The sequence below is a fragment of the Pseudomonas parakoreensis genome, from assembly GCF_021602155.1.
Lineage (GTDB): Bacteria > Pseudomonadota > Gammaproteobacteria > Pseudomonadales > Pseudomonadaceae > Aquipseudomonas > Aquipseudomonas parakoreensis.
Map to the genome: position 1 here is coordinate 287,876 of NZ_BQHY01000001.1, position 229,226 is coordinate 517,101.

Sequence of the window (229,226 nt, forward strand, 5' to 3'; positions counted from 1 at the left end):
GCTTGCTGCCTGTGGCCACTGCTCCTTGGCCTCACGAATGGGTTTTTCACTGAACACATGCATGCAACATCCTTATCGCATTCTGCTATGGGGAGTTAATCACAAAACAAAATTATCGCAACTTGCGATACACCCAGGCAGACCAACGGTCTGCCTGGGTACGACTCAGCCTAGATCCAACATTGACATCCGCATGATTGAAAATATGAGCAAACGTCTCCAACTAGGATTTATCGCCCTTCACTGGACCTCGCTCATGACCACCCAATTACTGATCCCCTGCCCCGCCTGCAACGGCCTCAACCGCATCCCCGCCGAACGCCTCGCCGACCAGCCAAAATGCGGGCGCTGTAAGTCCGAGGTGCTACTGAGCAAGCCGTTCGAACTCAAGCAAGGTGACTACGCCAGCCAGATCAAGGGTGATCTGCCGTTGTTGGTGGATGTGTGGGCGGACTGGTGCGGGCCGTGCAAGTCGTTTGCGCCGGTATTCGAGCAGGCGGCGGCGCAGTTGGCGGGCAAGTGCCGGTTGGCCAAGCTCGACAGCGAAGCCAATCAGCAGTTGTCGGCGCAGTTGGGGATTCGTTCGATTCCGAGTTTGATTCTGTTCAAGAACGGCCGGGAGGTGGCGCGCCAGAGCGGGGCGTTTCCGTTGCCGCAGTTGCTGGCATGGCTGCGTAGCCAGGGCATCTGACCCTCCACAGGCCCCCATGTGGGAGCGAGCCTGCTCGCGAAGGCGCCCGTTCAGTCAACCGAGATGTTGAACGTGCGGGCCGCTTCGCGAGCAGGCTCGCTCCCACAGGAGGGTGGGGCGCCATCCGCAAATCAGTGATCTTCGAGCAGGTTGTGCAGTTCAACGAACTGCTGCGTCAGTTTGTGCCGTGGGTCGAGGTGGATCAGCGGGGTGCTGGCCTGGTGCGACTCGCGCATGCGCACCGAGCTGTTCAGATACACCGGCAGCACCGGCAAGCCCTCGGCAATCAACTCATCGAGAATCTGCTGCGGCAGGCTGGCCCGGGCCTGGAACTGGTTGACCACGATGCCTTCGACTTCCAGGCCGTCGTTGTGGTCCTCCTTCAACTCTTCGATTTCCGCCAGCAGCCCGTAAAGCGCCTGACGCGAGAAGCTGTCGCAATCGAACGGAATCAATACCCGATCGGCGGCGATCAGCGCCGACACCGCATAGAAGTTCAGCGCTGGCGGCGTATCGAGATAAATCCGGTCGTATTCGCCGTCCAGCTCATCGAGCAATTTGCGCAGCTTGTTGATCTTGTGCTTGGCCTCAAGCTTGGGCTGCAGATCGGCCAGTTCAGCGGTGGCGGTGATGATGTGCAGGTTGTCGAACGGGGTTTCGTAGATGTCGGCCTGGTTTTTCTTCGAAAACGGCCCGGAAGACAGGGTCTGTTTGAAGAAGTCGGCGATGCCCATGGGAATGTCATCGCCAGTGAGCCCGGTCAGATACTGAGTGGAGTTGGCCTGGGCATCGAGGTCGACCAACAGCGTGCGATAGCCCTCGCTGGCACTCACTGCCGCCAGATTGCAGGCAATGCTGGATTTGCCCACACCACCTTTCTGATTGAACACCACGCGCCGCATGACAAAACCTCCGTGTATCAAAGAATGACCGAGTGTAGTTGCCTGTGCGTGCGCTTCGCTACCTTCAACGACGCGGACTACAGAGTCAGGTGCAAAAATCAGCGGGCACAGAGGGCAAAAACCTGCCGTGTGCGCTGACAGGCCCGACAGACAAATCCGGCACGGTCCGGATAATGGCCAAGTGACAGTTTTTCTGCGGACCACTCGGTACATTTTGCTGCGCAAAACGTAACCAACATTTGCTACACACTCGTCGCACCGGGATAATGCGCGCCACCCGGCGCCAAGCGCCACATCAGGTCAGCCGCGGCTTTGGCGACTCAAAGCGTCATATAAAAGCCCGCAGGGGCGGGATGAACATCCGTGATCAACTTCAACATCGCCCAATGGCGCGCATGGGCCCCGGGGCTCGACAGCGTGGACGCGTGGCAGGCCTGGAGCCGACAACCGGTCGTACTCCCGGACAGCGATGCCGCGCCCGATGTGTCGTTTCTGCCCGCCATGCAGCGCCGGCGCCTCAGCCGTCTGGCGCGGATGGCGTTCAGTGTCGGCTGGCCGCTGGCCGACGGACGGGAAAACCTGCCGCTGGTGTTTGTTTCACGACACGGCGAAACCCCGCGCACCTTCGAGATTCTCAGTGACCTGGCCAAGGACGAGCCGTTGTCGCCGACGCAGTTCAGCCTGTCGGTGCACAACGCGATCATCGGTCTGTGGTCGATCATGCGCGGCGAAACCAGCGAAATGACGGCCCTTGCGGCCGCGGGCGATGGCCTGGAACATGGCATTCTCGAAGCGGCCGCCCTGCTCGATGAAGGCGCTCCGGCGGTGGTGCTGATCATCACCGAAGAACAGCCGCCCCAAGCCTATTCGCAGTGGATCGACGACGTGCCGTTCCCTTATGCGGTCGGTCTGCTGCTCACCCCCGGTACCGGCTGGCGGCTGACCCTGAACAGCGGCCAGGAAGCAGTGTCCAAAGCGCACTGGCCACACGCACTGAACCTGTTGCGAACCCTGCTCGGTCAGCAAACCCATTGCCAACATGCCTGGAAAAATCGTGTATGGACCTGGCAACGCAACCCGTGACCGAGAAAAACCGCGACGCCTACTACTGGCGCCTCCTGGCCACTGCCGCAAGTTTCGCGCTGTTCGGGCTGGGCGGGTTGTGCTTGCGCCTGCTGGTGTTTCCGCTGCTCGGTTGCCTGCCCGGCGATGCCTTGCAACATCGGCAGCGCGCACGGCAGACCGTCAGTCGGCTGTTCTGGTTTTTCGTCCGTTTCATGGCCCGCACCGGCGTGCTGACCTATGACATTCAAGGGGCGGAACGACTCGGTCGCCCGGGGCAAATGATCATCGCCAACCACCCGTCGCTGATCGACGTGGTGTTCCTGATCGGCCTCGTGCGCCAGGCCAATTGCGTGGTGAAGAAAAGCCTGTGGGAAAACCCGTTCACCCGTGGCCCGCTGCGCCGCACCGAATACATCAGCAATGACGGCAGCATGGACATGCTCGACGCCGCGGCCGAGTCCCTGCAAAACGGCCAGACCCTGATCATTTTCCCCGAAGGCACGCGCACACAGCCCGGTCAGGCGCCCGCCTTTCATCGGGGGGCGGCGGCGATTGCCCTGCGCGGTGCGAAAATCCTTACGCCAGTGGTCATCAAGGTCAATCCGACCACCTTGACCAAGGCCGAACCCTGGTATCGGATCCCCCACCGCCGCGTGCACTTCAGTTTTCGTGTCGGGGCCGATATAGACCCACAGACTTTCGCCACGCAAGGCCCGGCACCGCAGGCCTCGCGCAAGCTCAACGATTATTTGCACTCTTACTTCATTAAGGAGCTCGCCGAAGATGAGCGATCTGAATAACCCTGGCCTGGTGCGCGACATCAAACGGCTGATCATCGATGCCCTGGGCCTCGAAGACATCAGCGTCGACGATATCGGTGACGAACAGACACTGTTCGGCGAAGGCCTGGGTCTGGATTCTGTCGACGCGCTGGAACTGGGTCTGGCGATCCAGAAAAAATACGGCATCAAGATCGACGCCGACGCCAAAGACACCCGTAACCACTTCACCAACGTGGCGAGCCTTGCGGCATTCGTCACGGCAAAACAGGCAGCTTGAGACCGGACCATGCAAACTCGTGACGACATTTTCAACACCCTGCGCGATGCCTTGGTCGAGCTGTTCGAACTGGATCCGGGGCGCATCAGCCTGGAGTCCAACCTGTATCAGGATCTGGAGATCGACAGCATCGACGCGGTCGATCTGATCGATCACATCAAACGCCAGACCGGCAAGAAAATCGCCGCCGAGGAATTCAAGTCGGTGCGCACCGTCGGTGACGTGGTCGAGGCGGTCTACCGTCTGGTTCAACCGGCCGCATGAGCCGATTGATCGGCCTCGGCCTGCTGCTGGCGGGGCTGCTGTACCCCTTTGCGGTGTATTTCGGCATGGAGCACTTCGCCCCGTGGCAGTTCGGGCTGCTGCTGGGTAGCCTGTGGCTGGCGCGCGCCCTGACTGGCGAGCGCAAGCCAGGCAGTCTGTGGATGGCCTGCGTGGCGATTGTGTTCTGCGTGCTGCTGGCGCTGTTTGACAGTCCGCTGTTGCTGCGCTGGTACCCGGTGCTGATCAGCGGCTTCATGCTGGTGCTGTTCAGCCTGAGCCTGAAATGGGGCCCGCCGATGGTCGAGCGCCTGGCACGACTGCGCGAGCCGCAACTGCCGCCCGAGGCGATCCGCTACACGCGTCAGGTCACCGTGGCCTGGAGCGTGTTTTTCTTCTGCAACGGTTTGTGCGCCGCGCTCCTGACCCTGTGGGCGCCGCTGCATTGGTGGATGTTGTACACCGGCCTGATCTCCTACGGATTGATCGGCCTGATGTTTGCCATTGAATGGCTGATACGACAACGGGTAAGAGGCCGTAAATGAACTGGATAAAACTTGAGCAACTGTTGCTCAAGGCCCTGCCGGGGCGAGCGATCACCGACACCCCGGCCCTCGACCATGCGCAACTGCGCGAGCAGGCGCTAAGCATTGCCGCCGGCCTGCAAGCACGCGGCGTGCAGCGCGTGGCGGTGCATCTGGAAGATGCCGCCGACCTCGCCATCGCCCTGCTCGGTGCCTGGCGCGCCGGCGTCAGCGTCCTGTTGCCCGCGGACCTGCAAGCGCAGACCCGCCAGCGCTGGTCGAGTGAAGTCGATATGTGGTTGAGCGATCACCCCGATGATTCACACCTGAGCGATCTGTTGCAGCCTGCCCTGCCCGGCGTCGAACTGGATCTCGACCAGTGCCGCCTGAGCCTGTGCACCTCCGGCTCCAGCGGTGAGCCCAAGCGCATCGACAAGACCCTGCGCCAACTGGCCAACGAGGTCGAAGCCCTGGAGCAACTGTGGGGCGCGGATCTGGGTGAAGCGTGGATCATCGGCAGTGTCGCCACTCAGCACATCTACGGCTTGTTGTTTCGCGTGCTGTGGCCGCTGTGCGCCGGAAGGCCGTTCGCGCGCAGACAACTGGCGTTCCCGGAAGATCTGCAACGCGCCAGCCGCGAGCATCCGGCCTTCGCCTGGGTCGGCAGCCCGGCGCTGCTCAAGCGCATGGGCGACAACCTCGACTGGCCGGCGCTGAGTGCCGTGCGCCGGGTGTTTTCCTCCGGCGGCGCATTACCCGCAGACGCGGCGCAAAGCCTGCAGCAACGCTTGCAACAGTGGCCGACCGAAATCCTCGGCAGCTCGGAAACCGGCGGCATCGCCTGGCGCCAAGGCGCCAGCCTGTGGCAGCCCTTCGCCGGGGTTGAACTGAGCCAAGACAGCGACGGCGCCCTGCTGATCGCTTCCCCCTATTTGCCGGCGGGGCATGTCGAACACACCGCCGACGCTGCGTGCATCGCTGCCGACGGGCGTTTCGAGCTGCTGGGTCGGCTGGACCGTATCGTCAAACTCGAAGAGAAGCGCATTTCGCTGCCGATGCTGGAACAGGCACTGGTCGCCCATGACTGGGTCGCCGAAGCACGGCTGGGCGTGGTTCAAGAAAGCCGCGCGGTACTTGGCGCCCTGCTGGTGCTCAGCGACGCGGGCCTGTTTGCCTTGCGTGAACACGGCCGCCGCAGCCTGACCGAAGCCCTGCGCAAGCACCTGAGCCAGCATTGCGAAGCGCTGGCCTTGCCCCGACGCTGGCGCCTGGTGCGGCAACTGCCGCTGAACAGCCAGGGCAAGCTGCCCCAGGCCGACATCGAAGCACGGTTGCTGGCGCCACGGCCGAAAGCCCCAGAAGTGCTGGAACAGGTCGAAACCGACGGCGAGTGGAGCCTGCAATTGAGTGTGCCACCGGATCTGGCCTACTTCAGCGGTCACTTCCCCAAAGCCCCGGTGCTGCCCGGCGTGGTGCAAGTCGAATGGGCACTGAACCTCGGCCGACAACTGCTCAACCCGCCCGGCAAATTTGCCGGCATGGAAGTGCTGAAATTCCAGCAACTGGTGCGCCCGGGCGATGAAGTCCAACTGCACCTGCGCTTCGATCCCGAGCGCGGCAAGCTGTATTTCGCCTACCGCAATGACACCGCGACCTGCTCCAGCGGCCGCATCCTGCTAGGAGCCGCCGATGCATAACCTGTGGCGAGGGAGCTTGCTCCCGCCGGACTGCGCAGCGGCCCCAGACCCGGTCCACGCAAAACTGCGAGCGAGTGCTGCGCACTCGAGCGGGAGCAAGCTCCCTCGCCAAAGTGGGGATGTGTTCAATGCATAACCCTTGCGCCGTGATTCCGGTCTACAACCATGAAACCGCGATCGGCACCGTGGTCGACGCCCTGCTCGCCCAGGACCTGCCGTGCATTCTGGTGGACGATGCCAGCACCCCGTCCTGCGCGCGCGTGCTGGATGCGCTGGCCGAGCGTGATCAGGTGCATCTGGTGCGCCTGACCCTCAATCAGGGCAAGGGCGGCGCGGTGATGACCGGCCTGCGCGAAGCAGCGCGTCTGGGCTTCACCCATGCCCTGCAAGTGGACGCCGATGGCCAGCACGACCTGCACGACGTCGCGCGTTTCGTCGCGGAATCCCGCGCCCACCCGGACGCCATGATCTGCGGTTATCCACTGTTCGACGAGAGCGTGCCCAAGGGCCGCTTGTACGCGCGTTATCTGACTCATGTGATGGTCTGGATCAACACGCTGTCGCTGCAGATCCGCGATTCGATGTGTGGCTTTCGCGTCTATCCGCTGGCCCCGACGCTGGCGCTGATCGACTCGGCACGAGTCGGCAAGCGCATGGATTTCGACTCCGACATCCTCGTGCGCCTGGCGTGGCGCAACCAGCCGATGCGCTGGCTGCAGACCAGCGTGCATTACCCGCTGGATGGCGTCTCGCACTTCCGCCTGTTCCACGACAACGCGCTGATTTCCAGCATGCACACCCGGCTGTTCTTCGGCATGCTGCTGCGCCTGCCCGTCATCCTCTGGCGCCGGTGGCGCACATGAGCGTCGAGACCGACAAGAAACACTGGGCCGACCGCGAAGAGCGCGGCAGCTTCCTGCTGATGAAATTCACCGCAGTCGCCGCCAAAGTGCTTGGCCGACGCCTGCTCAGTCCGCTGCTGTACGGCATCGTCCTGTACTTCTTCCTGTTCGGCCGTACCGCGCGCAACAGTGCCTGGCAGTACCAGCAACGGCTGGCTGACTGGAGCAACCGCGGCGAATTGCGCCCGAGCTACTGGCGCGTGTTCCGCCAGTTCATGGCGTTCGCCGATTCGCTGCTCGACAAGCTCGACGTGTGGAACGGCAAGCTGCGCATCGAGCAGATCGAAATCATCGACCCGGCACTGCTGCGCAATCAGCTGCGCGGCAGTCGCGGGCAACTGCTGGTCGGCGCGCATCTGGGCAACCTCGAAGTGTGCCGCGCCCTGGCCGAGATCGGCGAAAAGGTCACCATGAACGTGTTGGTGCACACCAAGCACGCCGAGCAGTTCAACCGCTTGCTGGGCGAGGCCGGGGCGACCAATCTGCGCCTGATTCAGGTCAGCGAACTGGACCCGGTGATCATGCTGCAACTGCACGAACGCCTGGAGCGCGGTGAATGGCTGGCGATTGCCGGCGACCGCGTGCCGTTGCACGGCGGGCGCAGCGTCACCGTGGATTTTCTCGGCCACCCGGCAGCGTTTCCGCAAGGCCCTTGGTTGCTGGCCGGTTTGCTCAAATGCCCGGTCAACCTGCTGATGTGCCTGAAACAACCGGACGGCCACTATCGCCTGACCCTCGAACCGTTTGCCGACAGCGTGGTGTGGACGCGCCGCGAGCGCGAGCAGGTCATTCATCAGTGGGCCACCCGTTATGCGCAGCGCCTGAGTCACTATTGCCTCCAAGCCCCGCACCAATGGTTCAACTTTTACCCTTTCTGGAAGACCGATGACGACGCCAACCCATGAGCCGGTTACCTTCGGCGAACGCCCTTTGCGCATCGAAGACGTGCTGGCCCTGGCCAACCGTCGGGCGCCCGTGCAGTTGCAGAGCGACGCAGCCTACCGCGAGCGCATCGCCAAGGGCGCACGGTTCCTCGATTCGCTGCTGGACAAGGAAGGCGTGATCTACGGCGTGACCACCGGTTACGGCGATTCCTGCGTGGTCGCGGTGCCGCTGCATCACGTCGAAGCATTGCCGCGTCATCTCTACACTTTCCACGGTTGCGGGCTGGGCAAGCTGCTCGACGCCCAGGCCACCCGCGCCGTGCTGGCAGCGCGCTTGCAGTCGCTGTGCCACGGCGTGTCCGGGGTGCGCATCGAACTGTTGGAGCGCCTGCACGCCTTCCTTGAACACGACATCCTGCCGCTGATCCCCGAAGAAGGTTCGGTCGGCGCCAGCGGTGATCTGACGCCGCTGTCCTACGTCGCCGCGACCCTGTCCGGCGAGCGTGAAGTGTGGTTCCGTGGCGAGCGTCGCCAGGCTGCCGACGTGCATCGCGAACTCGGCTGGACGCCGCTGGTGCTGCGCCCGAAAGAAGCGCTGGCGTTGATGAACGGCACCGCAGTGATGACCGGTCTGGCCTGCCTCGCCTTCGCCCGCGCTGACTATCTGCTGCAACTGGCCACACGCATCACCGCGCTCAACGTGGTCGCGTTGCAAGGCAATCCGGAACATTTCGACGAGCGTCTGTTCGCCGCCAAGCCACATCCGGGGCAGATGCAAGTCGCCGCGTGGTTGCGCAAGGATCTGGCAATTGACGCGCCGACCGCGCCGCTGCATCGCCTGCAGGATCGCTACTCGCTGCGCTGCGCCCCGCACGTGCTCGGGGTGCTGGCCGACAGTCTGAACTGGCTGCGTTCGTTCATCGAAACCGAGCTCAACAGCGCCAACGACAACCCGATCATCGACGCCGAAGCCGAGCGCGTGCTGCACGGCGGGCACTTCTACGGCGGGCACATCGCATTCGCCATGGACAGCCTGAAAAATCTGGTGGCTAACGTTGCCGATCTGCTCGACCGACAACTCGCGTTGCTGGTGGACGAGCGCTACAACCATGGATTGCCGAGCAACCTGTCCGGTGCTCCGGCGGATCGCGCCATGATCAATCACGGCTTCAAGGCCGTGCAGATCGGCACCAGTGCCTGGACTGCCGAAGCGCTGAAAAACACGATGCCGGCCAGCGTATTCTCACGCTCCACCGAGTGCCACAACCAGGACAAGGTGAGCATGGGCACCATCGCCGCCCGTGACGCGATCCGCGTGCTGGAGCTGACCGAGCAGGTCGCCGCCGCCACGTTGCTCGCGGCCAATCAAGGCGTGTGGTTGCGCGGTCGTGATGAAGACGCGCGTGCGCTGCCACCTTCGCTGGCCGCCATGCACGAAGAGCTGGCCAAGGACTTCCCGCCGGTCATCGAAGACCGTGCACTCGAAGGCGAATTGCGCCTGTGCCTGCAACGTATCGCCGAGCAACACTGGAGGCTGCATGCGTAGCGCCGGAGTGCTGCACGCCGACACGGAAATCCTCGTGCCGTTTTTTGACGTCGACACTATGCATGTGGTCTGGCACGGGCATTACGTCAAATACCTGGAAGTGGCGCGCTGCGCGCTGCTCGACCAGATCGGCCACAACTACACGCAGATGTCCGAGTCCGGTTACGCGTGGCCGATCATCGACCTGCAACTGCGTTATGTGCGCGGCGCGGTGTTCGGCCAGCGCCTGAACGTGCGCGCCAGTCTGGTGGAGTGGGAGAACCGCTTGAAGATCAATTATCTGATTACCGACCTGCAGACCGGCGAGCGCCTGACCCGTGCCAGCTCGGTGCAGGTGGCGGTCGAGATCAGCAGCCGCGAAATGCAACTGGCTTCCCCCAAAGTGTTCACCGACGCGGTGCAGAGGATGCTGCGATGAACCTGTTCTGCAAAGGCCTTGGCGCGCTGGCGCTGCTCGCCGTGTCGACGCTGGCCAACGCCTTCGACCTGCAGCAGCTCAGCGAGCAACTGGCGAAACCAGAAGTGATCCACGGCCAGTTCATTCAGGAAAAGCACCTGCGCGCGCTGCCTCAGCCGTTGCTCAGCAAGGGCAGCTTCGTGCTGGCGAAAAACCACGGTCTGCTCTGGCTGCTCAAGACCCCGCTGCAACAGGATTACCGCATCACCGCCAACGGCATCGCCCGTCGTGACGGCAACGCTTGGCAGTTGCTGCCGAACAAGAGCGCCGGTGCCGAACAGAACCGCTTGTTCCTCGCTGTGCTGCAAGGTGACAGCAGCGGCTTGCAGCGGGATTTCGAACTGGCCCTGAGCGGCGACGCACAGCAGTGGAAACTCACCCTGACCCCGCGTTCGCTGCTGCTCAAGCAAGTGTTCAATCAGATCAATATCAACGGTGGCGAGCTGGTACAGACCATCGAACTGCTGGAAACCCAGGGCGACAGCACCGTGCTGCGCATGCAGGACAGCACTGCAAACCAGCCGTTGAGCGAAGCGGAGCAACATGACTTTGCCGAGTGAGCGCAGGCTGCCGTGGCTGTTTCTGATCCTGCTGCTGGCGGTCGTCGCGCTGGCCGGGTGGCAGTGGCGCGACGGTGCGCCACTGTCGGCCAACCTCATGGAGCTGGTGCCCGGGACCAACCCTGACGCCCTCGAACTGCGCGCCGAACAGCGCATGCAGGAACCGCTCAATCGGGAAATGCTGGTACTGGTCGGGCACACCGATCGCCAGCAAGCGCTGGCCATGGCGCAAACCCTCGGCGAGCAATGGCAATCCAGCGGTCTGTTCGAAAAGGTTCAGTGGAACCTGCAGGCGGATCTGCCGGCGCTGCGCACGCAACTGCTGCAAGGGCGGCTGGCGATGCTCTCGGCGGATGATCGGCAACTGCTGACCGAGCATCCCGATGCGTTCATTCAACAACGGGTGCAGGCGCTGTTCGACCCGTTCAACGGTTTCACCTTGGTACCGAGCCAGGACGACTGGCTGGGCCTGACCGGACGCATCCAGAACAGCCAGCCGAAACACGGTGCGGTGCAACTGGACATCGGCAGCGGCGCACTGGTCGCCGATGCCGACGGCAAGAGCTGGGTGCTGCTGCGCGCGCGTACCACCGGCAATGCCTTCGATATGAACCTGCCGCTGAAAGTCGCCGATCTGCTGCAGCACAGTCGCGAGCAAGCAGCGAAATCCGATGTACACCTGTTGGCCGCCAGCGGTCTGCTGTACGCCGCCAACGGTCAGCAGCAAGCCACCCGCGAAATGACCTGGGTCGGCGGCGGCGCCACCCTCGGTATTCTGCTGTTGCTGCTGTTGGCGTTCCGCCGCTGGCGGGTGCTGCTGGCGTTCGTGCCGGTGCTGGTGGGCATGCTGTTCGGCGCGGTGGCCTGCGTCGCGGTGTTCGGCCACATGCATGTGATGACGCTGGTGCTCGGCTCCAGCCTGATCGGCGTGGCGGTGGATTACCCGCTGCACTATCTGTCGAAAAGCTGGAGCCTCAAGCCGTGGCGCAGTTGGCCGGCGCTGCGCCTGACCCTGTCCGGGCTGACGCTGAGCCTGATCACCAGCGCCATCGGTTATCTGGCACTGGCCTGGACGCCCTTCCCGGCGCTGACGCAAATCGCGGTGTTCTCCGCTGCCGGCCTGCTCGGTGCTTACCTGTCGGCGGTGTGCTTGCTGCCGGCCCTGCTGAAAAACGTTGAGCTGCAACCGGCGCAATGGCCGCTGCGCCTGGCCGAGCGCTTGGTGCAACTGCGCGAAAACCTGCTCGAACACGTGCGCACCCCGGTGCTGCTGGCGCTGCTGATCGCCTTCTGCGCTGGCGGTCTGGTGCAGCTGCAAAGCAAAAACGACATTCGCCAATGGGTCGGTGCGCCGCAACGCCTGACCGATGAAGCCCAGACCATCGCGCGCATCACCGGTTATCAGCCGACCAGCCAGTTCTTCCTCGTGCGCGGCGCCAATCAGCAGGAATTGCTGGAGCGTCAAGCCGCGTTGAGCGAGCGTCTGCAGCAACTGGTCAACCTCGACAAGCTGCAAGGCTATCTGGCCCTCGACCAACTGCTCAGTCCGCCGAGCCAGCAACAGCAAGTGCGCGAAGCGCTGAGCAAACTGCCTCAATACTGGCAGCCGTTGCTCGACCTTGGCGTACCGCTCGCGGCGTTGCAAACCGAGTTGCAGCAGTTGCAAAACCTGCCTGCCGAAGACATCGACGCAGCACTGGCCGGGCCGTTGGGCGAGCCTTACCGCACGCTGTGGCTCGGCCCGACCGAAGACGGCGTGGCGGCGATGACCAGCCTGCAGGGCCTGAACAATCCGTCACTGCTGCGAGTGCAGGCGCTGGACTTGCCGGGGGTGATGCTGGTCGATCGGCTCGGTGAATTGAACAATGTATTCGCCGCGACCCAGATCAGCGCCGCCGAACTGAAACTCGCCTCCTGCGTGTTGATCGTGCTGGTGCTGATCGTGCCGTTCGGCTTCGGCGGCGCGTTGCGCATCGTCGCCCTGCCGCTGCTGGCGGCGCTGTGCAGCCTGGCCAGCCTCGGCTGGCTCGGTCAGCCACTGACCCTGTTCAGCCTGTTCGGCCTGCTGCTGGTGACGGCGATCAGTGTCGATTACGCGATCCTCATGCGTGAGCAGGTTGGCGGTGCGGCAGTGAGTCTGCTGGGCACCCTGTTGGCGGCGCTGACGACCTGGCTGTCGTTCGGTCTGCTGGCCGTTTCCAGTACGCCGGCGGTGAGCAATTTTGGCCTGGCAGTGAGCCTCGGTCTGGCCTTCAGCTTCATTCTCGCGCCGTGGGCCGGACGTCACGTCCACCGCGTCACCATCGTGGAGCCGGCAGCGTGATGGTCGTCAGCTTCTGGCTGATGGCCCTGGCGTTGTTCGCTGTGGCCACCCATGTCGGTCGGCATTTCGGCCTGATCCCGATCGTCAGCCAGTTGCTGCTGGCCAGCTTCGGTTTGCCGCTGCTGATGTATTTCTGGATCGAACCGGACTGGCAGCTCAGCGGCGCCGAACTGATTGCGCCGGGGTGGCTGAAAGACCTCTACAGCCTGAGTTTCGCGCTGTTGCTCGGGCACATTCTCAGTGATGTGATCGACCTGCGTCTGGATCGCCAGAGCGTGAAAATCGCCGTGCCGAGTTTTGTTGTACCGTTCGCCTGCGGCCTGGCCGCCGCCTGCTGGCTGCTGCCGGCGCAACCGTGGCTGCACTCGCTGGCGATCGGTCTGGTGTTCGCGATCACCGCGATCCCGGTGCTGTACCTGTACCTGCGCCACATCGACTATCCGCCCGCCGCCACCCGGCGCCTGGTGCAGACCGCAATTCTCATCGACCTGACCTGCTGGACGCTGTTCGGCCTTGCTCAAGGCAGTCTGCATCTGAGCAGCTTGTTGCTGCCACTCGGCTTGGCCTGCGTGCCAGTGCTGTTGCATCTGCTGCGCGTGCGCCGACCGCTGACCTACAGCCTCGGCTTCTTTGCGCTGCTGGTGCTGGCCGAACATTACAAACTCAACGCGCTGATTTTCGGCATCGGTTATCTGCTGTGCATGGCCTTGCTGAAAGTGCCGTTGGTGCTGCCATTGCCGGCGCGGTGGATGAGCCGCTTGCAGACGTGGATCGCGATCCCGCTGATCCTGACCTTCGGCATCGTGCAGATCGACGTGCACAGCGCCCTGGCCAGCCTCGGCGCGGTGCAATGGGCGGCGCTGCTGCTGTTGCCGATTGCCAGTAAACTGCTCGGCAACTGGCTCGGGCTGGGCTGGGCCGGTGCATCGTTCGAAGGCGCCAGCCGCTGGCGCGAAAGCGTGTTGCTGAATATTCGCGGGCTGAGCGAAATCGTCTTTCTCAACCTGTTGCTGCAACAACAGCTCATCAGCCCGGCGCTGTACTTCGCGCTGATGCTGATGGGCCTGATCGCGACGCTGTTGCCGGCCCTGATCGGCCTGCACCGCGCGCCTATGAAAACCAGCGCCACTGCGCCCGGGAGCTCACGTGCCAATCGTTGAAATGGAATCCCGTCAGGTCGTGATCATTGGCGCGGGCCCGTCCGGGGCCATCGCCGCCGCGTTGCTCAAGCGCCAGGGCCACGATGTGCTGGTGATCGAGCGCCAGCATTTCCCAAGGTTTTCAATTGGTGAAAGCCTGCTCAGCCATTGCCTGGATTTCGTCGAAGAGGCCGGCATGCTCGACGCCGTCAACGCCGCCGGCTTCCAGCGCAAGACCGGTGCCGCCTTCGCTTGGGGCGAGCGCTACAGCGCCTTCGATTTCAGCGACACCTTCACCGCGGGCAAGCCGACCACGTTCCAGGTGCAACGCGCCGATTTCGACAAGCTGCTGGCTGATCAGGCTGAATTGCAGGGTGCCGAATTCCGTTACGGCGATGCCATCGTCCGCGTCGATTTCGACCGGGCCAGACCGCAGCTTGACGTGCTGCGCGAAGACGGCAGCGAGTACCGCATCGAAGCGGACTTTGTGCTCGACGCCAGCGGTTACGGGCGCGTGCTGTCGCGTTTGCTTGATCTGGAAGCGCCGTCGAATTTCCCGGTGCGCCAGGCAGTATTCACCCACGTTGAAGATCACATCGATAACCCGGCCTTCGACCGCGAGAAGATCCTCGTCACTACTCATCCCGAGTACCGCGACATCTGGTTCTGGACGATCCCGTTCAGCAACGGGCGCTGCTCGGTGGGCGTGGTGGCTGCTGCCGAACACTTCAAGGGGCGCGACAGCGATCTGGATGCCTGCCTGCGCGGTTTCATCGGCGAAACGCCGAGCCTCGCCGCTGTATTGAACAACGCGGTGTGGGACACCCCGGCGCGCACCCTCGGCGGTTATGCGGCCAATGTGAAAACCCTGCACGGTCCGGGCTTCGCCCTGCTCGGCAACGCGGCGGAATTTCTCGACCCGGTGTTCTCTTCGGGCGTGACCATCGCCATGCGTTCGGCGAGCATGGCCGCCGCCGTCCTGCACCGGCAGTTGCAGGGCGAAACCGTCGACTGGCAGCGCGAGTTCGCCGAACCGCTCAAACGCGGGGTCGACACCTTCCGCTGCTATGTCGAGGGCTGGTACGCCGGTACCTTCCAGGACGTGATTTTTTATCAAGACAGCCAGGCAGACATCCGCCGGATGATCTGCTCGATCCTCGCCGGTTACGCCTGGGATGAACGCAACCCGTTCGTCAGCGAAGCGCGTCGCCGGTTGAAGATGATTTCCGAACTTTGTGCAAAGGACGCCCCATGAATTACTTGAGCGACAGCTACGTCGAGGAAACCCGCTTCGGTTTCTGGTTCCTGCGCAGCCACACCTGGCAGCACCATGTGTTGCGCGTGGCGATCAACGACTTGCGCGGGTTGTTCAGCGAGTCGCTGCCGGCCAATCCAGTGCTGCTGGACGCTGGTTGCGGTCAGGGCAAATCGTTCCGCCATCTGCGCCAGACCTTCGCCCCACAGCGTCTGATCGGCGTCGACGCCGACCCGCACAGCCTGCAATTGAGCGCCGAAGAAGCGGCGCGGCAGGGCTTCGACGTCGAGCTGATCGGCAGCGACTGCGCGACGCTCAATGTGGCCGATGCCAGTGTCGACCTGCTGTTCTGCCACCAGACCTTTCATCACCTGGTCGAACAGGAAAAAGCCCTCGCCGAGTTCTACCGCGTGCTCAAGCCGGGTGGTTATCTGCTGTTCGCCGAGTCCACCGAGGCATACATTGATACTTGGGTGATCCGCTGGCTGTTCCGCCATCCGATGCAGGTGCAAAAGAGCGCGGCGCAGTACTTGGAGATGATTCGCCAGCAGGGTTTCGAGTTTGGCGAGCGCAATGTCTCGTACCCGTATTTATGGTGGAGCCGGTCGAAGGATTTCGGACTGCTGGAACGGTTCGGATTGCGCCGGCCGAAGCCGTTTGGCGAGCGTGAGGAAACGTTGGTGAACGTTGTCGCCCGCAAGCCATTGCAGGAATCCATCTGATGTACCACTTTCGATCAGCACAGCTAAACCCCTGTGGGAGCTGGCTTGCCAGCGATAGCGGTGTGTCAGTTAACCAAAATGCTGGATGTGCCGCCGCCATCGCTGGCAAGCCAGCTCCCACAAGGTTTGCGGTATGGCTGATTTTGGTGGCATTTGCTTTGCTGAGTGGTTGCGCCAGCCAGGCCCCGCTGCCCGCGAGCGACCCGACGCTGCCGTTACCGCTGCAACTGCACATCGAACGCCAACAGGCCGATCAGCGTCAGGACTGGCTGTTGGTGATCCAGCGCGAAGGCCCCGGCATCCGCTGGTCGATGATGGATCCGCTGGGCATTCCCCAGGCCCGTCAGCAACTGATCGACGGGCGCTGGCAGGCCGACGGGCTGCTGCCGCCCAATCCCGAAGCCCGGGAGCTGTTTGCCGCGCTGCTGTTTGCCCTGACCCCGTCCGGCGAACTGGCACGCACTTACCCCACCGCGCAGCAGCAGGGCGAGCAACGCACGCTGGCGCCGCGCTGGACGATCCGTTATGCACAACCGTTGAGTTTCCAATTGAATCTGCCCCAAGGCCCGCACTATCGGGTTTCTCCTCTCGGTGAACCGACGCCATGACTGCCTACCTCAATGCCCTCGGCGTGATCTGCGCGCTGGGCCGCGACAAGCAACAGGTCGCGCAGAACCTGTTTGCCGGTGACTGCTCGGGCATGCGCCGCGAGTCCGGCTGGGTTGCCGAGCGTGAATTGCCTGTGGCGGCGGTGCATGGTGAGCTGGCGGCCATTCCGGCCGAACTGGCCGACCAGCGCAGCCGCAACAATCAACTGCTGCTGGAAGCCGCGCTGCAGATTCGCGAGGACATCGACCGGGCCATCCAGACGTATGGTCGCGAGCGCATCGGCGTGGTGCTCGGCACCAGCACCTCGGGGATCGACGAGGCCAGCCGCGGGCTGGCGCACTACCTTCGCGAGCAGCAGTTCCCTGGCGAGTACGACTATCGGCAACAGGAACTCGGCGCGCCGGCGAATTTTCTTGCCGATTGGCTGCAACTCAGCGGCCCGGCCTACGTGATTTCCACCGCCTGCACGTCCAGTGCGCGGGCGTTGATGAGCGCACAGCGCCTGCTCGATCTGGGCCTGTGCGACGTGGTGCTGTGCGGCGGGGTCGACAGCCTGTGCAAACTGACGCTCAACGGTTTCAGCGCGCTGGAAGCGGTGTCCGACCAGCGCTGCAATCCGTTCTCGGCCAACCGCAACGGCATCAACATCGGTGAAGCGGCAGTGCTGTTTCTGATGAGCCAGCAGCGCAGCGACGGCCCGGCCATTGCCCTGCTCGGCAGCGGCGCCAGCTCCGACGCGCACCATATTTCCGCGCCGGAACCGAGCGGTCGCGGCGCCCTGCAAGCGATGCAGAAAGCCTTGAGCCGCGCACAGTTGCAAGCGGCGCACATCAGCTACCTGAACCTGCACGGCACTGCGACCCAGCACAACGATGCGATGGAAAGTCTGGCAGTCGCCACACTGTTTCCCGACGGCGTGGCCTGCTCGTCGACCAAGCCGATGACCGGTCACACCCTCGGCGCGGCCGGTGCGCTGGAAGCAGCGTTCTGCTGGCTGAGCCTGAGCGCCGACAACCCGCAACAAGCCTTGCCGCCCCACGTCTGGGACGCCCAGCCCGACCCTGACTTGCCGGCGCTGAAGTGGGTGACCGCGAGCGAACGCCTGTCGTCCATTGCACCCCGCTACCTGATGAGCAACTCGTTTGCCTTCGGCGGCAACAACGTCAGCCTGATTATCGGAGATGCTCCATGAATGACTGGCCGCTCGCCGAACTGCTGCCCCACGCTGGCGACATGATCCTGATCGACCGCATCCTCAGCTTCGACGAAGAGCAGATCCACACCAGCCTCACCGTCAAGCCCGACGGCTTGTTCAACCTGCCAGACGGCAGCCTGCCGGCGTGGGTCGGCATCGAGTTGATGGCGCAAAGCGTAGCCGCCTTCGCCGGTTGCCACGCACGACAGAAAGGCAACCCGGTCGCGCTGGGTTTCCTCCTCGGGACGCGTAAATTCGAGTGCAACGTCGAAGCGTTTCCGGCCGGCAGCGAACTGACCATCCACGGCATCCGTTCGCTGGAAGACGACAACGGCATGGGTGTTTTCGAATGCCATATCAACGCCCCCGGCATTGAGGCCAGCGCACGGTTGAACGTGTTCCGCCCGCCGCAGCCCAGCCAATATCTTGAACAACACAGGGAGTCGAACGATGACTGAATCCGTATTGGTCACCGGCTCCAGCCGTGGTATCGGCCGCGCCATTGCCTTGCGTCTGGCGCAGGCCGGGCACGACATCGTCCTGCATTGCCGCAGCGGCGTTGCCGAAGCGCAAGCGGTGCAGGCCGAGATCGAAGCGCTGGGCCGTCACGCACGCATCCTGCAATTCGACGTCGCCGACCGCGAAGCCTGCAAAACCATCCTTGAAGCTGACGTCGAAACCCACGGCGCTTATTACGGCGTGGTGCTTAACGCCGGCCTGACCCGCGATGGCGCTTTTCCGGCGTTGAGCGATGACGATTGGGACGTGGTGCTGCGCACCAACCTCGACGGTTTCTACAACGTCCTGCACCCGGTGATGATGCCGATGATCCGTCGTCGCGCCGCTGGTCGGATCGTCTGCATCACCTCGGTGTCGGGTTTGATCGGCAACCGTGGCCAGGTCAACTACAGCGCCTCCAAGGCCGGAGTGATCGGCGCCGCGAAGGCGTTGGCGATCGAACTGGGCAAGCGCAAAATCACCGTTAACTGCGTCGCACCGGGCCTGATCGACACAGCGATGCTGGATGAAAACGTGCCGGTGGAAGAACTGATGAAAATGATCCCCGCACAACGCATGGGCACCCCGCAAGAGGTTGCCAGTGCAGTGAATTTCCTGATGTCGGCGGAAGCCTCGTACATCACCCGTCAGGTCCTGGCGGTCAACGGAGGCCTGTGCTGATGAAGCGCGTCGTCGTCACCGGCATGGCCGGCATCACTTCGCTTGGCAGCGACTGGCAGACCATCGCCGGCCACTTCGCGGCCAACCGCAGCGGCATTCGCCGCATGCACGAGTGGGACCGGTTCAGCGAACTCAACACCCGTCTGGCCGGGCCGATCGATGATTTTCTCGTCCCGGCGCACTGGACCCGCAAGCAACTGCGCAGCATGGGCCGGGTCTCGCGGCTGGCCGTAGGCGCGGCAGAACAGGCACTGGCCGACGCCGGCCTGCTCGGCGATGAATCGATCAAGGACGGGCGCATGGGCGTGGCCTGCGGTTCGTCCACCGGCAGCACCGACGAGATCAAGGCCTTCGGCAACATGCTGCTCAATTCGGTGGCCGAAGGCCTCAACGCCAACTCCTACGTGCGGATGATGCCGCACACCACCGCGGCCAACATCAGCATCTTCTTCGGCCTCACCGGGCGCCTGATCCCGACGTCCAGCGCCTGCACCAGCGGCAGTCAGGGCATTGGCTACGCGTATGAAGCGATCAAGTTCGGACGGCTGCCGCTGATGCTCGCCGGCGGCGCCGAAGAGTTGTGCCCGACCGAAGCCATGGTTTTCGACGCGCTCTACGCCACCAGCCTGAAAAACGATGCGCCACAGACCAGTCCGCGTCCGTACGACAAGGGCCGCGACGGTCTGGTGATCGGCGAAGGCGGCGGCATGCTGGTGCTCGAGGAGCTGGAACATGCGCTGGCTCGCGGTGCGCGCATCCATGCCGAGATCGTCGGTTTCGGCAGCAACGCCGACGGCCAGCACACCACGCGCCCGGAACAGGTCACCATGCGCCGCGCCATGGAGCTGGCGCTGGAAGACGCCGGACTGACGCCGGATGCCATCGGTTACGTCAATGGTCACGGTACCGCTACAGAACAGGGCGACATTGCCGAAACACTGGCGACCAGCAGTCTGTTCGGCGAACACATGCCGATCAGCTCGCAGAAGAGTTTCCTCGGCCACACGCTGGGGGCCTGCGGCGCGCTGGAGTCGTGGTTCAGCATCGAAATGCTCAATCGCGACTTGTATGTACACACGCTCAACCTCGACGAGGTCGACCCGCACTGCGGCAAGCTCGATTACCTGCGCGGCGAATTTCGCCAGATGCATCACGACTACGTAATGAACAACAATTTCGCTTTTGGTGGCGTCAACACCTCGTTGATTTTCCGCCGCTGGCACTGACCGCAACACGTTTGGAGTGAAGGGAATGACTCAGTTTCACCGCATCGCCGCCCTGCTGGCCCTGGCCCTGGCCCTGGTGCTCGGCGGTTGCACCAGCAAACCGGTTTACAACGCCAAGGAAGAATTTTCGCCCAACCTCGGATTCACCCAGGCGCAGATGAGCCGCGCCATCGTCACCGCGCTCAACGACCGCCAGTGGGTGGTGCAGTCGGTTCGCCCGGGCATGATCAAAGCGGCGATCACGGCACGCGGCCGCCACCACGCCGAGGTCGACATCCCGTTCAGCCCGACCTCGTTTGAAATCGACTACCGCAGCAGCTACGGCCTCGACGCCAAGGACGGCAAGATCCACGGCAACTACAACCGCTGGGTCAACCGCCTGCGCGACAACGTGCTCAAGGAACTGTCGATCAACCCGGACATCGAGTTCGTCAACGACCTGGGCATCGTCAAGCAAGGCGCCGACGAGCCGACTTACCTGAGCTTTCGCGAGGGCGTCAAACGCGCCACCGACGCCGGCCTGCTGGACGGCAGCGTGAAGTTCTACCTGGCCGGCGAAACCCTGCCGAAACAGGTGCGCAAACTCGACACCGTGAGCAGCAGCCGCAAGACCAACGGCTCGAACAAATCCGACACCGACGCCTGCTTCTGGGCCCTGCAGTCGGCCCTCGCCACCCTGCAAAACGCCGCGAAAAAAGCCGACGCCAACGCGGTGATCAACATCGCCAGCGTCGATCAGCGCGACCTGTACAAAGACACCGAAAAATTCCAGTGCCGCGCCGGCCTGGTGGTGTCGAGCGTGGCGTTGCGTGGGGATTTGGCCCACGTTGATTGACTGAGTGAATCCAATCCTGTGGCGAGGGGATTCATCCCCGATGGGTCGCGTAGCGGCCCCGAAACCTGAGAACCCGGAGCATCAGGCATACCGAGTTCACTGGTTTTACGACGGCTGCGCCGCCGATCGGGAATAAACCCCCTCGCCACAAGGCGTTGTCTCCATTTCTGCATCTACACTCGCTCAACAGGCCCTCATTCAACGCCTGCCGGAACGGCGAGCCCCCATCGATCAAGCACTCGCGGTTCTCTTTCACCGTCAAGGAGATGACCATGCAAGTGAAAGCCCTGATCGCCGCCATGCTCCTCGGGCTATTGCCCAGCGCCAGCCACGCCACCAACCTGATGTACATGCCGTTCGAAACCGTGCTTTCGGATGCGATTCGCGCCGGGCGGCTGGATGGCAGTGTGAAGTTCTATCTGATCGGCAACGGGCCGCAGGGCACGCAGCAGTTGTTGCGCCGGGATGTGGTCAGTGATTTGCGCACCAACGGCTTCAACAAGAGCGATCACGATTCCTGCGAGTGGGTGCTGCAGTCGAACCTGATCAAGTTGCAGGCCGACGCCAAGCGGGTCGGGGCGAATGCGGTGGTCAATATCGTCAGCTATTACGACCAGCATGTGCGCAAGGATTTGAATACCTATGAGTGTCGGGCCGGGGTGTTTGTGACGCGGGTGGCGTTGAAGGGGGATCTGGTGCGGTTGCCCTGAAATATGCGGTGTTCGGGCGAGCGTCTTCGCGAGCAGGCTCGCTCCCACCTTGCAATGCGTTGCCCTGTGGGAGCGAGCCTGCTCGCGATTTGATTGCGCAGCAATCAAGCTTTTGAAGGCTCAACCTTGCGTGTAAGCAGTTCGACAAACGCCTTGGCCATCGGCGACTTCTGATCCTTGCGCTGCACCAGCCACACCGCCGACACCGCCTCCGGATCGAGCAGCGGTCGATAGACCACGCCGTCGATGCGCATCCGCTGGTAGGACGCCGGCAATACCGAAACCCCAAGCCCCGCCGCGACCAATCCGATGATGGTCATCGCCTCACCGGCCTCCTGGGCAAAATGCGGGCTGAACCCGGCATCGCGGGCCAGACTGAGCAGTTGCGCATACAGCCCGCTGCCGTAGCTGCGCGGAAAGAACACGAACGGCTCCAGCGCCAGCGCCGACAGAAACAGCCCCTCTTCACTGCCTTGGGCCAGCGGATGCTTGGAGCTGAGCACCGCCACCAAGGGCTCGCGCATCAGCTCAACCACGCTCAGCGAATCCGGCAAACCCAGCGGACGCATGATGCCGACTTCGATCGATTCATCCACCAGCGCGTCCGCGACCATGGTGCTGCTCATCTCCCGCAGGTTCAGGTGCACTGCCGGGAAACGCTGACGAAAGGAAAAAATCGCTTGGGGAATGGTCGAGTTGAACGGAGCTGACGAGGTGAAGCCAATTTTCAATTCGCCCAGTTCACCGAGTTGCGCACGCCGGGCGACGTCCGCCGCTTTGTCGACCTGCGCCAGCACCAACCGCGCCTCCTGCAGAAACAATCGGCCGGCCTCGCTCAACTCGACCCGACGATTGGTGCGTTCGAACAACCGCGCGCCGACCTCTTGCTCCAGCGCCTGAATCTGCTGGCTCAGCGGTGGCTGGGAGATCCCCAGCACCTGTGCGGCGCGGCCGAAATGCAATTCTTCGGCGACGGCGATGAAGTAGCGCAGATGACGCAATTCCATGGACACCCCATTAGGTCGTTAAAGCTATCAAACAGGTCGAACAATATATTGGATAGAAACATTAGCCAGCTATATGATTTTTTCATTGCCTGCCTGGCCGTGCCCTCCGAGGTCTGATGTGAAAACCGCCGCCGCCCCTCTTGCCCATGAAGTTCCGCCTGCCGCGGCGGACGATGTGATCGCCGAGCTGCAGGAGATCTACATCGAAAAAGGCACGCCGATGTTCATGCGCACAGTGCTGGCGCTGTTCAGCGGCGGTTTCGCGACCTTCGCTTTGCTGTATTGCGTGCAGCCGATGATGCCGCTGCTGTCCCACGAGTATGGAATCAACGCGGCGCAGAGCAGCCTGATTCTGTCGGTGGCGACCGGCATGCTGGCCTTCGGTCTGCTGATCACCGGGCCGATCTCCGACCGCGTCGGGCGTAAGCCGGTGATGGTCGCGGCACTGTTCGCCGCCGCGTTGTGCACGATCGCCAGTTCGATGATGCCGAGCTGGCACGGCGTGCTGATCATGCGCGCGCTGATCGGGCTGTCGCTGAGCGGCCTGGCGGCGGTGGCGATGACCTATCTGAGCGAAGAGATCCACCCGCAGCACATCGGCCTGGCGATGGGCCTGTACATCGGCGGCAACGCGATTGGCGGGATGAGCGGACGCTTGATTACCGGGGTGTTGATCGACTTCGTCAGCTGGCACACGGCGATGCTGGTGATCGGCGGCCTGGCGCTGGTCGCGGCAGCGGTGTTCTGGAAGATCCTCCCCGAATCGCGCAACTTCCGCTCACGCTCGCTGCACCCACGCAGCCTGCTCGACGGCTTCACCATGCACTTTCGCGATGCCGGCCTGCCGCTGCTGTTTCTTGAAGCCTTTGTGCTGATGGGCGCGTTCGTCACTCTGTTCAACTACATCGGCTATCGCCTGCTGACGACGCCTTACAACCTCGATCAGGTGTTCGTCGGCTTGCTGTCGGTGGTGTACCTGTCGGGCATCTACAGTTCGGCCAAAATCGGTTCGCTGGCGGACAAACTGGGGCGCCGTAAAGTGCTGTGGGCAACCATCGCACTGATGTTCGCCGGCCTTGCGCTCACGATGTTCACACCGCTGTTGTTGGTGATCATCGGCATGCTGATCTTCACGTTCGGCTTCTTCGGCGCGCACTCGGTGGCGAGCAGCTGGATCGGCCGGCGCGCGACCAAGGCCAAGGGCCAGGCGTCGTCGTTGTACCTGTTCAGTTATTACGCAGGCTCCAGCATTGCCGGGACGGCGGGTGGGGTGTTCTGGCATTTGGGCGGCTGGAATGGCATCGGCCTGTTTATTGGTGCGCTGTTGCTGGTGGCACTGCTGGTGGCGTTGAAACTGGCGAAGTTGCCGCCACTTGGTGGTGTGAAAGCTTAAAAGCAAAAGATCGCAGCCTGCGGCAGCTCCTACAGGGAAACGCGAATCCCAATGTAGGAGCTGCCGCAGGCTGCGATCCTTTGATCTTGTACAAAAACGCCCGGCATTGGCCGGGCGTTTTTTTATCGGGCGTCGATCACTCGTGATACTGCGCTGACAACTCGTGCACCGCACGCAGGAACGCGCCCGCATGCTCCGGATCGACCTCTGGGGTGATGCCGTGGCCGAGGTTGAACACGTGGCCGCTGCCCTTGCCGTAGCTGGCCAGAATGCGCCCGACTTCGGTGCGGATCGCTTCCGGTTTGGCGTAGAGCACGGTCGGGTCCATGTTGCCTTGCAGCGCGACCTTGTCGCCAACACGGGCGCGGGCGTTGCCGATGTCGCAGGTCCAGTCCAGACCCAGTGCGTCGGCGCCGGCCTCGGCGATGCTTTCCAGCCACAGGCCGCCGTTCTTGGTGAAGAGGATCACCGGCACCTTGCGCCCGTCGTGTTCGCGAATCAGGCCGCTGACGATTTTCTTCATGTAGGCCAGGGAGAATTCCTGATACGCCGCCGCCGACAGGTTGCCACCCCAGGTATCGAAGATCTGCACCGCTTGCGCGCCGGCCTGGATTTGGCCGTTGAGGTAGCTGGTGACCGACTGCGCGAGTTTATCCAGCAGCAGGTGCATGGCTTGCGGGTTGTCGTAGAGCATCGCCTTGGTTTTGCGGAAGTCCTTCGACGAACCGCCTTCAACCATGTAGGTGGCGAGGGTCCACGGGCTGCCGGAGAAGCCGATCAGCGGCACACGGCCGTTCAGCTCGCGGCGGATGGTGCTGACTGCGTCCATCACATAGCCGAGATCCTTGTGTGGATCCGGGATCGGCAACGCTTCGATGTCGGCCAGGGTGCTGACGACTTTCTTGAAGCGCGGGCCTTCACCGGTCTCGAAGTACAGGCCCTGGCCCATGGCATCGGGAATGGTGAGGATGTCGGAAAACAGGATCGCCGCGTCCAGTTGCGGGTAGCGGTCGAGCGGTTGCATTGTGACTTCGCAAGCGAATTCCGGATTCATGCACAGGCTCATGAAATCACCGGCCTGGGCACGGCTGGCGCGGTATTCAGGCAGGTAGCGGCCGGCCTGGCGCATCATCCACACCGGGGTGACGTCAACGGGTTGCTTGAGCAGGGCGCGGAGGAAACGGTCGTTCTTCAGGGCAGTCATGTCGGCATCCGGAAAAAAAGTGCGGGCATTTTCTCAGAGCGCGACGCAAAAGGCACGGATGCAGGTCAGCCTTTTGTCTATCGGGTCAATTTATTGCGCTGGAATGCAAATTTTTGCAGTAACACAAAGCACTGTGGGAGCTGGCTTGCCAGCGATGCAGACACCTCGTTTTGTCAGATTGACCGAGGTGATGCTATCGCTGGCAAGCCAGCTCCCACAGGTATTGCATTCCAATATTGGAAGTTGATCAGACGCCCAGGTAATCGAGGATCCCTTCAGCCGCATTGCGCCCTTCGAAGATCGCCGTCACCACCAGGTCGGAACCGCGCACCATGTCGCCACCGGCGAAGATTTTCGGGTTGCTGGTCTGGTGCTTGTACTGACCCTGCTCAGGCGCAACGACGCGGCCCTGGCTGTCGGTCTGGATTTCGAACTGTTCGAACCACGGTGCCGGGCTTGGACGGAAACCGAAGGCGATAACCACGGCGTCGGCCGGGATGATCTCTTCGGAGCCCGGAATCGGCTCGGGGCTGCGGCGGCCACGGGCGTCCGGTTCGCCGAGACGGGTCTCGACCACCTTCACGCCTTCGACCTTGTCTTCACCGACGATCGCGATCGGCTGACGGTTGTAGAGGAATTTCACGCCTTCTTCCTTGGCGTTCTTCACCTCTTTGCGCGAGCCGGGCATGTTCGCTTCGTCACGACGATAGGCGCAGGTCACCGACTTGGCGCCCTGACGGATCGAGGTGCGGTTGCAGTCCATCGCCGTGTCGCCACCACCGAGCACCACAACCTTCTTGCCTTTCATGTCGACGAAATCTTCCGGCGACTTTTCAAAGCCCAGGTTGCGGTTGACGTTGGCGATCAGGAAGTCCAGCGCGTCGTAAACGCCCGGCAGATCCTCACCGGCAAAGCCGCCCTTCATGTAGGTGTAGGTGCCCATGCCCATGAATACGGCATCGTATTCGGCGAGCAGTTGCTCCATGGTCACGTCCTTGCCGACCTCGGTGTTGAGGCGGAATTCGATGCCCATCCCGGTGAAGACTTCGCGCCGATTGCTCAGCACGGTCTTCTCAAGCTTGAACTCGGGAATGCCGAAGGTCAGCAGACCGCCGATTTCCGGGTTCTTGTCGAACACCACCGGGGTCACGCCGCCACGCACCAGCACGTCAGCACAGCCCAGACCCGCCGGGCCTGCACCGATGATCGCGACACGCTTGCCGGTCGGCTTGACCTTGGACATGTCCGGGCGCCAGCCCATGGCGAACGCGGTGTCGGTGATGTACTTCTCGACCGAACCGATGGTCACCGCACCGAAACCGTCGTTGAGGGTGCAGGCACCCTCGCACAGACGATCCTGCGGGCAGACCCGGCCGCAGACTTCCGGCAGGGTGTTGGTCTGGTGCGACAGCTCGGCAGCCTGGAGGATGTTGCCCTCGGCCACCAGCTTCAGCCAGTTGGGAATGAAGTTGTGCACCGGGCACTTCCATTCGCAATACGGGTTGCCGCAACCCAGGCAGCGGTGGGCCTGGTCGGCCGACTGCTGGGGTTTGAACGGTTCGTAGATCTCGACGAACTCTTTCTTGCGTTGACGCAACAGTTTCTTCTTCGGATCCTTGCGCCCGACATCGATGAACTGGAAGTCGTTATTCAGACGTTCAGCCATTGTTAAAACCTCATCAAACTCTTCAGGCGCATATCACTGCGGGTTGGCACGAGTGCTGGAAAGCAACGATTTCAGGTTGGCAGCCTTAGGCTTGACCAGCCAGAAACGACGCAGGTAGTCATCAAGGTTCTCGGCGAGTTCACGACCCCACTCGCTCTCGGTTTCCTTGACGTACTCGTTCAGCACGTTCTGCAGGTGGCTGCGGTAGGCTTCCATCGCCTCGCCGCTGATCCGCTGGATTTCCACCAGTTCGTGATTGACCCGGTCAACGAAGGTGTTGTCCTGGTCGAGCACGTAGGCGAAACCACCGGTCATGCCAGAGCCGAAGTTGTAACCGGTCTTGCCCAGGACGCAGACGAAACCACCGGTCATGTACTCGCAGCAGTGATCGCCAGTGCCTTCCACAACGGTGTGGGCACCGGAGTTACGCACAGCGAAACGCTCGCCCGCAGTACCAGCGGCGAACAGCTTGCCGCCGGTGGCGCCGTACAGGCAGGTGTTGCCGATGATGGCGCTGTTCTGAGTCTGATAGACGCTGCCCTTCGGCGGCACGATGACCAGTTTGCCGCCGGTCATGCCTTTGCCGACGTAGTCGTTGGCGTCGCCTTCCAGGTACATGTTCAGACCGCCGGCGTTCCACACGCCGAAGCTCTGACCGGCCGTCCCTTTGAAGCGGAAGGTGATCGGCGCATGGGCCATGCCCTGATTGCCGTGCTTGCGCGCGATTTCGCCGGAGATCCGCGCACCGATCGAACGGTCGCAGTTGCAGATGTCCAGGTCGAACTCGGCGCCGCTGAGGTCATTGATCGCCGACGTCGCCATGTCGACCATTTTCTCGGCCAGCAGGCCCTGGTCGAATGGCGGGTTGCGCTCAACGCCGCAGAATTGCGGTTTGTCCGCCGGGATGTGATCGCTGCCCAGCAGGGGGGTCAGATCCAGGTGATGCTGCTTGGCGGTCTGGCCTTCGAGGACTTCCAGCAGATCGGTGCGACCGATCAGCTCTTCGAGAGAGCGCACGCCGAGCTTGGCCAGCCACTCACGGGTTTCTTCGGCAACGTAGGTGAAGAAATTCACCACCATATCGACGGTGCCGATGTAGTGATCCTTGCGCAGCTTCTCGTTCTGGGTCGCGACGCCGGTGGCGCAGTTGTTCAGGTGGCAGATACGCAGGTATTTGCAGCCCAGCGCGATCATCGGCGCAGTACCGAAGCCGAAGCTTTCGGCGCCGAGGATCGCGGCCTTGATCACGTCGAGGCCGGTTTTCAGGCCGCCGTCGGTCTGCACCCGGACTTTGCCGCGCAGGTCGTTGCCGCGCAGGGTCTGGTGGGTTTCAGCCAGGCCGAGTTCCCACGGAGCGCCCGCGTATTTGATCGAGGTCAGCGGCGAAGCACCGGTACCACCGTCGTAGCCGGAGATGGTGATCAAGTCCGCGTAGGCCTTGGCCACACCGGCGGCGATGGTGCCGACGCCTGCTTCCGCTACCAGTTTCACCGAGACCAGCGCCTTCGGGTTGACCTGTTTCAGGTCAAAGATCAGTTGCGACAAGTCTTCGATCGAGTAGATGTCGTGGTGCGGCGGTGGCGAAATCAGGGTCACGCCCGGCACTGCATAACGCAGCTTGGCGATCAGCCCGTTAACCTTACCGCCCGGCAGTTGCCCGCCCTCGCCCGGTTTGGCGCCCTGAGCCACCTTGATCTGCAGCACTTCGGCGTTGACCAGGTATTCCGGAGTGACACCGAAACGGCCGGTCGCGACCTGCTTGATTTTCGAGCTCTTGATGGTGCCGTAGCGCGCCGGGTCTTCGCCGCCTTCGCCGGAGTTGGAACGCGCACCGAGACGGTTCATGGCTTCGGCCAGGGCTTCGTGAGCTTCCGGCGACAGGGCGCCCAGCGAGATACCGGCGGAGTCGAAGCGCTTGAGCACCGACTCCAGCGGTTCGACTTCACTGATGTCCAGCGGCGTATCGAGGGTCTTGACCTTGAACAGGTCACGGATCATCGACACCGGACGGTTGTCCACCAGCGAGGTGTATTCCTTGAACTTGGCGTAGTCACCCTGCTGCACGGCGGCTTGCAAAGTGTTGACCACGTCCGGGTTGTACGCGTGGTATTCGCCACCGTGGACGAACTTCAGCAGACCGCCCTGCTGGATCGGCTTGCGCGGACTCCAGGCTTCGGTGGCCAGTGCTTTCTGCTCGGCTTCGATGTCGACGAAACGCGCACCCTTGATGCGGCTCGGCACGCCACGGAAACTCAGCTCGCACACCTCTTCGGACAGACCGATGGCTTCGAACAGCTGTGCACCGCGATAGGACGCGATGGTCGAGATGCCCATCTTCGACAGGATCTTCAACAGACCTTTGGTGATGCCCTTGCGGTAGTTCTTGAACACCTCGTAGAGGTCACCCAGCACTTCACCGGTACGGATCAGGTCGCCCAGCACTTCGTAGGCCAGGAACGGATAGACCGCCGAGGCGCCGAAACCGATCAACACCGCAAAGTGATGCGGATCGCGGGCGGTCGCGGTTTCCACGAGGATGTTGGAGTCGCAGCGCAGGCCTTTTTCGGTCAGGCGGTGGTGCACCGCGCCGGTGGCCAGCGAAGCGTGGATCGGCAGCTTGCCCGGAGCAATATGGCGGTCACTCAGGACAATCTGGGTACGCCCGGCACGCACGGCTTCTTCAGCCTGATCGGCAACGTTGCGGATCGCCGCTTCGAGGCCGACGCTTTCGTCGTAGTTGAGGTCGATGATCTGCCGCTCGAAACCCGGGCGGTCGAGGTTCATCAGCGAGCGCCACTTGGCCGGCGAGATCACTGGCGAGCTGAGGATCACGCGCGAGGCGTGCTCCGGCGATTCCTGGAAGATGTTGCGCTCGGCACCGAGGCAGATTTCCAGCGACATCACGATCGCTTCACGCAGCGGGTCGATCGGCGGGTTGGTGACCTGCGCGAACTGCTGGCGGAAATAGTCATATGGCGTGCGCACGCGCTGCGACAGCACGGCCATCGGCGTGTCGTCGCCCATCGAACCCACGGCTTCGTAGCCCTGTTCGCCAAGCGGACGCAGCACCTGATCACGCTCTTCGAACGTGACCTGATACATCTTCATGTATTGCTTGAGCTGATCGACGTCGTAGAACGCCGAACCGTGGTCGTTGTCTTCCATGGTCGCCTGGATGCGCAGAGCGTTCTTGCGCAGCCATTGCTTGTACGGATGACGGGACTTCAGACGGTTGTCGATCGCGTCGGTGTCGAGGATCTGCCCGGTTTCGGTGTCCACGGCGAGGATCTGGCCCGGGCCGACACGGCCCTTGGCGATCACGTCTTGCGGCTGGTAATTCCAGACGCCGATTTCCGACGCAACGGTGATGAAGCCGTTGGTGGTGGTGACCCAGCGCGCCGGACGCAGACCGTTACGGTCGAGCAGGCACACCGCGTAACGACCGTCGGTCATTACCACGCCAGCCGGGCCGTCCCACGGCTCCATGTGCATCGAGTTGTACTCGTAGAACGCTCGCAGATCCGGGTCCATGGTTTCAACGTTCTGCCAGGCTGGCGGAATGATCATCCGCACGCCACGGAACAGGTCGATGCCACCGGTGACCATCAGTTCGAGCATGTTGTCCATGCTCGAGGAGTCGGAACCGACACGGTTGACCAGCGGCCCGAGTTCTTCCAGATCCATCAGATCGTTGGTGAACTTGGTCCGACGGGCCTGCGCCCAGTTGCGGTTACCGGTAATGGTGTTGATCTCGCCGTTGTGCGCGAGGAAGCGGAATGGCTGGGCCAGCGGCCATTTCGGCAGGGTGTTGGTGGAGAAGCGCTGGTGGAACACGCAGATTGCGGTTTGCAGGCGCTGGTCACCCAGGTCCGGATAGAACGCGGCCAGGTCGGCCGGCATCATCAAACCTTTATAGATGATGGTCTTGTGCGAAAAGCTGCAGATGTAGTGGTCGGTGTCTGCGGCGTTGGCCACCGACGAGCGACGACGGGCGCTGAACAGCTTGACCGCCATGTCCTGATCGCTCAGGCCTTCACCGCCGATGTACACCTGCTCGATTTGCGGCAGACGCTCAAGGGCCAGGCGGCCGAGGACGCTGGTGTCGATCGGCACTTTGCGCCAGCCGATCAGTTGCAGGCCTTCAGCGAGGATCTCGCGGTTCATGTTCTCGCGAGCGGCTTCGGCCTTGGCCGGATCCTGATTGAAGAAGACCATGCCCACGGCATATTGCTTGGGCAGCTCGACGCTGAAGTTTTCCTGGGCCATCGCCCGCAGGAACGCGTCAGGCTTTTGAATCAGCAGACCGCAACCGTCACCGGTCTTGCCGTCGGCATTAATCCCACCGCGGTGGGTCATGCAGGTCAGGGCCTCGATGGCCGTTTGCAAAAGGGTATGACTGGGCTCGCCCTGCATATGGGCTATCAGGCCGAAACCGCAGTTATCCTTGAATTCATCTGGTTGGTACAGACCTGCTTTCATAGACACTTTCTCACCAGGCTGCCTCTTTACGAGGCAAATTTCTTTTCAATTCAACCACTTGCTTGCCGCGCCGAACGTACGCCGGCTTTGCGGGGGCAAAAGGGTGGTCATTGTACACAGCGACACAGACGCTCACAAATTTGACGACGAAATGTCGCAAATTCATGTCGCATTTGTGAAAGGTTTAAAGCGATCTGCTGTGCTAGTCAAAACTTTTTTTAATTCTGACTGCAACGACTCAAAGACTACTGTGACGCAGACACCACAAGGCACGCGACCCGTAGGGGCGGCGCGCACTTGTAGAAATTTTGAGGTGCTTGGAGAGGCGGCCTGGGTAAGGCCGCCGAATCTTCAGCGAGTTGTTGCCAGTTCCTGTTGGACGCTGGCGACAGTGCGAGGCCAAGGTTTACCAGCCTGAACCTTCGCTGGCAAGGCCTTGATGGCAGAAACGGCTGCATCACGATTGGCGAAGTTGCCGTAGGTGATCACGTAGAGCGGCTTGCCGTTGAGGACTTTCTTGAAATAACGGTACTCGCCGCCCTGCTCCTTGACGAAGTTTTGCGCGGTCGCTTCGGAGCTGGTGCCGAGGATCTGCACCACATAGTTGCTGGTCGGCTGACCGGCGTACCAGCTGCCACCGGCAGCCTTGGCCACGGTAACCGGCTTCTCGGCCGGTTTGGCGGCAGCAACAGGCTTGGCCGGCGCCGGGGCCGGTTTGGCCGCTGGCGCTGCCGGAGCAGGCTTGGCGGTGGCGACCTGAGTCGGTGCCGGGGTCGGCTTGGCCGCCGGAACAGGCACTGGCGTCGGCGCTGGACCGGCCGGAACACCTGCCGGTGGCGCGGAAGTCGTTACGGTCGGCGGCGTTGCGCTGGAACCTTCGACCGGCACGCCATCGTCACCTTCGGTGATGCCGCCTGCGGCCTCAGCCAACGGGCCGCGCATCACCGGCTGCGAGTTACCGACCAGCGGCAGCGGCATCGGCTGGGTATTGCCGGCGAACTCGACGTTCGGCGCGCCACCCTTGGCGCCTTGGCCCAACGGCAGTTGTGCCTGTTCGTTGGCAGGTGCGCCGGTGGTTGGTGCCTTGTTGCGACCCGGCATCAGCCAGGCGGCGGCGACCGCGACCACAACGACGGCGGAAATCGCCAATACGTGTTTCTTCGGCATGTTGAACCCCATACTTGGACGCTTGACCGCAGAGCGGCTGGCAATCATGACTTCGATCAGTGCATCGCGAGCGACCTGGTTGATGTTGCCAGGCCAACCCTCCGAGCTTTCGTGAATCTCAGAGATCTGATCCGCGGTAAAAAGTTCGACACCCCGGCCCGCACCTTCGAGCCGTTGGTCGAGATATTCGCGGGTCTCTTCTTCGGTGTACGGCTGCAATTCGATGACGTGGAAGCGCTCTTCCTCGAGGTGCAAGGCCTCGAGCTGCGCGATCAGCGACGATTCACCGAACAGGAACACGTGCGGACGCCCTTCCGGTGCACCGGCACCCAGCGCCATCAGCGCTTCGAGCGCAGATTCGTCGAGCTGCTCGGCGTCATCCACCAACAGATAGACTTCCTGCCCGGTCAGCGCCAACTGCACCACTTGCGCCAGAATCGCGCCGACCTCGGCCTGCCCAACATCCAGCGCCTGAGCAACCTGACGCAGCACGCCGGCGGCATCGCCCGCTCCACGGGCCGATACCACAACGCTTTGCACCGATTGCTTGTTGGTGCTGGCTACCAGCGCCTGGCGCAGCAGGGTCTTGCCGCTGCCTTGCGGGCCAGTGACCACCAGCAGCAACTGGCTGTAACGCGCCAGATGGTGCAGTTGCCCCAGCACCGGCTTGCGCTGGGCCGGGAAGAATTTGAAGCCCGGCACCCGCGGCGCGAAAGGGTCGTGACTTAACTGGAAATGGCCGAGGAACGCCTCGTCGGCATGCAAACTAGTCATCGGAATCTTATTAACCTTTAAGCTGAGCCAGAGCGCGGTAATCCGCTCCCAGCGTGGCCTGTAGAACCTCTTTCGGATAATCGGCGGTCACCACCGCTTCGCCCATCCGGCGCAGCAGCACCAGGCGCAGACGACCGTCGATCACTTTTTTATCAATTGCCATGTGTTCGAGAAAATCGGCTTCGGTCATTTCTTCCGGCGGGATCACCGGCAGACCGGCACGCTGGAACAGACGAATGCCGCGATCACGTTCCTGTTCGCTGATCCAGCCCAGGCGCGCGGACATGTCCAGCGCCATCACGGTGCCAGCGGCGACCGCCTCACCATGCAACCAGACACCATAGCCCATGTGGGTCTCGATGGCGTGGCCGAAGGTGTGGCCGAGGTTGAGCGTGGCACGCACGCCGGTTTCCTTCTCATCGGCACCGACCACCGCAGCCTTGGCCGCGCAGGAACGCTCGATGGCGTAGGTCAGGGCCTTCTGATCCAGTGCGCGCAGGGCGTCGATGTTTTCTTCAAGCCAGCTCAGGAACGACTCGTCGCAGATCAGCCCGTACTTGATGACTTCGGCCAGACCGGCCGACAGCTCACGCGCCGGCAGGGTTTTCAGCGATGCGGTATCGATCAGCACGACGTTCGGCTGATAGAACGCGCCAACCATGTTCTTGCCCAACGGATGGTTGATACCGGTCTTGCCACCCACCGACGAATCGACCTGGGACAGCAGTGTGGTAGGAATCTGGATGAAATCGACGCCGCGCTGGTAGCAGGCGGCGGCAAAACCGGCCATGTCACCGATGACCCCGCCGCCGAGGGCGATGATCGTGGTGCGGCGGTCATGACGGGCGGTCAACAGGCCGTCGAAGATCAGTTGCAGGGTTTCCCAGTTCTTGAAGGCTTCGCCGTCAGGCAACACCACGGAAATCACCGAGAACGGTGCAAGACTGCGGGTCAGACGTTCGAGATAGAGCGGCGCAACGGTCTCGTTGGAGATGATTGCCACCTGCCGCCCGTGGATATGCGGCGCCAGCAACTCGGGCTGATCCAACAAACCTTCGCCAATATGAATCGGGTAGCTGCGCTCGCCTAGATCGACCTTGAGTGTCTGCATGTGTCCCCACAGTGAAGATGGAAGCAGGCGTCCTGCCTTGAATTATTGGATGTCGCGACCTTTAGCGGATGTGACGCCGCTCGCACGCCATCCGCCACAACCTCGACGGCGGTGACCGGACGCCGAGGATAGCGCATTTCGGGCGGCGCTTTAACGGGGTGGAAGCTGTGCCAGACGGTCGAGAATATCGAGCACCACCATGCGCGGTGGCCGTTCGTCGGTTTCCACCACCAGATCGGCGATCTCCCGATAGAGCGGATCGCGGATCTCCAGCAGGTCTCGCAGGGTTTTCGCCGGATCGGCGGTGCGCAGCAAAGGTCGATTGCGATCACGCGACGTACGCCCGACCTGCTGCTCGACGGAGGCGTGCAGATACACCACCCGTCCGCCCGCGTGCAGGGCCTTGCGGTTGGCATCACGCATCACCGCGCCGCCACCGGTCGCCAGCACCACGCCGTCGAACGCGCACAGCTCGGCGATCATCGCCTGCTCACGGTCACGAAAGCCGGGCTCGCCTTCCTTGTCGAAGATCCACGGGATATTGGCGCCCGTGCGCAGTTCAATTTCCTTGTCGGAATCTTTGAACGGCAGGCGCAGCTCTTTGGCCAGCAACCGGCCGATGGTGCTTTTTCCAGCGCCCATCGGTCCTACAAGAATCAAATTTCGCACAGAATCAACGACTCACAGCAATCGCCTGGTTATTCATGATACGCGGAGTGAGAAATACCAGCAGCTCGGATTTTTTCTCCGAAACCACATCACGCCGGAAAAGGCGGCCAAGATACGGCACATCGCCAAGAAATGGCACCTTATCTACGACCTTGCTTTGAGTATTTGAGAAAACGCCCCCAATCACGATGGTCTCACCGTCGTTTACAAGCACTTTGGCGTTGACTTCGTTCTTCTTGATCGGCGGCACATCCTGCACCTTGTTCAGGTAGTCCGGTTCGTCCTTGGTGACCTTGACCTCCATGATGATGCGGTTGTCGGGGGTGATCTGCGGCGTCACTTCCAGCGACAGCGAAGCCTCCTTGAACGACACCGACGTCGCACCGCTGGAGCTGGCTTCCTGGTACGGAATCTCGGTGCCTTTGAGGATTTTCGCGGTCTCCTTGTCGGAGGTAACCACTTTCGGCTGGGAGACGATCTCACCATTGCCGGTCTTTTCCATGGCGGTCAGCTCAAGATCGAGCAACACGTTGTCGGTGATAAAAGCGATGCCGATCCCGGATGTGTTACCGACCGTGCCCATGTCGACGAACGGCGAGTTGGTGCTGGTACTGCCCGGTGTGCCGATGGTGGTCGAGGTGCCGTTACTGACCCCGGAGGTGTTCCAGTTGCCCTTGTTCTGGATCGAACCGCCCCAGCGCACGCCCAGGCTCTTGTCGTAATCAACGTTGGCTTCGACGATCCGCGCTTCGATCATCACCTGACGCACCGGGATGTCCAGCTGCGCCACGATCCGCCGCAGTTCGTCGAGGCGATCCTGGGTCTGGTAGGCAATGATGTTGTTGGTCCGTTCATCGACCGTGATCGAGCCGCGTTCATCGATTTTCGCTTCGGCGCTGGTGACCGACTGGAACAGCTTGGCAATGTCCGCCGCTTTGGCGTAGTTCACTTGCAGCAGCTCGCGACGCAGCGGTGCCAACTCAGCGATCTGCTTCTGCGATTCCAGTTCCTGGCGTTCGCGGGCGGCGATTTCGTCGGCCGGCGCCACCAGCAACACGTTGCCGATCTTGCGTTTATCCAGCCCCTTGGTCTTCAGCACCAGGTCCAGCGCCTGGTCCCACGGCACGTTCTGCAGACGCAAGGTGATCCCGCCCTGCACCGTATCGCTGGCCACCAGATTGAGGTTGGTGAAATCGGCGATCAGTTGCAGCACCGAGCGCACGTCGATGTCCTGGAAATTCAGCGAAAGCTTTTCGCCGCTGTAGCTGTTGCGGTCGGCATTGCGCTTTTGCAGATCATCGACGGTCATCGGGCGAATGCTGACGGTCAGCTTGTTATCGGTCTGGTAGGTGGAATAGTCGAACGTGCCGCTGGGTTCGACGGTGATGACCGCACGATCGCCAGTGGCGGCGGCATTGACGAACTGCACCGGGGTGGCGAAGTCCTTGACGTCGAGGCGTACCCGCAGCCTGTCGGGCAACTGGGTGCGGGCAAAGCTGAGAATGATCTTGCCGTCATGCTCCTGGATGTCGGGGGCGATGGTCGGGTCGGAAAGGTCGATGACCACATTCCCCTCCCCTGCAGTACCGCGCTGGAAATCGACGCCACGAATGGTTTTGGCGGCAGGGGTGTAAGCCTTCGCCGGAGCCGCAACCGGTCGCGGCGCAGCAGCGGCAGGCCTTGGCGCAGCAGGCTTGGCACCCTGCCCGACCACCACGAACAGATTGTTGCCCTCGACCCGTGAGGTATACGGCGTCAGTTGCGTCAGATTGATGATCAGACGCGTACGGTCGCTGGCTTCGACCACTGTCGCACTGCGGGCGTTGCCGCTGCCCAGATCGCGGGTCTTGTTCGTCAGTTGGCTGGCGACACCCGGCAGATCCAGGGCGATTCGCGCCGGCGATTCGGTGGTGTAGCCCTTGGGTTGCGGTGGCGGGCCGTCAAACGCCAGCTTCAACTCGATACGGTCACCCGGTAACGCCGCAACATCCAGCGCCTGGAGACTGGCCGCCTGAACCATCGGTGAAAGCAGCGCTATCCATAGCGAAAAACCGAGGGTGGAGAAAATCCTGTTCATTGTTCGACTTCCACTATGAGTGCTCTTTCAAAGGAATGGTGCGCGGACGTTCCAGCCAGGCGCCTTCGCCGTCGGGCACGATCTCGACCACATCGACCTGAGTGGCGCTGATAGCGACAATGCGCCCATCGTTGCGCCCCAGGTAGTCGCCGACTTTCAACCGATGCACACCGCCCGCCCCACGCAGCAACGCAAAGGAGCCGGAAGCATTGGAGATCGTGCCGACCATTTCAAACTGCTCGATGTTGAAGCCTTCGAGGTATTGCTTGACCCGGTTGGGGTCGGGTTTGACGTTACGCGAGCCGCGCTGGTGCCCGGCCAGATCGACTCGCACCTGACGCGAGAACGGGCTGCGCAGGTTGGCCGCGCTGTAGGTGAACGTGGGATAGGAATGAAACGTCGGCGTCGGCTCGATCCGGCCGGCCGGCCGCAGACGTACTTCGTTCATGTAAGCGTCGAGGTCACTGAACTCGTCACTGCTGCCGCAACCACTGAGGCCGAACAACAGCACTGACAGGGCGAAAAAACGAATCGGGGTCATTTGTCCAACCCCTTGTCGTTGTAGCGGTATGTCTTGGCGAGGATGTTCATACGCAGCTTCGTCCCGCCGTCGGGGCTGGCAGGTGCCAGTTCGAAATCGTGCAAGGTGACGATCCGTGGCAACCCGGCAACCCCACTGACGAACGTCGCAAGGTCGTGGTAAGCCCCGGTGACGGTGATCTGGATCGGCAACTCGATGTAGAACGGCTGAGTCACTTCCGGCAGCAGTTTGATCTCTTCGAATTCGAGACCGCTGCCCAGCCCGGTGCGGGTGATGTCTTCGAGTAATCCCGGGACTTCGGTGTCGCTGGGCAACTGCCGCAGGAGCACGCCAAAAGTGTTTTCCATCTCCTTCATCTGCTGGGTGTACAACTCCAGGTTGGCGGCCATGCGCGCCTTGCTGGCGAATTGCTCTTTCAAGGTGTCTTCTTCCTGACGCCTGGCTTCCAGCTGGTTTTCCATGTCGCTGATGAAAAAGTTGTAGCCAAGCGCCAGCACCAGCACCGCCAGGAACACTCCCGCGATGCTTTTCACCGCGGCCGGCCAGGAGCCGATATTGCTGGTGTCCAGATCGTTGAAGTCGATATTGCGCAGACTTTGCAGCCATTCGGACGGTTTCATTTGTCGCCCTCCGTCACAGCCGGCTGGGTCTGACGAACGGTCAGCTGAAAGACGTTGGCCTGGTCCACCTGACCGGCAGTCGTCGCTTTCACTTCATTGAGACTCGGCGCGTCGAACCAGTCGGAGGCGTCCAGATTGCGCATCAGCTCCGAAACGCGATTGTTCGACTCCGCCGCGCCGCTGATCGACAGCGTCTTGCCGGCCAGTTTCACGCTGGTGAAATACACCCCGTCCGGCAGCGTGCGCGCCAGTTGGTCGAAGATCCGCCCGCTGATCTGCCGGTTGCCCTGCAAGTCCTGGATGATGCGCATGCGCTCGACCAGTTGCTGGCGCCGTGCCTTGAGTTCGCTGATCTGCTTGATTCGTTCGTCGACCACGGCAATCTGTTTGCCGATGTAGGCATTGCGTGCGGCCTGCCGCTCGATGGCGGTACTGAAGACCTGATCGGCGATAAATACCGCGCCCACCGAGCCGACGAAGACCCCGATGAGAATCAGCAGGAAGCGCTTGCGCCGCTCTTCGCGGCGCTCTTCACGCCAGGGGAGAAGGTTGATCCGCGCCATCAGTCGAAACTCCTGAGCGCGAGCCCGCAGGCGATCATCAGGGCCGGCGCGTCACTGGCCAGGGCCCCGGCGTTGACCTTGCTGCTCAAGGACATGTCGGAAAACGGGTTGGCGACCTGGGTCGGGGTGCCCAGACGCTGCTCGATCAGGCGATCCAGCCCCGGTACCGAGGCTGTGCCGCCGGCCAGCAGAATATGATCGACAGAATGGTACTGCCCGGAGGCGAAAAAGAACTGCAATGAGCGCGAGACCTGCTGCACCAGGGCGTCACGGAATGGCTGCAACACCTCGCTGACATAGTCATCCGGCAGACCGCCCTGCTTTTTCGCCAGTCCGGCCTGCTCGACGGTCAGACCGTAGCGGCGCTGGATTTCCTCGGTCAGTTGCCGGCCACCGAACAGTTGCTCGCGGGTATAGATGATGCGGCCGTTGTGCAGGACGCTGAGGGTGGTCATGGTGGCGCCGATGTCCACCACGGCGACAGTCAGGCGCTCCTGCGAGGCGGCCAATTGAGTGGCGAGCAGGCCGAACGAGCGTTCCAGCGCGTAGGCCTCGACGTCGACCACGCGCGCAGTCAGCCCGGCCAGCGCCAGCGCTGCCTCGCGCACTTCGACATTCTCCTTGCGACAGGCGGCCAGCAGCACGTTGACCCGCTCCGGGTTGCGCGGCGACACACCCTGGACCTCGAAATCGATAGCGACCTCGTCCAGCGGATAGGGGATGTATTGATCGGCCTCGATCTTGAGCTGGTTTTCCAGTTCGTCATCGGTCAGCCCGGCATCCATCTCGATGATCTTGGTAATCACCGCTGAACCGGCCACCGCCACCGCCACGCTTTTGAGGCCGGTCCGCGCCTTGACCAGCACGCGGGACAAGGCATTGCCCACGCCTTCGAGCTCGGCGATGTTCTTTTCAACCACGGCGTTGGGCGGCAGCGGCTCAACCGCGTAGGCCTCGACGCGGTAGCGGTCACCCTGACGGCTCAGTTCCAAAAGCTTCACCGAAGTGGAGCTGATGTCGATCCCCAGTAACGCATTGGTCTTTTTATTGAAGAGTCCCAGCACTACCAATTCCCTATGACTTTCCGTGAGTTACGGACTCTGTAATACGCATTGCGTTCCTTCACCCCGCCTTGACAGAAGCGCAAATGACGCCCCCAGCAGAAAAGTGCTTATAATGCCCAGCGTTTTTTTCCGCTTTTTACTGCCGGCCCAGGCTGTTCCGTGTGTTACCGGAACCCTGTCGCCACATTCATTCTTTGCCCTGGATGCCCAAAAGCCTTGATTCGTCTGCTGAAATTTTTCGGTTGGTCCATCGTCGCCGTTTTCTGCGGACTGCTTTTAGGTCTCAGCGGCGCGTTTCTTTACCTTAGTCCGGGTTTGCCGTCTGTGGAGGCGCTGAGAAGCATTCAGTTGCAGATTCCGCTGCGGGTCTACAGCAGCGACAACAAGTTGATCGCAGAATTTGGCGAAATGCGCCGCACTCCGATCCGTTTCGCCGACATTCCGCCCAATTTCATAAATGCATTACTAAGTGCTGAAGACGACAATTTCGCCAACCACTATGGCGTCGATCCGAGCAGCCTGATGCGGGCCGCGACCCAACTGGTCAAAAGCGGGCACATCCAGTCCGGCGGCAGCACCATCACCATGCAGGTGGCGAAGAACTTCTTCCTGACCAGCGAACGCAGCTTCTCGCGCAAAACCACCGAGATTCTCCTGGCCCTGCAGATCGAACGGCAGTTGACCAAGGACGAGATCCTTGAGCTGTACGTAAACAAGATTTATCTGGGTAACCGCGCCTATGGCATCGAGGCGGCGGCTCAGGTGTATTACGGCAAGTCGATCCGCGACGTCAGCCTGGCGCAGATGGCAATGATCGCCGGCCTGCCAAAAGCCCCGTCGCGCTTCAACCCGCTGGCCAACCCGGCGCGCAGCAAGGAACGCCGCGACTGGATCCTCGGCCGCATGTACAAGCTTGGAAAAATTTCCGAAGCCGACTACACCGCCGCGATCAACGAGCCGCTGAACGCCAGCTATCACGTACCGACCCCGGAAGTGAACGCACCGTACATCGCCGAGATGGCCCGTGCGGAAATGGTCGGCCGCTATGGCAGCGACGCCTATACAGAAGGTTTCCGCGTCACCACCACCGTGCCGAGCAACCTGCAGGAAATGGCCAACACCGCGTTGCACGAAGGCCTGATGACCTACGACCAGCGTCACGGCTACCGTGGCCCCGAGTCGCGCCTGCCGGGCAAGACTCACGAAGCGTGGGCCACCGAACTGACCAAGCAGCGCACCATCAGCAGCCTGGAGCCGGCCATCGTCACCCAGGTCGACAAGAATGGCTTGCAGGTGCTGACCCGTACCGGCGAAGAGCACGTCGCCTGGGACACCATGAAATGGGCGCGCCCGTTCCTCAATACCAACAGCATGGGCGCCGCACCGCGTCAGCCGTCGGACGTGGCGCAGGTCGGCGACCTGATTCGCGTGCAGCGTCAGCCGAACAATTCGCTGAAGTTCAGCCAGATCCCGCAGGCGCAAGGCGCGCTGGTGTCGCTGGATCCACAGAACGGCGCGATTCGCTCGCTGGTCGGTGGTTTCGCCTTCGAACAGAGCAACTACAACCGCGCCCTGCAGGCCAAGCGTCAGCCGGGTTCGAGCTTCAAGCCGTTCGTCTACAGCGCTGCGCTGGACAGCGGTTACACCGCCGCGACCCTGGTCAACGACGCCCCGATCGTGTTCGTCGACGAGTACCTGGACAAAGTCTGGCGGCCGAAGAACGACACCAACACCTTCCTCGGCCCGATCCGCTTGCGCGAGGCGCTGTACAAGTCGCGTAACCTGGTGTCGATCCGTTTGTTGCAGGCGATGGGTGTCGGCAAGACCATCGACTACATCACCCGCTTCGGTTTCAACAAGCAGGACCTGCCGCCGAACCTGTCGCTGGCGCTGGGCACCGCGACCCTGACCCCGATGGAGATCGCTACCGGCTGGAGCACTTTCGCCAACGGCGGCTACAAAATCACCCCGTACATCATCGACAAGATCGAAAGCCGCAACGGCGACACGCTGTTCGTCGCCAACCCGCCGACCGTGCCACAGGGCGGCTCGGCGACCGATGGCATCGCCGCGCCGACGCCTCAGCCGATTACTGTCAACGCCGCCGCGGCTCCGGGTGAAGCCCCGGGCGCTGCGACTGCGCCACAAACGCCTGCGGTGGCTGAGCGAATTGTCGATGGCCGCACCACGTACATCCTCAACAGCATGCTGCAGGACGTGATCAAGCTCGGCACCGGCCGCCGCGCGCTGGCCATGGGTCGCAGCGACATCGCGGGCAAGACCGGTACCACCAACGAATCGAAGGATGCATGGTTCTCCGGTTACAACGCCGATTACGTGACCACCGTGTGGACCGGTTTTGACCAGCCGGAGAGCCTCGGTCGCCGCGAGTTCGGTGGCACCGTGGCGCTGCCGATCTGGATGAACTATATGTCGGCCGCGCTCAAGGACAAGCCGCCGCATGTGCAGCCTGAGCCGGAAGGCATCCTCAGCCTACGAGTGGATCCGGTCAGCGGCCGTGCCGCCACCCCGAGCACACCGGGTGCCTACTTCGAGCTGTTCAAGGCCGAAGACACGCCGCCTTCGGTGAATGAACTGGGCAACGGTGCCGTACCGGGCAGCCCGCTGCCAGCGGATGAACAGGCGCCGATCGATCTGTTCTGATCCAGCCCAAGCAAAAAGCCCCGCCTTCGTGAGAAGCGCGGGGCTTTTTTGTGCTTAAAAGCAAGATCAAAAGATCGCAGCCTGCGGCAGCTCCTACAGAATCGGCGCCGATCCGCGAAATCGGCCGCCACCAAGGCCAACTGTAGGAGCTGCCGCAGGCTGCGATCTTTTGATCTGCCAAACAAAAAGCCCCGACTCTCACAAGCCGGGGCTTTCGTTGAAGCGCTACAACGGCTTAGCCGTTGAACACGTCATCCACGCTTTTCAGCGGGTAGTTCTTCGGATACGGCAGGGTGGCCACACCGGTCTCGATCGCGGCTTTGGCCACAGCGTCGGAGATCAGGGTGATCAGGCGCTTGTCCATTGGCTTCGGAATGATGTACTCACGGCCGAATTCCAGCGGCGCACCACCGTAGGCGTCGCACACGTCCTGTGGCACTGGCAGTTTGGCCAGTTCGCGCAGGGCGTTGGCCGCAGCCACTTTCATTTCTTCGTTGATGCGCTTGGCGCGAACGTCCAGGGCACCACGGAAGATGAACGGGAAGCCCAGTACGTTGTTGACCTGGTTCGGGTAGTCGGAACGACCGGTGGCCATGATCACGTCGCTGCGGGTGGCGTGCGCCAGTTCCGGGGAGATTTCCGGATCCGGGTTCGAGCAGGCAAAGACAATCGGGTTGGCTGCCATCGACAGCAGGCCTTCAGCGCTCAGCAGGTTCGGACCGGACAGACCGACGAACACGTCAGCGCCTTGCAGAGCGTCAGCCAGGCTGCGCTTGTCGGTGGCGTGAGCGAATACCGCTTTGTACTGGTTCAGGTCGTCACGGCCGGAGTGGATCACACCGGTACGGTCAACCATGAAGATGTTTTCGATTTTTGCGCCCATGCTCACCAGCAACTTCATGCAGGAGATGGCCGCAGCGCCAGCGCCGAGGCAGACGATCTTGGCTTCCGGCAGGGTTTTGCCGGCGATTTCCAGGGCGTTGATCATGCCGGCAGCGGTCACGATCGCGGTGCCATGCTGGTCATCGTGGAATACCGGAATGTCGCACTGCTCGATCAGAGCGCGCTCGATCTCAAAGCACTCAGGCGCCTTGATGTCTTCCAGGTTGATGCCACCGAAGGTGATGGAGATGCGTTTTACGGTGTCGATGAAGGCCTGCGGGCTTTCGGAGTCGACTTCGATGTCGAACACGTCGATGCCGGCGAAGCGCTTGAACAGTACGCCTTTACCTTCCATTACCGGCTTGGAAGCCAGTGGGCCGAGGTTACCCAGACCCAGAATCGCGGTGCCATCGGAAATGACTGCAACCAGGTTGCCCTTGCCGGTGTATTTGTAGGCCAGTTCAGGATCGCGGGCGATCTCGCGCACTGGTTCAGCTACGCCGGGGCTGTAGGCCAGCGACAGGTCGCGGGCGGTAGCAGTGGCCTTGGTGAGCTCGACACTCAGCTTCCCTGGACGAGGATTGGCATGATATTCGAGAGCGGCAGTTTTCAGATCAGACATTTTGGCATTCCGCTTTTTACTGTTGGACAGACTGGTCAGCGAGGATACGCGCCTCGCAAAGTCCCCACAAGACTGAGCGGTCACCCCTGTCAAGCGCCCTGTCCTACGACTTTGGGCCAAGAGCCACGGCGCACAAGGGCTAGACTGTTCACAATCGATAGAAAAAATGTCTACAATTTTTCTTCAGCGCGCACTTTGCAGCATCGACGGATCGGTCAACGGCAGCAGCCAACGCGGCTGACCCGGTTTCAACCCGCCACGCCGTGAACGGTCAACGACCCAGCCGCGAGCCTCGACCTGCCTGCCTTTGAGCGACTGCAACCGGGTATTGTCGAATTGTCCGAGCAGATTGGGCGCAACGCGCAGTACAACCGAGCCCTGCAACTCGATCCAGATTCCGCCACGATTGCGCTGAACCTTGCTCACACGCCCACTGACCACGGCGAACCCCGAAGTGCGGATCTGCTGCGCTTTCAGTACAGGCGATTGGCGCCAGACCCCGCGCCCAGCGGTTCGTGCACGCTGTTCGGCGGTTTGCTGACAGGCAACCAGATCGACATTCGGTGCCACCGCCACTTGAAAACCGAGACCCTCTGCAAGCATTTGCGCTTCAAGATTGGCGCCACTTGAACTGTAGACATGCGCGAGGGTGCGACCGTAATGGTCTTTGGCCTGCTTGCCCGGCAGCAAACCGACCCGACCGCCGCTGTCCGCCACCAAAGCTTCAAGGCGCTTGCGCGCCGCCACGGCGAAGGGCTCATCACTGCGGCCCTGCTTGCCCAGTTCCGGCGTGTTGAGACCGATCATCCGCACGCTGCGTCCATCGCTCAGGCGCAGGGTGTCACCGTCGACCACGCGCTGTACCGCAACGCTACTCAGCCCTTTGGGCGCGGTGCAGAAGGCCTGGGCGCCGGACAGCCAAATCGCGGACACAAAAAAGGCGCCCACGAGGGACGCCTTTTTCATCAGCCTTGAAAAACCGCAGAGGCTTTCCAGGATGACCAATCTTACTTCTTGGCGCCGAAGGCACCGAAACGGTCGGCGAACTTCTGAACGCGACCACCGGTGTCCAGAGTCTTCTGCTTACCGGTGTAGAACGGGTGGCACTCGTTGCAAACGTCGATCGCCAGGGCTTTGCCGAAGGTCGAACGGGTTTCGAACTTGTTGCCGCAGCTGCAGGTAACAGCAACTACTGGGTAATCCGGGTGGATATCAGCTTTCATGGTGTATTCCTCAGGCTAGCGTGCCGCCACCCAACACTATTGTTGAATACCGCACGTAATTAGGCCGCGGATTCTACCAGACAATGCCAATCGCGCAAGCTGTCCCTGAGACCGACCGTCTGCTAGGCTCCCGGCCCATTGCGCTGTCCGTGTGGGAGCGAGCCTGCTCGCGAAGACGATCTATCAGCCAGCCTGTCAGCCGCCTGACACACCGCTTTCGCGAGCAGGCTCGCTCCCACAGGTTATGTACACAGTCCCTTTAATCGCCTGCTGATCGAGATCCCCCTGCGTGCCCGACGCCATTCTGCGCCTCGCCCTGCCTTCACCTCTGCGCCGCCTGTTCGACTATCGGGCCCCGGCCGGGGTGCAGCGCGCCCAGTTGCAACCGGGCATGCGCCTGCGGGTGCCATTCGGGCGACGGGAGATGATCGGGATTCTGGTCGAGGTGGCCGACACCAGCGACGTGCCGCTGGAAAAACTCAAACCGGCGCTGGCCCTGCTCGATGTCGAACCGCCGCTGCCCCCCGCGCTGTTCAAGCTGTGCCTGTGGACGTCGCAGTATTACCAGCACAGTCTCGGCGATACCTTGAGCTGGGCGCTGCCGGTGCTGCTGCGTCAGGGCGAACTGGCGGAGGCCCGTCAGGAGCGCTTCTGGTCTGTCGCGCCCGGCGCCAGCCTTGATGATCCGCGCATCGCCCGTGCGCCCCGGCAACGGGAAGCGCTGGCGACGCTGGCGCAACACCCGCACGGCGTGGCTCATCAGTTGTTGAGCAAATTGATGCTGAGCAAGGACAGCCTCGACCTGCTGCTGGCCAAGGGTCTTGTGCAAGTGGAAATCCGCCGGCACGCGCCCGGCGTGCGCCATGAACACTGGCTGGCCCAACCGGAGTTGCCACTCAACACTGAACAACGCGCCGCTTACGAAGCGATCCGCGCCGGGTTCGACAGTTATCACGCGTTTCTGCTGGCGGGCGTCACCGGCAGCGGCAAGACCGAAGTCTATTTGCAACTGATCCGCGAAACCCTCGAAGCCGGCAAGCAGGCGCTGGTGCTGATTCCCGAAATCAATCTCGGCCCGCAGACCCTGGCGCGTTTCGAGCAGCGCTTCAACGCACGCATCGCCCTGCTGCATTCGGCGGTCAACGACCGCGAGCGCCTCGACGCCTGGCTCGCCGCCCGCGACGGCGAGGCCGACATTATCATCGGCACCCGCTCGGCGCTGTTCACCCCGATGAAAAACCCGGGACTGATCATCATCGACGAAGAGCACGACGGCTCCTATAAACAGCAGGAAGGCCTGCGCTACCACGCCCGGGATCTGGCGCTGGTGCGTGCGCGGCAGGAAAACATCCCGATCGTCCTCGGCTCCGCCACGCCTTCGCTGGAAAGCCTGCACAACGCCTACACCGGTCGCTATGGCCTGCTGCGCCTCAACGAGAGGGCCGGCGGCGCCAGGCAACCACGTTTCCTGCGGCTGGACGTGAAAAGCCGTCCGCTGGACAGCGGCATTTCCGGGCCGATGCAACAAGCCATCGGCCAGACCCTCGCCGCCGGCCAGCAGGTGCTGGTGTTCCTCAACCGGCGTGGATTTGCGCCGACGTTGCTGTGCCACGATTGCGGCTGGATGTCCGAGTGCTCGCGCTGCGACGCGCGAATGACCGTGCACCAACGCTACGGCGAACTGCGCTGCCACCACTGTGGCAACGTCGAGCGCACGCCGCGCCAATGCCCCAAGTGCAATAAAGTCGATCTGCGCCCGGTCGGCGCCGGCACCGAACGCGCCGAAGAACGCCTGGCGATTCTGTTCCCGGATTACCCGGTGCTGCGCGTTGACCGTGACAGTACCTCGCGCAAGGACGCGATGAATCAGTTGTTCGCGACGATTCAGAAGGGACAGCCGTGCATTCTGGTCGGCACGCAAATGTTGGCCAAGGGGCATCACTTCCCTCGGGTTACGCTGGTGTCGATTCTGGATGCCGACGGCGGACTGTTCTCCGGCGACTTCCGCGCCAGCGAGCGTATGGCGCAATTGATCGTGCAGGTGGCCGGGCGCGCCGGACGGGCGGAAGAGCCGGGCAAGGTGATCATCCAGACCCACCTGGCCGACCATCCTTTATTGGTGCAATTGACCGAGCAGGGCTACTTCGCCTTTGCCGAACAGGCGCTGAGCGAGCGCCGCGCTGCGGGACTGCCGCCGTTTTCACACTTGGCCCTGTTGCGTGCCGAAGCGCACAAACCGGGGCAGGCCGAAAGTTTCCTCGATGAGGCATGCAGCGCCGCCGAGCGTTTGCTGGCCGAGCAGAAGCTGGGCGGGATCGAACTGCTCGGGCCGGTGCCGGCGCCGATGGAGCGCCGCGCCGGTCGCTATCGGGCGCAGCTGTTGGTGCAGGCGGCAGCGCGGGCACCGCTGCATCGACTGCTCGCCAGCTGGTTGCTGGAATTGGAGCAGATGCCGAGCGGGCGGGCGGTGCGCTGGTCGCTGGATGTCGATCCGGTCGATTTGTACTAGCAGATCAAAAGATCGCAGCCTGCGGCAGCTCCTACAGAATCGAGCGTGTTTCCCTGTAGGAGCTGCCAGAGGCTGCGATCTTTTGCTTTTAATGTCACCACATATCCACATCCTGCCTGCTAAGGTTGGCAAGCCCGTCTTCGCAACGGATAATGCCCAGTTTTTCCACCCGCGCATCGATGCGCCGCCGCGCTTGCGGTCGAAAGAGAAGACCATGAAAGACACCATTCGCCAGCTGATCCAACAAGCCCTCACCCAACTCGTCAACGAAGGTGTGTTGCCTGAAGGCCTGACGCCGGCGATTCAGGTGGAGAACGCCCGTGACAAGACCCACGGCGACTTCGCCAGCAACATCGCCATGATGCTGGCCAAGCCTGCGGGCATGAAGCCGCGCGATCTGGCGGAGAAAATCATCGCCGCGCTGCCGGCCGACGAGAACGTCACCAAGGCCGAAATCGCCGGTCCAGGCTTCATCAATTTCTTCCAGAACACCCAGGCGCTGGCCTCGCGCCTTGACGCCGCCCTGGCTGACGCACATGTTGGCGTGCGCAAGGCCGGCCCGGCGCAGCGCACCGTGGTCGACCTGTCGGCGCCGAACCTGGCCAAAGAGATGCACGTCGGCCACTTGCGCTCGACCATCATTGGCGACGGCGTGGCCCGTGTGCTCGAGTTCCTCGGCGACGAAGTGATCCGCCAGAACCACGTGGGCGACTGGGGCACCCAGTTCGGCATGCTGATGGCTTACCTGCAGGAAAACCCGATCACCAGCGATGAGCTGTCGGATCTGGAAAACTTCTACCGCGCCGCCAAGCAGCGTTTCGACGAATCCGAAGAATTCGCCGACCGCGCCCGTGGTCTGGTGGTCAAGCTGCAGGCCGGCGATGCCGAATGCCTGGCGCTGTGGACCCGGTTCAAGGACATCTCGCTGTCGCACTGCCAGAAGATCTACGAACTGCTCAACGTCAAACTGACCATGGCCGACGTGATGGGCGAAAGCGCCTACAACGACGACCTGATCAACGTGGTCAACGATCTCAAAGCCGCGGGCATGCTGGTCGAGAGCAACGGCGCCCAGTGCGTGTTCCTCGACGAGTTCAAGAACGCCGACGGCGATCCGCTGCCAGTGATCATCGTCAAGGCTGACGGCGGCTACCTGTACGCCACCACTGACCTGGCAGCCGTGCGCTACCGTTCTGGCAAACTGAAAGCTGATCGCGCGCTGTACTTCGTCGACCAGCGTCAGGCCCTGCACTTCCAGCAAGTGTTCGCCGTGGCGCGCAAGGCCGGTTTCGTGACCCATCCGATGGAAATGGAACACATGGGCTTCGGCACCATGAACGGCGCCGATGGCCGTCCGTTCAAGACCCGTGATGGCGGCACCGTGAAGCTGATCGACCTGCTGACCGAAGCGCAGGAACGTGCCTACAACCTGGTGAAAGAAAAGAACCCGGAGCTGGCCGAAGACGAACTGCGCAACATCGCCAAGGTCGTAGGCATCGGTGCGGTGAAATACGCCGACCTGTCCAAGCACCGCACCAGCGACTACAGCTTCAACTTCGACTTGATGCTGAATTTCGAAGGCAACACCGCGCCGTATCTGCTGTACGCCTACACTCGCGTGGCCGGTGTGTTCCGCAAACTGGGCAAGGACTTCAGCGAAGTCGACGGCCAGATCGTTCTCGAAGCCGAGCACGAACACGAGCTGGCGGCAAAACTGGCGCAGTTCGCCGAAGTGCTGAACAACGTCGCGGAAAAAGGCACGCCGCACATCCTCTGCACTTATCTGTATGACGTCGCCTGTCTGTTCTCCAGCTTCTACGAGAACTGCCCGATCCTCGCCGCCGAGACGCCGGCCCAGATGCAGAGCCGTCTGCGCCTGGCCGCGCTGACCGGTCGTACTCTCAAGCAAGGCCTGGAACTGCTGGGCCTGGAAACTCTGGAGCGCATGTAAGTTGGCTGCCAAGAAAAAACCTGCACCCAAGCGTGGCGCCAGCCGTTATCAAGCTCCTGCAAAGCAACCGATTCCGGGCTGGCTGTGGATGGCCATCGGCCTGACGGTCGGTGCGTTCATCGTATTCCTGATGAAACTGGAGCCGGGCAAGGGCAGCGACACGGTCAAGCGCGAGAAAGTCGAGCAGGCGCAACAGCAGAAAGCGTCGAAGATCGCCGAGGCCAACAAGACCCCGCCGAGCCCGACGCAACCGGTGAAGCCGAAGTACGACTTCTACACCCTGCTGCCGGAATCGGAAGTAATCGTGCCGCCGGACGCCGTGCCGGAGAAAACCCTGCCGACGCCACAAGTGCCAACCACGCCGGTCACCCCGGCGGAAGCGGCGAAGATCGATACCGCGCGGGCGCAGGCTGCGCTGTCGGGGATTACCCCGCCGCCAGCGCCACCGGTGGCGAAAGCGGCGCCGGTGACCAAGTTCTTCCTCCAGGCCGGTTCGTTCCGCAAAGAGGCGGACGCGGACAAGGTGCGGGCGCAGATCATTCTGCTGGGCCAGGCTGTTTCGGTTGAGTCGGGCACGGTGAAGGATGAAACCTGGTACCGCGTACTCGTTGGCCCGTTCAGCAACCGCGAACAGCTGACCACCGCACAGAAACAACTGGCGGGCAGTGGCTTCAGCAACCTGTTGTTACAACAACGCCAGAGCCGCTGACCTCTCGCCGAACGTAAATCGTTCGGCGGACTTTGTGGCGAGGGAGCTTGCTCCCGCTGGGGCGCGAAGTGCCCCTAAAGCCTGTAAATCCGGTGCATCAGACAGACCGGGATTGCGGGTTTACGACTGCTGCGCAGCCGAGCGGGAGCAAGCTCCCTCGCCACAGAGATTTGCACCACCCCTTCATCACCGCTCGTCCCCTCTCTGCGCCCCCGGTTGAAATCCTCTCCAGCACCCCCATATGAATGGGCATAAGGCATTTTCGCCCCGCTGCGTGGAGACTCTTCCCTTGACCACCATCGTTTCAGTCCGCCGCCACGGCAAAGTCGTCATGGGCGGCGACGGCCAGGTTTCTCTCGGCAATACCGTGATGAAAGGCAACGCGAAGAAAGTTCGTCGCCTGTACCACGGCCAGGTCATCGCCGGTTTCGCCGGTGCCACCGCCGACGCCTTCACCCTGTTCGAACGCTTCGAAGGCCAGCTCGAGAAACACCAGGGCCACCTGATCCGCGCCGCTGTCGAACTCGCCAAAGAATGGCGCACCGACCGCTCCCTGAGCCGCCTCGAAGCCATGCTCGCGGTCGCCAACAAGGACGCCTCGCTGATCATCACCGGCAACGGTGACGTGGTCGAACCCGAAGACGGCCTGATTGCCATGGGTTCCGGCGGCGCCTACGCGCAAGCTGCGGCCAGCGCGCTGCTGAAAAAGACCGACCTGTCGGCCCGTGAGATCGTCGAAACCGCCCTCGGTATCGCCGGCGACATCTGTGTATTCACCAACCACACTCAGACCATTGAGGAGCAGGATCTCGCTGAATAAGCCTGACGCGGCCTAAGTGCCACGGCTTGTTTCTGCTTGAGGACCGTCAATTACTATGTCCATGACTCCCCGCGAAATCGTCCACGAACTCAACCGCCATATCATCGGCCAGGACGATGCCAAGCGCGCCGTCGCGATTGCCCTGCGCAACCGCTGGCGCCGCATGCAGCTGCCTGAAGAGCTGCGCGTTGAAGTGACCCCGAAAAACATTCTGATGATCGGTCCGACCGGTGTCGGTAAAACCGAAATCGCCCGTCGTCTGGCGAAGCTGGCCAACGCGCCGTTCATCAAGGTCGAAGCGACCAAATTCACCGAAGTCGGCTACGTTGGCCGTGACGTCGAATCGATCATCCGTGATCTGGCCGACGCCGCGATCAAGATGCTCCGCGAGCAGGAAATGACTCGCGTGCGTCATCGTGCCGAAGACGCTGCCGAGGACCGTATCCTCGACGCACTGCTGCCACCGGCACGCATGGGCTTCAGTAACGAAGAAACCCCGAGCAGCGATTCCAACACCCGTCAGCTGTTCCGCAAGCGCCTGCGTGAAGGTCAGCTGGACGACAAGGAAATCGAGATCGAAGTCGCCGAAGTGGCCGGCATCGAGATCGCTACACCACCTGGCATGGAAGAAATGACCAGCCAGCTGCAGAACCTGTTCGCCAACATGGGCAAGGGCAAGAAGAAAGCCCGCAAGCTCAAGGTCAAAGAAGCGCTGAAACTGGTGCGCGACGAAGAGGCCGGGCGTCTGGTCAACGAAGAAGAGCTGAAGGCCAAGGCGCTGGAAGCGGTCGAGCAACACGGCATCGTGTTCATCGACGAAATCGACAAGGTCGCCAAACGCGGTAATGTCGGCGGCGCCGATGTCTCCCGTGAAGGCGTACAGCGCGACCTGCTGCCGCTGATCGAAGGCTGCACCGTCAACACCAAGCTGGGCATGGTCAAGACCGACCACATCCTGTTCATCGCCTCCGGTGCGTTCCACCTGAGCAAGCCGAGCGATCTGGTGCCTGAGCTGCAAGGGCGTCTGCCGATCCGTGTCGAACTCAAGGCGCTGAGCCCGGAAGACTTCGAGCGCATCCTCAGCGAGCCGCACGCATCGCTCACCGAGCAATACTGCGCGCTGCTGAAGACTGAAGGCCTGAACATCCAGTTCCAGCCGGAAGGCATCAAGCGTCTGGCGGAGATCGCCTGGCAGGTCAACGAGAAGACCGAGAACATCGGTGCCCGTCGTCTGCACACGCTGCTTGAGCGTCTGCTGGAAGAGGTGTCGTTCAGTGCCGGCGACCTGGCCAGCGCGCATGACGACCAGCCGATCCTGATCGACGCTGCGTACGTCAACAGCCATCTGGGCGAATTGGCGCAGAACGAAGACCTGTCCCGTTATATCCTGTAGGTCACTCTTCCCTGTAGGAGCTGCCGCAGGCTGCGATCTTTTGATCTTGAAAAGCAAAATCAAAAGATCGCAGCCTGCGGCAGCTCCTACAGGGGTTCATCACAGTCGGATGACCTGCAATGACCACGATCCCCACCGACATCAAACTGCACAAAGCCTCGAAAACCCTGACGCTCAAGTACGCGTCCGGCGAGGAGTACACCCTGCCCGCCGAATTTCTGCGCGTGCACTCTCCCTCCGCCGAGGTCCAGGGCCACGGCAAACCGATCCTGCAATTCGGCAAGCTCAATGTCGGCCTCACCGGCCTGGAACCGGCCGGTCACTACGCACTGAAACTGACCTTCGACGACGGTCACGACAGCGGCTTGTTCACCTGGGATTACCTCTACGAGCTGGGGCGACGTTATGACGCACTCTGGGCCGATTATCTGGCCGAGCTCAAAGCCGCCGGAAAAACCCGCGATCCGGACCAGTCGATTGTCAAGCTGATGCTCTAGTCCGAGACTCTTGCTCTTTAGAGGGCATTTTCTAAATTCATCTGTTTGAATGCTGCGCCTGGCGGTCGAGGATCGGCTGCTTGCGAAAAAAATTAAACTCGGGTAACCAATGGAGCTGGCAAGTTCCCTGCAGTGCTCTATGAACTGTAAAGCAGCTATGCAGAATTAACGGTCACCCGAGCAGTAGTACCTGGCATTGGCTGTGGAACTGCACAGCTGAAACCGGGTACTCGTCTCAGGACAATGGAGCGTCGTAGATGAGTAACAAGAATAACGATGACCTGAAGTACCAAGCCTCGGAAAACACCCTGGGGCTTAATCCCGTCGTTGGGCTACGCGGAAAGGATCTGCTGGCCTCTGCTCGAATGGTGCTGACCCAGGCCATCAAACAACCGATCCATAGCGTCAAGCACGTCACCCATTTCGGCCTCGAACTGAAGAACGTGCTGTTCGGCAAATCCGAACTGCAACCGGCCAGCGATGACCGTCGCTTCGTTGACCCGGCGTGGAGTCAGAACCCGCTCTACAAACGTTATCTGCAAACTTACCTGGCGTGGCGCAAGGAGCTCCATTCCTGGATCGACGACAGCAGCCTGTCGCCCAAAGACATCGCGCGCGGCCACTTCGTGATCAACCTGATGACCGAAGCCATGGCCCCGACCAATACCGCCGCCAACCCGGCGGCGGTCAAACGCTTCTTCGAGACCGGCGGCAAAAGCCTGCTCGACGGCCTCTCGCATCTGGCCAAGGATCTGGTGCACAACGGCGGCATGCCGAGCCAGGTCAACATGGGCGCGTTCGAGGTCGGCAAGAGCCTGGGCGTGACCGAAGGCGCGGTGGTGTTTCGCAACGACGTGCTGGAACTGATCCAGTACAAGCCGATCACCGAGCAAGTCCACGAGCGCCCTCTGCTCGTGGTGCCGCCACAGATCAACAAGTTCTACGTGTTCGACTTGAGCCCGGACAAGAGTCTGGCGCGCTTCTGCCTGCGCAATAACGTGCAGACCTTCATCGTCAGCTGGCGCAATCCGACCAAGGCCCAGCGCGAGTGGGGCCTGTCGACTTACATCGATGCGCTCAAGGAAGCCGTCGACGTGGTCACGGCCATCACCGGCAGCAAAGACGTGAACATGCTCGGCGCCTGCTCCGGCGGCATTACCTGCACCGCCCTGCTCGGCCACTATGCCGCGATCGGCGAGAACAAGGTCAACGCCCTCACGCTGCTGGTCAGCGTGCTCGACACCACGCTGGACAGCGACGTCGCCCTGTTCGTCGACGAGCAGACCCTGGAGACCGCCAAGCGCCACTCCTATCAGGCCGGTGTGCTCGAAGGCAAAGACATGGCCAAGGTCTTCGCGTGGATGCGCCCCAATGACCTGATCTGGAACTACTGGGTCAACAACTACCTGCTCGGCAACGAGCCGCCGGTGTTCGACATCCTGTTCTGGAACAACGATACGACTCGACTGCCCGCCGCGTTCCACGGCGACCTGATCGAGATGTTCAAAAACAACCCACTGATTCGGCCCAATGCACTGGAAGTGTGCGGCACGCCGATCGACCTCAAGCAGGTCACTGCCGACATTTTCTCGCTGGCCGGCACCAACGACCACATCACCCCGTGGAAGTCCTGCTACAAGTCGGCGCAGCTGTTTGGTGGCAAGGTCGAGTTCGTGCTGTCGAGCAGCGGGCATATCCAGAGCATCCTGAACCCGCCGGGCAACCCGAAATCGCGTTACATGACCAGCGAAGGCATGGCCGCCAATGCCGATGACTGGCAAGAAAATTCGACCAAGCACACCGATTCCTGGTGGCTGTACTGGCAGGCGTGGCAGGCCGAGCGCTCGGGCAATCTGAAGAAGGCGCCACTGAAACTGGGCAACAAGGCGTATCCGGCAGGCGAGGCCTCGCCGGGCACTTATGTACATGAGCGGTAACTGACACCTCGCCCTCCCTGTAGGAGCTGCCGCAGGCTGCGATCTTTTGATCTTGTTTTTAGAATCAAAGTCAAAAGATCGCAGCCTTCGGCAGCTCCTACAGAGGGAGCGGGATGAATTAATCCACAGGGCCTGAAGCATGCCGCAACCGTTCATTTTCCGTACCGTCGACCTGGATGGTCAGACCCTCCGCACGGCGGTACGTCCCGGCAAGCCTCATTTGACGCCTTTGCTGATTTTCAACGGCATCGGCGCCAACCTGGAGCTGGTGTTTCCATTTGTCGCGGCGCTGGACCCGGATCTGGAAGTGATCGCCTTCGACGTGCCCGGTGTCGGCGGCTCGTCGACGCCCAACCGGCCGTATCGCTTTCCCGGGCTGGCGAAGCTGACCGCGCGGATGCTCGACTACCTCGATTACGGTCAGGTCAACGTCATCGGCGTGTCCTGGGGCGGCGCGCTGGCGCAGCAGTTTGCTCACGACTACCCCGAGCGCTGCAAGAAGCTGGTGCTGGCAGCGACCGCCGCCGGTGCGGTGATGGTGCCGGGCAAACCGAAAGTGCTGTGGATGATGGCCAGTCCGCGGCGCTACATTCAGCCATCGCACGTGATCCGTATCGCCCCGCTGATCTACGGCGGCTCCTTCCGCCGCGACCCGACGCTGGCCGCCAGCCATGCCGCCAAGGTGCGTTCGGCGGGCAAGCTCGGCTACTACTGGCAGCTGTTCGCCGGCCTGGGCTGGACCAGCATTCACTGGCTGCACAAGATCCATCAGCCGACGCTGGTACTGGCCGGCGACGACGATCCGCTGATCCCGCTGATCAACATGCGCATGCTTGCCTGGCGGATTCCCAACGCCCAGTTGCACATCATCGACGACGGTCATCTGTTCCTGATCACCCGCGCCGAAGCCGTGGCGCCGATCATCATGAAATTCCTTGAGGAGGAACGCCAGCGCGCGGTGATGCATCCGCATCCGACCCCGCTGGGCGGCTGAATCACTGCGGCAGGCTTTATGCAGGGTTTTGAACAAAGTGCGCGGCAGGACGCCGCGCGGGCAGCAACCCGTAACAGCGACTATGGTGTTCTGGTTCGGTGAGTTTGTTTTTGACCTGAAGACGAAGGAGTGTTGAGTCATGCGCGACAAACCAGCGACGGGCGTTGTGCCCAGCCCCGCCGTGTTCATCAACGCACAAAGTGCGATCACCGGCCTGCGCGGCCGGGACCTGATCTCGACCTTGCGCAGCGTCGCCGCCCACGGTCTGCGCAACCCGATTCACAGCGCGAAGCACGCCTTGAAACTCGGTGGCCAACTCGGTCGCGTGCTGCTCGGCGAAACCCTGCACCCGACCAACCCGAACGACAGCCGCTTCGCTGATCCGGCATGGAGCCTCAATCCGTTCTACCGGCGCAGCCTGCAGGCCTATCTGGCCTGGCAAAAACAGGTCAAGAGCTGGATTGATGAAAGCAACATGAGCGATGACGATCGCGCCCGCGCGCACTTCGCCTTCACCTTGCTCAACGACGCGGTGGCACCGTCGAATACGCTGCTCAACCCGCTGGCAGTCAAGGAGCTGTTCAACTCCGGCGGGCACAGTCTGGTGCGCGGTCTGAGTCATCTGTTCGATGACCTGCTGCACAACGACGGCCTGCCACGCCAGGTCACCAAACAGGCATTCGAGGTCGGCAAAACCGTCGCCACCACCTCTGGCGCCGTGGTGTTTCGCAACGAGATGCTTGAGCTGATCCAGTACAAGTCGATGAGCGAAAAGCAATACGCCAAGCCGCTGCTGGTGGTGCCGCCGCAAATCAACAAGTACTACATTTTCGACCTCAGCCCGCAGAACAGCTTCGTCCAGTACGCGCTGAAAAATGGCCTGCAGACGTTCATGATCAGTTGGCGCAATCCAGACGTACGCCATCGCGAATGGGGCCTGTCGACCTACGTCGAAGCAGTGGAAGAAGCGATGAACATCTGCCGGGCGATCACCGGCGCCCGCGACGTCAACCTGATGGGCGCCTGCGCCGGTGGCCTGACCATTGCCGCCCTGCAGGGGCATTTGCAAGCCAAGCGGCAGCTGCGACGCGTCTCCAGCGCGACCTATCTGGTCAGCCTGCTCGACAGTCAGATTGAAACCCCGGCCACGCTGTTCGCCGACGAGCAAACCCTCGAAGCCGCCAAGCGCCGCTCCTATCAGAAAGGCGTGCTCGACGGGCGCGACATGGCCAAGGTCTTCGCCTGGATGCGCCCCAACGATCTGATCTGGAGCTACTTCGTCAACAATTACCTGCTGGGCAAAGAACCGCCCGCGTTCGACATCCTCTACTGGAACAACGACAACACCCGTCTGCCCGCCGCATTTCACGGCGACCTGCTGGATTTCTTCAAGCACAACCCGCTGACTCATCCGGGCGGGCTGGAAGTCTGTGGCACGCCGATCGACCTGCAGAAAGTCACCGTCGACAGCTTCAGCGTGGCCGGCATGAATGACCACATCACGCCGTGGGACGCGGTGTACCGCTCGACCCTGTTGCTTGGCGGGGAGCGGCGCTTCGTGCTGTCCAACAGTGGCCACGTGCAAAGCATCCTCAATCCGCCGAGCAACCCGAAAGCCAACTACGTCGAGAACGGCAAGCTCAGCAGCGATCCACGCGCCTGGTACTACGACGCCAAACGCGTCGACGGCAGCTGGTGGCCACAGTGGCTGGAGTGGATTCAGCAACGCTCCGGCGCCCAGCGCGAAACCACGTTCACCCTCGGCAACCCGAACTATCCACCGATGGAGGCAGCACCCGGCACCTACGTGCATGTGCGCTGACGCTTAACCGAACTTTTCTAAGAAGACTGGATGAAAACCCGCGACCGGATTCTCGAATGTGCCCTGCAACTGTTCAACGAAAAGGGTGAGCCCAACGTCTCCACCATGGAGGTTGCCAACGAAATGGGGATCAGCCCCGGCAACCTCTACTACCACTTCCACGGCAAGGAGCCGCTGATTCTCGGCCTGTTCGAGCGTTTCCAGAACGAACTGACGCCACTGCTCGACCCACCGTCGGACGTCGAGCTGGCGCCGGAGGATTACTGGCTGTTTCTGCACCTGATCGTCGAGCGCCTGGCGCAATACCGGTTTCTGTTCCAGGACCTGTCGAACCTTGCCGGGCGGCTGCCGAAACTGGCCAAAGGCATTCGTCATCTGCTCAATGCGCTCAAGCGCACCCTGGCGTCATTGCTGGCGCGGTTGAAGGCGGCAGGGCAGTTGGTCAGTGATACCCAGGCGTTGGGGCAACTGGTGGAGCAGATCACCATGACCCTGCTGTTCTCGCTGGACTATCAACGGATACTCGATCGCGAGGGTGAGGTCAGGCTGGTGGTGTACCAGATCATGATGCTGGTGGCGCCGCATCTACTGCCGCCGGTGAAAGTCGCCACCGAACGTATGGCCCTGCAGTATCTTGAAGATCACGAGTGATCCAGAATCAAAAGATCGCAGCCTGCGGCAGCTCCTACATTGGTCATGTTCGCCACCCATTTTTCGGTTTGGCAACGATTCTGTAGGAGCTGCCGCAGGCTGCGATCTTTTGATCTTCAAACAAAAACGCCCGACCTTCACAGGCCGGGCGTTTTGTTTTGCCCTGAAAAATCAGGACTGACTGGTTGGCGTCGACGGAGTCGATGCTGCAGTCGGGGTCGCTACCGGGGTCGGTGCAGCGGCGGAGTTCGACGCGCTGGCCGGGGTTGCCGGGGTTGCAGGCTTGGCTGCCGGAGCGGCCGGTTTTGGCGCGGCGGCTTTTGGCGCGGCCGGCTTTTTCACTGCCGGTTTTTTCGCCGCAGCCGGTTTGGCCGCAGGCTTGGCAGCCGGTTTTGCCGCTGCGGTTTTCGCTGCTGGCTTGGCGGCCGGTTTTGTCGCCGGTTTCGCAGCGGCTTTGGCGGCTACCGGTTTGGCTGCAGCTTTTGCTGCCGGCTTGGCGGCGGCGGTTTTCGCGGCAGGTTTGGCTGCTGCGGTTTTGGCTGCAGGCTTGGCCGCTGCTTTGGCAGCGGGTTTAGCCGCCGCTTTGGCCAGTGGCTTGGCGGCGGTTTTGGCGGCCGGTTTGGCCGCTGCGGTTTTCGCCGCGACCGGCTGGGTCTTCAGACCAGTGAGTTTCTCGATCTGCTTGGTCAGGGTTTCAACCTTGCTGTGCAGCGCTTTGACTTCATTGCGGCTCGGTACACCCAGGCGCGAAATCGCGCTGTTCAGGCGCTTGTCGAAAGCCCCTTCCAGCTCGTCCCACTTGCCCAGTGCACGATCTTTCACGCCGCTGATGCGCGACTTGGCCGACGAAGCGGAGTCCTTGGCGGCATCGACTTTCTTGCCGACTGCAGACTTGGTGAGCTTCTCGGCTTTCTCGCCGTCTTTGACCAGTGACTCGAAGAGCTTGCTGCCGTCAGTGTCGATCTTCGAGTACACGCCTAAACCAGCCAGCCAGATTTTGCGGGAGTAGTCTTCGACTTTCCCAATCCACGAGCTGCCTTCTTTATCGGTGTTCTTTTTACCAGCCATCCCGTTCTCCTTAAGATTTACGCGCGACGCGTTCGAGCAATGCCGTCAGCTCATCGAGCTTAGCAGAGAGTGTCTCAACGTCATGTTTAGACGGAATGCCGATACGATTCAAGGCACTTGCCACACGGGAGTCGAACGCCTTCTCGACCTTGTCGAGCTGAACTTCGACGCGACCTTTGAACGAGCTGACTTCACCCTTGGCTTCATCGATCTCGGCGTTGGCGGCTTCAAGTTTTTCGGTGACGGCTTTTTTGCCTTTCTTTTCAACAGTTTGACCAGCCTTGATCAACTCTTGAAAGTAGTCGCTGCCCTCTTGGCCGACCTTGGCGTAGGCACCCAGGCCTGCCAGCCAGATCTTGCGGGCATAGGATTTGACGTCGCTCAGAGCAGAAGTCGAAGCGTCGATTTTTTTCTTCAGAATGACTTTGGCCATGGTGCACCTCACGCGCAGAAGGTTTGAGGAACTGCCCGCAGATGTGTCGGGCTCAGGCACAAAGTAGGGAGAAAAATTAGAAACGGCACCCTAACAACTGACATAAACAGTCTGCAGGACAAACACGAACCCTTGTGGGAGCGGGCTTGCCCGCGATGAGGCCGGCACATCCAGAATTTCGTTATCTGACCCAACGCCATCGCGGGCAAGCCCGCTCCCACAGTGATTCGGGATTGAGAAAAAAACGCGATCAGACCAGCGCTTTATCCAGCGCCTTCTCGATCTCGGCTTTGATCATGCCGCTCATGGCCGACATCATGATGCCCAGCTCCACATCGACACGGATCGAATCGTCAGCCACATGCACCGCGCCTTTCACGCCCGAGCGCTTGAGGTTCAGGGTGTCGCCCGACCACTGCGGCTCCAGGCCATATTGATCAGAGAGTTTCTGCGCCAGCTTGTCGGCCTTCTCGCGGGCGGCTTCCTTGCCCAGGCTGTGGGCACGCTCAACACTGATTTTGGCCATTGAATGACTCCTGCTTGATGAATGGGTGTCGGTAAATCTTGACCGCGTCTGCGGCAAATCGTCCCGAAGGTTGCCCATCTTACCTTTAGCCATTCCAAGACAAAGCATGGCTTGGGGATTAGAATGTCGCGCATTCTCTTTTGGTGACAGCGATATGACTGATCAGCGCAAAGGCAGCGATGCCGAACCCACCACTCACTTCGGCTTCAAAAACGTTCCGGAAAGCCAGAAAGCGGAAAAAGTCGCTGAGGTTTTCCACTCGGTAGCCGCGAAATACGACCTGATGAACGACCTTCTGTCGGGCGGCATGCACCGTCTGTGGAAGCGTTTCGCGATCGAACTGTCCGGTGTGCGTGCAGGCAACCGCGTGCTCGACATCGCCGGCGGCACCGGTGACCTGACCAAAAAGTTCTCGCACCTCGTAGGCCCGACCGGCCAGGTGGTGCTGGCCGACATCAACGAATCGATGCTCAAGGTCGGTCGTGACCGCCTGCTGGATCTGGGTGTGTCGGGCAACGTCGAATTCGTCCAGGCCGATGCGGAAAAGCTGCCGTTCCCGGATAACCATTTCGACTGCGTGACCATCGCCTTCGGCCTGCGCAACGTGACGCACAAAGAAGACGCCCTGCGGTCGATGCTGCGCGTGCTCAAGCCCGGCGGCCGTCTGCTGGTGCTGGAATTCTCCAAGCCGACCAACGCACTGATGTCCAAGGCGTACGACGCCTACTCGTTCGCCTTCATGCCGTTGATGGGCAAGCTGATCACCAACGACTCGGAAAGCTATCGCTACCTGGCCGAATCGATCCGCATGCACCCGAATCAGGAAACCCTGAAATCGATGATGGTCGAAGCCGGTTTCGACCGTGTGACCTATCACAACATGACCGCAGGCATCGTCGCCCTGCACCGCGGCATCAAGCCCTGATGTTGCTCACCGGGCTGCTCGCCAGCGTCGAACTCGGCCTCAACCGGGTGCTGCGTCTCGACAGCACGGCGCTGCCGCGACTGGCGCATCTGACTGGCAAAGTGATTGCCGTGGATTGCCGCAGCCCGGCGCTGCAACTGTTCATCCTGCCCAGCGATGAGGGCCTGATGCTCGCTTCACACTGGGAAACCGGCGTCGACTGCACCCTGCGCGCACCCGCTTCCAGCCTGGTGAAACTGGCCGTGAGCAAAGACAAGACCGCGGTGCTGCACGCCCCGGAAGTCGAGCTCGACGGTGACAGCGGTGTGTTGCTAGAACTGGCCGGCGTGTTGCAGGACCTCGAGCTGGACTGGGAGTACGAACTCTCGCGCTGGCTCGGCCCGGTCGCCACGCAACTGATTGGCGGTCACCTGCGCAGCCGCGCGCGCTGGTATCAACAAGGATTTGCCAGCCTCAACCAGAACCTCGCCGAATACCTCGCCGAAGAATCGCGCACCCTCGTCGGCCAGCGCGAAGCCGAAGCGCGGTTCAGCGAACTGGACCGGATCAAACTTGATCTGGAACGTCTCGAGGCGCGTTTCGAGCGCCTTTCCCGATCCCTCGACCCAAGCGATAACGCATGAAGCTGCTTGCCGTCCGCCGTCTGTTGCGCATCCAGCGCGTTGTGATCCGCTACCGCCTCGATGACCTGCTGTTCGAGCTGCCGTTGCCCTGGTTTCTCCTGGCGCTGCGCTACGTGCTGCCGTGGCGCTGGTTCCCGCGCAAACCGCTGGAGCTGAACCGTGGCGCGCGCCTGCGTCTGGCGCTGCAGGATCTGGGGCCGATCTTCATCAAGTTCGGGCAGATTCTCTCGACCCGCCGCGACCTGCTGCCGGAAGACATCGCCGATGAGCTGATGCTGCTGCAGGACCGTGTGCCGCCGTTCGATTCGCAGCTGTCGATCAAGTTGATCGAAGAGCAACTGGGCAAGAAAATCAGCGACGTGTTCAGCCGCTTTGACGTCGAACCGCTGGCCTCGGCTTCGGTGGCGCAGGTACATGCTGCACAGCTGAAAACCGGCGAAGAAGTGGTGGTCAAGGTGATCCGCCCAGGCCTGAAACCGGTGATTGCCCAAGACCTGGCGTGGCTGTTCATCCTCGCCCGCGCCGCCGAAAAGATCTCCGCCGATGCCCGCCTGCTGCACCCGGTGGACGTGGTGCAGGACTACGAAAAAACCATCTACGACGAACTCGACCTGCTGCGCGAGGCGGCGAATGCCAGCCAGCTCAAGCGCAACTTCGAAGGCTCGCCGCTGCTCTACGTGCCGCAAGTCTATTGGGACTGGTGCCGGCCGAAAGTGCTGGTCATGGAGCGCATCTACGGGATTCAGGTAACGGATCTGGCGACCCTCGCCGACCAGCGCACCGACATGAAAATGCTCGCCGAACGCGGCGTGGAGATCTTCTTCACCCAGGTGTTCCGCGACAGTTTCTTCCACGCCGACATGCACCCGGGCAACATCTTCGTCAGCACCGTCAACCCGTGGAGTCCGCAGTACATCGCGATCGACTGCGGCATCGTCGGCAGTCTGACCCCGGAAGACCAGGACTACCTGGCGCGCAACCTGTTCGCCTTCTTCAAGCGCGACTACCGCCGCGTCGCGCAATTGCACATCGATTCGGGCTGGGTGCCGGCGGAAACCAAACTCAACGAATTCGAAGCGGCGATCCGTACCGTATGCGAGCCGATCTTCGAAAAACCGTTAAAAGATATTTCATTTGGCCAGGTGCTGATGCGCCTGTTCCAGACCGCGCGACGCTTCAACATGGAAGTCCAGCCGCAGTTGGTGCTGCTGCAAAAGACCTTGCTGAATATCGAGGGCCTCGGCCGTCAGTTGTACCCGGATCTGGATCTGTGGAACACCGCGCAGCCGTTCCTTGAGCGCTGGATGCGCGAGCGCGTCAGCCCCAAAGCCTTGATCGGCAACGTGCAGAGCCAGTTCGAACAGCTGCCGCACCTGGCCAACATGGCCCGTGATCTGCTCGAACGCATGTCTCAACCGCACGCCTACGACCCGCCGCCCCCGTGGCACAAACGTAAGGACGACTGGTTCCTGCGCCTGCTCGGCAGTGCGCATCTGGCGGGCGGTACCATCCTCGCCGCCGGTGGCCCGCTGAACGAGCTGGGGCATTGGCCGGCGGGAATCATGGTGGCCGTCGGCTTGTATCTGGTCGTTCGCCGATAGCCAGTTCGCTGATCGGCTGGCACACTGTTTCAACGCCTGAACCCGACTATTGAAGTGCGGGTTCGCTGTCGGAGTCGAAGATGAAAAACTGGCTGGACGAGATCAAGTGGGACGCCGATGGCCTGGTGCCGGCGATTGCCCAGGATCACAAGACCGGACGCGTGCTGATGATGGCCTGGATGAACCGCGAAGCGCTCGAGCTGACCGCTGCGGAAAACCGTGCAATCTACTGGTCACGTTCCCGTGGCAAGCTGTGGCGCAAGGGCGAAGAGTCCGGCCACGTACAGACCCTGCATGAAATGCGTCTGGACTGTGACGCCGACGTGATCATCCTGATGGTCGAACAGATTGGCGACATCGCTTGCCATACCGGCCGCCAAAGCTGCTTTTACCGCGTTTACGAAAACGGCGACTGGAAAACGGTCGACCCGGTTCTGAAAGACCCGCACGCCATTTATTCCGCAGGACAATAGGATGTGTCATCAGTCATTTACTGAGCTGCGTTGCCGGCTGAAAGCGCGCCAGGCAAGGCGCAGGCCGCAGGGAATGTCTTTTCCTTGCCAAGGCCTGCAACGCAGCATGGCGCGCTTTCAGCCGGCAACCCGGAGGGCCGGGCCTGATTTTGTGCAGGGCTGCGTTACTCGTCGTTTATTTGAAATGCCAAACTACACTCCTCGCGCCTTGCCCTGCACAAAATCAGGCTCCGGCGCAGCTCAGGAAATGACTGATGACACATCCTCCCATGAGTGACACCCTGACCCGCCTCGCTCAGGTACTTGAAGAGCGCAAAGGCGCAGCGGCCGACAGCTCATATGTAGCTAGTCTGTATCACAAGGGCCTGAACAAGATTCTGGAGAAAGTCGGCGAAGAGTCGGTCGAAACCATTATTGCCGCCAAGGACGCCGCCATCAGCGGTGACTGCAGCGATGTGATCTACGAGACTGCCGACCTGTGGTTCCACAGCATGGTCATGCTCGCCCAGTTGGGGCAGCATCCGCAGGCCGTGCTGGATGAACTGGATCGTCGCTTCGGTCTGTCCGGACACGTCGAGAAAGCCTCGCGTCCGTCCGCCTGAACAATTTTTAGAGAGGAACAGCAACATGGGCATTTTTGACTGGAAACACTGGATCGTCATTCTGGTAGTCGTGGTGCTGGTGTTCGGCACCAAGAAACTGAAAAACCTCGGCACCGACGTCGGTGAGTCGATCAAGGGTTTTCGCAAAGCCATGAACGACGATGAGAAACCCGCCGCCGATCCGACCGTAACGCCTGCGCAACCGGTGCCTCCGGTGCAGCCGCAAGCCACCGCTCAGGCCAACCCGCCGCACACCATCGACGTGCAGGCGCAGAAAGTCGAAGAGCCGATCCGCAAAGACGTGTGAGCACTGACTAATGTTTGGTATCAGCTTCTCTGAACTGCTGCTCGTCGGCCTCGTTGCCCTGCTGGTGCTGGGTCCCGAGCGTCTGCCGGGCGCTGCGCGCACCGCCGGCCTGTGGGTCGGCCGGCTGAAGCGCAGCTTCAACGCGATCAAACAGGAAGTTGAGCGTGAAATCGGTGCCGACGAAATCCGCCGGCAACTGCACAACGAACACATCCTGTCGCTGGAGCAGGAGGCGCGGAAGATCTTCACGCCACCGGTTCAGCAGGAGCCGACGCCGGTTGAGCATGTGGGTGAGCAGACGATTCATGCGCCAGCTGTAACAGCTCCGACACCTGCACCTGCCGCCGCTGTAGCGCCGCCAGCCCCCGTGCCGACTGCTACAGAAACTTCGGTTGAACACGTATCTCCAACCGCCGCGCCGATCACACCTGCGCCTCACGACACCACTTTGCCGCCGCGAGCCCCATGAGCGATCTCCCCGAAAACGACCAGCACATGCCGCTGGTATCGCACCTCACCGAGTTGCGCACCCGCCTGCTGCGTTGTGTAGCGGCGGTGTTCATCATCTTCGCCGGGTTGTTCGCCTTCACCCAGCAGATCTACACCTTCGTCTCGACGCCGCTGCGCCAGTACCTGCCGGCCGGTGCGACGATGATCGCCACGGATGTGTCGTCACCGTTCCTCACGCCGCTGAAGCTGACGATGATGGTCTCGCTGTTCCTCGCGATTCCGGTGATCCTGCACCAGATCTGGGGTTTCATCGCGCCGGGCCTGTACAAGCATGAGAAACGCGTCGCCGTGCCGCTGCTGGTTTCGAGCATCCTGCTGTTCTACACCGGCATGGCGTTCGCCTATTACTTCGTGTTCCCGCTGATCTTCAAGTTCTTCGCCGCGGCCACTCCGGCCGGCGTGGAAATGATGACCGACATCACCAGTTACCTCGACTTTGTGATGACGCTGTTCTTCGCCTTCGGCGTCGCGTTCGAAATCCCGGTGGCCGTGGTGCTGCTGGTGTGGATCGGCGTGGTCGACGTCAAATACCTGAAGAAGATCCGTCCGTACGTGATCATCGGCTGCTTCGTGGTCGGCATGATCCTCACACCCCCGGACATCTTCTCGCAGACCCTGCTGGCCGTGCCGATGTGGATGCTGTTTGAAATCGGCATTCTGTTCGGCAGCCTGGTCAGCAAACGCGAACGCCCGGACGAAACGCCGGCTGACGATCACAACGACCAGCCGCCAGCGACCCAGGCATGAACCTGCTGTTGCTCGAAGAGGCCGACTTCATCGCGGCCGACCGCGTCGTGCTGCGTGACCGGCGCCTGACGCACATGCAGGAAGTGCATCGATCCGAAGTCGGCGACAGCCTGCGCGTCGGGCGCATCAATGGGCTGATGGGTTCGGCTGAACTGCTGCGCCTCGAGGCCGGCGAAGCCGAGTTGCGCGTCAGCCTCGATCAACCGCCACCGGCCAAGCTGCCGCTGACGCTGGTACTGGCCCTGCCACGGCCGAAAATGCTGCGCCGGGTGTTCCAGACCGTGGCGACCATGGGCGTGTCGAAGGTGATTCTGGTCAACAGCTACCGGGTCGAGAAGAGTTTCTGGCAGACGCCGTTTCTGGAGCCGGAGGCGATTCGCGAGAATTTGATCCTCGGCCTCGAACAGGCCCGCGATACCGTGCTGCCGGACATCATTATCGAGAAGCGCTTCAAGCCGTTCGTCGAAGACCGACTGCCTGCGATAACCGAAGGCACCCTCGGCCTGGTCGGCCATCCTGGCAATTTTCCGCCGTGCCCGCGCGCGTTGAGCGAACCGGTAACGCTGGCGATCGGCCCCGAAGGTGGCTGGATTCCTTACGAGATCGACTTGCTTGCCAAGTCCGGCCTGCAACCGGTGCAACTGGGCGAGCGCATCCTGCGCGTCGAAACCGCCGTCACCGCCCTGCTCGCCCGCCTGTTCTGACACACCGCTCTTCTGTAGGAGCTGCCGCAGGCTGCGATCTTTTGATCTTGTTTTTTTAACAGCAAGATCAAAAGATCGCAGCCTGCGGCAGCTCCTACACAAAGGCGGTGTCGGACAAATTGGGTTACAGATTGCCATCACCCAGCCGATACAGTCCCCATAAGTCCAATTAGTGGTCCGAGGGGAGTCGTCGCATGTACCGTTGGTTAGCCGAGAATCTTGGAAACGTCAGCGTCAAACGCAAGCTGGGTATCGGTTTCGGCCTGGTGCTGTTGCTCACCCTGCTGATCACCTTCACCGGCTGGACCGGCATGAGCGGCATTATCAGCCGCGGTGACAAGCTCGGTTTCATCTCCAGCCTCAACGAGCTGACCAAGGACCTGCGTCTGGCCCGTCTGGACTATGAAGCTCGTCGCGGCGAACAAGGCCCGGGCGCGGTCAACGAACTGCTGACCAAGCTCGACAGCGGCCTGCAAACCGCCCGAGGCCTGATCGAACAACCAGCCGATGCCGCCAGAGTCGACCAGCAACTGGCCGCCGTCGCCGAATACAAACGCGCCTTCGCCGAGATGGTGCAGGCCGGGGCCAACCGTGAAGACGCCCGCAGCAAACTCGGCGCCACCGCCGACAACGCCGTGGCCAAGGTCGCCGAAGTGGAAAAATCAATGCTCCAGGGCGACAGCATTGCGCAGTTCAACGCGGTGATCGATCTGAGCAAACTGATCCAGCAAGCGCGCTTCCAGGTGCGTGGCTATACCTACAGCGGCAAGACCGAAGCCGAACAACCTGCGCTCGACGCCATCGACAACGCCCTGAAAAACCTCGAAACCCTGCCGGCCAAGCTACCCGAGCAGCATATCGCCAACCTGCAACAGGCCACTGATTCGCTCAAGGCTTATCGCGCGGCGGTCAGCCAGTTCCGCGACTCGCAGGTCGCCAGTGCCAAGGCTCTGGCGCGCATGTCAGCTCAGGGCGACATCCTGCTCGACGTCAGCAAGCAGCTCACGCAATCGCAAACCGTGGTGCGCGACACCGATGCCGCGCACGCCAAGAACATGCTGATCATCGCCACCTTGCTCGCCTTAGCCTTCGGCTTGCTGGCCGCATGGGCGATTACCCGGCAGATCATCATTCCGCTGAACCAGACCCTGAAAGTCGCCGAACAGGTGGCCGCCGGCGACCTGACGCATAATCTGGTGTCGCAGCGCCGCGACGAACTCGGCCAGTTGCAGCGCTCGATGCAGAGCATGACCCAAGGTCTGCGCGAGCTGATCGGCGGCATCAGCGACGGCGTCACGCAGATCGCCAGTGCCGCCGAAGAGTTGTCTGCCGTCACCGAGCAGACCAGCGCCGGGGTCAACAATCAGAAAGTCGAAACCGACCAGGTCGCCACCGCCATGAACGAAATGGCTGCCACGGTGCAGGAAGTCGCGCGCAACGCCGAGGAAGCTTCGGAAGCGGCCGTCGCTGCTGACCAGCAGGCCCGCGAAGGCGACAAAGTGGTGGGTGAAGCCATCGCGCAGATCGAGCGCCTCGCGACCGAGGTTGGCCACTCCACCGAGGCTATGGGCGAACTCAAGCGCGAGAGCGACAAGATCGGCAGCGTGCTCGACGTGATCAAGTCGGTGGCCCAGCAAACCAACCTGCTGGCGCTGAACGCCGCCATCGAGGCGGCGCGTGCCGGTGAAGCCGGGCGTGGCTTTGCGGTGGTCGCCGATGAAGTGCGCAGCCTCGCCCAGCGCACGCAGAAGTCCACCGAAGAAATCGAAGAGCTGATCGTCGGCCTGCAGACCGGCACCCAGCAAGTGGCGACGATCATGGACAACAGCCGCAGCCTGACCGACAGCAGCGTCGAACTGACCCGCCGCGCCGGTGGCTCGCTGGAAAGCATCACCCGTACCGTGTCGGCGATTCAGGCGATGAACCAGCAGATTGCCGCAGCGGCAGAGCAGCAGAGCGCCGTGGCTGAAGAGATCAACCGCAGTGTGCTGAATGTGCGGGATGTATCGGATCAGACGTCGGCGGCGAGTGAAGAGACGGCGGCGTCGAGCGTTGAGCTGGCGCGGCTGGGGACGCATCTGCAGATGCTGGTGGGGCGGTTCAAGGTTTGAGGTGATCCATCGACCTCGGTTCACTGTGGACCGAGGTGATGCTATCGCTGGCAAGCCAGCTCCCACAGGTTTCCAGTCGTTCACAAAGTTCGTGTTCAACCCATTTACTGTGGGAGCTGGCTAGCCAGCGATGGCGTCCGGGAGAACGCCGCCGTTACAAGACCTGACGCAGGAAAGCCTGCGCCCGCGGATCCTTCGGCGCATCGAAGAATTCCGCCGGGGACGCATCTTCCAGCAATTTGCCGTGATCGAAGAACAGCACCCGATCCGCCACTTCCCGGGCGAAGCCCATTTCGTGCGTGACGCAGACCATGGTCATGCCTTCCACGGCCAGGTTCTTCATCACATCCAGCACTTCACCGACCATTTCCGGGTCGAGGGCCGATGTCGGCTCGTCGAACAGCATCACTTTCGGGTCCATCGCCAGCGCCCGGGCAATCGCTACGCGCTGCTGCTGACCGCCGGACAGACGTGACGGGTATTCGCGGGCTTTTTGCGCGATACCGACCTTCTCCAGCAACGCCAAGGCCTTGGCTTCACTTTCCTTCTGACCGCGCTTGCGCACGACCTTCTGCGCCAGGCAGAGGTTTTCCAGCACGGTCATGTGCGGGAACAGGTTGAAATGCTGGAAGACCATGCCGACTTCGCGGCGGTAGGCGTTGACGTCGGTTTTCGGGTCGGCCAGTTGCAGGCCGTCGATGCTCACCGAACCCGAGTCGAACGCTTCCAGGCCATTGAGGCAGCGCAGGAAGGTCGATTTGCCGGAGCCGGACGGGCCGATCACCACCAGCACTTCGCCCTTGGCCACTGTGGTGGTGACGTTATCCACCGCCCGCACTACCTGACCACGGGTGTCGAAGACTTTTACCAGATCGCGGACTTCAATCACTTTGCGCGAGCCTCCGCTCAAGCCGGCTGGCGATTTTCGACAGCGGCAGGTTGATCAACAGATACAGGCCAGCAACGCAGAACAGGATTTCGAACGGCGAGAACGAGGTGGTGATAACTTCACGGCCGCTTTTCAGCAGCTCGGTAATCGCGATCACCGACACCAGCGAGGTGTCCTTGACCAGACTGATGAACTGTCCGGCCAGCGGTGGCAGCACGCGTTTGAACGCTTGCGGCAGCACCACATGGCGCATCGACTGGCCGGCGCTTAGACCGAGCGAACGGGCCGCTTCGTTCTGGCCACGGGCAATCGACTGCACACCGGAGCGGATGATCTCGGCCACGTACGCGCCGGTAAACAGCGACAACGCGGCGATCCCGGCGAACTCCCGGGACAGGTTCATCACCGTGCCGATGAAGAAGTAGAAAATGAAGATCTGCACCAGCAGCGGCGTGCCGCGCACCAGTTCGACGTAGATGCTCGACAGGTCGCGCAGGGTCGGGTTGCTCGACAAGCGGCACAGCCCGGTGACCAGACCGATCAGCAGACCGAGTACCCCAGACACCACCGACAGCCACAGCGTGGTCCACAGCCCCCACAGCAGCGGCCCTGCCGCCCAATGCCGGGTCACGCCCACGACGTCGCCTTCGGCCACATCGTCGCCCTGAGCGAATTGCAGGCTGTTTTCGTCGACGGTCAGGTGCTGCTCGTCACCGGCGTCGTTGCGCAGGGTGACCTGCGCGCTGCCGCCCTTGCGCACCAGTTCGGTGACGGTGGAAATGTCACTGGCGCGCTGGGACTCTTCGGCCTGATAGGCGAAGTACTGTGGCACGCGGTTCCAGCGCCATTCGTAGGACATCAGCGACGTGGCGTAATACAACGCGCCCGCCAGGCCGACCAGCACCAGCACGGTCAGGACGTGCCAGGGCCATTGGGCTTTTTTCTGTTTCATCTAAGAGCAAATCCATATCGATCAGGATGCTCGCTCCCTCTGTGGCGAGGGAGCTTGCTCCCGCTGGGGTGCGCAGCAGCCCTGAAATCAGCCACCGCGCAACGTCGGGTACAACGAGTCAACCGGTTTACGACTGCTTCGCAGCCGAGCGGGAGCAAGCTCCCTCGCCACAACGACCGGGCTTATTCCATGTCCTTGAGCCACTCGGTGCTCTTGAACCACTTGTCATGAATGCGATCGTAGGTGCCGTCTTCGTGGATCTGGTGCAGGAAGTTATTGATGAAGTTGAGGCTGTCGTAATCACCCTTCTTCAGACCGAAAGCCAGCGGCTCGTAGGTGAACGGCTTGTCGAGGAACACCAGTTTGCCGGCGCCGACCTTGTTCACCGCGACCACGTTGTACGGTGCGTCGTAGATGAACGCGTCGGCCTTGCCGTTGACCACGTCGAGCACGGCTTCCTGCTCGTTGTCGTAGCCGTGGTACTTGGCTTTGGCGATCAGCTTCTTGGCGACCATCTCACCGGTGGTGCCGAGCTTGGAGGTGATGCGGTAGTCGGCGGTGTTCAGGTCTTTATAGGACTTGATGGTGCCTTCCAGCTCCTTGCGGATCAGCAAGGTCTGGCCGACCACGATGAACGGTTCGCTGAAGTTCAGGCGCAGGTTGCGCTCCTGGGTCAGGGTCATGCCGCTGCCGATCATGTCGAACTTGTCGGTCATCAGCGCCGGGATGATCCCGTCATAACCGGTGGAGACCAGTTCCAGCTTGACGCCCATGGCCTTGGTCATGGCTTTGAGGATGTCGACTTCGAAGCCGATGATCTCGCCGCGCTTGTTGGTCATTTCGAACGGCATGTAGGTCGGATCCATACCGACTTTCAACGTGCCGCGCTTGACCGCGTCATCGATTGCACCGGCGTGCGCCGCATTGACTGCAACCAGTGCCGTGACGCCGACCAGCAGCATCGACAGATACTTCTTCATCTTCAAGTCCCCAAAACCATTGCATGTGCGGCGCGAAAACCAGCCGTGATGGGCAAAAATGCCCGGGTGCGCCAATTCGGGGACGGATGCTAACGCACTCGTCCGTTTGCACAAGGTTTTTTGCGGGGATTTGTTGTTGCAGGGAGGGTTTTAAAAGCAAAAGATCGCAGCCTCCGGCAGCTCCTACAGGTGTGCGCATAACCCTGTAAGAGCTGCCGAAGGCTGCGATCTTTTAAAAAAAGCCCCGCATTGGCGGGGCTTTTTCTTAGGCCGGCTGAGCCTGCATGCTCAGCGGTCGCAACGGCAGCAGCGGCGCGTGGGGATCGGCTTTCACCGAGGCCCGCCATGCGTCCAGCCACTCGGCGTGACCTTCGGCCCACACCTGCTCGTGCAGACGGGCCAGGGCCACCGGATCGCTCAGCAGTTGCAGGCGATCATGGTTGCTCAGCCCGGCCGGACCGACCTTGATCGCGTGACGCACACGCTCCTGACGCAGCCACTCGATCGGCTCGGCCTGACCGTGACGGGAGGTCGCCAGCGAACACGCCAGGGCGTTCTGCTGTGGATCGACCACCGCACGAATAAAGCCGTCGTTCAGTGCGTGCCAACGGTTTTCATGGGTGTACTGATCGGTGGCCAGCAGTGCCTGTGGCGGATTGTATTCCTCGGGGATGAGGAACAGGCTCTCGTCACGGGACTTGAGGCCCAGACCGACACGACTGGAAATCACCGACACCGGGATCGACAGCATCAGCGAACCGACGATCGGCACCAGCCACCACAGGAAGCTCGGGTTCAGCCAGATCACCAGCAGCGCCCAGCAGAAACCCAGCAGGGTCTGCGGACCGTGGCGCTTGACCGCCTCGCTCCATGGCGTGGAGTCGTCGTCACGCTGCGGCGAGTTCCAGGTCGCGGCCCAGCCGAGGAACGCGGCCAGGACGAAACGGGTGTGGAAAATCATCCGCACCGGCGCCAGCAGCATGGAGAACAGCATCTCCAGCAGCATCGACAGGGTCACCTTGAACTTGCCACCGAACTCTTTCGCGCCCTTGGCCCAGATCAGGATGATGCTCAGCAGTTTCGGCAGGAACAGCAGCACAATGGTCGTCGAGAACAGCGCGATCGCCTTGTCCGGGTGCCATTGCGGCCACAGCGGATAAAGCTGACGCGGTTCAAGGAAGTACTGTGGCTCCATCAGCGTGTTCACCGCCAGCAGCGCGGTCGACAGCACCAGGAAGAAGAACCACAACGGCGCCGACAGGTACGACATCACGCCAGTCAGGAACACCGCACGGTGCACCGGGTGCATGCCCTTGACCAGGAACAGGCGGAAGTTCATCAGGTTGCCGTGGCACCAGCGACGGTCACGCTTCAGTTCGTCGAGCAGGTTCGGCGGCAGTTCTTCGTAGCTGCCCGGCAGATCGTAGGCAATCCACACGCCCCAACCGGCACGACGCATCAGCGCGGCTTCAACGAAGTCGTGGGACAGAATCGCCCCGGAAAACGCACCTTTGCCCGGCAACGGCGCCAGGGCGCAGTGGTCGATGAACGGCTTCATGCGAATGATCGCGTTGTGACCCCAGTAGTGGGATTCACCCAACTGCCAGAAGTGCAGACCGGCGGTAAACAGCGGACCGTAGACGCGGGTGGCGAACTGCTGCATGCGCGCATACAGCGTGTCCATGCCCGACGCACGTGGCGCGGTCTGGATGATCCCGGCGTCCGGCGTGGCTTCCATCAGGCGTACCAGACTGGTCAGGCACTCGCCGCTCATCACCGAGTCGGCGTCGAGCACGACCATGTACTTGTAGTCACCGCCCCAACGACGGCAGAAGTCGTCGAGGTTGCCGCTCTTGCGTTTCACACGACGGCGACGGCGGCGATAGAAGATCTTGCCGAAGCCCTTGGCTTCGCGGCAGACGTCCAGCCAGGCCTGTTGCTCGGCGACGCAGATATCGGTGTCGTTACTGTCGCTCAGGACGAAGAAGTCGAAGCGATCCAGATCACCGGTGGCCGCGACCGACTCGAAGGTGGCGCGCAGACCGGCGAATACCCGAGGCACGTCTTCGTTGCAGATCGGCATCACCAGCGCAGTACGAGCGTCTTTCGGAATCGGCTCGTTGCCGGCGCTTTTGCCGGAGATACGGTATTTGTCGTGACCGGTGAGCAACTCGAGGAAGCCCATCAGCGCCGTCCAGAAGCCGGCCGACACCCAGCAGAACAGAATCCCGAACAGAATCAGGATGCTGGTTTGCAGCGCATACGGCAGCACTTGCGTGGCGGTTTGCAGCAGCGGCTGGTGCAGGACCTCTTCAAGATCGACGAACGACCAGCCCTGGTACGGCATGATGCCTTTCATGTACCAGCCGGCGACGATGGTCTGGCCGAGCATCAGCAGCAACAGAATGTAGCGACGGATCGAACCGACGGTGCGCCAGCGCGCGGCCGGCAACACATTCGCATCTTTTGGCGGCTGCGGCGGGTTGGTGCGACCGGTCAGACGGCGCCAGCCACGCACCAGAATATTGGTGCGCCAGGGTTCCGGCACGACTTTGGTCCGGTGGATGGGCGGCGTCGCCTTCATGGCGACCCGGCCGCTGGCGTCGAGCACCAGCATCTCCGCCTCTTCCAGTTCCTCTGCGGTGCTCAGGGTCAGGCGCTTGCCCACCGAAGCCTGGGCGGCTTCGGCAGGGGCGTCGAACGTTGGCGACGACAGGCGCTGGTGCAGTTCGCTGAAAGACTGGCAGCCCGCGAGTTCCGCGCGCTGCTCGTCGGTCATCGGCAGATGCGCCAGATACTCCGACAGAGTTTCTGGCTGTACTTGAGAGTTACTCATCGGCAGGCAACTGATAGCTCCAGGTCTCGGTCAGGACTTCTTCAGTCGGTGCCGATTCCGGTGTGGCTGGGGCCGCGTTCGCAGCCGCTGGCTGCTTGGCGTCTTTGTTGGCCTTGTCCTTGGCATCTGCGGCGGGCTTGGCGTCGGCCTGTTTGGCTTCAGCGGCCTTGGCTTCCTTGTCTTCCTTCTCTTGTTGCTTGGCGGCGATCTTGTCAGCCTTGGCCACCGACGAATTCGACGCCGGTACCGAAGATTTGGCCAGATCAGCGGTGACCACTGGCTGGACCAGGGCAGCACGCATCTCGGTGGACTTGCTCGCGTCCTTGATCTTCATCCGCAGGGTCAGGCGCCAGCCCTTGGTTTCCGGGTTGTAGCGCACGCTGTTCTCGACCAGTTCGGCGTTATCGCCAACGCTGACCTGACTGCGTACGTCGGCATCCGGCGCCAGGGCTGCCAGCGATGGACCTTCGAAGTCGACCAGGTAAGCAACGCTTCCATCCGGCTGACGAATCAGGTTCGACTGCTTGACGTCACCGGTCGAACGCAGGGTCTGCTTGACCCAGGCACTGTCCGGGGCGTGAATCGCCGCTTCGTCCATGGTCCAGTGCAGGCGGTAGGCGAAGTCCAGCGGCTTGCCCGGCTCCGGCATGGTTTCCGGGCTCCAGAACGCAACGATGTTGTCGTTGGTTTCGTCAGCGGTCGGAATCTCTACCAGATCAACGGTGCCCTTGCCCCACTCGCCCTTCGGCTCGATCCACGCACTTGGACGCTTGTCGTAGCGGTCGTCGAGGTCTTCGTAGTGGCTGAAGTCGCGGCCACGCTGCAGCAGACCGAAACCACGCGGGTTCTCGACGCTGAAGTTGCTCACGGCCAGGTGTTTCGGGTTGTTCAGCGGACGCCAGATCCACTCGCCGTTGCCGGCATGGATCGACAGACCGCTGGAGTCGTGCAGTTCACGACGGTAGTTGAGGACTTTCGACGGCTGGTTGGCGCCGAACAGGAACATGCTGGTCAACGGCGCGATGCCCAGTTTGCCGACCTTGTCACGCAGGAACATCTGCGCCTTGACGTCGACAATGGTGTCGCTGCCCGGACGCAGGATCAGCCGATAGGCACCGGTGGCGCGCGGCGAATCGAGCAGGGCGAAGATCACCAGGTGCTTGTCGCCCGGCTTCGGCTGCTGAATCCAGAACTCGCGGAAACGCGGAAACTCTTCGCCCGACGGCAGCGCGGTGTCGATCGCCAGACCACGGGCCGACAGACCGTAGGTGTGACCCTTGCCGACGACGCGGAAGTAACTCGCGCCAAGCATGGTCATGATTTCGTCTTGCTTGTCGGCCTTGTTGATCGGGTACAGCACGCGGAAACCGGCGTAGCCCAGCTGCTCGGTGGCCTTCGGATCGAACTTGAGGTCGCCGAAATCGAAACGGGTCGGATCGTATTTGATCTCTTCGACGGTGTTCGCCGTGATTTCGTTGATTTTCACCGGCGTATCGAAGTGCATGCCCTGGTGATAGAAGGACAGCTTGAACGGGGTCTTCTGATCGGCCCACTCAGCCTTTTCGGTGAGGAAGCGGATTTTCTGATAGTCCGCGAATTTCATGTCGCGGAATTCGTTCGGCAGGTTGCTGCGCGGGGCTTCGAATTTCTGCCCGGCGAGCTCTTTAGCCTTGGCTGATACATCGTCAAGATTGAACGCCCAAAGCTGGCCGGCGCTGAGCAGGCACAGGAGCGCCGAACCCGCTACCAGGGCACTTCGCATGCGTTTGGCAGACATTTTTGCTGCATTACAGGGACTAACAATCACGAGCAACCCTCGCCGAAAACAGATCAAAAAACCAACGGCCAGCAAGCCGTCTGTGTGGCCATTTTCGTCAGCTTATTTCGGTTCCAGAGAGCCAGATACTGCGTTGCCGCTCCTCGCCATAGCGGGCTATGACTCGTCGCGGCGCCTTGTCTCTGGCTCCCTGGCCCTCGAAATAATGCTGACAAAAATGGCCGTACAGACCGCTCATGCCAGGTTGGCGAGCATTGTTCCGACTCCGCTGGGGCAAAATGATTCCCCAATCGGATCCAGACAAGTCTCTACCTAAGTCAAAAATGGACCAGCGAACGCTGATCCCCATAGCGCGCGATTATCCAGTAGCCCGCGTGACAACGCATCAGGGGTAACAAAGTATTTATCGCGAAAAACGCCTGTTTTCAGTCGAAAAGCCCTTGAAAAGATGTTTCAAGCGCTTTCATGTCTGTAACAGGAAGGTGACCGGGCCATCGTTGACCAGGTGCACCTGCATATCCGCGCCGAATCTACCTGATGCCACAGTGCCATGCATCTGTTTCGCTTTGCTGAATAGATAGTCGAACAATTCCTCGCCCAATGCCGGAGGGGCCGCGGTCGAGAAACTCGGACGCAACCCGCTCTTGGTGTCGGCAGCCAGGGTGAACTGAGAGACCAGCAGCAACCCGCCGCCCACATCCGCCAGGGACAGATTCATCTTGCCCTCGGCGTCACTGAATACCCGATAGTTAAGCAGCTTATGCAGAAGTTTGTCGGCACTGGCACGGGTGTCGTCGGGTTCGACCGCCACCAGCACCAGCAAACCCTGATCCACCGCGCCGACTATTTCTCCCGCGACTTCGACCCGCGCACCGCGCACGCGCTGTAGCAGCCCCTTCATGCTTCTTCTGGCGGCAGATCGAGCAGGCGGCGGGCCATGTTGCTCGCGGCACGCACCAGCGCGTCGGTAATACCTGGCTCGGAGGCAGCGTGGCCAGCATCGCGAATCACCTGCAGCTCGCTGTTCGGCCAGGCCTGATGCAATTCCCAGGCGTTGTCCAGCGGGCAGATCACGTCGTAGCGACCGTGAATGATCACCCCCGGCAGATGAGCGATCTTGCCCATGTCGCGGATCAACTGGTTCGGTTCAAGGAACGCATTGTTGGTGAAGTAGTGGCATTCGATCCGCGCGATCGACAGGGCGCGCTGCGGCTCGGAGAAACGGTCGACCACCAGCGGGTTCGGCCGCAGGGTCGCGGTGCGCCCTTCCCACGTCGACCAGGCCTTGGCCGCGTGCATCTGGGCAATCTGATCGTTACCGACCAGGCGCTTGTGGAAAGCGCTGAGCAGATCGTCGCGCTCGTCCAGCGGGATCGGCGCGATGTAGTCCTGCCAGTAATCAGGAAACAGACGGCTGGCACCGGCCTGATAGAACCACTCGATTTCCTGCGGACGGCAGAGAAAGATCCCACGCAGGATCAGACCGTGAACACGCTCCGGATGGGTTTGCGCGTAGGCCAGCGCCAGGGTCGAGCCCCACGAACCGCCAAACAGCACCCACTTGTCGATGCCCAAGTGCTTGCGGATACGTTCGAGGTCGGCGACCAGATCCCAGGTGGTGTTGTTTTCCAGGCTGGCGTGGGGGGTGGAGCGTCCGCAGCCGCGCTGGTCGAAGGTGACGATGCGATACAGGTTCGGGTCGAAATAGCGACGGCTCTGCGCGTCGCAACCGGCGCCGGGACCACCGTGGATGAACACCACCGGCAAGCCTTCCGGCGAACCGCTTTCGTCGACGTACAGCGTGTGGGTGTCATCGACAGCCAGATCGTGCCGGGCATGGGGTTTGATCTGCGGAAACAATGTCTGCATTGCGTGCTCCGTAAGGGGTCGAGGTCATCCCTGGGGGGACTTCTATTATTCTGCCGTCCGGCATCATAAACCCGATTTACATCAATGAGCATGCCCGCACGCAGTCACAATTTGTCAGCCATGAACCTCAACAGGTGTTCGTAGAGCCGGTCGACCTCGGCGACCTGACCTCGCGCACGCAAACAACCGTGCACCAGCCCTTCGCCGTAATAAAGCGAAGCGTCTGTGCCGGCGCTGGCCAGTCGTTCAGCGTAGCGCACGCCGTCGTCGCGCAGCGGATCGAATTGCGCCACGGCGATCCAGGCTGGCGGCAATCCACTGAAATCGTCAGCGAGCAGCGGCATGGCATAAGCATCCGGCCGAGGGCTGCCGCGCAGGTATAACGCGTGATAGCTGTGCACATCATGGCTGCCGAGCAACGGTGCATCGGCGCATTCGCTGCGTGACGGCAACCGGTCGTCACCGCCAAGGCCGGGATAGATCAGCACTTGAGCCGCCGGCATCGCCTCGTCGGCATCGCGCAACGCCAGGCACAACGCGGCGGCGAGATTGCCACCGGCGCTGTCGCCGGCTACCAGCAGTTTCTGCGGGTCAAACCAGAACGGCCCGCTGCGCAACGCGCGCCAGACACTCAGGCAATCTTCGAACCCCGCCGGGTATGGATGTTCTGGCGCCAGCCGATAATCCACCGCCACCACCATCGCCCCCAGCGCCATGGCCAGTTCGAAACAGATGAAGTCGTGCGAGTCGAGCCCACCGACGACCCAACCACCGCCATGCAAGTACAACACGCAAGGCCAGCCGCTGGCCGGTGGCTTGAGCGGCGGCCGGTAGGAACGCACCGGTACGCCGCTCAACTGGAAGTCGACGACCTCCAGCCCTGCGGGCCGTTCAGGGGTGAAGGCCCGACACATGGCGTCATAGGCCTGGCGCAGTCCTGCGAGACTGCTGTCATCACTGACGAAACTTTCGGTTCGGGTAACGAAGGCCGCCATGGCCGGCGTCAGCGGATAATGGCTCATCAGTTTTTCAGACTGGCCTGAACGGCCCCCACGCCATCCTTGCCATCGAAGCTGCTGACCCCGGCCAGCCAGCGCTGCAGATCCTCGGGGTGTTCACGCAGCCAGTTCTTTGCCACGTCCTGCGGCGTCTTGCGCGCCATGATCGGTACCATCAGCTGGCTTTCCTGGGCGGCAGTGAACGTCAGGTTTTGCAGCAGGCGATGGACGTTCGGGCAGCGTTCGGCGTAATCCGGCGCGGTCACGGTGGACACGGTGGCGGCGCCTTCGTTGGGGCCGTAGACGTCTTCGCTGCCGGTCAGGTAGGTGATCTTCATGTTGATATTCATCGGGTGCGGGGTCCAGCCGACGAACACCACAAACTCCTTGCGATTCACCGCGCGTTGTACAGCGGCGAGCATGCCTGCCTCACCGGACTCGACGATCTTGAAATCCTTCAGACCGAAGTGGTTGGTCTCGATCATGCTCTTGATGGTGGTGTTGGCCCCACTGCCCGGCTCGATGCCGTAGATCTTGCCGCCCAACTGATCCTTGAACTTCGCGATGTCGGCGAAGGTTTTCAACCCGGCCGCCGCCACGTAATCCGGTACCGCCAGCGTCGCCTGTGCATCCGCCAGACTCGGCTTGTCCAGGACTTTGACCTGGTTGGCAGCGAGAAAGGGCGCAATGTTGTTGTCCATCGCCGGTTTCCAGTAGCCGAGGAAGATGTCCAGACGCTTGTCGCGAATGCCGGCAAAGATGATCTGCTGCACTGCGCTGGTCTGCTTGCTGTCGTAGCCGAGACCATTGAGCAACACATCGGCCATGCCGCTGGTGGCGATCACGTCGGTCCAGTTGACCACGCCCATGCGCACGGTTTTGCAGGAGGCGTCGTCATTGGCCATGACGCCAGCGCTGAACAGCGCGCTGCCGGTGAGGATTAACGCACAACGAGTGAAGAGCTTTTTCATTCGGGAGTTCTCGTGCGGCAGCAGATTATTGTCAGGTCGGTGTCTGGTGCACCGTGGCCGCAACATTACGCAGGCGACGAGAGGGAAAGATGAACGGTGGCGACTGTGTTTTGCACAGCGGCGACCCGGACGGAACACCGCCCTCTCGTGGGAGCGAACTTGCTCGCGAATGCGGTGAATCAGTCATCTCATAATCGACTGACACGATGCTTTCGCAAGCAAGCTCGCTCTCACAGGGGGTTGTGGGTCTGTGTTCAGGCTTGGTAGTGGCTCTCGCCCCAGGCAAGCAAACCCTGCAGCAACGCTTTGAGCACCAGCCGCGTCGGCTCTGCCAGATCGGCGCGGTAGCGGAACGGTTCGAACTCTTCCATGTAGGTGCTCTGGCACAGCTCCAGTTGCACGGCGTGGATGTGCTCGGCCGGGTTGCCGTAATGGCGGGTAATGTGGCCGCCCTTGAAGCGCCCGTTGAGCACGTGGGTGTAAGGGTCGTGACGGGCGCAGATGGCTTCCAGTCGCGTCGCCAGTTGTGGATCGCAACTGGCGCCGTTGAAGGTGCCGAGGTTGAAATCCGGCAGTTTGCCGTCGAACAGGTGCGGGATGACCGAGCGGATCGAGTGCGCGTCGAACAGCAGCGCATAGCCGAACTCGGCCTTCAACCGCGCCAGCTCTTGCTGCAGGGTGCGGTGGTACGGCGTCCAGATCTGTTCCAGGTACGTCGTGCGTTCTTCTTTCGACGGCTCCTTGCCTTCCTTGAACAACGGAATGCCATCGAACAGCGTTGCCGGGTACAGCCCGGTGGTGGCGCCGGCGTACAGCGGTTTGTCGTCGGACGGGCGGTTCAGGTCGATGACGAACCGCGAGTACTCGGCGGCCAACGTGCTGGCGCCCAACGCCTCGGCAAAATCGTAAAGCTGCGGAATGTGCCAGTCGGTGTCCGGCAGGCTTTTCGCGTCCGGGATCAATCCGGCCTCGACCGCCGGGGTCAGACGTACGCCAGCGTGAGGCATGCTGATCAGCAACGGCACGCGACCTTGTTTGAAGCTCAGAACCTTATCCACAACCGCTCTCCTACAGACTTGATTCAACGCCGTGACGCACGACGCGTTTGTCCAGATCGCCCCCGAGCCAATAGGCCAGGTCCGCCGGGCGGTCGATCTGCCAGGCGACAAAATCCGCAACCTTGCCGACTTCCAGCGAACCGTGGGTGTCAGCCATGCCCAGCGCTTGTGCGGCATGGATGGTCGCGCCGGCCAGGGCTTCTTCCGGAGTCATGCGGAAGCAGGTGCAGGCCATGTTCAGCATCAGGCGCAACGACAGCGCCGGCGAGGTGCCGGGGTTGAGGTCACTGGCGATAGCGATCTTGACCTTGTGCTTGCGCAGGGCGTCCATCGGCGGCAACCGGGTTTCGCGAAGGAAATAGAACGCGCCCGGCAACAGCACGGCGACGGTGTCGGCTTTGGCCATGGCGATGGCGTCGTCTTCATCCATGAACTCCAGATGATCGGCGGACAACGCCTTATAGCGCGCGGCCAGGCTGGAGCCATGCAGCGACGACAATTGTTCGGCATGCAGCTTTACCGGCAGACCAAGCTTTTGCGCGGTGATGAATACCCGCTCGACCTGCTCCGGCGAGAACGCCAGATACTCGCAGAACGCATCCACCGCATCGACCAGCCCTTCGGCGGCCAATGCCGGGAGCATCTCGGCGCAGATGTGCTCGATGTAGTCGTCAGCGCGATCCTTGTACTCCGGCGGCAAAGCGTGGGCGGCCAGACAGGTGCTGCGCACGCTGATCGGCAGTTGCGCGGCGAGCCGGCGAATGACCCGCAGGATCTTGCGTTCACTGGCCAGATCCAGACCGTAGCCGGACTTCATCTCGACCGTGGTCACGCCGTCGCGCATCAGGCTTTTCAAACGCTTGGCGGCGCTGGCGAACAGCTCGTCTTCGCTCGCTTCACGGGTGGCGCGCACAGTGCTGGCGATACCGCCGCCCTGAGCCGCGATCTCGGCGTAGCTGACGCCTTGCAGGCGTTTCTCGAATTCGCCGCTGCGGTTGCCACCGAACACCGTGTGAGTGTGGCAGTCGATCAGGCCGGGGGTGACCCACGCGCCTTGCAGGTCGTTGACCGCCGGGTATTCGCCAGAGGGCAATTGATTGCGCGGGCCGATCCACTCGATGTGCGCACCGGACGTCACGATGGCCGCATCCTCGATGATCGAGTAGACGCCCTGCGCCATGGTTGCGACGTGGCAGTGTTGCCAGAGGGTTTTCATCCCAAGTCCTCGTCTTGTTCAAAATCGTATCGCTGGCAAGCCAGCTCCCACAGGTATTTGTGAGAGCTGGCTTGCCAGCGATGAGGGCCTTACAGGCTCGGCAGCAGCCTGGCTGGAACCAGCTCGGTCAGACACCGCGAAGCCAACAACTCGGTCGCCGCATTGATGTCCGGGGCAAAGAAGCGATCCTTCTCATAAAACGGCACTTCGCGCCGCAGAATCGCCCGCGCCTGTTCCAGCTTGGCCGAGGTCTTCAGACCGTTGCGCAGGTCCAGCCCCTGCACCGCCGCCAGCCACTCCACCGCGAGAATCCCGCGGGTGTTTTCGGCCATTTCCCACAGACGCTTGCCGGCGGCCGGGGCCATCGACACGTGGTCTTCCTGGTTGGCCGAGGTCGGCAGGCTGTCGACCGAATGCGGATGGGCCAGCGCCTTATTCTCGCTGGCCAGTGCCGCGGCGGTCACCTGAGCGATCATGAAGCCCGAGTTGACGCCGCCATTGGCCACCAGGAACGGCGGCAGTTGCGACATGTGCTTGTCCATCATCAGCGAGATGCGGCGCTCGCTCAGCGAGCCGATTTCAGCGATGGCCAGGGCCATGTTGTCGGCGGCCATGGCCACCGGCTCGGCGTGGAAGTTACCGCCGGAAATCACATCACCTTCAGCCGCGAACACCAACGGGTTGTCTGACACGGCGTTGGCTTCGATGGCCAGCACTTCGGCGGCCTGACGGAACTGGGTCAGGCAAGCGCCCATGACTTGCGGCTGGCAGCGCAGCGAATACGGATCCTGCACCTTCTCGCAGTTCTGGTGCGAATCGGAGACTTCGCTGCGCTCGCCGAGCAGATCGCGATATGCGGCGGCTGCATCAATCTGGCCTTTCTGACCGCGAGCGGCGTGAATACGTGCATCGAACGGCGAGCGAGAACCGAGCACCGCTTCCACCGTCAGACCGCCGATTGCCAGCGCACCGGCAAACAGGTCTTCACCTTCAAACAGACCGCGCAGGGCAAATGCGGTGGACACCTGAGTGCCATTGAGCAGCGCCAGACCTTCTTTCGCCGCCAGGGTCAGCGGGGTCAGACCGGCGACTTTCAGCGCTTCGGTCGCCTCCATCCATTCACCCTTGTAGCGCGCCTTGCCCTCGCCGAGCAGCACCAGCGACATGTGCGCCAGCGGTGCCAGGTCACCGGAGGCGCCGACCGAACCTTTGAGCGGAATGTGCGGGTACACCTCGGCGTTGATCAGTGCGATCAGCGCGTCGATCACCACGCGGCGAATGCCGGAGAAACCACGGCTGAGGCTGTTGACCTTGAGCACCATGATCAGCCGCACCAGTTCATCGCTGATCGGCTGACCGACGCCGGCGGCATGCGACAGCACCAGCGAGCGCTGGAGGTTTTCCAGGTCTTCACTGGCGATGCGGGTCGAGGCCAGCAGGCCGAAACCGGTGTTGATGCCGTAGGCGGTACGGTTCTCGACGAGGATCTGCTCGACACACGCAACGCTGGCCTCGATCTGCGCGGAGGCGCTGTGGTCGAGGGTCAGCTTGACCGGTTGCTGATAAACGTCACGCAGTTGGGCCAGGCTCAATTGGCCGGGAATCAGGTTCAGCGCAGTCATTTAAATGCTCCTGTTTAGGCATTGTTATTAACTACCAGTCGCTCCGGAGCATTCCGTTATCCGTCGTTTCTCGTCTTGTGGACGATCCACGCCTTGGCACGCTGGTATGGGTATTGTCAGTGCAGATTCGGTAATACGTTGTGCAGCGAATCCGGGTGTTTCAGAACGCTTGCGGCGGCAGCGATGTCCGGCGCCAGCCAGCGATCCTGATCGTAGGCCGGGACGGTTTCACGCAGCAGGCGCCACGCCCGGTCGGTGCCCGCGCCAAAGCGCTGCGCCTTGAGAAATTCAAAGGCCTGCGCCGCCAGCAGGTACTCGATGGCGAGGATCTGCGTGCAGTTTTCGAGGGCACGGTGCAGCTTCAGCGCAGCGCTGGTGCCCATGCTCAAGTGGTCTTCCTGCAGGCCCGAGGTGACGTAGTTGTCGAGCACCGCCGGTTGCGCAAGTTGGCGGTTCTCGGCACACAGCGAGGCGGCGACGTATTGCACGATCATCATCCCGGAGTTCACCCCCGGATTGGCCACCAGAAACGCCGGCAGACCGCTGACGTGCGGGTTGACCAGGCGATCAAGGCGACGCTCGGCAATCGAGCCGATTTCAGCCATGGCAATCGCCAGCAGATCCGCTGCCATCGCCACTGACTGGCCGTGCGGGTTAGCCTGCGACATCACCCGAAAGTTGTCCGGCGTGCCCAGCAGCAACGGGTTATCGGTGCAGCCATTGAGTTCGGCTTCCACCTGTTTGATTGCATGTTCGAGTTGATCGCGCGCAGCGCCGTGCACCTGCGGGATCGAGCGGATGCTCAGTGCATCCTGAGTGCGAATGCCCTTGCTGGTCGCGATCACTTCACTGCCATCGAGTAACGCACGCAAATTGCTCCCGACCTGCTGCATGCCCGGGTGCGGCTTGAGCGCGATGATCTCGGCGTCGAACGCGGCGATCTGACCGCGCTGGGCTTCGAAGCTCATGGCGCCGATCACGTCGGCCCATTGCACCAGGCGCGTCGCATCGGCAATCGCCAGGCAGCTGAGGCCGGTCATGCACGGCGTGCCGTTGACCAGGCACAAACCGTCCTTCGCGCCGAGCTGCACCGGTTGCAAGCCTTCTTCGGCCAACGCCTGCTGCGCCGAGATGATTTGCCCGCGATAGCTGACATGGCCCACGCCCAGCAGCGCGATGCCGATGTGCGCCATGTGCGTCAGGTAACCCACCGAGCCTTGCGCCGGCACCTGCGGGGTGATGCCACGATTGAGCAGCGCCAGCAACGCTTCGACCACGCGGCGATGAATACCGGACTTACCATGGCTGTAGTTGTGAATCGCCGCGCAGATGATCGCGCGGGTCTGTTCATCGGGCAGCACCGGGCCGACACCGCAGGCGTGGCTGAGCAAAGTATTGCGCGAGAGCTGGCTGAGTTGTTCGTCTTTCAACGAGACGTTGGACAAACCACCCAGGCCGGTATTGACGCCATAAGCACGCTCGCCGCTTTCGACGATGCGCTGGACGATGCCCTGAGCGTTTTCGATGCGTGCCCAGGTCTCGCCCGACAGTTCCAGTTGCGCGCCGTGACGGGCGACGGCGACCACGTCCTGCCAATGCAGGGGGTTGCCGGTGATGATGATTTTTTCAGCCTGGGACATCTTCAACCTCATCCAAACATTGATGCAGCTTTACCGGCCTCATCGCTGGCAAGCCAGCTCCCACAGAGTTCTCATTGTTCACTCGATCCCTGTGGGAGCTGGCTTGCCAGCGATGAGGCCAGTCAATGCACTGCAAAACTCAAATCAAACTACCGCCGCCCGCCGCTGCACGAACCGGTCAACATACTCATCCGCCGGCGAATGCAGGATCTCTCTCGGGGTGCCGACCTGAATCAGGCGGCCGTCCTTGAGGATCGCGATGCGGTTGCCGATGCGCACGGCCTCGTCGAGGTCGTGGGTAATGAAGACGATGGTTTTGTGCAGGGTCTTTTGCAGCTCCAGCAACTGGTCCTGCATCTCGGCGCGGATCAGCGGATCGAGCGCACTGAACGCTTCGTCCATCAGGATGATGTCGGTATCTGCCGCCAGTGCCCGGGCCAGCCCCACACGCTGGCGCATGCCGCCGGAGAGCTGATGCGGGTATTTGTTTTCGTAGCCTTTGAGGCCCACGGTGTTGATCCAGTACAGCGCACGTTCGGCGCACAGTTGCTTGCTCTCGCCGCGCACTTTCAGGCCGTAGGCGACGTTCTCGATCACGGTCTTGTGCGGCAGTAGGCCGAAGCTCTGGAACACCATGCTGATCTTGTGCCGGCGAAATTCGCGCAGCGCTTCCATGTCGTATTGCAGGATGTCCACGCCGTCGACCAGGATCGCACCGCTGGTGGGGTCGATCAGACGATTGAAGTGGCGCACCAGCGTCGACTTGCCCGAGCCGGACAGCCCCATGATCACGAAGATCTCGCCAGTGCCGATGCTCAGTGACAGGTCATTGACCCCGACCACGCAACCGGTTTCGTTCAGCACCTGATCCTTGGTCTTGCCCTGGCCAACCATTGCCAGTGCGTCCTTGGCGCGGTTGCCGAAAATCTTGAAGACGTTTTTGACTTCGATCTTGCTCACGGTTGCGTTGTTCATTTGCTCACCTCATGCCGTGGCCGACCGTACGCCTGAGTAATGCGGTCGATGACCACTGCGAGAATCACGATCGCCAGACCGGCTTCGAGGCCGCGTCCGACGTTGAGGGTCTGAATGCCCACCAGTACGTCTTCACCCAGACCTCGGGCGCCGATCATCGAGGCGATCACCACCATCGACAGGGCCATCATCGTGGTCTGGTTGATCCCGGCCATGATGCTCGGCAGGGCCAGCGGCAGTTGCACACCGAACAGTTGCTGCCAGCGGTTGGCACCGAAGGCGTTGATCGCCTCCATCACTTCACCATCGACCTGGCGAATGCCCAGATCGGTCAGGCGAATCAACGGCGGCGCGGCATAGATCACCGTGGCGAAAATCGCCGGGACCTTGCCCAGGCCGAACAGCATCAGCACCGGAATCAGGTACACGAAGCTGGGCATGGTCTGCATGATGTCGAGCAGCGGCATCAGCACCGAACGCAGGCGATTGCTGCGCGCCGAGAGAATCCCCAGCGGAATGCCGATCAGCACCGAAATGATCGTCGCGACCATCATCAGCGCCAGCGTCTGCATGAGTTTGTCCCACAGGCCGACAGCGCCCACCAGGAACAGCAGACCGACGATGACGGCGGTGGTCACGACTTTACGCGTGGCGTGCCAGGCGACGACGCCAACGATCGCCAGCATCAGCCACCACGGCGCGGCACGCAGCAGGCCTTCGAGGTTGACGATGGCCCACAGCAGCGTGTCCGAGATGTGGCGGAACACATCACCATAATTGGTGACCAGCGAATCGACCCAACCGTTGACCCAGTCGGCGATGGAAAAGGTAAAGCTTTCGGGAAACATAAGCGGCTCTCAATCAGAAATCTCAATCAAGCGATGACGGCATATCTCCCGGCCAGCCTCACGGTTAGCCGGGAGGTATCGACCTACAGCGCCGCGTCGATTTTCTTGGCTGCGTCGTCACTGACCCACGCGTGCCAGACCTCAGGATGTTCCTTGAGGAAGATTTTCGCCAGTTTTGGCGACTCGATACGTTCCTTCGCCATGCGGCCCAGGTTCTGGTTCAGCAGATCAATCGGCAGATTGACTTTTTCCAGCACGGCCACCAGTTCCGGCGCCTGTTCGTGGAAGGTTTTCGACAGACCGACCTTGATGCTCACGCTCTTGTCGACGCCCGGTTTTTCTTCAAGTTTGACCGCGTCGATCTGGCCCATCAGCGGGGTTGGCGACCAGTAGTAGAACAGGATCGGCTCGCCACGCTTGTAGCTCGACAGCACCGCCGCATCCAGCGCCGGGCCGGTGCCCGGACGGAAGTTGGTGTAGCTGTTTTCCAGGCCGTAGCTCTTGAGCATTTCGCTGTTGTCCAGCTCACAGGTCCAGCCCGCCGGGCAGTTGTAGAAACGGCCCTTGGACGGCTCTTCGGCGTCCTTGAAAATCGTCGCGTATTTGCCCAGATCAGCAATGTTTTTCAGGTCCGGGGCTTTTGCCTCGATCTTGCGTTTGGCGTCGCCTTCAATCACGTAGCGCGGCACGTACCAGCCTTCGATAGCGCCGACGATCGGGGCGCCGACACCGACGACTTTGCCGGCCTTCTCAGCCTTGTTCCAGACTTCGCTGCGACCGACCCACTCTTCGGCGAACACTTGAATGTCGTTGCTGCTCAAGGCGTTCTCCATGGTGATGGAGTTGCCCGGCAGGCTGTCGGTCTTGCAGTCGTAACCTTTCTCCAGCACCACTTGCAGCACGTCGGTCAGCAACATGCCGCTTTCCCAGTTCAGGCCGGCGAATTTCACCGGTTTGCCGGATTCGCACCAGCCGGCCGCCTGGGTGGCGCCGGCACTGGCCAGCAGGCCCATGGACAGCAGTGTGGTGAGCAGGGTCTTGTTCGATTTCATTATTGCGACGCTCCTAATCATGAATTGGCTTACGGCAGTCAAGAGGCATCCAGCCCTGTCCACGTCCAATCAGGCCTGCGCCGCAGCGCGCCCGGCCCCACTTTTTTCAGGTTGTACAGCACTGTTCTGCTCGAGCGGCAAAATCAGTTGATCAGGCACCGAGCCGTGCCATTTTTTCGCGCACAGGTAATACAGCGCGGCAGGCAGCACCAGGCCGATGATCCAGGAAATATCCACGTCACCGAGGGCAGCCACCAGCGGGCCGGTGTAGAACTTGGTGGAGATGAACGGCAGCTGCACCAGCACACCGAACACATAGACGCTGATCCCGAGCAGGTTCCAGCGGCCATAGCGACCATTCGGATCGGCCAGCGCCGGCACGTCATAGCGCTCACGAGTGATGCAGTAGTAGTCGACCAGGTTGATCGCGCTCCATGGCGTGAAGAACGCCAGCAGGAACAGGATGAACGACTTGAACGCACCGAGGAACGAATGCTGGCCAAGCAGTGCGATCAGGGTCGCCGCACCGACAATCACCAGCACGAACACCAGACGCTGCAGGCGGGTGACCGTCAAATGCCCACGGAAGCCGCTGATGATCGTGGCGATGCACATGAAGCTGCCGTACGAGTTCAACGTCGAGATGGTGACCTTGCCGAAGGCGATGCTGAAGTACAGCAGCGCCGCCGTGGCACCGGTGCCGCCCAGCCCGACGATGTAGGCCACTTCATGCCCGGCGAACTGGCCGTTGGCCGACGCCGCGGCGAATACGCCGAGGACCATCGCCACCTGCGCGCCGATGACCGAACCTGCGCCAGCGGCAAAGAAGGTTTTCACCGAGGAAACCTTGCTCGGCAAGTAACGCGAATAGTCCGCCACATACGGGCCGAAGGCGATCTGCCAGGACGCCGCGAGCGACACTGCCAGCAAGAAGCTGCTCCAGCTGAAGTGACGGATCTGCAACAGGGCGCCCACATCCACCTGACTCAGCAGGCGGCTGAACAGATACACAAAGGCAATCACGCCAATGACGCTGGCGACACGCCCGATCCAGTGGATCACCCGATAACCGAGCACGGTGACCACGACGATGACGCTGGCGAACAGCAGGATGCCAACCGTGTCGCTGACGCCAAACAACTGGCCCAGCGCCTGGCCGGAAAGCACCGTACCGGTGGCGGTGAAACCCAGGTACATCAGGCACACCAGCACGATCGGGATCGCCGCGCCATACACGCCGAACTGCACCCGGCTGGAAATCATCTGCGGCAGGCCAAGCTTCGGCCCTTGCGCCGCGTGCAGCGCCATCACGCCGCCGCCGAGCAGTTGACCGATCAACAGACCGATCAACGACCAGAACACATCACCGCCCAGCACTACGGCCAAGGCCCCGGTAACAATCGCGGTGATTTGCAGATTCGCACCCATCCACAGGGTGAACTGGCTCAACAGACGACCGTGTCTTTCCGCTTCCGGGATGTAGTCGATCGAACGCCTTTCGATCAACGGTTTGTTACCTGCACGATCGGGGGTTACAGCCATGATTCAACCTCTGTGGATTGTTTTGATTGTTCTCTCGGGCCTACTCGAACCCTTGTGGGAGCTGGCTTGCCAGCGATGACGTCGGCACCTTCAATATCTATTCCGGCAATGCCACCGCTATCGCTGGCAAGCCAGCTCCCACAGGAATCTGTGTTACTTGCCGCCGGTAATCATCGGCAGGTTCAGCCCCTGCTCCTTCGCGCAGTCGATGGCGATCTGGTAGCCGGCATCGGCGTGACGCATGACGCCAGTGGCCGGGTCGTTGTGCAGCACGCGCGCAATACGCTCGGCCGCTTCGTCGGTCCCGTCGCAGACAATCACCATGCCCGAGTGCTGCGAGAAGCCCATGCCCACGCCACCACCGTGGTGCAGCGAGACCCAGGTCGCGCCGCTCGCGGTGTTCAGCAGCGCATTGAGCAGTGGCCAGTCGGAGACAGCGTCGGAACCGTCCTGCATCGATTCGGTTTCGCGGTTCGGGCTGGCGACCGAGCCGGAGTCGAGGTGGTCGCGACCGATCACGATCGGTGCCGACAGCTCGCCGCTGCGCACCATTTCGTTGAACGCCAGACCGAGCTTGGCACGCAGGCCCAGGCCGACCCAGCAGATCCGTGCCGGCAGACCCTGGAAGCTGATGCGCTCGCGGGCCATGTCCAGCCAGTTGTGCAGGTGCGCGTCGTCCGGGATCAGCTCTTTGACTTTGGCGTCGGTCTTGAAGATGTCCTGCGGATCACCCGACAGCGCCGCCCAACGGAACGGGCCGATGCCACGGCAGAACAGTGGGCGAATGTAGGCCGGGACGAAGCCCGGGAAGTCGAACGCGTTTTCCACGCCCTCTTCCTGCGCCATCTGACGGATATTGTTGCCGTAGTCGAAGGTCGGAATGCCTTGCTTCTGGAAGTCCAGCATCGCTTTGACGTGGACCGCCATCGATTGCTTGGCGGCTTTGATCACGGCGGCCGGCTCGGTCTTGGCGCGGGCGCGGTACTCGTCCCAGGTCCAGCCCGCCGGCAGGTAGCCGTTCAGTGGGTCGTGGGCGCTGGTCTGGTCGGTGACCATGTCCGGACGCACGCCGCGCTTGACCAGTTCCGGGAGGATTTCTGCGGCGTTACCCAGCAGGGCGATGGAGATCGCTTTGCCTTCGGCGGTGTATTTGGCGATGCGCGCCAGGGCGTCGTCGAGGTCTTTGGCTTGCTCGTCGACATAACGGCTTTTCAGGCGGAAATCGATGCTCACCTGCTGGCATTCGATGTTCAGCGAGCAGGCACCGGCCAGGGTTGCAGCCAATGGCTGTGCGCCGCCCATGCCGCCCAGACCCGCGGTCAGGACCCACTTGCCCTTGAGGTTGTCGTTGTAATGCTGGCGACCGGCTTCGACGAAGGTTTCGTAGGTGCCCTGAACGATGCCCTGGCTGCCGATGTAGATCCAGCTGCCGGCGGTCATCTGGCCGTACATGGCCAGGCCTTTGGCGTCGAGTTCGTTGAAGTGTTCCCAGCTCGCCCAGTGCGGCACCAGGTTGGAGTTGGCGATCAATACGCGCGGGGCGTTGCTGTGAGTCTTGAACACGCCGACCGGTTTGCCGGATTGCACCAGCAGGGTTTCGTCGTCGTTCAGATTGGTCAGGCTTTCGACGATCTTGTCGTAGCACTCCCAGTTACGCGCAGCGCGACCGATACCACCGTAAACCACCAGCTCTTTCGGGTTCTCGGCCACTTCCGGGTCGAGGTTGTTCATCAGCATGCGCAGCGGCGCTTCGGTCAGCCAGCTCTTGGCGGTCAGCTTGTTGCCGCGTGCAGCGCGGATCTCGACGTCACGGTATTTAGTAGGTTTTGTGTCAGTCACGAAAAAGACTCCTCAGCGATCAATTCAAACCAACCCTGGCAGTGGGCAAGCAGCCTGCGCGCCTCAATGCGCGACAAGCGAATCAGTGGACGCTGCGGACTTATACGCATACGTCTTTACTTGTACATACAAGCATATGCAATCAAGCGGCCAACTCACTGAAGAGCCGTTCAAGAAAAATCTCGAACAGGGCTACAGAGCGCTGGAAACAAGGGTTGTGGCGCGGATGAAATTTTTTGCAGGGGAGAATTGAGGTCGCGGGGGATCGTTACGAACCCGTGGCTTTGCGCCACGCTGGGGCGTTCGGTAACAAGTTGGTGCGCTGAGGGAAACAGGAATTGAAATGCAATTGTAGTGAGGGGATTTATCCCCGATGGAGCGCGTAGCGGTCCCAAAAGGTCTGCTGCGCCGCCATCGGGGATAAATCCCCTCACCACAGGAGTGTTACCAGAGTTGGATCAGCGCGCCGTCAGCTCGATCACGCAGCACGCGGCATTGACCGCGACTTCAACCAGACCGGTGTTACCGTCCAGCTGCAGGCAATCATGTCGGGCCAGTTGCGCAGTGCTGTCACCGACCCGCATTTGCAGCAGCTCGCTGACACTGAACACCAGCACCGTCGAGGCCGAGCTGAAAAACCGCTGTTCACCGTCCAGCCACTGCAACCGCGCGTGGTAACGCTGCGGTGCGTAAATCAGGTTGAAGTCGCGTATCTCCCCACCGAGCAGTGTGCAGGACACTTGGCTTTCGCCGCTGAACGCAAACGGGTCCAGCGGTAACAATGGACGCGTGTCATCACCATCGACGCACAAGGTCATGCCGTCACCCTGCAACACGGTGATCACTCGCTGGTAACCGCTGAAGGTGGAGAAACCGCCCGACTCGGCAATGTCGGCAATCGACAGACGCCAGCCAAAACCATCCAGGCCAGCACCCGCATCACGGGTGATCTCTTCGGTGCTGCCGCCGCCGTTTTTCCACGGCATGCGCGGGTAACCTTCGGCGCGTAAAACTTTCACTTCACTGCTCATTTATGAAAGCGTCCTTCCAGACGATGACGGGAACCTGGGTGAATCAAACGCGCGGCGGTCACCGGCTGACGGCCCGACCACGTACGACGACGGATCAACAGGCACGGCTCGCCTTTTTCGATCTGCAACAACTTGCACTCGGACGGCTCGGCGAGGATCGCTTCGACCACGTGCTCGCCTTCAGTCAACGGCGCGACTTGGTTGAGATAGGCGTACGGGGTTTGCAGAGTGAAATCCTGTTTGAGGTATTCCGGAGCGACCAGCGCGTTGACGAAACGGTCTTCTATTTGCACCGGAATGTCGTTTTCGTAATGCACGATCAGCGAATGGAAGACCTTCTGCCCTTCGCGCATGTCCAGCGCCAACGCGCGCTCGGAGCCGGCGGCCTCTTCTTCGAGGGTGATCACCTGACAGGTGTGGCGATGCCCACGGGAAGCAATTTCGTCGGCGATGTTGTGCACTTCGAACAGCGCAGACTGGCTCTTCGGTTCGGCGACAAACGTGCCGACACCTTGCATGCGCACCAGCAGGCCGTCGGCGGTCATTTCGCGCAGCGCGCGGTTGATGGTCATGCGGCTGAAACCGAGCTGGCTGACCAGTTCGCTTTCCGACGGCACGCGGTAGTGCGGTGGCCAGTTACCGCTGTCGATCTGCTGGGTGATCATCTGTTTGACGCGAGCGTACAAAGGCGCCGGACTGTCGCCCAGGTTCGCGGCCAACGGGGAGACTGGAGGCGGAGTCGGCACGGTTGATCCCTGTTCATTGGATGAAGGTTGCTAGCTTGCCGGAGTTTACCGGGCAGGCAAACGTCTGTATATGTATATACAAATAACACACGATGGGGTGCTGAACCATGTCCGCCTTCTTTGCCGAACGCGCGCTGCTGCCTAACGGATGGGCCAACCATGTACGTCTCGAAGTCAGTGCCGATGGCATGCTGACCCGAATCCAGGCCGATTCCACCGCAGATGGCGCCGAGCGGCTGAGCGGTCCGCTGCTGCCGGGCATGCCCAATCTGCACTCCCACGCCTTCCAGCGCGCGATGGCGGGACTGGCCGAAGTGGCTGGCAATCCCAACGACAGCTTTTGGACCTGGCGTGACCTGATGTATCGGCTGGTCGGAAAAATCAGCCCGGAGCAACTCGGCGTGATTGCCCGTCAGCTGTACATCGAAATGCTCAAGGCCGGTTACACCTCGGTTGCTGAATTCCACTACGTGCACCACGACAACAACGGTCAGCCGTATGCCGATCCGGCCGAGCTGGCACTGCGCATCAGCCAGGCAGCGAGCGACAGCGGCATCGGTCTGACCCTGTTGCCGGTGCTTTACAGCCATTCCGGATTCGGCGGCCAAACGCCCAATGACGGGCAGCGCCGCTTTATCAACAGCACCGAAAACTATCTGAACCTGCAAGCGCGCCTGCAGCCGCTGCTGGCTCAGCAAAAAGCGCAATCGCTGGGGCTGTGCTTCCACTCGTTGCGCGCGGTCACCCCGCAACAGATCAGCGAAGTGCTGGCGGCCAGCGACAAGCAGTGCCCGGTGCACATCCACATCGCCGAACAGCAGAAGGAAGTCGATGACTGCCTGAGCTGGAGCGGTCGCCGGCCGCTGCAATGGCTCTATGAAAACACCGAAGTCGATCAGCGCTGGTGCCTGGTTCACGCCACCCACGCCAATCCCGAGGAAGTCACGCTGATGGCCAAGAGTCGCGCCATCGCCGGCCTGTGCCTGACCACCGAAGCCAACCTCGGCGACGGGATCTTCCCGGCGGTGGATTTCCTCGCGCAGGGCGGACGCATGGGCATCGGTTCCGACAGCCATGTGTCGCTCAGCGTGGTCGAGGAGTTGCGTTGGCTGGAGTACGGCCAGCGTCTGCGCGACCAGCGGCGCAACCGTTTGTATGGCGCGGATCAGCCGATGGTCGGGCGCACGTTATATGACGCGGCGCTGGACGGCGGCGCCCAGGCATTGGGGCAGCCGATTGGCGCGCTGGAAGTCGGCAAACGTGCCGACTGGATCGTGCTCGATGGCAATGATCCGTATCTGGCCACGGCCAGTGGTGACGGGATTTTGAATCGCTGGTTGTTTGCTGGCGGCGATCGTCAGGTACGCGATGTATTGGTCAATGGCCAGTGGGTGGTGCGCGATGGCCGGCATGCAGGCGAAGAGGAAAGTGCACATGCTTTCACCCAGGTTCTGCGCGAACTTTTAGGCTGACACAAAACAAAAATGTGGGAGCAAGCCTGCTCGCGAAAGCGGTGTATCAGCAACATTTTCGTTAACTGACACGCCCTCTTCGCGAGCAGGCTCGCTCCCACATTTGATTGGTGGTGGTCTTTAATTCGAAGTCTTCGCCATCTGCCGATCCGACGCTCGCCAGATCAGTCGCGTGGTGTCGTAACCCTGCTGACGCGCCTTGCTCAGCAACTCCTCACGCACCACACCGTTGACGGTCGGCGTGCGGGACAGCAACCACATGTACTTGCGGCTCGGGTCGCCGACGATGGCGGTCTTGTAGTCGTCGCTGACGTACAACACCCAGTATTCGCCTTTCGCCACACCCGGAATCAAACGCGAGAACCAGGTATCGAATTCGACCCACAACTTGTCGGTCTTGCCCGGCACCTGTGGATAAGCCTTGCCTTTGGCTTCTTCCCATTGCCAGTCGGCGGTCAGGCAACGATTGAGCACGTCGACATTACCGTCCGGCCTGAGCGAATAATGGGCTTCGGATTGCGCGCAGTTGCGCTGGAAGTACATCGGCAGTCGCGCCAGTTCGTACCAAGTACCCTGATAACGCTTGAGGTTGACACTGTGAGCCGTCTTGGGCGCCAGCGGATCTTCACCGTGAGTGGCGCAGCCGGCCAGTACCAGGCCGGCAAAAAGGACGAACAATAACCGCTTCATTATTTTTCTCCCGTGGGCGCTTGGCCCCGGTTTACTTCAGGCCTTGGCCAGAAAACATCAGCACTTTGTCACCGGCGTACTGCACGCTGATAAAGCTGTTTTTGTCGCCCCAGGTGCAACTGGACATGCCGAGCGCACCCGAACAGTCGGTGGGTTTGCCGAGCAGCGTCTCAACCTCGGCCTTGGCCATGCCGGCCGAAAGCTTGGAATAGTTTTCCTGATTGACCTTGCTGCACGCGGCCAACAGCACGCAAAAAGTCAGAAGGGCGATAGATCGCAGCGACATGAAGTAACTCCTGGAGCGGAAGGGGGATGGCATGGTGCCAACCAGAAGCTTAGAAGAGAAAACCCTCATCTGGTTCCCTTCAGAAATGGCTATTTATCACTCCGCTCGTCTGGCATTTACCGGCAAATCAGACACTTTCTGCGGCTATTGAGCATTTCGTCGCATTTCACCAAAGACGCCTAATCTTTGGCGCACCGCGGTCGAAATAAGAGCAGCGCAAAGCCCCCGAGTGTGGCAAATTGCCGCCCTTTCTCGACCAGCCCCTTCGCGGTAGTTCATTCGATGACCAGAAACATGAAATTCAGCCACAAGATCTTGTTGGCTGCCGCCCTCGTGGTGGCCGTTGCGTTCGCCTGTTTCATTTTGTTCAACGACTATCGACAACGCGAAGCCCTGAGCAGCAGCACCGAAGCCTCGATGCAGGAGCTGGGGAGTCTGACGACCAGCAACATCCAGACCTGGCTGGAAAGCCGCATCCAGTTGCTGCAATCGCTGGCACAGCAGGTCGCCGCCGACGGCAGCGCGCCGGCCAGCCTCAAGCGCATCATCGACCTGCCCGCCTACACCGGCAATTTCCAGCTCAGCTATTTCGGCGGCGCTGACGGCGTGATGTTCTCGGTTCCCGCCGGTAACCGTGCGCCGGATTACGACCCGCGCGCCCGTGGCTGGTACAAGGCCGCCAACAGTGCGCAGCAGACCATCGTCACCGAACCCTACATCGCCGCTTCGTCGGGCAAACTGGTGATCACCGTCGCCACCCCGGTGCAGCGTCAAGGCCAGATGATCGGTGTGGCCGGCGCGGATATCGACCTGACCAGCGTCAGCGCGATCATCAACTCGCTCAACTTCGGTGGCCACGGCCATGCGTTCATCGTCAGCGCCGATGGCAAGATCCTGATTCACCCGGACAGCAAACTGGTGCTGAAAACCCTTGCCGAGGCTTATCCGAACGGTGCACCGAAAGTCAGCCCGGGCCTGAAAAAAGTCGAATTCGACGGCAAGACCCAACTGATCTCGTTCACCCGCGTCAACGGCGTGCCATCGGCTGACTGGTACGTGGCGCTGGTGCTGGACAAGGACACCGCGTTCTCGATGCTCAGCGAATTCCGCACCTCGGCGCTGATCGCCATGGTCATTGCCGTGGTGATCATCATCGCCCTGCTCGGCATGCTGATCCGGGTGCTGATGCAACCGCTGCTGACCATGGGCCGCGCCATGCATGACATCGCCGAAGGTGAAGGCGACCTGACCAAGCGTCTGGTGATCCACGGCCACGACGAGTTCGGCGCGCTGGGCCTGTCGTTCAACCGCTTCGTCGAGCGTATTCATACCTCGATCCGCGAAGTGTCGTCGGCCACCGGGCAAGTCAACGAAGTCGCCTTGCGTGTGGTCGCGGCCTCGAACTCGTCGATGTACAACTCCGACCAGCAAGCCAGCCGCACCAACAGCGTGGCCGCGGCGATCAACCAGCTCGGCGCTGCCGCCCAGGAAATCGCCCAGAACGCCGCTCTCGCCTCGCAGCACTCCAGCGATGCGCGCAGCCTGGCGGTCGACGGTCAGCAGGTTGTGGATAAAACCATTCACGCGATGCAGCAGTTGTCGGCAAAAATCAGCGACTCCTGCGGCAACATCGAAACCCTCAATAGCAACACGGTGAACATCGGCCAGATTCTGGAAGTGATCACCAGCATCTCGCAGCAGACCAACCTGCTGGCGCTCAACGCCGCGATCGAAGCGGCCCGCGCCGGTGAGGCTGGCCGAGGTTTCGCCGTGGTCGCTGACGAAGTGCGCAACCTCGCCCACCGCACTCAGGATTCGGCGCAGCAAGTGCAGAAGATGATCGAAGAGCTGCAAGTCGGCGCGCGTCAGGCAGTGAGCATCATGACCGAGAGCCAGCGCGAGAGCGAAAGCAGCGTCGGCATCGCCAACCAGGCCGGCGAACGCCTGGGCAGCGTGACCCAGCGCATCGGCGAGATCGACGGCATGAACCAGTCGGTCGCTACCGCGACAGAGGAGCAGACCGCTGTGGTCGAGTCGATCAACGTCGACATCAACGAGATCAACACGCTGAACCAGGAAGGTGTGGAAAACCTGCAGGCAACCTTGCGCGCTTGTTCGGATCTCGAACAGCAGGCGGCGCGGTTGAAGCAGCTGGTGGGCAGCTTCAGGATCTGAGGCGCTGCGACTGGCGTATTCGCGAGCTGCTGGCGATGACGGCGTTAGCGACGATTGAACTTTGAGTTGAAATACGCTGGTCAGCTCGCACTGACGATGGACTGAATTAAGACTAAACTCAGTCCTATTCAATTTGGGCGAGAATCAAACATGAAGCTTTCATCGCAAATCAAACCGATCAGCTACCTCAAAAGTCATACAGCGGAGATCGTCAAGTCGATCACTGAAAGCCGTGAGCCATTGGTCATTACCCAAAATGGTGAAGCCAAGCTTGTAGTTATGGACGTGAAAAGCTTTGAGGAGCAGGAAGACACAATGGCTTTGCTGAAGCTATTGGCAATGGGCAATCGGGAGATTGAGGAAGGCAAGTATCGAGACGCTGAGGACGTTTTCGCGGACTTGGACAGGGCCGACCATCAATGAGTTTAAAGGTCGTTATTCTTCAGTCCGCACAAACAGATCTCAAAGAACTCCGTACCTACCTTATCAAACAGTTCTCGAGTCAGACGTGGCAGAGTACCTACGCTGATCTCAAGATCGCCATTCTGGGTCTCGCAGACCTTCCTTATTCCGGTTCAATCCCCGAGGAAATCGAGAAGCTCAATCTTGGTCAATACCGACAAATCATTTCCGGGATGAACCGAGTCATTTATGAAGTCAGGGAAAAAACCGTCTTCGTTCATATCATTGCCGACTCAAGAAAAAGCCTGCCTTCACTTTTGATGAAGAGACTGTTGAACGGCAATCCTTGAATTCAACAAATCAGAACCGTGACCCAGGCTGACTGAGAAACACCAACTCCTCAGCCGTCGACTCCCGTCCCAACACCGCATTGCGATGCGGAAACCGTCCAAACCGTGCAATCACTTTCCGGTGCCGCTCGGCATAGTCCAGATTGTCGGCAAACACCGCCCGCTCGGTCTCCGGCTGTTCAGCCAGCAGACTGGTAAAGCGCGAAACGGCTTCGTTCTGCACCGCGAGGTTTTCGCAGTGTTCGAACACCAGATAAATGAATACCCGCTGTATCGGCTTCAGTTGCCGATCGAAATCCGCCGCAATGCCTTGCGCGACAAGTTTCTGCGCGCGCAGATCACCGGAAAAGGCTTTGGGTGTATCGCGAAAGATCATGCGTGGCAGTTGATCGAGCAGCAGCACCACCGCCAGCCAACCTTCGGGACGTTGCGTCCACTCGGTCAATTCACCAGCGAGGGCCTGATCGACAAAGACCCCGAAACGCTCACGCGCTTCGAGGTCTTGGCGGTCTTTCTTGCCGAACCACAACGTGCCCTTCTCAGCCGATATCTCGCGCGGTGATTCGGCGTGTCCGAACCACCAATCGAGCAGCGGCTGCCAGGGCGCGTTCACGGCTTATTCCTTGTGGTAAGCCGTGGCGCGGGCGACTTCTTCTTTCGAACCGAGGAACACCGCTACGCGCTGGTGCAGGCCTTCGGGCTGAATGTCGAGAATGCGCTGGTGACCGTCGGTGGACGCGCCGCCGGCCTGCTCCACCAGGAACGACATCGGGTTGGCTTCGTACATCAGACGCAGTTTGCCCGGCTTGGATGGCTCACGGCTGTCGCGTGGGTACATGAACAGACCACCACGGGTCAGGATGCGGTGCACGTCAGCCACCATCGCCGCGACCCAGCGCATGTTGTAGTTCTTCTTCAGCGGGCCTTCTTCGCCGGCCAGCAGTTCGCTGACGTAGCGTTGTACCGGAGCTTCCCAGTGGCGCTGGTTGGACATGTTGATCGCGAATTCCTGGGTGGTTTCAGGAATGGTGATGTCTTCGTGGGTCAGCACGAAGCTGCCCATTTCGCGGTCGAGAGTGAAGCCTTTGACGCCGTCGCCCAGGGTCAGCACCAGCATGGTCTGCGGGCCGTAAATCGCGTAACCGGCGGCAACCTGCTGGGTGCCTGGCTGCAGGAACGCTTTCTCGTTCAGCGCTTCGTTCTGGCTCAGGTATTCGTTCGGGCAGCGCAGTACCGAGAAGATGGTGCCGACCGGGGCGTTGATGTCGATGTTCGACGAGCCGTCCAGTGGGTCGAAGACCAGCAGGTAGGCGCCTTTCGGGTATTTGCCCGGGATCTGGTAGGCATTGTCCATTTCTTCGGACGCCATGCCGGCCAGGTGACCGCCCCATTCGTTGGCTTCGAGCAGGATCTCGTTCGACAGCACGTCGAGCTTCTTCTGCACTTCGCCTTGGACGTTTTCAGTGCCCATGCTGCCCAGAACACCGCCCAGGGCGCCTTTGGACACGGCGTGGCTGATCTCTTTGCAGGCACGCGCCACCACTTCGATCAGGAAGCGCAGATCGGCAGGAGTGTTATTGCTGCGGGTCTGCTCAATCAAATAGCGACTCAGGGTAACGCGGGACATGGACGGCTCCGGTGGAATGGGGGGGGGCTAAAAACCCGCGCAGTTTACAGGGAGTCTGAAAACCTAGCGAGCGAAGACGCCCGGTAACGTGCGTTGGGGCGCAATTGCTTGTATCAGACGTGATCGGGTCGAGAGAGTTCAGGCATCGGATTGAGCGTAGCCCGGTTCGGGACGGGTGGTGGTTGAGTTGATAGCGGCAGTTTGAGGATTTTTGTTGATTGATCCGCCGTCATCGCTGGCAAGCCAGCTCCCACAAGGACTTCGGCCGTTCACCTGATTTGTGTACACCCAATAACCTGTGGGAGCTGGCTTGCCAGCGAATGGCGCGCAGCGCCAGCCATTCTCAGGAACGGGTCGGTGGCTTGCGCAACAGACTCGCCGCCATCACCCCGAGGAACACCACACTTACCAGCAACACCGCCCACAAGCCGATTTTCTTCCAGTTGGTTTCAGCCACCGCCGCTGTGGTGGCCGGGGCGGTCGGCATGGTGACCACATCGCCCTGCACCGTCGCCTTGCCGAGCGTCGCGAGCTTCTGCGGTTTGAAATCCGGAATCAGCGTGCTCAGTGGCAGATTCGCGGTTTTCACCGTCGGATTGCCCAGCGCCAGGCTGTACGGTCCGTCACCGCGCGCGAGGAAAATCACCTGCGTCGCCCGCACCGCGTATTTCAGGCTCGGTGCCTGCTCGCCCAGGCCACCGCCGCGCTCATCCACGCTCAGTTTCAATTGCTGCACGGTTTGCCCGTACAACTGCAATTCGTTCTGCACCACATCCTGACCGTTCTGGGTCAGGCGATACAGCAAACCGTTGCCCAGGGGTTGCCACGGCAGGCTGCTTTCGCGGCGGCCCGCGAGTGTGACCGGCGCCAGACTGTTCGGTTGTTTCAGCTCAACCTGCACCCGCTCGACATTCAGCCCCATCGGCAACTGCCAGGTGTACTCGCCGGATTGAGTGCTGCTGCTCGTCAACGCTTGCGACCAGACCAACGGCAGCGGCACGTTGCGTGGATCGCTGCTTTTCAATTGCACCGCAGTGAGGATGGGTGCCGAGGTGGACGCCTCCCACAGCAGACGCAGATAACGCGCGGATTGCCCCGGCAGCGTCACCTCATGCTGTTCGATACGCTCGTCGGAAAACGTCAGGCGCGCCACCTGCCCTTCGCCCCACGCCTGCCAATGCTGCAAGTCGTCACTGGCCTCGATGCTGAAACGCTGGAAGCCGTCGCGCTCGCTGGTCCAGTCAAGAATCAGCTGCTGCAGCGGCGCCTTGATCGCGCTGGCATCGAGCAGCCAGCCGCGCAGCACTTCCTCACCGGCCTCCAACTGAGTTGACGGCTGCACTTCCACCAGCGTGCCGGTGGTGGTCGATTGCACGCGCACGTTCGGCGCCCGCTCGCTGGCGTCGGCGGCGTTGTACAACGGGAACCACTTCACTTCATGCAACTGCCCGTCGTCGCGGGTCTGCGCCGATTCCCGGGCCAGGGCGTAGGCCTGCGGCTCGCCAGCAGCGTTGAACACGCGCAGGTCGCTGAGATCGGTCTGACGGGCCTGCAATTGCGCGCTCAGCGGCAGATCGAGGCGATACCACGGGCCGTTGCCACTCACCGTCAGCGGCACCTGCGTGGCGAAGTCCGCCGGTTTTTCCTGCGCGCCGGCAGCCATCACCACGCCCAGCGCCAACCACCCCAGATTCAGCATGCGACTCAAGATGAAACTCCTTCGGTATCCGGCACGGGTTTGTCCGCCACCGGCTCGGCTTCGACACGCTTAGGCGGCAGCGGCGCAAAGTAGCCCACTACCAACAGCAACACGCCGACGCCGATAAACGAGACGATCCGGGCCAATCCGCCACGGTTGCTCAATTCGACAAAAATCAGTTTGGCCACCACCAGCGCAATCAGCGCCGCGCCGATCAGCCAGACTTCGCGCCGGTGACGCAAATGCCCGCCGATCATCAGACCCAATGCCATCAGGGTCCAGACGATGGACAACCCGGCCTGCACCAGCATCGATTCGAGCAGCAGATCCAGCTCGAACGGGATCCCCGCCCAATGGTGCGCGGCGCGGGTCACCAGCGCGGTACAAAAGGCGAACAGCGAAACCCCGGCGACCAGTTGCGTGGCGTACTCGGCGTAATCCTTGCGCAGGGCAAACTGCGTCACCGCATGGCGCGACCACACGTACACCCCGAACAGGGCAAACAGCAGGCCCAATTCCAGCGGGTTGACCAGCGGTACGTACGGCAGTGGCTCGGCATTGCCGTCGCTGAAGCCGTTGGCCAGCCAGAACCACGCCAGCATCAGCACTGCCAACGGCGCAGCGGCATACAAACGATATTCGCGCGAGAACGCGGCCACCGGCCAAGGCCAGTTGCGTGGAGCCGCCGCCAGCAACAGATACAGGCTCGGCAGGATCGCCCAGCCGAGCCAGCGCCAGGCGTTGTATTGCTCGGACAACAGCAGCAAGCCGTAGCGCATCTCCAGCGCCAGCACGCCGATCAGCAGCCAGCAACCCAGCACATGCGCCGTGCTCAAGGCCCGTGCCGGCAACATCGGCGCCAAGCGTCGCAAGCTGAAGAAGTGCACGACGAACACCAGCCCCCACGCCAGCCAGCCGAAGTTCGCCGCCGGGTGATAACGCGAATGCCACGCCGCCAGCAGCACCAGCCCCGCCGCCGGGATCAGCAAGGTGCAGAGCAGACCCAGCGCCGGCCATTTCAGGCGCAGCGCCAACAGCGTCCACAACGCCACGCTCAGCGCGGCGACCAGCAGCAACAGCGGCGCCTGCAGATTCAACGGCGCAAAACGCAGCACCTCACTGAACCACGCCAACGCCCACCAACCGGCGCCCCACACCAGCAGCACTTCAGACAGACGCTGCAAACCCAGCGCATCGAACGCCGAGGCATGATTGCCCAGTTGCAAACGCCAGGCACCGACCAGCGCGGCCAGCCCCAACACCAGTGGCGTCCAGAAGCTGCCATGGGCCAGCGGCCGCAATCCTTCGCTGGCCAGCGGCCCGAGCAACTCGGGGCCGGCCAACAAGAACGCCGTGCCACCGATCAACTGCAACAACAGGCCGAAAACAAAACTCACGCGCTGCTTGAGGTACAGGCTCAGCCAGATGATCAGCAAGCCGCTCGCCGCCCACAGCGCACTCGCGGTTTGCCACGGCAGCACGAACAGCACCGCCAGATTGATCAGCACCAACCCCGCCAGCAACACCACCGACAAGCCGCGCAGCAGCCGCACATCGCCGCGCACCATCTCGTCCCGTGCCGCCAGCAGCATGCCGGCGATCAACGCCAGACCGATCAGCGATGCGCTGAGCAACCCGCTCCACCCGGCGCTGAACACCGCTGCCGAATCCTCGCCCGCGCCTTGCAGACGCAACAGGAACAGCGCACCGCCGAGCAACTGCACGGCGAACGCGGTGAACAGGAACGTACGCGATTGCAGGCGCAGGCCGACAAACAAGGTCACCAGTCCGGCCAAGGCCCAACTGATCGCTGTCGCCTGAACAAAGAAAAACAACGGCGCCAGCAAATACAGGAAGGTCAGGCCCAGCGCCGCGAGTACCGGCAAACCCTGGCGCTCCCACGGCGAAGCCTGTTCCGCCGAGGCTTTGCGCAATTGATAGAAACTGAACAGCAGCGCGAAGCCGAGCATCAACGCGCCCAACGGTGCGCCGTCGAGCAGACTGCTTTCGCCGACCCGCAACTGACTGAGGAACGCCAGCGCCGAACCCAGTTGCAGCAACAGGGCAAACGCTCGGGCGAACGGCCGCTGCTGACGCAGACCGAGCCAGAAAATCCCCGCGCCCTCCACCGCCCAAGCAGCAGAAGTCCAGCGCGCATCGAGGCCCAGCGGGATCGCCAGACTGGCGAAAATCACCCCCAGCGCCAGACAGGTTTCACCCAGCAACAAGGCGCGGCCGCCCATCAACACCCGGGCCAGGCCCATGTAGATCACGCCCAGTGCGAGTGCGCTGAACGCAGCGGCGAACTCCAGGTGCTGCACCAGCGCAAACTGCAAACCGAAGCCCACGAGCGGCGGGCCGAACAGCATTGTGCCGTCGACGTAGTCGCCCTTGCGCGCCGACCAGTGCAGCAGCGCCTCGCGATCGCCGTCCGCCGGCGCATCGGGCATGTCTAGCAACTTGCGCCGGGCAAACAACAGGCCGATGGCCAGGTACATCAGGAAGAACAGAATCAGGAACGGTTCCGTGCTCCACAGCAACTCGGGCGCATACGAACGCAGCCCCCAGGCGAAACCGATGCCGAACGTGCCAACGAATCCGATCAGGTTGAGCAGGCGCCAGGCCTTGAACCAGGCGATGGCAAGGATGCCGGCATTGAGCAGAGCGAAATAGCTGAACAGCGCCACATGGTTGCCGGCGCCGGTCGAGGTCAGGATCGGCGCGGCGAAACCGCCGAGCGCAGCGGCGGCGGCCAGTCCAAGAGCATCCTGGGTGATGGCGAGAATGGCCGAAAACACCGTGACCGCCACCAGCAAACCCAGCGCGGCGGACGGATCAAGCAACGGATGCAGTCGCATCGCCGCAAACACCGTCAGGTACAGCACTGCGATCCCGGTGCCCTGCAGAATCAGCGCATAGCTGCTGTTGCGCCGACGCAACCACCAGCCCAGCGCCAGCAGGGCCAACGCCGCCGCCGCGACGCCGGCATAACGCAATTCGATCGGCACCACCATGCCTTCGGTGGCATAGCGCAGCAGGAACGCCAGACCGAAAAACAACAGCACCACACCGACCCGCAACACCGTGTTGCCGCCGAACAGCCAGTTGCGCGCAGCGCTGATGCCGCGCTCGATCAGGTTCGGGCCACGGGGTTCGGCAGGTTGTGTGGGGACTGCAGGCTCGTCGGTGACGGCGTCCAGACGCCAGACATCGGCCGGCAGCGGCTGGCTGGTTTCGCTGGCAACTGCAGAGATCGGTTCGAGTTCCGGCGGTAGTTCCCAGACCAGCTCAGGGGTGGCGGCGGATGCTTGTTCGGCAACGATGACGGGGTCGACGGCAGCGTCCGGAGTCGGCGCCATGCTCGGCGGTGTAGTGCGCACGCCGGCACCTTCAAGCAGGAACAGTCGCTGCTCGACAGCCTGCAAGGCGACTTTGGCCTGCTCCAGTTGGCGCTGCTGTTCGGTGGCCTGCGAGCCAAGCCGGGCAAGGCGCAGCGTTTGCCCGATCGCCAGCCCGAGCAGCGCCCCCAATAGCGCGGCGCTGAACGACTCATCAAGCAGCCAGCCGAGCAGCAGCCCGATCAACATGAACATCCATTGCATGGTCGATATCCCTAAGCGCAAAGGCCAATCCGGGAAGATTAGCGCAGCCTGATCCAAAAAGATCGCAGCCTTCGGCAGCTCCTACAGGGTTATGTGAACACCTGTGTAGGAGCTGCCGAAGGCTGCGATCTTTTCCGGCGCGCCGATTATATCGAGCCCAGCGAAAAGTTACTCCAGTGCCTTCCAGATATCCGTGGCGTACTCACGAATGGTCCGGTCAGAGGAAAACCAGCCCATCCGCGCCGTGTTGAGCACTGCCGAACGCCACCAGTTGTTAGCGTCGTGCCAGTGCGCATCGACGCGTTTCTGTGCTTCCCAGTAGGAATCGAAGTCGGCGCAGACCAGGAAGCGGTCGTAGTCCACCAGCGAATCAATCAGCCCGGTATAGCGCGACGTGTCATCCGGCGAGAACACGCCACTGCGGATCGCTTGCAGCACGTCGCTCAAACGGTGCGACGCGGCGATGTCCGGCGCGGCGCTGAACTCGTGGTTCTGTTTGCGCGCTTCAACCTGCTGCGCACTGAGGCCGAAGATGAACATATGCTCGGCGCCGATGCGCTCGCACATTTCCACGTTGGCACCGTCGAGGGTGCCGATGGTCAGTGCGCCGTTGAGACCGAACTTCATGTTACTGGTGCCCGACGCTTCGAAGCCGGCCGTGGAAATCTGCTCGGACAAGTCCGCCGCCGGAATGATGCTCTCGGCGAGGCTGACGTTGTAGTTGGGCAGGAACACCACCTTCAGCAAACCACGCACGGTCGGGTCGTTGTTCACCACCCGGGCGATGTCGTTGGTCAGCTTGATGATCAGCTTGGCCTGGTGATAACTCGCGGCCGCTTTACCGGCGAAGATCTTCACCCGCGGTACCCAGTCCACTTCCGGCTCGGCACGAATCGCCTGATACAGCGCCACCGTGTGCATCAGGTTGAGCAACTGGCGCTTGTATTCGTGGATCCGTTTGACCTGCACGTCGAACATCGCCGCCGGATTGACCGCGATCCCCAACCGCTCGTGAATCAGATAGGCCAATGCTTTCTTGCTGTGCAGGCGCTGCTCGGCGAAGGCTTTGCGGAACGTGGTTTTCTCGGCGAACGGCTCCAGATCGAGCAAGCGCTCTTCCGGGTTATCCAGCACCTGCGGGCCGAGTGCATCGACCAGCATCGAGGTCAGTTCGGAGTTGGCCTGGAACAACCAGCGGCGGAAGGTGATGCCGTTGGTTTTGTTGTTGATCCGCTCCGGGTAGAGCTTGTGCAGTTCGGCGAACACGGTCTTGCGCATCAGTTGCGTGTGCAGACCGGATACGCCATTGACGCTGTGCGATCCGAGGAACGCGAGGTTGCCCATGCGCACCCGACGACCGTTGTCTTCTTCGATCAGCGACACCGCGCGCAGCACGTCGAAATCATGAATGCCCTTGGCGCGCAGCGAGTCGATGTGCTGCGCGTTGATCAGGTAAATGATCTGCATGTGCCGCGGCAGCATGCGCTCCATCAAACCGACCGGCCAGGTTTCCAGCGCCTCGGGCAACAGCGTGTGGTTGGTGTACGACAGCGTGTCGACGGTGACTTGCCACGCCGCATCCCAGGCCACGTCGTAGACGTCGACCAGTTGCCGCATCAGTTCGGCGACGGCAATCGAGGGGTGGGTGTCGTTGAGCTGAATCGCTGCATGGTCGCCCAGAGTCAGCACCGAGGTGTGCATGTTGCGATGGCGACGCAGCAAATCCTGCAGCGAAGCCGCGACGAAGAAATATTCCTGACGCAGGCGCAATTCCTGCCCGGCCTCAGTGCTGTCCGCCGGGTAAAGCACCCGGGAAATACTTTCCGCGCGAGCTACCTCAGCCACCGCGCCCAGGTGATCACCGGCGTTGAAACGCTCCAGGTGCAGATCTTCCATGGCGCGTGCACGCCACAGGCGCAGAGTGTTGACGCTCGCCCCACGCCAGCCGACCACCGGCGTGTCGTAGGCAATCGCCCGCACGGTTTCCGCCGGCGACCAGACCTGTTTGGTCTTGCCACTGGCATCGGTGACGGTTTCGACGCTGCCACCGAAGCCAATGGTGTACACCACTTCCGGACGCTCAAACTCCCACGGGTTGCCGAAATCCAGCCAGTGCTCGGTCTGTTCCTGCTGCCAGCCATCGACGATGGCCTGGCGGAACAACCCGTGTTCATAACGAATGCCGTAACCGTGCCCGGCAATGCCGAGGGTCGACATGCTTTCCATGAAGCACGCCGCCAGACGCCCGAGGCCGCCATTGCCGAGTGCCGCGTCAGGTTCCAGCAGGCGGATCCGTTCCAGATCGACGCCCAGTTCGGTCAGCGCTTCACGGGCGACGTCCAGCAGGCCGAGGTTGCTCAGGCTGTCGTAGAGCAAACGGCCGATGAGAAATTCCAGCGAGAGGTAATACACCCGCTTCTGGCCTTTGCGGTAGATCTGCCGGGTGTGGTCCATCCAGTGTTCGACCATGTGGTCGCGTGCCGCCAGGGCAATGGCTTCGAACCAGTCATGGTCAAAGGCGTGATCCGGGTCTTTGCCCACCGCATAGGTGAGCTTGGTCAGGACGGCATCGCGGAATGCGGCCACCTCTGCTTCGCGAACTAGTGGTTCTTGAGTCATCGATAGGACCTCGAGCGAGCGGGGAATTGTCTGAGCCTAGACGGTCTGACCGACGGTAGAGGCGCAGGTTCGGCAGTTTTTCCGAAGTCGGTGAGATCGCCCGGCATTACCTTGGCGAGTGGGCTAATGAATGCAGGGGCCGTGCCGGACTGAATGGCATTTACACGGCGTTTGCAAAAATCTGGCGAAAGGTTGTTCAAAAATCCACCAGTCCCGGTATGATCGCGCGCCCTGATGCATACACGCCTGGTAACCCCCGATGATGAAGCCCAACCTGATTGCCGCCGCCGAGATCGACCGTCTCGATACGTGGGCCAAATATTCGGCCCCGATGTGCGGCTCTTGTGTCTCCAGCTGCTGCACCCTGCCGGTCGAGGTCAAGATCAAGGACCTGGTACGCATCGGCGTGGTCGACGAGTTCGAGCTGGGCGATCCGCCGAAGAACATCGCCAAGCGCCTGCAAAAGGAAGGGCTGGTCGAGCGCTTCAACCAGAAGTCGGGGATCTTCACCCTGCAGCGCATGAGCAACAACGATTGCTACTACCTGGATCGTAAAAGCCGCCTGTGCACCATTTATGACAAGCGCCCGGACACTTGCCGCAACCACCCGAAAATCGGCCCGCGGCCGGGGTATTGCGCGTACAAGCCGAAAGAAGTCGAGCGGGTGCAGAATTCGCGGTCGATCGAGAAGTTCTGACCTTTCCTGATATTTTCGGCCCTGTCCGGCCGCCATCGCTGGCAAGCCAGCTCCCACATTGATTGTTGTCGTACACAAGATTCATGTGCGACGCAAAACCCTGTGGGAGCTGGCTGCCAGCGATGAGGCCAGCACAAACCCCGCACAAATCCCGGACAAACAAAAACGCCCCCGGTCTCGCGACCGGGGGCGTTTTTTCAAGCTCGGGCTGAATTACGCCTTGGCTTTCTTGGCAGCGCGGGTACGCTCGCTTTCGTCCAGGATCTTCTTGCGAAGACGGATGGACTTAGGAGTGACTTCGCACAGCTCGTCTTCCTGGATGTATTCCAGAGCCTGTTCCAGAGTGAAGCGAACAGGTGGCACCAGAGCGATGGTTTCGTCTTTACCCGAAGCACGCATGTTGTCGAGCTTCTTGCCTTTGGTAGGGTTCACACCCAGGTCGTTGTCGCGGCTGTTCTGACCAACGATTTGACCGTTGTAGATCTCCTGGCCGTGTTCTACGAACAGCTTGCCGCGAGCCTGCAGGGTTTCCAGCGAGTAGGTCAGTGCCTTGCCGGTTTCAACCGAAACCAGAACGCCGTTCTGACGGCCGGACATGTGGCCCGACTTCACTGGCGCGTAACGGTCGAAGATCGAGGTCAGGATGCCAGCGCCGTTGGTCAGGGTCAGGAACTGGTTACGGAAACCGATCAGACCGCGAGCAGGGATGTTGTATTCCAGACGAACACGGCCCTTGCCATCCGGCACCATGTTGCTCAGGTCGCCTTTACGCAGACCCATCTCTTCCATGACCTTGCCCTGGGATTCTTCAGGGATGTCGATGGTGACGTTCTCGAACGGTTCCTGCTTCACGCCGTCAACTTCACGGATGATCACTTCAGGACGGCCCAGGGCCAGCTCGAAGCCTTCGCGACGCATGGTTTCGATCAGTACCGAGAGGTGCAGCTCACCACGGCCGGAAACCTTGAACTTGTCAGCCGAGTCGCCTTCTTCAACGCGCAGTGCAACGTTGTACAGCAGCTCTTTGTCCAGACGATCCTTGATGTTACGGGAGGTCACGAACTTGCCTTCTTTACCGCAGAATGGCGAGTCGTTTACCTGGAAGGTCATGGAAACGGTTGGCTCGTCAACGGTCAGCGGCTTCATCGCCTCGACGGTGTTGATGTCGCACAGGGTGTCGGAGATGAACAGCTCGTCGAAGCCGCTGATGCAGACGATGTCGCCGGCTGCTGCTTCTTCAACGTCAATGCGGTGCAGACCGTGGTGACCCATCAGCTTCAGGATACGACCGTTGCGGCGCTTGCCGTCGGCGCTGATCGCGACAACCGGGGTGTTCGGCTTGACGCGACCACGAGCGATACGGCCAACACCGATAACACCCAGGAAGCTGTTGTAGTCCAGAGCGGAGATCTGCATCTGGAACGGACCGTCACGGTCAACGGCCGGAGGCGGAACGTGGTCGACCACTGCCTGGTACAGCGCAGTCATGTCTTCGCCCATGGCGGTGTGGTCCAGACCGGCGATGCCGTTCAGGGCCGAAGCGTAAACAACCTGGAAGTCCAGTTGTTCTTCGGTCGCACCGAGGTTGTCGAACAGGTCGAAGATCTGGTCCAGAACCCAGTCCGGACGCGCGCCTGGACGGTCAACCTTGTTGATCACCACGATTGGACGCAGGCCGGCTTCGAACGCCTTCTTGGTCACGAAACGGGTTTGCGGCATAGGGCCGTCTTGAGCGTCAACCAGCAGCAGAACGGAGTCAACCATCGACATTACGCGTTCTACTTCGCCGCCGAAGTCGGCGTGGCCCGGGGTGTCCACGATGTTGATGTGGTAGCCGTTCCAGTTGATGGCGGTGTTTTTCGCCAGGATGGTAATACCGCGCTCTTTTTCCTGGTCGTTGGAGTCCATCACGCGCTCGTCGTTGAGCTCGTTGCGCTCCAGGGTGCCGGATTGACGCAGGAGTTTGTCTACCAGGGTGGTCTTACCATGGTCAACGTGGGCAATGATGGCGATGTTACGTAGATTTTCGATCACTTGTGTATCTCGATCAGAGGATTCGGTTTGCTGACAAGTCTTGGCAGCGATTAACAGTAGTGTCCGGCATGGCCGTTACAGCTTGACGGCGGTGTCGGGGGGCCGGTGACGCAGGCCACAGGCAAACAGCCCCGGGCACTTAGCTCGGTCGATAAACGCGCACATTGGCATGCCCCTCACTGAGCAAATGGTGAGCATGCAGGCGACTCATCACGCCTTTGTCGCAATACAGCAGGTACTGGCGAGTCGGATCCAGCTCCTTGAAACGAGCGTTCACTGCGTAGAACGGCATCGTCTGTACTTCTATGCCGGCGAGTTCCAGCGGGTCATCCTCGGCCGCATCCGGGTGACGGATGTCGATGACGATCTGACCGGCCAGCGCTTCGCCGACTTCTTCGATCTGCAAGTCCTGGCCCAATTCGTCGATCACTCGATCGATCGGCACCAGTTTGGCGTTTTCGAGCGCACGCTCGAGGACCGCCATGTCGAATTCTTTCTCTTCGTGCTCAACACGGTGGCGCTTGGCGGCGGTCTTCGGATTGACCGAGATGACCCCGCAGTACTCCGGCATGTGCCGGGCGAAATCGGCGGTGCCGATCTCGTTGGCCGTGTCGATGATGTCCTGCTTGTGCGCAACGATCAGTGGGCGCAGGACCAGCTTGTCGGTCACGCAGTCGATCACCGACAGGTTCGGCAGCGTCTGGCTCGATACCTGGGAAATCGCTTCGCCGGTGACCAGCGCGTCGATGTGCAGCCGGTCGGCAATGGCCGACGATGCGCGCAACATCATACGCTTCAATACGACGCCCATATGACTGTTATCGACTTTGCCGAGAATTTCGCCCAACACTTCTTCGAACGGAACACTGACAAATAGCACGCGTTGCGAGCTGCCGTACTTCTTCCAGATGAAATGCGCGACTTCCATCACGCCCAGTTCGTGGGCACGCCCGCCCAGATTGAAGAAGCAGAAATGTGCCATCAGGCCGCGGCGCATGATCTGGTACGCGGCAACCGTCGAGTCAAAGCCGCCGGACATCAATACCAGCGTCTGCTCCAGGGCGCCGAGCGGGTAACCGCCAATACCGTTGTGCTGGCTGTGGATGACAAACAACCGTTGGTCGCGAACTTCGATGCGAACTTCGATTTCCGGGTCTTTGAGGTCGATTCCGGCCGCCCCGCATTCGCGACGCAGCTTGCTGCCGACGTATTTTTCGACGTCCATCGAGCTGAACGGATGCTTGCCTGCACGTTTGCAGCGCACCGAGAAAATCTTCCCGGCCAGCACATCGCCGTAGTGCTGTTTGCACTTCTCGGTGATGTCGTCGAAGTCGCCCAGCGGGTATTCGTCGATCTGCAGAAAATGCGCGACACCAGGAGTACAAGTGAGGCGCTCGCCCATCTCTTTCAAGGCTTTGGGGTCGGTCACGCGGGTTTCCAGCTCGAGATTGTCCCACACACCGTTCACCACCACGGCCGGGTTCAGATCGCGGAGCACGGCGCGGATGTTCTTGGCCAGCTGGCGGATGAAACGCATCCGGACAGGGCGGCTTTTGATGGTGATCTCGGGGAAGACTTTTACGATTAGTTTCATGAAAACAGCGCGCGCAGGGCCAGCCGAAAAAGGGGGGCGCGGATTATAGCGGAAATTGCTCAAGGTTTAACCAGTTAATATGCAGAAGGTTTCACTTGCACCAAAACGGGTCATTTCTGATTTGAAGCGCTACATTAAGGGGCGATAAATTCGCCTTTATGGCGCTTTCTTGCTTCGAAAGCGTGAAATTGGGGCAAAAAACCCATGCTGGGGCACTGGCATGCAATTTGCTCCCTTGTGAGGCAGGTTGCCTTGGCAGAGTATCTGCGCCGGCATCACCCAAATTAAGGGCATCCACTACCAAGCCCTAAGCCACCCGGAGGACACTATGTCGAAGTCGGTTCAACTCATCAAAGATCATGACGTCAAGTGGATTGATCTGCGCTTCACGGACACCAAAGGCACTCAGCACCACGTGACCATGCCGGCTCGCGATGCGCTGGAAGACGACTTCTTCGAAGTCGGCAAGATGTTCGACGGTTCCTCCATCGCTGGCTGGAAAGGCATCGAAGCCTCCGACATGATCCTGCTGCCGGACGACGATACTGCCGTTCTCGACCCGTTCACCGAAGACGCGACCCTGATCCTGGTTTGCGACATCATCGAACCTTCGACCATGCAAGGTTACGATCGCGACCCGCGCGCCATCGCGCACCGCGCCGAGGAATACCTGAAGACCACCGGTATCGGTGACACCGTCTTCGCCGGTCCAGAACCAGAATTCTTCATCTTCGACGAAGTGAAGTTCAAATCCGACATCTCCGGCTCGATGTTCAAGATCTACTCCGAGCAAGGTTCGTGGATGTCCGACCAGGACATCGAAGGCGGCAACAAAGGCCACCGTCCTGGTATCAAAGGCGGCTACTTCCCGGTTCCGCCGTTCGACCACGACCACGAAATTCGTACTGCCATGTGCAACGCACTGGAAGAGATGGGCCAGACCGTTGAAGTTCACCACCACGAAGTGGCGACTGCCGGTCAGAACGAAATCGGTGTCAAGTTCAACACCCTGGTGAAAAAAGCTGACGAAGTTCAGACCCTGAAATACGTTGTCCACAACGTTGCCGACGCTTACGGCCGCACTGCGACCTTCATGCCGAAGCCACTGTACGGCGACAACGGCTCGGGCATGCACGTACACATGTCCATCGCCAAAGACGGCAAGAACACCTTCGCTGGCGAAGGCTATGCCGGCCTGTCCGAAACCGCCCTGTACTTCATCGGCGGTATCATCAAGCACGGTAAGGCCCTGAACGGTTTCACCAACCCGGCCACCAACTCCTACAAGCGTCTGGTGCCAGGTTTCGAAGCGCCGGTAATGCTGGCCTACTCGGCTCGCAACCGCTCCGCCTCGATCCGTATTCCTTACGTCAACAGCCCACGCGGCCGTCGTATCGAAGCTCGTTTCCCGGATCCGGCTGCCAACCCGTACCTGGCATTCGCAGCACTGCTGATGGCCGGTCTGGACGGTATCCAGAACAAGATCCACCCTGGCGATGCCGCTGACAAAAACCTGTACGACCTGCCGCCTGAAGAGGCGAAAGAAATCCCACAGGTTTGCGGCAGCCTGAAAGAAGCCCTGGAAGAGCTGGACAAGGGCCGTGCGTTCCTGACCAAGGGCGGCGTATTCTCCGACGACTTCATCGACGCTTACATCGCGCTGAAATCCGAAGAAGAAATCAAGGTCCGTACCTTCGTACACCCACTGGAATATGAGCTGTACTACAGCTGCTGATCCGGTAGCGCCGCGCCACGCGGCGTGACAAAAAGAGGCCTCCTTCGGGAGGCCTTTTTATTGCCCACGATTTATGAAGCTACACAAATCCCCTGTGGGAGCGAGCCTGCTCGCGAATACGGTGGGTCATTGACGGGGATGGCGACTGATGCGCCGCCTTCGCGAGCAGGCTCGCTCTCACAGGGGATTTTGGCGTCTGAATGATCTCCGGATATGTCCCGGGCTGGGCCAACCGCCGCACCCTGACCTATGCTGCACCCCATCGCTTTCTTTCCCGGTCGATTTCATGGGTCGCACCTTTCTCTACATTCTGCTGTTGATCGCCTTGCCCGCCGCCGCGCAGATCTACAAGTACACCGACGCCAACGGCAACACGGTCTACAGCGATCACTCGCCGGACGGCGTCAAAGCGCAACCGCTTGAGTTGCCGCCACTTAACAGCGTCGAGCCGCAAGCATCGGGCTCAGCGACGCCCACCAGCACCGACAACCGACCATCTGCACGCAGCGCCTACGAGGTGCTGGAGCTGACCGGCCTGCCCAGCGAAGAAGCGCTGCGCGCCAACAACGGCACCTTCACTGTCAATGTGCTGATCAAGCCGCGCCTGCAGGCGCCACACCAATTGAGGCTGGTGCTGGACGACGCGCCTTACGGCCAGCCGAGCAATGTGCCAATCCTGCAACTGGTGAATGTCGATCGCGGCGAGCATCATCTCGCGGTGCAGGTGATCGACGGCGAAACGATCATCCAGCAGAGCCCAACAGTGGTGTTCACCGTGCAGCGGGTGCACAAGCCATGAAGATTTTCTGGCTGATCCTGTGCCTGTTGGCCCTGCCCGTTTCGGCGGAGGTCTTCACCTACGTCGATGCGCAGGGTAATCGCGTCTACACCGATCAGCCGCGCGGCAATGCCAAGCGCGTTCCCATCGCAACCAGCAACCGCATGTCGGCCAACCCCACGGTCGCTGCGCCGATCAACGCCGCAAAAAAATCCCCGGAACAACCGCTGTTTCACTACGACATGCTGCGCATCCTCATCCCCGAGCCGGACGCGACCCTTCGCAGCAGCGCGGGCGAGGTGATCGTCAGCGTCACCAGCGAACCGGGTCTACAGCAGGGTCACCGCTATCGCCTGCTGCTGGACGGACAAGCCACTGGCGAGCCGGGCCTGAGTCCTGTTTTCCCGCTGAGCAACATTGATCGCGGCAGCCATAACCTGTCAGTGGAAATCCTCGATGAGCAGGGCCGCACCGTCGAACGCACCGCCAACCAGCCGTTCCACATGCTGCGCATCTCGCTGGCACAAAAACGCCAAGTCAAACCCTGCGTCAGCGAGGACTACGGCGTGCGCCCGGAATGCCCATTGAAAGACAAACCCGCCGAAGAAAAAAATCCCTTCCTGCGCTTCTTCTAACGCTGTTCAGCTTTGCGCACTATATTGGTGCATAAGACTGCACCGTACTCACATTTCAACCCAATTTGGTTCGAAACTTCACGCCCTGAGCACATTGGCGCCACGCAAGCGAGCGTCAAACGCCTGTTTCAGGGGACGAACGCTTCTTTTCGGAGCCTTGGTTTGGTTTTTGCATTTTCCGTTTAACGACGCCTGCTTCTTGCGCACGCTCCGCCCCCAAAAGAGGCTCCGATGACTATTAGCGACGCAATCCACCGTTTGCTGCTCGACAACCTGACCACCGCTACCATCCTGCTCGACGCCGAATTGCGCCTTGAGTACATGAACCCGGCGGCCGAGATGCTGCTGGCCATCAGCGGCCAGCGCAGCCATGGGCAGTTCATCAGCGAGTTGTTCACCGAGTCTACCGAGGCGCTCAACTCGCTGCGTCAGGCAGTCGAACAGGCGCACCCGTTCACCAAGCGCGAAGCGATGCTCACCGCCCTCACCGGCCAGACCCTTACCGTGGACTACGCGGTGACGCCGATCCTCAGCAACGGCGCAACCATGCTCTTGCTGGAAGTGCACCCGCGTGACCGCCTGCTGCGGATCACCAAGGAAGAGGCGCAGTTGTCCAAGCAGGAAACCAGCAAAATGCTGGTGCGCGGTCTGGCCCATGAGATCAAGAATCCGCTCGGCGGCATCCGTGGCGCCGCGCAATTGCTGGCCCGCGAGTTGCCGGAAGACAGCCTGCGCGACTACACCAACGTGATCATTGAAGAGGCCGACCGCCTGCGTAATCTGGTCGACCGCATGCTCGGCTCGAACAAGCTGCCATCGCTGGCGCTGTGCAACGTCCACGAAGTGCTCGAACGCGTCTGCCAACTGGTCGAGGCGGAAAGCCAGGGCTGCATCACTTTGGTGCGCGACTACGACCCGAGCATTCCCGACGTATTGATCGACCGCGAACAAATGATTCAGGCCGTGCTGAACATCGTGCGCAACGCGATGCAGGCGATCAGCAGCCAGAACGAGCTGCGTCTGGGGCGCATCAGCCTGCGCACCCGGACCATGCGCCAGTTCACCATCGGCCACGTCCGCCATCGCCTGGTAACCAAGATCGAAATCATCGACAACGGCCCGGGGATCCCGGCGGAACTTCAGGAAACCATCTTCTTTCCCATGGTCAGCGGCCGCCCGGACGGTACCGGGCTGGGCCTGGCCATCACCCAGAACATCATCAGCCAGCACCAGGGCCTGATCGAGTGTGACAGCCACCCCGGCCACACCACGTTCTCGATCTTTCTGCCACTGGAACAAGGAGCCACATCGACATGAGCCGTAGTGAAACCGTGTGGATCGTCGATGACGACCGTTCTATCCGTTGGGTTCTGGAAAAAGCCTTGCAGCAGGAAGGCATGACCACGCAGAGCTTCGACAGCGCCGATGGCGTGATGAGTCGTCTGGCCCGTCAGCAGCCTGATGTGATCATTTCCGACATCCGCATGCCGGGCGCCAGTGGCCTCGATCTGCTGGCGCGCATCCGCGAACAGCACCCACGGTTGCCGGTCATCATCATGACCGCTCACTCCGACCTGGACAGCGCCGTCGCCTCCTATCAGGGCGGAGCGTTCGAGTACCTGCCCAAGCCGTTCGATGTTGACGAGGCGGTGTCGCTGGTCAAGCGCGCCAATCAGCATGCGCAGGAACAGCAAGGCCTGGAAGTGGTACCCGCGCTGACCCGTACCCCGGAAATCATCGGTGAAGCACCGGCGATGCAGGAAGTGTTTCGCGCCATCGGCCGCTTGAGCCACTCCAACATCACGGTGTTGATCAACGGCGAGTCCGGCACCGGTAAAGAACTGGTGGCCCACGCCCTGCACCGCCACAGCCCGCGCGCGGCCTCGCCGTTCATCGCACTGAACATGGCGGCGATCCCCAAGGACCTGATGGAGTCCGAGCTGTTCGGCCACGAGAAAGGCGCGTTCACCGGCGCGGCCAACCTGCGTCGCGGGCGTTTCGAACAGGCGGACGGCGGCACGCTGTTCCTTGATGAAATCGGCGACATGCCAGCCGATACCCAGACCCGTTTGCTGCGGGTGCTGGCCGATGGCGAGTTCTATCGCGTTGGCGGGCATGTGCCGGTCAAGGTCGACGTGCGGATCATTGCCGCGACCCACCAGAACCTGGAAACCCTGGTGCACGCCGGCAAATTCCGTGAGGACTTGTTCCACCGCCTCAACGTGATCCGCATCCACATTCCGCGCCTGTCGGACCGTCGCGAAGACATCCCGACCCTGGCCAAACACTTCCTCAGCCGCGCCGCGCAAGAACTGGCGGTGGAACCGAAGCTGCTGAAAAGCGAGACTGAGGAATACCTGAAGAACCTGCCATGGCCGGGCAACGTGCGGCAGCTGGAGAACACCTGCCGCTGGATCACCGTGATGGCCTCCGGTCGCGAAGTGCACATCAGTGACCTGCCGCCGGAACTGCTGAGCCTGCCGCAGGATTCGGCACCGGTGACCAATTGGGAGCAGGCGCTGCGTCAGTGGGCCGATCAAGCCTTGGCCCGTGGCCAGTCGAGCCTGCTCGACAGCGCAGTGCCGGCTTTCGAACGGATCATGATCGAGACCGCGCTGAAGCACACGGCCGGACGCCGGCGTGATGCGGCGGTATTGCTCGGCTGGGGGCGTAATACCCTGACGCGCAAGATCAAGGAATTGGGAATGAAAGTGGATGGCGGGGAAGATGATGAGGGGGATGAGGGCTAAGCCCCTCCTCTAATCGTCCGCAAAAAGATCGCAGCCTTCGGCAGCTCCTGCAGAGAATGTATAGCCCTGCAGGAGATGTCGAAGGCTGCGATCTTTTTTTGTGTGCACCGCCACAAGGCACGGCGAACCGCAATTGGGCATATCTCACTGATCAAAAAAACACCAACCGGGTTCAAAGCTCCAACCAAGCAGATGCACGAAAGCCCCGATTTACGGGGCTTTCGTGCATCTGAAGCTTTTTTCTGTTTCGAAATACTAAAACTGGCACGCCGCCTGCAATATCCCTCACAGGTGATTCGATTCACCACCCGTTTCGGGGGCCTTGGTACAGGCAGGCCGGGGATTCCCCTCTTTACACCGGGTTCAAACCGCAACGCGGCGAACCCACCCTTTTGGGATCCTTGGTACAGGCAGGCCGGGGGTTCCCTCTTTACACCGGACCGACGCTCTCAGCGAAGTCCACCCCGTTTTGGGAACCCCGGTACAGGCAGGCCGGGGATTCCCGCTTTTATTGCTCCCGGAGATGGATCTCCAGCCGCCAGCGGTCATCGACCTTGCTCCCGGCCCATTCCCCTTGCAGCGGCCGCGCCGCCAGCACTGTCAACAACAGCCCACCGTCACTCACTCGCGTACGCCAGTTCACATCCTTGCCATTGAGCTTGAGCTGGCCCTTCTGCGCGCGGCCTTCAGCCTGAAACAACAAGGCCACGGTACCGTCGATGATCTCCCCGTGCAGCTTCGGCTCATTGTTGAACCACACCACCAGGCCGTCAGCGGTCACGTCAACCTGCTGCAGCACGCTCGGGTCCGGCGTGGTCAGGCGACCGATCATCAAGCCGACCATCAAGCCGAAAATCGCCAGCGAACCGATCACCCGCGGGAATAGTTTCGAACGCGGGTCGGCTGGCGGCGTAGAATGCGCGTCATCTTTACCTGCGGAGCCGTGCATGTTTCACGTCATCCTTTTTCAACCAGAAATTCCGCCGAACACCGGCAACGTTATCAGGCTGTGCGCCAACAGTGGCTGCCACCTGCATTTGATCGAACCGCTGGGTTTCGAGATGGACGACAAGCGCTTGCGCCGGGCCGGACTCGACTACCACGAATATGCCACGTTGCAGCGCCACGCCGACCTCGCCAGCTGCCTGGAGAGCCTCGGCAACCCACGGCTGTTCGCCTTCACCACCAAGGGCTCGCGGCCGTTTCACGATGCCGCGTTCGTCCCGGGCGATGCGTTCATCTTCGGCCCGGAAAGCCGTGGCCTGCCACCGGAAGTGCTCGACGCCCTGCCCGCCGAGCAGCGTCTGCGCCTGCCGATGCGTGAAGGCTGCCGCAGCCTGAACCTGTCCAACACTGTGGCGGTGGCCGTGTACGAAGCGTGGCGGCAGAACGACTTCAAATAACCACCCGATCCTGTAGGAGCTGCCGCAGGCTGCGATCTTTTGATCCTGTTTTTGAAGATCAAGATCAAAAGATCGCAGCCTGCGGCAGCTCCTACATGAAGTCATGAAGTCTGTATTCCAACCCAAGAAAAAAGCGCCCGTTACGGCGCTTTTTTCGTTGTCGCTCAAACCGCTTATTGAACGGTCGGCGTCTCGCCCGCAGCCTGCATGCGCTGCAGCTCTTGCGCGTACAGGGCGTCGAAGTTCACTGGCGCCAGCATCAGGGCCGGGAACGAACCGCGGGTCACCAGGCTGTCCAGGGTTTCGCGAGCATACGGGAACAGGATGTTCGGGCAGAACGCACCCAGGGTGTGGCTCATCGAAGCCGCGTCCAGGTTCTTGATCAGGAAGATACCGGCCTGCTGCACTTCAGCGATGAAGGCCACTTCGTCGCCGTTTTTCACGGTCACGGACAGGGTCAGCACGACTTCGTAGAAATCGCCTTCCAGTTCTTTCTGACGGGTATTCAGGTCCAGACCGACGGTCGGGTCCCACTGCTGGCGGAAGATCGCCGGGCTTTTCGGGGCTTCGAAGGACAGATCGCGTACGTAGATGCGCTGCAAGGAGAATTGCGGTGCGGTTTCTTCTTCGCTGGCTGCAGTGTTCTGTTGGTCAGTCATCTCAGATCCTTTCTGATCTTGGGTCTTTTAGGGATTGCTGTACGTGGGTGCAGCCGTTCAGGCCTTGAGCAGCGCGTCGAGCTTGCCGGCGCGCTCCAGGGCATACAAATCATCACAACCGCCGATGTGCTTGTCGCCGATCCAGATCTGCGGCACGGAGGTGCGTCCGGCCTTCTGGCTCATGGCAGCACGAACCTGCGGCTTGCCATCGACCTTGATCTCTTCGAAGGCCACACCTTTGTTCGCGAGCAATTGCTTGGCTCGCATGCAATAAGGGCAGTAATCGCTGGAGTAGACGATGACTTCGCTCATATCACTTCACCAACGGCAGGTTGTCGCCTTTCCAGCTGGAGATCCCGCCGGACAGCTTGGCGGCGGTGAAGCCGGATTTCATCAGCTCGCGAGCGTGGGTACCAGCGGTCTGGCCCAGGGCGTCCACCAGAATGATGGTCTTGGCCTTGTGCTTTTCCAGCTCACCGGCACGCGCAGCCAGCTTGTCTTGAGGAATGTTGATCGCGCCAACGATATGACCGGCGGCGTAATCTTTCGCCGGACGGATGTCCACCACCACGCCTGCGTCCTTGTTGACCAATGCGGTCAGCTCGCCAGTGCTCAGGCTTTTACCGCCGCCCTGCATCGTGTGCGCCAGCAGCAGAGCCAGCAGTACGACGAAGATACCGACAAGAATGTAGTGGTTAGTGGCAAATTCAATCAGGTGAGCAACCATCGAAGGAGGTTCCAGGGCGTTAAAATGTCGGCCAGTATACACAGCCACTATGGTGGGCCAAACCCCGTCCGGCGGTGACGCCGCAGGAACTTCGCTTTAAACTGCCACTCCCTTTTCCATCGCCCTCTTCTTTATTAGCCACGAGTGGATTCCATGACTACCACGCCTAAACCTTTGGTCCTGATGATTCTCGACGGCTTCGGTCACAGTGACAGCCACGAATCCAATGCCGTGTATGCGGCGAAGAAGCCTGTGCTCGACCGTCTGTGGGCCACGGTGCCGAACGGCCTGATCTCGGGCAGCGGCATGGACGTCGGTCTGCCGGACGGCCAGATGGGCAACTCCGAAGTCGGCCACATGAACCTCGGCGCCGGGCGCGTGGTGTATCAGGACTTCACGCGCGTGACCAAAGCGATCCGCGACGGCGAGTTTTTCGAGAACCCGACCATCTGCGCCGCTGTCGATAAAGCCGTGGCCGCCGGCAAAGCCGTGCATTTCATGGGCCTGCTGTCCGATGGCGGCGTGCACAGCCACCAGGATCACTTGATCGCCATGGCCGAACTGGCATTCAAGCGCGGCGCCGAAAAAATCTACCTGCACGCCTTTCTTGATGGCCGCGATACGCCGCCAAAGAGCGCCGCTTCGTCGATCGAACTGCTCGATGCGACGTTCCAGGCGCTCGGCAAGGGGCGCATCGCCAGCCTCATCGGTCGATACTACGCGATGGACCGCGACAACCGTTGGGACCGTGTATCACAGGCCTACAACCTGATCGTCGACGGCAACGCCGAATTCAACGCCGCCACTGCTCAGGAAGGCCTCGACGCTGCCTACGCCCGTGGCGAAAGCGACGAATTCGTCAAAGCCACCACCATCGGCGAGCCGGTCAAGGTTGAAGACGGCGACGCCGTGGTGTTCATGAACTTCCGCGCCGACCGCGCCCGCGAGCTGAGCCGCGTGTTCGTCGAAGACGATTTCAAGGAATTCGAGCGCGCGCGCCAGCCAAAAGTGCAGTACGTCGGCTTGACCCAATACGCGGCCAGCATCCCGGCCCCGGCCGCCTTCGCTCCGGGCAGCCTGGAAAATGTACTTGGCGACTACCTGGCAAAAAACGGCAAGACCCAGCTACGCATCGCCGAAACCGAAAAATACGCACACGTCACTTTCTTCTTTTCCGGTGGCCGTGAAGAACCGTTCCCAGGCGAAGAGCGCATTCTGATCCCGTCGCCGAAAGTCGCCACCTACGACCTGCAGCCGGAAATGAGTGCGCCGGAAGTGACTGACCGTATCGTCGATGCGATCAAACACCAGCGTTACGACGTGATCGTGGTCAACTACGCCAACGGCGACATGGTCGGCCACAGCGGCGTGTTCGACGCTGCGGTGAAAGCCGTGGAATGCCTGGACACCTGCGTCGGGCGCATCGTCGAGGCGCTGGAAAAAGTCGGCGGCGAAGCGCTGATCACCGCTGACCACGGCAACGTCGAAAAAATGGCCGATGAAGAAACCCACCAGGCGCACACCGCGCACACCACCGAGCCTGTGCCGTTCATTTATGTCGGCAAGCGTGACCTCAAGGTCCGTGAAGGCGGCGTACTGGCGGACGTGGCTCCGACCATGCTGATGCTACTGGGCCTGGAAAAACCGGCGGAGATGACGGGTACCTCGATTCTGGTGTAATTCACCAGATCAAACACCGCCAAACCCTGTGGGAGCTGGCTTGCCAGCGATAGCAATCTGACAGCCAACAGCTATGTTGAATGTGCAGACGCCATCGCTGGCAAGCCAGCTCCCACAGTGGTTTATGGGGTTTACGAAATGGAAATGGGCCTCTGCGGCGCTCCAGTTATCACACAAGCCCAATTGGGCGTTTTTTTTGCAGCCCCGGGCGGGCATACTAGGCCGTCCATTACCCTGGTGCCGCCCGCCTCTATGCTCCGCGTCCTGATCGCCCTCGCTCTGACCTGCCTGCTCCAACCGGCCTTCGCTGACGAGCGCGCGCAAACCCAACAGCAGTTGGATGCCACGCGTCAGGACATTGCCGAGCTGAAAAAGCTGCTGGGCAAGCTGCAGGAAGAAAAATCCGGTGTGCAGAAAGAGCTCAAGGGCACTGAAACCGAGATGGGCAAGCTCGAGAAACAGGTCGATGCCCTGCAGAAAGAGCTGAAGAAGAGCGAATCCGAGCTGCAGCGACTCGATGCGGAGAAAAAAAAACTCCAGAGCGCGCGCACTGAACAGCAGCGACTGATCGCCATCCAGGCCCGCGCGGCCTATCAGAACGGCCGTCAGGAATACCTCAAGCTGCTGCTCAACCAGCAGAATCCCGAGAAATTCGCCCGCACCCTCACCTATTACGATTACCTGAGCCAGGCCCGCCTGGAGCAGTTGAAGAACTTCAACGAAACCCTGCGCCAACTGGCCAATGTCGAAAAAGACATCGCCACGCAGCAGGCGCAATTGCTGGTGCAGAAAAGCAGCCTCGACAGCCAGCGCGACGAACTGGAAAAAGTCCGCAAGGAGCGCCAGCAAGTCCTCGCCAAGCTCAACGATGACGTGAAAGCCCGCGACCAGAAACTGGCCGCCCGCGAGCAGGATCAGGCAGACCTGTCTAAAGTCCTTAAAACCATTGAAGAAACCCTGGCCCGTCAGGCCCGTGAGGCAGAAGAAGCGCGGCAGAAAGCGCTGATCGCCCAGCAGGAAGCGGAAAAAAAGCGTTTGCGTGAGGCGCAGGCTGACACCAGCGACGCCCCACGAAAACCAGTCAAGTCAACGCCAGGCGCGCTGGTATCCAGCAGCGGCGAGACCTTCGGTGGCCCTTTTGCTGCAACCCGGGGAAAACTTCCGTGGCCGGTTGATGGTCGATTGCTGGCACGCTTCGGCGAAAGCCGTGGCGACGATGCCCGCACCAAGTGGGATGGCGTGATGATCAGCGCCGCCGCCGGCAGCCAGGTGCATGCCGTACACGGCGGGCGCGTGGTGTTCGCCGACTGGTTGCGTGGCGCCGGGCTGCTGGTGATCCTCGATCACGGCAATGGTTATCTGAGTCTTTACGGTCACAACCAGACGCTGCTCAAGTCGGCCGGTGACGTGGTAAAAGCCGGTGAGTCGATCTCCACTGTGGGTAACAGTGGCGGTCAGGACACACCAGCGCTGTATTTCGCAATTCGTCAGCAGGGTCACCCGAGTGATCCGGCGCAATGGTGTCACGCGCAAGGATAAGCGCGTCGCCTAATTCAGGAGTTCGTTCGACATGCTGCATTTGTCCCGCCTTACCTCGCTGGCCCTGACGATCGCCCTGGTGATCGGCGCGCCTCTGGCGTTCGCCGCTCAACCGGCCCCGGCCGTCGCTCCGGCAGGCACTGCCGCGACCGCCAAGGCACCGTTGCCGCTGGAAGAGTTGCGCACCTTTGCCGAGGTGATGGACCGGATCAAGGCCGCCTATGTCGAGCCGGTGGACGACAAGACCCTTTTGGAAAACGCGATCAAGGGCATGCTCAGCAACCTCGATCCACACTCCGCCTATCTCGGCCCTGAAGACTTCACCGAACTGCAGGAAAGCACCAGCGGTGAATTCGGCGGCCTGGGCATCGAAGTCGGCTCCGAAGACGGTTTCATCAAAGTCGTCTCGCCGATCGACGACACCCCGGCGTCGAAGGCCGGCATTCAGGCCGGGGACTTCATCGTCAAGATCAACGGCCAGCCGACCCGTGGCCAGACTATGACCGAAGCCGTGGACAAGATGCGCGGCAAGATCGGCCAGAAAATCACCCTGACTCTGGTGCGCGATGGCGGTACGCCGTTCGACGTGACTCTGGCCCGCGCCGTGATTCAAGTGAAGAGCGTCAAGGCGCAACTGCTGGAATCGGGCTACGGCTACATCCGCATCACCCAGTTCCAGGTCAAGACCGGCGAAGAGGTCTCCAAGGCCCTGGCCAAGCTGCGCAAGGATAACGGCAAGAAGCTCAACGGCATCATCCTCGACCTGCGCAACAACCCGGGCGGGGTGCTGCAGGCCGCCGTGGAAGTGGTCGACCATTTCATCAAGAAAGGCCTGATCGTCTACACCAAAGGCCGGATCGCCAACTCCGAACTGCGCTTCTCCGCCACCGGCAAGGACGAAAGCGAAGCGGTACCAATGGTCGTGCTGATCAACGGTGGCAGCGCCTCGGCTTCGGAAATTGTCGCCGGCGCCCTGCAGGACCAGAAACGCGCCGTGGTCATGGGCACCACCAGTTTCGGCAAAGGCTCGGTGCAGACCGTGCTGCCGCTGAACAACGACCGCGCATTGAAGATCACCACGGCACTGTACTTCACGCCGAACGGCCGCTCGATCCAGGCCCAGGGCATCGTCCCGGACATCGAAGTGCGCAAGGCCAAGATCACCAACGAAGCCGACGGCGACTACTTCAAGGAAGCCGACCTGCAAGGTCACCTGGGCAACGGCAACGGCGGCGCGGACAAGCCGTCCGGTTCCGGTGCGAAGGCCAAGGCCATGCCGCAGGATGACGATTACCAGTTGGCCCAGGCGCTAAGCCTGCTCAAAGGGCTGAGCATCACGTCTGGCCGTTGAGGATGTCGTTGCGTTTGCTCTTCGTCCTGCTGTGCTGTCTGGCGGGTGCTGCTCACGCGGAACCCGCCAGGACCACCTCGCAAAAAGCCTACCTGACGCTGATCATCGACGACCTGGGGCAGAACCTGCCCCGGGATCGCCGCGTGCTGGCCCTGCCCGGCCCGGTGACCACAGCGATCATGCCCGACACCCCGCACGCTACCGAATTCGCCCGCGAAGCCCATCGCGCCGGCAAGATCGTGATTCTGCACATGCCGATGGACCCGGCCACCGGCCCTTACGCCTGGCATCCCGAACTGCCGCTCGAGGAACTGCAAAAGCGCCTCGACGCCGCCTTCAAAATGGTCCCCTACACCGCTGGCATCAACAACCACATGGGCAGTCGCATGACCGCTCAGCCGCTGGCGATGGCGTGGCTGATGGGTGAGTTGCAGCGCCGGCACAAGTTCTTCGTCGACAGCCGCACCAGTGCGCAGACCGTGGCGGCGCAACAGGCACAGAAGATCGATCTGGCGAGTGTTTCGCGGGATGTGTTTCTTGATGACGAGCGCACCGAAGCCGCCATCTTCACCCAACTGCAGACCGCCATCAGTCTGGCGCGCAAGCAGGGTTCGGCGGTGATGATCGGTCACCCGTATCCGCAGACCCTGGCCGTACTGGAACGTGAATTGCCGAAGCTCAAGGCACAAGGCATCGAGTGGATCGACATCAAGCAGATGATCAGCGTGCGCAGCAATCGCGCCACCGCCGCCCATGGCAAGGACGGCGTCTACCGTTGAACAGCCTCGCCCGCTATACATAATTACCGCCAAACGGCCCGCTCACGGCCGGATAGTGAGCCCTGCAACCGTGACGACTCTTCCCGAGTCGTCTTTCACTATCAGGGCTGATTATGAATACCGAAGAGAAGGACGCAGGCGTCCCGCAACAGGCAAAACCGATCACGCTGGACAATCTGCTGATCAACTTCACGACTGATTTCCAGCGCATCTGGGACAGCAGCGGATCGAAAGCGGCACCCGGGAGCTTTTGGCGCCCGACCCCCTCTCCCGAGATGCTGCCGGGTTACTTTCCGTTAGGCGATGTCGTGGTGGGCAGCCACGACAACATCAACGCAAAACACATCGTGGCCGTTGTCAGCGAGCGCGAGACCGACCCGACAAAAGCCAGAGCCCTCAGCGCGCCCCTCGACTTTGAACAAGTCTGGAAAGATACCGGCTCGGGCGCCAAAACCAACTGCACGGTCTGGCGACCGCTGCCCCCGGCCGGCTACGTTGCCTTGGGCCAGGTTTGCTCCAGCGGCGACGACAAGCCACTGCTCAGTAGCGTGCGCTGCGTCCGGGCCGATCTGGTGATCGCTTCAACGGTCGGCAATATGCTCTGGAGCGACAAGGGCAGCGGTGCACGGCAAAGTTTCAGCGCCTGGAGCGTCACGCCGCCCAGCGCACCGCCAGGAGACATTCACTTCGCACCCGGCACCTTCGTTGCGGCAGACAGCTTCAACCGACCACAGGCCGAGGTCAGTGTCTTTGCCTTGCGGATGCAGATCGCGCCGCTGATCAAATCATCGCCAGTGTTGCCGGCGCTCCGCGCAGCGGACGCTCCGCAAACCAACGGAGCGGCCTCCCTCGCTCAAGTGGTGGAACTTCCGTGGTTCGTGGTCAAGGATGACCTGTCACCGCTCGAACAATTACGCACCACGCCCTTCTATCGCCTGGAAAGAACCGACCAGTATTATCTGGTCGGGAGCGGACACAATACGGGCGACAAGGCGCGGGCATTCAAGTGGACTGCGCAACGGCTGCAGAATCCGAAGGTGCTGCGCCTGTTCACCCAGGTTACCGCCATCAGTTTTGTGAGCGCCTGGGCAACAAAGGGCGACGTCCATCCGTTACTGCCATTCTCGGCGAGACTCGACCGCCAGTTCACGCACTGCGAAACCTCAACCAGCGGCTGGCTGACACCGTTCATCAGCCACGTCCTCGCCATGGCCGACAAAGGCAAATTTGTCGCGGCTTATCAGCAGGAAAGCTTCTACGAGCTACTTCGTGCAGATGGCTCGCAAGCGGGGATCAACCTTGGTTACACCCAGTTCGAGAGCCTGGAACTGCTGCAGTATCCGCCGCACGAATGCATTCATGAAGCCGCGGACAAAGCGTTGCCGACAGCTACAGATAGCGCCCCATGATTTCGTCGACCACACCGTCCTTGCGCATCTGATCCAGCGCCGCCTGCAGCCTGGCGACCGTTGCATCCGACACGTCCTTGTTCAGCGCCAGGTACAACTCGGCGCTGTTGAAGCGCAATACGGTCTTGAGACCGGTGACCCCGTCCTGCCGCGCCAGGTAACGCCCGGCAGGATCACCGGTGGCCCACAGGTCGATCTGGCCGTTGACCAGTTTTCTCGCGTTGTCCTGATCGCGCAGGACGACCACCGGCTTCAAGCCTTGCTTGGCCAGGGTCTCGGCAATTGCGTCGCCCTTGTAGGCACCGATCTTGTATTTGCGCGCATCGCTGAGGGTTTCGAGGGTGATCTTGCTGTCGGCCCGGGCCAACATGATCCAGTCGTCCGGACCGATCGGACCGACCCACTTGAACAGGTTTTCGCGATCCGGCAGGCGCGCCATCACGAAAGCACCGTAACCGGGATTTTCCAATGCCAGTTTGTAGACCCGCTCCCACGGAAAGCGCAGCGTCAGGCTGTAGGTGAGCCCGGCACGCTTGAACATTTCACGCACGATGTCGGCGGCAATGCCGTTGATGTTCTCGCCCTTGGCGAAATTCTTGCCGTCTTTCGCCATGTTGTAGGGCGGAAAGTTTTCGGTGAGGAGCACCAGATCGGTGTCGGGACTGTTTTCGGCCCGCGCCGTGTTGAGCAACAACACAGAAGCACTGGCGAGAACAAGAAGCAGGCGTTTGATCATGTCGGGCTACCGGAATCCATGGCGTGCCCAAGAGTGCCTTGGGTACGCCATGCTGTCCACTGGCCTGTACGGTTTAGCGCATCACAATGCCGCGTTTGGCCATGTACGCTTTCGCTTCCTGTACGGTGTATTCGCCGAAGTGGAAAATACTCGCCGCCAGCACCGCGCTGGCGTGGCCTTCGAGGATGCCGTCGGCCAGATGCTGCAGGTTGCCGACACCGCCGGAAGCGATCACCGGAATGCCCAGCGCATCGCTGATCGCGCGAGTCACGCCGAGGTCGAAGCCGTTTTTCATGCCGTCCTGATCCATGCTGGTCAGCAGGATCTCACCGGCACCGAGGCCTTCCATCTTCTTCGCCCACTCGACTGCATCGAGACCGGTCGGCTTGCGCCCGCCGTGGGTGAAGATTTCCCAACGCGGGGTTTCGCCCGGGCCGGAGACCTTCTTCGCGTCGATAGCGACGACGATGCATTGCGAGCCGAAATGCTGCGCCGCTTCACCGACGAATTCCGGGTTGAACACCGCCGCGGTATTGATCGAGACCTTGTCCGCACCGGCGTTGAGCAGGTTGCGGATGTCCTGCACGGTGCGCACGCCGCCGCCCACGGTCAGCGGAATGAACACCTGGCTGGCCATGCGCTCGACGGTATGCAGCGTGGTGTCGCGGCCATCGACGCTGGCGGTGATGTCGAGAAAGGTAATCTCGTCGGCACCCTGCTCGTCATAACGACGGGCGATTTCCACCGGATCGCCGGCATCGCGGATGTTCTCGAACTTCACACCTTTGACGACCCGGCCGTTGTCCACGTCCAGGCAAGGGATGATGCGTTTGGCCAGCGCCATGGTCAGTCCTCAGCCTTGGTACGAATCGCAGAAAGCTTGCGCTTCGGCGACGTCGAGGGTGCCTTCGTAGATCGCCCGGCCAGTGATTGCGCCAATGATGCCCGGCGCCTTGGCGTCGAGCAGCGACTTGATGTCACCCAGATTGTGGATACCGCCGGAAGCAATCACCGGGATCTTCGTCGCAGCAGCCAGCGCAGCGGTGAACGGTACGTTGCAGCCCTGCATCATGCCGTCTTTGGCGATGTCGGTATAAACGATCGAGGACACACCGTCGGCTTCAAACTGCTTGGCCAGATCGATGACTTGCACGGTGCTGATTTCAGCCCAGCCGTCGGTGGCGACGAACCCGTCTTTGGCATCCAGGCCGACAATGATCTTGCCCGGGAACGCGCGGCAGGCCTCAGCAACGAACGCCGGATCTTTAACGGCTTTGGTGCCGATGATCACGTAGCTCACGCCCGCCTTGACGTAGTGCTCGATGGTTTCCAGCGAGCGAATGCCGCCGCCGATCTGGATCGGCAGGTTCGGGTAGCGTTTGGCAATCGCGGTCACCACTTCGCCGTTGACCGGCTGGCCTTCGAATGCGCCGTTCAGATCGACCAGATGCAGACGGCGGCAACCGCCCTCCACCCACTTGGCAGCCATGCTCACCGGGTCATCGGAGAACACTGTGGAATCTTCCATGCGGCCCTGGCGCAGACGTACGCAGGCACCGTCTTTAAGATCGATAGCGGGAATAATCAGCATCTGGCAAACCTTCAAATTTGAATGTTCAGCTTGGCTCGAAAATCAGTTTTTCTCGAGCGCCCACAGGTCGCTTTCGATGCTTTCAAACCGCTCTTTGAGGTGGGTCTGCACATCGAAAATCGCCCTGTTGTAATAGTGCGGAGCAATTTCGCGGGTAAACAGCTCAAGAATTTCCGCCGCTTCGAACGAACCCAGGTCGAGTTCGAACCGATCCTCCATGAACCGCTGAATCTTGCGATTGGCCTCGCTCTCCTGTTCGGGAGTGAGGGTCAGGATCGGCGGCTTGGATTTCCTGGCAGCCATTTACCAGCGACCGTCCCACGCGGCGAAGTTCTGCAGCAATTGCAGGCCATGGGTATGGCTCTTCTCCGGGTGGAACTGCACAGCGAAACGCGAGCCATCGGCCAGCGCGGCAGCGAAATCGATCCCGTAATGACCGCTACCGACTACCTGCCGCGCGTTGGCGGCGGCGATGTAGTAGCTGTGCACGAAGTAGAAACGCGCCATGTCCGGAATGTCGTGCCACAGCGGGTGGCTGACCTTCTGCTGCACCTCGTTCCAGCCCATGTGCGGGACTTTCAGATGCTCGCCGTCTTCATGCAGGTCTTTGCCGAAGAACTTAACCGCGCCCGGGAACAGGCCGATGCAGTCGACGCCGTCGTTCTCTTCGCTGCTGTCGAGCAGGGCTTGCATGCCGACACAGATGCCGAGGAACGGACGATCCTGGCTGACTTCACGCACCAGCGCGTCGAAACCGAGGCGACGGATCTCCGCCATGCAGTCGCGAATCGCGCCAACGCCCGGGAATACCACGCGGTCGGCTTCACGGATCACGTCCGCATCGCTGGTGATCAGCACCTTGCCGGCGCCCACGTGCTCGAGGGCCTTGGCCACCGAGTGCAGGTTGCCCATGCCGTAGTCGATAACTGCAACCGTCTGCATTACAGAACGCCTTTGGTCGATGGCATTTGCCCGGCCATGCGCTCATCCAGCTCGACGGCCATGCGCAGCGCGCGGCCGAATGCCTTGAACACGGTTTCGATCTGGTGGTGGGTATTGGTGCCACGCAGGTTGTCGATGTGCAGGCTGACCAGCGCGTGGTTGACGAAGCCCTGGAAGAATTCCTGGAACAGGTCGACGTCGAAGCCGCCCACAGTGGCGCGGGTGTACGGCACGTGCATCTGCAGGCCCGGGCGGCCGGAGAAATCGATCACCACGCGCGACAGCGCTTCATCGAGCGGCACGTAGGCGTGACCGTAGCGACGGATGCCTTTCTTGTCGCCGATGGCTTTGGCGAAGGCCTGGCCGAGGGTGATACCGACGTCTTCCACGGTATGGTGGTCGTCGATATGCAGATCGCCCTTGCATTCAATATCCAGGTCGATCAACCCGTGACGGGCGATCTGATCCAGCATGTGCTCAAGAAAAGGAACACCGATATCGAATCGGGCCTTTCCGGTGCCATCAAGGTTGATCGAGGCTTTGATCTGGGTTTCCAGAGTGTCGCGCTCGACAGACGCCTTACGTTCGGCCATCACCAGCTCCGCAAAATCATTGGGCGAAAAAGGCAGCCATTATAGGCACGCGGGGCCGAAACAGAAACACGCGACGTGATATGCCTGACGGACAGAAGCCCCGGCTGTCGCGGGTAGACATGTCCATACAAGCCATTACAGGCACCCCGAAAACAAATGTGGGAGCGAGCCTGCTCGCGAATGCGGTGAGTCAGCCAACACTTATGGCAACTGACAGTCCGTCTTCGCGAGCAGGCTCGCTCCCACAGGGGTACTGCGTATTACCCATACTTAGTGAAACAGTACCGCCGTCTTCTGCAGGGTTACCCACACACCCCACGCCAACGGAATGCCCACCACCAGCCACGCGGCGATTGCCAGCGGCTTGCTGCCCGGCGCGGCTTTCCACTCCAGCACAGTACTTGCATCAGCACCTTTGTCGTGGCCCAGCGCCTGTTCGGCGGCCAGTTCGGCGTCGGTCATGAAGTACTTGTCGGCCACCGGACGCACCAGCAGGTTGCACAGGAAGCCCAGCACCAGCAGGCCGGCGAGGATGTACAAGGTGATGTCGTAAGCGGCCGCGCGTTCAACGCCGATGCTCAACTGATACTCACGCAGGTAGTTCACCAGCACCGGACCGAGCACGCCGGCCGCAGCCCAGGCGGTCAGCAGGCGACCATGGATCGCACCGACCATTTGTGTGCCGAACAGGTCGGCCAGATACGCCGGAACGGTCGCAAAACCACCGCCGTACATCGACAGGATGATGCAGAACGCCGCCACGAACAGCGCTACGTTGCCCAGATGGCCCATGTTCGGGATCAGCGCGTACAGGGCAAAACCGAGGGCGAAGAACACGAAGTAAGTGTTTTTGCGACCCAGGTAGTCCGAGAACGAGGCCCAGAAGAAGCGGCCACCGATGTTGAACAGGCTCAGCAGACCGGTGAAGCCGGCAGCAATCGCGGCGATCGAAGCCAGTTGCCCGGCGTCCAGTTGACCGAACGGCACGTCAACGCCCAGCAGCTTGCCGCCGAACACTTCCTGCAGCAGTGGCGAAGCCATGCCGAGGATGCCGATACCGGCCGATACGTTCAGGCACAGCACCAGCCACACCAGACGGAACTGCGGGGTTTTCCACGCCACATTCACGTGGACGTGACGGTGAGTGATCATCGAGTTCGAGGCTTTTTTCGCCGGAGCGGTCCAGCCTTCAGGCTTCCACCCGGTTGGCGGCACGCGGTAGGCCAGCGCGCCACCGATCATGAACACGAAGTAGATCGCGGCCATGGCCACGAAGCTCTGCCAGACGCCGACTCCGGCAGGCGAAGCGAAGTGGCTCATCAGCGCAGTCGCCAACGGTGCACCGACCATCGCGCCGCCGCCGAAACCCATGATCGCCATGCCGGTCGCCATGCCGCGCTTGTCCGGGAACCACTTGATCAGGGTCGACACCGGCGAGATATAGCCCAGGCCCAGACCGATACCGCCGATCACGCCGGAGCCGATCCACATCAGCCAGATCTGGTGGGTATAAATCCCCAGTGCCGAGATCAGCAGACCGCCGCACCAGCACAGCGCCGAAACCACACCGGCCTTGCGTGGCCCGGCGTGTTCCAGCCAGCCACCCCAGATCGCGGCCGAGCAGCCGAGGAAGATGAAGAACAGGGTGTAGATCCAGCCGAGCATGGAGATCGGCCAGTCGCATTGCGAAGAGAAGACCTGAGCGATGAAGCTCATGTCCGGTGCGCAAGCCACCGGAGCCGTGACGCCCAGCGCCTTGGACAGCGGCAACCAGAACACCGAGAAACCGTAGGCCATGCCGATGCACAGGTGAATGGCCAGAGCGGCCGGTGGAACCAGCCAACGGTTGAAACCGGGCTTGGCGATAATGCGTTCCTTGGACAGGAACGCAGGCTGGTCGGCGCGAAGGCCGTCCGCCGTGATGCTCGTGCTCATTGTGTATCCCCCAATTATTAGTATGGTTCGCCAGCCACTGCCCACCCTCGGCCTTTATGCACGCAGGCATGACCGTTTTTTCGGGTGAAGCTCCTTGAAGGCGCGACGTTAAGTCGCAGAAGGACGGACGAACCGGCGAAGGTTACCATTTGCACGTGACAGAAAAACCAAACTGATATCACCTTTTTCATGTCATCTGATCTCGTCCCCCACAGGAAAAAGCCATGCCGATCGTTGTCCAAGCGCTGCACGATGCCAGTTACCAGGATCAACAGGATCTGCAGAAAATCTATCGGGACGCCCCGCAATGGCTGTTCGCACCGTATTCCGGGGACGCTCAACTGATCGAAAACAGCCTGGCTGACAGCTCTTTGATTGCAGGACGTTTCAATGATCGCCTGCTGGGCGCAGCTCGCCTGACAAGGCACGACCGGGTTTGGTATTTGTCACATTTGTGTGTACGAAAAGTCACCCGGCGCCGTGGGGTGGCCGAGCGTCTGGTGAACCAAGCGCAGAAAATGGCGTCGCAAGCGGGTGCACAACTACGCCTGCGCGCACCGGCCGGGCACCTTGAAATCCAGGCGCTGGCCATCAAATTGCAAGTGCCGCTGGACGTCCTCGCGACATGACTGCGCCCCGAACCGGGCGGATCCAGCGCTATACTCCCCGGCTAAATTACGAATTCGACTAACTACAAGGACTCGCCCATGAAAGCGTTCGGCAAAATCCTGGGTCTGGTACTTCTCGGGCTGTTGCTGATCATTGTGGCGGCGGGCTTCGCCCTGACCCACCTGTTTGATCCCAACGACTACAAAGACGAGATTCGCCAGATAGCCCGCGACAAGGCCCACATCGAGCTGACGCTCAATGGCGATATCGGCTGGAGCCTGTTCCCGTGGCTTGGCCTGGAACTGCATGAAGCCAGCATCGCCACCCTGATCAATCCGACCGAGCCGTATGCCGATCTGCAAATGCTTGGCCTGTCCGTGCGCGTGCTGCCATTGCTGCGCCGCGAAGTGCAGATGAGCGACGTGCGTGTCGAAGGCCTGAACCTGCGCCTGAAACGCGACAAGTCCGGCCACGGCAACTGGGAAGACATCGGCAAGCTGCCGCCTCCTGCCGTGCCTGCCGGCAGCCCTGCGCCAGCCAGCCCGCCTGTCGCAGAGGCCTCCGCCCAGCCGGAAAAACCGCCGCAGCCGATCCGCCTCGACATCGACAGCCTGACCGTCAACAACGCCCGGGTTGAATACAACGACGAGCAGACCGGCAAACAGTACAGCGCCGAAAGCATCCAGCTGAGCACCGGTGCGGTACACGACTCGACCAACATTCCGCTGAAAGCCACGGCGTTCCTCAGCACCAATCAGCCTGTGCTGCGCGTGCGTACCGAACTCAATGGCGAGTTGCGCATCGAGCGTGCATTGCAACGTTACAAGTTCGAAGACATGAAGTTGTCCGGCGAACTGACTGGCGACCCGCTGCAGGGCAAGGCCATGACCTTCTCCGCCCAAGGGCAGATCTTGCTGGACAAGGCAGCGAACGTCGCCGAATGGACCGGGATCAAGATATCTGCCAACCAGTTGCGCGCCTTGGGTGAGCTGAAAGCCAACGACCTCGACAAGACTCCGCAGATCACTGGCGGTATCTCGATCGCCCAGTTCGATCTGGCCAAGTTCGTCGACAGCATCGGCCAGACACTGCCAGCGATGGCGCCCGGCAGCCTGAGCAAGGTCGAGCTGGTCAGCCGCGTGGCCGCGACGCCCACCAGCGTGGCCTTCGACAACATCAACCTGAAACTCGACGACAGCAGCTTCAGCGGACGCATTGCCGTTGAGGACTTCGCCAAGCAGTCGCTGCGGGCGATCCTCAAGGCTGACACGTTTGATGTCGACCGCTACCTGCCGCCGAAATCGGAAAAAGCCAAAAACGCCACGCAAGTGCGTCAGGCCGAAGTCGCCAGCACCGAAGCCGATGCCATGGCCGGCGCCGGCAGCACACCGCTGCCGGACAAGCCGAGTAAAAGCGCCTGGAGCACCGAGCGCCTGTTGCCGGTCGAGCGCCTGGCCAAACTCGACGTTGATGCCGATCTGAGCTTCGGCCAACTGACCCTCGATAAACTGCCGATCCAGAACGCCGCGCTCAAAGCCACCGGCCAGGGCGGCCTGCTGACCCTGGAAAACCTGCGCGGCGGGCTGTACAACGGCGACTTCGAAGCCAAGGGCACCCTCGATGTGCGTCCAAGCGCGCCAGTGTTGAATCTGCAAACCCGGATCAACCGCGTGCCGGTGGAGAAAATCCTCGAAAGCCAGGGCAAGAACCCGCCAGTCAAAGGTCTGGTCACACTGACCAGCAGTCTCACCGGCAGCGGCAACAGCCAGCAGGCGCTGATCGAAACCCTCAACGGCAACGCCAGTTTCGTGATCAACAACGGCGTGCTGCTCAACGCCAACCTTGAACAGCAACTGTGCAAAGGCATCGCCACGCTTAACCGCAAAACCCTCAGCGGCGAGCCACGGGGCAAGGACACACCGTTCCAGGAACTCAAGGGCAACCTGACCTTGCGCAACGGCGTGGCGAGCAACCCGGACCTCAAGGTGCGCATCCCCGGCATGACCGTCAACGGCGACGGCGACATCGACCTGCGCGTGCTGGGCATGGATTACCGCGTCGGCATCATCGTCGAAGGCGATACCAGCGCCATGCCGGATCCGGCCTGTCAGGTCGGCGAGAAATTCGTCGGCATCGAGTGGCCGCTGCGCTGCCGTGGTCCGCTGGAGCTGGGCGCCAAGGCCTGCCGTGTGGATAACGAACGCCTCGGCCAGGTCGCGACCAAAATGGCCGGAGACAAACTCAGCGAGAAGATCGATGAAAAACTCGGCGACAAGGTCAGCCCGGAATTGAAAAACGCATTGAAGGGGCTGTTCAAGCGATGAGAGCGGAGCAGTTTTCCACCGCGGTGCTGGAATGGTTCGACCGCCACGGCCGCCACGATTTGCCTTGGCAGCAGGACATCAACCCGTATCGGGTGTGGGTGTCGGAGATCATGTTGCAGCAGACCCAGGTCAGCACCGTGCTCAATTACTTCGACCGTTTCATGACCGCGCTGCCAACGGTGCAAGCGCTGGCCGAGGCGCCGGAGGACGAAGTGCTGCATCTGTGGACGGGGCTGGGTTACTACACCCGCGCGCGCAATTTGCAGAAGACCGCAAAGATCGTCGTCAGCCAGTACGGCGGCGAATTTCCGCGGGACGTCGAAAAGCTGACAGATCTGCCGGGCATCGGCCTGTCCACCGCCGGCGCCATCGCCAGCATCAGCATGGGCCTGCGCGCGCCGATCCTCGATGGCAACGTCAAACGCGTTCTGGCGCGTTTTACTGCGCAAGAGGGTTACCCGGGTGAACCGAAGGTTGCCAGACAGCTGTGGGCCAACGCAGAGCGTTTCACGCCGCATGATCGAGTCAACGCCTACACCCAGGCGATGATGGATCTCGGCGCCACGCTGTGCACGCGCAGCAAACCCAGCTGCCTGCTGTGTCCGCTGGAAAAGGGTTGCGAGGCGCATATGCTCGGGCTGGAGACGCGCTACCCGATCCCCAAACCGCGCAAAGCGATACCGCAAAAACGCACGCTGATGCCGATGCTCGCCAATGGCGACGGCGCGATCCTGCTTTATCGCCGTCCCTCCAGCGGTCTGTGGGGCGGTTTGTGGAGCCTGCCGGAACTCGACGATCTCGACGACCTGCAACATCTGGCCGATCAGCACTCGCTGACCATGGGCGAGCAGCAGGCGCTGCCAAGCCTCGTTCACACCTTCAGCCATTTCCAGCTGTCCATCGAACCCTGGCTGGTTCAGGTACAGGAGGCCACCCATCACGTGGCCGAGGCCGACTGGCTCTGGTATAACCTCGCCACCCCGCCGCGCCTGGGCCTTGCTGCCCCGGTCAAAACCTTGCTCGAGCGCGCGGCCGCCGTATTGAACGCAGGAGAGTCGTCATGACCCGCACCATCATGTGCCGCAAGTACAAAGAAGAATTGCCCGCGCTGGAACGCGCTCCTTTCCCGGGCGCCAAAGGTCAGGACATTCTTGACCACGTCTCGGCCAAGGCCTGGGCTGACTGGCAGAAACACCAGACCCTGCTGATCAACGAAAAGCGCCTGAACATGATGAATGCCGAAGACCGCAAATACCTTCAGGGCGAAATGGACAAGTACTTCTCCGGCGAGGAATACGCCAAGGCCGAAGGTTACGTTCCGCCTGCAGAGTAAACCTGCAAAATCGGGGGTCGGATCGTAAGCGACGGAATTAATTTAAGAAATTTTAAAAAAGTCGTTGACGTAAATCCGAAAAACCCTTTTAATGCGCCCCGTTGCCCAGATAGCTCAGTCGGTAGAGCAGGGGATTGAAAATCCCCGTGTCGGCGGTTCGATTCCGTCTCTGGGCACCAAATACCGAAAACCCTGAATCGCAAGATTCAGGGTTTTTTTATGCCTGCGATTTGATGCTGGCTCATTCCAGCCTTTTTCCTGGGCTGCGCAAATGCGCGACGGGTTTCGAACAAAGGCGATCCGCGCTACTTTGGCCGCACCTTATGGAAGAGGGTCATCCGCTCGATGAACCAGAAAAGAACCCGCGTGCCCCTGCCCCATCCGCCACCCTATCGCCAGAGCCGGATTGCATTCTGGCTGATGATACTGGTCGGCATACTGATCACCTTCCTCATCGCCGCGTCGACTTATCTGATCATCCACAGTTTGATGAGCGGCTCCATCACCACCTGGAACCGATCCGGCCCACGCCATACCTACACCCTGGCGCAGCAACCCCGAATGTTCTGGTTCGAGATCGTGTCGCAGTGCGTCGGCACTCTGTTCCTGATAGCCGTCGGCTGGATCGGATTGTGGATTCACCGAATGGCGCGCGAGCCCGGTGACAAGCAGAAGGCCAAGCGCAGGCGGGGGTAAAGGAAGGCGCGGGATTTTACCCGCGCCTCGACGCTCAATTACACCCAACGTTATCCAGCGTCATTCCAATGGAACACCAGATTGCGCGCAGTACCGCTGCCAACGTCTGTCACGTCACGCCGCGTTTCGCCATTGCGCGTGGCGACCACCGTGTACTTACCGGGTGGCAATTGCACGTAGAGCAGCGGACCCGTTTGGCTGAGGGTCAGTACGGTCTGCCCCGGCGACTTTTGAATCACCACATCGACATCAGCGGTGTACTGGTCTTGCGCGCCCACCGCGAACGTCATATGCAGGTTGTAACCAGTGGATTGTTGAATGGCTTTTGACTCGTCCAGGCCGATCCCGCCGGACAGGTAGTTGATGCCGTTTTGCTGTTGTTGCTGGACTTGCACACCGGCACTGTCGATCGGGTCGAGATTGGCCGCCTGCAACATCGCCGGAAAAGCCAATGCCGCCACCGCCGCGATGGGCAGCAGGAATGAAAGAACGCGTTTCATGATGACGACTCCCGGGCTCTTGTAGAGCCCAACCGTTACTCCTTATTTGATCCGGCCAGGGAAGTACGTGTTTTAGAATGATTGGCACTTGGCCAGGGTGCGAAAGGGACTAATTCGAGACGCACTGCGGCTCGAATTTACAGAGTCGCCAACCTTCAATCCGGAACGCACTGCGTTCCGAGTGATTGCGCAGCCCGGCGTTGAGGCTCATTCTCGATCCGTCTTCGCCAAGGCCAAGTCCATATGAATTCACGCAGTCCCGCGTTTACGCCCGACACAGCAACCGTGAGCGAACCTTTCAAAGAAGCTGCCGCCGATGGCTTTATGCTCGGCGGCTTCACCTGGCGTCACGCCCTGCCCGATGCGCAACGCCCGGTAGTCATCATCAACGCCGCCACCTCGGTACGCTGCCGACATTACTCGCGCTTCGCCGATTACCTGTTCGCCAACGGCTTCGACGTGATCACCTACGACTACCGAGGCATCGGCGAATCGCGTCCGGCAACCCTGAGAGGCCTTGAGGCTTCATGGACCGACTGGGGCGCGCTGGATTTCGAGGCGATGCTCAAGCGCGCGCAACGAGAGCTCCCCGGCCAGCCAATCGATGTGGTTGGCCACAGTTTCGGCGGTTGCGCGGCGGGACTGGGCGAGTCCGGGCAGGTCATTCGTCGGCTGGTGATGGTCGGTGCACAGTTCGCTTACTGGCGTGACTATGCGCCGGAACAGCGCTGGCGCATGTTCGGCAAATGGCATGTGCTGATGCCGCTTCTGACGCGCCTCTGTGGCTATTTCCCGGGCAAACGCCTTGGCTGGCTGGAGGACACGCCAGCAGGCGTCGTACGCGACTGGAGCACGCCTGCCGCGCGCTACGAGCAGCGTCCGAGCGGCCGCCGACTGCTGAAGACAAGCGGCCGCCTGCCATTCGCCAACGTCCGCGCAAAGACCTTGGCGATCAGCATCAGCGACGACCCGTACGGTACGATCCCTGCCATCGAACGCCTGCTCGACTACTTCAGCCATGCGCACAAAACCCACTTGCGCATCGAGCCGCAGGACATCGGCGAACAACAAGTCGGACATTTCGCCTTTTTTCGTAGCGCATACCAAGCCACACTATGGCCCATCGCTCTGACCTGGCTGCAAACCGGCGAACTGCCACCCGCTGCACCCGGGCGGCCAGTGCCACGCAGCTGAGCCCTCTCAACGCACGATGGAACACACCATGGCCTCCGCCAACAAGCAGCAAAAACGCGCCGCCCGGGCCAAGACCAAGGCCAAGCAGAACCGCACCAAACGCGCCGAGGCGCCGCTCGAACTGGACCCGAACGATGACCGTATCGACTTCGAGTCGGTGGACCTGACCGAGCTGTTCAAGAAAATGATCGACGCCGAGAAGATCAGCCAGCAAGCCATGTGCAGCGCATTCCTCGAAGACCCGCTGCTGGAACTGGTCTACGAGCAGGAAGGCGAAGAAGGCGCAATGGATTTCATCCTCGCCGCGCTGATCGAGTATCGCCAGTGGTCGCAAGAAACCGACGAAGCCGGTGCCCTGGCGTGGATCGAATCCCCGGCCTTCCAGGCCGACTATGTGGCGGCCTCCGACGCGATCGCCGCACACACCCAACAGAAGAACTGAGTTCCCATGGCATCCCTGAACAAGCAACAGAAACGCGCCAAACGTGCCAAGGCCAAAGCCAAGCACATCCGCATGGTCGGCCGTAAACCGCTGGACCAGGACGACAACCTCGGGCATCTGGACGAGCCGATCCCGGAATACACCCTGGCGATGTTCAGCAAAATGCGCGACGCCGAAGCCGTCAGTCGCAACGAAATGCTGCTGACCCTGCTGCGCGAACTGGCGTTCATCATCGTTGACCATCCGGAGCTGCTGGACATGGAAAACGCCGAGAACGAAGGCATGGCCGCCACTCACCTGGCCGCCGACATGCTGATCGACTACCGCATGTGGGCCGACGGCATGGACATCGAAACCGCCCAGGCCTGGCTGACCGAGCCACAATTCATCACCGATTTCGGGATTGCGCTGGATACTTACGGCAAGTCGCTGGAGGACAGCGCCCCCAAAGCCGAGTAACTTTTTGCACCTGACATTCACGCACGATCAAAAAAGGAGGTCAGGTGAAGAAGACAGCTTCATGCAAGGATGGACAATTGCCGAAATCAGAAGACTCAGCTGCGACCCTCCAAAGCAAAACCGTTAAAACTCCCAAGGAAACAACTTGGGATGAATGGTTCGACGAAGAGAAAGGCAGCTCAGACTTTATGCTCTTGCGAGAACAAAGCTGATTACGGATATGTGGCGATGTTTCGCCACCGGCAGCACAAACAAAAACGGCCGCTCGTCATCACTGACAGCGGCCGTTTTGCATTACGCGTTGCGGATCAGTTCAACACCACCGCACCACGGTTTTCCAGCTTGCGGCGGCGTGCCACCAGCAGGCCGGCGGCAACGACCATGAGGCTCAGCAGGCCGGTTGCGAGGATTTCCACGCGGTGGGCTTCCTGGAACAGCATGATGGTCAGGGCCGCGACGATGAAGATGATCACCGCGTAGGTCAGGCCCGGGAACAGCCACATGCTGAAGACGATTTTCTCGCCGCGGGCCATGCGTTGTTTCCGCATGCGCAGTTGCGAAAACGCGATCACCAGGTACACCAGCAATGCGATGGCGCCGGAGCTGGCCAGCAGGAATTCGAACACGGCAGCCGGGGCCACATAGTTGGCGAAGGTGCAGAGGAACGCCGCGCCGGTCGACAGCATGACAGCCCAGTAAGGCGTACCGCTTTTGTTGACCCGAGTCGACATCGCCGGTGCGTCACCGCGCTTGCCGAGGGAGAACAGCATGCGCGACGAGGTGTACAGCGCCGAGTTCAGGCAGCTGGTGACCGCAACCAGAACCACGATGTCGACAATCATTTTCGCGTTCGGAATGCCCATGCGCTCAAGCACGGTCTGGTAGGAACCGAGGTTGGCCAGCGTAGGATCGTTCCACGGCACCAGGGCCACAACGATGAAGATCGAGACGAGGTAGAACAGGCCGATCCGCCAGATCACCGAGTTGGTGGCCTTGGAAATCTGCTTGCCCGGGTTCTTCGATTCCGCGGCCGCGATGGTCACGATTTCGGTACCCATGAACGAGAACATGGTAGTCAGGATCGCGCCCAGCACCGCGCCCATGCCGTTTGGCAGGAAGCCGCCGGAGTCGAACAAGTGCGAAACGCCGCTGACCTGACTGTTCGGCAGGAAGCCGAAGATCGCCGCGAGGCCGAGGATGATGAAGCCGATGATCGCCAGGACTTTGATCAGGGCAAACCAGAATTCGAACTCACCGTAGTTTTTCACGCTGAACAGGTTGGTCACCGTGAGCAACATGGTGATGACCAAGGCAAAGGCCCAGATCTCCACGCTCGGAAACCAGGCATGCAGGATGGTCGCGGCAGCGTTGGCTTCCAATGGAATCACCAATACCCAGAACCACCAGTACAACCAGCCGATGGTGAAGCCGGCCCAGTGCCCGATGGCACGGTCGGCGTACGTGGAGAACGAGCCGGTGTCGGGCGAAGCGACAGCCATTTCACCGAGCATGCGCATCACCAGCACCACCAGGGTACCGGCGGCGGCGTAGGCCAGCAGCACGGCAGGGCCGGCGGCAGCGATGGCGTGGCCGGAGCCAACGAACAGACCGGCGCCGATCACACCGGCGATCGACAACATGGTCACATGACGCGGTTTGAGCCCCTGTTCGAGGCCATTGGAGCTTGGGGTACTGCTCATCGGAACTACCTTTGCGAGGAAAGCGATTGCGTCCGACCTGCCTGGTTTTCCTTCTCGTAAAAAGAAACCAACAGGGCGTTCCAGATTCTGCACGCAATAAATGCGCCAAAATGTTTCAAACTCTGCTGGCCCGCGGCTTTGAACGCGACCGGACAGTCATCGCAAGTCCTTAAAATTAATGGCAATTCGCCAGAGCGTTACTGTGCGACTCACTTTTCAAGCGAACAGACGCACCAGAAACACACTGAAAAAGTGTGGGATGCACAATAAAAGGGCGAATCAGGAACGTTCGGCCGGATAGCGCTTCCAACACCCCGCCAAAGCTGGCAACATCGCGCCTTTTTTTACGCAACACCCACGGGTTTGCACGTTCAAACACCCGTTCGGTTGTTGATGGGGCGACAGTCTGCTGTGCCGATGCGACAACCCGCCACACGCCATCCGCTTACCGCCCGTAGCGCTGTTGGCTGCCATTGAAACGCTATGCTAGCTTGGCCGCCTCGCCAGGAAGGCCCGCCAACAGCAGGAGCGCAACATATATGAGGAACGCACATGGCTGAGGCCACGCCCGCGCTTGAAATCCGCAACTTGCACAAACGCTACGGACAGCTTGAGGTGCTCAAAGGCATCTCGCTGACCGCTCGCGACGGCGATGTGATCTCGATCCTCGGTTCCTCCGGTTCCGGCAAGTCCACGTTCCTGCGTTGCATCAACCTGTTGGAAAACCCGCACCAGGGTCAGATTCTGGTGGCCGGGGAAGAACTCAAGCTCAAGCCCGCCAAGAACGGCGAACTGGTTGCCGCGGATGGCAAGCAGATCAACCGCCTGCGTTCCGAGATTGGTTTTGTATTTCAAAATTTTAATCTGTGGCCGCACATGAGCGTGCTCGACAACATCATCGAAGCCCCGCGCCGCGTGCTCGGCCAGAGCAAGGCCGAGGCGATCGAGGTCGCCGAAGCGCTGCTGGCCAAGGTCGGCATCGCCGACAAGCGCCACGCCTATCCGTCGCAATTGTCCGGTGGTCAGCAACAACGCGCCGCGATTGCCCGCACGCTGGCGATGCAGCCGAAGGTGATTCTGTTTGACGAGCCCACCTCTGCCCTTGACCCGGAAATGGTTCAGGAAGTACTTAGTGTCATCCGCGCACTGGCCGAAGAAGGCCGCACCATGCTGTTGGTGACCCACGAAATGGGCTTTGCCCGTCAGGTTTCCAGCGAAGTGGTGTTCCTCCACCAGGGGCTGGTGGAAGAGCAAGGATCGCCTCAGCAGGTGTTCGAAAACCCGCTTTCGGCGCGCTGCAAACAATTCATGTCCAGCAACCGCTAACGGAGCAACATGCATGCAGAATTTTAAAAAGGTCTTCCTGGCCGCCGCCGTCACCCTCGCATTCAGCGCCGGGGCCATGGCCGAGACCCTGAAGATGGGCATCGAAGCGGCTTACCCGCCGTTCAACAACAAAGACGCCAGCGGCAACGTGGTCGGCTTCGACAAAGACATCGGCGACGCCCTGTGCGCCAAGATGAAAGTCGAGTGTTCGGTGGTCACCTCCGACTGGGACGGCATCATCCCTGCGCTGAACGCCAAGAAGTTCGACTTCCTGGTGTCCTCTCTGTCGATCACCGAAGAGCGCAAGGGCGCGGTGGACTTCACCGACCCGTACTACTCGAACAAGCTGCAGTTCATCGCGCCGAAAGATAAAGAGTTCAAAACCGATAAGGATTCGCTCAAGGGCAAGATCATCGGTACCCAGCGCGCCACCCTCGCGGGCACCTGGCTTGAGGACACTTACGGCAGCGATATCGAAGTCAAACTCTACGACACCCAGGAAAACGCCTACCTGGACCTGACCTCCGGTCGTGTCGACGCCATCCTCGCCGACAAGTACGCCAACTACGACTGGCTGAAAACCGATGCAGGCAAGGCCTACGAGTTCAAAGGCGACCCGGTTGTGGAAAGCGACAAAATCGGCATCGCCGTGCGCAAAGGTGACCCGCTGCGCGAGAAGCTGAACGCCGCACTGAAGGAAATCGTCGCTGACGGTACCTACAAGAAGATCAACGACAAGTACTTCCCGTTCAGCATCTATTGATCTGACCTGCGGGACCGGCGCCATCCACCGACGGCGCCGGCTCCCGGCCTTGCCTGCCGCGATTTGAAAAGAAATCCATGATTATCGACCTCTACGGATTCGGCCCGGCCCTCGCTGCCGGTGCGCTGATGACCGTCAAACTGGCGCTGACGGCCCTGTGCCTGGGACTGGTGCTCGGTCTGCTCGGCGCCTTGGCCAAGACTTCCCCGTACAAGCCGCTGCAGTGGCTTGGCGGCACTTATTCGACCCTGGTGCGTGGCGTCCCGGAATTGCTCTGGGTGCTGTTGATCTATTTCGGTACGGTCAACTTGATGCGCAGCCTCGGTGAGTTTTTCGGCAACCCCGACCTGCAACTCAGCGCCTTCGCCGCCGGTGTAATCGCGTTGGGCCTGTGCTTCGGCGCCTACGCCACGGAAGTGTTTCGCGGCGCAATCCTTGCCATTCCCAAGGGCCATCGCGAAGCCGGCGTGGCGCTGGGCCTGTCGAAATGGCGGATCTTCACCAAGTTGATCATGCCGCAGATGTGGCGCATCGCCCTGCCCGGCCTGGGCAACCTGTTCATGATCCTGATGAAAGACACCGCGCTGGTCTCGGTAATCGGCCTGGAAGAAATCATGCGTCACGCGCAGATCGGCGTGACCGTGTCGAAACAACCGTTCACCTTCTATCTGGTGGCCGCAGTCATGTACCTCGGCCTGACGGTGCTGGCGATGACCGGCATGCACTTCCTGGAAAAACGCGCCGCTCGCGGCTTTGCGAGGAGCGCTTCATGAACTGGGAAGTGATCATCAAGTGGCTGCCGAAACTGGCGCAGGGCGCGACTTTGACCCTCGAACTGGTGGCGATTGCCGTGATTGCCGGCCTGCTGCTGGCGATTCCGCTGGGCATCGCCCGCTCGTCGAAGCTGTGGTACGTGCGCGCCTTGCCCTACGCCTACATCTTCTTTTTCCGTGGCACGCCACTGTTGGTGCAACTGTTCCTCGTCTATTACGGCCTGGCGCAGTTCGATGCGGTGCGCAGCAGCGCGCTGTGGCCGTACCTGCGCGATCCGTTCTGGTGTACCACCGCGACCATGACTCTGCACACGGCGGCGTACATCGCCGAGATCCTGCGCGGCGCGATCCAGGCGATTCCGCCGGGCGAAATCGAAGCGGCGCGAGCACTGGGCATGTCCAAGCCCAAAGCGATGTTCTACATCATGCTGCCGCGTGCGGCGCGCATCGGCCTGCCGGCCTACAGCAATGAAGTGATCCTGATGCTCAAGGCCAGCGCACTGGCGAGCACCGTGACCCTGCTGGAACTGACCGGCATGGCCCGCACGATCATCGCGCGCACCTACCTGCCGGTGGAAATCTTCTTCGCCGCCGGCGTGTTCTATCTGCTGATGTCCTACGTGCTGGTGCGCGGCTTCAAGCTGCTGGAGCGCTGGCTGCGCGTCGATGCCTGCCAAGGGCGTTGAAACTTCCCACGTGCTGACGGGCGAGGCCCTACTCGCCCGCTTCACCGCGCTGGATGATTTTCTTACGGCGCATCAGGCGCTGTGGAAACCTCGTCCGTTCACTCATCTTTCGCTTCCATGGGAAACCGCCTACCCCGAATTGGCTTCGTGGCTACGCGGACGATCGCTGGAAGATGCAGAGCGTGCACATAATCATCCCGCCGATCTCGCCGATGCCCCGGAGCCGTTCGCCTCATTGGCGGCGTTGTCGGCTGAGCTGAGCGCAGTGGGTGAGTTGCCGGGACATGCGCTGGAAACTGCAGGCCATCGATTGAATGTCGACGTACCGGGACGCAAGTGGCAGCAGATCGAAGCGTTCGGCAGCCGTTTGTCTTTCGCCTCGCCGCCAACGCATTGGCTGGACTGGTGTTCCGGCAAAGGGCATTTGGGCCGGCGCCTGTTGAGCGCCGGGCAACAGCTGACCTGTGTTGAATACGATCCGGCGCTGGTCGCCAGCGGTCAGGCTCTGAGTCAGCGTCATCATTTGCATGCCCTGCATGTCGAGCAGGATGTGCTCGCAACAGATGCGGCAACCGTGCTGAGCGCTCACCACACCCCGGTCGCCCTGCACGCCTGCGGTGATTTGCATGTGCGCCTGATGCAACTGGCAAGCGCGGCCGGATGTCAGCAGATGGCCATCGCCCCGTGCTGTTACAACCGGATTAATCGCAGCGAGTATCGGGCATTGTCCTCAGCGGGTTTGCGATCCGCCCTACAGCTCTCGCTCGAAGATCTGGCGCTGCCCATGAGCGAAACCGTCACCGCCGGTGCAAGAGTCCGACGTCAGCGCGACACCTCCATGGCGCGACGTTTGGCCTTTGATCTGCTGCAACGACAAGTGCGCGGAGTAGACGAATACCTGCCCACCCCGTCCCTGCCCAATGCCTGGGTGGACAAACCTTTCGCCGATTACTGCCGCGACCTGGCAGTGCTGAAAGAGTTATCCACAATCGGTACGCCGGATTGGCAGGCACTGGAAGCTGCCGGTTGGCAGCGATTGGCCGAAGTTCGCAACCTGGAATTACTGCGCGGATTGTTCCGACGGCCGCTGGAGCTTTGGCTGAATCTTGATCGAGCCATTTTCCTCAACGAACGGGGATACTTCGTACGGCTCGGCACCTTCTGCGACAGCTCGCTGACGCCGCGTAATTTTCTGCTGCTGGCCGAACGCGCCTGAAACTTTTACAGCCTGTGGATAACTCTGTTGATGGTTTTCCCGTGGATCCAATATCCACGGCCATTGCATGACCAAAACAGCATTGGTCATTTTTTGTTCATATTGATAAAAAACCTGTAAAACAGGGCTTTGCGCACAAAATGAGAACGTGTCCACAAAATCCACTGCAACGCCAAGGTCGCGCCGATCCGTTGTGCATAAGCTTCCAATCAAAAGGACATAAACGGGGAAATGGGTGCTTGAACTGTGCGGAAATTCTGCCCTCACGCTCAGTCTGGCTTGATCTCGTGGAACTCCAGTCTTGCGGCTAAAAACCCGGAGACACCGCTCACGCCAAGCCTGATCCAGCACCTGCGTAAAAATAGTCTGAATTCAGGGGTTTACAGAACCCACCCAATCGCTATAATCGTCGCCCACACGCCGGTATAGCTCAGTTGGTAGAGCAACTGACTTGTAATCAGTAGGTCCCGGGTTCGACTCCTGGTGCCGGCACCATACAAAACAAAGCCCCTGCAGAAATGCAGGGGCTTTGTTGTTTCTGGCGTTTGGACTCCGCAGAGGTTTCCACATTGCTGCGACCAGACCTGCGGCCCCTTATCTCAAACTCCGTCCCCTGTGCTTCAAGCCGTTACAATTTCACATCAGCCCAACATTGACGGGCTCTCGCACCCACCTAGAATGCACCCCAACACACCCGCCAAGCCTAGGTTGACCCAGTCAGCAAGCTCAAATCGTGCGGTTTTTTTTTGCCCGGAGAAAACTACATGAGGCCCTTCGACAAGCCGGCCCTCAGCGTAGAACAGCAATTGGAACTGCTAAAGCAACGAGGCCTACAAGTCGCAAACGACGACCGCGCCATGTGTTTCCTTGAAGTGGTCACGCTGTTTCGCCTGAGCCCCTACATGCGCCCTTTTCAGGAAACGAACCCTGAACACACCTTCAAGCCTGGTAGCACTCTAAAAGCAGTCGTCGACATCTATCGTTTCGACGGTTCGTTGCGCCGCATTACCATGGATGCTATCGAACGTGTGGAAGTCGCCATACGAGCGACTATCAGCAACCACATGTGCCCTAAGTACGGGCCTGAATGGATAGCTGAGGCGTCAATCTTCTCCTCGTCATACTCACATTCTGATTTATTGCGGCCCCTGCGAGATCAACTGAGCAAGGAGCGCAACAAACTTGGACGTGAGATTGACCGTATAAAAAAGAGCAGCCGAGCAGATCAGATCCAGCAGCGGCGAATTGAAAATCGCATGCGCGATAACTATTTTCGATTCTACAGATCAACCTATTCCCATCCCGAGTTGCCACCCGCCTGGGCTGTTCTGGAAGAACTGAGCCTTGGAACGGTGTCCAACCTGTTGGCAGAATTGGGGGACGGCAAAATTGGGGGGCAGGCCACGTTTATCAATTAATAGAGAGTCGCAGCCTTAATTCTTTTTTACGATTTTAGTGCCGACGCCATACAAAACGAAGCCTCTGCAGAAATGCAAGGGCTTCGTTGTTTTCTGTAGCAGAAGTCAGCCAAAAGGCTTTAAGTGGTATCAAGCAGGGTGCAGATCCCGCAACGCTTCCGGATGCTGACTTGCAACCCGCAAGAGAGTTTGCGCCGCACCCGTCGGCTGACGGCGACCCTGCTCCCAATCCTGCAATGTGCGCAGACTCACACCGATAAGTTTGGCAAACGCACTTTGTGAAACGCCCACTTTGGCACGTGCTTCCGCTGCCGCAGAGAGCGGCACCTGCGTTACGCGCGCGGCCTTTCCGGCCTTCATCTGACGTACAGATTCCAGCAAGTCCTGCTGGAATTGCTCCAGTTCATCGACCATCGCTGATTTCCTCATTCAGTTGCTTAAGGAAGGCTACGGGCAAGTTGTCGAGCTTTGCCTTGGTGTAGGCAATGAGCAACCAAATCGAGCCTTCAGAAAGCGTGTTGTAATAAATGACGCGTGTACCGCCTCGCTTGCCCATGCCGCTACGAGTCCACCGCACCTTACGCAAACCTCCACTGCCAGGCACGACATCACCAGCCAGAGGATTTGCAGCAAGCCAATTGATGAATTCATGGCGTTCACCATCACCCCATATGGCCTCTGCATAGCGCTTGAACATTTCCGTTTCGATGATTGTATACATGAACCGAACTATACGGCTACGCCGTATAAACAAACCATAAACGCTTATGGGGACAGATCGACGAAATGCATGGCGCGAAGACTTGTGAAATCTGTTGTAACGAGAAGCCACTGCTAGCCACCGTTGCTCATTCGCCCCTCGCAAAGCTACCGTTCAGCTCGTCGCTGCCAATTCAGCGACCGGGCCTGATAACCCGGGTAAGATACAGGCGCACCAGCGCCCCAATTCACGTTTGCCGGCGCTTTTTTGTGTCTGCATTACCGTGCAATGGCGGCTGTGCGTGGGAGACCTTCGGGTCTGCCGGGTTCCTGTATCTCCGGTTTATCAGCCCGCGCATAGCTGCCACCCATTCGCCTGATAACGAATTGGCAGCTCTCATTTGATACAGGGAGTTCACAAATGAATGCCAATGATCCATCCGTAATCCGCCTAGCAATGGCACCGGTCACCTCACTCCACTTCCTTAACCACGGCAGGTGAAGCGAAATGACCCACTACCTCGATTTGAAAACCCCAGGCCTCACGCACTTTTCCTTCCAGGCCAATCAAGCGCTGTTCCGCACCAATCGTGGTGTGCCAGTAATCGCCGCCCTCTCGCACGCCTCACACTTGCTTCACATCTCCAAGCTACTGACTGCAGATTCCACAGTCTCTCGCGATCCTGACCTTCACGCTTACGCCTCCCAGTATCTGCAGGAGTTAAGCAAGGCGTTGATCGATGATGTCGTGAAAGTGATGGATGCGCCGCCGGACAAGCCGTAGATGTAATCACCCACATGAAGCCCTCGTTGATGCGAGGGCTTTTTGCGATTCAAACCTGACTGATCTCAAACACAAACGAAATCCTGCGTTGACTCGCACTCCACACATAACGCAAATGCTTACCCTGCTTCGGAATCGACACGGCCGGCGGGCGGAACGCAGCGACACATTCGTGGCCCGGCAAACGCACGCTGTTGTAGAGCATTCCCCACGATTCAGACTCGCGCAGTTGTCGGGCAAACGCCTGTGACGGGCCATAGGCTTCCGGATCGGGTTGATGCAAATGTGCAAAACCATCACGGACATCATGCAGCGGCTTAACCACCCGATTGACGTAAGTCCGCATGGTCAACTCAAGATCCGCCTCGCTGGTGGCCGCGAGGAAACGCTCCTGGTGATAGCAGGTTTCGGCGATGGCCGCGGCCTGGCTGCTGGCGGCGTAGTAGACGCCGAAGGTGCCATCGGTGAAGCGGCTGCTTTTGCCGATGTGGGTGAACGCCGCCATCACCGGGGTTGAGCCGGGGCCGGAGAGCCGGTCTTCGGGGCGCACGCGGGCGAGGATGCCGGCCTGTTCGATCAGGCGATCATTGGTCAGCGCTTCCAGCGCGTAGGCGATTTCCAGGTCTTCGGGGTCGAGCACGTCTTCGAACAGCGCAATCGGCGGGAAGCTGCTGTTGACGATCCGGTAGGCCTTCGGCCATTGCGGCTCAGCCAGCGGCGGGGCCTTCAACCGCGCACCCCGTCGAGGTAACGGCGCACGTCGGCGATGTCGACCACCCTCCCCGCCAGCATGTAATCCAGCGCCGTTCGACCATTGAATGGCGCAGCGGTGTTGGGGCTGCTGACCCAGGTGTAAGCGCGCTCACGGCTGTTGCTGAAGATGATGCTTAACGCCTTGTGAATGCCCATCAGGTACGAGATACGCTCCAGCGTGTCGTGCGGCAGGCGAATGTTCGGCGGCAGGTGTTTGTACTTATAGAACGTGGTGTTGCCGACGCCGCCCAGCAGCGTGCGCTGCTGCTCGGCGTTGCAACCCCAGCGCTCCATGAGATTGAAGAAAAACTTCAGCGCGACGCGCCCGGCTTCGGGGACGTCGAGTTGTTCACGCGGGGTGAGGGCTGGGGATGAGGTAGGCATAGACGCCTCCTGATTTTTTGTCTTAGCTGAAGACTAGTACGTAACTGTAATTTTTTTTAGTTTTGATACACAAACGAACAATCGTAACTATCAACGCATAGACGCCGGAGTTAAGCCCGGCCGGTGTATTTCTGCGCTATTTAAACAATTCTGAATGGCTCCCTAGATCCACAAACGTGATCAGGTCTGGGCGCGTGTTCTCGTAAATCATCAGAAAATCGCCACCGATATGACACTCGCGGAATCCAGACCAATCTCCAGTCAGCGCATGATCCAGATATTCTGCCGGTAACTGCTGCCCCAAAAACAACATCGCCATCACATTCCGGACGTCGTTCATGTCTCGCCTTCCGGCGCGGTTATAACGATCCCAAGACTTCTTGAATTCAGAAGTCTGCGCACACTGTTTAGGCCGATCAGCGCGTTTTTGCGTTTTCTCCGGTTTCGCCATCAGCAGTCCTCAGCATGTCGTCTATCGAGTCGAAACGCTGACGGATTTCTCGTGCTTCCATCATTGCGCGGGCCGTTTTCTCTGATGGAACTCGCACCTCGAAGGGAAGCCCCTGAGTGGCAACAACCTGCCGCAGAAAAAGTCGCATGGCGTCGCTAATGCTCAGCCCGCAAGCGTTCAAGACTTCAGTGGCACGCGCTTTCAAATCCTCATCAATGCGGCAGCGCACATCGGTAGTTTTCAGTAGTGCAGCCATTTCCATTACCTCATCGTGATTTTGTAGCTACATAAGCGCTACCTCTGCATTGTTGTCGGTGGGATCTTCGTCGGTCAACGCGAAGTTGATAGGTGGTTATCTACCGCCATGGCTCGCATGCCAGACGACCATTTCAACTCCTTTGACAAGGTAGGTGCTATCAGCTGAATCGTTACTTTTCCTGAGACCTATCTGCGCGTAACGCAGGGAAAAACCCCGGAAGATGTAAGCTGTTTCTCTTCGAAAAAATGTCCCACGCACCAAAACCACGCACTTTTCTTGACCCCAATCACCCCCACGTCATCAAAAATCCCGATCCTGTGTCAGCTTCCAGCCATCGGCAGGGACATCAATTCGCTACTAAATCCGCGACAACTATGCTCAGGTGCTGGAATATAGCCGGCATATGACGCCGGATCGGCAGTCTCGTAAACAACAATACCCAGCCCACTTCAGAGGGCATTACCCATGGATAGCAGAACCTTACGCAACCTCATGCGCATCGTGCAGACCGGCTCGTTGTCGGCCGCAGCCGAGCATTCGTGCCTGACTGTGCAGGCCCTGGCCGCGCAGTTGCAAGGTCGAAGAGCAGTTCGGTTTCCGCTTGTTTCGACGTTCCAACAAAGGGCTGACGCTGACGCCGCAAGGCACCGAGCTAACGCCTTACATGGACAAAGTGCTGATTGCCACGCGACAGATGGAAGAAAAGGTCGAGGCGCTCAAGGTGCCTGGCCAGCGCACGTTGAAGGTCGCGTTGAACAACACGTTGTCGTCTGACTTCAACCGGCGAATGATCGGACGCCTGATTGAGGTGTTTCCCGATTACCAGATGGAATTCAGCTACGCCGAGTCGATGGAAAACCTCAGCAAGCTGAAGAATGAGGACTTTGACCTCGCGGTGCTGATCGGCCCGCAGCGGCCGGGTTTGCCGAGTATTGTTTTGCCGGATGTGCAGGTGCAGGTGGTCGGTGCCCATTGCGGGCAGGAAAACGATCCACTGACGTTGCTGGGCAACAAGTTTCAGGTGCGTCCTGCGGAAGATTGTCCGTATTCCCACAGCTTTCTGCGCTTTCTCGACGCCGGACTGGGCAATCACGAGAACGGTCAGCGCATGGTCTATTCCTGCAGCGAGACCCTGACGCTGTCGTTGATCACGCAGATGGACGCAGTCGGCATGGTGTCGCGTGAGGCCGCACAAAAGAACGGCCTGACGATCTTCCCCGGTTTCGAGGATTTTCTCGAAGTGCGTCTGGCGGTGAACAACCCGAACCTGTCAGGCCAGGCCCTGAACGACGTGGTCGATCTGCCGCTACATGAACGAGCCGAGCGCAATGTACGCAGCCGTCCCAACCGCCACACTGAGAAAGAGGTTTTTGCTGAAATACGCACATAGCAACGTCGGAATGGCTGCATAAAATTCCGGGCGATCGAGCTGTATGTGCTGATCCTTGATCAACAAGGGTGTCAGGCTGATCGCAGCGACGATCGCCACCGGCAGGTATTCCAGCGCCCGCGCAACGAATGGCGGCCAGTGCTCGGTGTTGACTTGCAGCGGCAGCGCGCGTGGCAGGAAGGTCACGGCCATCATCAGCGCGACCACCAGAATCAGGAACGTTTGGTCAGGCATACACCCACTCCGCAGCCCACAAACGTGGCGATGAAAACATTGAATGGCGAAGTGCCGACCAGGCTCAGCGCGCCCATGCAGACGACGGCAGCCGCGGCGGCGATGAGTTTGTTGCGGGTGTTGCACAGCGACACCAGCACGTAGAGCATCATCGCGGTCAGCGCGTAGTCGAGCTGATATTTGATCAGGTGCGACGCATATTGCGCGCAGACAGCGCCCAACAATCCTCCCAGCACCCATGAGGTGTGGCAGAACAGGTTGAAGCCGATCAGGTAACGGATGTTGACCGGCGCGCCGGTGCCCAGTTTGACGCTGTGAAACGCGAAGGATTCGTCGGTCAGTCCACCGGCGTAGGCCCAGCGTTCCATGCGACTGAGGCCCAGTGCGCGCAGGGCCTTGGCCATGTACACCGACATCAGCATGTGCCGCGCATTGATCAGGAAGGTGGTCAATACGATGGTGGTCAGCGACGCACCACTGGAGATCAGCGCCAGCGCGGCAAATTGCGAAGCGCCGGCGTAGACGAATAAACACATCGCCACCGGCAGCCACATCGGCAGCCCGGCATTGACCGCCATCAGCCCGAACACGAATGACACCGTGAAGTAACCGGCCACCACCGGGCTGGCTTCGGCAAACGTGCGCGATGGCTGATGGGCAGCCATCAGCGGCGCACTGCCGGACGTTTCATTCATAGATCCCTCTCAAATGTCCGCTCGCCGTGGGGTTCGCAAAAACCCTGGGCAGTCCAGAATCGCTTGCCCGCGAGGTTAGCATCGTCGACGAACAGAAACATCCGTAATACACCGACCCGTTTCATGTCGGACGACGCCGCTTCCACCAGCCGCTGGCCGACGCCCTGGCTGCGATAGCGTGGGCTGACCGCCAAGTGGTTGATGGTGCCGCGACTGCCGAGCATGCCGCCAAGCACCGCACCGACGATTTCGCCCGCGACGTCGAAGGCCAGATAGGCGGTGGTGGTCTTCTGGATCAACACGCCGCGCAGGCATTTGGCGTCCTGCCATTCGCAGAACGACACTTCGTCGAACTGGCGGAAGAAGCGCTCCATGCGCTGCGCGTCCTTGGCGGTGGCACGTCGCAGCACCACCGGCGTCGAGCACTCGACGCCGTCGATTGGGGTGATCTGATTAGCGAACAATGTCGAAAGCGGTCCCGGGCCGCGAGAAGGAAATCGCCAGAATCTGCCGGTACGCCATGGCATGCGTGTGGGTGTTGCGCGCGGGGGTCACGTAGTGGCGCATGTCGCGGTCAAGGAAGTAGGTGGTGTCGAGAATTTCCTGGTAGGTGGTCGACGCCAATTGATGCTCGTGGATGTCGTAAAGACGACTCTCCGCGCCCTCGACATTGTTGCGCCCCCAGAAGTGCACACCGCTGAACGGATAGCCGTCGCAGTGAATCCCTTCCGGGGTGATTTCCAGCTGCTTGCCGGGTTTGATCTCGATGCGGATCTGATGAATCTGGCACTGCCAGATTTCATCGTGCAGTTCTTCCGGCAGCACGCTTTTGTACACCTCAAAATCGGTGTCGATCAGGCTGCGCATCACCGGCGAATTAATCACTTCATCGGAGAAGTCCTGAAAGTGCCGCACAACACCACCCACGTAGGCGTTGTTTTCCTTGGACTGCACGTAGGCGCGATGCTCGAGTTGCTTGAGCTCACGTGTTTTCGGGTTGTATTCAAAGTCGCTGTAACGACGGTAACGCATGCCGGCTTCGGCCTGACCGTAGTAACTGTCTGGCTCCATGTTTTCCCAACTTTTGGTCAGTCTGACGAAGTCGGCAAAATGACCGTAGAGATTGAAGTCACCACCCTGGACGTTGACATATTTGTCGCGCCGTAGCGATTCGCCCACTTCTCTGTTCAAAACGATCATTACCAAATTCTCCGCTGCGTTGAGCGGCCTAATCTATTAGGTGGAGAATTTGCGTCCATGAGAAAGAATTTCAGGCATTTAAAGCCCTGTTTGAAACGGTACTTGAAGGCGCTTGAAAACCACTTTTACGTGACAAAAACACGGGTTTTTTCCGGTTTTCGCAGAAAAGACCTCGAAAAAAAACCCCGAGCCAGTCGGGGTTTTCTCATGTTTCTTACACCGGATCGTTCATCAGAAGATGTTGATCGGGTAATCCACGAATACACGCAACTCGTTGCCGCTGACGTTGTACTCGCTGGATTTCTGCGACACGCGCAGGATCGAGCTGCGCAATTTCACGCTCAAGTCTTTCGCCGGACCACTTTGTACGACGTATTTGACCTGGTTGAAAATCTCGCGCTCGGTGCCGCCTTCGCTGGTGGAGGTGGTGATGTTGTCGCCACGCACATAAGCGAAGTTGTAGCTCAGACCCGGTACGCCGAATGCGCCGAAGTCCAGGCCGTAACCCAACTGCCAGCTGCGCTCGTCTTCGGCGTTGAAGTCCGACCAGTAGGAGTTGGCCAGGTAGATGGTGTTGCCACCGTCACCGACACGACCTTGCTCTTTCTGATAGCCGCCGTAAGCGTAGCCCAGGTTGCTGTCGCCGGTGGAGCGCTGATGCGCCGCGGTGAACGAGTGCGGGCCGGTGGCGAACGTTGCTGCCAGGCTCCAGATCTTGTTGTCATCACCGGTAGCGCCACTTTCGCGGACGTAAGAGTCGTCCAGCTTGGTGCGATAGCCGTTGAAGTCCAGGGTCAGGGACTGATCCTTGTCGATCGGGAACACGTAGTTGGCGTTCACGTATTGCTTCTTCAGCACGTCTTCGACGTCGGAAGCGTACAGCGCCGCCTTGAATTGTTCGGTGAACTGATAGCTACCGCCCAACACGTTGATCGCCTTCAGACCACCGCTGTCACGGCCTTCAGCGCTTTTGCGCGACTCGGCAGTGAAACGACCGGCGTCCAGTTGCAGGCCTTTGATCTCTTTGGAAGTGATCAAGGTACCGGTGTAGCTTTCCGGCAGCAGACGCGAATTGTCATAGTTCAGCACCGGCAGGGCCGGCATCTGGTCACCGTAGGTCAGCACGGTGTTGGACAGACGGAATTTGACCGCAGCGCCGCCCTTGGACAGGTCATTGGCAGGCTTGCCGCTGTCGCCACGTTTGAAGAAGTCGATACCGCCGGCACCGCTGCGATCTTCGCTGCGTTCCAGGTTCAGGGCGTACAGGCCGAAAGCATCGACACCCACGCCGATGGTGCCTTGGGTGAAGCCGGACGAGAACGTACCGATAGCCGCTTGGCCCCACTCGGATTTGTCCGCGTTGCCGTCTTTGTAATCACGGTTGATGTAGGCATTGCGCAGCAGCACTTTGAGGCTGCTGTCTTCTACAAAACCCTTGGACTCGGCCTGGCCGTCAGCCATGGCCTGTGTGGCACTCAACATCCCCAGTGCGATCAGACTGATTCGCTTGTTCAACATTTTGTTTTCCTTATTACGGGTTGAAACGCGCTGTGTCGAACGGCTGAAACGGCGCTATTGCACTCTTTTTTCACCCCGATACAAAAAGACCCGCCCACGGTAAACCGTGTCGGGCCCTTTTATTATTCTTGAGTCATGGCGGTTGGCCACAGGCGTTGGGCCGAATCGTAGCCGCGCCCTCAATAATGTGTCAATTTCAAGAATCGTCTTTAAATAGGTAAAAATCGTCTAAGAATCGTAAATTTTGCGATAGCGAATTGCTCGGAAATGCGCTCAGCCAGTGAATCCAGTTCGATTACGCGCAGCCGTCGAGACCGCATTGCGCGGCGGATTGCCCCGGCTCAACCGCGACCGCCGCTTGTCCCAACCAGTCGGCGAAAGACTGCGGCTTGCCAAGCCATGGGCTGATGTCGATCAGGGTGAATTGCCCGTCCTGCTCCAGCGCCAATGTTGGAAAACCCTGGCCGCCCAGTTGCGCCAAGAGTGCGCGGCTGGCTTTCACATGCGCTGTCGTATCAACGGATTTAAACGCAGCCGCAAAGGTGTTCTCGGCGTAGCCCAACTCACTGGCGAGTTCGAACAGTACGGATTCATCGGCAATCCGCCGTCCCTCAACGTAATGCGCCGTTTGCAAACGCTCAAGCAATTGCAGGCCACGGCCGTCGATGGACTCTGCCGCCATCACCGCTGCGATCGGCGGCGTCGAATCGAAAACCGCCGATTGATCCCGCAGCAGACCTTCGAAATACGCCTCGCCAAAAGGTTGCCCGGTGTATTCGGCGATGCGCCGGTCGTGGGGCATGACGTAATCACGCAGTTGCGGCGAAACGCGCTGACGGCTCGCGCCGCTCATCATTCCGCCCGCATGGGCAATGACCGGCAGCACTTGCTGTGCCGCTTGCACCAGCGGTTTGGCGCCGTAGCACCAACCGCACAATGGATCGTATATGTAGTGAAGGATCATGAGAGAACTCCGGCAACCAATCAGGAAAATTCGATGCCGGCAGACTATTCCTACGCGTGTTGGGGAAAAACGCCGGAATGGCTCTCAGACTGTTCCGAGAATCGGTCGAATGGATTACCTGATCAGGTTGTATCGAAATCGACATAAATTGAAACAATCTGTCAGGGGAACTTCTCAGGAATAAATAACGGCAGCAAATGCAAAGCATTACCATTCGCGCGTTTGAATTTCCCTACTCTTTCGGATGTGCTTTTCCATGCCTGCCCCGTTCAGCCTCACGCCCGTCACCCTTGGATTGTCTGCGGTTCTGTCTAGCGGTTTTGCTTATTCCGCCACTGAACTGCCCGCCACGGCGATCAGCGCCGAAGAACAAGCCGAGGACCCGCGCGTCAAGATCAGCACCACTGCGACCCGCACCATGACCCCGGTGCGTTATGTGCCGCAGGCCATCGACTCGATCAAGACCTCGAACGTCGCCGACTACGGCACCAACGACATCGGCGATGCTCTGAGCGGCATTCCCAACGTCAGCAGCAGCGCCGACACGCGCTTCGACAGCCTGCGCATCCGCGGCTTCGACGCCAGCAACGACTTCTATCTGGACGGCATTCGCGACGACAGCCAGTACAAGCGCGACCTGCACAACATCGAGCGGGTCGAGGTGCTCAAAGGTCCGGCGGCGGTACTTTACGGCCGTGGCAGCCAGGGCGGGATCGTCAACCGCGTGAGCAAGCTGCCCGAGTTCGGCCGTCGCTCGACCATCGAAGCCCAAGGCGGCAGCGAAGACCTGCGCAGCCTGTACGCCGACCTCAGCACCGACCCCAGCGAAAACCTCAGCCTGCGCCTGAACATGGGCAATATGGATGAAAACAGCTTCCGCGACGGCGTCAGCGGCAATCGCCAGCTGTTCGCGCCGTCGATGAGCTGGCAGCTGACTCCGGACCTGAACTGGCTGGTGCAATACGAATACAGCCGCTACAACCGCACCCCGGATCGCGGCATTCCCGGTGTGAATGGCCGCCCGGCGGGCGTCAGTCGCGAGACCACTTACGGCAACGATCACGACTTCATCGACGACAAGGCGCAGTCCCTGCGTTCGAAACTCACCTACGAGATCAACGACAACTGGCAGCTGCGCCAGACCTTGGGGGTATTCAAGCTCGACAGCGATTTCGACAACACCTACCTGACCAGCTTCGATCCGAAAACCAACAAGGTTGCGCGCCAGCACTGGCAGCAGGATCTGACCACCCGCAACGTCTATAACAACCTCGAACTGGAAGGCGGTTTCGATACCTTTGGCCTTGAGCATCGCCTGCTGACCGGCGTCGAGATCGGCAGCCAGCGCCGCGATCCGAAGTTGTACAACGCCGCGACCGGCAGGACCCAGGGCGCGCAGCCGGTGCCTTCCCTTGACCTGTTCAACCCCAACCGCGAGCTCCGCCACACCGGCAGCATGCAGGTGTTTAGCGACAGTCACACCGAAGTCGAAAGCCGCGCGGTGTACGTACAGGATCAGTTGCGTCTGAACGAGCAATGGCAACTGCTGGCCGGCTTGCGCTACGACACGTTCGATATCGAGTCGACCAACCAGCTCAAGAACCTCACTGAGGATCGTGACAGCCACAGCACCAGCCCGCGCTTCGGGATTGTCTGGACGCCACTGCAGAATCATTCGTTCTATGCCTCGTGGTCGAAGACTTTCTCGCCCGTCGGCGGCGGCCTGATCGGCATCACCCCTGGTGCTGCCGGCAATAGCAACGACTTGAGTCCGGAGCTGACCAAACAGAAAGAAATCGGCGTGAAAAGCGACTGGCTGGATGATCGCTTGAGCACCACTCTGGCGGTCTACGACCTGGAACTTTACAACCGCCGCACCAGCGACCCGAACGATCCGACCCTGACCGTCATGACCGGTCTTCAGCGCTCACGGGGGGTGGAGCTGACCGCCACCGGCAAACTGGTCGGCAACTGGTACATGCGCGGTGGCGTCGGCGTGCAGGACACCACCATCGAGAAGGACAACAACGGCCTGGAAGGCAAACGCGTCAACAACGTAGCCAAACACAACGGCAGCCTGTTCCTGACCTGGAAACCGGAAATGGGCTGGTACGGCGAAACCGGTCTGACCCTGGTTGGCCAGCGTTATGCCGACAACGCCAACACCACCGTGCTGCCGGGGTATGGCCGCTGGGATGCGCTGCTCGGCTACCGCTTCAAGGACTGGGACTTGCGCGCGGCACTGAACAACATCACCGACCGCGAGTATTACGCCTCGGCCACCAGCCAATATCAGATCCAGCCAGGCGCACCGCGCAGCGTGGTGATGACCGGTACCTACAGTTTTTAAAAGCAGGATCAAAAGATCGCAGCCTTCGGCAGCTCCTGCATGGGGTGGTGTGCTTCCCTGTAGGAGCTGCCGAAGGCTGCGATCTTTTCGGTTTTCCATAAAAAAGCGCTGCCATCCCGGCAGCGCTTTTACCAATCCTTGTTGTTTTTCTTATCCTTGCATCACAGCCCACAACGCTTCCAGTTCGGCCTCGCTGAACAGGTCAGCGGGATAGCGCTCAATCATCATCCGGCGCGGATCAGGTTCCCTGATCTGACGCGTTCCATTGGACTTCAAAAAGTGCGCGACAATCTGGAGCGATTCGCCGTTTACGACCATGGGATGCAAATTCCGCTCGCTGATTACGTTCACTTCGGCGTTCATTTCAGCGCTCTCTCCCCGTTCGTGAGCGGCTAAGTTATCCAAGGTATATGACAGAACTGTTGAAGTTCCCCCCCTCCCTAGTGCGCGTTATCCGATACAAGAGCTATGCCAAGGTTTCCGATCTGTCGACAGGCGGATACAAAGAAGCCCGCGGTCCAGCAGGACCGCGGGCTTCTTCGCACCCATCGCAAAAAACTTGCAGCCCGGGTGATTTATTAATCAACTCAGGCTGTTACGTCTCAACTCACTCTTTGTGCGGGGCTGGCTGCTGTTGGGTAAGGCAGTGGATATTGCCGCCGCCCAGTAACAGTTCGCGGCCCGGCACCATCACCACTTCGTGCTGCGGGAACAGCTTCTGCAGGATTTCCCGCGCAGGCGCATCCATCGGATCGTCGAAGCTCGGCGCGATGATGCCGCCGTTGACGATCAGGAAGTTCACGTAGGAACCCGCCAGGCGCACGGACGGGTTGCGCTCCTGCGTACCGTCCACCGGATCGACACCGGCGCACTCTTCTTCGGTGGCGTACAGCGGTCCCGGAATCGGCATCTTGTGCACCGTGAATGGGCGGCCCTTGGCATCGGTGCTGCTTTGCAGCACGTTCATTGCGGCCTGGCAGCGCGGGTAATTCGGATCCTGCGGATCGTCGGTCCACGCCAGCAATACTTCGCCCGGGCGCACGTAGCAGCAGAAGTTATCCACATGGCCGTCGGTTTCGTCGTTGAACAGGCCATCCGGCAACCAGATGATCTTATCCACCGCCAGATTGTCACGCAGCACCGCTTCGATCTCTTCACGGCCCAGATGCGGGTTGCGGTTGTGATTGAGCAGGCACTCTTCGGTGGTGATCAGCGTGCCTTCACCGTCGACATGAATCGAGCCGCCTTCCAGCACGAAACCTTCGGTGCGATAACGCGGGCTGCGCTCGATTTCGAGGATCTTGCCACCGACCTGCGAATCACGGTTCCACGGCGAATACAGACCGCCTTCAAACCCGCCCCAGGCATTGAAATCCCAGTTCACACCGCGCACTTCGCCGCTGTTGTTGATGACGAAAGTCGGGCCGCTGTCACGCACCCAGGCGTCATCGCTGGACATCTCGACCACCCGAATATTCGGTACATCGAGGCGTGCACGAGCGTTCTCGTACTGACCGGCCGACACCGCGACCGTCACTGGTTCAAACCGTGCGATGGCTTTGGCCACGGCCGCATGCGCGGCTTGCGCCGGCTTGCCACCCAGGCGCCAGTTGTCCGGACGCTCGGGCCAGATCATCCAGGTCTGGGTCTGCGGCGCCCACTCGGCCGGCATGTAGAAGCCATCGTCACGCGGGGTACTTTTCAAGGTGGTCATCGGATCAGGACTCCTGGGAACCGTCGAGGGGGTTGCGAAGCAATGGCGACTTTATAACCGATAAATATCGGCATTAAAAGCTAACAACCAACCGAGCATCGAAAATCCAACAACAATTATCGATATAAATCCGAATCCCTGTTGGAGCTGCCGCAGGCTGCGATCTTTTGACCTTGTTTTTCAAAAGCAAAATCTAAAGATCGCAGCCTGCGGCAGCTCCTACAGGGGTCTGGTTTAGAGGCCTTCCTCGAGCACCCGATCCAGCATGTCGACAAAGAAATCCACACTGCGCCGCGAGGTGACCATCGGCGGTTTGATCTTGAGAATGTTCAGGTCATCCCCGGTCGGTTGCATGAAGATCCCCAGCTCGCGCAGGCGATCGCACAACAGCGTGGTCTCCTCGGTGGCCGGCTCCAGCGTCTCGCGGTTGCGGATCAGCTCCACCCCCAGATAGAAACCCGAACCATGCACCGCGCCCACCAGCGGATGTTTATCGATCAAGGCTTCCAGGCGCGCCTTGAAATGCCCGCCCACCACCCGGGCATTTTCCCAGAGCTTTTCTTCTTCCATCACATCCAGTACCGCCATGCCGATCTGGCAGCTCACCGGACTGCCGCCGGCCGACGAGAAGAAATAACCTTCAGCTTCCAGCGCCTCGGCGATTTCCCGACGCGTGATCACCGCGCCGAGCGGCTGGCCATTGCCCATGCCCTTGGCCATGCAGATGATGTCCGGCACCACGCCTTGCTCTTCGAAGCCCCAGAAGAAGTGGCCCATGCGCCCGTAACCGACCTGTACTTCGTCGGCGATGCACACCCCGCCCTGGGCCCGCACCAGCGCATAGACCTGTTTCAGATAAGTCGGCGGCAGCGAGATACCGCCAGCGTTGCCATACACCGGCTCGCAGATGAACCCGGCCAGTTGGCGCCCCTGCGCGGCGATATGCGCCAGTTGCGTTTCGACGCTGCGTACATAATCCGGCGCAGAATCCAGGCCACGGAATTCGCCACGATAGATATTCGGCGCGGTCACCGGATGTACCCAGTCCGGACGGCTTTCCAGCGCTCGCGGGTTGTCGGCAACCGACGTCGACACCGCATCGGCGCCGACTGTCCAGCCGTGATAGGCCTCCAGCACGCTGAGCATGTCGCGGCCGCCGCTGTAGGCCCACGCCAGCCGGATCGCCAAGTCGTTGGCCTCACTGCCGCTGTTGACCAGAAACACCCGGTCCATGCCTTCCGGCGCCAGTTTCAGCAAACGCTCGGAAAACTCCGCCACCGCCGCATAGTTGAAGCGCGAGTTGGTGTTGAGCAGCGACCACTGCCGCGCCGCCACCTGCGCCATGCGCGGATGACCATGGCCAAGCACTGCGACGTTGTTGAGCATGTCGAGGTAGGAACGGCCCTGCATGTCGATCAGGTGATTGCGCCAGCCACGCTCGATGCGCGGTGGATCGACGTAATAATGTTTTTGCGTGCGGGCGAAACTGGCGTCACGTCGTTCGAGCAGGGTTTTGGCGTCCAGCTCCGGTTCGGCATCGCAGGCCAGCCCGAGCAGCGTGGCTGGCGAAGGACACAATGCCTGCCACGCGGCCGCGCGCGAAGGGCTGCAAAACAACGGCGCATCCAGCGACGCAACGCGGCTCAACTGCACCTTCAACGGGCCATCGACCGCCCCCAGCACCTGACCTTTGACCAGTGCCGCGCCACTGTGCAGTGAGGCGCTCACACCCCACAGGCGCACGCTGAGCTGGGGTCCGTCGAGTTGCAGCACACCGTCAGCCGCGTGATGCAGCACACCGGCAAACGGCGCTTCCACCGCCGAACCCTGCGGCACGCGCAACTCAACGTGCAGCGGGAACGTCTGGGGCTCGACCGCACTGTCCGGTCGCGTCTGCGACAGGCGATATTGTCCGTAACGGCTCGCCGCCAGACCATGCGCGGCAGCGGCTTCGGTCAGCAACCGTTGATCAATGCCCGGTTGCTCCCAGTTGCCCGCTTCGAAGTGCGGACTCAGGACGCCAAGATCGATCAGCGCAAACTCCCGCCCGACCAGTTCCGGCAGCAGCGGCGCGAAACTTTCACCGCCAATGGCCGGCAGCGGCTGGCCGACTGCCGTGAGAATCGCCGCCTCCATCAGCGCCAGCGGCACCGAAGTCGCTACGTGGAAGATTTCCCACTCATGTTCAAGGTTGTCGCGGCTATAGGTGTTGCCCGGATCGATGCTGACCTGTTGCTCGCCACTGAGCACCAGCACCGCCGCCCGCGCCACGATCAACGGCCACAACGCCAGCAGCTCTTCATGTTGCAGCGGATTGACCGCGTGATAGGCCTGCACCGCCGGCAGAATCACAAACGGATCGCCGCCAGCATGGTGCAGCAGCGCCGCGCACGTCACCGACAGGTCAGTGATGCGCCAGGTGCGCACCAGATCACCGAAGTCGATCACGCCCTGCAATTGCCAATGACGCTTGGCATCGCGTTGCCAGACGGCATTATCGTCGGTGATGTCCATGTGGATCGCCTGCACCGGCAGCTTGTCCTGCAACGGCTGCAAGCGACGTTCGGCCTGCTCGGCGGCGCCTGCGATCAGTGCGCGCTGGCGTTCATCGTTGATCACCGGCAGCAGGTGGCTGATCAGCGCACTGGCATGGCGCGCGTCCCATTGCAGCGTGCGCTGCAGGCCCGGGTGATCGAAGCCGGCCAGGGCCAGATCCATCTCGCCACACAGCTGACCGAAACCGGCCACCACATCGTGGCCCAAGTGATCAAGATGCGTCAGCGGCTGACCTTCGATGTAGTCCAGCAGCCGCACATGCACCGGCTCGCCATCGGAGTCCAGCGACAGCAGATCCGCGCCATTGCTGGCCGGGATCACCCGGGGTACGTGCACTGACGAGTGTTCGGCAAGGTATTTGAGGCCTGCATGCTGAGCCTGCAACTCCACCAGTGCATAGTCGCCGCGGCAGATTTTCAGGACAAAGCGCCCGAGTTCACTGTCGACCCGATAGTTCAGATCCTGCTGACTGCCCAGCGCCTGTAACGTGCCGCTGAGCCCGTAATGCTCCGCCAACCACTGCCGGGCCTGCGCCTCAGAGACCTGTGGGCTGGGCAAACTGGCGCGATGAATCAACGTGGCAAGCGGCATGGGACGACCCCTGAAATTTTATTAGGCGCCTATATCGCCATTGCTACAGACGATGCGCAACCCCCGACCGGAGATATTCAAGCGCTCGCATCCGCCGGCACTTTGCGCAAGAATGTCGGCCATTCACACCTATCTGGAAAAACCTCATGAATGTAATCACCACCGATCTGCCCGGTGTTCTGATCATCGAACCCAAGGTATTTGGTGACGAGCGCGGCTTCTTCTACGAGAGTTTCAACGCCAAGGCGTTCCAGGAAGCGACCGGTCTGGACACCCAGTTCGTGCAAGACAACCATTCGCGCTCGCAAAAAGGCGTGCTGCGCGGTCTGCATTACCAGCTGCAAAATACCCAGGGCAAACTGGTTCGGGTCACTGCCGGCGAAGTGCTTGATGTGGCGGTGGACATTCGCCGCAGCTCGCCGCACTTCGGCAAATGGGTTGCCGTCCGCCTGTCGGCCGAGAACCACCGCCAATTGTGGGTGCCGGAAGGCTTCGCCCATGGCTTCGTGGTACTGAGCGAATTCGCCGAATTCCTCTACAAGACCACCAACTACTACGATCCATCGTCCGAGCGCAGCATTCGCTGGGACGACCCCGCGCTGGGCATCGACTGGCAACTGGACGAAGCGCCGAAGCTGTCGGCCAAGGATCAGGTCGGCGCGCTGCTCAAGGACGCTGACGTCTTCGCCTGAGCCTGGGCATAATGCGCCTGTTCACTCAGGCGCATCCGGCTCATGAAACCTACCCTTCCCCGCAGACCCCGCTGGCGCAGCCTCGCTCTGCTGGCCCTGTGTCTGGCGCCGCTGCTATGGCCGCTTGAGCATCTGGCCGAGCGCTATTACCGCAGTGAACTGGCCGGGCAAAACCGCCAGACCCTCGACCTCTACGTCGCCAACCTGCTGGGTACCCTGCACCGTTATGAAGTGTTGCCGCAGATTCTCGGCGACCTGCCAGCCCTGCGCGCCGTACTCGGCGCACCGGACGACGGCGTGACCCAGGGCAATGCCAACCGCCTGCTGAAAAACATCGCCGCACAGACCGGCGCCGAAGTCATGTACCTGATGGACACCAGCGGCCAGACCCTGGCGGCGTCGAACTGGGACAAACACGACAGTTTCGTCGGACGTAATTTCGCTTTCCGTCCGTATTTCAGCGAAGCCATGGCTGGGCGTCTGGGACGCTTCTTCGGCCTCGGCACTACGTCGGCCAAACGCGGTTATTTCTTCGCCGCCGCCGTGCGCAATGGCGAAAAAATCATCGGCGTGCTGGTGATCAAGGTCGACCTCGATCACACCGAAAGTCTGTGGGGCAAAACCCCGGAACAACTGTTGGTGACCGACCATAACGGCGTGGTCATCCTCACCTCGCGCCCGGAGTGGCGTTTCCGATCAACCCGGACGTTGAGCGACACCGAGCGCTCGGCGATCACCGCGATCCTGCCCTATCCGACCCGCGAGCCGCGTCCGCTGAACCTCAGCGAAAACGCCTGGCTGACGCAGACCGTGAACATCGCCGAAACCGGCTGGAGCGTCAGCATCCTTGCCCCGCGCACGCTGATCGATCGCCCGGTGCGCACCGTTGTCGCCATCGGTGGCGCCACGCTGTTGGTGGTGATGCTCCTGCTCGGTTTGATGATGCAGCGCCGTCGACATTACCTGGAACGTATTGCCTTCGAAGCCAAGGCCCGCCGTGAACTCGAAGGCCGGGTGGCGGAGCGGACCAGCGATCTGGAAGGTCTCAACCGCCGCCTCAAGCAGGAAGTGCTGGAGCGCGAACAGGCGCAGCAGGAGCTGGTACGGGCTCAGGACGATCTGGTCCAGGCCGGCAAACTCTCGGCACTGGGCACGATGTCGGCGAGCATCAGCCACGAGCTCAACCAGCCTCTGGCGGCGATCCGCAGTTACGCGGAAAACGCCGAAGTGCTGCTTGATCACCAACGCACCGAAGACGCCCGTGGCAACCTCAAACTGATCAGCGAACTGACCGGGCGCATGGCCTCGATCATCGCCCACCTGCGTGCCTTCGCCCGCCGCGACCGTCATGCTCCGGAAAGCGTCGCCCTGCAACCGGCGCTGGATGATGCATTGGCATTGCTGGCCAAGCGGCGCCGCAGCATGGAAGTCGAGCTGATCCGCGACCTGCCCGCCGCCACCCTGTGGGTCGAGGCCGGGGAAACCCGACTGCGCCAGGTGCTCGGCAATCTGCTGGCCAACGCCCTCGATGCGCTGACCGAAAAAGGCCCGCCGCGCAAACTGTGGCTGAGTGCCGAATCCACGGCCGAAGGCGTCAATCTGTACATTCGCGACAACGGCCCGGGCTTTTGCATGGAGGCCCTCGGCCGCGCCAGCGAGCCCTTCTACACCACCAAGACCCGCACCCAGGGCCTTGGTCTGGGGCTGGCGATCTGTGAAACCCTGATGCGCGCCTTCGGCGGCGAACTGTCGTTCGCCAACCACAAGCAAGGCGGCGCCTTGATCACCCTGCGGCTGCGCGCCGGTGCACCCGGGGTCAGCCTGCAACCGTCCGAGGATCGAAGTGCATGACCATCGACAATCGCATTCAGGTGGTGTTGATCGACGACGATCCGCACCTGCGTCAGGCCCTCGGCCAGACCCTGGACCTCGCCGGCCTGAAAATCCTTCCGCTGTCCGAAGCCAAAGGTCTCGCCGCGCAACTGGAGCGTGACTGGCCCGGCGTGGTGGTCAGCGATATCCGCATGCCAGGCATGGACGGCCTGGAACTGTTGAGCGAATTGCACGCTCAGGATCCGGAGCTGCCGGTGCTGCTGATCACCGGCCACGGCGACGTGCCGCTGGCAGTGCAGGCGATGCGGGCCGGCGCCTATGACTTTCTGGAAAAACCGTTCGCCAGCGATGCCCTGCTCGACAGCGTGCGCCGCGCCCTCGCCCTGCGTCGGCTGGTGCTGGACAACCGCAGCCTGCGTCTGGCCCTCAGCGACCGTAACGAATTGAGCGCGCGACTGGTCGGCCATTCGGCGCCGATGCTGCGCCTGCGCGAGCAGATCGGCGCACTGGCGGCGACCAAGGCCGACGTGCTGATTCTCGGTGAAACCGGCGCCGGCAAAGAGGTCGTGGCCCGTGCGCTGCACGATTTGTCGAGCCGGCGCAACGGCCCGTTCGTGGCGATCAATGCCGGGGCGCTGGCCGAATCGGTGGTCGAAAGCGAGCTGTTCGGGCATGAGCCGGGCGCGTTCACCGGCGCGCAGAAACGCCGGATCGGCAAGTTCGAATTCGCCAACGGCGGCACGCTGTTCCTCGATGAAATCGAAAGCATGAGCATGGACGTGCAGGTGAAACTGCTGCGCATGCTGCAAGAGCGGGTTGTAGAACGTCTGGGTGGCAATCAGTTGATCCCGCTGGACATCCGCGTCATCGCCGCGACCAAGGAAGACCTGCGGCAAGCCGCCGATCAAGGACGCTTCCGCGCCGACTTGTATTACCGCCTGAACGTGGCGCCGCTGCGCATCCCGCCACTGCGCGAACGCGGCGAAGATGCGCTGGTGCTGTTCCAGCATTACGCCGATGAAGCCAGCGCCCGCCATGGCCTGCCGCCGCACGAACTGCAACCGGCGCAACGCGCCTTGCTGTTGCGCCACACCTGGCCCGGCAATGTGCGCGAACTGCAGAACGCCGCCGAGCGTTTCGCCCTCGGTCTGGAGCTGGCGCTGGACAACAGTGGAAGTGAAGGCGGCGGCAGCGCCGTGGAAGTCATCAGTGGCGGCCTGAGCGAGCAGGTGGAAAACTTCGAGAAATCGTTGATTGCCGCCGAACTGGCGCGCTCCCACAGTTCGGTGCGCAGCCTCGCCGAAGCCCTGGGCATTCCGCGCAAGACCCTGCACGACAAACTGCGCAAGCACGGCTTGAATTTCGCCGACAGTAACACCCATGGAGACGAAGCCGAATGAGCCGCGACAGTCGCTATCTGGAATCGGTGCTGCATCACGACATTCCCCTGACCCGCGAGATGGGCCTCAAGGTCCTCGGTTGGCACGAGCAGCAGTTGAGTCTGCACTTGCCGCTGGAGCCGAACGTCAATCACAAGAGCACCATGTTCGGCGGCAGTCTCTACTGCGGCGCGGTGCTGGCGGGTTGGGGCTGGCTGCACCTGCGCCTGAAGGAAGAAGGCATTGAAGACGGGCACATCGTGATTCAGGAAGGCCAGATCAGCTATCCGCTGCCCGTGACCGGCGACGCCACGGCGATTTGCCCGGCCCCGCAGGCAGCCGTCTGGAAGAAGTTTCTGGCGATGTATCAGCGCTATGGGCGCGCACGGTTGACGCTCAATACGCGAATCGTCAACACCGGGAGTGATGAAGATGCTGTGACGTTCAGCGGGCAATATGTTCTGCACCGCTGAAACAAAAGATCGCAGCCTTCGGCAGTTCCTGCAGGGAGATGCGAAATCCCCTGTAGGAGCTGCCGCAGGCTGCGATCTTTTGATCTCAGGAGCGAGCCAGCTCCAACAGTCTTGAACGCCAAGCCGCTTTCGCCGGCAACGCCAGAAAGAACTCATTGAGCAGCGATTCCCGCGCTGGATAACAGAACGCTTCGCCCTGCAGATCCAGCACCTCGCCGCCTGCACCTTCGAGCACGCCCTGCGCTGCCGCAGTGTCCCATTGCGAAGTCGGCGCCAATCGCGGATAACAATCCGCCGCCCCTTCAGCCAACAGACAAAACTTCAGCGAACTGCCGATGTTTGCCAGTTGCAACTCGCCCAGGCTGGCGCTCAAACCGGCGAGCAGACGTTCCTGCTCCGCACTGGAGTGGCGACGGCTCGCCACCACGGTAAACGCTTCACCGGGCGCGAGCGCGTCACGCACCTGAATCGCCACCGGCGAACCACCCTGGTCCCCACGCCACGCGCCGAGACCGGCACCGCCGACATAGAAGCGGCCATTGGTCGGCATCGACACCACACCAAACACCACCCGCCCGTTTTCGATCAGGGCGATGTTGACGGTGAATTCTTCGCTGCCGCTGATGAACTCCTTGGTGCCATCCAGCGGATCCACCAGCCACCAGCGCTGCCACCCGGCGCGCACGCTCTGCGGGATGTTGGCGTCTTCCTCGGACAGAATCGGAATACTGGAATCCAGCGCGGCCAGCCCGGCGACGATCACGTGGTGCGCGGCCATGTCCGCTGCGGTCACCGGTGAATCATCGGACTTGGCGGTGACTTCCACGCCAGAGCGCCAGAACGGCAGAATCGCCTCGCCAGCCTGCAAGGCCAACGTCACCACTGGCGCCATTAACGGATGGGGAAACTTCATCGATATCTCACTCATGACTGAAAATACCCGCGCTGCCCCAGCAGATCGCGGGTCAGGTACAACGCCGCCAAGGCGCGACCTTCGGAAAATTGCGGATTCTGCGCCAGCGCCGCCAGCTCACGCAGGTTGACCTTGTCGACCCGCATCGGCTCGGGTTCGTCGCCCTCCAGACGCTCTTCATACAGGTCGGTGGCCAGTACCACCTGAATCTTCTGGCTCATGTAACCGGGCGACAGCGACAACTCGGTCAGATGCTCCAACTGACGAGCGCCATAACCGGCCTCTTCCTTGAGCTCACGCTCGGCCGCGGCCAGCACATCCTCGCCCGGCTCGATCAAGCCTTTGGGCAAGGACAATTCGTACTCATCAGTGCCGCCGCAGTACTCCTCGACCAGCACCGCGTGTTCACTGTCGAGCATTGCCACGATCATCACTGCGCCATAGCCCGCGCCTTTGCCCACCAGACGCTCGTAGGTGCGTTCCACGCCGTTGGAAAAACGCAGCTTCAGTTCTTCGACGCAAAACAGGCGACTGGTGGCGACAATCTCGCGGGCGAGTACAGTGGGTTTCTGGCGCATGCAAAGCTCCTTGGCGTGAACGCGCTACTATAACGCGGCTTTCCCGATTGTTTGTGTCGGATATCTTTCTACCGCTCGAGACGTTGCCATGCCTTCTTTACCGTGGTCTGACATCGATACCGTCCTGCTGGACATGGACGGTACGTTGCTGGACCTGCACTTCGACAACCACTTCTGGCTGGAACACCTGCCACAACGCTACGCCGATCTGCACGGAGTGAGCCGGGCCCTGGCCGATATGGAACTGCAGCCGTTGTTCGAGCGCCATGCCGGGCAGCTGCAGTGGTACTGCCTGGATTTCTGGAGCACCGAACTGAAGCTTTCGGTACGTGAACTGAAACGGGAGACCGCGCACCTGATCGCGCTGCGTCCGGATGCCGACACCTTTCTGCAGGCGATCAAAGAGGCCGGCAAACGGGTGATCATGATCACCAATGCGCATCGCGATTCACTGTCGCTGAAACTGGAGCGAGTCGAACTGGCGCCCTATTTCGAACGGCTGATCAGCTCACATGATTACGGTTATCCCAAAGAGAACCCGCAGTTCTGGGATGCCTTGCAGGCCGATATCGGTTTCGATCCGGCGCGCAGTCTGTTCATCGACGATACGTTGCCGATTCTGCGCAGTGCGCGGGAATTTGGTGTGACGCATTTGTTGGCGGTGAAAGAGCCGGACAGTCGCAAGGGGCCGAAGGACACGGCCGAGTTTGCGGCGGTTGAGGATTACCGCGATTTGATTCAGGGACTCTGATTTCCTGTAGGAGCTGCCGAAGGCTGCGATCTTTTGACTTTGATTGTTTAAAAAACAAGATCAAAAGATCGCAGCCTTCGGCAGCGCCTGCAGGATGTTGTGTTACTCGGGGATACGCAGGGTCTGGCCCGGGTAGATTTTGTTTACATCCTTGAGCATTGGTTTGTTGGCCTCAAAGATCTTGTTGTACTGGTTGGCGTTGCCATACACCGCCAGGGAAATCGCGCTGAGGGTGTCGCCCTTTTTCACCACTACAAAACGTGCTGCAGCCACAACCGGACCGGTCACGGTGATCTGATCATCAACGCTGCCCACGCCTTCGATGTTACCCACCGCCAGCAGAATTTTTTCCTTCTCTTCCTGGCTCGCTACCTCACCGGTCACTGTGACCTTGTCGCCATCCACGGTTGCCTGAACATTCGGATTGCCCAGCCCGACCTTGCTGATGTGTTCCTTCAACTGCTCGCTGGCATTGGCATTACCAGGGGTCAGCAGATCGATCAGTTTCTCACCGGCCTCTTTCACAAAGCTCAACAGACTCATGGCGCACACTCCTTGATTTGGATTCCAGACGTCCAAGCCTAGACCACGTTTGCCGGACCCGGTTCCAGCCCGACCAATGACCCGGCTCCGCCGCTGGCTCAAGCGGCTGGCGCGCGTCCCGCAGATCGCGGCGCATTGCTTGATCGACGGCGTCTATCAATAGATCGACAGTAGCGATTAGACGCGACAAGTTGCCGCGCCTAGTCTTAGCGTTGATCAATCCGTCGGTGATGCCATGAACGCCAAGCGCCCCACTTGCGCGGCGCCTGCACTTCAAACGCCCGCGCCCGCCGCCAGCCAGACCTACAGTTACAGCGATCTGCCCCTTGTGGAATCGGCCAGCACCGCGCTCGCCGAGGAAGTCGCGCTGGCGATCGCCTACAACGGCATCAGTCAGGCGGTGATGCTGGTGACGCCGACGGATCTGGAAGATTTCATCGTCGGTTTCAGCCTCGGCAGCGGCATCATCGCAGACGCCAGCGACATTTATGACCTGCAATTGACTGGCGCCGGCTCGGCGCAATACGCGCAAGTGACCATCGCCAACCGCGCCTTCTGGAACCTCAAACAACAGCGCCGACAACTGGCCGGCACCAGCGGCTGCGGTCTGTGCGGCGTTGAAGCGGTCGAGCAAGCCCTGCCCGATCTGCAAGTCCTGCCCGGCGCACCGCTGCCGCCCGCCGCATGGCTCGACGGTCTGCGCCAGCGCATCGGCGCGTTCCAGCCCCTCGGCCAGCACTGCGGTGCGGTACACGCCGCAGTGTTCATGAACGCCAGCGGTGAATTGCTGCTGGGCCGTGAAGACATCGGTCGGCACAACGCCCTCGACAAGCTGATTGGCGGGCTGATCCGCCAGAAGATTTCCACCGACGGCGGCCTGGCGATTGTCACCAGCCGGTGCAGTCTCGAATTGATCCAGAAAGTGTTGCGCGCCGGGATCCAGACGCTGGTCAGCCTGTCCGCGCCCACCGGCCTTGCCGTGCAATGGGCCCGCCGCCACAACCTCAATCTCATCCACCTGCCGCAGAAGAATGCGCCGCGGGTCTATAGCCCAGCGATGGAGAACCAAGCGTGAGCCAACATCATCAAGCCGACCAGAAACCTGTCCCGCGCTACAAGCCTTACAAGGGCCCTGCCGGCGGCTGGGGTGCACTGATCAGTGTGGCTCAGGCCTGGTTGACCAGCGACAACGCGCTGAAAAACCTGCGCATGATGCTCAAGACCAACCAGAACGGCGGCTTCGACTGCCCGGGCTGCGCCTGGGGCGATTCGCCGGAAAGCGGCATGGTCAAGTTCTGCGAGAACGGCGCCAAAGCGGTGAACTGGGAAGCGACCAAGCGTCGAGTGGATGGCAAGTTCTTCGCCAAACACAGCGTCACGTCGTTGCTGGAGCAGAGCGACTATTGGCTTGAGTACCAGGGCCGCCTGACCGAGCCGATGGTCTACGATGCCCAGACCGATCGCTACAAGCCGATCGCCTGGGACGACGCCTTCGCCCTGATCGGCAAGCACCTGCAAGCGTTGTCGAGCCCGGATCAAGCCGAGTTCTACACCTCGGGCCGCGCCAGCAACGAAGCGGCGTACCTGTATCAACTGTTCGTGCGTGCCTACGGCACCAACAACTTCCCCGACTGCTCGAACATGTGCCACGAGGCCAGCGGCGTGGCGTTGGCGCAGAGCGTTGGCGTCGGCAAAGGCACGGTCACCTTCGACGACTTCGAACACGCCGATGCAATTTTCGTCTGGGGCCAGAACCCCGGCACCAACCACCCACGGATGCTCGAACCGCTGCGCGAAGCCGTGAAGCGCGGCGCACAAGTGGTGTGCATCAACCCGCTGAAAGAGCGCGGTCTGGAACGTTTCCAGCATCCACAGCATCCGCTGGAAATGCTCACCAATGGCGACAAACCGACCAACACCGCGTACTTCCGTCCGGCACTGGGCGGCGACATGGCGGTGCTGCGCGGCATGGCCAAGTTTCTTCTGCAGTGGGAACGCGATGCGCAGAAGGCCGGTGAACCTGCGGTGTTCGATCACGACTTCCTCAATGCCCACAGCACCAACGTGCTGGATTATCTCGGCGTGGTGGATGACACGCCGTGGGAGCAGATCGTCGCGCAGTCCGGCCTGACCCTTGTGGAAATCGAACAAGCGGCGCGCATGTACGCCAAAGGCAAGAGTGTGATCATGTGCTGGGCGATGGGTATCACCCAGCATCGTCACTCGGTGCCGACCATCCAGGAAATCGCCAACCTGATGCTGCTGCGCGGCAACGTCGGCAAACCCGGGGCCGGCCTGTGCCCGGTACGCGGTCACAGTAACGTGCAGGGCGACCGCACCATGGGCATCAACGAGCGCCCACCGGTGACGTTCCTCGACGCTCTTGAGCGGCGTTTCCAGTTCAAGGTGCCGCGTGACAACGGGCACAACGTGGTCGAGGCGATCCACGCCATGGCCGAGGGCCGCGCCAAGGTCTTCATCGGTCTGGGCGGCAACTTCGCCCAGGCCACGCCAGACAGTCCGCGCACCTTCGCGGCGCTGAGCAACTGCGACCTCACGGTACAGATCAGCACCAAGCTCAATCGCAGCCACCTGGCCCACGGCAAGGACGCGCTGATCCTGCCGTGCCTCGGCCGCACCGACATCGACATCCAGACCGAAGGCCCGCAGGCAGTCACCGTGGAAGACTCGTTCAGCATGGTCCACGCCTCCAATGGCCAGTTGCAGCCGCTGTCGAACCAGATGCGCTCGGAACCGGCGATCATTGCCGGGATCGCCGCCGCCACGCTGGGCAGCAAACCGGTGGACTGGAACTGGCTGGTGGCCGATTACGGGCGCATCCGCGACCTGATCGCCGATACCATTCCAGGCTTCAAGGACTTCAATGAGAAGGTCAAGAATCCAGGTGGGTTCTACCTCGGCAACAGTGCTGGCGCACGCAAGTGGAACACCCCGTCGGGCCGGGCCAATTTCCGCGCCAACCGGCTGCCCAAGGATCTGGTGCACGAGCGCACCCGCGCCACCGGGCAACTGCCGGACCTGATCCTGCAATCGATGCGCTCCCACGATCAGTACAACACCACCATCTATGGCCTCGACGACCGTTATCGTGGGGTCAAGGGCCAACGCGACGTACTGTTCGCCAACGAGGCCGACATCATTCGTCTGGGCTTCCGTCCCGGGCAGAAGGCGGACATTGTGTCGCTGTGGGACGATGGCCGTGAACGTCGGGTGAAGGGCTTTACCTTGCTGGCGTTTGATATTCCGGCGGGTCAGGCGGCGGCTTACTATCCGGAAGTGAATCCGCTGGTGCCGCTGGAGAGCACCGGCGATGGCAGCCATACGCCGACGTCGAAGTTCATTGCGATCCGCCTTGAGGCGGCGAGCGAGACGGGTTTGATCATGGCCAAATCCGCTTGAGCTCGCGGCCCTGTGGCGAGGGAGCTTGCTCCCGCTGGAGGCCGCAGGACTCCCTCCGTTTTGCATTTTTTGGGGCCGCTTCGCGGCCCGGCGGGAGTAAGCTCCCTCGCCACAGAATCTGTGTGAGTCTCAGTTTCCTGGAGCTTTCGAACGCCCACAAAAAAGGCCGCTTTTTCTCAAAAACGGCCTGTCCGAAGTAGCTAAAGACCGGCGAAAATCGCTTAAGTTCCGCATACAAAACAGCAACTTGCATAATTGTATACAAGTCGTGTTATTCGTCGGATTTCGATTGTCAGCCTTGTTACACAGCCTCAGGATCGGCGCCGTCATCCCTTTGAGGCTCCTCTATGAAGTTCTCCTCGATTCTCTTGTTGTCCCTTGGCCTGGTCAGTGGCTTCGCTTCTGCCGGAGGCACCACCGAAGCAGGTGTGGGCGGCGCATTGGGCGGGGTTCTTGGCTCGGTCGTCGGTCAGTCTTTAGGCGGCAATACAGGTTCAACCATTGGCGCAGCCCTGGGCGGCGCGGGTGGTAGCGCGGTCGGCGCCAACAAGCACAGCCGTGGCGAAGCGGCCATTGGTGGTGCGCTGGGCGCAGCCGGCGGTAACGTGGTCGGCCGCAGCATGGGCGGCACCACCGGCAGCCTGATCGGCGCCGCAGCAGGTGGCGGCGCCGGTGGCGCGCTGGGCAACTACATGGGTAACGAAAGCCGTGACGAAGATCGTCATTACGATCGCGGCCGCGACGACCGTCGCTACTACCGCGACCGTCATCCTGGCCGTGGCCACGCTTATGGTCACCGCAAGCATCACCGCTACTATCGCGACTAATCCGTTGCGTTAAGCGGGAAAGCAAAAATCGCAGCCCTTGGGCTGCGATTTTTTTTGCTCTGGTTCAAACCACCAGACGCTCCAGCGCTTCACGCAATCTGCCTGGAATCGGCACCGGCTGATTGCTCGTCCGGTCCACGAATACATGGACGAAACGCCCCGCCGCACAGGCCTCAGTTTCACCGACCTTGAACAACGCCAGTTCGTATTGCACCGAACTGTTGCCCAGCTTGCCGACCCGCAAGCCGATCTCGATCAAGTCCGGAAAAGCAATCGAGGCAAAGTAGTCACAGGCCGAACTGACCACAAACCCCACCACCTCGCCGTCATGAATATCCAGGCCGCCGACCTGGATCAGGTAGGTATTCACTGCAGTGTCGAAGAAACTGTAATAGGTGACGTTATTCACATGCCCGTAGACGTCGTTGTCGTGCCAGCGCGTGGTGACCGGCTGGAAATGCGGGTAATCGGAGCGTTGTGGCATCGGGTTGGACATCAGCATTGATCCAGGAAGTTTTGCGAGCAGTCTAAAGGCGAAACCGTGGTGGCTCTAGCAATCAGCGTTCGGCAAACCCCTTGCCCTGAGCCGCCAGCTCGCCAATCAAGCGCGCCGGTTGCCACTGATCACCCTGCCGCGTTTGCAATGCCAGCAAGCGCTGATGAATGTCCGCCAGCCCCTGCTGATCCGCCCAGGCCATCGGACCGCCCTTGTCGGCCGGGAAGCCGTAGCCGTTCAGGTACACCAGATCAATGTCATGGGCCGACCCGGCAATGCCTTCCTGAAGTATCTTTGCGCCCTCGTTGACCAGCGCCAGCAGGCAACGCTCCAGAATCTCCTCCGGACCGATCGCGCGGCGCTGGAAGCCCAGCCCTTCGCTGACCCGCAGCACCAGTGCATCGACTTCGGGATCAGGCTCGGCCTGTCGACTGCCCGGCTCATAGTGATAATAACCATTGCCGGATTTCTGCCCGAAGCGGCCCATCTCGCACAAACGGTTGTCCACCTGAACCTCCGGCGCATCCTGCCCCTTGCCGGCCAGCTCGCGTGCGCGCCATTCCAGATCAATACCGACGACGTCATACATGCGGAACGGCCCCATGGCGAAACCGAACCCCTGCAGCGCCGCGTCCACCTGTTGTGGATAAGCGCCCTCAAGCAGCATCTTGCGCGCCTCCAGCACATACGGATGCAGCATGCGATTGCCGATAAAGCCGTGGCAGTTGCCCGACACCACACTGACCTTGCCCATGCGCTTGCCCAGCGCCAGCGCCGCTTCCAGTGCAGGCGGCGAAGTCTGTGCTCCACGGACGATTTCCAGCAGTTTCATGATGTGCGCGGGGCTGAAGAAATGCAGGCCGAGCACTTGCGACGGACGTCGAGTCGCAGCAGCAATCGCGTCGATATCCAGCGCCGAAGTGTTACTCGCCAACAACGCCTCAGGCTTGAGCAGGCCATCCAGCTCGCGAAAGATCTTCTGCTTGAGCTCAAGGTTTTCGTATACCGCTTCGATCACCAGATCGACATTGCGGATCGCCGGGTAATCCGCCGCCGCGCTGATCCGGGCAAGGCGTGCGTCGGCTTCGACCTGATCGATCCGGCCCTGGCGCACATTGTGTGCATAGGTGTCGGCCACCGTCGCCAGTGCCTGTTCAAGCATCTGTGGATTGTTATCGACCCACTGCACGGCGATGCCAGCATTGGCCAGGCACATGACAATGCCGCGGCCCATAGTGCCCGCGCCGATCACGGCAGCTTGCTGAATATCGAAGGATGTCTGGCTCATGTTGTTCTCTTGTTGGCGATCCAAAGACAGCCTTCACCATAGTCAGGCACCGGACGTTTTTGAAGTTTATTCCCGTGATGAGCAACATTCAGCGCATGGATAACCCCCAATCGCCCTGAAACCGCACACTGCAGGAACTGCCGACATATCAGAGGTGTTCTTGAGCCCAACTGCGAACCTCGGCGTACGGATACTCCTCCAGCGCCGCATACCCCGAAATCGTCCGTGCCTTTAACCTGGTGAACAACGGCACATTTATCCCGCACAGAAACCGCGTCAGCCGCTCCGCCGTCGGCACACTGCCAGTGTGCTGTTCGTGCCTGTGGATAAAATCACCGCACAGCACCGCGAAGTTTTTATCCACAAGCGCTGGCAACTCGGGAGGCGCCGGAAGGCGCGCGATAGCACCGTGACACACCGAACAGTGCCCGCATCGCTCGGGGGCGTTGTGATCGCCGAAGTGTTCGGCCAGGCGATGGCCCAGGCAGCGCTCAGTGCCGAACAGATCGAGCATGGCGTGAATCCGCGTTATTTCAGCCTGTTCATGCCGGGTAAAATACGCATGCAATTCGGCGCTCAAAACAGCGCTGTCGAAATCACTGTGCAGCACGTTGTAGACCTCGGTCATCTGCTTGCTCTCAAGCTCGACCCAGCCCTTCTCCTGAAAGTAATCCAGCGCCTTCACCACCCGGTTGCGCTCAGCCGAATACTGCGTGTACATCGCTTCGAAATTCACCGTGGCCCAGGTGCGTGCGCGACTGGAGGTGTGGATGATGGCCGCGACAAAATCCCTGCGCTCACCGTCGAAATGCTCAAGCAAGGCTTCCGGCTCCAGCAGGTATTTGAAACGGTATTCGGCGTAATAGGCATAGCGCGGCGCGATCAAACCGCGCAGCTCCATTTGCACCAGTAGAGTTTTCAGCGGCAACGCGCGAATGTTGCTCTGATCGGCCAGCGGCCCGAGCAGAAACTCCCACTGCCCTTCGGCTGCGGCAGCCTGCATTTCTTCCAGCACACAACGAATTCCTTCACGCTCCGGGGTATCGCCGTAGACGAAGTTTTCCAGCACGTTGAGGCTGTCGCGGTTGGCCAGCACCAGGCAATCCGACGGCTGCCCGTCGCGTCCGGCGCGACCGATTTCCTGACTGTAGTTTTCGATGGATTTCGGCAGATCGAAATGCACCACGTTGCGGATGTCGCTCTTGTCGATCCCCATACCAAAGGCAATGGTTGCGACGATGCAATTGGACTGCCCGGCCATGAATTCCTTCTGAATCGCCTCGCGCTGATCATTGGGCAAACCGGCGTGATAGGCCTGGGCCTGTATGCCGTTGCGCCCCAGATGCTCGGCGATGTGTTCGGCGGTTTTCTGCAGCGTCACGTAGACAATGCCCGGCTGGCCTGGACGCTCGCTCATCCACTCCACCAGATGCCGGCGCTTGTCCTCGCCGCGTACCGGTTCCACCAGCAGATTGAGGTTGGGTCGATAGAAGCCGGTGGTCACCACATCAGCGGCGGCGATGGCGAATCTGGCCTGCATGTCGGCGACGACTTTCGGCGTCGCCGTAGCCGTCAACAGCAGGGTTTGCGGAATGTTGAACTGGCGCTGATAGTCCGGCAGCTTCAGATAGTCGGGGCGAAAGTTGTGGCCCCATTCCGAGATACAGTGTGCTTCATCAATCACCAGCAACGAGATCGGCACCTGCTGCAAAAAGTTGCGGAAACGCTCGTTCTTCAGACGCTCCACCGAAATCATCAGAATCTTCAATTCACCCGAACGGGCGCGGGCCATCACGTCACTGGCATCATCGCGACTTTGCGCCGAATCGATGCTGCCGGCACTGATACCGTGACGTTTGAGGAATGCCAGTTGATCCTGCATCAACGCCAACAGCGGCGACACCACCAGGGTCAGATGCGGCAGCAACAGTGCCGGCACTTGATAGCACAGTGACTTGCCGGACCCGGTGGGGAAAATCGCCGCCGCCGAGCGCCCGGCCAATACAGCGCTGATTGCCGCTTCCTGCCCGGGTCGAAACTGTGGATAACCGAAAACCTGTTCGAGGGTGTGGTGCATGCGCTGTCACTCCGTTGACCGCTGTGATGCCAACAGCCTAGCGGGCGATCACAGCGAGTCGAGAAAAGGTCGGGGTCAATTCGATACGGAATGATACAGCGCCGGGGCGGATGCCACCGGATCAAACAAAGGAAACAATTTGCCTCTCGCCGGCCTGACCGCAAGGCAGGTAACGTGCGCCGCATCCACGAAACGAGCGTCGTGCCAGGACGGCCGACACCCGTGGATCAACTCAAGGAATAAACATGTCCGACAGACTGAAACTGCTCCTCACCCTGACGCTCGCATCGCTGTTGCTGGGCGGATGCATGCAACTCCCCGATGACATTCCGCCCCTCGCCATGCGCGCCACTGCAGATCACGTAGTCACCTAGGTCTCGTCGCAACGACGGGCTAGGGACGCAGCACGGCTACCCGAAGTTGCGCATTCAGTTCCTGTTCATGCACACCCTGGCTCTTGCTCGCCCACTGTGCATGGGCCGGACTGATATCGCCGGTAAACGCCGCCGCCAGTTGTCGCAGGTCCGCCACACTGCGCACTCGTGCACAGAACAGCTGTTCGCCACAGTCCTGGCTGGCGTTGCGATAAATGCCCAGCAAACGCTCCCACAGTCCCGCGCGCACCTGCCGGATCGATTTGAGCCGCACATGCGGCACATCCAGTTGCCGTTGCAGTGCGCCAGCATCCAGCGTTTCACTCGCCAACAGGACTTTGGCGAACATCAACACTTCGGCACGTGAAGCAGTATCGATGCGGGCCTGGCTGGACAGCGCGTCGGGCCAGCCAGTGCGTTGCAGATCGACAAACATCCAGCCGTTGCCAGCGTCTGCGGATACGGCCAAGCGGCAACCACTGGTCCACAGTAATAAAATCGAGGCTATTCGTAGCCACCGCATACTCAATTCCCTTTAAGCGCGCATCGGACGTTTGGAAACGTCCTACAGTTTCTGGCGCGCACCATACAGAGGATTCTCAAGAAACGCCTGTGAATCCCGTGGGAAATTTCTGCGCTAAGGGTTTTACCTCGAAAAAGCTGCAAAACCTTGTAGGGCAATTGCCCGAGTCTCGGAAAAACCCCTACGAACTCCGTCCATCACGGCGGTCTTGTGACCCCTTGCCACGCACTTCTATAGTGGCCGGCGCGGCTGCAACCACTGGAGCGACTTCGTACAGGACACGTCTGAACATGAACATGCATAACCCGCTGGCCAATCGTTATCGGCCGCTCAAAAGCACCGACGGCGATCATCCGGTGCTGACCATAGATACTCAAGCCAGCCACGGCGAACTGCTCGACGCTGCGCATCAACGCCTGCGTGCCGCCAGCGATTTGCTGGAGACTCTTTACTGTTTGTGTTTCAAACAGGCCGATGTCAAAGACATCCCGAACATCGTCAACGCCTTGTATTTATTGACCCAAGATGGCTGCGAACTTCTGGAAGTAGCAAAACTTCAAATTGCAAACTCCTTATAAAATCACGCGCACAAACAACGCAACAACTAACCACTTCATATCCGCAATATAAAAAACTAGCCTGCTTGCTCTTAATTCATTCAAGAGCAACATTATGAGTACATTGACTATTTTCTTTTGCGGCACGGGTTCCACCAAGTTCGACACCAGCAACAGCAACTATTGGAACGGTGAGTTGGTGTCCACTCTCGCTTCGCACCACACTGGCCGCGAGTTCGCCGAATGGATTGTCGTCGACGGCCCCGGCTCCAGTAATCTGCAGGCCGATGAGCTGTTCACCAAATCTGCCGACTACGGTCTCAGCGGCACGTTGTTCGGCAAGGGCTGGGAGGAAAACGTGCAGCACGCAATGAACATCATCAAAGGCAAGTGCGACTGGCAACGCCAACAACTGACCGAAGCGGAATACAACCGTCTCAAAGCGGCCGGTATTCCCATTGAAGATGTAAAAATCGAAGGCTCCTGGTTCTGGCGTAAATACAACTACGGAGAACGCAGCGTGACCCAGCAGAAGTTGCAGGAGCAAATCATTAAAACCTTCCGCAAGGACGGCATTATTCCCACTCAGGTTAACCTGGTCGGCTGGAGTCGAGGCGGTATAAGTTGCCATATGCTGGCCAACGCCATGTTCAATGACAGTACTTTGAAAAGCATTCCGGTGAAGATCCTCGCGATTGATCCGGTGCCCGGCATCGGCAACTTCCAGGAACATCGGGTCAAACTCAACAGCAACGTCAAAGAGTACGTTGGCTTCTATGCCCGCGACGAGCGTTCGAAAGGTTTCAGCTGCGTTATCCCGCAAACGGCTACCGGTACGCGCACGCATATCTTCCCGATCCCCGGCCGCCACGCCACCCTGGTCGGCAACGCTGCCGCTGACGGCAACGCCGGCCCGAAGGTCCTCGCCGAACCCGGCCAGTTCGTGCGCCACTTCGCCGAAGCCTGCCTCAAGCGTTGGGGCACCCCGCTGACCAACACCCTGAACCTGAGCGACGCCGCCCTGAAGCAATGCGGCGATGCGATGGTCAGGGACGCCGCGAAATACAAGGCCATGGAAAAGTACTCCTACACCTGGTTCACCGAACTGGACCAAGGCGAACGCTACGTTTCGCTGGGCAGCAAAGGCGTGCCTTTCTCGTCGGTGAAGGGCGGGATCTACGCGCCGGATAGCGGGCTGACCACCAGCGTGCTGGACTTGGCGGCATACCGGCATATCCGTTGAGGCCGGTGGGGTGGTGATCGATGCGACGGGAAAAACCTGCAGCAAAATTCTGCGGGAATAATGGCAGTTAAACCGATAACAACAGCTAAGCCATGACTCACAAAAAAGCCGCCCCTAGATTATTCCCCCCACCCGGGAATACATAGTTAGGGCCTTTTCAGGCTGTTACTACATTAATACCCCTCTCTGAGGGGTATTTTTTTGACTCGCTAATGTGAAAGCCATACCGTGATTTAGCATGGGATGTAGGCGAGATCCAGTACCATGCAAAACGCATCTTGCGCTTCACGGCAAAGTCTTCGGAGAGCCAGCGACAGAGCGACAGAGCGACCCAAAGGTCGCAAGGCAACGTTCTGGCGCCACGGTAATAGATGTGAGGTTTTCTGGAAAAGCTGCTACTGGATTGGGGTTCGATTGTAATAGCTGCAACCGGGAGTTTTTTCTGCGGCGGGAGGTCAAGCGCTTCATCGCAGATCCTTTGACGGCCCAACTATGCTCAGGCTGACCACGCGCTTTTTAGACAGGTATGTCAGGCTGATTGCCCCATAGGGTTGATCCAGCTCGTTATGCCCATGCCGTTCAGTCACGGTTCGCTGATGAAAAGGGGTGAGCTTATTCCAGCACTATGCGTGAAGCGATTGGATAGACTCAAGGAGTTAGGTCTTGCGTGTGGCGGTAGAAGGGCAAAACGACAGCTTTAAAATGAACGGTTCCAAAATTTAGCCTCTGGATCAAAAAATAAGGACGCCAACCGCGATGAATCAGTTGATCAAGCATCTGCTTCAATGCTCCCAGGCATATCGCCAATTGGCAATCAAGACAGTCCAATCGAAACTGCAAGCAATAAGAAAGAAATACCGTTATGCCTCTAACTCAGCACATTGCTTGACAAAATTTATTATTGGTTGCTTTGACACTCCTTGGTCTATTGAGCGTGTCGTGCGCCAAGACGAAAAAAAATGGAAGAAATTTAACCGCCATCGGAAACAATTGTCGCCCTCTTATCTGGGAAAACAGCTCCAGTTCGCAGGTGAGCACCCCGTGCGTTTTTCAGCGTCTTTATTCGTGTTGATCGGATGTTCTTGGATTCTCGCTCACGTCTTACCTTCCGAATGGATGACACCTGACTGGTTGAAATGGCAGGCCGCCGAGCAGCTGACGTATTTTTCGACACTATGGACAGTTCAAGCAACGTTAGCGGCCTTGGTCTACCCGATAGTCATCGCGTTTGTGACTGTGTTTCTGCAACGACGGCCTGCAGCGGAGGCGTTCGTTCATCTTTACATACTTGACTCAGGTGCACTTGCAGCAGGTCTTTCTTCGCTAGCCTTGGTATTGGTCATGGCGGCTCAATACCTGTTGATACCTTTCTATGGAGCACAATCCCTACCGATATGGGTCGCGCTTGATGGTGCTTGGTTTCTATTGAACGCTGCACTGACAACCTACTTCTTGTTTCGGACGGTTGAATTTTTACGCCCGGAAGTCCAGCAACAAGTTATTCAACGCTACGCGGTTTCGGTGGCGCTGCCTCGGGACGTGAAGAGACTAAATTTATTTCAAGTACTGGAGCAAGCGCAGCGCGAAGGTTGGGTTCCTGCGCCGCGCTTATACGATGGGCCGCGTCCAGAAGGACCGACAGTACTGCTCGGAAGATTCGGAATGAGCGATGGTGAAAACCAGAGTACATACAATGTGCCGACGCCATTGCGGCTCATAAACGTTAGGTTAATCTTGCTTCGAATCGTGGTAGCAACGTGGATGCACTCTGCGCGAAAGTGGCCACCATCGACTAACAACCAGCCGTTTTCAAGACGTAACAATCCATTTTTAACTATTCCGATGATGCCTGGCAGTATTTATCATGAGTCTTTCTCGTTGGCGACAGTCGACTTTGGCCCCCCATTAGCTTGGTGGCAACGCAGACTTTTGCGCTTTGCATATGTGTTCCGCCCAATTGCACGAGAGCGTTTTGGAATTCAAGTCAAATCGATACTTGTAGAGCTTGAGACTGACGCCAAGCTGGCGGCCAGCGAAGCAGATGTCGAAGCCTTCGAGCGCGCATACGACTCTCTTGTGGGCATACACGAGCTTTTGATAGGTGCGTCCCTAACAATAAATGACGAAGGCATAGTCGGGAGTTGGGCTTTATTACCAGACGTTCAGCACGTCTTTGGACGACGACTCCATCAACGTTGGACTGAGTCTTACAGATCCATATTTTCCGCTGCGATCGACTCAATACCCCGAAACACACGACCGTTGAGGCGTCTTTGTCATCTAGTGCAGCACCTGGCAGGGGCCAACCTAAATTCATCTCCAGTGGAGATCAGAGAAAATTTGTTGGAGTTGCTGCCTCTGATGATGCATCTGCTGGGCGAATGGTGGGTTAAAAGAGTTGAAGAGCAAGGGGCAATGGAGCATGGGCACAACCAGAGGGCAGTTCTCCAACCTCCCCTCTTTCGCGTTTATGAGGAAGTAATCTCGTCTTTTGCTGGTGGCTGGGAAAACGCGAGGACAACCCTCTGCAAAGTACCTGATGCGTCAAAAGACTTCGAGTGGTCGATGGCGGGGACTCTCGCTCGGCTAAACGCAACCCATATCGATGAAACAGCTAGGATGTTATTAGCGGCTGTCGCACGCGGAGATCGCACTGGTGCAGAATGGATGGCTGACGTTCTTAGCAAATGGTGGGGGACCTTTGATTACGAACAGGAACCCATTGGTCTGTTAGGTAAGACGACGTATTCGACACTCGAGGATGTTTATTTTGAATGGGATATATTGGCCGTTCAGCTGGATATTACCGACCAAGTAATAAGCTGGAGTGGAGGAAATCTAAAAACATTACAGCGTGGACTACTAATTGCGGTGGTCAAAAACTATTGGACGGATATTCAAATACTCGTTGTGGAATTATTGCTGGCATCGGCGCAGAGCAATGTTCTGATAAATCCGAACGAGTCTTTAGCTCTAGAGATAGCCTCTGGCATGCTGATGGGTAAGCAATGGCGGACGGGAGGGAGGAGTGATAACCCACTCGCAGCTTTAACAGGCTCGGATTATATGGAGGCAAAGTTTCGCCAGTACGCTGCAAATGGGCGACTGCGTAGCGGCTACGCTGGACGATTAAGCCAGTTCATCGAGCGGATTAAGCGCCAAGAAGGACCTGATATGGTCAGTTCTCGGGTCTACTCTGGTTTTGGTGCTGACGATCTCGACTCTCTACAGAGACAACAGCTTCTCTTAATTGCGGTTATGTCAGATACTGACTCGCAGGTTCCAGAGTCCCTCAAGCGCCAAGTGAGTGTGTGGCTATCAAGCCGGTACAGCAGTATCGAAATACTCCGTCAAAAAATAAAGGGTTGGTTAAAGCATCTTGACGATGACGTGGAGATATCCCAACAAGTGCTCCCAGCCTTACTATTTCTCATGAATAAATCAATAAATGCAACACAGGGCATTGCGAACGTTAGACGCAGCATTGAGTCTTTGAATGAAATAGTAGAAACGATGAGATCAGAGGCCTTAGTGGCGGAGCCAGTTGATCCAGAAAGACTGTTAGAAATCTCTCGATATGCTTCAAGCAAGGCGTTTGATAAAAAAACTGGCGCTTTTCCCCTACACTTATTCAGTAGTGTCCACATAATCGGCGATCCAGGTGAAGATTTTATATTGAACATGAACCAGGTCCGCAAGGGTGAACTCACAAGGACTGAGATGGACCAGCGGGCCTCTAACGAAAGTGATTTTTGGGCAAACACTCTTGCCCAGCATGTAGGAGCCGTCTTGATAGCGGACGTTTTATCAAAATGCAATAAGCGCGACCTTTTCGTACCCGACGCTGAAGCTTACTGGTCAGCGTTGAAGGCAGAGGCTGCCCTGATTGTAGAGCAAGGAGCAACTCCCATACTGATACTTGATAATGCCACACGTCCAGAATGGATCTGGCAATGGCAGCAGTCTGGCTACCGCAGTGATCTCACCCGGCCTGAAGATCTGCGTATACAACGGTACGATGGGCTGGGGAATGGCTACATCTGTAACTTTAATGATATTAGGGTTTTCGTAGCACCGGTAGCTGCGGGTGCTTCAATCCTAGTTGCAGACAACGCATTCAAAGATGTCTCGTTTCAAATATTCCCTGATGGCACTTTTATTGAAACAAGCGTTAAAGAACGCGACGACAGCAAATTGCTCGTTGATCTGAATTTAAAATTCTCACGTATTGTGGACGTAGGATCCGCCGAGGTCGTCAGGCTGAACTATTCCACTGAGACCTTCCGGTGAAAAATGATGATGAAATAAGGTCGACGAAAAGAGCAGCGCTACACTTGTCACTACATTCATGACCAAGAAAAATGCGGCGGCACAAGGATAACCGCCGCCAAGTATCAGGACCTGGTCAGGGACGGGCGATATCGAATAGTTCGTGAATTTATGTTTAAAAAATAAATTCGCTAAGTTTCCTATAAACCACCGAGGCTTCCCAACTCGCCCAGTGCTTGTCCATCGCAGTCAGTTGACTTACTACCGTAATTGCCTTCCACTGTTACCCTTCATCCTCCTGTCCGGCGTCGGCGAGCGAGCTTTGACGTTTCACTTCGTTGCTTCACCTGCATGGGTCTTGTATAACTTCAGCACGTTTGGCTCCTCGCAACTTCATTGGTTGGAGCAATGCAATGCCTACCGGCTCCCGTGCGATTCGCAAGGTGCTTGACGACTGACCGTCGCAATGAAAAAGCGCCGACGTTGCCGCCGGCGCTTGAAAGTAACGATGCATTCTGATGTAGCGATACATCGCTAACTCAGATGGGCCAGACCCTTGACCAGGTTGGCTTCTGAGCTATCCGCCCCTGAACTATGTACCGTTACGGTATAAGTCTTAGTAGGGCGGCTTTTCAGTTCACGACAAACCAGTCTTACAACTTAGGACCCGCCGCCTTGATCGCGTCGCTCACTTCGAACTTTTTGAAGTTCTCGATGAACAGACCGGCCAGGGCCTTGGCCGCTTCGTCGTAGGCAGCCTTGTCAGCCCAGGTGTTGCGTGGGTTGAGCAGGTTGGTTTCAACGCCCGGTACGGCCAGTGGCACGTCGAGGTTGATGGTGTCCAGGTGCTCGGTGGCGGCACCGATCAGCGCGCCGCTCTGGATCGCGGCGATCACGGCACGGGTGGTCGGGATGTTGAAGCGTTTGCCGACGCCGTAGCCGCCGCCGGTCCAGCCGGTGTTGACCAGGTAGACTTTGGAGCCGAAGCCGCGGATGCGCTTGATCAGCAGCTCGGCGTATTCACCAGCCGGACGCGGGAAGAACGGTGCGCCGAAGCAGGTGGAGAAGGTCGACTTGATGCCGCTGCCCGAACCCATTTCAGTCGAGCCCACCAGTGCGGTGTAGCCGGACAGGAAGTGGTAGGCCGCTTGCTCTTCGTTGAGGATCGACACTGGCGGCAGCACGCCGGTCAGGTCGCAGGTCAGGAAGATCACCGCGTTTGGCTCGCCGCCCAGGTTCTTCGCGGAACGCTTGGCAACGTGCTCCAGCGGGTAGGCCGCGCGGCTGTTCTGGGTCAGGCTGACATCGGCGTAGTCGGCGTGCTTGGCGTCGTCGATGACCACGTTTTCCAGCACAGCGCCGTGCTTGATGGCTTTCCAGATGACCGGCTCGTTCTTCTCGGACAGGTCGATGCACTTGGCATAGCAACCGCCTTCGATGTTGAAGACAACGCCTTCGCCCCAGCCGTGTTCGTCGTCACCGATCAGGTAACGGCTTTCATCGGCCGACAGGGTGGTTTTACCAGTGCCCGACAGACCGAAGAACAGGGTCACATCGCCTTCTTCGCCGATGTTGGCAGCGCAGTGCATTGGCAGCACGTCAGCGGCCGGCAGCAGGAAGTTCTGCACGGAGAACATGGCTTTCTTCATCTCACCGGCGTAACGCATGCCGGCAATCAGCACTTTCTTCTGCGCGAAGTTGATGATCACGCAACCGTCGGAGTTGGTGCCGTCACGCTCAGGCACGCACTCGAAGTTGGCCACGTTGAGCACTTGCCACTCTTCACGACCGGCCGGGTTGTACTGGGCCGGGTTGATGAACAGGCAACGACCGAACAGGTTCTGCCAGGCAGTCTGGGTGGTCATTTTCACGGCCAGGTAGTGATCTTCAGCCGCGCCTACATGCACGTGGGAAACAAAGTGCTCTTGCGCGTTGTTGAACGCCTCGACACGAGCCCACAGCGCGTCGAACTTGTCGGCCGGGAACTTGCGGTTGATCGGGCCCCAAGCGATAGCGGCCTGGGTGGAAGGCTCTTCAACGATGAAACGATCGACTGGCGAACGGCCGGTGCGGTGACCGGTGCGAACAACCAGAGCGCCGGTATCGGCAAGCTCGCCCTCACCGCGTTGCAGGGCTTCTTTTACCAGATCATCAACACTCAGATCGGTGTACACGGCGTTATTGGCTTGCGTCATGAGGTTCCCCGTCGGCCAGTGGCCGAGTGTGCTCCAAACGTTTTGTAGTAGAAAGTCGTGCACTACTACCGCGAAAAAAGTGGGCCGGATTATGCCAGAAAAGCCCAAAAAGAGTAGGGTCCTCCCGTCGTAACGGCGAAATTCCGTCGTTACGCAGTGAATTTACCTGCGCTGAACCGTTTTAGTGCCGGGTATCTGACGGCGTGTCGACGCCTGCGCCAGCGAACAATTGAACAATATCGGCCGCATCGAACACGTAACGCTGGTTGCAGAACTGGCAATCGATCTCGACTTCGCCACCGCGTTCAGCCACCAGTGCCTGCGCGTCTTCCAGACCCAGGCTGACCAGCGCATTACCCGAGCGCTCCCGCGAGCAGCTGCAGCGGAAGCGCAGGTTTTGCACATCGAACAAACGCACCTGCTCTTCATGGTAGAGACGATGCAGGACGGTTTCGTTGTCCAGGCCGAGCAATTCATCGGCGTTCAGGGTGCTGGCCAGCGCGGTAATGTGCTGCCAGCTGGCGGCGCGCTCTTCTTCGTCTTTCAGACGGTCGGCCGGCAGTTGCTGCAGTAGCATGCCGCGGGCACGACGGCCGTCGGCGAACAGCTTGAAGCGGGTGCCAACCTGCTGAGACATGACGAAATAATTGGTGAAGCATTCCGACAGGGTTTCACCGTCGAGATCGACGATACCCTGGTAACGCTGGCCGATCGTCGGGTCGACGGTCAGGGTCAGGTCACCGCCCGGCATCAGGTCGGCAAGGGTCGCATCCGGGGCGATCTGCTCGGCGTTATAACGCGCCAGACCACGGATCTCGCGCTCGCTGGAGCATTCGATCATCAGCAGCGGAATCGGGCCTTCGGAGCGCGCCTGCAGAATCAGCAAGCCGTCGAATTTCAGGGTGCCCACCAGCAACGAGGCCGCCGCCATCAATTCGCCCAGCAATTGCGCGACCGGCTCCGGGTACGGGTGCTTGGCGAGGACTTCGGCGTAGCTGCGCTCAAGCGCAACCAGTTCGCCGCGTGTGTCGCTGTCATCGAAGATGAAACGTTGGGTGAAATCGGTATCCGCTAGGTCGGTCATAATTTTGGGTATCTGAATGTGGTGACAAAATGGTTACAAGACGTGAAAATTTGCGCTTCTTGGCACCCTTTTTGGTGCCAGCGCTAAGCCATGGGAGGCATTTTATGAACAATCCGGGTTTGTTCCAATCAAGGTGGAACCTCGGCCGGCTGGTTCTGTGTAACGTAGTGCCCTTGGCGCTACTGGCTTTCTGGTTATGGCCTACGGGCCAAATGCTGTGTGTGATTTTCGACGAGTGGCTGTTCCGCTCACTCAATGCACCACTGGCCAGCAACCCCATATGGCTCCACATCTGGGCAATTGCAAGTCTGCGCCCGTTCGACATCATCGTCGGACTGATCCTGCTGACGCTGCTGATCAAGGGCGACTGGGTGTTCAAGGCGATTGATGTGCGTCGCGCCTTCTTCGGATTTTTCTCGATCCTGCTGTTGATGGTGGTGATTCGCGCGCTGTTTTCCAAATTCGCCGACTACATGGACTGGCAGCACAGCAGCCCGTCGATGGTGCTGGAAGGCGCGGTGCACCTGAGTGATTACTTCCCGCACCTGGAAAAAGCCTGGGAGCTGAAGGATCGCTCGAGCCAGAGCTTCCCCGGTGACCACGCTTCGGTGTTGCTGATCTGGGCACTGTTCATGGGCGTGTTCAGCCGTACTGTTGGTCAGTTCCTGACCGTCTGGGGCCTGGCACTGCTGTTCATGCTGCCGCGTCTGGTGGCCGGCGCGCACTGGGGCCAGGACGATTACATCGGCGGCATGCTGCTGGCGGTGTGGGCGTTGGGCTGGGGTTACTACACACCATTCGCTTATCACGCCGCCAACTTCTGGCTGAAGGTGACTGCGCCGGTTTTCAATCTGCTGGGCAAGCTGCCGGTGGTTTCGCGGATGAGTGTGGTGTCTGCCGCGAACTGACAGTTGTGTGAAGACCTGTGGCGAGGGAGCTTGCTCCCGCTCGGCTGCGTAGCAGTCGCTTTACCCGTCGATGCAGTTGTATTTTGAAATACGTGCTCGCCTGTACAGGGCGTCCTTCGGCCGCCAGCGGGAGCAAGCTCCCTCGCCACAAGTGTGTTCGTCGCACACTACTCGTGGCTGCTGCCACGAAACTTGAACAGATCCCGCCGCTGCTTCTTGCTCGGTTTGCCATCAGTGCTCACGCCCAGCGCCCCGGCCTTACGCATCGCCGCTGCCGCTTCACGCTTGGCAATACTCGCCTCGGTCTCGGAATACAGCGTCTGCGCCTCGGGTGCGCCGCGACGCACGATCGACAAGGCGTCGACCCTCACCGTGCGCTCTTCAAAACCGGTACGAATCTCGAATTCATCGCCAATGCGTGGCTCTTTGCCAGGCTTGCAGCGCTCCCCTCGGCAGTGCACCTTGCCACTTTCGATGGCTGCTTTGGCCAGCGCCCGGGTTTTATAAAAGCGCGCCGCCCACAACCACTTGTCGAGCCGGACCTTGTCGTCCTCTTCGCTTTTTTGTGCCATGGAATTTCCTCATTCTGAAATATTGATGAACTGTACTACCGTTTCTGTCGTGCCATGAATGACGCCGCCGCGGATTACAATGCGCACCAGCCGACACCCGCTTGAGGCATCGGCGATCCGGGCCATAGAAATCTGTCGCCTTTTAACCCTTATTCTGCGTGAATACCGCGAACCCGGCCCTTGCGGGCTGAGCGGTTGCCACGGTTGAGCATTTTTTTGAAGACATTTGACCATTTGACCGTTGTCGGTCTGCGCGAGTGGGTGGCGCTCCCGGATCTGGGAGTCGCGGGCCTGCGGGCGAAAATCGACACCGGCGCCAGCACCTCCAGCCTGCACGCCACCGACATTGAACCGTTCGAACGCGATGGCGAGAAGTGGGTGCGTTTCACCGCGCATCTGGGCACGGTGGTGCAGTTGCGTCATCGGCGTTGCGAAGCACCGCTGGTGACGCGCAAAACCATCAAAAGCTCCAACGGCCAGGCGCAGGTGCGCTATGTGATCAGCACCACCCTGGCCCTCGGTGATCGGGTCTGGCAGGTCGAGTTTACCCTCGCCTGCCGCAAGTCCATGCGCTATCGCCTGTTGCTCGGGTCCAAAGCCTTGATCGACGGCCAACTGGTGGTCAATCCGGGCATCAAATATGTACAAGACAAGCCGGTGTTCCCGGTATCTACCTCCTCCACAGGTGTTGCATGAAGATCGCTGTGCTGTCGCGGAATCCGCGTCTGTATTCCACCCGTCGCCTGGTCGAAGCCGGCACCGAGCGCGGGCATGAAATGGTCGTGATCGACACCTTGCGCGCCTACATGAACATTGCCAGCCACAAGCCGCAAATCCACTACCGCGGCAAACCGCTGGAAGGCTTCGACGCGGTGATTCCGCGAATCGGTGCATCGGTAACGTTTTATGGCTGCGCGGTGTTGCGCCAGTTCGAAATGATGGGGGTGTTTCCGCTCAACGAGTCGGTGGCCATTGCCCGCTCCCGGGACAAATTGCGTTCGCTGCAACTGCTGTCGCGTCGCGGCATCGGCCTGCCGGTCACCGGCTTCGCTCACTCGCCGGACGACATTCCCGACCTGATCGACATGGTCAACGGCGCGCCGCTGGTGATCAAGGTGCTGGAAGGCACTCAAGGCATCGGTGTGGTGCTGTGCGAAACCGCAACCGCAGCCGAATCGGTGATCGAGGCGTTCATGGGCCTGAAGCAGAACATCATGGTTCAGGAATACATCAAGGAAGCCGGCGGTGCGGATATCCGCTGCTTCGTGGTCGGCGACAAGGTGATCGCAGCCATGAAACGTCAGGCCAAACCGGGCGAGTTCCGCTCCAACCTGCACCGTGGCGGCAGCGCCAGCCTGATCAAGATCACCCCGGAAGAACGCATGACCGCGTTGCGTGCGGCCAAGGTCATGGGCCTGGCGGTGGCGGGTGTGGATATCTTGCGTTCGAACCACGGGCCGCTGGTGATGGAAGTGAACTCGTCGCCGGGCCTGGAAGGTATCGAGACCACCACCGGCAAAAACGTGGCGGGGATCATCATCGAACACCTTGAGAAGAATGGCGGGCCAAATATGACTCGCACCAAGGGCAAGGGTTAAAAGCAAAAGATCGCCGCCTTCGACAGCGCCTGCATGGGAATCCGTACCCTGCAGGCGCTGTCGAAGGCGGCGATCTTTTTCAACGGTTAAACAGCATCCCGCGGCAACATCAACCCCAACGGCAATCTTACCCGCGCTTCCAGCCCGCCACCGGAACGGTTGCGCAGCTCGACATTGCCGCCATGCATCGAAGCAATCCGCTTCACAATCGCCAACCCCAACCCGGTACCTTTGCCACCCCGGGCACGGTCGCCACGGGTGAACGGGTTGAAGATCGCCTCAAGCTCTGACGGATCAATCCCCGCGCCACGGTCCATCACGCTCAACACCACGTACGGCGCGCTGGTATCGCCAGACACATAAGCCGCGACCTCGACGCCACTGCCGGCATGGTTCAGGGCGTTGCCGATCAGGTTGTTCAGCAGGCGTTTCATCGACACCCGGCGCAGTGGAAACGGCTGGATCGGTTCCAGTCGCAGGCGCACTTTCTCTTCGCTCTGGTTATAGGGTGCGGCCACCTCACGCACCAGATCGCTCAGGTCCACTTCTTCCACCGACTCGTCACGACCGTCACGAATGAACGCGAGGAACTGGTCGAGAATCGCGTCCATGTCTTCGATGTCGCGGACCATGTCGTCAGTCAGGTCATTGCGGTCGCCCATCAGCTCCAGCGACAGCCGCAAACGGGTCAGCGGCGTGCGCAAATCATGGGAGACCCCCGCCAGCATCAGCTCGCGCTCGCGACCGGCCTGTTCGACGTCTTCGGCCATCTGGTTGAAGGCGCGGTACACCTCGGTCATCTCACTGGGTGTGTCGCTGATCGGCAGACGTACGCTGCGGCCCTGACCCAGTTGTCGGGCGGCGTACACCAGACGCTTCAAAGGCTGGTTGAGCTGGCTGACGAAAATCCACGCCGAGGCGGTGGACAGCAAGCCGATGGCGAGGAACCAGCCAAGCACGTTCCAGATTTTCTGGCCGCGCAATGGATGCGGGTACAGCGGCACTTTCAGCCAGCCATCGCCCAGGCTCGGTGCACGCACCCACAGCGCCGGCGGCGAGTGCATGCGCAAACGCACTTCGGTATCGGCGCCCAGCTCCGCCTGCATCTGCCGCTGATAAATTTCACTGTACGGCCAGTGCTGTTCGCCCTCCGGCACACCGGCGCCGACCACCCGGATCAGCGTCGCGGCATCGGCGATCTTCGCGCGGTTTTCTTCATCGGCCGCCCAATAGGCACGCAGCGTCAGGGCGACGCCGTGGCTGTATTGGCGATCCACCAGCACGTCCTCGTTCATCAACAGATAAACCAGGGTCAGCGCCTTGGAAAACAACACGACGATGAGCACCAGCCAAAGGGTGCGGGAGAAAAAACTTTGGGGGAACCAGACGGGGGTTTTCATCGATAACCGTTACACACTTGCAGGAGCGAGCCATGCTCGCATATTGCGGATTGCGAGTCTGCGCAGAGGGTCGATCAACCCGATCTGCGCAGACCCGCTCCTACAAATCGCCGATCACTTGGTGGCGGCGCCATCCGGCACGAACACGTAGCCCACGCCCCAGACCGTCTGGATGTAGCGCGGTTTCGACGGATCCGGCTCGATCATCCGGCGCAGACGGGAGATCTGCACATCGATGGAACGCTCCAGGGCATCCCACTCGCGACCACGGGCCAGGTTCATCAGTTTGTCGCGGGTCAGCGGCTGACGCGCGTTCATCACCAGCGCCTTGAGCACCGCAAACTCACCGGTGGTGAGCATGTGCACTTCTTCGCCACGTTTCAGTTCGCGGGTCGCCAGCGACAGCACGTAATCACCGAAGGTGACATTTTCGTCTTCACTGCCCGGTGCACCTGGCACCGGTGCGGCCTGACGACGCAGAACAGCCTTGACCCGAGCCATCAGCTCGTCCGGGTTGAACGGCTTGGCCAGGTAGTCATCGGCGCCCAGTTCCAGGCCCTTGATGCGGCTCATCTCATCGCCCTTGGCGGTGAGCATGATGATCGGAATCTGATTGTTCGCGGCCCGCAGGCGACGGCACGCAGTCAGGCCGTCTTCGCCCGGCAGCATCAGGTCGAGGACCACCAGGTTGAACACTTCACGCGACAGCAGGCGGTCCATTTGCTCGGTGTTCGGTACGGCACGGGCGCGGTAGCCCTTGCTGACGAAAAAGCGTTCCAGCAGGCTGCTCAGCCCCGGATCGTCGTCAACAATAAGAATTTTTTCGCCTTCAGCATTGTTTGCAGTGCTGCTCATTGGATGCTCCTTTTAGCTCGGCGCGCATTATGGCGTAGCTGCCGTTATACGCACCGTGTGCATTGTTAGCAGATTTTTCCTTCACTGCCAGAAAACCGGGGTTTGTGCCTACAGACTGCTACACCCCCGAATGACAGAACGCTGGTTATAATGCGCGGCGTTTTGTGCCAGGCAACGTCTGAATCGTTACCGCAGGTGGCCGGGCTTTTTTCGCGGTGGCCGCAGTAATTGTTCGATTTCACGGGTCAATGGGGAGCCTTTTGACCCAGGCAGCGGCAATTTTCTAGCCGCTCAACCAGACTCCGGGCCTTTATTTCCGTGCCTGCGAGCCTGCTTTCACACTATGTCAGGTGGTTTTATGGACAGCATCAACAGCCGCATCGCCGAGGAACTCGGCGTACGCCCGCAACAGGTCGAAGCGGCCGTCGCGCTACTCGATGAAGGCTCTACCGTTCCCTTCATCGCCCGTTACCGGAAAGAAGTCACCGGCAGCCTCGATGACACCCAACTGCGTCATCTGGAAGAGCGTCTGCGCTACCTGCGAGAACTCGACGAACGGCGCATCAGCATCCTCGCCAGCATCCAGGAGCAGGGCAAACTCACCCCCGCCCTCGAGCGCGATATCAAACTCGCCGACACCAAGACCCGCCTCGAAGACTTGTACCTGCCGTACAAGCAGAAGCGCCGCACCAAGGGCCAGATTGCCCTGGAAGCCGGCCTCGGCGAGCTGGCCGACGGCCTGTTCAACGACCCGAATCTGTCGCCAGAAACCGAAGCCGCACGCTTCGTCGACGCCGAGAAAGGCGTAGCCGACGTGAAAGCTGCGCTGGAAGGCGCCAAGTACATCCTGATGGAGCGCTTCGCCGAAGACGCCAGTCTGCTGGAGAAGCTGCGTAACTTCCTCAAGCAGGAAGCGACCATCAGCGCCCGCGTGATCGCTGGCAAGGAAGAAGAAGGCGCGAAGTTCCGCGATTACTTTGAACACGACGAGCCGCTGAAAAGCATGCCGTCGCACCGCGCACTCGCGATTTTCCGTGGCCGCAACGAAGGCATCCTCAGCTCCGCGCTGAAAGTCGGCGAAGAGCTGCCGGGCACCATGCACCCGTGCGAAGGCATGATCGGCCAGCAATTCGGCATCCAGAATCAGAACCGCCCGGCCGACAAATGGCTCGGTGAAGTGGTGCGCTGGACCTGGAAGGTCAAGCTCTACACCCACCTCGAAACCGACCTGCTCGGCGAACTGCGCGACAGTGCCGAAACCGAGGCGATCAACGTCTTCGCCCACAACCTGCATGACCTGCTGCTGGCCGCGCCGGCCGGCCCGCGTGCGACCCTGGGCCTTGACCCGGGCCTGCGTACCGGCTGCAAGGTCGCGGTTGTCGACTCCACCGGCAAGCTGCTCGATCACGCCACGGTTTATCCGCATGTGCCGCACAACAAGTGGGATCAGACCATCGCGATCCTGGCCGCCCTGTGCGCCAAGCACTCGGTTGACCTGATTGCCATCGGCAACGGCACCGCCAGCCGCGAAACCGACAAACTGGCGATCGAGCTGATCAAAAAATACCCGGCGATGAAGATGACCAAGGTCATGGTCTCCGAGGCCGGCGCCTCGGTGTACTCGGCATCCGAGCTGGCGGCCAAGGAATTCCCGGACCTGGACGTGTCGATCCGAGGTGCGGTGTCGATTGCCCGTCGCTTGCAGGATCCACTGGCCGAGCTGGTGAAGATCGATCCGAAATCCATCGGTGTCGGCCAGTACCAGCACGACGTGTCGCAGCTGAAGCTGGCGCGCGGTCTGGATGCGGTGGTCGAGGACTGCGTGAACGCCGTCGGTGTCGATGTGAACACCGCCTCGGTGGCCTTGCTGGCGCGGATCTCCGGCCTCAACGCGACTTTGGCGCAGAACATCGTCGCTCACCGTGACGAGCACGGCGCCTTCAAGACCCGTGCGGCGCTGAAGAAAGTCGCGCGTCTGGGCGAGAAAACTTTCGAACAGGCCGCAGGCTTCCTGCGCGTCATGAATGGCGACAACCCGCTGGATTCTTCCGCTGTGCACCCGGAAGCCTATCCGCTGGTGCAGCGCATTGCCGCTGAAACCGACCGTGACATTCGCTCGCTGATCGGCGACGCCGCATTCCTCAAGCGTCTGGATCCGAAGAAATTCACCGACGAAACCTTCGGTCTGCCCACCGTCACCGACATCCTGCAAGAACTGGAAAAACCCGGCCGCGACCCGCGTCCGGAGTTCAAGACTGCCGAGTTCCAGGAAGGCGTCGAAGACCTCAAAGACCTGCAACTGGGGATGATCCTCGAAGGCGTCGTGACCAACGTGACCGCGTTTGGCGCGTTCGTCGACATCGGCGTGCATCAGGACGGTCTGGTGCACATCTCGGCGCTGTCGGAGAAGTTCATCAAGGACCCACGCGAAGCGGTGAAGGCCGGTGACGTGGTGAAAGTGAAGGTCATGGAAGTCGACATCCCGCGCAAACGCGTCGGCCTGTCGATGCGCATGAGTGATACCCCGGGCGAGAAGATCGACGGTGCCCGCGGTTCGCGTCCAGGCTCGGCACCGCGCCAGTCGTCGAACAACGCACCACGCAAGGAAACGGCCACAGCCGCACCGGCAAACAACGCCATGGCTTCGCTGTTCGCTAACGCCAAGCAGTTGAAGAAACGCTGATGGAGATTCCGGCCGGGCTCGTCGAGAGCGCGTTTTTCCAGCTGTTGGGCTGCCGCCTGCACAGCCTGGAAACCGGGGTGGCGCAAGTCGCCCTGGTGCTGGAACCGCGACTGCGCAATCGCGGCGGCAAATTGCACGGTGGCGCACTGTTCAGTCTGGTGGATATCGCCATGGGGCTGGCCTGTTCCAGCACCCACGGCTTCGACCAGCAGAGCGCGACCATCGAGTGCAAGATCAACTACATCCGCGCCGTATCCGACGGCGAGGTGCTGTGCACGGCGCGGGTGATCCATCCGGGCCGTCGCACGCTGGTGGTCGAGGCCGACGTGATGCAGGGCGACAAACTGGTCGCAAAAGCGCAAGGCACGTTCGCTGTCCTGTAGATGTTGTTCATCATTTTGAGTTAATTTCGGCGCAATGAATCCTGTAGGAGCTGCCGCAGGCTGCGATCTTTTGATCTTGCTATTGAAAAACAAAATCAAAAGATCGCAGCCTGCGGCAGCTCCTACAGTTTATGTGTGTGGCTGACCGGCTAGAAAACCAGGCGAAAACGCCAGTTTCAACTTCACCCTTGTAGACCGTCCTGCCCACCCCCATATTGGGGCGACTGACGCGTGAAGGAATCCAAATTGAGCGAACTTCTCAACCGCCGCCTGGCTCTGCTCGGCGAGCGCGCCAACCTCTCTCTGCTCGAACAGTGCCTCCACGGTATCGAACGTGAATGCCTGCGCGTGACCAGTGAAGGTCGTCTGGCGCAAACGCCGCACCCGGAAGCCTTGGGTTCCGCGCTGACCAATGAACAGATCACCACCGATTATTCCGAGTCGCTGCTGGAATTCATCACCCCTGCCCTGCCCGACCCGGCCGATACGCTGGCGAGCCTGGACAAGATTCATCGTTTTGCCTACAGCAAGCTCGGCAACCAGTACCTGTGGAGTCCGTCGATGCCGTGCCCGTTGCCGGCCGAGGAAGACATCCCGATCGCCTATTACGGCACCTCCAACATCGGTCAGCTCAAATACGTCTACCGCAAGGGCCTGGCCCTGCGGTACGGCAAGACCATGCAGTGCATCGCCGGGATCCACTACAACTTTTCCCTGCCGGAAAAGCTCTGGCCGCTGCTGCGCGAAGCCGAGGGTTTTGTCGGCACCGACCGCGATTTCCAGTCGTCGTCCTACATCGCGCTGATCCGTAACTTCCGCCGCTACAGCTGGTTGCTGATGTACCTGTTCGGTGCCTCGCCGGCGCTGGACGCAGGCTTCCTGCGCGGCCGTTCGCACCAGTTGGAACAGCTGGACCCGGACACGCTGTACCTGCCGTACGCCACCAGCCTGCGCATGAGCGACCTCGGTTACCAGAGCAACGCCCAGGCTGGCCTGACGCCGTGCTACAACGATCTGGCGAGCTACACCGACAGCCTGCGCAAGGCGGTGGCCACGCCGTATCCGCCATATGTGGAAGTCGGCACGCACAAGGATGGCGAGTGGGTTCAGCTCAACACCAACATTTTGCAGATCGAAAACGAGTACTACTCCAACATCCGCCCGAAACGCGTGACCTACACCGGCGAGCGTCCGATCCAGGCACTGATGGCCCGTGGCATTCAGTACGTCGAAGTGCGTTGCCTGGACATCAACCCGTTCCTGCCGATGGGCATCGACGTCACCGAATCGCGCTTCCTCGATGCGTTCCTGCTGTATTGCGCGCTGAACGACAGTCCGCTGCTGACCAACACTTCGTGCGGCAATGCCACTTCGAACTTCCTCAGCGTGGTCAAGGAAGGCCGGCGTCCGGGGCTGCAATTGCAGCGTGACGGTGAAGCGGTCGAGCTGAAGGTCTGGGCAGCCGAGCTGCTGGAAAAAATCGCACCGCTGGCGGCGTTGCTTGATCAAAGCCACGGCGGCGACGCGCATAGCAAGGCGCTGGATGCGCAACTGGCCAAAGTCAGCGACCCGTCTCTGACCCCGTCGGCGCAGGTGCTGGCCGCGATGGCCGAGCACAAGGAAAGCTTTGCGCAATTCTCCCTGCGTCAGAGCCAGGCCCACGCCGAGTTCTTCCGCCGCGAGCCGTTGACGGCGGATGAGCAGGCGAAGTTTGAAGAACTGGCGCGTTCGTCGCTGGCGCAACAGGCGGAGCTTGAACAGAACGAGGTGGGCGATTTCGATGTGTTTGTCGGGTCGTATCAGGCGAGCATTCTGGCGATCAGCAACTAAGCGCCGCCTTTGAAAAGATCGCAGCCTGCGGCAGCTCCTACAGGGTGTACGCCTATCCCATGTAGGAGCTGCCGCAGGCTGCGATCTTTTGATCTTTAGATTTTTCCGCTCATAAGCTAAGTCTAAAAAGTTATTTATTTTTAGTTTCTTAGATCATTTAGTCTCCTTTCACGCCGATCGTCGGTCGCCTGATTTGGAGCACTCCCCATGAAACTGAATTTCCCGCTTCGCCTGCTGGCCGTGGCCTCTCTGGCTGCTGCGAGCTTTCTGGTGCAGGCCGCCGACCTCACCGTCGCTTACCAGACCACCGTCGACCCGGCGAAAGTCGCCCAGGCCGATGGCACCTACGAGAAAGCCACCAAAGCCGACATCAGCTGGCGCAAGTTCGACAACGGCGCGGACATCATCGCTGCCATTGCTTCCGGTGATGTGCAGATCGGCTACCTCGGTTCCAGTCCGCTGACCGCTGCGATCACCCGCAAAGTTCCGGTGGAAACCTTCCTCATCGCCACCCAGATCGGCGCCGCTGAAGCACTGGTCGCTCGCGACGGTTCCGGGATCAAGACCCCGCAGGATCTGGTCGGCAAGAAAATCGCCGTGCCGTTCGTGTCCACCGGTCACTACAGCCTGCTCGCCGCGCTGAAGCACTGGAACATCGATCCGTCGAAAGTCACCGTGCTCAACCTCGCCCCGCCAGCGATCATCGCCGCGTGGAAACGCGGTGATATCGACGCCACTTACGTGTGGGATCCGGCCCTCGGTGTGGCCAAGGAAGACGGCAAAGTGCTGATCACCTCCGGCGAACTGGCCAAGTTCGGCGCGCCGACCTTCGATGCCTGGATCGTGCGCAAGGACTTCGCCGAGAAGCACCCGGAAATCGTCACCGCGTTCGCCAAGGTCACCCTCGACGCCTACGCCGATTACCGCAAGGATCCCAAAGCCTGGCTCGCCGACCAGTCCCACGTCGACAAGCTGGTGAAGCTCTCCGGTGCCAAGGCCAGCGACATTCCATTGCTGCTGCAAGGCAACGTCTACCCGCTGGCGGCTGATCAAGTGAACAGCCTCGGCGCGCCGACCACCCAAGCCATCACCGACACCGCCGCGTTCCTCAAGGAGCAAGGCAAGGTCGAAGCCGTACTGCCGGACTACGCGCCGTACGTCAGCGCCAAATACATCACTAACTGATCGGGAGTTCACTGCGATGGCCTTGCTACAGCTGGAGCGCATCAGCGCACAGTACCCGGGCAGCCCGGAACCGGTGCTGGCGGACATTTCCCTGACCCTCGGGCCTCAGCAATTGCTGGTCGCCCTCGGCCCGTCCGGCAGTGGCAAGACCTCGCTGTTGAACCTGATTGCCGGCTTCGTCGAACCCAGCGCCGGGCGCATCACCCTCGACGGCGTGCCGGTCAAAGGCCCGAGCGCCGAACGTGGTGTGGTGTTCCAGGATGACGCGCTGCTGCCCTGGCAGGATGTGTTGGCCAACGTCGCGTTCGGTCTGGAACTGGCTGGTATCGCCAAGGACAAGCGCGAAAAGATCGCCCGGGAAATGCTCGCGCTGGTTGATCTCTCAGGGTTCGAAAGCCGTCGTATCTGGCAACTCTCCGGCGGCCAGAAACAGCGCGTCGGCCTGGCCCGCGCCCTCGCGGCCGACCCGCGCGTGCTGCTGATGGACGAGCCCTTCGGCGCCCTCGACGCCTTCACCCGCGAGCAGATGCAGGAGCTGTTGCTGCAAGTCTGGCAGCGCACTGCAAAACCGGTGTTCCTGATTACCCACGACATCGAAGAAGCGGTATTCCTCGCCACTGACCTGATTCTGCTGGCGCCGAATCCGGGGCAGATCGTCGAGCGTCTGCCTCTGGATTTCGGCCAGCGCTACGCCGCCGGTGAGTCGGCGCGAGCGATCAAATCCGACCCGCGTTTTATCGAAACCCGCGAGCACGTGTTGAGCAGAGTGTTCTCGCAACGCAGCGCCGTGCAACGGCAGGAGCGCGCATGAGCAGTTACGACGTTTCCGCCCCCGCAGTGAAAACCCCGTCGGTAGCGATTCCAGTCCGACGCAGCCTCAGCACCCGCTGGATCAGCTTGCTGACCCTGTTCGCCTTACTGGTGATCTGGTGGGCGGTGACCGCCAGCGGTTTGATCGAGCCGCTGTTTCTGCCACCACCGTCCGCCGTGTTGCAAAAAGGCTGGTTGCTGGCGACCACTGGTTACATGGATTCGACCCTGTGGCAGCACCTGGGCGCGAGCCTGAGCCGCATCGGTCTGGGTCTGGGTTTTGCGATTCTGACCGCAGTGCCGGTGGGCATCGCCATCGGCGCCAACCGTATTGCCCGTGGTGTGCTTGATCCGTTGATCGAGTTCTACCGGCCGATTCCGCCGCTGGCGTATCTGCCGCTGATCGTGATCTGGTGCGGTATCGGCGAGTTGTCGAAAGTGCTGCTGATCTACCTGGCGATTTTCGCCCCGATTGCCATTGCCACCGCGACCGGCGTGCGCACCGTTGACCCGGCGAAATTGCGCGCTGCTCAGTCGCTCGGTGCGACCCGCGCACAGTTGATCCGCCACGTGATTTTGCCCAGCGCCCTGCCGGACATTCTCACCGGTGTGCGCATCGGTCTGGGCGTTGGCTGGTCGACCCTGGTCGCCGCCGAACTGATCGCCGCCACCAGCGGTTTGGGCTTCATGGTGCAGTCGGCTGCGCAATTTCTCGTCACCGATGTGGTGGTGCTGGGGATTCTGGTGATCGCCCTGATCGCCTTCGCCATGGAAATGGGCCTGCGCGCCCTGCAGCGCAAACTGGTGCCGTGGCACGGCCAAACCCACTAAAGCATTTGTGAATCCTCCCGTGTAGGAGCTGCCGCAGGCTGCGATCTTTTGATCTGCTTTTAAAAAACAAATCAAAAGATCGCAGCCTGCGGCAGCTCCTACAGGGGCGCGGTTACCCGGAATTGAAGAGAACCATCATGAGCAGCCTGACCATCACCCCCTTAAGCTCGGCCCTCGGCGCGCAGATCAGCGGCGTCGACGTCAGCCAGCCGTTGAACCTGGAACAGCGCAATGCCATCGAGCAGGCGCTGCTCAAGTACCAGGTGCTGTTCTTTCGCAACCAGCCGATCGAGCCTGCGCAACAGGCGCGTTTCGCGGCGTACTTTGGCGACCTGCACATCCATCCGATCTACCCGAACGTGCCGGAGCAGCCCGAGGTGCTGATCCTCGACACCGCCGTCACCGACGTGCGCGACAACGCGATCTGGCACACCGACGTGACCTTCCTGCCAACGCCGGCGATGGGCGCGGTGCTCAGCGCCAAGCTGCTGCCGGAGTTCGGTGGCGATACGTTGTGGGCCAGCGGGATCGCCGCGTACGAAGCGCTGTCGGCGCCGATGAAAACCCTGCTCGAAGGGCTGACTGCGACCCACGATTTCACCCGCTCGTTTCCGCTGGAGCGCTACGGCAATACGCCCGAAGCGTTGGCACAGTGGGAAGAGGCACGACGCAAGAACCCACCGTTGTCACACCCGGTGATCCGCACGCACCCGGTAAGCGGGCGCCGTTCGTTGTTCGTCAACGAAGGCTTCACCTCAAAGATCAACGAACTGTCGGACACCGAAAGCGCGGCGATTCTGAAATTCCTGTTCGCCCACGCAACGCGGCCTGAATTCACCATTCGCTGGCGCTGGCAGCAGGACGACATCGCGTTCTGGGATAACCGCGTGACCCAGCATTACGCGGTGGATGATTACCGTCCGGCGCGGCGGGTGATGCAACGGGCGACGGTATTGGGGGATGTGCCGTTCTTCAAATGAGGCCCGATTTCCTCATTGCCTGAACTGGCCCCTTCGCGGGCAAGCCCGCTCCCACAGGTACAGCACCGTTCACAGACTTTGTGTACGACTGGAACCCTGTGGGAGCGGGCTTGCCCGCGAAAGCGTCAGAGCAGGCGCCGAATAATTCGGCGCCAGTCACTTATTCAGCGGTCGAAGGCTTCTCCCACAGATTGATCCCGCCCTCTTGGGCAAAGCGATCAATCTCCGCCAGTTCCTCAGCACTGAAGCTCAGATTCTTCAGCGCCCCGACGTTTTCGATGATCTGCTCCGGCCGGCTCGCACCGATCAGCGCCGAAGTTACCCGTGGATCACGCAGGGTCCAGGCCAATGCCAGCTGCGCCAGGCTCTGGCCACGACGTTTGGCGATCTCGTTCAACGCACGCACGTGGGCAATGTTGGCCTCGGACAAGTGCGACGCCTGCAGCGAACCACCGCCCGGACGATTGACCCGCGCATCCGCCGGCACGCCGTTGAGGTATTTGTCGGTCAGCAGACCTTGGGCCAACGGCGTGAACGCAATCACGCCAGTGCCGAGTTCTTCGGTGATGTCGAGCAGGTCTTTTTCCACCCAGCGATTGAGCAGGTTGTACGCCGGCTGATGAATCAGCAGCGGTACCTTCCAATCCTTGAGCAGCGCGGCGATCTCGCGGGTTTTCACCCCGGAGTACGACGAGATGCCGATGTACAACGCCTTGCCCTGCTGCACGGCGGTGGCGAGGGCGCTGGCGGTCTCTTCCAGAGGGGTGTCCGGGTCGAAGCGGTGCGAATAGAAAATATCCACGTAGTCCAGACCGAGGCGCTGCAGGCTCTGGTCGAGGCTGGCCAGCACGTATTTGCGCGAGCCGCCGCCCTGACCGTACGGGCCGGCCCACATGTCCCAACCGGCCTTGCTGGAGATGATCAGCTCATCGCGGTACGGCTTGAAGTCTTCGCGCAGCAGACGACCGAAGTTGATTTCGGCGCTGCCGTATGGCGGGCCGTAGTTGTTGGCCAGGTCGAAGTGGTTGATGCCCAGGTCGAACGCCGTACGCAGCAGGGCGCGCTGGGTGTCGATCGGCGTGCTGTCGCCGAAGTTGTGCCACAGGCCCAGCGACAGCGCGGGCAGCACCAGACCGCTGCGGCCGACGCGGCGGTAAGGGATGGAGTCGTAGCGGTTTTCGGCAGCGGTGTAAGTCATCGAATCCTCTCTTGTTTGATTAACAGCAAATTGAGGGTGAATTTCAACTTTGTGGTGAGGGGATTTATCCCCGATGGACGGCGTAGCCGTCCCAAAAAAAATCGCGAATTTGAATACAGATTTGGGGGTGGCTTTCGCCACCCATCGGGGATAAATCCCCTCACCACAGGGTGTTTACACAAATCTGTTTTGCGGTCGGGCAAGGCCGAGGTGCTCGCGCAAGGTTCGGCCCTCATACTCGGTTCTGAACAGCCCACGCCGTTGCAGTTCCGGGACCACACCATGGGCGAAGTCTTCGAGACCGCCCGGCAGGTGCGGCACCAGCACGTTGAAGCCATCCGCCGCGCCTTGTTCGAACCACGCCTGCAAGTGATCGGCGATCTGCGTCGGCGTGCCCACCAGGCTGTAATGCCCGCGTCCGCCAGCAATCCTGCGGCCCAATTCGGCGAGGGTCAGGTTCTCCCGGCCCGCCAGCTCAGTCAGCAGTTTCTGCCGGCTCTGCTGGCCGCTGTCGGTCAGCGGCAACTCAGGCAACGGTCCGTCCAGCGGGTACTTCGACAAGTCGAAGTTGCCCAGCATACGCCCAAGCAACGCCACGCCAACCTCCGGCTCGACCAATTGCTGAAACGTTTCACATTTTTCCTGCGCTTCGGCTTCTGTCTGCCCGACGACGACAAACACTCCCGGCATGATTTTCAGCGAATCGGCACTGCGTCCGTACTTGGCCAGACGTCCCTTGAGGTCGGCGTAGAACGCCTGCGCACCGTCCAGCGACGTCTGCGCGGTGAACACCACTTCAGCAGTTTGTGCCGCCAGCTCACGCCCGATTTCTGATGAGCCGGCCTGCACGATTACCGGTTGTCCCTGCGGCGAGCGTGCGACGTTCAACGGGCCTTTCACCCGAAAGTGTTCACCGACGTGATCCAGCACGTGAAGCTTCGACGGGTCGTAATAAGCGCCACTGGCCTTGTCGCGGACAAACGCATCATCCTCCCAACTGTCCCACAGCCCGGTGACCACCTGATGAAACTCCCGGGCGCGGCTGTAGCGCTCGGCGTGGCCGATGTGCTCGTCGCGACCAAAGTTCAGTGCCTCGGCAGCGTTGTCCGAGGTCACCAGATTCCACCCGGCGCGGCCGCCCGACAGATGATCGAGCGAGGCGAATTTGCGCGCCACGTGATACGGCTCGTTGTAGCTGGTGGTCGCCGTGGCGATCAGGCCGATGTGCTCGGTCACCGCGCTCAGGGCCGAGAGCAAAGTCAGCGGCTCGAAGTGATCCGAGCGTGCCATGCGGCTGGCGATGTCCTGGGTCGGCGCGGCGACGCTGTCGGCGACGAACAGCGTGTCGAACTTCGCCGCCTCGGCAATCTGCGCCAGACGCTTGTAGTGGGCGAAATCCAGACCGGCATTGGCCGGTACCTGCGGGTGTCGCCACGCAGCGACGTGGTGCCCGGTGGCCATGAGAAACGCGCCGAGTTTCAGTTGTCTGCTCATCTCAGAAATCCTTGCGCAGTTGCACGCCGAAGTAGCGCTCGTCATCCCGTGGCACGGCGCGATAGATGTAGTTGCCGCCGCTGGCGAGCAGGGGTGAATAGGACTTGTCGGCGAGGTTTTTGCCCAGCAGCGCCACGCGCCAGCCGTTGCTGTAATCGGCGAGCGCTACGCTGGCGTTCCAGAGGCCGTACGCACCTTGTTTGGTGTCGGCGTTCTGACTGATGTCGTACTGCACTTCGCTCTGCCAGCTGTAGTCGGTGCCGAGTTCGATATCCAGGCCGTTGTCCAGCGGGATGCTGTAGTCGGCGCGCACGTAGCTTTTCCAGTCGGGGCTGAACGGCAACGGCTTGCCATTGACGTTGCAGGACGCTGCCGCACCGGCCGGGCAACTGAATTGGTCGATGCGCGCACGGGTGTAGGCCAGCGCACCGGAGATCTTCAGTTGCTGGGTCGCCTGCAAGGCGTAATCGAGCTCGACGCCTTCGGTGCTGACACTGCCGGCGTTGATCAGGCGCGTCACCACTTGCCCGGCGACCGTGTCGAAAAAGTTTGCCTGGTAGTTGTCGTAGTCGCTGTGGAACACGGCGAGGTTGGTGGTCAGCCGGTTGTTCCAGGTGGTGGCCTTGATACCCGCCTCCCAAGTGTTCGAGGTCTCCGGTTTCAGCGCTTCGGTGTCACGCGGCTGCATGTTGAAGAACACATTGTAGGCCGGGCCTTTGTAGCCGCGCGAATAGGTCAGGTACGTGGTGACCGCATCGCTGAGGTCGTACTGCACGCCGAGCCGGCCGGACCAGCCGTCCTCGTCCACCGAACCGGAACTGCGGGTGGCCGGCTGGATGCCGCTGACCGTGGTCGCCGAGGTCGAGACGCGGCGGTGAGCGTATTCCAGATCATCGTGGGTGTAGCGCAGGCCGGCGATGCCACGCAGGTCGGAAGTGAAGTTCAGCGTGGCTTCGCCAAACGCCGCGTAGCTGTCGCTGGTGGTGCTGTAGTCAGCCACGCCACGGTTGACGCTGGTCGGCGTCGTCAGGGTGCGCTGGTAGGTCTCGTCATCCTTGCCGTGCATGTAGAACAGGCCGCCAACGTATTCGAGGAACTCACCTTTCGGCGAGGCCAGGCGCAGCTCTTGCGAGTACTGGTCGAAGGAAAGATCGCCCTTGTCGGCGGTGCCGGGGAACGCTGCAGTGATCGTGCTCAGCCGATCGCCATCCTGATACTGGGTGTTGTCCCAGCCGCGCCACGCAGTGATCGAGGTCAGTGTGTAATCGCCCAGTTGCCAGTCGAGCTGGCCGGACAGGCCCTTGTTGGTGTCCTCGACATGGCTGCGGGTATCGGTGTTGATGTCGCGGTTGTGGTTGCTGGCGTAGACCGGGCTCAGCGCGTTGGCGAAGGCCGGGGTCAGCGACTTGCTGACCACGCCGTTGGGGCCGTCGTCGTGGGACTGCATGTAGTCGGCAATCAAGGTGAAGGTGACGTCGTCGTTCGGGGCGAATTCGAGTTTGCCGCGCACCCCGCGATGGTTGTAGCCGTTGACCTCCTGGCCGTTGTGCTGGTTATCGACGTTGCCGTCGTACGTGCCGAACAGGGTGCTGATCGAGCCCTTGAGCGTATCCGGAATCAGGCTGCCGCCAATGCCGAAGCGGGTGCGGCTTTCGTTGCCGCTGTAGTACGACTGGTCGATGTAACCGTGGGTCTCGTTGGTCGGCGCCTTGCTGGTGATGTTGAGCACACCGGCCGAGGCGTTCTTGCCGAACAGCGTGCCTTGCGGGCCACGCAGCACTTCGACGCGCTCCAGATCCAGCAGGTCGAGCGTCGATTGACCGGGACGCGCATAGACCACGCCATCGATCACCGTGGCCACCGTTGGCTCGACGCCGGGCGAGGTGGAAATCGTGCCGACGCCCCGCACAAACAACGAGGTGTCCTTGTTCGACGCCCCAGTGCGGAAATTCAGCGATGGCACTTGCTGGACGATGCTTGCCACGCCGTTACGGTTATCGCGTTCCAGTTGTTCGCCGTCGATCACCGACACTGCCACCGGAACCTTCTGCAGCGACTCTTCGCGGCGAGTGGCGGTGACCGTGACGGACTTGAGGGTCGGCTCTTGTTCGCGGCTGTCGGCGGCGAAAGCCGTGGGCAGCGGCAACGCCGCCAGCCCGGTAAAAATCCAGCCAGCGGCGCGAATCGATTGCGCCAGTTTGTGTGTCGCCCCAGGAGTGCTGTGCATGGTTGCCCGCTCGAAATTGGTCCTGAACCGCTGCCATTCTGCGACGACAGCGCCTGAATCGGTGTCTTGGGCATTCGCTCGAGCGAGTAGCAGACAATGCGCCTTGTTAGCGCTAACATCGCCAGTATTGGCAAGCTCGGCATAGAGCGTCCAATACTGAAAAATTACTTTTATATGCGTTTTGGTTTTTAAGAAGGATTGAGCCTTGAGCCAGGAAAAGCCCCGCAAACGCCGTGGCGCCGGACGCGTGACCCTGAATGCAGTGGCGCGCGAGGCTGGCGTCTCGGCGATTACCGTATCGCGCTATTTCAATCAGCCGGAAACCGTCTCGCCCGAGCGCCGCGAGCGGATCGCGGCGGTGGTGGCCGAGCTGGGTTACGTGCCGAATCTGGTGGCCGGCGGCCTGGCCTCGGCGCGGGGCAAAATCGTCGGCATGGTGATTCCGAACATCTCCGGGCCGATTTTTGCCAACACCATTCAGGGCTTCAGCGACACCCTCAGCCGCCACGGTTATCAGCTGCTGCTGGCGTCGAGTTACTTCAGCACCGAGCAGGAAGAAAACGCCGTGCGCGCATTTCTTGGCTGGTCGCCGGCCGCGTTGGTGCTGACCAGTCATTTCCACAGTTCGGGCACGGAAAAGCTGATCGCCGAGGCGGAGATTCCGGTGATCGAAACCTGGGATTACCAGCCGGATCGCGAGCCGATGCAGATTGGTTTTTCGCACCATGAAGTCGGCGTGAGCGCTGCGCGTTATCTGCATGACAAAGGCTATCGCCGCATCGCCTTCGTGCAGAACAGCGCACTCGGTGACCTCAGTGCCCTCGAACGTCGCGACGGTTATGCCGCCACCGTGCGCGAGTTCGGCCTTGAGCCTTGGGTATTCGCCCCCGACGCCGACCGCGCGCCGTTCGAAGCTGGCAAGCAAGCGATGGAAGCGCTGATGAACGCCGCTCCCCGCCCCGACGCGATCATCTTCGCCAACGACAACCTCGCCGCGGGCGGCCTGCTCGCCGCGCAACGCGCAGGCCTCAGAATTCCCGAAGACTGCGCCGTGCTCGGCTTCGGCGATTACCCGTTCGCCGAGATGCTGTTGCCGAGCCTGAGCACGATCAAGCCACCGGCACTGGAGATCGGCGTGCTGGCGGCAACGCGGGTATTGGAAAGTCTCGGGGTGCTGCCGAGCGATGATGTGCAGCGGCTGAATCTGTTGCAGTGCCAGTTGATCGAGCGCGAGAGCACCTGACGAACATGCTTCTGTAGGAGCTGCCGCAGGCTGCGATCTTTTGATTCTGGCATTTAAAAGCGAAAGATCGCAGCCTGCGGCAGCTCCTACAGGTTATGCCGACAATTCGCGTAACGCAGCGGCGGCCAGAAATCCGGAGCGGGAACTGTAGCGTTGATCACGCCTGACTGTTTGATCAATACGCTCCAGCAGTTGCTCGGGCAACGTGGCGTTGAAGCGTACCGACTTGCCGAAATAGGGAGTGATATCAAAGTCGACGACACCCCAGATTCCACCCGCATAATCCGGGTTGTCGAGATGTGCATCAATGTCCCGAACTCGGGGCAACGGTGCACCATCAGCCACCAGCCCCTCATAGTGCAGGGCCAGAGCCTCCTGAGTGTTTTCAAAAGCTTCGGCTACCGTGCTCCCTGCGGAGAAGCACCCCGGTACATCCGGGACAATCACTCCGTAGTCCGAGTCGGCATCCTTGTGCAAAACGACCGGGAATTTCATAAACGTGAATCCTTCGTCTGACGTGTCCATAAAAGGACTTTCACTTCCAATAACGGGCTTCATTTCAACCCCGCCTGTTTCAAAATGCTGTTGATCGTCCCTTTGGGAAGGTCTGAATCCGGATGCTTGATCGTCACCCGACCCGGCTTACGCGAATGCTTGTACTGATGGTGACTGCCCTTCACTGCAACCAGATACCAACCATCCTCCTCGATCATCCTGATCATTTCCCGACTACGCATTTCCTTCGCCCTGTTCGACAGCAAGAGCGGGTCACTTTAGGGCGTAAGCGACCGATTTATACACACGATACACACCATGAGAAATATTAGCTGGGTGAACAAACGCTCGGTAATTGGTTCGACCAACGGCAGGCGCGAGCCAGCGAGAAAGGGCCTTGCCGTCCAGATACATTTGAATGCGTCGCGAAATGTGTCTGATTGAGAATGGTTGGCTTGTATTGATGTGGGCTGACTTGACTATGCTCTCAATGAAACCGAGGTGGCCCTTTCGTGGGCAAGCCCGCTCCCACAGGATCTTTGTTGTGTACAGAATCTGTGAATGACCGAGATCACTGTGGGAGCGAGCTTGCCCGCGAAGGCGTCCGATCAAGCACCGCATAACCCGCAGGTACACCCATGCACACCGCCATCATCATCTTCTTCGGCCTGGTCCTGCTGGCCCTGATGCTCTACATCGGCGAGCGCATCGGCTTCAGCCGACAAACCCTGGCCTACAGCTTCGCCGCGCTGTGGCTGGCATTGACGGTGATCAACGGTGCGGTGGGGGTGGTGCATGCCGGGCAGCCGCTGGGATCAGAAATCGCGGTGGGCAGTGCGGTGTTCGGGGTGCCGGTGGCGGCGATGGTGTTGTTCATGGTGCTGAGCGCCGAGTCGTGAAACGTCCCGGCGCTCAGTTGCCGATCAACGTACCAGATGCAGGAACTGCATGTGGCGTTCGTACTGGTCGAGGATGTCGTTGATGATCTGTTCCTTGGTGTAGCCGACCAGATCGTAATCCTGACTGCCCTCGCTCAAGTGCACTTCAGCGCGGTAGTAGCGGCGGTTGTTGAGTTGCTTGGAACCCATGCCACCCCGGGCAAACGACGGCGTGAAGTAGCCGCGCATCTGCACCTGGTAGATGAACGGATGCTGCTCACCGTGGCCGATTTCCAGGCTGATGTTGTCGTGCGCCGGATCCGGCTGGGTGACCACGTTCAAGCCCTTCTCGACGAAGACCGCCGTCACTTCCTCAATCGCCGGACGCACCGTGGTGTCCATGAAGCGGTACACCTCGTCGCGCGACGGGAAGTGCACCGCCTGACTCAGACGCTGGCGCCAGCCGCCCGTGCCGCGCCGCGAACCGGAGACCGGTGCCAGCGAATGCAGTTGCGCGATCTGCTTCTGCGATTCCAGATAGAACGCCTTGTGCAATCCCCACATCATCAGCAGCAAAATCATCGAGAACGGCAACGAGGTCAGCACCACTGCCGATTTCAGCGCATCGATACTGCCGGAGAACAACAGCGCACTGGTCACCAGCGCGGTCATCGCGCCCCAGAACACGCGCAGCCATTTCGGCCCGTCTTCGTCCGGATTGCCGCCCTTGGCCGACAGGGTGGAAAGCACCACGGTACCGGAGTCGGCAGAAGTGACGAAGAACACGAAGCTGATGAACACCGTCACCGCGATGACCGTTTTGCTCCATGGGTAGGTTTCCAGCAGCAGATAAAGGCTCATCGACGGATTGTCGAGGGCCGACATGCCCAGCGCCGACATACCGTGGTTGAGCACCTGATCGATGGCGCTGTTGCCGAAGATCGACATCCACGCCAGGGTGAAACCGAGCGGAATCAGCAGCACACCGAAGACAAATTCGCGGATGGTACGGCCACGGGAAATCCGCGCGATGAACAGGCCCACGAACGGCGACCATGCAATCCACCAGGCCCAGTAGAACACCGTCCAGCCGCCGAGCCAGTCGCTTGGTTTGTCGTAGGCGTAGAGGTCGAAACTCTTCATCGGCAACGCACCGAGGTAGTCGCCGAGGTTCTGGATCAGGGTGTTGAGCAGGTGCTGGGTGGGACCGGCGAACAACACGAACAGCAGCAGCGCACAGGCCAGCAGCATGTTGATGTCGGACATCACCCGCACGCCCTTGTCCACACCGGAGACGGCGACGATGATCGCCGCGCCCATCATCAGCGTGATCAGGCCGACCTGAATCCACTGGGTGTGGGCGATGCCGAACAGGTAGTCGAGACCCGAGTTGAGGTGCAGCACACCAAAACCCATGTCGGCACCCAGGCCGAACACCGTAGCGATAATGCCGAAGCCGTCTACCGCATAACCGATAGGGCCGTTGATGCGCTTGCCGATCAGCGGGTACAGCGCCGAACGCAAGGCCAGCGGCAGGTTATGCCGGTAGGCGAAATAGGCCAGCGCCATGCCGACAAAGGCGAACACGCCCCAGCCATGCAGGCCCCAGTGCAGAAACAGAATCTGCATCGCCTGCCGCGCCGCATCGGCGGTGCCGGCCTCGCCTTGCGGCGGTTGCAGCATGTGGGTCAGCGGTTCGGACACGCAGAAGAAGAACAGCGTGATGCTGATCCCGGCGGCGAACAGCATGCCGGCCCAGGACAGGTAACTGAACTCGGGTTCGTCGTGGTCGGCACCGAGTTTGATCTTGCCGTAGCCCGATAACGCGGTGACCACCACGAAGACCAGATACAGCGTCATCGCCAGCATGTAGTACCAGCCGACCGTATTGGCCGCCCAGTTTTGCGCAGCCAGCAACCAGGCGCCGGCCTGCTCCGGCATGGCGATGACAACCAGACCAAACAGCAGAATCACCGTCGCGGCGAAGTAGAACACCGGCGGATTCATGCGCACCAGACCGCTGGCGGGGGTAGACGATGCACTCATGAAACGTGCACCTCGAGGGGTTGAAACGTGGCTGAAATGATCGGACTCAGCAAAGGCAAGCCTCCTGTTGTGAGCGGGCAGCGAACCACCGGTTTAACTTGAATGAACGTTCAAGTTAAACATGGATAGGGTGGTAAGGACTAATCGCAGGGCCAGGCGGTAGTTTTCGTACAGTAGCCCAAGGAGGGGTATGACGCGGGTTTGAGGGGATTCGTTCAACGGAGAATTGGCTGAATGCCATCAACCTGATTCGATGCGAAAACTGTGGCGAGGGAGCTTGCTCCCGCTGGACTGCGCAGCAGTCCCAATCCGGCGTCAGTCGCAATTGGGAGTCCTGCGGCCTCCAGCGGGAGCAAGCTCCCTCGCCACAAACGAACTGGAAATCTTACTTCTGCGTCCCGTCATCATGCTGCAGATTGGCCTGGGTCAGGTTGCTCCCCGCCGGCACACTGCGGGTCAGCCAGACATTGCCGCCAATGGTCGAACCCTGGCCAATGGTGATCCGCCCCAGAATCGTCGCCCCGGCGTAAATCACCACGTCATCCTCGACAATCGGATGCCGTGGATGGCCCTTCTGCAACTGCCCGTCTTCATCGGCCGGGAAGCGCTTGGCGCCCAAAGTCACGGCCTGATAAATCCGCACCCGCTCGCCGATGATCGCGGTCTCGCCGATCACCACACCGGTACCGTGGTCGATGAAGAAGCTGCGGCCGATCTGCGCGCCGGGGTGGATATCGATGCCGGTGGCCGAGTGCGCAATTTCCGCGCTGATCCGCGCCAGCAACGGTAACCCGGCGCGATACAAATGGTGCGCCAGACGATGGTGGATCACCGCCAGAATCCCTGGATAGCACAACAGCACCTCATCGACGCTGCGCGCCGCCGGGTCACCGTGATAGGCCGCCAGCACGTCGGTATCGAGCAGGCTGCGGAGGCCCGGCAAGGCCAGGGCGAAGTCCTGAATGATGCGAATCGCCTGCGCTTCGACATCAGCATCGCCTTGCGCGCTGTGCCGGGCGACATACCGCAATTCCAGCCGCGCCTGCGCCAGCAAGGCATTCAACGCAGTATCGAGGGTGTGGCCGACATAGAAGTCTTCGCTTTCCTCACGCAGGTCCACTGGCCCCAGCCGCATCGGGAACAACGCACCACACAGCGCCTCGAGAATCTCGGCCATCGCCGCGCGGGACGGCAACTCGCGACCACCCTGCTCGCCGCTGGCCCGGCCATTCTGAGTACGCCACTGATCCCGCGCGGTACGCAGTTGGCTGACGATGGTCTGCAATTGCCAATGGCTGGAACGCTCGCTCACGGTAAAGACTCCTCACGGGCGGCCGGACGGTCTGGCCGCGTCAACGGCGACTACTTTACGGCATGCCCGTGAGGGCGAATTAAGAACCGATAGTGCTGGACTAAGCACATTTGGCTATAAGCGATTCACGGTTGCCCCGGTAAAACGGCGTGCCTATAGTCCTGTCATCTTTCTCCGCCAGTACGGACTCATGATCAAACAACAGCTGGATCGCTTTAACCGTCTCGACTTGCTCGGCCAACCGACGCCTCTGGAAAAACTCGAACGCCTGTCCGCCTGGCTGGGCCGCGATGTGTACATCAAACGCGATGACCTGACGCCGCTGGCCATGGGCGGCAACAAGCTGCGCAAACTCGAATACCTCGCCGCCGATGCCCTCGCCCAGGGCGCCGACACGCTGATCACCGCCGGTGCGTTGCAATCGAACCACGTACGCCAGACCGCCGCATTGGCGGCCAAGCTCGGCCTGGGTTGCGTGGCGCTGCTGGAAAATCCGCTAGGCACCGATGACAGCAATTACACCGGCAACGGCAACCGTCTGCTACTGGATCTGTTCGACACCAAGGTCGAGCTGGTGGACAACCTCGACAACGCCGACGAACAACTCGCCGCACTCGCTGTGCGCCTGCGCAGCAATGGCAAGAAACCGTATCTGGTACCGATCGGTGGCTCCAATGCTCTCGGTGCATTGGGCTACGTACGTGCCGGTCTCGAACTGGCGGAGCAGATCAAGGACACCGGCCTGGAATTCGCCGCCGTGGTGTTGGCCTCTGGCAGCGCCGGAACCCACAGCGGTCTGGCGCTGGCGTTGAGCGAAGCGCTGCCGCAATTGCCGGTGATCGGCGTGACCGTCTCGCGCAGCGAAGAAGATCAGCGCCCGAAAGTGCAAGGTCTGGCCGAACGTACGGCGGACCTGCTGGGTGTGAAATTGCCAGTGAACTTCAAGGTCGAGTTGTGGGACGAATACTTCGGTCCGCGTTACGGCGAGCCGAATGCCGGGACACTGGCGGCGGTGAAGCTGTTGGCCAGTCAGGACGCGGTGTTGCTCGACCCGGTGTATACCGGCAAGGCCATGGCCGGGTTGCTCGACGGGATTGGTCGCCAGCGTTTTGATGAAGGGCCGATCATCTTCCTGCACACGGGTGGGGCGCCGGCGTTGTTTGCCTACAGGGATTCGCTGACAAGCTGATCCTCCCTGCTGCAAGAATTTCTGTGGTGAGGGGATTTATCCCCGTTGGACTGCGCAGCAGTCCCCTGCTCTTCAAGTCAGAAGAGAGGGCCGCTTCGCGCCCCATCGGGGATAAATCCCCTCGCCACAATTGATCACATATATTCGAAATTGGAATAACAGAAAGATCATTAAGTATTTTCAAGTCTAAAGCAGACATCTTATAGTCTCGCCGCAGGCGAATTTCGGGCAAGACGCATAAGCTGCTTTAGGGCACGATAACGCAGTCGTTCAACTCCCGGATTCGCCAACTTTCCTTAAGCGTCTTCCATAAGAAAACACAGGGGCTTGTCATGAATTTTTCCGCACTACGTCGCACTCTGCTGGTAGGTTCGCTGGGCCTTGCACTGAGCGCCGGCCTGATCGGCCAGGCAACCGCCGGTGAGCAGCTGCAACAGATCAAGGACAAAGGCGTCATCAACGTCGGCCTGGAAGGCACTTACCCACCGTTCAGCTTCGTTGACGCCGACGGCAAACTGTCCGGTTTCGAAGTCGAGCTCTCCGAAGCCCTGGCGCAGAAACTCGGCGTGAAAGCCAAGATTCAGCCGACCAAGTGGGACGGTATCCTCGCTGCGCTGGAATCCAAACGTCTCGACGTCGTGGTCAACCAAGTGACCATCTCCGACGAGCGCAAGAAGAAATATGACTTCTCCGAGCCGTACACCGTTTCCGGGATCCAGGCGCTGGTGCTGAAGGACAAGGAAGCCAAGTTGAACATCAAGACCGCTGCCGACCTGTCCGGCAAGAAAGTCGGTGTCGGTCTGGGCACCAACTACGAACAGTGGGTCCGCGCCAACGTGCCGGGCGCTGACGTGCGCACCTACGACGATGATCCGACCAAGTTCGCCGACCTGAACAACGGCCGCACCGACGCCATCCTGATCGACCGTCTGGCCGCACTGGAATACGCCAAGAAAGCCCCGAAAACCGTGGCTGCCGGTGAAGCGTTCTCCCGTCAGGAATCCGGTATCGCCCTGCGCAAAGGCGAGCCTGAGCTGCTGGCTGCGGTGAACAAAGCCCTCGACGAGCTGCGTGCCGACGGTACCCTTGAGAAGCTGTCGAAGAAATACTTCAACGCTGACGTCACCAAATAATGGAAGAAGCTTTCCAACTCGCACTGGACTCCGCGCCCTTTCTGCTCAAGGGCGCGTACTACACGGTCATCCTCAGCCTGGGCGGCATGTTTTTCGGCTTGCTGCTGGGCTTCGGCCTGGCCTTGATGCGCCTGTCGCGCTTCAAACTGGTGAGCTGGATTGCCCGCATCTACGTGTCGTTCTTCCGCGGCACGCCGTTGCTGGTGCAACTGTTCGTGATCTATTACGGCTTGCCGCAACTGGGTCTGGAACTGGATCCGCTGCCGGCGGCGCTGATCGGCTTCTCGCTGAACATGGCCGCCTACGCCTGTGAAATCCTGCGTGCGGCGATCGGTTCGATCGAACGTGGTCAATGGGAAGCCGCTGCGAGCATCGGCATGACCCGTGCGCAAACCCTGCGCCGGGCCATCCTGCCGCAGGCCATGCGCACGGCGCTGCCGCCGTTGGGCAACAGCTTCATTTCACTGGTCAAGGACACGGCACTGGCCGCCACCATTCAGGTGCCGGAACTGTTCCGCCAGGCGCAGCTGATTACCGCCCGGACTTTCGAAGTCTTCACCATGTATCTTGCCGCCGCGCTGATCTACTGGATTCTGGCCACGGTGCTGTCGCACCTGCAGAACAAGCTGGAAGAGCGGGCCAATCGGCACGACCAGGAGTCCTGACCCATGATTGTCGTGGAAAAACTGACAAAGCAGTTCAAGGGTCAAGAGGTGCTCAAAGGCATCGATCTTGAAGTAAAGGAAGGCGAGGTCGTGGCCATCATCGGCCCCAGCGGTTCGGGTAAAACCACGTTCCTGCGCTGCCTGAACTTCCTTGAAGAGCCCACCAGCGGCCGGATCAAGGTCGGCGATATCGAGATCGATACCCGCCGTCCTCTGAGCCAGCAACAAAGCCTGGTGCGCAACCTGCGCCAGCACGTAGGTTTCGTGTTCCAGAACTTCAACCTGTTCCCGCACCGCACCGCCCTGGAAAACGTCATCGAAGGGCCGATCGTGGTCAAGAAGATGCCGCGCGAGCAAGCCGTTGCCCTGGGCATGAAGCTGTTGGCCAAGGTCGGTCTGGCCGGTAAGGAAGATGCGTATCCGCGTCGTCTGTCCGGTGGTCAGCAACAGCGCGTGGCGATTGCCCGGGCGCTGGCGATGGAACCGGAAGTGATCCTGTTCGACGAACCGACCTCGGCGCTCGACCCGGAACTGGTCGGCGAAGTGTTGGCGACCATTCGTGGTCTGGCTGAAGAAAAACGCACCATGGTCATCGTCACTCACGAAATGGGGTTCGCCCGCGACGTGGCCAACCGTGTGGTGTTTTTTGACAAGGGCGTGATCGTCGAGCAAGGCGAAGCCAAGGCCTTGTTTGCCAACCCGAAAGAGGAGCGTACCAAACAGTTTCTCAGCAAGTTTCTGAATCACGCCTGAGAAGCTTATTGCTTTGAATCATTAACTTCCACGGATGGAAGTTATACTTTTCCCGCCTGCACAAATATCTAAACCCCTCCATTCTAAAATCTGTCCAAACAATACATACATGTTCTGCAGCCATTGGATCTAATCCGTTGCGCATTTCTTTGCCTGCGAAACGATCCAAACTCGCCCGCACTAAAACAATAAAAACTGCCAAAAAACCGTAGTTCCATTCGCCATTGCGGCTAGGCAGCGTGACCGTACAACGTAGGAATCTTCTGATTAATCGGTAATTCACGGATTAACTAAGACACTCTATTGACACTCTTTCCCGCACACTCTTATCTAGTCGTCAACCGGCACCCATTAGTTGAATCAATTCGCACTCAGCCTGAACAAAAGTTCAGGCTGCATAACCGATTCATCACGCCTTTTGTTTTTTCAAGAAACGGAATTCGCCGCAAGATTTCAAGGAGAGAGCCCGATGATCCGCACTTCGCATACCCCCGAACTGGCAGCCCCGCACCTGGCAGCCGCGCAAAAAAACGCCGTCAACCTGGCCGCGGCCGCGCATCTGCTGATCGATGTTCTGCCGTACCCCGGCATGGACGCCGGCGATCTGATCGAACTGTTCTGGAACAACTGCTACGTCGCCTCACGCGTCCTGACCCGTGAAGACCTCGGCACATCGGTCAGTCTGCGAGTGCCGGAGAGCTTCATCGCCAGCGGTACCGCACGGATCCACTATCGGGTCATGCAAATCGGGCAGGGACCGGCGCTGTCGGCGGCAACCCGGGTTCAAGTCAAGCTCGACTGCCCAGGCGGCCAGCCTTCGGCGTTGTGCGGGGACGAGAATCAGCAACTGGCGCCGGTCACGGTACCCGACACCATCCGCCGCCAGGGCGTGAATCCCAATCAGATCAAACGCGGTGTGCCCCTGACCATCGAGCCCTACCGGAACATGGCCGAGGACGACGCCATCACCTTGCGCTGGGGCGATGTGCGCATGGATCTGGCCCGAATCACCGCTGCCGATGTCGGCCTGCCGATTCAGGTCTGGGTGCCACCGGCAGTGATTGTCGAGGGCGGTGAGGATCTGCGCCTCGATGTGACCTACTGCGTCATCGACTGGGTCGGCAACAACTCACGCTGGGCACCGCCACGGACGCTGAAGATCGGTTGCGTGAATCCTTATCTGAGGGTGCCGCTGCGCCAGGATCTGAAGGCCGCTGAATCGACCAAGGATTGATGCCGCATTCCTGTACTCATGGGGCTTTGCAGTGAGGGGATCCAGGGAAAAGTCGCACCGCCCCGATGGGCTGCGAAGCCGTCCCGTTTTTTATGATTCAGAAAGGGCCGCTGCGCGGCCTGTCGGGGATAAATCCCCTCACCACAGGTTGTACCACCACGGCTGGGAGCCTGTTAACCAACCCGACCACCACCCCTTCTATACATATTCCTAAAAGTTAGTTTATTTAATATTTATACACGCTTAGGGTATATGAACCGGACCACCGGACATTCTTTCGTTCGCCGCACTTTTGCGGCGTTTTTCATGAGATGTGAGGTAGGTAGTATGGTCCGGAACACAATCACCCCAGTGCAGATCGCCAGGGCATTGCGTGCAGCCAGGGAGCGGCACTGATGTCCAGTCTGGCCGATGCAAACGTCCAGTCGGATCTGGACATCGCCCCGTTGTTGTTGCCCGCGCAGGTCTTGCGCAACGACGCCCAAGCCATCAAGGCCGCCCATGAGCTGGCGCAAGTCGCCCGCGTGCAGGCCGCCAGGCGCGACCGCCAGCGCAAGCTGCCGTGGTCGGAAATCGAACAGTTCACCCGCAGCGGTCTGGGCAGCATTGCCATCCCCCGTGAATACGGCGGCCCACAGGTTTCGTTTGTCACGTTGGCCGAGGTGTTCGCGATCATTTCCGCGGCCGACCCGGCGCTGGGACAGATCCCGCAAAACCAGTTCGGCATCATCAATCTGGTACTCGGCAGCGCCACCGAGGCGCAGAAAAAACAGCTGTTCCAGAGTGTTCTGGAAGGCTGGCGCATCGGCAATGCCGGCCCTGAACGCGGCACCAAAAATACCCTGGAATTGAAAGCGCGCATCACCGCCGACGGCGATGACTATGTGATCAACGGCCAGAAGTTCTATTCCACCGGCGCATTGTTCGCGCACTGGGTGGCGGTCAAGGCGCTGAATGACGACGGCAAGCAGGTGCTGGCGTTCGTCCGCCGTGGCACCCCGGGCCTGCGCATCGTTGATGACTGGTCGGGTTTCGGTCAGCGCACCACCGCCAGTGGCACGATTGTGCTGAACAACGTGCGCGTCGAGTCGAGCCTGGTGGTCGATAACTGGAAGATCAACGAAAAGCCCAACACTCAAGGCGCCGTGTCGCAGCTGATTCAAGCGGCCATCGACGCTGGTATCGCCCGAGGTGCCATCGACGACGCCATCGAATTCGTCAAAACCCGCGCGCGGCCATGGATCGACGCCAAGGTCGAACGCGCCAGCGATGACCTCTACGTGATCGCCGACATCGGCAAACTGAAAATCGAACTGCACGCCGCCGAGGCATTGCTGCGCAAGGCCGGGCAAGTGCTGGATCAGGTGCACGCCGCACCGCTCACCGCCGAGTCCGCCGCCCGCGCGTCGATTGCCGTGGCGGAAGCCAAAGTGCTGACCACCGAGATTTCACTATTGGCCAGCGAAAAGCTTTTCGAACTGGCCGGCAGCCGCGCGACCCTCGCCGAATTCAACCTCGACCGCCACTGGCGCAACGCCCGGGTGCACACCCTGCACGACCCGGTGCGCTGGAAATATCACGCGGTCGGCGCCTATCGCCTCAACGGTACTTTGCCGGCCCGCCATTCCTGGATCTGACGACCGCACACTTTCTCAAAGGCATTGGAGAGAACCATGACTTTTTCCCACCCCGTCGCGGTCATCACCAGCGATGAGCAAGCCCTGATCGTCGCCAGCGACCTGGCCGAAGATTTCAAACGCGACAGTGCCGTGCGTGACCGTGAACGTCGCCTGCCACTGCCGGAACTCGACGTGTTTTCCCGCTCCGGCCTGTGGGGCATCAGCGTGCCCAAGGAATACGGCGGCGCTGCTGTGTCCAACGTGACCCTGGCCAAAGTCATCGCCCTGATCGCTCAGGCTGACGGTTCTCTCGGGCAGATTCCGCAGAACCATTTCTACGCCCTCGAAGTGCTGCGCGTTAACGGCAGCCACGAGCAGAAACAGCGGCTGTACGCCGAGGTGCTGGCCGGCCAGCGCTTCGGCAACGCCCTGGCGGAACTCGGTACCAAAACCGCCCACGACCGCGTCACCCGCCTCGAACGTGACGGCGACGGCTATCGCATCAACGGGCGCAAGTTTTATGCGACCGGTGCGATCTACGCGCAGCGCATCCCGACGTCGGTGGTCGATGAAAATGGCGTGCAGCAACTGGCCTTCGTCCCGCGTGACAGCCAAGGCCTGACGGTCATCGACGACTGGAGCGGCTTTGGCCAGCGCACCACCGGCAGCGGTTCCGTGGTGTTCGAAGACGTCTACGTTGCCGCCGAGGACGTGGTCCCGTTCCAGAGTGCTTTCGAGCGTCCGACCACGGTCGGCCCGCTGGCGCAGATCCTTCACGCCGCCATCGACACTGGCATCGCTCGCGCCGCTTACGAAGATGCCATGCACTTCGTGCGCAGCAAAACCCGGCCGTGGATTGACTCCGGTAATGACAAGGCCACCGAAGACCCGCTGACCCTGAAGAGTTTCGGTCACTTGAGTATTCGTCTGCACGCCACTGAAGCACTGCTGGAACGCGCCGGCGAATTCCTCGACAAGGCCCAGGCCGAGACCAACGCCGAAACCGTCGCTGCCGCCTCGATTGCCGTCGCCGAAGCGCGGGCGATCAGCACTGAAATCTCGCTGGCTGCTGGCAGCACGCTGTTCGAACTGGCCGGCAGCCAGGCCACCCTGATCGAGCACGGCCTCGACCGCCACTGGCGCAATGCCCGGGTGCACACCCTGCACGACCCGGTGCGCTGGAAATATCACGCGGTGGGCAATTACTACCTCAACGATGAAAAGCCGCCACTGCGGGGCACCATTTGATGAGCAAGAAAAAGATTCTGCTCAATGCGTTCAACATGAACTGCATTGGCCACATCAACCACGGTTTGTGGACACACCCGCGCGACACCTCGACGCGCTACAAAACTCTCGAGTACTGGACCGAACTGGCGCAATTGCTGGAGCGCGGGCTGTTCGACGGGCTGTTCATCGCCGACATCGTCGGCGTGTACGACGTCTATCAGAACTCGGTGGATGTCACGCTGAAAGAGTCGATCCAGTTGCCGGTCAACGACCCGCTGCTGCTGGTATCGGCCATGGCTGCGGTGACGAAAAATCTCGGTTTCGGCCTCACCGCCAACCTCACCTATGAACCGCCCTATCTGTTCGCCCGCCGCATGTCCACGCTCGATCATCTGAGCCGTGGTCGGGTCGGCTGGAATATCGTCACCGGTTACCTCGACAGCGCCGCCAAGGCCATGGGCCTGCGCGAACAGGTCGAGCACGACCGCCGTTACGATCAGGCCGACGAGTACCTCGAAGTGCTCTACAAACTCTGGGAGGGCAGTTGGGAAAACGGCGCGGTGCTCAATGACCGCGTGCAGCGCATCTACGCGCAGCCGGAGAAGGTGCACAAGGTCGAGCACCACGGCGAGTTCTATCAAGTCGAGGGTTACCACCTCTGCGAGCCGTCGCCGCAGCGCACGCCTGTGCTGTTCCAGGCTGGCAGTTCCGATCGTGGATTGCTGTTCGCCGGGCGTCACGCCGAGTGCGTATTCATCAGCGGCCAGAACAAGCCATCGACCAAAGTGCAGGTGGACAAGGTCCGCGCCAGCGCCGTCGAGGCCGGGCGCAATCCCGAAGACATCAAGGTGTTCATGGGCCTCAACGTGATCGTCGGCGCCACCGAAGCAGCCGCGTGGGCCAAGCACGCTGAGTACTTGAGTCATGCCAGTGCCGAGGCCGGTGTGGCGCACTTCTCGGCGTCCAGCGGCATCGATTTTTCTCAATACGAAATCGACGAGCCGATCCAGTACGTCAAGAGCAACGCCATCCAGTCCGCCACCAAGAACCTGCAGAACAACGACTGGACCCGCCGCAAATTGCTTGACCAGCACGCTCTCGGTGGCCGCTACATCACCGTGGTCGGCTCGCCTGAGCAAGTGGCCGATGAACTGGAAGCGTGGATCGCCGAAACCGGTCTCGACGGCTTCAACCTGACGCGCATCGTTACCCCGGAAAGCTATGTCGATTTCATCGAGCTGGTGATTCCGGAGTTGCAGCGGCGCGGATCGTACAAGACTGCGTATGACAGCGGCAGCCTGCGCGAAAAGCTGTTTCACGCAGGGGCGCAGTTACCTGAGCAACATACCGGCTCTTCGTACCGCCGCTAAAAGCATCGCTGGCAAGCCAGCTCCCACAAGGGTCTGTGGCGTTCATAAAACCTGTGGGAGCTGGCTTGCCAGCGATGAGGCCCGACTAGACACCACAAAATTCATGCACTGACTGGAAAAACCACCATGACCAAGAAACTCCTGTCCCACCCAGTCAAAGCACTGGCCCTGGCCTTCGGCCTGTTCAGCTCGGCGGTGTTCGCCGCCGATGCACCACTGAAAATCGGCACCACCGCTGCCTTCGCGATTCCGCTGGAAGCCGCCGTAGAGGAGGCCTCCAGACAAGGCCTGAAAGTCGAGCTGGTGGAGTTCACCGACTGGATCGCACCGAACGTCAGCCTCGCCGCCGGCGACATCGACGTGAACTACTTCCAGCACATCCCGTTCCTCGAAAACGCCAAGGCGGCCTCCGGTTTTGACCTGGTGCCGTTCGCCCCGGGGATCATCAACAACGTCGGCCTCTACTCGAAAAAATACAAAAGCTTCGACGAGTTGCCCGAAGGCGCCAGCGTCGCCATCGCCAACGACCCGATCAACAGCGGTCGCGGTCTGCAACTGCTGGCCAAGGCTGGCCTGATCACCCTCAAACCTGGCGTCGGCTACAAGGCCACCGAAGACGACATCGTCACCAACCCGAAGAAGATCAAGATCCTGCAAGTCGAAGCCGTGCAACTGGTGCGCGCCTACGATGACGCCGATCTGGTCCAGGGCTACCCGGCCTACATTCGTCTGGCGAAGACCTTCGACGCCGGCTCCGCACTGCTGTTCGACGGCCTCGACCACAAGGAATACGTGATCCAGTTCGTGATCCAGCCGAAGAGCAAGGACGATCCGCGCCTGATCAAATTCGTCGACATCTACCAGCACTCGCCGGCCGTTCGCGCCGCGCTGGATAAGGCTCACGGCAAGCTGTATCAGGCCGGTTGGGAAAGTTGAACATGACCGCCGCGATCCAACGGCGACTGGAGATTCCAGAGCCAAAACATGCTGAAAAAACCGAACTGCATCCCGAGCTGAATCGCGCCCACGTGCGCTTCATCGGCCTGGGTAAAACCTACGCGGGTCGGCAAGGCCCGGTGGCGGCCCTGCAAGGCATCGACCTGGCGATTCAGCGCGGCGAGGTGTTCGGCATTATCGGGCGCAGCGGCGCCGGCAAATCGTCGCTGATCCGTACGATCAATCGTCTGGAACAACCGACGGCGGGACGGGTGCTGATCGATCAGGTCGACATCGGCGAGTTCGATGAGGATCGCCTGGTCGCACTGCGCCGAAGGATCGGCATGATCTTCCAGCACTTCAACCTGATGTCGGCCAAGACCGTGTGGCAGAACGTCGAACTGCCGCTGAAAGTCGCGGGCGTGCCGAAGGCGCAACGCGAGCAGAAGGTTCGTGAGCTGCTCGAACTGGTCGGCCTGCAAGCCAAGCACAAGGCTTACCCGGCGCAACTCTCCGGCGGACAGAAACAGCGCGTCGGCATCGCCCGCGCATTGGTGCATGACCCGGACATTCTGCTGTGCGACGAAGCCACTTCGGCGCTCGATCCCGAGACCACTCAGTCGATCCTCGGCCTGCTGCGCGAGATCAACCGGCGCCTCGGCCTGACCATCGTGTTGATCACCCATGAAATGGCGGTGATCCGCGAAATCTGCGACCGCGTGGTAGTGCTGGAACACGGGCGGATCGTCGAGCAAGGCCCGGTCTGGGAGGTGTTCGGCAATCCGCAGCACGAGGTCAGCCAGACCTTGCTCGCGCCGCTGCAAGACGCACTGCCGGAAGAGCTGCAAAGCCGTCTGCATGCCCAGCCGCCCTCCCCGGGCGCGGCGGTGGTATTGCGTTTGCAGTTCACCGGGGGCACCGCCGACGAGCCGGATCTGGCCGCGTTATTTGCCGCCCTCGGTGGACGCGTGAAGTGGCTGCAGGGCGGCGTCGAACGGATTCAGGGGCACGCGCTGGGACAACTGTTGCTGGCAGTCAGCGGCTCGTCCTTGAGCACCGAACAATTGCGCGAGCGCGCCGGGCAGTGGGCGCAACGGGTGGAGGTATTGGGTTATGTGGTTTGATCGTTTGCTCCAGGGATTCATCGACACCTTCCTGATGGTCGGTGTGTCGTCGCTGATCGCCTTGCTGGTAGGGATCCCGATGGCAGTGATTCTGGTCACCAGCGACAAGGGCGGGATCTATCAGGCGCCGCTGCTCAACCGCGCGCTGGGCGCGTTCGTGAATCTGTTCCGCTCGATCCCGTTTCTGATTCTGATGGTCGCGCTGATTCCCTTCACCCGGCTGATTGTCGGCACCACGTACGGTGTGTGGGCGGCGGTGGTACCGCTGACGATTGCCGCGACGCCATTTTTTGCGCGAATTGCCGAAGTCAGTTTGCGCGAGGTCGATCACGGCTTGATCGAAGCCGCGCAGGCCATGGGCTGCCGGCGCTGGCACATCGTCTGGCATGTGCTGTTGCCGGAAGCGCTGCCGGGGATTGTCGGCGGGTTCACGATTACGCTGGTGACGATGATCAACTCGTCAGCCATGGCCGGAGCGATTGGCGCCGGCGGCCTCGGCGATATCGCTTACCGCTACGGTTATCAACGTTTCGACAGCCAGATCATGCTGACGGTGATTGTGTTGTTGGTGGCGTTGGTGGCGGTGATTCAGGTGGGCGGCGATCGCCTCGCCAGAGGTCTGAACAAGCGCTGAAGCAAGATCAAAAGATCGCAGCCTTCGGCAACTCCTACAGGGGAATGCGATCTTCTGTAGGAGCTGCCGAAGGCTGCGATCTTTTAAAGCGCGAAAGCGCTTATAGTCTGCTCAACTCCCCCCAAACAGTCCGCCCCATGAAACAGACTCCCACCGATCTGGAACAGATCACCGCCACCACCCTCGGCCACTACAACTCGGTGGC

The 229,226-nt window shown here is 60.6% G+C and carries 210 protein-coding genes, 2 tRNA genes and 3 pseudogenes (2 of these 215 running past the window's edge); 119 read left to right on the plus strand and 96 right to left on the minus strand.

All coding sequences use genetic code 11. The features are described 5' to 3' along the window. On the minus strand, positions 1-63 hold the start of the coding sequence (locus L6D63_RS01175; protein ID WP_047290919.1) for a type II toxin-antitoxin system HigB family toxin. Its footprint begins 234 nt before the window's first position; the window shows 63 of its 297 coding nt (coding positions 1-63); the start codon lies at positions 61-63; the stop codon falls past the left edge of the window. Positions 64-256: 193 nt separating this feature from the next. On the opposite strand from L6D63_RS01175, the gene trxC reads away from it, so the two are divergent. After that, on the plus strand, positions 257-691 hold the full coding sequence (gene trxC / locus L6D63_RS01180; RefSeq protein ID WP_131670944.1) for a thioredoxin TrxC: 435 nt from the start codon (positions 257-259) through the stop codon (positions 689-691). 131 nt (positions 692-822) lie between these two features. Here trxC and L6D63_RS01185 read toward each other — a convergent pair whose 3' ends face one another. Then, positions 823-1,593 carry a ParA family protein gene (locus L6D63_RS01185; protein WP_041074859.1) on the minus strand — a complete coding sequence of 257 codons (771 nt, stop codon included), beginning with the start codon at positions 1,591-1,593 and terminating at the stop codon, positions 823-825. 363 nt (positions 1,594-1,956) lie between these two features. Between L6D63_RS01185 and L6D63_RS01190 the strand changes: the two genes are divergently transcribed. From L6D63_RS01190 to L6D63_RS01295, 22 genes are all read left to right on the plus strand, one after another. After that, entirely contained in the window at positions 1,957-2,676 is a 720-nt protein-coding gene (locus L6D63_RS01190) for a beta-ketoacyl synthase chain length factor (protein WP_131670943.1), read from the plus strand. Beyond that, complete coding sequence (locus tag L6D63_RS01195; RefSeq protein ID WP_047290916.1) at positions 2,652-3,458, plus strand: lysophospholipid acyltransferase family protein; 807 nt, start codon at positions 2,652-2,654, stop codon at positions 3,456-3,458. The genes L6D63_RS01190 and L6D63_RS01195 overlap by 25 nt, the downstream gene beginning before the upstream one ends. After that, the gene (locus tag L6D63_RS01200; RefSeq protein WP_041074865.1) at positions 3,442-3,717 is read left to right on the plus strand and encodes a phosphopantetheine-binding protein; all 276 of its coding nucleotides are present in this window, start codon (positions 3,442-3,444) and stop codon (positions 3,715-3,717) included. Before L6D63_RS01195 ends, L6D63_RS01200 begins: the two co-directional genes overlap by 17 nt. Positions 3,718-3,726: 9 nt before the next feature. Further along, on the plus strand, positions 3,727-3,981 hold the full coding sequence (locus tag L6D63_RS01205; RefSeq protein WP_041074867.1) for an acyl carrier protein: 255 nt from the start codon (positions 3,727-3,729) through the stop codon (positions 3,979-3,981). Continuing rightward, positions 3,978-4,523, plus strand: a complete 546-nt coding sequence (locus tag L6D63_RS01210) for a COG4648 family protein (protein ID WP_131670942.1) — start codon at positions 3,978-3,980, stop codon at positions 4,521-4,523. Before L6D63_RS01205 ends, L6D63_RS01210 begins: the two co-directional genes overlap by 4 nt. Beyond that, complete coding sequence (locus tag L6D63_RS01215; protein WP_131670941.1) at positions 4,520-6,199, plus strand: acyl-CoA synthetase family protein; 1,680 nt, start codon at positions 4,520-4,522, stop codon at positions 6,197-6,199. The genes L6D63_RS01210 and L6D63_RS01215 overlap by 4 nt, the downstream gene beginning before the upstream one ends. A gap of 128 nt (positions 6,200-6,327) precedes the next feature. Then, positions 6,328-7,062: a glycosyltransferase family 2 protein gene (locus L6D63_RS01220; protein ID WP_131670940.1), complete on the plus strand. Its 735-nt coding sequence runs from the start codon at positions 6,328-6,330 to the stop codon at positions 7,060-7,062. Further along, positions 7,059-8,006, plus strand: coding sequence for an LpxL/LpxP family acyltransferase (locus tag L6D63_RS01225; RefSeq protein ID WP_095667733.1), 948 nt, complete (start codon positions 7,059-7,061; stop codon positions 8,004-8,006). The genes L6D63_RS01220 and L6D63_RS01225 overlap by 4 nt, the downstream gene beginning before the upstream one ends. Further along, positions 7,987-9,531, plus strand: a complete 1,545-nt coding sequence (locus L6D63_RS01230) for an HAL/PAL/TAL family ammonia-lyase (RefSeq protein ID WP_047290911.1) — start codon at positions 7,987-7,989, stop codon at positions 9,529-9,531. Before L6D63_RS01225 ends, L6D63_RS01230 begins: the two co-directional genes overlap by 20 nt. Continuing rightward, positions 9,524-9,949 carry an acyl-CoA thioesterase gene (locus L6D63_RS01235; protein ID WP_047290910.1) on the plus strand — a complete coding sequence of 142 codons (426 nt, stop codon included), beginning with the start codon at positions 9,524-9,526 and terminating at the stop codon, positions 9,947-9,949. Before L6D63_RS01230 ends, L6D63_RS01235 begins: the two co-directional genes overlap by 8 nt. Then, on the plus strand, positions 9,946-10,548 hold the full coding sequence (locus tag L6D63_RS01240) for an outer membrane lipoprotein carrier protein LolA (RefSeq protein WP_095667734.1): 603 nt from the start codon (positions 9,946-9,948) through the stop codon (positions 10,546-10,548). Before L6D63_RS01235 ends, L6D63_RS01240 begins: the two co-directional genes overlap by 4 nt. Next, the gene (locus L6D63_RS01245) at positions 10,532-12,871 is read left to right on the plus strand and encodes an MMPL family transporter (protein WP_131670939.1); all 2,340 of its coding nucleotides are present in this window, start codon (positions 10,532-10,534) and stop codon (positions 12,869-12,871) included. The genes L6D63_RS01240 and L6D63_RS01245 overlap by 17 nt, the downstream gene beginning before the upstream one ends. Next, positions 12,868-14,031, plus strand: coding sequence for a cation:proton antiporter (locus tag L6D63_RS01250; protein ID WP_131670938.1), 1,164 nt, complete (start codon positions 12,868-12,870; stop codon positions 14,029-14,031). The genes L6D63_RS01245 and L6D63_RS01250 overlap by 4 nt, the downstream gene beginning before the upstream one ends. Further along, positions 14,018-15,265 (plus strand): NAD(P)/FAD-dependent oxidoreductase, encoded by a 1,248-nt coding sequence (locus tag L6D63_RS01255; RefSeq protein WP_131670937.1) that lies wholly within the window; start codon positions 14,018-14,020, stop codon positions 15,263-15,265. Before L6D63_RS01250 ends, L6D63_RS01255 begins: the two co-directional genes overlap by 14 nt. Further along, positions 15,262-15,987, plus strand: coding sequence for a class I SAM-dependent methyltransferase (locus tag L6D63_RS01260; protein ID WP_131670936.1), 726 nt, complete (start codon positions 15,262-15,264; stop codon positions 15,985-15,987). The genes L6D63_RS01255 and L6D63_RS01260 overlap by 4 nt, the downstream gene beginning before the upstream one ends. Beyond that, positions 15,987-16,595: a hypothetical protein gene (locus L6D63_RS01265; protein WP_183082828.1), complete on the plus strand. Its 609-nt coding sequence runs from the start codon at positions 15,987-15,989 to the stop codon at positions 16,593-16,595. The genes L6D63_RS01260 and L6D63_RS01265 overlap by 1 nt, the downstream gene beginning before the upstream one ends. Continuing rightward, positions 16,592-17,788 carry a beta-ketoacyl-[acyl-carrier-protein] synthase family protein gene (locus L6D63_RS01270; protein ID WP_131670935.1) on the plus strand — a complete coding sequence of 399 codons (1,197 nt, stop codon included), beginning with the start codon at positions 16,592-16,594 and terminating at the stop codon, positions 17,786-17,788. The genes L6D63_RS01265 and L6D63_RS01270 overlap by 4 nt, the downstream gene beginning before the upstream one ends. Beyond that, the gene (locus L6D63_RS01275; protein WP_131670934.1) at positions 17,785-18,249 is read left to right on the plus strand and encodes a hotdog family protein; all 465 of its coding nucleotides are present in this window, start codon (positions 17,785-17,787) and stop codon (positions 18,247-18,249) included. Before L6D63_RS01270 ends, L6D63_RS01275 begins: the two co-directional genes overlap by 4 nt. After that, positions 18,242-18,970 (plus strand): 3-oxoacyl-ACP reductase FabG, encoded by a 729-nt coding sequence (fabG, locus tag L6D63_RS01280; protein WP_041074891.1) that lies wholly within the window; start codon positions 18,242-18,244, stop codon positions 18,968-18,970. The genes L6D63_RS01275 and fabG overlap by 8 nt, the downstream gene beginning before the upstream one ends. Beyond that, a complete protein-coding gene (locus L6D63_RS01285; RefSeq protein ID WP_131670933.1) occupies positions 18,970-20,196 on the plus strand; it encodes a beta-ketoacyl-ACP synthase in 1,227 nt (408 codons plus the stop codon). The genes fabG and L6D63_RS01285 overlap by 1 nt, the downstream gene beginning before the upstream one ends. 25 nt (positions 20,197-20,221) lie before the next feature. Further along, positions 20,222-21,031, plus strand: coding sequence for a hypothetical protein (locus L6D63_RS01290; RefSeq protein WP_131670932.1), 810 nt, complete (start codon positions 20,222-20,224; stop codon positions 21,029-21,031). 272 nt (positions 21,032-21,303) lie between these two features. After that, complete coding sequence (locus L6D63_RS01295; protein WP_131670931.1) at positions 21,304-21,741, plus strand: excinuclease; 438 nt, start codon at positions 21,304-21,306, stop codon at positions 21,739-21,741. Between the two features lie 104 nt (positions 21,742-21,845). On the opposite strand, the gene L6D63_RS01300 is transcribed toward L6D63_RS01295, so the two are convergent. Further along, positions 21,846-22,748, minus strand: coding sequence for a LysR family transcriptional regulator (locus L6D63_RS01300; RefSeq protein WP_131670930.1), 903 nt, complete (start codon positions 22,746-22,748; stop codon positions 21,846-21,848). 118 nt (positions 22,749-22,866) lie between these two features. On the opposite strand from L6D63_RS01300, the gene L6D63_RS01305 reads away from it, so the two are divergent. Next, a complete protein-coding gene (locus L6D63_RS01305) occupies positions 22,867-24,141 on the plus strand; it encodes an MFS transporter (protein ID WP_131670929.1) in 1,275 nt (424 codons plus the stop codon). Between the two features lie 136 nt (positions 24,142-24,277). Here L6D63_RS01305 and hemE read toward each other — a convergent pair whose 3' ends face one another. From hemE to L6D63_RS01360, 11 genes are all read right to left on the minus strand, one after another. Continuing rightward, complete coding sequence (hemE, locus tag L6D63_RS01310) at positions 24,278-25,345, minus strand: uroporphyrinogen decarboxylase (protein WP_047290897.1); 1,068 nt, start codon at positions 25,343-25,345, stop codon at positions 24,278-24,280. A gap of 247 nt (positions 25,346-25,592) precedes the next feature. Beyond that, positions 25,593-27,011, minus strand: a complete 1,419-nt coding sequence (locus L6D63_RS01315) for an FAD-dependent oxidoreductase (RefSeq protein WP_007909438.1) — start codon at positions 27,009-27,011, stop codon at positions 25,593-25,595. Positions 27,012-27,044: 33 nt separating this feature from the next. Beyond that, positions 27,045-31,490, minus strand: coding sequence for a glutamate synthase large subunit (gene gltB, locus L6D63_RS01320; RefSeq protein ID WP_047290896.1), 4,446 nt, complete (start codon positions 31,488-31,490; stop codon positions 27,045-27,047). A gap of 351 nt (positions 31,491-31,841) precedes the next feature. After that, a complete protein-coding gene (locus L6D63_RS01325; RefSeq protein WP_131670928.1) occupies positions 31,842-33,431 on the minus strand; it encodes an AAA family ATPase in 1,590 nt (529 codons plus the stop codon). A 10-nt stretch (positions 33,432-33,441) separates the two neighbouring features. Then, positions 33,442-34,542, minus strand: coding sequence for a 3-dehydroquinate synthase (gene aroB, locus L6D63_RS01330; RefSeq protein ID WP_131670927.1), 1,101 nt, complete (start codon positions 34,540-34,542; stop codon positions 33,442-33,444). Between the two features lie 150 nt (positions 34,543-34,692). After that, on the minus strand, positions 34,693-35,211 hold the full coding sequence (gene aroK, locus L6D63_RS01335; protein WP_027611316.1) for a shikimate kinase AroK: 519 nt from the start codon (positions 35,209-35,211) through the stop codon (positions 34,693-34,695). A 4-nt stretch (positions 35,212-35,215) separates the two neighbouring features. Continuing rightward, positions 35,216-37,288 carry a type IV pilus secretin PilQ gene (locus L6D63_RS01340; RefSeq protein WP_047290894.1) on the minus strand — a complete coding sequence of 691 codons (2,073 nt, stop codon included), beginning with the start codon at positions 37,286-37,288 and terminating at the stop codon, positions 35,216-35,218. A 13-nt stretch (positions 37,289-37,301) separates the two neighbouring features. After that, entirely contained in the window at positions 37,302-37,829 is a 528-nt protein-coding gene (locus L6D63_RS01345) for a pilus assembly protein PilP (protein WP_047290893.1), read from the minus strand. Further along, positions 37,826-38,449 carry a type 4a pilus biogenesis protein PilO gene (pilO, locus tag L6D63_RS01350; protein ID WP_047290892.1) on the minus strand — a complete coding sequence of 208 codons (624 nt, stop codon included), beginning with the start codon at positions 38,447-38,449 and terminating at the stop codon, positions 37,826-37,828. The genes L6D63_RS01345 and pilO overlap by 4 nt, the downstream gene beginning before the upstream one ends. Beyond that, positions 38,446-39,012, minus strand: coding sequence for a PilN domain-containing protein (locus tag L6D63_RS01355; protein WP_047290891.1), 567 nt, complete (start codon positions 39,010-39,012; stop codon positions 38,446-38,448). The genes pilO and L6D63_RS01355 overlap by 4 nt, the downstream gene beginning before the upstream one ends. After that, positions 39,012-40,076, minus strand: a complete 1,065-nt coding sequence (locus tag L6D63_RS01360) for a pilus assembly protein PilM (protein ID WP_047290890.1) — start codon at positions 40,074-40,076, stop codon at positions 39,012-39,014. The genes L6D63_RS01355 and L6D63_RS01360 overlap by 1 nt, the downstream gene beginning before the upstream one ends. Positions 40,077-40,292: 216 nt before the next feature. Between L6D63_RS01360 and L6D63_RS01365 the strand changes: the two genes are divergently transcribed. Then, positions 40,293-42,740, plus strand: a complete 2,448-nt coding sequence (locus L6D63_RS01365; RefSeq protein WP_121183294.1) for a penicillin-binding protein 1A — start codon at positions 40,293-40,295, stop codon at positions 42,738-42,740. Positions 42,741-42,975: 235 nt separating this feature from the next. Here L6D63_RS01365 and L6D63_RS01370 read toward each other — a convergent pair whose 3' ends face one another. The 3 genes from L6D63_RS01370 to rpmE form a co-directional block, all read right to left on the minus strand. After that, positions 42,976-44,244, minus strand: coding sequence for a malic enzyme-like NAD(P)-binding protein (locus L6D63_RS01370; RefSeq protein ID WP_041074924.1), 1,269 nt, complete (start codon positions 44,242-44,244; stop codon positions 42,976-42,978). 183 nt (positions 44,245-44,427) lie between these two features. Further along, positions 44,428-45,210, minus strand: a complete 783-nt coding sequence (locus tag L6D63_RS01375; protein WP_131670926.1) for a thermonuclease family protein — start codon at positions 45,208-45,210, stop codon at positions 44,428-44,430. Positions 45,211-45,251: 41 nt separating this feature from the next. Next, positions 45,252-45,467, minus strand: coding sequence for a 50S ribosomal protein L31 (rpmE, locus tag L6D63_RS01380; protein ID WP_041074926.1), 216 nt, complete (start codon positions 45,465-45,467; stop codon positions 45,252-45,254). 289 nt (positions 45,468-45,756) lie between these two features. On the opposite strand from rpmE, the gene L6D63_RS01385 reads away from it, so the two are divergent. The 10 genes from L6D63_RS01385 to L6D63_RS01430 all read left to right on the plus strand — a co-directional run bounded on the left by L6D63_RS01385 (position 45,757) and on the right by L6D63_RS01430 (position 58,750). Beyond that, positions 45,757-47,976 (plus strand): primosomal protein N', encoded by a 2,220-nt coding sequence (locus tag L6D63_RS01385; RefSeq protein WP_047290888.1) that lies wholly within the window; start codon positions 45,757-45,759, stop codon positions 47,974-47,976. A 214-nt stretch (positions 47,977-48,190) separates the two neighbouring features. Next, positions 48,191-49,927, plus strand: a complete 1,737-nt coding sequence (argS, locus tag L6D63_RS01390; RefSeq protein ID WP_131670925.1) for an arginine--tRNA ligase — start codon at positions 48,191-48,193, stop codon at positions 49,925-49,927. Position 49,928: 1 nt separating this feature from the next. Further along, positions 49,929-50,636, plus strand: a complete 708-nt coding sequence (locus tag L6D63_RS01395; RefSeq protein WP_041074932.1) for an SPOR domain-containing protein — start codon at positions 49,929-49,931, stop codon at positions 50,634-50,636. Positions 50,637-50,925: 289 nt separating this feature from the next. Next, entirely contained in the window at positions 50,926-51,456 is a 531-nt protein-coding gene (gene hslV / locus L6D63_RS01400) for an ATP-dependent protease subunit HslV (protein ID WP_007968352.1), read from the plus strand. A 55-nt stretch (positions 51,457-51,511) separates the two neighbouring features. Then, positions 51,512-52,849, plus strand: a complete 1,338-nt coding sequence (gene hslU, locus L6D63_RS01405) for an ATP-dependent protease ATPase subunit HslU (RefSeq protein ID WP_047290886.1) — start codon at positions 51,512-51,514, stop codon at positions 52,847-52,849. Between the two features lie 119 nt (positions 52,850-52,968). Next, a complete protein-coding gene (locus tag L6D63_RS01410; RefSeq protein WP_095667750.1) occupies positions 52,969-53,346 on the plus strand; it encodes a gamma-butyrobetaine hydroxylase family protein in 378 nt (125 codons plus the stop codon). A 257-nt stretch (positions 53,347-53,603) separates the two neighbouring features. Next, positions 53,604-55,283, plus strand: coding sequence for a class II poly(R)-hydroxyalkanoic acid synthase (gene phaC / locus L6D63_RS01415; protein ID WP_041074938.1), 1,680 nt, complete (start codon positions 53,604-53,606; stop codon positions 55,281-55,283). A 139-nt stretch (positions 55,284-55,422) separates the two neighbouring features. Next, complete coding sequence (gene phaZ / locus L6D63_RS01420; RefSeq protein WP_041074940.1) at positions 55,423-56,277, plus strand: poly(3-hydroxyalkanoate) depolymerase; 855 nt, start codon at positions 55,423-55,425, stop codon at positions 56,275-56,277. 139 nt (positions 56,278-56,416) lie between these two features. Beyond that, complete coding sequence (phaC, locus tag L6D63_RS01425; protein WP_047290884.1) at positions 56,417-58,099, plus strand: class II poly(R)-hydroxyalkanoic acid synthase; 1,683 nt, start codon at positions 56,417-56,419, stop codon at positions 58,097-58,099. 30 nt (positions 58,100-58,129) lie between these two features. Next, a complete protein-coding gene (locus L6D63_RS01430; protein ID WP_047290883.1) occupies positions 58,130-58,750 on the plus strand; it encodes a TetR/AcrR family transcriptional regulator in 621 nt (206 codons plus the stop codon). Between the two features lie 171 nt (positions 58,751-58,921). On the opposite strand, the gene L6D63_RS01435 is transcribed toward L6D63_RS01430, so the two are convergent. The 3 genes from L6D63_RS01435 to L6D63_RS01445 form a co-directional block, all read right to left on the minus strand. After that, positions 58,922-59,818, minus strand: a complete 897-nt coding sequence (locus L6D63_RS01435) for a phasin family protein (RefSeq protein WP_131670924.1) — start codon at positions 59,816-59,818, stop codon at positions 58,922-58,924. A 10-nt stretch (positions 59,819-59,828) separates the two neighbouring features. Beyond that, positions 59,829-60,251: a phasin family protein gene (locus L6D63_RS01440; protein WP_041074948.1), complete on the minus strand. Its 423-nt coding sequence runs from the start codon at positions 60,249-60,251 to the stop codon at positions 59,829-59,831. Between the two features lie 250 nt (positions 60,252-60,501). After that, complete coding sequence (locus L6D63_RS01445; RefSeq protein ID WP_003220859.1) at positions 60,502-60,777, minus strand: polyhydroxyalkanoic acid system family protein; 276 nt, start codon at positions 60,775-60,777, stop codon at positions 60,502-60,504. A 154-nt stretch (positions 60,778-60,931) separates the two neighbouring features. Between L6D63_RS01445 and ubiE the strand changes: the two genes are divergently transcribed. From ubiE to L6D63_RS28710, 11 genes and pseudogenes are all read left to right on the plus strand, one after another. Next, complete coding sequence (gene ubiE, locus L6D63_RS01450) at positions 60,932-61,702, plus strand: bifunctional demethylmenaquinone methyltransferase/2-methoxy-6-polyprenyl-1,4-benzoquinol methylase UbiE (RefSeq protein ID WP_007936800.1); 771 nt, start codon at positions 60,932-60,934, stop codon at positions 61,700-61,702. Beyond that, positions 61,702-62,325, plus strand: a complete 624-nt coding sequence (locus L6D63_RS01455; RefSeq protein WP_003220855.1) for a ubiquinone biosynthesis accessory factor UbiJ — start codon at positions 61,702-61,704, stop codon at positions 62,323-62,325. Before ubiE ends, L6D63_RS01455 begins: the two co-directional genes overlap by 1 nt. After that, a complete protein-coding gene (gene ubiB, locus L6D63_RS01460) occupies positions 62,322-63,926 on the plus strand; it encodes a ubiquinone biosynthesis regulatory protein kinase UbiB (RefSeq protein WP_121183284.1) in 1,605 nt (534 codons plus the stop codon). The genes L6D63_RS01455 and ubiB overlap by 4 nt, the downstream gene beginning before the upstream one ends. 80 nt (positions 63,927-64,006) lie before the next feature. After that, entirely contained in the window at positions 64,007-64,399 is a 393-nt protein-coding gene (gene hisI / locus L6D63_RS01465; protein ID WP_131670923.1) for a phosphoribosyl-AMP cyclohydrolase, read from the plus strand. A 269-nt stretch (positions 64,400-64,668) separates the two neighbouring features. After that, on the plus strand, positions 64,669-65,001 hold the full coding sequence (locus L6D63_RS01470) for a phosphoribosyl-ATP diphosphatase (RefSeq protein WP_003220849.1): 333 nt from the start codon (positions 64,669-64,671) through the stop codon (positions 64,999-65,001). Between the two features lie 25 nt (positions 65,002-65,026). Beyond that, positions 65,027-65,308 carry a twin-arginine translocase TatA/TatE family subunit gene (locus L6D63_RS01475; protein WP_003220847.1) on the plus strand — a complete coding sequence of 94 codons (282 nt, stop codon included), beginning with the start codon at positions 65,027-65,029 and terminating at the stop codon, positions 65,306-65,308. A 10-nt stretch (positions 65,309-65,318) separates the two neighbouring features. Continuing rightward, positions 65,319-65,777, plus strand: a complete 459-nt coding sequence (tatB, locus tag L6D63_RS01480) for a Sec-independent protein translocase protein TatB (RefSeq protein ID WP_121183282.1) — start codon at positions 65,319-65,321, stop codon at positions 65,775-65,777. Continuing rightward, entirely contained in the window at positions 65,774-66,565 is a 792-nt protein-coding gene (gene tatC / locus L6D63_RS01485; protein WP_047290879.1) for a twin-arginine translocase subunit TatC, read from the plus strand. The genes tatB and tatC overlap by 4 nt, the downstream gene beginning before the upstream one ends. Next, entirely contained in the window at positions 66,562-67,269 is a 708-nt protein-coding gene (locus L6D63_RS01490; protein WP_041071512.1) for a 16S rRNA (uracil(1498)-N(3))-methyltransferase, read from the plus strand. The genes tatC and L6D63_RS01490 overlap by 4 nt, the downstream gene beginning before the upstream one ends. Positions 67,270-67,580: 311 nt before the next feature. Next, positions 67,581-68,525: pseudogene (locus L6D63_RS28705) on the plus strand (methyl-accepting chemotaxis protein); the annotation flags it as partial. Positions 68,526-68,666: 141 nt separating this feature from the next. Then, positions 68,667-69,380 carry a methyl-accepting chemotaxis protein gene (locus tag L6D63_RS28710; RefSeq protein ID WP_373557750.1) on the plus strand — a complete coding sequence of 238 codons (714 nt, stop codon included), beginning with the start codon at positions 68,667-68,669 and terminating at the stop codon, positions 69,378-69,380. Between the two features lie 154 nt (positions 69,381-69,534). Here L6D63_RS28710 and L6D63_RS01500 read toward each other — a convergent pair whose 3' ends face one another. The 20 genes from L6D63_RS01500 to hutC form a co-directional block, all read right to left on the minus strand. After that, entirely contained in the window at positions 69,535-70,269 is a 735-nt protein-coding gene (locus L6D63_RS01500) for an amino acid ABC transporter ATP-binding protein (RefSeq protein WP_041071506.1), read from the minus strand. Further along, entirely contained in the window at positions 70,262-71,221 is a 960-nt protein-coding gene (locus L6D63_RS01505) for an amino acid ABC transporter permease (RefSeq protein ID WP_041071503.1), read from the minus strand. The genes L6D63_RS01500 and L6D63_RS01505 overlap by 8 nt, the downstream gene beginning before the upstream one ends. 182 nt (positions 71,222-71,403) lie before the next feature. Further along, positions 71,404-72,201 (minus strand): transporter substrate-binding domain-containing protein, encoded by a 798-nt coding sequence (locus tag L6D63_RS01510; RefSeq protein WP_095667758.1) that lies wholly within the window; start codon positions 72,199-72,201, stop codon positions 71,404-71,406. Positions 72,202-72,466: 265 nt separating this feature from the next. After that, positions 72,467-75,037 (minus strand): glucans biosynthesis glucosyltransferase MdoH, encoded by a 2,571-nt coding sequence (mdoH, locus tag L6D63_RS01515; RefSeq protein ID WP_131670921.1) that lies wholly within the window; start codon positions 75,035-75,037, stop codon positions 72,467-72,469. Continuing rightward, entirely contained in the window at positions 75,030-76,814 is a 1,785-nt protein-coding gene (locus tag L6D63_RS01520) for a glucan biosynthesis protein G (protein ID WP_161794907.1), read from the minus strand. The genes mdoH and L6D63_RS01520 overlap by 8 nt, the downstream gene beginning before the upstream one ends. A 463-nt stretch (positions 76,815-77,277) precedes the next feature. Next, complete coding sequence (dtd, locus tag L6D63_RS01525) at positions 77,278-77,715, minus strand: D-aminoacyl-tRNA deacylase (protein WP_041071491.1); 438 nt, start codon at positions 77,713-77,715, stop codon at positions 77,278-77,280. Further along, positions 77,712-78,683, minus strand: a complete 972-nt coding sequence (gene pip / locus L6D63_RS01530; RefSeq protein WP_003220824.1) for a prolyl aminopeptidase — start codon at positions 78,681-78,683, stop codon at positions 77,712-77,714. Before pip ends, dtd begins: the two co-directional genes overlap by 4 nt. A gap of 104 nt (positions 78,684-78,787) precedes the next feature. Then, a complete protein-coding gene (locus L6D63_RS01535; protein ID WP_131670920.1) occupies positions 78,788-79,705 on the minus strand; it encodes an alpha/beta hydrolase in 918 nt (305 codons plus the stop codon). Next, complete coding sequence (locus tag L6D63_RS01540) at positions 79,705-80,652, minus strand: choline ABC transporter substrate-binding protein (RefSeq protein WP_047290873.1); 948 nt, start codon at positions 80,650-80,652, stop codon at positions 79,705-79,707. The genes L6D63_RS01535 and L6D63_RS01540 overlap by 1 nt, the downstream gene beginning before the upstream one ends. A gap of 254 nt (positions 80,653-80,906) precedes the next feature. Further along, entirely contained in the window at positions 80,907-81,710 is an 804-nt protein-coding gene (gene hutG / locus L6D63_RS01545; protein WP_047290872.1) for an N-formylglutamate deformylase, read from the minus strand. 10 nt (positions 81,711-81,720) lie between these two features. Then, positions 81,721-82,926 (minus strand): imidazolonepropionase, encoded by a 1,206-nt coding sequence (gene hutI, locus L6D63_RS01550; RefSeq protein ID WP_047290871.1) that lies wholly within the window; start codon positions 82,924-82,926, stop codon positions 81,721-81,723. Between the two features lie 89 nt (positions 82,927-83,015). Continuing rightward, the gene (hutH, locus tag L6D63_RS01555; protein ID WP_095667765.1) at positions 83,016-84,548 is read right to left on the minus strand and encodes a histidine ammonia-lyase; all 1,533 of its coding nucleotides are present in this window, start codon (positions 84,546-84,548) and stop codon (positions 83,016-83,018) included. 116 nt (positions 84,549-84,664) lie between these two features. After that, positions 84,665-86,188, minus strand: a complete 1,524-nt coding sequence (gene hutH / locus L6D63_RS01560) for a histidine ammonia-lyase (protein ID WP_131670919.1) — start codon at positions 86,186-86,188, stop codon at positions 84,665-84,667. Between the two features lie 144 nt (positions 86,189-86,332). Beyond that, the gene (locus tag L6D63_RS01565; RefSeq protein WP_131670918.1) at positions 86,333-87,163 is read right to left on the minus strand and encodes a quaternary amine ABC transporter ATP-binding protein; all 831 of its coding nucleotides are present in this window, start codon (positions 87,161-87,163) and stop codon (positions 86,333-86,335) included. Further along, positions 87,160-88,011, minus strand: a complete 852-nt coding sequence (locus tag L6D63_RS01570) for an ABC transporter permease (protein WP_007949591.1) — start codon at positions 88,009-88,011, stop codon at positions 87,160-87,162. Before L6D63_RS01570 ends, L6D63_RS01565 begins: the two co-directional genes overlap by 4 nt. 83 nt (positions 88,012-88,094) lie before the next feature. Continuing rightward, complete coding sequence (locus L6D63_RS01575) at positions 88,095-89,063, minus strand: ABC transporter substrate-binding protein (RefSeq protein WP_041071468.1); 969 nt, start codon at positions 89,061-89,063, stop codon at positions 88,095-88,097. Positions 89,064-89,132: 69 nt separating this feature from the next. Further along, positions 89,133-90,605, minus strand: coding sequence for a purine-cytosine permease family protein (locus L6D63_RS01580; protein ID WP_047290869.1), 1,473 nt, complete (start codon positions 90,603-90,605; stop codon positions 89,133-89,135). Positions 90,606-90,758: 153 nt separating this feature from the next. Further along, positions 90,759-92,444, minus strand: a complete 1,686-nt coding sequence (hutU, locus tag L6D63_RS01585) for a urocanate hydratase (RefSeq protein ID WP_047290868.1) — start codon at positions 92,442-92,444, stop codon at positions 90,759-90,761. Between the two features lie 458 nt (positions 92,445-92,902). Beyond that, a complete protein-coding gene (locus L6D63_RS01590; protein ID WP_131670917.1) occupies positions 92,903-93,475 on the minus strand; it encodes a HutD/Ves family protein in 573 nt (190 codons plus the stop codon). Next, the gene (gene hutC, locus L6D63_RS01595) at positions 93,472-94,140 is read right to left on the minus strand and encodes a histidine utilization repressor (RefSeq protein ID WP_230679353.1); all 669 of its coding nucleotides are present in this window, start codon (positions 94,138-94,140) and stop codon (positions 93,472-93,474) included. The genes L6D63_RS01590 and hutC overlap by 4 nt, the downstream gene beginning before the upstream one ends. 188 nt (positions 94,141-94,328) lie before the next feature. Between hutC and L6D63_RS01600 the strand changes: the two genes are divergently transcribed. Next, positions 94,329-95,693, plus strand: a complete 1,365-nt coding sequence (locus L6D63_RS01600) for a formimidoylglutamate deiminase (RefSeq protein ID WP_131670916.1) — start codon at positions 94,329-94,331, stop codon at positions 95,691-95,693. 120 nt (positions 95,694-95,813) lie between these two features. On the opposite strand, the gene L6D63_RS01605 is transcribed toward L6D63_RS01600, so the two are convergent. Together L6D63_RS01605 and L6D63_RS01610 are read right to left on the minus strand one after the other, a co-directional pair. Next, the gene (locus L6D63_RS01605; RefSeq protein ID WP_041071454.1) at positions 95,814-96,383 is read right to left on the minus strand and encodes a lipocalin family protein; all 570 of its coding nucleotides are present in this window, start codon (positions 96,381-96,383) and stop codon (positions 95,814-95,816) included. A gap of 31 nt (positions 96,384-96,414) precedes the next feature. Further along, complete coding sequence (locus L6D63_RS01610; RefSeq protein ID WP_003220802.1) at positions 96,415-96,669, minus strand: hypothetical protein; 255 nt, start codon at positions 96,667-96,669, stop codon at positions 96,415-96,417. Positions 96,670-96,963: 294 nt separating this feature from the next. Between L6D63_RS01610 and L6D63_RS28715 the strand changes: the two are divergent. From L6D63_RS28715 to L6D63_RS01625, 4 genes and pseudogenes are all read left to right on the plus strand, one after another. After that, positions 96,964-97,986: pseudogene (locus tag L6D63_RS28715) on the plus strand (cache domain-containing sensor histidine kinase); the annotation flags it as partial. Positions 97,987-98,079: 93 nt separating this feature from the next. After that, positions 98,080-98,844 carry a methyl-accepting chemotaxis protein gene (locus tag L6D63_RS28720; RefSeq protein ID WP_371260421.1) on the plus strand — a complete coding sequence of 255 codons (765 nt, stop codon included), beginning with the start codon at positions 98,080-98,082 and terminating at the stop codon, positions 98,842-98,844. A gap of 150 nt (positions 98,845-98,994) precedes the next feature. Then, positions 98,995-99,267, plus strand: coding sequence for a type II toxin-antitoxin system Phd/YefM family antitoxin (locus L6D63_RS01620; protein WP_047290864.1), 273 nt, complete (start codon positions 98,995-98,997; stop codon positions 99,265-99,267). Beyond that, positions 99,264-99,596, plus strand: coding sequence for a type II toxin-antitoxin system RelE/ParE family toxin (locus tag L6D63_RS01625; protein WP_131670914.1), 333 nt, complete (start codon positions 99,264-99,266; stop codon positions 99,594-99,596). The genes L6D63_RS01620 and L6D63_RS01625 overlap by 4 nt, the downstream gene beginning before the upstream one ends. 10 nt (positions 99,597-99,606) lie before the next feature. Here L6D63_RS01625 and L6D63_RS01630 read toward each other — a convergent pair whose 3' ends face one another. The 5 genes from L6D63_RS01630 to L6D63_RS01650 all read right to left on the minus strand — a co-directional run bounded on the left by L6D63_RS01630 (position 99,607) and on the right by L6D63_RS01650 (position 109,143). After that, the gene (locus L6D63_RS01630; protein WP_131670913.1) at positions 99,607-100,209 is read right to left on the minus strand and encodes a DUF924 family protein; all 603 of its coding nucleotides are present in this window, start codon (positions 100,207-100,209) and stop codon (positions 99,607-99,609) included. Between the two features lie 3 nt (positions 100,210-100,212). Then, positions 100,213-101,223: a class 1 fructose-bisphosphatase gene (locus L6D63_RS01635; RefSeq protein ID WP_003220797.1), complete on the minus strand. Its 1,011-nt coding sequence runs from the start codon at positions 101,221-101,223 to the stop codon at positions 100,213-100,215. A 343-nt stretch (positions 101,224-101,566) separates the two neighbouring features. Continuing rightward, positions 101,567-102,931: a DUF3999 domain-containing protein gene (locus L6D63_RS01640; RefSeq protein WP_131670912.1), complete on the minus strand. Its 1,365-nt coding sequence runs from the start codon at positions 102,929-102,931 to the stop codon at positions 101,567-101,569. Beyond that, positions 102,928-106,524 carry a DUF2339 domain-containing protein gene (locus tag L6D63_RS01645; protein WP_131670911.1) on the minus strand — a complete coding sequence of 1,199 codons (3,597 nt, stop codon included), beginning with the start codon at positions 106,522-106,524 and terminating at the stop codon, positions 102,928-102,930. The genes L6D63_RS01640 and L6D63_RS01645 overlap by 4 nt, the downstream gene beginning before the upstream one ends. 168 nt (positions 106,525-106,692) lie before the next feature. Continuing rightward, on the minus strand, positions 106,693-109,143 hold the full coding sequence (locus tag L6D63_RS01650) for a glycogen/starch/alpha-glucan phosphorylase (protein WP_047290859.1): 2,451 nt from the start codon (positions 109,141-109,143) through the stop codon (positions 106,693-106,695). Positions 109,144-109,402: 259 nt separating this feature from the next. Between L6D63_RS01650 and L6D63_RS01655 the strand changes: the two genes are divergently transcribed. After that, positions 109,403-109,840, plus strand: a complete 438-nt coding sequence (locus L6D63_RS01655) for a YkgJ family cysteine cluster protein (protein WP_007961740.1) — start codon at positions 109,403-109,405, stop codon at positions 109,838-109,840. Between the two features lie 213 nt (positions 109,841-110,053). On the opposite strand, the gene typA is transcribed toward L6D63_RS01655, so the two are convergent. Then, positions 110,054-111,874 (minus strand): translational GTPase TypA, encoded by a 1,821-nt coding sequence (gene typA, locus L6D63_RS01660; RefSeq protein WP_007961739.1) that lies wholly within the window; start codon positions 111,872-111,874, stop codon positions 110,054-110,056. 139 nt (positions 111,875-112,013) lie between these two features. Further along, a complete protein-coding gene (gene thiI / locus L6D63_RS01665; RefSeq protein WP_131670910.1) occupies positions 112,014-113,468 on the minus strand; it encodes a tRNA uracil 4-sulfurtransferase ThiI in 1,455 nt (484 codons plus the stop codon). A 328-nt stretch (positions 113,469-113,796) separates the two neighbouring features. Here thiI and glnA point away from each other — a divergent pair, with 328 nt between their 5' ends. From glnA to ntrC, 5 genes are all read left to right on the plus strand, one after another. Beyond that, the gene (gene glnA / locus L6D63_RS01670) at positions 113,797-115,203 is read left to right on the plus strand and encodes a glutamate--ammonia ligase (protein ID WP_003220788.1); all 1,407 of its coding nucleotides are present in this window, start codon (positions 113,797-113,799) and stop codon (positions 115,201-115,203) included. A gap of 286 nt (positions 115,204-115,489) precedes the next feature. Then, positions 115,490-116,002 carry a DUF4124 domain-containing protein gene (locus L6D63_RS01675; RefSeq protein WP_131670909.1) on the plus strand — a complete coding sequence of 171 codons (513 nt, stop codon included), beginning with the start codon at positions 115,490-115,492 and terminating at the stop codon, positions 116,000-116,002. Then, positions 115,999-116,616 carry a DUF4124 domain-containing protein gene (locus L6D63_RS01680; protein WP_121183245.1) on the plus strand — a complete coding sequence of 206 codons (618 nt, stop codon included), beginning with the start codon at positions 115,999-116,001 and terminating at the stop codon, positions 116,614-116,616. Before L6D63_RS01675 ends, L6D63_RS01680 begins: the two co-directional genes overlap by 4 nt. A gap of 231 nt (positions 116,617-116,847) precedes the next feature. Beyond that, on the plus strand, positions 116,848-117,933 hold the full coding sequence (gene glnL / locus L6D63_RS01685; protein WP_007961730.1) for a nitrogen regulation protein NR(II): 1,086 nt from the start codon (positions 116,848-116,850) through the stop codon (positions 117,931-117,933). After that, entirely contained in the window at positions 117,930-119,366 is a 1,437-nt protein-coding gene (gene ntrC / locus L6D63_RS01690) for a nitrogen regulation protein NR(I) (protein ID WP_131670908.1), read from the plus strand. The genes glnL and ntrC overlap by 4 nt, the downstream gene beginning before the upstream one ends. Before the next feature lie 508 nt (positions 119,367-119,874). Here the strand turns inward: ntrC and L6D63_RS01695 are convergent. Beyond that, positions 119,875-120,315: a hypothetical protein gene (locus L6D63_RS01695; protein ID WP_131670907.1), complete on the minus strand. Its 441-nt coding sequence runs from the start codon at positions 120,313-120,315 to the stop codon at positions 119,875-119,877. Here L6D63_RS01695 and L6D63_RS01700 point away from each other — a divergent pair. Continuing rightward, positions 120,314-120,769: a tRNA (cytidine(34)-2'-O)-methyltransferase gene (locus tag L6D63_RS01700; protein WP_003220777.1), complete on the plus strand. Its 456-nt coding sequence runs from the start codon at positions 120,314-120,316 to the stop codon at positions 120,767-120,769. The two genes, L6D63_RS01695 and L6D63_RS01700, sit on opposite strands and share 2 nt — an antisense overlap. A 173-nt stretch (positions 120,770-120,942) precedes the next feature. Here the strand turns inward: L6D63_RS01700 and secB are convergent, their stop codons facing one another. Genes secB through L6D63_RS01715 form a run of 3 tightly spaced genes read right to left on the minus strand, consistent with a single transcriptional unit; the run spans position 120,943 to position 122,155 of the window. Then, positions 120,943-121,428 (minus strand): protein-export chaperone SecB, encoded by a 486-nt coding sequence (gene secB, locus L6D63_RS01705; RefSeq protein WP_025110924.1) that lies wholly within the window; start codon positions 121,426-121,428, stop codon positions 120,943-120,945. A gap of 57 nt (positions 121,429-121,485) precedes the next feature. Then, entirely contained in the window at positions 121,486-121,740 is a 255-nt protein-coding gene (grxC, locus tag L6D63_RS01710) for a glutaredoxin 3 (protein ID WP_131670906.1), read from the minus strand. A 1-nt stretch (position 121,741) separates the two neighbouring features. After that, positions 121,742-122,155 (minus strand): rhodanese-like domain-containing protein, encoded by a 414-nt coding sequence (locus L6D63_RS01715; protein ID WP_041071418.1) that lies wholly within the window; start codon positions 122,153-122,155, stop codon positions 121,742-121,744. Positions 122,156-122,308: 153 nt separating this feature from the next. On the opposite strand from L6D63_RS01715, the gene gpmI reads away from it, so the two are divergent. The 5 genes from gpmI to L6D63_RS01740 all read left to right on the plus strand — a co-directional run bounded on the left by gpmI (position 122,309) and on the right by L6D63_RS01740 (position 128,913). Beyond that, a complete protein-coding gene (gene gpmI / locus L6D63_RS01720; RefSeq protein WP_131670905.1) occupies positions 122,309-123,835 on the plus strand; it encodes a 2,3-bisphosphoglycerate-independent phosphoglycerate mutase in 1,527 nt (508 codons plus the stop codon). Between the two features lie 252 nt (positions 123,836-124,087). Further along, positions 124,088-125,374 (plus strand): murein hydrolase activator EnvC family protein, encoded by a 1,287-nt coding sequence (locus L6D63_RS01725; RefSeq protein ID WP_041071412.1) that lies wholly within the window; start codon positions 124,088-124,090, stop codon positions 125,372-125,374. 31 nt (positions 125,375-125,405) lie between these two features. Next, on the plus strand, positions 125,406-126,725 hold the full coding sequence (locus L6D63_RS01730; protein ID WP_025110929.1) for a S41 family peptidase: 1,320 nt from the start codon (positions 125,406-125,408) through the stop codon (positions 126,723-126,725). Between the two features lie 2 nt (positions 126,726-126,727). Next, positions 126,728-127,504 carry a divergent polysaccharide deacetylase family protein gene (locus tag L6D63_RS01735; protein WP_047290853.1) on the plus strand — a complete coding sequence of 259 codons (777 nt, stop codon included), beginning with the start codon at positions 126,728-126,730 and terminating at the stop codon, positions 127,502-127,504. Positions 127,505-127,617: 113 nt separating this feature from the next. Continuing rightward, on the plus strand, positions 127,618-128,913 hold the full coding sequence (locus L6D63_RS01740; protein ID WP_131670904.1) for a Vps62-related protein: 1,296 nt from the start codon (positions 127,618-127,620) through the stop codon (positions 128,911-128,913). Here the strand turns inward: L6D63_RS01740 and L6D63_RS01745 are convergent. From L6D63_RS01745 to L6D63_RS01775, 7 genes are all read right to left on the minus strand, one after another. Next, entirely contained in the window at positions 128,894-129,649 is a 756-nt protein-coding gene (locus tag L6D63_RS01745; protein ID WP_131670903.1) for a substrate-binding periplasmic protein, read from the minus strand. The genes L6D63_RS01740 and L6D63_RS01745 overlap by 20 nt on opposite strands. Before the next feature lie 73 nt (positions 129,650-129,722). Continuing rightward, positions 129,723-130,493 carry an imidazole glycerol phosphate synthase subunit HisF gene (hisF, locus tag L6D63_RS01750; protein ID WP_007909211.1) on the minus strand — a complete coding sequence of 257 codons (771 nt, stop codon included), beginning with the start codon at positions 130,491-130,493 and terminating at the stop codon, positions 129,723-129,725. A 9-nt stretch (positions 130,494-130,502) separates the two neighbouring features. After that, positions 130,503-131,240, minus strand: coding sequence for a 1-(5-phosphoribosyl)-5-[(5-phosphoribosylamino)methylideneamino]imidazole-4-carboxamide isomerase (gene hisA / locus L6D63_RS01755; protein ID WP_095137961.1), 738 nt, complete (start codon positions 131,238-131,240; stop codon positions 130,503-130,505). A gap of 42 nt (positions 131,241-131,282) precedes the next feature. Next, positions 131,283-131,543, minus strand: a complete 261-nt coding sequence (locus tag L6D63_RS01760) for a DUF2164 domain-containing protein (protein ID WP_041071393.1) — start codon at positions 131,541-131,543, stop codon at positions 131,283-131,285. Then, complete coding sequence (gene hisH / locus L6D63_RS01765) at positions 131,544-132,182, minus strand: imidazole glycerol phosphate synthase subunit HisH (protein WP_047290850.1); 639 nt, start codon at positions 132,180-132,182, stop codon at positions 131,544-131,546. Then, positions 132,182-132,775: an imidazoleglycerol-phosphate dehydratase HisB gene (gene hisB, locus L6D63_RS01770; protein ID WP_007909204.1), complete on the minus strand. Its 594-nt coding sequence runs from the start codon at positions 132,773-132,775 to the stop codon at positions 132,182-132,184. The genes hisH and hisB overlap by 1 nt, the downstream gene beginning before the upstream one ends. Before the next feature lie 270 nt (positions 132,776-133,045). Continuing rightward, a complete protein-coding gene (locus L6D63_RS01775) occupies positions 133,046-134,710 on the minus strand; it encodes an OFA family MFS transporter (protein ID WP_131670902.1) in 1,665 nt (554 codons plus the stop codon). A 224-nt stretch (positions 134,711-134,934) separates the two neighbouring features. On the opposite strand from L6D63_RS01775, the gene L6D63_RS01780 reads away from it, so the two are divergent. The 6 genes from L6D63_RS01780 to L6D63_RS01805 all read left to right on the plus strand — a co-directional run bounded on the left by L6D63_RS01780 (position 134,935) and on the right by L6D63_RS01805 (position 139,672). Beyond that, positions 134,935-135,339, plus strand: a complete 405-nt coding sequence (locus tag L6D63_RS01780) for an acetyl-CoA sensor PanZ family protein (RefSeq protein ID WP_047290849.1) — start codon at positions 134,935-134,937, stop codon at positions 135,337-135,339. 78 nt (positions 135,340-135,417) lie between these two features. Then, positions 135,418-137,643 (plus strand): AsmA family protein, encoded by a 2,226-nt coding sequence (locus L6D63_RS01785; protein ID WP_121183229.1) that lies wholly within the window; start codon positions 135,418-135,420, stop codon positions 137,641-137,643. Next, positions 137,640-138,707, plus strand: coding sequence for an A/G-specific adenine glycosylase (gene mutY / locus L6D63_RS01790; RefSeq protein WP_131670900.1), 1,068 nt, complete (start codon positions 137,640-137,642; stop codon positions 138,705-138,707). Before L6D63_RS01785 ends, mutY begins: the two co-directional genes overlap by 4 nt. Further along, complete coding sequence (locus L6D63_RS01795; protein ID WP_095667785.1) at positions 138,704-138,976, plus strand: oxidative damage protection protein; 273 nt, start codon at positions 138,704-138,706, stop codon at positions 138,974-138,976. The genes mutY and L6D63_RS01795 overlap by 4 nt, the downstream gene beginning before the upstream one ends. 103 nt (positions 138,977-139,079) lie before the next feature. After that, positions 139,080-139,155: transfer RNA gene (locus L6D63_RS01800), tRNA-Phe, on the plus strand. A gap of 166 nt (positions 139,156-139,321) precedes the next feature. Continuing rightward, positions 139,322-139,672, plus strand: coding sequence for a hypothetical protein (locus tag L6D63_RS01805; protein ID WP_131670899.1), 351 nt, complete (start codon positions 139,322-139,324; stop codon positions 139,670-139,672). 50 nt (positions 139,673-139,722) lie between these two features. On the opposite strand, the gene L6D63_RS01810 is transcribed toward L6D63_RS01805, so the two are convergent. Further along, positions 139,723-140,172, minus strand: a complete 450-nt coding sequence (locus L6D63_RS01810) for a carboxypeptidase regulatory-like domain-containing protein (RefSeq protein ID WP_131670898.1) — start codon at positions 140,170-140,172, stop codon at positions 139,723-139,725. Between the two features lie 243 nt (positions 140,173-140,415). On the opposite strand from L6D63_RS01810, the gene L6D63_RS01815 reads away from it, so the two are divergent. The 4 genes from L6D63_RS01815 to L6D63_RS01830 are packed head-to-tail and all read left to right on the plus strand — an operon-like array spanning position 140,416 to position 142,479. After that, on the plus strand, positions 140,416-141,366 hold the full coding sequence (locus L6D63_RS01815) for an alpha/beta hydrolase family protein (RefSeq protein ID WP_131670897.1): 951 nt from the start codon (positions 140,416-140,418) through the stop codon (positions 141,364-141,366). 28 nt (positions 141,367-141,394) lie between these two features. Then, entirely contained in the window at positions 141,395-141,808 is a 414-nt protein-coding gene (locus L6D63_RS01820; RefSeq protein ID WP_041071360.1) for a hypothetical protein, read from the plus strand. A gap of 6 nt (positions 141,809-141,814) precedes the next feature. After that, positions 141,815-142,267 carry a hypothetical protein gene (locus L6D63_RS01825; protein WP_003220723.1) on the plus strand — a complete coding sequence of 151 codons (453 nt, stop codon included), beginning with the start codon at positions 141,815-141,817 and terminating at the stop codon, positions 142,265-142,267. 44 nt (positions 142,268-142,311) lie between these two features. Further along, the gene (locus tag L6D63_RS01830) at positions 142,312-142,479 is read left to right on the plus strand and encodes an AbrB/MazE/SpoVT family DNA-binding domain-containing protein (RefSeq protein WP_179294949.1); all 168 of its coding nucleotides are present in this window, start codon (positions 142,312-142,314) and stop codon (positions 142,477-142,479) included. A 96-nt stretch (positions 142,480-142,575) separates the two neighbouring features. Here the strand turns inward: L6D63_RS01830 and gabP are convergent, their stop codons facing one another. Next, positions 142,576-143,967 carry a GABA permease gene (gabP, locus tag L6D63_RS01835; RefSeq protein ID WP_041071354.1) on the minus strand — a complete coding sequence of 464 codons (1,392 nt, stop codon included), beginning with the start codon at positions 143,965-143,967 and terminating at the stop codon, positions 142,576-142,578. Between the two features lie 552 nt (positions 143,968-144,519). Here gabP and L6D63_RS01840 point away from each other — a divergent pair. The 7 genes from L6D63_RS01840 (at position 144,520) to L6D63_RS01870 (ending at position 150,149) form a co-directional block, all read left to right on the plus strand. Further along, the gene (locus L6D63_RS01840) at positions 144,520-145,293 is read left to right on the plus strand and encodes an ABC transporter ATP-binding protein (protein ID WP_041071351.1); all 774 of its coding nucleotides are present in this window, start codon (positions 144,520-144,522) and stop codon (positions 145,291-145,293) included. Between the two features lie 13 nt (positions 145,294-145,306). Further along, on the plus strand, positions 145,307-146,056 hold the full coding sequence (locus L6D63_RS01845; RefSeq protein ID WP_041071347.1) for an ABC transporter substrate-binding protein: 750 nt from the start codon (positions 145,307-145,309) through the stop codon (positions 146,054-146,056). Positions 146,057-146,133: 77 nt separating this feature from the next. Continuing rightward, positions 146,134-146,829 carry an ABC transporter permease gene (locus tag L6D63_RS01850; RefSeq protein WP_007961693.1) on the plus strand — a complete coding sequence of 232 codons (696 nt, stop codon included), beginning with the start codon at positions 146,134-146,136 and terminating at the stop codon, positions 146,827-146,829. Next, positions 146,826-147,515 carry an ABC transporter permease gene (locus L6D63_RS01855; protein ID WP_003220713.1) on the plus strand — a complete coding sequence of 230 codons (690 nt, stop codon included), beginning with the start codon at positions 146,826-146,828 and terminating at the stop codon, positions 147,513-147,515. Before L6D63_RS01850 ends, L6D63_RS01855 begins: the two co-directional genes overlap by 4 nt. Then, on the plus strand, positions 147,496-148,731 hold the full coding sequence (locus L6D63_RS01860) for a methyltransferase (RefSeq protein WP_131670896.1): 1,236 nt from the start codon (positions 147,496-147,498) through the stop codon (positions 148,729-148,731). The genes L6D63_RS01855 and L6D63_RS01860 overlap by 20 nt, the downstream gene beginning before the upstream one ends. Positions 148,732-149,150: 419 nt before the next feature. After that, a tRNA-Thr gene (locus L6D63_RS01865) sits at positions 149,151-149,226 on the plus strand. A gap of 269 nt (positions 149,227-149,495) precedes the next feature. Continuing rightward, positions 149,496-150,149 carry an Abi family protein gene (locus L6D63_RS01870; protein WP_236170261.1) on the plus strand — a complete coding sequence of 218 codons (654 nt, stop codon included), beginning with the start codon at positions 149,496-149,498 and terminating at the stop codon, positions 150,147-150,149. 129 nt (positions 150,150-150,278) lie between these two features. Here L6D63_RS01870 and L6D63_RS01875 read toward each other — a convergent pair whose 3' ends face one another. Together L6D63_RS01875 and L6D63_RS01880 are read right to left on the minus strand one after the other, a co-directional pair. Then, positions 150,279-150,563 (minus strand): helix-turn-helix domain-containing protein, encoded by a 285-nt coding sequence (locus L6D63_RS01875; RefSeq protein ID WP_016986316.1) that lies wholly within the window; start codon positions 150,561-150,563, stop codon positions 150,279-150,281. Continuing rightward, positions 150,553-150,870, minus strand: coding sequence for a transcriptional regulator (locus L6D63_RS01880; RefSeq protein WP_131670895.1), 318 nt, complete (start codon positions 150,868-150,870; stop codon positions 150,553-150,555). The genes L6D63_RS01875 and L6D63_RS01880 overlap by 11 nt, the downstream gene beginning before the upstream one ends. A 486-nt stretch (positions 150,871-151,356) precedes the next feature. Between L6D63_RS01880 and L6D63_RS01885 the strand changes: the two genes are divergently transcribed. Beyond that, a complete protein-coding gene (locus L6D63_RS01885) occupies positions 151,357-151,632 on the plus strand; it encodes a DUF3077 domain-containing protein (protein ID WP_047290839.1) in 276 nt (91 codons plus the stop codon). A 49-nt stretch (positions 151,633-151,681) separates the two neighbouring features. On the opposite strand, the gene L6D63_RS01890 is transcribed toward L6D63_RS01885, so the two are convergent. From L6D63_RS01890 to L6D63_RS01905, 4 genes are all read right to left on the minus strand, one after another. Further along, positions 151,682-152,362 carry an RES family NAD+ phosphorylase gene (locus L6D63_RS01890; RefSeq protein WP_131670894.1) on the minus strand — a complete coding sequence of 227 codons (681 nt, stop codon included), beginning with the start codon at positions 152,360-152,362 and terminating at the stop codon, positions 151,682-151,684. Then, the gene (locus tag L6D63_RS01895) at positions 152,359-152,769 is read right to left on the minus strand and encodes an MbcA/ParS/Xre antitoxin family protein (RefSeq protein ID WP_007961687.1); all 411 of its coding nucleotides are present in this window, start codon (positions 152,767-152,769) and stop codon (positions 152,359-152,361) included. Before L6D63_RS01895 ends, L6D63_RS01890 begins: the two co-directional genes overlap by 4 nt. A 136-nt stretch (positions 152,770-152,905) precedes the next feature. Then, positions 152,906-153,220: a type II toxin-antitoxin system YafQ family toxin gene (locus tag L6D63_RS01900; protein WP_131670893.1), complete on the minus strand. Its 315-nt coding sequence runs from the start codon at positions 153,218-153,220 to the stop codon at positions 152,906-152,908. Next, entirely contained in the window at positions 153,186-153,476 is a 291-nt protein-coding gene (locus tag L6D63_RS01905) for a type II toxin-antitoxin system RelB/DinJ family antitoxin (RefSeq protein ID WP_034151912.1), read from the minus strand. The genes L6D63_RS01900 and L6D63_RS01905 overlap by 35 nt, the downstream gene beginning before the upstream one ends. A gap of 468 nt (positions 153,477-153,944) precedes the next feature. Between L6D63_RS01905 and L6D63_RS01910 the strand changes: the two are divergent. After that, positions 153,945-154,869: pseudogene (locus L6D63_RS01910) on the plus strand (LysR family transcriptional regulator). On the opposite strand, the gene L6D63_RS01915 reads toward L6D63_RS01910, so the two are convergent. The 6 genes from L6D63_RS01915 to L6D63_RS01940 all read right to left on the minus strand — a co-directional run bounded on the left by L6D63_RS01915 (position 154,786) and on the right by L6D63_RS01940 (position 159,480). Further along, a complete protein-coding gene (locus L6D63_RS01915; RefSeq protein ID WP_007952614.1) occupies positions 154,786-155,103 on the minus strand; it encodes an AzlD domain-containing protein in 318 nt (105 codons plus the stop codon). The pseudogene L6D63_RS01910 and the gene L6D63_RS01915 overlap by 84 nt on opposite strands. Next, entirely contained in the window at positions 155,082-155,798 is a 717-nt protein-coding gene (locus tag L6D63_RS01920; protein WP_027611235.1) for an AzlC family ABC transporter permease, read from the minus strand. Before L6D63_RS01920 ends, L6D63_RS01915 begins: the two co-directional genes overlap by 22 nt. Next, complete coding sequence (locus L6D63_RS01925; protein ID WP_008080517.1) at positions 155,795-156,172, minus strand: GNAT family N-acetyltransferase; 378 nt, start codon at positions 156,170-156,172, stop codon at positions 155,795-155,797. Before L6D63_RS01925 ends, L6D63_RS01920 begins: the two co-directional genes overlap by 4 nt. A gap of 79 nt (positions 156,173-156,251) precedes the next feature. Beyond that, a complete protein-coding gene (locus L6D63_RS01930) occupies positions 156,252-156,998 on the minus strand; it encodes a 2OG-Fe dioxygenase family protein (RefSeq protein WP_047290837.1) in 747 nt (248 codons plus the stop codon). A 231-nt stretch (positions 156,999-157,229) separates the two neighbouring features. Then, complete coding sequence (locus L6D63_RS01935; RefSeq protein ID WP_131670892.1) at positions 157,230-158,516, minus strand: OprD family porin; 1,287 nt, start codon at positions 158,514-158,516, stop codon at positions 157,230-157,232. Between the two features lie 295 nt (positions 158,517-158,811). Then, complete coding sequence (locus tag L6D63_RS01940; RefSeq protein ID WP_131670891.1) at positions 158,812-159,480, minus strand: DsbA family protein; 669 nt, start codon at positions 159,478-159,480, stop codon at positions 158,812-158,814. Between the two features lie 256 nt (positions 159,481-159,736). On the opposite strand from L6D63_RS01940, the gene L6D63_RS01945 reads away from it, so the two are divergent. Next, the gene (locus L6D63_RS01945) at positions 159,737-161,830 is read left to right on the plus strand and encodes a TonB-dependent receptor (protein WP_095667801.1); all 2,094 of its coding nucleotides are present in this window, start codon (positions 159,737-159,739) and stop codon (positions 161,828-161,830) included. Positions 161,831-161,980: 150 nt separating this feature from the next. Here L6D63_RS01945 and L6D63_RS01950 read toward each other — a convergent pair whose 3' ends face one another. The 3 genes from L6D63_RS01950 to L6D63_RS01960 form a co-directional block, all read right to left on the minus strand. Continuing rightward, positions 161,981-162,193 carry a hypothetical protein gene (locus L6D63_RS01950; RefSeq protein ID WP_047290834.1) on the minus strand — a complete coding sequence of 71 codons (213 nt, stop codon included), beginning with the start codon at positions 162,191-162,193 and terminating at the stop codon, positions 161,981-161,983. A 244-nt stretch (positions 162,194-162,437) separates the two neighbouring features. Then, positions 162,438-163,544: an agmatine deiminase gene (gene aguA, locus L6D63_RS01955; RefSeq protein ID WP_131670890.1), complete on the minus strand. Its 1,107-nt coding sequence runs from the start codon at positions 163,542-163,544 to the stop codon at positions 162,438-162,440. Positions 163,545-163,778: 234 nt separating this feature from the next. Then, positions 163,779-166,691: an aminotransferase gene (locus L6D63_RS01960; protein ID WP_131670889.1), complete on the minus strand. Its 2,913-nt coding sequence runs from the start codon at positions 166,689-166,691 to the stop codon at positions 163,779-163,781. Positions 166,692-166,837: 146 nt separating this feature from the next. On the opposite strand from L6D63_RS01960, the gene rfbC reads away from it, so the two are divergent. The 4 genes from rfbC to L6D63_RS01980 are packed head-to-tail and all read left to right on the plus strand — an operon-like array spanning position 166,838 to position 171,068. Next, positions 166,838-167,383: a dTDP-4-dehydrorhamnose 3,5-epimerase gene (gene rfbC, locus L6D63_RS01965; protein ID WP_047290831.1), complete on the plus strand. Its 546-nt coding sequence runs from the start codon at positions 166,838-166,840 to the stop codon at positions 167,381-167,383. Positions 167,384-167,425: 42 nt separating this feature from the next. Next, complete coding sequence (locus tag L6D63_RS01970) at positions 167,426-169,234, plus strand: sensor histidine kinase (RefSeq protein WP_041071297.1); 1,809 nt, start codon at positions 167,426-167,428, stop codon at positions 169,232-169,234. After that, entirely contained in the window at positions 169,231-170,616 is a 1,386-nt protein-coding gene (locus tag L6D63_RS01975) for a sigma-54-dependent transcriptional regulator (protein WP_047290830.1), read from the plus strand. Before L6D63_RS01970 ends, L6D63_RS01975 begins: the two co-directional genes overlap by 4 nt. Next, positions 170,613-171,068 (plus strand): YiiD C-terminal domain-containing protein, encoded by a 456-nt coding sequence (locus tag L6D63_RS01980; protein WP_095667804.1) that lies wholly within the window; start codon positions 170,613-170,615, stop codon positions 171,066-171,068. The genes L6D63_RS01975 and L6D63_RS01980 overlap by 4 nt, the downstream gene beginning before the upstream one ends. An 85-nt stretch (positions 171,069-171,153) precedes the next feature. Here the strand turns inward: L6D63_RS01980 and cysQ are convergent, their stop codons facing one another. Then, entirely contained in the window at positions 171,154-171,981 is an 828-nt protein-coding gene (cysQ, locus tag L6D63_RS01985) for a 3'(2'),5'-bisphosphate nucleotidase CysQ (protein ID WP_131670888.1), read from the minus strand. Between the two features lie 11 nt (positions 171,982-171,992). Beyond that, a complete protein-coding gene (gene nudE / locus L6D63_RS01990; protein ID WP_041071285.1) occupies positions 171,993-172,559 on the minus strand; it encodes an ADP compounds hydrolase NudE in 567 nt (188 codons plus the stop codon). A gap of 88 nt (positions 172,560-172,647) precedes the next feature. Here nudE and yrfG point away from each other — a divergent pair, with 88 nt between their 5' ends. After that, complete coding sequence (gene yrfG / locus L6D63_RS01995) at positions 172,648-173,310, plus strand: GMP/IMP nucleotidase (RefSeq protein ID WP_131670887.1); 663 nt, start codon at positions 172,648-172,650, stop codon at positions 173,308-173,310. Positions 173,311-173,412: 102 nt separating this feature from the next. Here the strand turns inward: yrfG and lysM are convergent, their stop codons facing one another. Continuing rightward, the gene (lysM, locus tag L6D63_RS02000; protein ID WP_027611221.1) at positions 173,413-173,853 is read right to left on the minus strand and encodes a peptidoglycan-binding protein LysM; all 441 of its coding nucleotides are present in this window, start codon (positions 173,851-173,853) and stop codon (positions 173,413-173,415) included. A gap of 235 nt (positions 173,854-174,088) precedes the next feature. Here lysM and fdhD point away from each other — a divergent pair, with 235 nt between their 5' ends. The 3 genes from fdhD (at position 174,089) to L6D63_RS02015 (ending at position 178,100) form a co-directional block, all read left to right on the plus strand. Continuing rightward, a complete protein-coding gene (gene fdhD, locus L6D63_RS02005) occupies positions 174,089-174,928 on the plus strand; it encodes a formate dehydrogenase accessory sulfurtransferase FdhD (RefSeq protein ID WP_086793967.1) in 840 nt (279 codons plus the stop codon). Beyond that, a complete protein-coding gene (locus L6D63_RS02010) occupies positions 174,925-177,273 on the plus strand; it encodes an FdhF/YdeP family oxidoreductase (protein ID WP_131670886.1) in 2,349 nt (782 codons plus the stop codon). The genes fdhD and L6D63_RS02010 overlap by 4 nt, the downstream gene beginning before the upstream one ends. 347 nt (positions 177,274-177,620) lie before the next feature. Beyond that, positions 177,621-178,100 carry a glycine zipper domain-containing protein gene (locus L6D63_RS02015; protein ID WP_131670885.1) on the plus strand — a complete coding sequence of 160 codons (480 nt, stop codon included), beginning with the start codon at positions 177,621-177,623 and terminating at the stop codon, positions 178,098-178,100. Positions 178,101-178,164: 64 nt separating this feature from the next. On the opposite strand, the gene L6D63_RS02020 is transcribed toward L6D63_RS02015, so the two are convergent. From L6D63_RS02020 to L6D63_RS02030, 3 genes are all read right to left on the minus strand, one after another. After that, a complete protein-coding gene (locus L6D63_RS02020) occupies positions 178,165-178,596 on the minus strand; it encodes an acyl-CoA thioesterase (protein WP_131670884.1) in 432 nt (143 codons plus the stop codon). Positions 178,597-178,657: 61 nt separating this feature from the next. Further along, entirely contained in the window at positions 178,658-179,884 is a 1,227-nt protein-coding gene (locus tag L6D63_RS02025) for a 3-hydroxyacyl-CoA dehydrogenase (RefSeq protein WP_047290822.1), read from the minus strand. 148 nt (positions 179,885-180,032) lie between these two features. Beyond that, positions 180,033-181,961 carry a RecQ family ATP-dependent DNA helicase gene (locus L6D63_RS02030; RefSeq protein ID WP_131670883.1) on the minus strand — a complete coding sequence of 643 codons (1,929 nt, stop codon included), beginning with the start codon at positions 181,959-181,961 and terminating at the stop codon, positions 180,033-180,035. A gap of 245 nt (positions 181,962-182,206) precedes the next feature. Here L6D63_RS02030 and L6D63_RS28605 point away from each other — a divergent pair, with 245 nt between their 5' ends. After that, complete coding sequence (locus L6D63_RS28605) at positions 182,207-182,335, plus strand: hypothetical protein (protein WP_260687873.1); 129 nt, start codon at positions 182,207-182,209, stop codon at positions 182,333-182,335. Between the two features lie 19 nt (positions 182,336-182,354). On the opposite strand, the gene L6D63_RS02035 is transcribed toward L6D63_RS28605, so the two are convergent. After that, positions 182,355-182,858, minus strand: coding sequence for a polysaccharide deacetylase (locus tag L6D63_RS02035; RefSeq protein ID WP_131670882.1), 504 nt, complete (start codon positions 182,856-182,858; stop codon positions 182,355-182,357). 290 nt (positions 182,859-183,148) lie between these two features. On the opposite strand from L6D63_RS02035, the gene L6D63_RS02040 reads away from it, so the two are divergent. From L6D63_RS02040 to L6D63_RS02050, 3 genes are all read left to right on the plus strand, one after another. Continuing rightward, positions 183,149-183,436, plus strand: a complete 288-nt coding sequence (locus L6D63_RS02040; RefSeq protein ID WP_095667810.1) for a hypothetical protein — start codon at positions 183,149-183,151, stop codon at positions 183,434-183,436. A gap of 94 nt (positions 183,437-183,530) precedes the next feature. After that, positions 183,531-184,658 (plus strand): hypothetical protein, encoded by a 1,128-nt coding sequence (locus tag L6D63_RS02045; RefSeq protein ID WP_131670881.1) that lies wholly within the window; start codon positions 183,531-183,533, stop codon positions 184,656-184,658. 756 nt (positions 184,659-185,414) lie between these two features. Next, positions 185,415-188,948, plus strand: a complete 3,534-nt coding sequence (locus L6D63_RS02050; RefSeq protein WP_131670880.1) for a hypothetical protein — start codon at positions 185,415-185,417, stop codon at positions 188,946-188,948. 632 nt (positions 188,949-189,580) lie between these two features. Here the strand turns inward: L6D63_RS02050 and L6D63_RS02055 are convergent. Further along, positions 189,581-191,122, minus strand: a complete 1,542-nt coding sequence (locus L6D63_RS02055) for a phosphoenolpyruvate carboxykinase (protein ID WP_041071255.1) — start codon at positions 191,120-191,122, stop codon at positions 189,581-189,583. Positions 191,123-191,303: 181 nt separating this feature from the next. Then, the gene (gene hslO, locus L6D63_RS02060) at positions 191,304-192,206 is read right to left on the minus strand and encodes an Hsp33 family molecular chaperone HslO (RefSeq protein ID WP_047290817.1); all 903 of its coding nucleotides are present in this window, start codon (positions 192,204-192,206) and stop codon (positions 191,304-191,306) included. Between the two features lie 104 nt (positions 192,207-192,310). Here hslO and L6D63_RS02065 point away from each other — a divergent pair, with 104 nt between their 5' ends. Next, a complete protein-coding gene (locus tag L6D63_RS02065) occupies positions 192,311-193,114 on the plus strand; it encodes a phosphatase PAP2 family protein (protein ID WP_047290816.1) in 804 nt (267 codons plus the stop codon). 167 nt (positions 193,115-193,281) lie between these two features. On the opposite strand, the gene L6D63_RS02070 is transcribed toward L6D63_RS02065, so the two are convergent. Next, complete coding sequence (locus L6D63_RS02070) at positions 193,282-193,686, minus strand: RNA-binding S4 domain-containing protein (RefSeq protein ID WP_047290815.1); 405 nt, start codon at positions 193,684-193,686, stop codon at positions 193,282-193,284. A 216-nt stretch (positions 193,687-193,902) separates the two neighbouring features. Between L6D63_RS02070 and rimB the strand changes: the two genes are divergently transcribed. Next, positions 193,903-194,382 (plus strand): retropepsin-like aspartic endopeptidase RimB, encoded by a 480-nt coding sequence (rimB, locus tag L6D63_RS02075; protein ID WP_047290814.1) that lies wholly within the window; start codon positions 193,903-193,905, stop codon positions 194,380-194,382. Further along, positions 194,379-195,284, plus strand: a complete 906-nt coding sequence (gene rimK, locus L6D63_RS02080) for a 30S ribosomal protein S6--L-glutamate ligase (RefSeq protein WP_007949201.1) — start codon at positions 194,379-194,381, stop codon at positions 195,282-195,284. The genes rimB and rimK overlap by 4 nt, the downstream gene beginning before the upstream one ends. 86 nt (positions 195,285-195,370) lie before the next feature. Here rimK and L6D63_RS02085 read toward each other — a convergent pair whose 3' ends face one another. Then, on the minus strand, positions 195,371-196,684 hold the full coding sequence (locus L6D63_RS02085; RefSeq protein ID WP_027611205.1) for an ATP-binding protein: 1,314 nt from the start codon (positions 196,682-196,684) through the stop codon (positions 195,371-195,373). Positions 196,685-196,798: 114 nt separating this feature from the next. Further along, a complete protein-coding gene (ompR, locus tag L6D63_RS02090; protein ID WP_003220637.1) occupies positions 196,799-197,539 on the minus strand; it encodes an osmolarity response regulator transcription factor OmpR in 741 nt (246 codons plus the stop codon). 358 nt (positions 197,540-197,897) lie between these two features. Here ompR and L6D63_RS02095 point away from each other — a divergent pair, with 358 nt between their 5' ends. The 7 genes from L6D63_RS02095 to tauD all read left to right on the plus strand — a co-directional run bounded on the left by L6D63_RS02095 (position 197,898) and on the right by tauD (position 206,241). Continuing rightward, the gene (locus tag L6D63_RS02095) at positions 197,898-200,222 is read left to right on the plus strand and encodes a Tex family protein (protein WP_131670879.1); all 2,325 of its coding nucleotides are present in this window, start codon (positions 197,898-197,900) and stop codon (positions 200,220-200,222) included. Beyond that, positions 200,222-200,605 carry a PaaI family thioesterase gene (locus L6D63_RS02100; RefSeq protein ID WP_131670878.1) on the plus strand — a complete coding sequence of 128 codons (384 nt, stop codon included), beginning with the start codon at positions 200,222-200,224 and terminating at the stop codon, positions 200,603-200,605. Before L6D63_RS02095 ends, L6D63_RS02100 begins: the two co-directional genes overlap by 1 nt. 246 nt (positions 200,606-200,851) lie before the next feature. Next, positions 200,852-202,435 (plus strand): glutamate--cysteine ligase, encoded by a 1,584-nt coding sequence (gshA, locus tag L6D63_RS02105; RefSeq protein WP_131670877.1) that lies wholly within the window; start codon positions 200,852-200,854, stop codon positions 202,433-202,435. Between the two features lie 207 nt (positions 202,436-202,642). Next, entirely contained in the window at positions 202,643-203,620 is a 978-nt protein-coding gene (gene tauA, locus L6D63_RS02110; protein WP_131670876.1) for a taurine ABC transporter substrate-binding protein, read from the plus strand. 16 nt (positions 203,621-203,636) lie between these two features. Further along, positions 203,637-204,431: a taurine ABC transporter ATP-binding subunit gene (tauB, locus tag L6D63_RS02115; RefSeq protein ID WP_131670875.1), complete on the plus strand. Its 795-nt coding sequence runs from the start codon at positions 203,637-203,639 to the stop codon at positions 204,429-204,431. Continuing rightward, positions 204,428-205,261 carry a taurine ABC transporter permease TauC gene (gene tauC, locus L6D63_RS02120; protein WP_103368663.1) on the plus strand — a complete coding sequence of 278 codons (834 nt, stop codon included), beginning with the start codon at positions 204,428-204,430 and terminating at the stop codon, positions 205,259-205,261. Before tauB ends, tauC begins: the two co-directional genes overlap by 4 nt. A gap of 137 nt (positions 205,262-205,398) precedes the next feature. Further along, the gene (tauD, locus tag L6D63_RS02125; RefSeq protein WP_131670874.1) at positions 205,399-206,241 is read left to right on the plus strand and encodes a taurine dioxygenase; all 843 of its coding nucleotides are present in this window, start codon (positions 205,399-205,401) and stop codon (positions 206,239-206,241) included. A 160-nt stretch (positions 206,242-206,401) separates the two neighbouring features. On the opposite strand, the gene mgrA is transcribed toward tauD, so the two are convergent. The 3 genes from mgrA to L6D63_RS02140 all read right to left on the minus strand — a co-directional run bounded on the left by mgrA (position 206,402) and on the right by L6D63_RS02140 (position 211,160). After that, positions 206,402-207,439, minus strand: a complete 1,038-nt coding sequence (mgrA, locus tag L6D63_RS02130) for an L-glyceraldehyde 3-phosphate reductase (protein ID WP_131670873.1) — start codon at positions 207,437-207,439, stop codon at positions 206,402-206,404. Between the two features lie 174 nt (positions 207,440-207,613). Next, the gene (locus L6D63_RS02135; protein ID WP_131670872.1) at positions 207,614-208,933 is read right to left on the minus strand and encodes an LLM class flavin-dependent oxidoreductase; all 1,320 of its coding nucleotides are present in this window, start codon (positions 208,931-208,933) and stop codon (positions 207,614-207,616) included. Between the two features lies 1 nt (position 208,934). Then, entirely contained in the window at positions 208,935-211,160 is a 2,226-nt protein-coding gene (locus tag L6D63_RS02140; RefSeq protein WP_131670871.1) for a TonB-dependent receptor, read from the minus strand. A gap of 205 nt (positions 211,161-211,365) precedes the next feature. On the opposite strand from L6D63_RS02140, the gene L6D63_RS02145 reads away from it, so the two are divergent. After that, complete coding sequence (locus L6D63_RS02145) at positions 211,366-212,403, plus strand: LacI family DNA-binding transcriptional regulator (RefSeq protein WP_131670870.1); 1,038 nt, start codon at positions 211,366-211,368, stop codon at positions 212,401-212,403. 93 nt (positions 212,404-212,496) lie between these two features. On the opposite strand, the gene L6D63_RS02150 is transcribed toward L6D63_RS02145, so the two are convergent. After that, a complete protein-coding gene (locus tag L6D63_RS02150; protein ID WP_047291023.1) occupies positions 212,497-212,898 on the minus strand; it encodes a type II toxin-antitoxin system HicB family antitoxin in 402 nt (133 codons plus the stop codon). Positions 212,899-212,957: 59 nt separating this feature from the next. Further along, a complete protein-coding gene (locus L6D63_RS02155; protein ID WP_131670869.1) occupies positions 212,958-213,140 on the minus strand; it encodes a type II toxin-antitoxin system HicA family toxin in 183 nt (60 codons plus the stop codon). A gap of 396 nt (positions 213,141-213,536) precedes the next feature. On the opposite strand from L6D63_RS02155, the gene L6D63_RS02160 reads away from it, so the two are divergent. Next, positions 213,537-213,797 carry a hypothetical protein gene (locus L6D63_RS02160; protein ID WP_095667822.1) on the plus strand — a complete coding sequence of 87 codons (261 nt, stop codon included), beginning with the start codon at positions 213,537-213,539 and terminating at the stop codon, positions 213,795-213,797. A 24-nt stretch (positions 213,798-213,821) separates the two neighbouring features. Here L6D63_RS02160 and betT read toward each other — a convergent pair whose 3' ends face one another. Continuing rightward, positions 213,822-215,783, minus strand: coding sequence for a choline transporter BetT (gene betT / locus L6D63_RS02165; protein WP_174377299.1), 1,962 nt, complete (start codon positions 215,781-215,783; stop codon positions 213,822-213,824). Between the two features lie 424 nt (positions 215,784-216,207). Beyond that, positions 216,208-217,134 carry a serine O-acetyltransferase EpsC gene (gene epsC, locus L6D63_RS02170; protein WP_041071188.1) on the minus strand — a complete coding sequence of 309 codons (927 nt, stop codon included), beginning with the start codon at positions 217,132-217,134 and terminating at the stop codon, positions 216,208-216,210. Between the two features lie 190 nt (positions 217,135-217,324). Between epsC and L6D63_RS02175 the strand changes: the two genes are divergently transcribed. From L6D63_RS02175 to L6D63_RS02230, 12 genes are all read left to right on the plus strand, one after another. Beyond that, entirely contained in the window at positions 217,325-218,323 is a 999-nt protein-coding gene (locus tag L6D63_RS02175; protein ID WP_131670868.1) for a D-cysteine desulfhydrase, read from the plus strand. A gap of 332 nt (positions 218,324-218,655) precedes the next feature. Beyond that, a complete protein-coding gene (tcyJ, locus tag L6D63_RS02180) occupies positions 218,656-219,456 on the plus strand; it encodes a cystine ABC transporter substrate-binding protein (RefSeq protein ID WP_041071182.1) in 801 nt (266 codons plus the stop codon). Beyond that, positions 219,456-220,121: a cystine ABC transporter permease gene (gene tcyL / locus L6D63_RS02185; RefSeq protein ID WP_003220607.1), complete on the plus strand. Its 666-nt coding sequence runs from the start codon at positions 219,456-219,458 to the stop codon at positions 220,119-220,121. The genes tcyJ and tcyL overlap by 1 nt, the downstream gene beginning before the upstream one ends. Before the next feature lie 3 nt (positions 220,122-220,124). Then, a complete protein-coding gene (gene tcyN, locus L6D63_RS02190; protein WP_047290800.1) occupies positions 220,125-220,874 on the plus strand; it encodes an L-cystine ABC transporter ATP-binding protein TcyN in 750 nt (249 codons plus the stop codon). 469 nt (positions 220,875-221,343) lie between these two features. Next, positions 221,344-222,108: a hypothetical protein gene (locus tag L6D63_RS02195; protein WP_095667824.1), complete on the plus strand. Its 765-nt coding sequence runs from the start codon at positions 221,344-221,346 to the stop codon at positions 222,106-222,108. 395 nt (positions 222,109-222,503) lie between these two features. Beyond that, complete coding sequence (locus tag L6D63_RS02200; RefSeq protein ID WP_095667825.1) at positions 222,504-223,745, plus strand: SfnB family sulfur acquisition oxidoreductase; 1,242 nt, start codon at positions 222,504-222,506, stop codon at positions 223,743-223,745. A 36-nt stretch (positions 223,746-223,781) separates the two neighbouring features. Continuing rightward, on the plus strand, positions 223,782-224,975 hold the full coding sequence (locus L6D63_RS02205) for an SfnB family sulfur acquisition oxidoreductase (protein WP_131670866.1): 1,194 nt from the start codon (positions 223,782-223,784) through the stop codon (positions 224,973-224,975). Beyond that, a complete protein-coding gene (locus L6D63_RS02210) occupies positions 224,975-226,327 on the plus strand; it encodes an LLM class flavin-dependent oxidoreductase (protein ID WP_131670865.1) in 1,353 nt (450 codons plus the stop codon). The genes L6D63_RS02205 and L6D63_RS02210 overlap by 1 nt, the downstream gene beginning before the upstream one ends. 126 nt (positions 226,328-226,453) lie before the next feature. Beyond that, a complete protein-coding gene (locus tag L6D63_RS02215) occupies positions 226,454-227,263 on the plus strand; it encodes a MetQ/NlpA family ABC transporter substrate-binding protein (protein ID WP_095667828.1) in 810 nt (269 codons plus the stop codon). A gap of 2 nt (positions 227,264-227,265) precedes the next feature. Next, complete coding sequence (locus L6D63_RS02220) at positions 227,266-228,387, plus strand: methionine ABC transporter ATP-binding protein (RefSeq protein ID WP_236170262.1); 1,122 nt, start codon at positions 227,266-227,268, stop codon at positions 228,385-228,387. Beyond that, positions 228,377-229,021, plus strand: coding sequence for a methionine ABC transporter permease (locus L6D63_RS02225; protein WP_121183078.1), 645 nt, complete (start codon positions 228,377-228,379; stop codon positions 229,019-229,021). The genes L6D63_RS02220 and L6D63_RS02225 overlap by 11 nt, the downstream gene beginning before the upstream one ends. A gap of 137 nt (positions 229,022-229,158) precedes the next feature. Next, on the plus strand, positions 229,159-229,226 hold the 5' end (the start) of the coding sequence (locus L6D63_RS02230) for a class I SAM-dependent methyltransferase (protein ID WP_131670862.1). 562 nt of this gene lie beyond the right edge of the window; only the first 68 of its 630 coding nucleotides appear in the window; it begins with the start codon at positions 229,159-229,161; its stop codon lies off the right edge, out of view.

Excerpts from the sequence above, each read along its gene's own strand:
- trxC (WP_131670944.1), top strand. The coding sequence starts at position 257 with ATGACCACCCAATTACTGATCCCCTGCCCCGCCTGCAACGGCCTCAAC.
- L6D63_RS01185 (WP_041074859.1), bottom strand. The coding sequence starts at position 1,593 with ATGCGGCGCGTGGTGTTCAATCAGAAAGGTGGTGTGGGCAAATCCAGC.
- L6D63_RS01195 (WP_047290916.1), top strand. The coding sequence starts at position 2,652 with ATGGACCTGGCAACGCAACCCGTGACCGAGAAAAACCGCGACGCCTAC.
- L6D63_RS01200 (WP_041074865.1), top strand. The coding sequence starts at position 3,442 with ATGAGCGATCTGAATAACCCTGGCCTGGTGCGCGACATCAAACGGCTG.
- L6D63_RS01205 (WP_041074867.1), top strand. The coding sequence starts at position 3,727 with ATGCAAACTCGTGACGACATTTTCAACACCCTGCGCGATGCCTTGGTC.
- L6D63_RS01210 (WP_131670942.1), top strand. The coding sequence starts at position 3,978 with ATGAGCCGATTGATCGGCCTCGGCCTGCTGCTGGCGGGGCTGCTGTAC.
- L6D63_RS01215 (WP_131670941.1), top strand. The coding sequence starts at position 4,520 with ATGAACTGGATAAAACTTGAGCAACTGTTGCTCAAGGCCCTGCCGGGG.
- L6D63_RS01220 (WP_131670940.1), top strand. The coding sequence starts at position 6,328 with ATGCATAACCCTTGCGCCGTGATTCCGGTCTACAACCATGAAACCGCG.
- L6D63_RS01225 (WP_095667733.1), top strand. The coding sequence starts at position 7,059 with ATGAGCGTCGAGACCGACAAGAAACACTGGGCCGACCGCGAAGAGCGC.
- L6D63_RS01230 (WP_047290911.1), top strand. The coding sequence starts at position 7,987 with ATGACGACGCCAACCCATGAGCCGGTTACCTTCGGCGAACGCCCTTTG.
- L6D63_RS01235 (WP_047290910.1), top strand. The coding sequence starts at position 9,524 with ATGCGTAGCGCCGGAGTGCTGCACGCCGACACGGAAATCCTCGTGCCG.
- L6D63_RS01240 (WP_095667734.1), top strand. The coding sequence starts at position 9,946 with ATGAACCTGTTCTGCAAAGGCCTTGGCGCGCTGGCGCTGCTCGCCGTG.
- L6D63_RS01245 (WP_131670939.1), top strand. The coding sequence starts at position 10,532 with ATGACTTTGCCGAGTGAGCGCAGGCTGCCGTGGCTGTTTCTGATCCTG.
- L6D63_RS01260 (WP_131670936.1), top strand. The coding sequence starts at position 15,262 with ATGAATTACTTGAGCGACAGCTACGTCGAGGAAACCCGCTTCGGTTTC.
- L6D63_RS01265 (WP_183082828.1), top strand. The coding sequence starts at position 15,987 with ATGTACCACTTTCGATCAGCACAGCTAAACCCCTGTGGGAGCTGGCTT.
- L6D63_RS01270 (WP_131670935.1), top strand. The coding sequence starts at position 16,592 with ATGACTGCCTACCTCAATGCCCTCGGCGTGATCTGCGCGCTGGGCCGC.
- L6D63_RS01275 (WP_131670934.1), top strand. The coding sequence starts at position 17,785 with ATGAATGACTGGCCGCTCGCCGAACTGCTGCCCCACGCTGGCGACATG.
- fabG (WP_041074891.1), top strand. The coding sequence starts at position 18,242 with ATGACTGAATCCGTATTGGTCACCGGCTCCAGCCGTGGTATCGGCCGC.
- L6D63_RS01285 (WP_131670933.1), top strand. The coding sequence starts at position 18,970 with ATGAAGCGCGTCGTCGTCACCGGCATGGCCGGCATCACTTCGCTTGGC.
- L6D63_RS01290 (WP_131670932.1), top strand. The coding sequence starts at position 20,222 with ATGACTCAGTTTCACCGCATCGCCGCCCTGCTGGCCCTGGCCCTGGCC.
- L6D63_RS01295 (WP_131670931.1), top strand. The coding sequence starts at position 21,304 with ATGCAAGTGAAAGCCCTGATCGCCGCCATGCTCCTCGGGCTATTGCCC.
- L6D63_RS01300 (WP_131670930.1), bottom strand. The coding sequence starts at position 22,748 with ATGGAATTGCGTCATCTGCGCTACTTCATCGCCGTCGCCGAAGAATTG.
- hemE (WP_047290897.1), bottom strand. The coding sequence starts at position 25,345 with ATGACTGCCCTGAAGAACGACCGTTTCCTCCGCGCCCTGCTCAAGCAA.
- L6D63_RS01315 (WP_007909438.1), bottom strand. The coding sequence starts at position 27,011 with ATGGCTGAACGTCTGAATAACGACTTCCAGTTCATCGATGTCGGGCGC.
- gltB (WP_047290896.1), bottom strand. The coding sequence starts at position 31,490 with ATGAAAGCAGGTCTGTACCAACCAGATGAATTCAAGGATAACTGCGGT.
- L6D63_RS01325 (WP_131670928.1), bottom strand. The coding sequence starts at position 33,431 with ATGACTAGTTTGCATGCCGACGAGGCGTTCCTCGGCCATTTCCAGTTA.
- aroB (WP_131670927.1), bottom strand. The coding sequence starts at position 34,542 with ATGCAGACACTCAAGGTCGATCTAGGCGAGCGCAGCTACCCGATTCAT.
- L6D63_RS01340 (WP_047290894.1), bottom strand. The coding sequence starts at position 37,288 with ATGAACAGGATTTTCTCCACCCTCGGTTTTTCGCTATGGATAGCGCTG.
- L6D63_RS01345 (WP_047290893.1), bottom strand. The coding sequence starts at position 37,829 with ATGACCCCGATTCGTTTTTTCGCCCTGTCAGTGCTGTTGTTCGGCCTC.
- pilO (WP_047290892.1), bottom strand. The coding sequence starts at position 38,449 with ATGAAACCGTCCGAATGGCTGCAAAGTCTGCGCAATATCGACTTCAAC.
- L6D63_RS01355 (WP_047290891.1), bottom strand. The coding sequence starts at position 39,012 with ATGGCGCGGATCAACCTTCTCCCCTGGCGTGAAGAGCGCCGCGAAGAG.
- L6D63_RS01370 (WP_041074924.1), bottom strand. The coding sequence starts at position 44,244 with ATGTCTGATCTGAAAACTGCCGCTCTCGAATATCATGCCAATCCTCGT.
- L6D63_RS01375 (WP_131670926.1), bottom strand. The coding sequence starts at position 45,210 with ATGAAAAAGGCGTCCCTCGTGGGCGCCTTTTTTGTGTCCGCGATTTGG.
- rpmE (WP_041074926.1), bottom strand. The coding sequence starts at position 45,467 with ATGAAAGCTGATATCCACCCGGATTACCCAGTAGTTGCTGTTACCTGC.
- argS (WP_131670925.1), top strand. The coding sequence starts at position 48,191 with ATGAAAGACACCATTCGCCAGCTGATCCAACAAGCCCTCACCCAACTC.
- hslU (WP_047290886.1), top strand. The coding sequence starts at position 51,512 with ATGTCCATGACTCCCCGCGAAATCGTCCACGAACTCAACCGCCATATC.
- L6D63_RS01410 (WP_095667750.1), top strand. The coding sequence starts at position 52,969 with ATGACCACGATCCCCACCGACATCAAACTGCACAAAGCCTCGAAAACC.
- phaC (WP_041074938.1), top strand. The coding sequence starts at position 53,604 with ATGAGTAACAAGAATAACGATGACCTGAAGTACCAAGCCTCGGAAAAC.
- phaZ (WP_041074940.1), top strand. The coding sequence starts at position 55,423 with ATGCCGCAACCGTTCATTTTCCGTACCGTCGACCTGGATGGTCAGACC.
- phaC (WP_047290884.1), top strand. The coding sequence starts at position 56,417 with ATGCGCGACAAACCAGCGACGGGCGTTGTGCCCAGCCCCGCCGTGTTC.
- L6D63_RS01430 (WP_047290883.1), top strand. The coding sequence starts at position 58,130 with ATGAAAACCCGCGACCGGATTCTCGAATGTGCCCTGCAACTGTTCAAC.
- L6D63_RS01435 (WP_131670924.1), bottom strand. The coding sequence starts at position 59,818 with ATGGCTGGTAAAAAGAACACCGATAAAGAAGGCAGCTCGTGGATTGGG.
- L6D63_RS01440 (WP_041074948.1), bottom strand. The coding sequence starts at position 60,251 with ATGGCCAAAGTCATTCTGAAGAAAAAAATCGACGCTTCGACTTCTGCT.
- L6D63_RS01445 (WP_003220859.1), bottom strand. The coding sequence starts at position 60,777 with ATGGCCAAAATCAGTGTTGAGCGTGCCCACAGCCTGGGCAAGGAAGCC.
- ubiE (WP_007936800.1), top strand. The coding sequence starts at position 60,932 with ATGACTGATCAGCGCAAAGGCAGCGATGCCGAACCCACCACTCACTTC.
- L6D63_RS01455 (WP_003220855.1), top strand. The coding sequence starts at position 61,702 with ATGTTGCTCACCGGGCTGCTCGCCAGCGTCGAACTCGGCCTCAACCGG.
- ubiB (WP_121183284.1), top strand. The coding sequence starts at position 62,322 with ATGAAGCTGCTTGCCGTCCGCCGTCTGTTGCGCATCCAGCGCGTTGTG.
- hisI (WP_131670923.1), top strand. The coding sequence starts at position 64,007 with ATGAAAAACTGGCTGGACGAGATCAAGTGGGACGCCGATGGCCTGGTG.
- L6D63_RS01470 (WP_003220849.1), top strand. The coding sequence starts at position 64,669 with ATGAGTGACACCCTGACCCGCCTCGCTCAGGTACTTGAAGAGCGCAAA.
- L6D63_RS01475 (WP_003220847.1), top strand. The coding sequence starts at position 65,027 with ATGGGCATTTTTGACTGGAAACACTGGATCGTCATTCTGGTAGTCGTG.
- tatB (WP_121183282.1), top strand. The coding sequence starts at position 65,319 with ATGTTTGGTATCAGCTTCTCTGAACTGCTGCTCGTCGGCCTCGTTGCC.
- tatC (WP_047290879.1), top strand. The coding sequence starts at position 65,774 with ATGAGCGATCTCCCCGAAAACGACCAGCACATGCCGCTGGTATCGCAC.
- L6D63_RS01490 (WP_041071512.1), top strand. The coding sequence starts at position 66,562 with ATGAACCTGCTGTTGCTCGAAGAGGCCGACTTCATCGCGGCCGACCGC.
- L6D63_RS28710 (WP_373557750.1), top strand. The coding sequence starts at position 68,667 with ATGAACGAAATGGCTGCCACGGTGCAGGAAGTCGCGCGCAACGCCGAG.
- L6D63_RS01505 (WP_041071503.1), bottom strand. The coding sequence starts at position 71,221 with ATGAAACAGAAAAAAGCCCAATGGCCCTGGCACGTCCTGACCGTGCTG.
- L6D63_RS01510 (WP_095667758.1), bottom strand. The coding sequence starts at position 72,201 with ATGAAGAAGTATCTGTCGATGCTGCTGGTCGGCGTCACGGCACTGGTT.
- mdoH (WP_131670921.1), bottom strand. The coding sequence starts at position 75,037 with ATGAGTAACTCTCAAGTACAGCCAGAAACTCTGTCGGAGTATCTGGCG.
- L6D63_RS01520 (WP_161794907.1), bottom strand. The coding sequence starts at position 76,814 with ATGTCTGCCAAACGCATGCGAAGTGCCCTGGTAGCGGGTTCGGCGCTC.
- dtd (WP_041071491.1), bottom strand. The coding sequence starts at position 77,715 with ATGAAGGGGCTGCTACAGCGCGTGCGCGGTGCGCGGGTCGAAGTCGCG.
- pip (WP_003220824.1), bottom strand. The coding sequence starts at position 78,683 with ATGCAGACATTGTTTCCGCAGATCAAACCCCATGCCCGGCACGATCTG.
- L6D63_RS01535 (WP_131670920.1), bottom strand. The coding sequence starts at position 79,705 with ATGAGCCATTATCCGCTGACGCCGGCCATGGCGGCCTTCGTTACCCGA.
- L6D63_RS01540 (WP_047290873.1), bottom strand. The coding sequence starts at position 80,652 with ATGAAAAAGCTCTTCACTCGTTGTGCGTTAATCCTCACCGGCAGCGCG.
- hutI (WP_047290871.1), bottom strand. The coding sequence starts at position 82,926 with ATGAAAACCCTCTGGCAACACTGCCACGTCGCAACCATGGCGCAGGGC.
- hutH (WP_095667765.1), bottom strand. The coding sequence starts at position 84,548 with ATGACTGCGCTGAACCTGATTCCCGGCCAATTGAGCCTGGCCCAACTG.
- hutH (WP_131670919.1), bottom strand. The coding sequence starts at position 86,188 with ATGTCCCAGGCTGAAAAAATCATCATCACCGGCAACCCCCTGCATTGG.
- L6D63_RS01565 (WP_131670918.1), bottom strand. The coding sequence starts at position 87,163 with ATGAACAACGCAACCGTGAGCAAGATCGAAGTCAAAAACGTCTTCAAG.
- L6D63_RS01570 (WP_007949591.1), bottom strand. The coding sequence starts at position 88,011 with ATGTTTCCCGAAAGCTTTACCTTTTCCATCGCCGACTGGGTCAACGGT.
- L6D63_RS01575 (WP_041071468.1), bottom strand. The coding sequence starts at position 89,063 with ATGAAATCGAACAAGACCCTGCTCACCACACTGCTGTCCATGGGCCTG.
- L6D63_RS01580 (WP_047290869.1), bottom strand. The coding sequence starts at position 90,605 with ATGGCTGTAACCCCCGATCGTGCAGGTAACAAACCGTTGATCGAAAGG.
- L6D63_RS01590 (WP_131670917.1), bottom strand. The coding sequence starts at position 93,475 with ATGAGCAGTGAAGTGAAAGTTTTACGCGCCGAAGGTTACCCGCGCATG.
- hutC (WP_230679353.1), bottom strand. The coding sequence starts at position 94,140 with ATGATCACCCAGCAGATCGACAGCGGTAACTGGCCACCGCACTACCGC.
- L6D63_RS01600 (WP_131670916.1), top strand. The coding sequence starts at position 94,329 with ATGTCCGCCTTCTTTGCCGAACGCGCGCTGCTGCCTAACGGATGGGCC.
- L6D63_RS01605 (WP_041071454.1), bottom strand. The coding sequence starts at position 96,383 with ATGAAGCGGTTATTGTTCGTCCTTTTTGCCGGCCTGGTACTGGCCGGC.
- L6D63_RS01610 (WP_003220802.1), bottom strand. The coding sequence starts at position 96,669 with ATGTCGCTGCGATCTATCGCCCTTCTGACTTTTTGCGTGCTGTTGGCC.
- L6D63_RS28720 (WP_371260421.1), top strand. The coding sequence starts at position 98,080 with ATGTACAACTCCGACCAGCAAGCCAGCCGCACCAACAGCGTGGCCGCG.
- L6D63_RS01620 (WP_047290864.1), top strand. The coding sequence starts at position 98,995 with ATGAAGCTTTCATCGCAAATCAAACCGATCAGCTACCTCAAAAGTCAT.
- L6D63_RS01625 (WP_131670914.1), top strand. The coding sequence starts at position 99,264 with ATGAGTTTAAAGGTCGTTATTCTTCAGTCCGCACAAACAGATCTCAAA.
- L6D63_RS01635 (WP_003220797.1), bottom strand. The coding sequence starts at position 101,223 with ATGTCCCGCGTTACCCTGAGTCGCTATTTGATTGAGCAGACCCGCAGC.
- L6D63_RS01645 (WP_131670911.1), bottom strand. The coding sequence starts at position 106,524 with ATGCAATGGATGTTCATGTTGATCGGGCTGCTGCTCGGCTGGCTGCTT.
- L6D63_RS01650 (WP_047290859.1), bottom strand. The coding sequence starts at position 109,143 with ATGACTCAAGAACCACTAGTTCGCGAAGCAGAGGTGGCCGCATTCCGC.
- L6D63_RS01655 (WP_007961740.1), top strand. The coding sequence starts at position 109,403 with ATGATGAAGCCCAACCTGATTGCCGCCGCCGAGATCGACCGTCTCGAT.
- thiI (WP_131670910.1), bottom strand. The coding sequence starts at position 113,468 with ATGAAACTAATCGTAAAAGTCTTCCCCGAGATCACCATCAAAAGCCGC.
- glnA (WP_003220788.1), top strand. The coding sequence starts at position 113,797 with ATGTCGAAGTCGGTTCAACTCATCAAAGATCATGACGTCAAGTGGATT.
- L6D63_RS01675 (WP_131670909.1), top strand. The coding sequence starts at position 115,490 with ATGGGTCGCACCTTTCTCTACATTCTGCTGTTGATCGCCTTGCCCGCC.
- L6D63_RS01680 (WP_121183245.1), top strand. The coding sequence starts at position 115,999 with ATGAAGATTTTCTGGCTGATCCTGTGCCTGTTGGCCCTGCCCGTTTCG.
- glnL (WP_007961730.1), top strand. The coding sequence starts at position 116,848 with ATGACTATTAGCGACGCAATCCACCGTTTGCTGCTCGACAACCTGACC.
- ntrC (WP_131670908.1), top strand. The coding sequence starts at position 117,930 with ATGAGCCGTAGTGAAACCGTGTGGATCGTCGATGACGACCGTTCTATC.
- L6D63_RS01700 (WP_003220777.1), top strand. The coding sequence starts at position 120,314 with ATGTTTCACGTCATCCTTTTTCAACCAGAAATTCCGCCGAACACCGGC.
- L6D63_RS01695 (WP_131670907.1), bottom strand. The coding sequence starts at position 120,315 with ATGCACGGCTCCGCAGGTAAAGATGACGCGCATTCTACGCCGCCAGCC.
- secB (WP_025110924.1), bottom strand. The coding sequence starts at position 121,428 with ATGACTGACCAACAGAACACTGCAGCCAGCGAAGAAGAAACCGCACCG.
- grxC (WP_131670906.1), bottom strand. The coding sequence starts at position 121,740 with ATGAGCGAAGTCATCGTCTACTCCAGCGATTACTGCCCTTATTGCATG.
- L6D63_RS01715 (WP_041071418.1), bottom strand. The coding sequence starts at position 122,155 with ATGGTTGCTCACCTGATTGAATTTGCCACTAACCACTACATTCTTGTC.
- gpmI (WP_131670905.1), top strand. The coding sequence starts at position 122,309 with ATGACTACCACGCCTAAACCTTTGGTCCTGATGATTCTCGACGGCTTC.
- L6D63_RS01725 (WP_041071412.1), top strand. The coding sequence starts at position 124,088 with ATGCTCCGCGTCCTGATCGCCCTCGCTCTGACCTGCCTGCTCCAACCG.
- L6D63_RS01730 (WP_025110929.1), top strand. The coding sequence starts at position 125,406 with ATGCTGCATTTGTCCCGCCTTACCTCGCTGGCCCTGACGATCGCCCTG.
- L6D63_RS01735 (WP_047290853.1), top strand. The coding sequence starts at position 126,728 with ATGTCGTTGCGTTTGCTCTTCGTCCTGCTGTGCTGTCTGGCGGGTGCT.
- L6D63_RS01740 (WP_131670904.1), top strand. The coding sequence starts at position 127,618 with ATGAATACCGAAGAGAAGGACGCAGGCGTCCCGCAACAGGCAAAACCG.
- L6D63_RS01745 (WP_131670903.1), bottom strand. The coding sequence starts at position 129,649 with ATGATCAAACGCCTGCTTCTTGTTCTCGCCAGTGCTTCTGTGTTGTTG.
- hisF (WP_007909211.1), bottom strand. The coding sequence starts at position 130,493 with ATGGCGCTGGCCAAACGCATCATCCCTTGCCTGGACGTGGACAACGGC.
- hisA (WP_095137961.1), bottom strand. The coding sequence starts at position 131,240 with ATGCTGATTATTCCCGCTATCGATCTTAAAGACGGTGCCTGCGTACGT.
- L6D63_RS01760 (WP_041071393.1), bottom strand. The coding sequence starts at position 131,543 with ATGGCTGCCAGGAAATCCAAGCCGCCGATCCTGACCCTCACTCCCGAA.
- hisH (WP_047290850.1), bottom strand. The coding sequence starts at position 132,182 with ATGCAGACGGTTGCAGTTATCGACTACGGCATGGGCAACCTGCACTCG.
- hisB (WP_007909204.1), bottom strand. The coding sequence starts at position 132,775 with ATGGCCGAACGTAAGGCGTCTGTCGAGCGCGACACTCTGGAAACCCAG.
- L6D63_RS01775 (WP_131670902.1), bottom strand. The coding sequence starts at position 134,710 with ATGAGCACGAGCATCACGGCGGACGGCCTTCGCGCCGACCAGCCTGCG.
- L6D63_RS01780 (WP_047290849.1), top strand. The coding sequence starts at position 134,935 with ATGCCGATCGTTGTCCAAGCGCTGCACGATGCCAGTTACCAGGATCAA.
- L6D63_RS01785 (WP_121183229.1), top strand. The coding sequence starts at position 135,418 with ATGAAAGCGTTCGGCAAAATCCTGGGTCTGGTACTTCTCGGGCTGTTG.
- mutY (WP_131670900.1), top strand. The coding sequence starts at position 137,640 with ATGAGAGCGGAGCAGTTTTCCACCGCGGTGCTGGAATGGTTCGACCGC.
- L6D63_RS01795 (WP_095667785.1), top strand. The coding sequence starts at position 138,704 with ATGACCCGCACCATCATGTGCCGCAAGTACAAAGAAGAATTGCCCGCG.
- L6D63_RS01805 (WP_131670899.1), top strand. The coding sequence starts at position 139,322 with ATGAACCAGAAAAGAACCCGCGTGCCCCTGCCCCATCCGCCACCCTAT.
- L6D63_RS01810 (WP_131670898.1), bottom strand. The coding sequence starts at position 140,172 with ATGAAACGCGTTCTTTCATTCCTGCTGCCCATCGCGGCGGTGGCGGCA.
- L6D63_RS01815 (WP_131670897.1), top strand. The coding sequence starts at position 140,416 with ATGAATTCACGCAGTCCCGCGTTTACGCCCGACACAGCAACCGTGAGC.
- L6D63_RS01820 (WP_041071360.1), top strand. The coding sequence starts at position 141,395 with ATGGCCTCCGCCAACAAGCAGCAAAAACGCGCCGCCCGGGCCAAGACC.
- L6D63_RS01825 (WP_003220723.1), top strand. The coding sequence starts at position 141,815 with ATGGCATCCCTGAACAAGCAACAGAAACGCGCCAAACGTGCCAAGGCC.
- gabP (WP_041071354.1), bottom strand. The coding sequence starts at position 143,967 with ATGAGCAGTACCCCAAGCTCCAATGGCCTCGAACAGGGGCTCAAACCG.
- L6D63_RS01840 (WP_041071351.1), top strand. The coding sequence starts at position 144,520 with ATGGCTGAGGCCACGCCCGCGCTTGAAATCCGCAACTTGCACAAACGC.
- L6D63_RS01845 (WP_041071347.1), top strand. The coding sequence starts at position 145,307 with ATGCAGAATTTTAAAAAGGTCTTCCTGGCCGCCGCCGTCACCCTCGCA.
- L6D63_RS01850 (WP_007961693.1), top strand. The coding sequence starts at position 146,134 with ATGATTATCGACCTCTACGGATTCGGCCCGGCCCTCGCTGCCGGTGCG.
- L6D63_RS01855 (WP_003220713.1), top strand. The coding sequence starts at position 146,826 with ATGAACTGGGAAGTGATCATCAAGTGGCTGCCGAAACTGGCGCAGGGC.
- L6D63_RS01860 (WP_131670896.1), top strand. The coding sequence starts at position 147,496 with ATGCCTGCCAAGGGCGTTGAAACTTCCCACGTGCTGACGGGCGAGGCC.
- L6D63_RS01870 (WP_236170261.1), top strand. The coding sequence starts at position 149,496 with ATGAGGCCCTTCGACAAGCCGGCCCTCAGCGTAGAACAGCAATTGGAA.
- L6D63_RS01875 (WP_016986316.1), bottom strand. The coding sequence starts at position 150,563 with ATGGTCGATGAACTGGAGCAATTCCAGCAGGACTTGCTGGAATCTGTA.
- L6D63_RS01880 (WP_131670895.1), bottom strand. The coding sequence starts at position 150,870 with ATGTATACAATCATCGAAACGGAAATGTTCAAGCGCTATGCAGAGGCC.
- L6D63_RS01885 (WP_047290839.1), top strand. The coding sequence starts at position 151,357 with ATGACCCACTACCTCGATTTGAAAACCCCAGGCCTCACGCACTTTTCC.
- L6D63_RS01895 (WP_007961687.1), bottom strand. The coding sequence starts at position 152,769 with ATGCCTACCTCATCCCCAGCCCTCACCCCGCGTGAACAACTCGACGTC.
- L6D63_RS01900 (WP_131670893.1), bottom strand. The coding sequence starts at position 153,220 with ATGGCGAAACCGGAGAAAACGCAAAAACGCGCTGATCGGCCTAAACAG.
- L6D63_RS01905 (WP_034151912.1), bottom strand. The coding sequence starts at position 153,476 with ATGGCTGCACTACTGAAAACTACCGATGTGCGCTGCCGCATTGATGAG.
- L6D63_RS01915 (WP_007952614.1), bottom strand. The coding sequence starts at position 155,103 with ATGCCTGACCAAACGTTCCTGATTCTGGTGGTCGCGCTGATGATGGCC.
- L6D63_RS01920 (WP_027611235.1), bottom strand. The coding sequence starts at position 155,798 with ATGAATGAAACGTCCGGCAGTGCGCCGCTGATGGCTGCCCATCAGCCA.
- L6D63_RS01925 (WP_008080517.1), bottom strand. The coding sequence starts at position 156,172 with ATGGAGCGCTTCTTCCGCCAGTTCGACGAAGTGTCGTTCTGCGAATGG.
- L6D63_RS01930 (WP_047290837.1), bottom strand. The coding sequence starts at position 156,998 with ATGATCGTTTTGAACAGAGAAGTGGGCGAATCGCTACGGCGCGACAAA.
- L6D63_RS01935 (WP_131670892.1), bottom strand. The coding sequence starts at position 158,516 with ATGTTGAACAAGCGAATCAGTCTGATCGCACTGGGGATGTTGAGTGCC.
- L6D63_RS01940 (WP_131670891.1), bottom strand. The coding sequence starts at position 159,480 with ATGATCCTTCACTACATATACGATCCATTGTGCGGTTGGTGCTACGGC.
- L6D63_RS01945 (WP_095667801.1), top strand. The coding sequence starts at position 159,737 with ATGCCTGCCCCGTTCAGCCTCACGCCCGTCACCCTTGGATTGTCTGCG.
- L6D63_RS01950 (WP_047290834.1), bottom strand. The coding sequence starts at position 162,193 with ATGAACGCCGAAGTGAACGTAATCAGCGAGCGGAATTTGCATCCCATG.
- aguA (WP_131670890.1), bottom strand. The coding sequence starts at position 163,544 with ATGACCACCTTGAAAAGTACCCCGCGTGACGATGGCTTCTACATGCCG.
- L6D63_RS01960 (WP_131670889.1), bottom strand. The coding sequence starts at position 166,691 with ATGCCGCTTGCCACGTTGATTCATCGCGCCAGTTTGCCCAGCCCACAG.
- rfbC (WP_047290831.1), top strand. The coding sequence starts at position 166,838 with ATGAATGTAATCACCACCGATCTGCCCGGTGTTCTGATCATCGAACCC.
- L6D63_RS01970 (WP_041071297.1), top strand. The coding sequence starts at position 167,426 with ATGAAACCTACCCTTCCCCGCAGACCCCGCTGGCGCAGCCTCGCTCTG.
- L6D63_RS01975 (WP_047290830.1), top strand. The coding sequence starts at position 169,231 with ATGACCATCGACAATCGCATTCAGGTGGTGTTGATCGACGACGATCCG.
- L6D63_RS01980 (WP_095667804.1), top strand. The coding sequence starts at position 170,613 with ATGAGCCGCGACAGTCGCTATCTGGAATCGGTGCTGCATCACGACATT.
- cysQ (WP_131670888.1), bottom strand. The coding sequence starts at position 171,981 with ATGAAGTTTCCCCATCCGTTAATGGCGCCAGTGGTGACGTTGGCCTTG.
- nudE (WP_041071285.1), bottom strand. The coding sequence starts at position 172,559 with ATGCGCCAGAAACCCACTGTACTCGCCCGCGAGATTGTCGCCACCAGT.
- yrfG (WP_131670887.1), top strand. The coding sequence starts at position 172,648 with ATGCCTTCTTTACCGTGGTCTGACATCGATACCGTCCTGCTGGACATG.
- lysM (WP_027611221.1), bottom strand. The coding sequence starts at position 173,853 with ATGAGTCTGTTGAGCTTTGTGAAAGAGGCCGGTGAGAAACTGATCGAT.
- fdhD (WP_086793967.1), top strand. The coding sequence starts at position 174,089 with ATGAACGCCAAGCGCCCCACTTGCGCGGCGCCTGCACTTCAAACGCCC.
- L6D63_RS02015 (WP_131670885.1), top strand. The coding sequence starts at position 177,621 with ATGAAGTTCTCCTCGATTCTCTTGTTGTCCCTTGGCCTGGTCAGTGGC.
- L6D63_RS02020 (WP_131670884.1), bottom strand. The coding sequence starts at position 178,596 with ATGTCCAACCCGATGCCACAACGCTCCGATTACCCGCATTTCCAGCCG.
- L6D63_RS02025 (WP_047290822.1), bottom strand. The coding sequence starts at position 179,884 with ATGAGCCAGACATCCTTCGATATTCAGCAAGCTGCCGTGATCGGCGCG.
- L6D63_RS02030 (WP_131670883.1), bottom strand. The coding sequence starts at position 181,961 with ATGCACCACACCCTCGAACAGGTTTTCGGTTATCCACAGTTTCGACCC.
- L6D63_RS28605 (WP_260687873.1), top strand. The coding sequence starts at position 182,207 with ATGTCCGACAGACTGAAACTGCTCCTCACCCTGACGCTCGCATCGCTG.
- L6D63_RS02035 (WP_131670882.1), bottom strand. The coding sequence starts at position 182,858 with ATGCGGTGGCTACGAATAGCCTCGATTTTATTACTGTGGACCAGTGGT.
- L6D63_RS02040 (WP_095667810.1), top strand. The coding sequence starts at position 183,149 with ATGAACATGCATAACCCGCTGGCCAATCGTTATCGGCCGCTCAAAAGC.
- L6D63_RS02045 (WP_131670881.1), top strand. The coding sequence starts at position 183,531 with ATGAGTACATTGACTATTTTCTTTTGCGGCACGGGTTCCACCAAGTTC.
- L6D63_RS02050 (WP_131670880.1), top strand. The coding sequence starts at position 185,415 with ATGAATCAGTTGATCAAGCATCTGCTTCAATGCTCCCAGGCATATCGC.
- L6D63_RS02055 (WP_041071255.1), bottom strand. The coding sequence starts at position 191,122 with ATGACGCAAGCCAATAACGCCGTGTACACCGATCTGAGTGTTGATGAT.
- hslO (WP_047290817.1), bottom strand. The coding sequence starts at position 192,206 with ATGACCGACCTAGCGGATACCGATTTCACCCAACGTTTCATCTTCGAT.
- L6D63_RS02065 (WP_047290816.1), top strand. The coding sequence starts at position 192,311 with ATGAACAATCCGGGTTTGTTCCAATCAAGGTGGAACCTCGGCCGGCTG.
- L6D63_RS02070 (WP_047290815.1), bottom strand. The coding sequence starts at position 193,686 with ATGGCACAAAAAAGCGAAGAGGACGACAAGGTCCGGCTCGACAAGTGG.
- rimK (WP_007949201.1), top strand. The coding sequence starts at position 194,379 with ATGAAGATCGCTGTGCTGTCGCGGAATCCGCGTCTGTATTCCACCCGT.
- L6D63_RS02085 (WP_027611205.1), bottom strand. The coding sequence starts at position 196,684 with ATGAAAACCCCCGTCTGGTTCCCCCAAAGTTTTTTCTCCCGCACCCTT.
- ompR (WP_003220637.1), bottom strand. The coding sequence starts at position 197,539 with ATGAGCAGCACTGCAAACAATGCTGAAGGCGAAAAAATTCTTATTGTT.
- L6D63_RS02095 (WP_131670879.1), top strand. The coding sequence starts at position 197,898 with ATGGACAGCATCAACAGCCGCATCGCCGAGGAACTCGGCGTACGCCCG.
- L6D63_RS02100 (WP_131670878.1), top strand. The coding sequence starts at position 200,222 with ATGGAGATTCCGGCCGGGCTCGTCGAGAGCGCGTTTTTCCAGCTGTTG.
- tauA (WP_131670876.1), top strand. The coding sequence starts at position 202,643 with ATGAAACTGAATTTCCCGCTTCGCCTGCTGGCCGTGGCCTCTCTGGCT.
- tauB (WP_131670875.1), top strand. The coding sequence starts at position 203,637 with ATGGCCTTGCTACAGCTGGAGCGCATCAGCGCACAGTACCCGGGCAGC.
- tauC (WP_103368663.1), top strand. The coding sequence starts at position 204,428 with ATGAGCAGTTACGACGTTTCCGCCCCCGCAGTGAAAACCCCGTCGGTA.
- tauD (WP_131670874.1), top strand. The coding sequence starts at position 205,399 with ATGAGCAGCCTGACCATCACCCCCTTAAGCTCGGCCCTCGGCGCGCAG.
- mgrA (WP_131670873.1), bottom strand. The coding sequence starts at position 207,439 with ATGACTTACACCGCTGCCGAAAACCGCTACGACTCCATCCCTTACCGC.
- L6D63_RS02135 (WP_131670872.1), bottom strand. The coding sequence starts at position 208,933 with ATGAGCAGACAACTGAAACTCGGCGCGTTTCTCATGGCCACCGGGCAC.
- L6D63_RS02140 (WP_131670871.1), bottom strand. The coding sequence starts at position 211,160 with ATGCACAGCACTCCTGGGGCGACACACAAACTGGCGCAATCGATTCGC.
- L6D63_RS02150 (WP_047291023.1), bottom strand. The coding sequence starts at position 212,898 with ATGAAATTCCCGGTCGTTTTGCACAAGGATGCCGACTCGGACTACGGA.
- L6D63_RS02155 (WP_131670869.1), bottom strand. The coding sequence starts at position 213,140 with ATGCGTAGTCGGGAAATGATCAGGATGATCGAGGAGGATGGTTGGTAT.
- L6D63_RS02160 (WP_095667822.1), top strand. The coding sequence starts at position 213,537 with ATGCACACCGCCATCATCATCTTCTTCGGCCTGGTCCTGCTGGCCCTG.
- betT (WP_174377299.1), bottom strand. The coding sequence starts at position 215,783 with ATGAATCCGCCGGTGTTCTACTTCGCCGCGACGGTGATTCTGCTGTTT.
- L6D63_RS02175 (WP_131670868.1), top strand. The coding sequence starts at position 217,325 with ATGATCAAACAACAGCTGGATCGCTTTAACCGTCTCGACTTGCTCGGC.
- tcyJ (WP_041071182.1), top strand. The coding sequence starts at position 218,656 with ATGAATTTTTCCGCACTACGTCGCACTCTGCTGGTAGGTTCGCTGGGC.
- tcyL (WP_003220607.1), top strand. The coding sequence starts at position 219,456 with ATGGAAGAAGCTTTCCAACTCGCACTGGACTCCGCGCCCTTTCTGCTC.
- tcyN (WP_047290800.1), top strand. The coding sequence starts at position 220,125 with ATGATTGTCGTGGAAAAACTGACAAAGCAGTTCAAGGGTCAAGAGGTG.
- L6D63_RS02195 (WP_095667824.1), top strand. The coding sequence starts at position 221,344 with ATGATCCGCACTTCGCATACCCCCGAACTGGCAGCCCCGCACCTGGCA.
- L6D63_RS02200 (WP_095667825.1), top strand. The coding sequence starts at position 222,504 with ATGTCCAGTCTGGCCGATGCAAACGTCCAGTCGGATCTGGACATCGCC.
- L6D63_RS02205 (WP_131670866.1), top strand. The coding sequence starts at position 223,782 with ATGACTTTTTCCCACCCCGTCGCGGTCATCACCAGCGATGAGCAAGCC.
- L6D63_RS02210 (WP_131670865.1), top strand. The coding sequence starts at position 224,975 with ATGAGCAAGAAAAAGATTCTGCTCAATGCGTTCAACATGAACTGCATT.
- L6D63_RS02215 (WP_095667828.1), top strand. The coding sequence starts at position 226,454 with ATGACCAAGAAACTCCTGTCCCACCCAGTCAAAGCACTGGCCCTGGCC.
- L6D63_RS02220 (WP_236170262.1), top strand. The coding sequence starts at position 227,266 with ATGACCGCCGCGATCCAACGGCGACTGGAGATTCCAGAGCCAAAACAT.
- L6D63_RS02225 (WP_121183078.1), top strand. The coding sequence starts at position 228,377 with ATGTGGTTTGATCGTTTGCTCCAGGGATTCATCGACACCTTCCTGATG.